268 protein-coding genes and 5 tRNA genes are annotated in these 228373 nt (G+C 34.0%); 121 read left to right on the forward strand and 152 right to left on the reverse strand.

Annotated elements, in window-relative coordinates; all coding sequences use genetic code 11:
* Positions 1–463, forward strand: a 463-nt coding sequence (locus HYY69_03540; GenBank protein MBI3032522.1) for a hypothetical protein, incomplete at its 5' end; no start/stop codon positions are given.
* Positions 464–479: 16 nt separating this feature from the next.
* Here the strand turns inward: HYY69_03540 and HYY69_03545 are convergent.
* The 4 genes from HYY69_03545 to HYY69_03560 form a co-directional block, all read right to left on the reverse strand.
* Complete coding sequence (locus tag HYY69_03545; GenBank protein ID MBI3032523.1) at positions 480–959, reverse strand: transcription elongation factor Spt5; 480 nt, start codon at positions 957–959, stop codon at positions 480–482.
* A gap of 18 nt (positions 960–977) precedes the next feature.
* Positions 978–1181: a protein translocase SEC61 complex subunit gamma gene (locus HYY69_03550; protein MBI3032524.1), complete on the reverse strand. Its 204-nt coding sequence runs from the start codon at positions 1179–1181 to the stop codon at positions 978–980.
* Between the two features lie 49 nt (positions 1182–1230).
* Complete coding sequence (ftsZ, locus tag HYY69_03555; GenBank protein ID MBI3032525.1) at positions 1231–2331, reverse strand: cell division protein FtsZ; 1101 nt, start codon at positions 2329–2331, stop codon at positions 1231–1233.
* Between the two features lie 144 nt (positions 2332–2475).
* Positions 2476–3198: an FKBP-type peptidyl-prolyl cis-trans isomerase gene (locus HYY69_03560; protein ID MBI3032526.1), complete on the reverse strand. Its 723-nt coding sequence runs from the start codon at positions 3196–3198 to the stop codon at positions 2476–2478.
* A gap of 222 nt (positions 3199–3420) precedes the next feature.
* Between HYY69_03560 and HYY69_03565 the strand changes: the two genes are divergently transcribed.
* Positions 3421–3918: a hypothetical protein gene (locus HYY69_03565; protein ID MBI3032527.1), complete on the forward strand. Its 498-nt coding sequence runs from the start codon at positions 3421–3423 to the stop codon at positions 3916–3918.
* A 15-nt stretch (positions 3919–3933) separates the two neighbouring features.
* Here the strand turns inward: HYY69_03565 and HYY69_03570 are convergent, their stop codons facing one another.
* From HYY69_03570 to HYY69_03590, 5 genes are all read right to left on the reverse strand, one after another.
* Positions 3934–5043: a hypothetical protein gene (locus HYY69_03570; protein MBI3032528.1), complete on the reverse strand. Its 1110-nt coding sequence runs from the start codon at positions 5041–5043 to the stop codon at positions 3934–3936.
* Positions 5044–5077: 34 nt separating this feature from the next.
* Positions 5078–5455: a hypothetical protein gene (locus HYY69_03575; protein MBI3032529.1), complete on the reverse strand. Its 378-nt coding sequence runs from the start codon at positions 5453–5455 to the stop codon at positions 5078–5080.
* A gap of 96 nt (positions 5456–5551) precedes the next feature.
* Positions 5552–6076: a hypothetical protein gene (locus HYY69_03580; protein MBI3032530.1), complete on the reverse strand. Its 525-nt coding sequence runs from the start codon at positions 6074–6076 to the stop codon at positions 5552–5554.
* Positions 6077–6087: 11 nt separating this feature from the next.
* Positions 6088–6789 carry a hypothetical protein gene (locus HYY69_03585; GenBank protein MBI3032531.1) on the reverse strand — a complete coding sequence of 234 codons (702 nt, stop codon included), beginning with the start codon at positions 6787–6789 and terminating at the stop codon, positions 6088–6090.
* Positions 6790–6879: 90 nt separating this feature from the next.
* Positions 6880–7575, reverse strand: coding sequence for a hypothetical protein (locus tag HYY69_03590; GenBank protein MBI3032532.1), 696 nt, complete (start codon positions 7573–7575; stop codon positions 6880–6882).
* 224 nt (positions 7576–7799) lie between these two features.
* Here HYY69_03590 and HYY69_03595 point away from each other — a divergent pair, with 224 nt between their 5' ends.
* Complete coding sequence (locus HYY69_03595; protein ID MBI3032533.1) at positions 7800–8051, forward strand: hypothetical protein; 252 nt, start codon at positions 7800–7802, stop codon at positions 8049–8051.
* Here the strand turns inward: HYY69_03595 and HYY69_03600 are convergent.
* The 4 genes from HYY69_03600 to HYY69_03615 all read right to left on the reverse strand — a co-directional run bounded on the left by HYY69_03600 (position 8048) and on the right by HYY69_03615 (position 9324).
* Entirely contained in the window at positions 8048–8203 is a 156-nt protein-coding gene (locus tag HYY69_03600; GenBank protein MBI3032534.1) for a hypothetical protein, read from the reverse strand. The two genes, HYY69_03595 and HYY69_03600, sit on opposite strands and share 4 nt — an antisense overlap.
* Before the next feature lie 73 nt (positions 8204–8276).
* Complete coding sequence (locus tag HYY69_03605) at positions 8277–8687, reverse strand: hypothetical protein (GenBank protein MBI3032535.1); 411 nt, start codon at positions 8685–8687, stop codon at positions 8277–8279.
* A gap of 63 nt (positions 8688–8750) precedes the next feature.
* A complete protein-coding gene (locus tag HYY69_03610) occupies positions 8751–9134 on the reverse strand; it encodes a PIN domain-containing protein (protein MBI3032536.1) in 384 nt (127 codons plus the stop codon).
* The gene (locus HYY69_03615; GenBank protein ID MBI3032537.1) at positions 9127–9324 is read right to left on the reverse strand and encodes an AbrB/MazE/SpoVT family DNA-binding domain-containing protein; all 198 of its coding nucleotides are present in this window, start codon (positions 9322–9324) and stop codon (positions 9127–9129) included. Before HYY69_03615 ends, HYY69_03610 begins: the two co-directional genes overlap by 8 nt.
* Before the next feature lie 128 nt (positions 9325–9452).
* On the opposite strand from HYY69_03615, the gene HYY69_03620 reads away from it, so the two are divergent.
* Positions 9453–9704 (forward strand): SemiSWEET transporter, encoded by a 252-nt coding sequence (locus HYY69_03620; GenBank protein ID MBI3032538.1) that lies wholly within the window; start codon positions 9453–9455, stop codon positions 9702–9704.
* Between the two features lie 35 nt (positions 9705–9739).
* The gene (locus tag HYY69_03625; GenBank protein ID MBI3032539.1) at positions 9740–10759 is read left to right on the forward strand and encodes a hypothetical protein; all 1020 of its coding nucleotides are present in this window, start codon (positions 9740–9742) and stop codon (positions 10757–10759) included.
* A gap of 39 nt (positions 10760–10798) precedes the next feature.
* On the opposite strand, the gene HYY69_03630 is transcribed toward HYY69_03625, so the two are convergent.
* Entirely contained in the window at positions 10799–11320 is a 522-nt protein-coding gene (locus HYY69_03630; protein MBI3032540.1) for a peroxiredoxin, read from the reverse strand.
* Between the two features lie 297 nt (positions 11321–11617).
* On the opposite strand from HYY69_03630, the gene HYY69_03635 reads away from it, so the two are divergent.
* A complete protein-coding gene (locus HYY69_03635; GenBank protein MBI3032541.1) occupies positions 11618–12322 on the forward strand; it encodes a TlpA family protein disulfide reductase in 705 nt (234 codons plus the stop codon).
* A gap of 24 nt (positions 12323–12346) precedes the next feature.
* Here HYY69_03635 and HYY69_03640 read toward each other — a convergent pair whose 3' ends face one another.
* From HYY69_03640 to HYY69_03655, 4 genes are all read right to left on the reverse strand, one after another.
* Positions 12347–13339: an ROK family protein gene (locus HYY69_03640; GenBank protein ID MBI3032542.1), complete on the reverse strand. Its 993-nt coding sequence runs from the start codon at positions 13337–13339 to the stop codon at positions 12347–12349.
* On the reverse strand, positions 13336–13908 hold the full coding sequence (locus tag HYY69_03645) for a hypothetical protein (protein MBI3032543.1): 573 nt from the start codon (positions 13906–13908) through the stop codon (positions 13336–13338). Before HYY69_03645 ends, HYY69_03640 begins: the two co-directional genes overlap by 4 nt.
* 272 nt (positions 13909–14180) lie before the next feature.
* Positions 14181–14948 (reverse strand): exodeoxyribonuclease III, encoded by a 768-nt coding sequence (gene xth, locus HYY69_03650; GenBank protein ID MBI3032544.1) that lies wholly within the window; start codon positions 14946–14948, stop codon positions 14181–14183.
* Positions 14949–14981: 33 nt separating this feature from the next.
* On the reverse strand, positions 14982–15770 hold the full coding sequence (locus HYY69_03655) for a hypothetical protein (protein ID MBI3032545.1): 789 nt from the start codon (positions 15768–15770) through the stop codon (positions 14982–14984).
* 312 nt (positions 15771–16082) lie between these two features.
* Between HYY69_03655 and HYY69_03660 the strand changes: the two genes are divergently transcribed.
* Both HYY69_03660 and HYY69_03665 read left to right on the forward strand, forming a co-directional pair.
* On the forward strand, positions 16083–16805 hold the full coding sequence (locus tag HYY69_03660) for a hypothetical protein (GenBank protein MBI3032546.1): 723 nt from the start codon (positions 16083–16085) through the stop codon (positions 16803–16805).
* A 59-nt stretch (positions 16806–16864) separates the two neighbouring features.
* A complete protein-coding gene (locus HYY69_03665) occupies positions 16865–18343 on the forward strand; it encodes a hypothetical protein (protein MBI3032547.1) in 1479 nt (492 codons plus the stop codon).
* Between the two features lie 278 nt (positions 18344–18621).
* On the opposite strand, the gene HYY69_03670 is transcribed toward HYY69_03665, so the two are convergent.
* Together HYY69_03670 and coaBC are read right to left on the reverse strand one after the other, a co-directional pair.
* The gene (locus tag HYY69_03670; GenBank protein ID MBI3032548.1) at positions 18622–19104 is read right to left on the reverse strand and encodes a hypothetical protein; all 483 of its coding nucleotides are present in this window, start codon (positions 19102–19104) and stop codon (positions 18622–18624) included.
* A gap of 18 nt (positions 19105–19122) precedes the next feature.
* The gene (coaBC, locus tag HYY69_03675) at positions 19123–20292 is read right to left on the reverse strand and encodes a bifunctional phosphopantothenoylcysteine decarboxylase/phosphopantothenate--cysteine ligase CoaBC (protein MBI3032549.1); all 1170 of its coding nucleotides are present in this window, start codon (positions 20290–20292) and stop codon (positions 19123–19125) included.
* A gap of 269 nt (positions 20293–20561) precedes the next feature.
* On the opposite strand from coaBC, the gene HYY69_03680 reads away from it, so the two are divergent.
* Positions 20562–21182 (forward strand): YIP1 family protein, encoded by a 621-nt coding sequence (locus tag HYY69_03680; protein MBI3032550.1) that lies wholly within the window; start codon positions 20562–20564, stop codon positions 21180–21182.
* Here HYY69_03680 and dusB read toward each other — a convergent pair.
* Positions 21165–22280, reverse strand: coding sequence for a tRNA dihydrouridine synthase DusB (gene dusB / locus HYY69_03685; GenBank protein MBI3032551.1), 1116 nt, complete (start codon positions 22278–22280; stop codon positions 21165–21167). The two genes, HYY69_03680 and dusB, sit on opposite strands and share 18 nt — an antisense overlap.
* 19 nt (positions 22281–22299) lie before the next feature.
* Entirely contained in the window at positions 22300–22821 is a 522-nt protein-coding gene (locus tag HYY69_03690; GenBank protein ID MBI3032552.1) for a nicotinamide-nucleotide adenylyltransferase, read from the reverse strand.
* A gap of 55 nt (positions 22822–22876) precedes the next feature.
* On the opposite strand from HYY69_03690, the gene HYY69_03695 reads away from it, so the two are divergent.
* Positions 22877–23623 carry a hypothetical protein gene (locus HYY69_03695; protein ID MBI3032553.1) on the forward strand — a complete coding sequence of 249 codons (747 nt, stop codon included), beginning with the start codon at positions 22877–22879 and terminating at the stop codon, positions 23621–23623.
* 175 nt (positions 23624–23798) lie between these two features.
* On the opposite strand, the gene HYY69_03700 is transcribed toward HYY69_03695, so the two are convergent.
* Positions 23799–24206, reverse strand: a complete 408-nt coding sequence (locus tag HYY69_03700; GenBank protein ID MBI3032554.1) for an adenylyltransferase/cytidyltransferase family protein — start codon at positions 24204–24206, stop codon at positions 23799–23801.
* A 180-nt stretch (positions 24207–24386) separates the two neighbouring features.
* Here HYY69_03700 and HYY69_03705 point away from each other — a divergent pair, with 180 nt between their 5' ends.
* From HYY69_03705 to HYY69_03735, 7 genes are all read left to right on the forward strand, one after another.
* A complete protein-coding gene (locus HYY69_03705; protein MBI3032555.1) occupies positions 24387–25691 on the forward strand; it encodes an Ig-like domain-containing protein in 1305 nt (434 codons plus the stop codon).
* Between the two features lie 310 nt (positions 25692–26001).
* Positions 26002–26142, forward strand: a complete 141-nt coding sequence (locus tag HYY69_03710; GenBank protein ID MBI3032556.1) for a hypothetical protein — start codon at positions 26002–26004, stop codon at positions 26140–26142.
* A gap of 5 nt (positions 26143–26147) precedes the next feature.
* Positions 26148–26483 (forward strand): hypothetical protein, encoded by a 336-nt coding sequence (locus HYY69_03715; protein ID MBI3032557.1) that lies wholly within the window; start codon positions 26148–26150, stop codon positions 26481–26483.
* A 306-nt stretch (positions 26484–26789) separates the two neighbouring features.
* Complete coding sequence (locus tag HYY69_03720; GenBank protein ID MBI3032558.1) at positions 26790–27797, forward strand: RNA-guided pseudouridylation complex pseudouridine synthase subunit Cbf5; 1008 nt, start codon at positions 26790–26792, stop codon at positions 27795–27797.
* Between the two features lie 37 nt (positions 27798–27834).
* Complete coding sequence (locus HYY69_03725) at positions 27835–28350, forward strand: GNAT family N-acetyltransferase (protein MBI3032559.1); 516 nt, start codon at positions 27835–27837, stop codon at positions 28348–28350.
* 146 nt (positions 28351–28496) lie between these two features.
* A complete protein-coding gene (locus HYY69_03730; protein ID MBI3032560.1) occupies positions 28497–28868 on the forward strand; it encodes a hypothetical protein in 372 nt (123 codons plus the stop codon).
* Complete coding sequence (locus HYY69_03735; GenBank protein MBI3032561.1) at positions 28865–29167, forward strand: AbrB/MazE/SpoVT family DNA-binding domain-containing protein; 303 nt, start codon at positions 28865–28867, stop codon at positions 29165–29167. Before HYY69_03730 ends, HYY69_03735 begins: the two co-directional genes overlap by 4 nt.
* Positions 29168–29339: 172 nt before the next feature.
* Here HYY69_03735 and HYY69_03740 read toward each other — a convergent pair whose 3' ends face one another.
* The gene (locus tag HYY69_03740) at positions 29340–29978 is read right to left on the reverse strand and encodes an HAD family phosphatase (protein MBI3032562.1); all 639 of its coding nucleotides are present in this window, start codon (positions 29976–29978) and stop codon (positions 29340–29342) included.
* Positions 29979–30237: 259 nt separating this feature from the next.
* On the opposite strand from HYY69_03740, the gene HYY69_03745 reads away from it, so the two are divergent.
* The 4 genes from HYY69_03745 (at position 30238) to HYY69_03760 (ending at position 32891) form a co-directional block, all read left to right on the forward strand.
* Positions 30238–31317: a deoxyhypusine synthase gene (locus HYY69_03745; protein ID MBI3032563.1), complete on the forward strand. Its 1080-nt coding sequence runs from the start codon at positions 30238–30240 to the stop codon at positions 31315–31317.
* A gap of 1 nt (position 31318) precedes the next feature.
* Complete coding sequence (locus HYY69_03750; GenBank protein ID MBI3032564.1) at positions 31319–32494, forward strand: hypothetical protein; 1176 nt, start codon at positions 31319–31321, stop codon at positions 32492–32494.
* 6 nt (positions 32495–32500) lie between these two features.
* A tRNA-Ala gene (locus HYY69_03755) sits at positions 32501–32575 on the forward strand.
* 124 nt (positions 32576–32699) lie between these two features.
* Positions 32700–32891 (forward strand): hypothetical protein, encoded by a 192-nt coding sequence (locus HYY69_03760; protein MBI3032565.1) that lies wholly within the window; start codon positions 32700–32702, stop codon positions 32889–32891.
* Between the two features lie 26 nt (positions 32892–32917).
* Here HYY69_03760 and HYY69_03765 read toward each other — a convergent pair whose 3' ends face one another.
* Genes HYY69_03765 through HYY69_03775 form a run of 3 tightly spaced genes read right to left on the reverse strand, consistent with a single transcriptional unit; the run spans position 32918 to position 34946 of the window.
* Entirely contained in the window at positions 32918–33253 is a 336-nt protein-coding gene (locus tag HYY69_03765; GenBank protein ID MBI3032566.1) for a DUF357 domain-containing protein, read from the reverse strand.
* Positions 33254–33295: 42 nt separating this feature from the next.
* Positions 33296–33979, reverse strand: a complete 684-nt coding sequence (locus tag HYY69_03770; protein ID MBI3032567.1) for a hypothetical protein — start codon at positions 33977–33979, stop codon at positions 33296–33298.
* Between the two features lie 58 nt (positions 33980–34037).
* Positions 34038–34946: a hypothetical protein gene (locus HYY69_03775; protein ID MBI3032568.1), complete on the reverse strand. Its 909-nt coding sequence runs from the start codon at positions 34944–34946 to the stop codon at positions 34038–34040.
* Between the two features lie 222 nt (positions 34947–35168).
* Here HYY69_03775 and HYY69_03780 point away from each other — a divergent pair, with 222 nt between their 5' ends.
* Complete coding sequence (locus HYY69_03780; protein ID MBI3032569.1) at positions 35169–35789, forward strand: methyltransferase; 621 nt, start codon at positions 35169–35171, stop codon at positions 35787–35789.
* 6 nt (positions 35790–35795) lie between these two features.
* On the opposite strand, the gene HYY69_03785 is transcribed toward HYY69_03780, so the two are convergent.
* Positions 35796–36236, reverse strand: a complete 441-nt coding sequence (locus HYY69_03785) for an FKBP-type peptidyl-prolyl cis-trans isomerase (GenBank protein ID MBI3032570.1) — start codon at positions 36234–36236, stop codon at positions 35796–35798.
* A 154-nt stretch (positions 36237–36390) separates the two neighbouring features.
* Between HYY69_03785 and HYY69_03790 the strand changes: the two genes are divergently transcribed.
* The 3 genes from HYY69_03790 to HYY69_03800 all read left to right on the forward strand — a co-directional run bounded on the left by HYY69_03790 (position 36391) and on the right by HYY69_03800 (position 39323).
* Positions 36391–37032, forward strand: a complete 642-nt coding sequence (locus tag HYY69_03790) for a proteasome subunit beta (GenBank protein ID MBI3032571.1) — start codon at positions 36391–36393, stop codon at positions 37030–37032.
* Between the two features lie 98 nt (positions 37033–37130).
* Complete coding sequence (locus HYY69_03795; protein ID MBI3032572.1) at positions 37131–39068, forward strand: beta-CASP ribonuclease aCPSF1; 1938 nt, start codon at positions 37131–37133, stop codon at positions 39066–39068.
* Between the two features lie 30 nt (positions 39069–39098).
* On the forward strand, positions 39099–39323 hold the full coding sequence (locus tag HYY69_03800) for a hypothetical protein (GenBank protein ID MBI3032573.1): 225 nt from the start codon (positions 39099–39101) through the stop codon (positions 39321–39323).
* Between the two features lie 15 nt (positions 39324–39338).
* Here HYY69_03800 and HYY69_03805 read toward each other — a convergent pair whose 3' ends face one another.
* Positions 39339–39866 carry a GNAT family N-acetyltransferase gene (locus tag HYY69_03805; GenBank protein ID MBI3032574.1) on the reverse strand — a complete coding sequence of 176 codons (528 nt, stop codon included), beginning with the start codon at positions 39864–39866 and terminating at the stop codon, positions 39339–39341.
* Between the two features lie 5 nt (positions 39867–39871).
* On the reverse strand, positions 39872–40015 hold the full coding sequence (locus HYY69_03810; GenBank protein ID MBI3032575.1) for a hypothetical protein: 144 nt from the start codon (positions 40013–40015) through the stop codon (positions 39872–39874).
* 108 nt (positions 40016–40123) lie between these two features.
* Between HYY69_03810 and HYY69_03815 the strand changes: the two genes are divergently transcribed.
* The gene (locus tag HYY69_03815) at positions 40124–41887 is read left to right on the forward strand and encodes a YgiQ family radical SAM protein (GenBank protein MBI3032576.1); all 1764 of its coding nucleotides are present in this window, start codon (positions 40124–40126) and stop codon (positions 41885–41887) included.
* A 243-nt stretch (positions 41888–42130) separates the two neighbouring features.
* Here HYY69_03815 and nirD read toward each other — a convergent pair whose 3' ends face one another.
* From nirD to HYY69_03840, 5 genes are all read right to left on the reverse strand, one after another.
* Positions 42131–42439, reverse strand: a complete 309-nt coding sequence (gene nirD, locus HYY69_03820; protein MBI3032577.1) for a nitrite reductase small subunit NirD — start codon at positions 42437–42439, stop codon at positions 42131–42133.
* Positions 42440–42443: 4 nt separating this feature from the next.
* Entirely contained in the window at positions 42444–44972 is a 2529-nt protein-coding gene (gene mutS / locus HYY69_03825) for a DNA mismatch repair protein MutS (GenBank protein ID MBI3032578.1), read from the reverse strand.
* Between the two features lie 51 nt (positions 44973–45023).
* Complete coding sequence (locus tag HYY69_03830; GenBank protein MBI3032579.1) at positions 45024–45794, reverse strand: hypothetical protein; 771 nt, start codon at positions 45792–45794, stop codon at positions 45024–45026.
* 101 nt (positions 45795–45895) lie between these two features.
* On the reverse strand, positions 45896–46789 hold the full coding sequence (locus HYY69_03835) for a type II methionyl aminopeptidase (GenBank protein MBI3032580.1): 894 nt from the start codon (positions 46787–46789) through the stop codon (positions 45896–45898).
* A gap of 379 nt (positions 46790–47168) precedes the next feature.
* A complete protein-coding gene (locus HYY69_03840; GenBank protein MBI3032581.1) occupies positions 47169–49235 on the reverse strand; it encodes a hypothetical protein in 2067 nt (688 codons plus the stop codon).
* Between the two features lie 326 nt (positions 49236–49561).
* Between HYY69_03840 and HYY69_03845 the strand changes: the two genes are divergently transcribed.
* The 4 genes from HYY69_03845 (at position 49562) to HYY69_03860 (ending at position 53436) form a co-directional block, all read left to right on the forward strand.
* The gene (locus HYY69_03845; GenBank protein MBI3032582.1) at positions 49562–50446 is read left to right on the forward strand and encodes a DMT family transporter; all 885 of its coding nucleotides are present in this window, start codon (positions 49562–49564) and stop codon (positions 50444–50446) included.
* A gap of 227 nt (positions 50447–50673) precedes the next feature.
* Positions 50674–51138 (forward strand): hypothetical protein, encoded by a 465-nt coding sequence (locus tag HYY69_03850; GenBank protein MBI3032583.1) that lies wholly within the window; start codon positions 50674–50676, stop codon positions 51136–51138.
* 423 nt (positions 51139–51561) lie between these two features.
* Positions 51562–52569: a hydroxyacid dehydrogenase gene (locus HYY69_03855; protein ID MBI3032584.1), complete on the forward strand. Its 1008-nt coding sequence runs from the start codon at positions 51562–51564 to the stop codon at positions 52567–52569.
* A 255-nt stretch (positions 52570–52824) separates the two neighbouring features.
* On the forward strand, positions 52825–53436 hold the full coding sequence (locus HYY69_03860) for a hypothetical protein (GenBank protein MBI3032585.1): 612 nt from the start codon (positions 52825–52827) through the stop codon (positions 53434–53436).
* A 99-nt stretch (positions 53437–53535) separates the two neighbouring features.
* Here the strand turns inward: HYY69_03860 and HYY69_03865 are convergent, their stop codons facing one another.
* Both HYY69_03865 and HYY69_03870 read right to left on the reverse strand, forming a co-directional pair.
* Complete coding sequence (locus HYY69_03865; GenBank protein ID MBI3032586.1) at positions 53536–53754, reverse strand: hypothetical protein; 219 nt, start codon at positions 53752–53754, stop codon at positions 53536–53538.
* Positions 53755–53961: 207 nt separating this feature from the next.
* Positions 53962–54354, reverse strand: coding sequence for a helix-turn-helix transcriptional regulator (locus HYY69_03870; GenBank protein MBI3032587.1), 393 nt, complete (start codon positions 54352–54354; stop codon positions 53962–53964).
* 132 nt (positions 54355–54486) lie between these two features.
* Between HYY69_03870 and HYY69_03875 the strand changes: the two genes are divergently transcribed.
* The 4 genes from HYY69_03875 (at position 54487) to HYY69_03890 (ending at position 56520) form a co-directional block, all read left to right on the forward strand.
* The gene (locus tag HYY69_03875) at positions 54487–54774 is read left to right on the forward strand and encodes a hypothetical protein (GenBank protein MBI3032588.1); all 288 of its coding nucleotides are present in this window, start codon (positions 54487–54489) and stop codon (positions 54772–54774) included.
* 444 nt (positions 54775–55218) lie between these two features.
* Positions 55219–55536, forward strand: coding sequence for a hypothetical protein (locus HYY69_03880; GenBank protein MBI3032589.1), 318 nt, complete (start codon positions 55219–55221; stop codon positions 55534–55536).
* On the forward strand, positions 55533–55793 hold the full coding sequence (locus tag HYY69_03885) for a hypothetical protein (protein ID MBI3032590.1): 261 nt from the start codon (positions 55533–55535) through the stop codon (positions 55791–55793). The genes HYY69_03880 and HYY69_03885 overlap by 4 nt, the downstream gene beginning before the upstream one ends.
* Positions 55794–55806: 13 nt before the next feature.
* Positions 55807–56520 (forward strand): hypothetical protein, encoded by a 714-nt coding sequence (locus HYY69_03890; protein ID MBI3032591.1) that lies wholly within the window; start codon positions 55807–55809, stop codon positions 56518–56520.
* Positions 56521–56539: 19 nt separating this feature from the next.
* Here the strand turns inward: HYY69_03890 and HYY69_03895 are convergent, their stop codons facing one another.
* On the reverse strand, positions 56540–57706 hold the full coding sequence (locus HYY69_03895) for a hypothetical protein (GenBank protein MBI3032592.1): 1167 nt from the start codon (positions 57704–57706) through the stop codon (positions 56540–56542).
* Between the two features lie 129 nt (positions 57707–57835).
* On the opposite strand from HYY69_03895, the gene HYY69_03900 reads away from it, so the two are divergent.
* From HYY69_03900 to HYY69_03910, 3 genes are all read left to right on the forward strand, one after another.
* Positions 57836–58753 carry a hypothetical protein gene (locus HYY69_03900; GenBank protein ID MBI3032593.1) on the forward strand — a complete coding sequence of 306 codons (918 nt, stop codon included), beginning with the start codon at positions 57836–57838 and terminating at the stop codon, positions 58751–58753.
* 15 nt (positions 58754–58768) lie between these two features.
* Positions 58769–59512 carry a hypothetical protein gene (locus HYY69_03905; GenBank protein ID MBI3032594.1) on the forward strand — a complete coding sequence of 248 codons (744 nt, stop codon included), beginning with the start codon at positions 58769–58771 and terminating at the stop codon, positions 59510–59512.
* Positions 59513–59853: 341 nt separating this feature from the next.
* Entirely contained in the window at positions 59854–61167 is a 1314-nt protein-coding gene (locus tag HYY69_03910; protein ID MBI3032595.1) for a hypothetical protein, read from the forward strand.
* A gap of 27 nt (positions 61168–61194) precedes the next feature.
* Here the strand turns inward: HYY69_03910 and HYY69_03915 are convergent, their stop codons facing one another.
* The 16 genes from HYY69_03915 to HYY69_03990 all read right to left on the reverse strand — a co-directional run bounded on the left by HYY69_03915 (position 61195) and on the right by HYY69_03990 (position 78761).
* Positions 61195–62934 carry a hypothetical protein gene (locus HYY69_03915; protein ID MBI3032596.1) on the reverse strand — a complete coding sequence of 580 codons (1740 nt, stop codon included), beginning with the start codon at positions 62932–62934 and terminating at the stop codon, positions 61195–61197.
* Positions 62935–63431: 497 nt separating this feature from the next.
* Positions 63432–63746, reverse strand: a complete 315-nt coding sequence (locus HYY69_03920) for a hypothetical protein (GenBank protein ID MBI3032597.1) — start codon at positions 63744–63746, stop codon at positions 63432–63434.
* A 96-nt stretch (positions 63747–63842) separates the two neighbouring features.
* Complete coding sequence (locus HYY69_03925) at positions 63843–65357, reverse strand: hypothetical protein (GenBank protein MBI3032598.1); 1515 nt, start codon at positions 65355–65357, stop codon at positions 63843–63845.
* A 307-nt stretch (positions 65358–65664) separates the two neighbouring features.
* Complete coding sequence (locus HYY69_03930; protein MBI3032599.1) at positions 65665–66603, reverse strand: hypothetical protein; 939 nt, start codon at positions 66601–66603, stop codon at positions 65665–65667.
* Positions 66600–67196, reverse strand: coding sequence for an HAD-IA family hydrolase (locus HYY69_03935; protein ID MBI3032600.1), 597 nt, complete (start codon positions 67194–67196; stop codon positions 66600–66602). Before HYY69_03935 ends, HYY69_03930 begins: the two co-directional genes overlap by 4 nt.
* Before the next feature lie 23 nt (positions 67197–67219).
* Positions 67220–68368, reverse strand: coding sequence for a hypothetical protein (locus tag HYY69_03940; protein MBI3032601.1), 1149 nt, complete (start codon positions 68366–68368; stop codon positions 67220–67222).
* Between the two features lie 91 nt (positions 68369–68459).
* The gene (locus HYY69_03945) at positions 68460–69755 is read right to left on the reverse strand and encodes a hypothetical protein (protein ID MBI3032602.1); all 1296 of its coding nucleotides are present in this window, start codon (positions 69753–69755) and stop codon (positions 68460–68462) included.
* A gap of 7 nt (positions 69756–69762) precedes the next feature.
* Complete coding sequence (locus tag HYY69_03950; GenBank protein MBI3032603.1) at positions 69763–71031, reverse strand: hypothetical protein; 1269 nt, start codon at positions 71029–71031, stop codon at positions 69763–69765.
* Between the two features lie 283 nt (positions 71032–71314).
* Positions 71315–72799: a hypothetical protein gene (locus tag HYY69_03955; protein ID MBI3032604.1), complete on the reverse strand. Its 1485-nt coding sequence runs from the start codon at positions 72797–72799 to the stop codon at positions 71315–71317.
* On the reverse strand, positions 72796–74031 hold the full coding sequence (locus HYY69_03960; protein ID MBI3032605.1) for a hypothetical protein: 1236 nt from the start codon (positions 74029–74031) through the stop codon (positions 72796–72798). The genes HYY69_03955 and HYY69_03960 overlap by 4 nt, the downstream gene beginning before the upstream one ends.
* A gap of 292 nt (positions 74032–74323) precedes the next feature.
* Complete coding sequence (locus HYY69_03965; protein MBI3032606.1) at positions 74324–74542, reverse strand: hypothetical protein; 219 nt, start codon at positions 74540–74542, stop codon at positions 74324–74326.
* Positions 74539–74823: a hypothetical protein gene (locus HYY69_03970; protein ID MBI3032607.1), complete on the reverse strand. Its 285-nt coding sequence runs from the start codon at positions 74821–74823 to the stop codon at positions 74539–74541. The genes HYY69_03965 and HYY69_03970 overlap by 4 nt, the downstream gene beginning before the upstream one ends.
* A gap of 6 nt (positions 74824–74829) precedes the next feature.
* On the reverse strand, positions 74830–76050 hold the full coding sequence (locus HYY69_03975) for a hypothetical protein (GenBank protein ID MBI3032608.1): 1221 nt from the start codon (positions 76048–76050) through the stop codon (positions 74830–74832).
* A gap of 656 nt (positions 76051–76706) precedes the next feature.
* A complete protein-coding gene (locus HYY69_03980) occupies positions 76707–77231 on the reverse strand; it encodes a hypothetical protein (GenBank protein MBI3032609.1) in 525 nt (174 codons plus the stop codon).
* A 45-nt stretch (positions 77232–77276) separates the two neighbouring features.
* Positions 77277–77942, reverse strand: a complete 666-nt coding sequence (locus HYY69_03985) for a translation initiation factor IF-6 (protein ID MBI3032610.1) — start codon at positions 77940–77942, stop codon at positions 77277–77279.
* A gap of 9 nt (positions 77943–77951) precedes the next feature.
* The gene (locus HYY69_03990) at positions 77952–78761 is read right to left on the reverse strand and encodes a segregation/condensation protein A (protein MBI3032611.1); all 810 of its coding nucleotides are present in this window, start codon (positions 78759–78761) and stop codon (positions 77952–77954) included.
* Positions 78762–79064: 303 nt separating this feature from the next.
* Here HYY69_03990 and HYY69_03995 point away from each other — a divergent pair, with 303 nt between their 5' ends.
* Entirely contained in the window at positions 79065–79631 is a 567-nt protein-coding gene (locus HYY69_03995) for a hypothetical protein (GenBank protein ID MBI3032612.1), read from the forward strand.
* 25 nt (positions 79632–79656) lie between these two features.
* Here the strand turns inward: HYY69_03995 and HYY69_04000 are convergent.
* The 3 genes from HYY69_04000 to HYY69_04010 form a co-directional block, all read right to left on the reverse strand.
* A tRNA-Gly gene (locus HYY69_04000) sits at positions 79657–79728 on the reverse strand.
* Positions 79729–79792: 64 nt separating this feature from the next.
* Positions 79793–80665, reverse strand: coding sequence for a hypothetical protein (locus HYY69_04005; GenBank protein MBI3032613.1), 873 nt, complete (start codon positions 80663–80665; stop codon positions 79793–79795).
* A 48-nt stretch (positions 80666–80713) separates the two neighbouring features.
* Positions 80714–81661, reverse strand: coding sequence for a hypothetical protein (locus tag HYY69_04010; protein ID MBI3032614.1), 948 nt, complete (start codon positions 81659–81661; stop codon positions 80714–80716).
* 57 nt (positions 81662–81718) lie between these two features.
* On the opposite strand from HYY69_04010, the gene HYY69_04015 reads away from it, so the two are divergent.
* Entirely contained in the window at positions 81719–82030 is a 312-nt protein-coding gene (locus tag HYY69_04015; protein MBI3032615.1) for a ribonuclease P, read from the forward strand.
* A gap of 59 nt (positions 82031–82089) precedes the next feature.
* On the opposite strand, the gene HYY69_04020 is transcribed toward HYY69_04015, so the two are convergent.
* The 4 genes from HYY69_04020 to HYY69_04035 all read right to left on the reverse strand — a co-directional run bounded on the left by HYY69_04020 (position 82090) and on the right by HYY69_04035 (position 84002).
* Positions 82090–82326, reverse strand: a complete 237-nt coding sequence (locus tag HYY69_04020; GenBank protein MBI3032616.1) for a hypothetical protein — start codon at positions 82324–82326, stop codon at positions 82090–82092.
* Positions 82327–82356: 30 nt separating this feature from the next.
* On the reverse strand, positions 82357–82983 hold the full coding sequence (locus HYY69_04025; protein ID MBI3032617.1) for a hypothetical protein: 627 nt from the start codon (positions 82981–82983) through the stop codon (positions 82357–82359).
* 120 nt (positions 82984–83103) lie between these two features.
* Positions 83104–83496: a hypothetical protein gene (locus HYY69_04030; protein MBI3032618.1), complete on the reverse strand. Its 393-nt coding sequence runs from the start codon at positions 83494–83496 to the stop codon at positions 83104–83106.
* On the reverse strand, positions 83493–84002 hold the full coding sequence (locus tag HYY69_04035) for a hypothetical protein (protein MBI3032619.1): 510 nt from the start codon (positions 84000–84002) through the stop codon (positions 83493–83495). The genes HYY69_04030 and HYY69_04035 overlap by 4 nt, the downstream gene beginning before the upstream one ends.
* 257 nt (positions 84003–84259) lie before the next feature.
* Between HYY69_04035 and HYY69_04040 the strand changes: the two genes are divergently transcribed.
* From HYY69_04040 to HYY69_04050, 3 genes are all read left to right on the forward strand, one after another.
* Complete coding sequence (locus HYY69_04040; GenBank protein ID MBI3032620.1) at positions 84260–84589, forward strand: hypothetical protein; 330 nt, start codon at positions 84260–84262, stop codon at positions 84587–84589.
* Positions 84590–84678: 89 nt separating this feature from the next.
* Complete coding sequence (gene eno / locus HYY69_04045) at positions 84679–85929, forward strand: phosphopyruvate hydratase (GenBank protein MBI3032621.1); 1251 nt, start codon at positions 84679–84681, stop codon at positions 85927–85929.
* Positions 85930–86013: 84 nt separating this feature from the next.
* Positions 86014–87576, forward strand: a complete 1563-nt coding sequence (locus HYY69_04050) for a 2,3-bisphosphoglycerate-independent phosphoglycerate mutase (GenBank protein ID MBI3032622.1) — start codon at positions 86014–86016, stop codon at positions 87574–87576.
* Between the two features lie 273 nt (positions 87577–87849).
* On the opposite strand, the gene HYY69_04055 is transcribed toward HYY69_04050, so the two are convergent.
* Complete coding sequence (locus HYY69_04055) at positions 87850–88386, reverse strand: hypothetical protein (protein ID MBI3032623.1); 537 nt, start codon at positions 88384–88386, stop codon at positions 87850–87852.
* A 181-nt stretch (positions 88387–88567) separates the two neighbouring features.
* On the opposite strand from HYY69_04055, the gene metG reads away from it, so the two are divergent.
* Positions 88568–90703 (forward strand): methionine--tRNA ligase, encoded by a 2136-nt coding sequence (metG, locus tag HYY69_04060; GenBank protein MBI3032624.1) that lies wholly within the window; start codon positions 88568–88570, stop codon positions 90701–90703.
* A gap of 407 nt (positions 90704–91110) precedes the next feature.
* Here the strand turns inward: metG and HYY69_04065 are convergent, their stop codons facing one another.
* A complete protein-coding gene (locus HYY69_04065; GenBank protein ID MBI3032625.1) occupies positions 91111–91533 on the reverse strand; it encodes a DUF86 domain-containing protein in 423 nt (140 codons plus the stop codon).
* On the reverse strand, positions 91530–91952 hold the full coding sequence (locus HYY69_04070) for a nucleotidyltransferase domain-containing protein (protein MBI3032626.1): 423 nt from the start codon (positions 91950–91952) through the stop codon (positions 91530–91532). Before HYY69_04070 ends, HYY69_04065 begins: the two co-directional genes overlap by 4 nt.
* A 182-nt stretch (positions 91953–92134) precedes the next feature.
* Between HYY69_04070 and HYY69_04075 the strand changes: the two genes are divergently transcribed.
* From HYY69_04075 to HYY69_04095, 5 genes are all read left to right on the forward strand, one after another.
* Positions 92135–92650: a hypothetical protein gene (locus HYY69_04075; GenBank protein MBI3032627.1), complete on the forward strand. Its 516-nt coding sequence runs from the start codon at positions 92135–92137 to the stop codon at positions 92648–92650.
* On the forward strand, positions 92647–93069 hold the full coding sequence (locus HYY69_04080; GenBank protein ID MBI3032628.1) for a hypothetical protein: 423 nt from the start codon (positions 92647–92649) through the stop codon (positions 93067–93069). Before HYY69_04075 ends, HYY69_04080 begins: the two co-directional genes overlap by 4 nt.
* Positions 93070–93099: 30 nt before the next feature.
* The gene (locus HYY69_04085) at positions 93100–93699 is read left to right on the forward strand and encodes an HD domain-containing protein (GenBank protein ID MBI3032629.1); all 600 of its coding nucleotides are present in this window, start codon (positions 93100–93102) and stop codon (positions 93697–93699) included.
* Positions 93700–93789: 90 nt separating this feature from the next.
* Positions 93790–94797, forward strand: coding sequence for a hypothetical protein (locus HYY69_04090; GenBank protein MBI3032630.1), 1008 nt, complete (start codon positions 93790–93792; stop codon positions 94795–94797).
* A gap of 36 nt (positions 94798–94833) precedes the next feature.
* Entirely contained in the window at positions 94834–95601 is a 768-nt protein-coding gene (locus tag HYY69_04095; GenBank protein MBI3032631.1) for an NUDIX domain-containing protein, read from the forward strand.
* Here the strand turns inward: HYY69_04095 and HYY69_04100 are convergent.
* On the reverse strand, positions 95598–97097 hold the full coding sequence (locus HYY69_04100) for a fibronectin type III domain-containing protein (GenBank protein MBI3032632.1): 1500 nt from the start codon (positions 97095–97097) through the stop codon (positions 95598–95600). The two genes, HYY69_04095 and HYY69_04100, sit on opposite strands and share 4 nt — an antisense overlap.
* A 124-nt stretch (positions 97098–97221) precedes the next feature.
* Positions 97222–97812 carry a hypothetical protein gene (locus HYY69_04105; protein ID MBI3032633.1) on the reverse strand — a complete coding sequence of 197 codons (591 nt, stop codon included), beginning with the start codon at positions 97810–97812 and terminating at the stop codon, positions 97222–97224.
* A gap of 196 nt (positions 97813–98008) precedes the next feature.
* Here HYY69_04105 and HYY69_04110 point away from each other — a divergent pair, with 196 nt between their 5' ends.
* Together HYY69_04110 and HYY69_04115 are read left to right on the forward strand one after the other, a co-directional pair.
* A complete protein-coding gene (locus HYY69_04110) occupies positions 98009–98242 on the forward strand; it encodes a hypothetical protein (protein ID MBI3032634.1) in 234 nt (77 codons plus the stop codon).
* A 26-nt stretch (positions 98243–98268) separates the two neighbouring features.
* Positions 98269–99132, forward strand: a complete 864-nt coding sequence (locus HYY69_04115) for an NAD(P)-binding domain-containing protein (GenBank protein ID MBI3032635.1) — start codon at positions 98269–98271, stop codon at positions 99130–99132.
* Between the two features lie 78 nt (positions 99133–99210).
* Here HYY69_04115 and HYY69_04120 read toward each other — a convergent pair whose 3' ends face one another.
* Positions 99211–99516, reverse strand: coding sequence for a hypothetical protein (locus HYY69_04120; GenBank protein MBI3032636.1), 306 nt, complete (start codon positions 99514–99516; stop codon positions 99211–99213).
* A gap of 142 nt (positions 99517–99658) precedes the next feature.
* On the opposite strand from HYY69_04120, the gene HYY69_04125 reads away from it, so the two are divergent.
* Positions 99659–100507 (forward strand): hypothetical protein, encoded by an 849-nt coding sequence (locus HYY69_04125; GenBank protein ID MBI3032637.1) that lies wholly within the window; start codon positions 99659–99661, stop codon positions 100505–100507.
* The gene (locus HYY69_04130) at positions 100504–100839 is read left to right on the forward strand and encodes a hypothetical protein (GenBank protein MBI3032638.1); all 336 of its coding nucleotides are present in this window, start codon (positions 100504–100506) and stop codon (positions 100837–100839) included. The genes HYY69_04125 and HYY69_04130 overlap by 4 nt, the downstream gene beginning before the upstream one ends.
* A gap of 42 nt (positions 100840–100881) precedes the next feature.
* Here HYY69_04130 and HYY69_04135 read toward each other — a convergent pair whose 3' ends face one another.
* Complete coding sequence (locus HYY69_04135) at positions 100882–101247, reverse strand: transcriptional repressor (protein MBI3032639.1); 366 nt, start codon at positions 101245–101247, stop codon at positions 100882–100884.
* Positions 101248–101342: 95 nt separating this feature from the next.
* Here HYY69_04135 and HYY69_04140 point away from each other — a divergent pair, with 95 nt between their 5' ends.
* Positions 101343–102128: a ZIP family metal transporter gene (locus HYY69_04140; protein MBI3032640.1), complete on the forward strand. Its 786-nt coding sequence runs from the start codon at positions 101343–101345 to the stop codon at positions 102126–102128.
* A 9-nt stretch (positions 102129–102137) separates the two neighbouring features.
* Here HYY69_04140 and HYY69_04145 read toward each other — a convergent pair whose 3' ends face one another.
* From HYY69_04145 to HYY69_04155, 3 genes are read right to left on the reverse strand one after another with little or no spacing between them, the layout of a single operon-like run.
* Complete coding sequence (locus HYY69_04145) at positions 102138–102908, reverse strand: hypothetical protein (protein ID MBI3032641.1); 771 nt, start codon at positions 102906–102908, stop codon at positions 102138–102140.
* Positions 102909–102913: 5 nt separating this feature from the next.
* Positions 102914–103204 carry a hypothetical protein gene (locus HYY69_04150; GenBank protein MBI3032642.1) on the reverse strand — a complete coding sequence of 97 codons (291 nt, stop codon included), beginning with the start codon at positions 103202–103204 and terminating at the stop codon, positions 102914–102916.
* Positions 103194–103793, reverse strand: a complete 600-nt coding sequence (locus HYY69_04155; GenBank protein ID MBI3032643.1) for a nucleotidyltransferase domain-containing protein — start codon at positions 103791–103793, stop codon at positions 103194–103196. Before HYY69_04155 ends, HYY69_04150 begins: the two co-directional genes overlap by 11 nt.
* 201 nt (positions 103794–103994) lie before the next feature.
* On the opposite strand from HYY69_04155, the gene HYY69_04160 reads away from it, so the two are divergent.
* Positions 103995–104153 (forward strand): hypothetical protein, encoded by a 159-nt coding sequence (locus HYY69_04160; GenBank protein ID MBI3032644.1) that lies wholly within the window; start codon positions 103995–103997, stop codon positions 104151–104153.
* Between the two features lie 6 nt (positions 104154–104159).
* Here the strand turns inward: HYY69_04160 and HYY69_04165 are convergent, their stop codons facing one another.
* A complete protein-coding gene (locus HYY69_04165; GenBank protein MBI3032645.1) occupies positions 104160–105842 on the reverse strand; it encodes a hypothetical protein in 1683 nt (560 codons plus the stop codon).
* A 467-nt stretch (positions 105843–106309) separates the two neighbouring features.
* Between HYY69_04165 and HYY69_04170 the strand changes: the two genes are divergently transcribed.
* Positions 106310–106483 carry a DUF1610 domain-containing protein gene (locus tag HYY69_04170; protein MBI3032646.1) on the forward strand — a complete coding sequence of 58 codons (174 nt, stop codon included), beginning with the start codon at positions 106310–106312 and terminating at the stop codon, positions 106481–106483.
* Between the two features lie 9 nt (positions 106484–106492).
* Entirely contained in the window at positions 106493–106768 is a 276-nt protein-coding gene (locus tag HYY69_04175; GenBank protein MBI3032647.1) for an elongation factor 1-beta, read from the forward strand.
* Between the two features lie 2 nt (positions 106769–106770).
* Here the strand turns inward: HYY69_04175 and HYY69_04180 are convergent, their stop codons facing one another.
* From HYY69_04180 to HYY69_04190, 3 genes are read right to left on the reverse strand one after another with little or no spacing between them, the layout of a single operon-like run.
* Complete coding sequence (locus HYY69_04180; protein ID MBI3032648.1) at positions 106771–106926, reverse strand: hypothetical protein; 156 nt, start codon at positions 106924–106926, stop codon at positions 106771–106773.
* Positions 106927–106935: 9 nt separating this feature from the next.
* Complete coding sequence (locus HYY69_04185) at positions 106936–107877, reverse strand: hypothetical protein (GenBank protein MBI3032649.1); 942 nt, start codon at positions 107875–107877, stop codon at positions 106936–106938.
* A gap of 54 nt (positions 107878–107931) precedes the next feature.
* Positions 107932–109017 (reverse strand): tRNA (guanine(10)-N(2))-dimethyltransferase, encoded by a 1086-nt coding sequence (locus tag HYY69_04190; GenBank protein ID MBI3032650.1) that lies wholly within the window; start codon positions 109015–109017, stop codon positions 107932–107934.
* A gap of 311 nt (positions 109018–109328) precedes the next feature.
* Here HYY69_04190 and HYY69_04195 point away from each other — a divergent pair, with 311 nt between their 5' ends.
* Positions 109329–110054 (forward strand): DUF1624 domain-containing protein, encoded by a 726-nt coding sequence (locus HYY69_04195; protein MBI3032651.1) that lies wholly within the window; start codon positions 109329–109331, stop codon positions 110052–110054.
* A 16-nt stretch (positions 110055–110070) separates the two neighbouring features.
* On the opposite strand, the gene lysA is transcribed toward HYY69_04195, so the two are convergent.
* Positions 110071–111525: a diaminopimelate decarboxylase gene (lysA, locus tag HYY69_04200; protein ID MBI3032652.1), complete on the reverse strand. Its 1455-nt coding sequence runs from the start codon at positions 111523–111525 to the stop codon at positions 110071–110073.
* Positions 111526–111821: 296 nt separating this feature from the next.
* Here lysA and HYY69_04205 point away from each other — a divergent pair, with 296 nt between their 5' ends.
* From HYY69_04205 to HYY69_04215, 3 genes are all read left to right on the forward strand, one after another.
* Complete coding sequence (locus tag HYY69_04205) at positions 111822–112808, forward strand: deoxyhypusine synthase family protein (protein ID MBI3032653.1); 987 nt, start codon at positions 111822–111824, stop codon at positions 112806–112808.
* A gap of 292 nt (positions 112809–113100) precedes the next feature.
* Positions 113101–113595 carry a hypothetical protein gene (locus HYY69_04210; protein MBI3032654.1) on the forward strand — a complete coding sequence of 165 codons (495 nt, stop codon included), beginning with the start codon at positions 113101–113103 and terminating at the stop codon, positions 113593–113595.
* Positions 113596–113756: 161 nt separating this feature from the next.
* Positions 113757–115190, forward strand: coding sequence for a peptidoglycan-binding protein (locus HYY69_04215; GenBank protein ID MBI3032655.1), 1434 nt, complete (start codon positions 113757–113759; stop codon positions 115188–115190).
* Between the two features lie 264 nt (positions 115191–115454).
* Here the strand turns inward: HYY69_04215 and HYY69_04220 are convergent, their stop codons facing one another.
* Both HYY69_04220 and HYY69_04225 read right to left on the reverse strand, forming a co-directional pair.
* Positions 115455–116546: a hypothetical protein gene (locus HYY69_04220; protein ID MBI3032656.1), complete on the reverse strand. Its 1092-nt coding sequence runs from the start codon at positions 116544–116546 to the stop codon at positions 115455–115457.
* A 208-nt stretch (positions 116547–116754) separates the two neighbouring features.
* A tRNA-Arg gene (locus tag HYY69_04225) sits at positions 116755–117008 on the reverse strand.
* 54 nt (positions 117009–117062) lie between these two features.
* Between HYY69_04225 and HYY69_04230 the strand changes: the two genes are divergently transcribed.
* From HYY69_04230 to HYY69_04245, 4 genes are all read left to right on the forward strand, one after another.
* On the forward strand, positions 117063–117776 hold the full coding sequence (locus tag HYY69_04230; GenBank protein MBI3032657.1) for a hypothetical protein: 714 nt from the start codon (positions 117063–117065) through the stop codon (positions 117774–117776).
* A gap of 224 nt (positions 117777–118000) precedes the next feature.
* Complete coding sequence (locus HYY69_04235) at positions 118001–118648, forward strand: hypothetical protein (protein ID MBI3032658.1); 648 nt, start codon at positions 118001–118003, stop codon at positions 118646–118648.
* A 60-nt stretch (positions 118649–118708) separates the two neighbouring features.
* Positions 118709–121777, forward strand: a complete 3069-nt coding sequence (locus HYY69_04240; protein ID MBI3032659.1) for an isoleucine--tRNA ligase — start codon at positions 118709–118711, stop codon at positions 121775–121777.
* A gap of 356 nt (positions 121778–122133) precedes the next feature.
* On the forward strand, positions 122134–122376 hold the full coding sequence (locus tag HYY69_04245) for a hypothetical protein (protein ID MBI3032660.1): 243 nt from the start codon (positions 122134–122136) through the stop codon (positions 122374–122376).
* 320 nt (positions 122377–122696) lie between these two features.
* Here HYY69_04245 and HYY69_04250 read toward each other — a convergent pair whose 3' ends face one another.
* Positions 122697–123614: a CfrBI family restriction endonuclease gene (locus HYY69_04250; GenBank protein MBI3032661.1), complete on the reverse strand. Its 918-nt coding sequence runs from the start codon at positions 123612–123614 to the stop codon at positions 122697–122699.
* A 2-nt stretch (positions 123615–123616) separates the two neighbouring features.
* Positions 123617–124981: a HEAT repeat domain-containing protein gene (locus tag HYY69_04255; GenBank protein ID MBI3032662.1), complete on the reverse strand. Its 1365-nt coding sequence runs from the start codon at positions 124979–124981 to the stop codon at positions 123617–123619.
* A gap of 248 nt (positions 124982–125229) precedes the next feature.
* Here HYY69_04255 and HYY69_04260 point away from each other — a divergent pair, with 248 nt between their 5' ends.
* The 7 genes from HYY69_04260 (at position 125230) to HYY69_04290 (ending at position 130027) form a co-directional block, all read left to right on the forward strand.
* Positions 125230–125655: a hypothetical protein gene (locus HYY69_04260; protein MBI3032663.1), complete on the forward strand. Its 426-nt coding sequence runs from the start codon at positions 125230–125232 to the stop codon at positions 125653–125655.
* 313 nt (positions 125656–125968) lie between these two features.
* Positions 125969–126451 carry a hypothetical protein gene (locus HYY69_04265; protein ID MBI3032664.1) on the forward strand — a complete coding sequence of 161 codons (483 nt, stop codon included), beginning with the start codon at positions 125969–125971 and terminating at the stop codon, positions 126449–126451.
* 39 nt (positions 126452–126490) lie between these two features.
* Positions 126491–127348: a PD-(D/E)XK nuclease family protein gene (locus tag HYY69_04270; GenBank protein MBI3032665.1), complete on the forward strand. Its 858-nt coding sequence runs from the start codon at positions 126491–126493 to the stop codon at positions 127346–127348.
* 273 nt (positions 127349–127621) lie between these two features.
* Complete coding sequence (locus tag HYY69_04275) at positions 127622–127852, forward strand: hypothetical protein (GenBank protein ID MBI3032666.1); 231 nt, start codon at positions 127622–127624, stop codon at positions 127850–127852.
* Positions 127853–127915: 63 nt separating this feature from the next.
* On the forward strand, positions 127916–128311 hold the full coding sequence (locus tag HYY69_04280; protein MBI3032667.1) for a translation initiation factor IF-5A: 396 nt from the start codon (positions 127916–127918) through the stop codon (positions 128309–128311).
* A 19-nt stretch (positions 128312–128330) separates the two neighbouring features.
* Positions 128331–128492 carry a 50S ribosomal protein L40e gene (rpl40e, locus tag HYY69_04285; GenBank protein ID MBI3032668.1) on the forward strand — a complete coding sequence of 54 codons (162 nt, stop codon included), beginning with the start codon at positions 128331–128333 and terminating at the stop codon, positions 128490–128492.
* Positions 128493–128545: 53 nt separating this feature from the next.
* Positions 128546–130027: an RtcB family protein gene (locus HYY69_04290; protein MBI3032669.1), complete on the forward strand. Its 1482-nt coding sequence runs from the start codon at positions 128546–128548 to the stop codon at positions 130025–130027.
* A 25-nt stretch (positions 130028–130052) separates the two neighbouring features.
* Here the strand turns inward: HYY69_04290 and HYY69_04295 are convergent, their stop codons facing one another.
* The 3 genes from HYY69_04295 to HYY69_04305 form a co-directional block, all read right to left on the reverse strand.
* A complete protein-coding gene (locus tag HYY69_04295) occupies positions 130053–130733 on the reverse strand; it encodes a hypothetical protein (protein ID MBI3032670.1) in 681 nt (226 codons plus the stop codon).
* 239 nt (positions 130734–130972) lie between these two features.
* Complete coding sequence (locus HYY69_04300; GenBank protein ID MBI3032671.1) at positions 130973–131641, reverse strand: hypothetical protein; 669 nt, start codon at positions 131639–131641, stop codon at positions 130973–130975.
* Positions 131625–131774: a hypothetical protein gene (locus HYY69_04305; GenBank protein ID MBI3032672.1), complete on the reverse strand. Its 150-nt coding sequence runs from the start codon at positions 131772–131774 to the stop codon at positions 131625–131627. Before HYY69_04305 ends, HYY69_04300 begins: the two co-directional genes overlap by 17 nt.
* 138 nt (positions 131775–131912) lie before the next feature.
* Between HYY69_04305 and HYY69_04310 the strand changes: the two genes are divergently transcribed.
* On the forward strand, positions 131913–133550 hold the full coding sequence (locus HYY69_04310) for a TCP-1/cpn60 chaperonin family protein (GenBank protein MBI3032673.1): 1638 nt from the start codon (positions 131913–131915) through the stop codon (positions 133548–133550).
* Between the two features lie 15 nt (positions 133551–133565).
* On the opposite strand, the gene HYY69_04315 is transcribed toward HYY69_04310, so the two are convergent.
* From HYY69_04315 to HYY69_04335, 5 genes are read right to left on the reverse strand one after another with little or no spacing between them, the layout of a single operon-like run.
* Complete coding sequence (locus HYY69_04315) at positions 133566–134765, reverse strand: bifunctional folylpolyglutamate synthase/dihydrofolate synthase (protein MBI3032674.1); 1200 nt, start codon at positions 134763–134765, stop codon at positions 133566–133568.
* Positions 134762–135916 carry an MFS transporter gene (locus tag HYY69_04320; protein ID MBI3032675.1) on the reverse strand — a complete coding sequence of 385 codons (1155 nt, stop codon included), beginning with the start codon at positions 135914–135916 and terminating at the stop codon, positions 134762–134764. The genes HYY69_04315 and HYY69_04320 overlap by 4 nt, the downstream gene beginning before the upstream one ends.
* Complete coding sequence (locus tag HYY69_04325) at positions 135897–136460, reverse strand: hypothetical protein (protein MBI3032676.1); 564 nt, start codon at positions 136458–136460, stop codon at positions 135897–135899. Before HYY69_04325 ends, HYY69_04320 begins: the two co-directional genes overlap by 20 nt.
* Before the next feature lie 33 nt (positions 136461–136493).
* On the reverse strand, positions 136494–136886 hold the full coding sequence (locus HYY69_04330; protein ID MBI3032677.1) for a type II toxin-antitoxin system VapC family toxin: 393 nt from the start codon (positions 136884–136886) through the stop codon (positions 136494–136496).
* On the reverse strand, positions 136883–137092 hold the full coding sequence (locus HYY69_04335) for a hypothetical protein (protein MBI3032678.1): 210 nt from the start codon (positions 137090–137092) through the stop codon (positions 136883–136885). Before HYY69_04335 ends, HYY69_04330 begins: the two co-directional genes overlap by 4 nt.
* A gap of 141 nt (positions 137093–137233) precedes the next feature.
* On the opposite strand from HYY69_04335, the gene HYY69_04340 reads away from it, so the two are divergent.
* Positions 137234–138721, forward strand: a complete 1488-nt coding sequence (locus HYY69_04340) for an aspartate kinase (GenBank protein MBI3032679.1) — start codon at positions 137234–137236, stop codon at positions 138719–138721.
* Between the two features lie 39 nt (positions 138722–138760).
* Here the strand turns inward: HYY69_04340 and HYY69_04345 are convergent, their stop codons facing one another.
* Complete coding sequence (locus tag HYY69_04345; protein MBI3032680.1) at positions 138761–138913, reverse strand: hypothetical protein; 153 nt, start codon at positions 138911–138913, stop codon at positions 138761–138763.
* 203 nt (positions 138914–139116) lie between these two features.
* On the opposite strand from HYY69_04345, the gene HYY69_04350 reads away from it, so the two are divergent.
* The 3 genes from HYY69_04350 to HYY69_04360 all read left to right on the forward strand — a co-directional run bounded on the left by HYY69_04350 (position 139117) and on the right by HYY69_04360 (position 140362).
* On the forward strand, positions 139117–139749 hold the full coding sequence (locus HYY69_04350) for a DM13 domain-containing protein (GenBank protein MBI3032681.1): 633 nt from the start codon (positions 139117–139119) through the stop codon (positions 139747–139749).
* A 220-nt stretch (positions 139750–139969) separates the two neighbouring features.
* Positions 139970–140164: a hypothetical protein gene (locus HYY69_04355; GenBank protein ID MBI3032682.1), complete on the forward strand. Its 195-nt coding sequence runs from the start codon at positions 139970–139972 to the stop codon at positions 140162–140164.
* 81 nt (positions 140165–140245) lie between these two features.
* Positions 140246–140362, forward strand: a tRNA-Arg gene (locus HYY69_04360).
* 31 nt (positions 140363–140393) lie between these two features.
* Here HYY69_04360 and HYY69_04365 read toward each other — a convergent pair.
* Positions 140394–141599 (reverse strand): site-2 protease family protein, encoded by a 1206-nt coding sequence (locus tag HYY69_04365; GenBank protein ID MBI3032683.1) that lies wholly within the window; start codon positions 141597–141599, stop codon positions 140394–140396.
* 175 nt (positions 141600–141774) lie between these two features.
* On the opposite strand from HYY69_04365, the gene HYY69_04370 reads away from it, so the two are divergent.
* Positions 141775–142074, forward strand: a complete 300-nt coding sequence (locus tag HYY69_04370) for a hypothetical protein (protein ID MBI3032684.1) — start codon at positions 141775–141777, stop codon at positions 142072–142074.
* Here HYY69_04370 and HYY69_04375 read toward each other — a convergent pair.
* The 3 genes from HYY69_04375 to HYY69_04385 are packed head-to-tail and all read right to left on the reverse strand — an operon-like array spanning position 142071 to position 144008.
* Positions 142071–142208, reverse strand: coding sequence for a hypothetical protein (locus tag HYY69_04375; protein MBI3032685.1), 138 nt, complete (start codon positions 142206–142208; stop codon positions 142071–142073). The genes HYY69_04370 and HYY69_04375 overlap by 4 nt on opposite strands.
* Positions 142209–142240: 32 nt before the next feature.
* On the reverse strand, positions 142241–142996 hold the full coding sequence (locus tag HYY69_04380; protein ID MBI3032686.1) for a hypothetical protein: 756 nt from the start codon (positions 142994–142996) through the stop codon (positions 142241–142243).
* 7 nt (positions 142997–143003) lie between these two features.
* Positions 143004–144008 (reverse strand): virulence RhuM family protein, encoded by a 1005-nt coding sequence (locus HYY69_04385; protein ID MBI3032687.1) that lies wholly within the window; start codon positions 144006–144008, stop codon positions 143004–143006.
* 163 nt (positions 144009–144171) lie between these two features.
* On the opposite strand from HYY69_04385, the gene HYY69_04390 reads away from it, so the two are divergent.
* The 4 genes from HYY69_04390 (at position 144172) to HYY69_04405 (ending at position 146570) form a co-directional block, all read left to right on the forward strand.
* A complete protein-coding gene (locus HYY69_04390) occupies positions 144172–144507 on the forward strand; it encodes a hypothetical protein (protein MBI3032688.1) in 336 nt (111 codons plus the stop codon).
* A 299-nt stretch (positions 144508–144806) separates the two neighbouring features.
* On the forward strand, positions 144807–145757 hold the full coding sequence (locus HYY69_04395) for a hypothetical protein (protein MBI3032689.1): 951 nt from the start codon (positions 144807–144809) through the stop codon (positions 145755–145757).
* Between the two features lie 226 nt (positions 145758–145983).
* Complete coding sequence (locus HYY69_04400; GenBank protein ID MBI3032690.1) at positions 145984–146184, forward strand: AbrB/MazE/SpoVT family DNA-binding domain-containing protein; 201 nt, start codon at positions 145984–145986, stop codon at positions 146182–146184.
* Positions 146184–146570: a PIN domain-containing protein gene (locus HYY69_04405; GenBank protein MBI3032691.1), complete on the forward strand. Its 387-nt coding sequence runs from the start codon at positions 146184–146186 to the stop codon at positions 146568–146570. Before HYY69_04400 ends, HYY69_04405 begins: the two co-directional genes overlap by 1 nt.
* Positions 146571–146584: 14 nt before the next feature.
* On the opposite strand, the gene HYY69_04410 is transcribed toward HYY69_04405, so the two are convergent.
* Positions 146585–146890 (reverse strand): MGMT family protein, encoded by a 306-nt coding sequence (locus HYY69_04410; GenBank protein MBI3032692.1) that lies wholly within the window; start codon positions 146888–146890, stop codon positions 146585–146587.
* 287 nt (positions 146891–147177) lie between these two features.
* Here HYY69_04410 and HYY69_04415 point away from each other — a divergent pair, with 287 nt between their 5' ends.
* Positions 147178–147513, forward strand: a complete 336-nt coding sequence (locus HYY69_04415) for a winged helix-turn-helix transcriptional regulator (GenBank protein ID MBI3032693.1) — start codon at positions 147178–147180, stop codon at positions 147511–147513.
* Between the two features lie 133 nt (positions 147514–147646).
* On the opposite strand, the gene HYY69_04420 is transcribed toward HYY69_04415, so the two are convergent.
* The 3 genes from HYY69_04420 to HYY69_04430 all read right to left on the reverse strand — a co-directional run bounded on the left by HYY69_04420 (position 147647) and on the right by HYY69_04430 (position 150612).
* On the reverse strand, positions 147647–147985 hold the full coding sequence (locus tag HYY69_04420; protein MBI3032694.1) for a hypothetical protein: 339 nt from the start codon (positions 147983–147985) through the stop codon (positions 147647–147649).
* A 36-nt stretch (positions 147986–148021) separates the two neighbouring features.
* Positions 148022–149119 carry an ROK family protein gene (locus HYY69_04425; protein ID MBI3032695.1) on the reverse strand — a complete coding sequence of 366 codons (1098 nt, stop codon included), beginning with the start codon at positions 149117–149119 and terminating at the stop codon, positions 148022–148024.
* Positions 149120–149292: 173 nt separating this feature from the next.
* A complete protein-coding gene (locus tag HYY69_04430; GenBank protein ID MBI3032696.1) occupies positions 149293–150612 on the reverse strand; it encodes a Gfo/Idh/MocA family oxidoreductase in 1320 nt (439 codons plus the stop codon).
* An 89-nt stretch (positions 150613–150701) separates the two neighbouring features.
* Between HYY69_04430 and HYY69_04435 the strand changes: the two genes are divergently transcribed.
* The 3 genes from HYY69_04435 (at position 150702) to HYY69_04445 (ending at position 152360) form a co-directional block, all read left to right on the forward strand.
* Positions 150702–151604 (forward strand): PIG-L family deacetylase, encoded by a 903-nt coding sequence (locus HYY69_04435; GenBank protein ID MBI3032697.1) that lies wholly within the window; start codon positions 150702–150704, stop codon positions 151602–151604.
* A 113-nt stretch (positions 151605–151717) separates the two neighbouring features.
* On the forward strand, positions 151718–151960 hold the full coding sequence (locus HYY69_04440) for a hypothetical protein (protein MBI3032698.1): 243 nt from the start codon (positions 151718–151720) through the stop codon (positions 151958–151960).
* 1 nt (position 151961) lies between these two features.
* On the forward strand, positions 151962–152360 hold the full coding sequence (locus HYY69_04445) for a PIN domain-containing protein (protein ID MBI3032699.1): 399 nt from the start codon (positions 151962–151964) through the stop codon (positions 152358–152360).
* A 48-nt stretch (positions 152361–152408) separates the two neighbouring features.
* Here HYY69_04445 and HYY69_04450 read toward each other — a convergent pair whose 3' ends face one another.
* Positions 152409–153008 carry a nitroreductase family protein gene (locus HYY69_04450; protein ID MBI3032700.1) on the reverse strand — a complete coding sequence of 200 codons (600 nt, stop codon included), beginning with the start codon at positions 153006–153008 and terminating at the stop codon, positions 152409–152411.
* 21 nt (positions 153009–153029) lie between these two features.
* The gene (locus tag HYY69_04455; GenBank protein ID MBI3032701.1) at positions 153030–153437 is read right to left on the reverse strand and encodes a hypothetical protein; all 408 of its coding nucleotides are present in this window, start codon (positions 153435–153437) and stop codon (positions 153030–153032) included.
* An 82-nt stretch (positions 153438–153519) separates the two neighbouring features.
* On the opposite strand from HYY69_04455, the gene HYY69_04460 reads away from it, so the two are divergent.
* Complete coding sequence (locus HYY69_04460) at positions 153520–154929, forward strand: hypothetical protein (protein ID MBI3032702.1); 1410 nt, start codon at positions 153520–153522, stop codon at positions 154927–154929.
* Positions 154930–154950: 21 nt separating this feature from the next.
* Positions 154951–155391 (forward strand): hypothetical protein, encoded by a 441-nt coding sequence (locus tag HYY69_04465; GenBank protein ID MBI3032703.1) that lies wholly within the window; start codon positions 154951–154953, stop codon positions 155389–155391.
* A 12-nt stretch (positions 155392–155403) separates the two neighbouring features.
* On the opposite strand, the gene HYY69_04470 is transcribed toward HYY69_04465, so the two are convergent.
* Together HYY69_04470 and HYY69_04475 are read right to left on the reverse strand one after the other, a co-directional pair.
* On the reverse strand, positions 155404–156360 hold the full coding sequence (locus tag HYY69_04470) for a calcium/sodium antiporter (protein MBI3032704.1): 957 nt from the start codon (positions 156358–156360) through the stop codon (positions 155404–155406).
* Between the two features lie 43 nt (positions 156361–156403).
* Positions 156404–156512 (reverse strand) — tRNA-Val (locus HYY69_04475).
* Between the two features lie 54 nt (positions 156513–156566).
* Between HYY69_04475 and HYY69_04480 the strand changes: the two genes are divergently transcribed.
* The 3 genes from HYY69_04480 (at position 156567) to uppS (ending at position 160211) form a co-directional block, all read left to right on the forward strand.
* On the forward strand, positions 156567–158108 hold the full coding sequence (locus HYY69_04480) for an MFS transporter (GenBank protein ID MBI3032705.1): 1542 nt from the start codon (positions 156567–156569) through the stop codon (positions 158106–158108).
* Between the two features lie 18 nt (positions 158109–158126).
* Positions 158127–159299, forward strand: coding sequence for a cation:proton antiporter (locus HYY69_04485; GenBank protein ID MBI3032706.1), 1173 nt, complete (start codon positions 158127–158129; stop codon positions 159297–159299).
* Between the two features lie 213 nt (positions 159300–159512).
* A complete protein-coding gene (gene uppS / locus HYY69_04490) occupies positions 159513–160211 on the forward strand; it encodes a di-trans,poly-cis-decaprenylcistransferase (GenBank protein MBI3032707.1) in 699 nt (232 codons plus the stop codon).
* Between the two features lie 5 nt (positions 160212–160216).
* On the opposite strand, the gene HYY69_04495 is transcribed toward uppS, so the two are convergent.
* Positions 160217–160495, reverse strand: a complete 279-nt coding sequence (locus HYY69_04495; GenBank protein MBI3032708.1) for a DNA-directed RNA polymerase subunit L — start codon at positions 160493–160495, stop codon at positions 160217–160219.
* A gap of 78 nt (positions 160496–160573) precedes the next feature.
* Positions 160574–161314, reverse strand: coding sequence for a TrmB family transcriptional regulator (locus HYY69_04500; GenBank protein MBI3032709.1), 741 nt, complete (start codon positions 161312–161314; stop codon positions 160574–160576).
* A gap of 97 nt (positions 161315–161411) precedes the next feature.
* Here HYY69_04500 and HYY69_04505 point away from each other — a divergent pair, with 97 nt between their 5' ends.
* Positions 161412–161654 (forward strand): hypothetical protein, encoded by a 243-nt coding sequence (locus HYY69_04505; GenBank protein MBI3032710.1) that lies wholly within the window; start codon positions 161412–161414, stop codon positions 161652–161654.
* Positions 161651–162046: a type II toxin-antitoxin system VapC family toxin gene (locus tag HYY69_04510; protein MBI3032711.1), complete on the forward strand. Its 396-nt coding sequence runs from the start codon at positions 161651–161653 to the stop codon at positions 162044–162046. Before HYY69_04505 ends, HYY69_04510 begins: the two co-directional genes overlap by 4 nt.
* A 1-nt stretch (position 162047) precedes the next feature.
* Here the strand turns inward: HYY69_04510 and HYY69_04515 are convergent, their stop codons facing one another.
* The 4 genes from HYY69_04515 to HYY69_04530 form a co-directional block, all read right to left on the reverse strand.
* A complete protein-coding gene (locus HYY69_04515) occupies positions 162048–163217 on the reverse strand; it encodes a hypothetical protein (protein MBI3032712.1) in 1170 nt (389 codons plus the stop codon).
* 68 nt (positions 163218–163285) lie between these two features.
* On the reverse strand, positions 163286–164266 hold the full coding sequence (locus HYY69_04520) for a hypothetical protein (protein ID MBI3032713.1): 981 nt from the start codon (positions 164264–164266) through the stop codon (positions 163286–163288).
* Positions 164267–164270: 4 nt separating this feature from the next.
* Positions 164271–164612, reverse strand: a complete 342-nt coding sequence (locus HYY69_04525) for a hypothetical protein (protein ID MBI3032714.1) — start codon at positions 164610–164612, stop codon at positions 164271–164273.
* Positions 164605–165108 (reverse strand): hypothetical protein, encoded by a 504-nt coding sequence (locus tag HYY69_04530; GenBank protein ID MBI3032715.1) that lies wholly within the window; start codon positions 165106–165108, stop codon positions 164605–164607. The genes HYY69_04525 and HYY69_04530 overlap by 8 nt, the downstream gene beginning before the upstream one ends.
* 375 nt (positions 165109–165483) lie before the next feature.
* Between HYY69_04530 and HYY69_04535 the strand changes: the two genes are divergently transcribed.
* The 3 genes from HYY69_04535 (at position 165484) to HYY69_04545 (ending at position 169424) form a co-directional block, all read left to right on the forward strand.
* Positions 165484–166305: a hypothetical protein gene (locus HYY69_04535; protein ID MBI3032716.1), complete on the forward strand. Its 822-nt coding sequence runs from the start codon at positions 165484–165486 to the stop codon at positions 166303–166305.
* Positions 166306–166539: 234 nt separating this feature from the next.
* Positions 166540–167844, forward strand: coding sequence for a hypothetical protein (locus HYY69_04540; protein MBI3032717.1), 1305 nt, complete (start codon positions 166540–166542; stop codon positions 167842–167844).
* Between the two features lie 536 nt (positions 167845–168380).
* Positions 168381–169424 (forward strand): hypothetical protein, encoded by a 1044-nt coding sequence (locus tag HYY69_04545; protein MBI3032718.1) that lies wholly within the window; start codon positions 168381–168383, stop codon positions 169422–169424.
* On the opposite strand, the gene HYY69_04550 is transcribed toward HYY69_04545, so the two are convergent.
* On the reverse strand, positions 169413–169610 hold the full coding sequence (locus HYY69_04550; GenBank protein MBI3032719.1) for a hypothetical protein: 198 nt from the start codon (positions 169608–169610) through the stop codon (positions 169413–169415). The genes HYY69_04545 and HYY69_04550 overlap by 12 nt on opposite strands.
* 35 nt (positions 169611–169645) lie before the next feature.
* Between HYY69_04550 and HYY69_04555 the strand changes: the two genes are divergently transcribed.
* Together HYY69_04555 and HYY69_04560 are read left to right on the forward strand one after the other, a co-directional pair.
* Complete coding sequence (locus HYY69_04555) at positions 169646–171103, forward strand: hypothetical protein (GenBank protein MBI3032720.1); 1458 nt, start codon at positions 169646–169648, stop codon at positions 171101–171103.
* Positions 171104–171153: 50 nt separating this feature from the next.
* Positions 171154–171987, forward strand: coding sequence for a prepilin peptidase (locus HYY69_04560; protein ID MBI3032721.1), 834 nt, complete (start codon positions 171154–171156; stop codon positions 171985–171987).
* Here the strand turns inward: HYY69_04560 and HYY69_04565 are convergent.
* The 6 genes from HYY69_04565 to HYY69_04590 all read right to left on the reverse strand — a co-directional run bounded on the left by HYY69_04565 (position 171971) and on the right by HYY69_04590 (position 175385).
* Positions 171971–172594, reverse strand: a complete 624-nt coding sequence (locus HYY69_04565; GenBank protein MBI3032722.1) for an endonuclease V — start codon at positions 172592–172594, stop codon at positions 171971–171973. The two genes, HYY69_04560 and HYY69_04565, sit on opposite strands and share 17 nt — an antisense overlap.
* 5 nt (positions 172595–172599) lie before the next feature.
* Complete coding sequence (locus HYY69_04570; protein ID MBI3032723.1) at positions 172600–173517, reverse strand: stage II sporulation protein M; 918 nt, start codon at positions 173515–173517, stop codon at positions 172600–172602.
* A gap of 80 nt (positions 173518–173597) precedes the next feature.
* Entirely contained in the window at positions 173598–173999 is a 402-nt protein-coding gene (locus HYY69_04575) for a type II toxin-antitoxin system VapC family toxin (protein ID MBI3032724.1), read from the reverse strand.
* Positions 173999–174244 carry an AbrB/MazE/SpoVT family DNA-binding domain-containing protein gene (locus tag HYY69_04580; GenBank protein ID MBI3032725.1) on the reverse strand — a complete coding sequence of 82 codons (246 nt, stop codon included), beginning with the start codon at positions 174242–174244 and terminating at the stop codon, positions 173999–174001. The genes HYY69_04575 and HYY69_04580 overlap by 1 nt, the downstream gene beginning before the upstream one ends.
* Before the next feature lie 83 nt (positions 174245–174327).
* Positions 174328–174648, reverse strand: coding sequence for a transcription factor S (locus HYY69_04585; GenBank protein ID MBI3032726.1), 321 nt, complete (start codon positions 174646–174648; stop codon positions 174328–174330).
* A 38-nt stretch (positions 174649–174686) separates the two neighbouring features.
* Complete coding sequence (locus HYY69_04590) at positions 174687–175385, reverse strand: signal peptidase I (GenBank protein MBI3032727.1); 699 nt, start codon at positions 175383–175385, stop codon at positions 174687–174689.
* 310 nt (positions 175386–175695) lie between these two features.
* Between HYY69_04590 and HYY69_04595 the strand changes: the two genes are divergently transcribed.
* Entirely contained in the window at positions 175696–176709 is a 1014-nt protein-coding gene (locus HYY69_04595) for a hypothetical protein (GenBank protein ID MBI3032728.1), read from the forward strand.
* 173 nt (positions 176710–176882) lie between these two features.
* Here HYY69_04595 and HYY69_04600 read toward each other — a convergent pair whose 3' ends face one another.
* The 7 genes from HYY69_04600 to HYY69_04630 form a co-directional block, all read right to left on the reverse strand.
* Entirely contained in the window at positions 176883–178310 is a 1428-nt protein-coding gene (locus HYY69_04600; GenBank protein MBI3032729.1) for a sigma-54-dependent Fis family transcriptional regulator, read from the reverse strand.
* Between the two features lie 42 nt (positions 178311–178352).
* Positions 178353–178874: a hypothetical protein gene (locus HYY69_04605; GenBank protein MBI3032730.1), complete on the reverse strand. Its 522-nt coding sequence runs from the start codon at positions 178872–178874 to the stop codon at positions 178353–178355.
* Positions 178875–179271: 397 nt separating this feature from the next.
* The gene (locus tag HYY69_04610) at positions 179272–179433 is read right to left on the reverse strand and encodes a hypothetical protein (GenBank protein MBI3032731.1); all 162 of its coding nucleotides are present in this window, start codon (positions 179431–179433) and stop codon (positions 179272–179274) included.
* Positions 179434–179620: 187 nt separating this feature from the next.
* Positions 179621–180067 (reverse strand): 6,7-dimethyl-8-ribityllumazine synthase, encoded by a 447-nt coding sequence (gene ribH / locus HYY69_04615; protein MBI3032732.1) that lies wholly within the window; start codon positions 180065–180067, stop codon positions 179621–179623.
* The gene (locus HYY69_04620) at positions 180057–180569 is read right to left on the reverse strand and encodes a riboflavin synthase (protein MBI3032733.1); all 513 of its coding nucleotides are present in this window, start codon (positions 180567–180569) and stop codon (positions 180057–180059) included. The genes ribH and HYY69_04620 overlap by 11 nt, the downstream gene beginning before the upstream one ends.
* Before the next feature lie 178 nt (positions 180570–180747).
* On the reverse strand, positions 180748–181359 hold the full coding sequence (locus HYY69_04625) for a CTP-dependent riboflavin kinase (GenBank protein MBI3032734.1): 612 nt from the start codon (positions 181357–181359) through the stop codon (positions 180748–180750).
* A 132-nt stretch (positions 181360–181491) separates the two neighbouring features.
* Entirely contained in the window at positions 181492–182856 is a 1365-nt protein-coding gene (locus HYY69_04630) for a hypothetical protein (protein ID MBI3032735.1), read from the reverse strand.
* A 325-nt stretch (positions 182857–183181) separates the two neighbouring features.
* Between HYY69_04630 and HYY69_04635 the strand changes: the two genes are divergently transcribed.
* Positions 183182–185683, forward strand: a complete 2502-nt coding sequence (locus tag HYY69_04635) for a PH domain-containing protein (protein ID MBI3032736.1) — start codon at positions 183182–183184, stop codon at positions 185681–185683.
* 91 nt (positions 185684–185774) lie between these two features.
* Here the strand turns inward: HYY69_04635 and HYY69_04640 are convergent, their stop codons facing one another.
* From HYY69_04640 to gyrB, 3 genes are all read right to left on the reverse strand, one after another.
* Positions 185775–186581 (reverse strand): hypothetical protein, encoded by an 807-nt coding sequence (locus tag HYY69_04640; GenBank protein ID MBI3032737.1) that lies wholly within the window; start codon positions 186579–186581, stop codon positions 185775–185777.
* Positions 186582–186644: 63 nt separating this feature from the next.
* Positions 186645–186860 carry a hypothetical protein gene (locus tag HYY69_04645; GenBank protein ID MBI3032738.1) on the reverse strand — a complete coding sequence of 72 codons (216 nt, stop codon included), beginning with the start codon at positions 186858–186860 and terminating at the stop codon, positions 186645–186647.
* A gap of 230 nt (positions 186861–187090) precedes the next feature.
* Positions 187091–189541, reverse strand: coding sequence for a DNA topoisomerase (ATP-hydrolyzing) subunit B (gene gyrB, locus HYY69_04650; GenBank protein MBI3032739.1), 2451 nt, complete (start codon positions 189539–189541; stop codon positions 187091–187093).
* 131 nt (positions 189542–189672) lie between these two features.
* Here gyrB and HYY69_04655 point away from each other — a divergent pair, with 131 nt between their 5' ends.
* Positions 189673–190596 (forward strand): hypothetical protein, encoded by a 924-nt coding sequence (locus HYY69_04655; protein ID MBI3032740.1) that lies wholly within the window; start codon positions 189673–189675, stop codon positions 190594–190596.
* Here HYY69_04655 and HYY69_04660 read toward each other — a convergent pair.
* Positions 190584–192632 carry a cation-translocating P-type ATPase gene (locus HYY69_04660; GenBank protein MBI3032741.1) on the reverse strand — a complete coding sequence of 683 codons (2049 nt, stop codon included), beginning with the start codon at positions 192630–192632 and terminating at the stop codon, positions 190584–190586. The two genes, HYY69_04655 and HYY69_04660, sit on opposite strands and share 13 nt — an antisense overlap.
* Entirely contained in the window at positions 192577–193161 is a 585-nt protein-coding gene (locus tag HYY69_04665) for an HAD-IC family P-type ATPase (GenBank protein MBI3032742.1), read from the reverse strand. Before HYY69_04665 ends, HYY69_04660 begins: the two co-directional genes overlap by 56 nt.
* A gap of 269 nt (positions 193162–193430) precedes the next feature.
* Here HYY69_04665 and HYY69_04670 point away from each other — a divergent pair, with 269 nt between their 5' ends.
* The 3 genes from HYY69_04670 to HYY69_04680 all read left to right on the forward strand — a co-directional run bounded on the left by HYY69_04670 (position 193431) and on the right by HYY69_04680 (position 195483).
* The gene (locus HYY69_04670; protein MBI3032743.1) at positions 193431–193607 is read left to right on the forward strand and encodes a hypothetical protein; all 177 of its coding nucleotides are present in this window, start codon (positions 193431–193433) and stop codon (positions 193605–193607) included.
* 87 nt (positions 193608–193694) lie between these two features.
* Positions 193695–194795 carry a radical SAM protein gene (locus tag HYY69_04675; GenBank protein MBI3032744.1) on the forward strand — a complete coding sequence of 367 codons (1101 nt, stop codon included), beginning with the start codon at positions 193695–193697 and terminating at the stop codon, positions 194793–194795.
* Between the two features lie 205 nt (positions 194796–195000).
* Positions 195001–195483, forward strand: a complete 483-nt coding sequence (locus HYY69_04680) for a prolyl-tRNA synthetase associated domain-containing protein (GenBank protein ID MBI3032745.1) — start codon at positions 195001–195003, stop codon at positions 195481–195483.
* A gap of 10 nt (positions 195484–195493) precedes the next feature.
* On the opposite strand, the gene HYY69_04685 is transcribed toward HYY69_04680, so the two are convergent.
* The 6 genes from HYY69_04685 to HYY69_04710 all read right to left on the reverse strand — a co-directional run bounded on the left by HYY69_04685 (position 195494) and on the right by HYY69_04710 (position 199434).
* Positions 195494–196225 carry a sulfite exporter TauE/SafE family protein gene (locus HYY69_04685; protein ID MBI3032746.1) on the reverse strand — a complete coding sequence of 244 codons (732 nt, stop codon included), beginning with the start codon at positions 196223–196225 and terminating at the stop codon, positions 195494–195496.
* Between the two features lie 45 nt (positions 196226–196270).
* Positions 196271–196864 carry a 3,4-dihydroxy-2-butanone-4-phosphate synthase gene (ribB, locus tag HYY69_04690; protein MBI3032747.1) on the reverse strand — a complete coding sequence of 198 codons (594 nt, stop codon included), beginning with the start codon at positions 196862–196864 and terminating at the stop codon, positions 196271–196273.
* A gap of 214 nt (positions 196865–197078) precedes the next feature.
* Positions 197079–197513, reverse strand: a complete 435-nt coding sequence (locus tag HYY69_04695) for an archease (protein ID MBI3032748.1) — start codon at positions 197511–197513, stop codon at positions 197079–197081.
* Between the two features lie 15 nt (positions 197514–197528).
* Positions 197529–198569 (reverse strand): DUF4046 domain-containing protein, encoded by a 1041-nt coding sequence (locus HYY69_04700; protein MBI3032749.1) that lies wholly within the window; start codon positions 198567–198569, stop codon positions 197529–197531.
* Entirely contained in the window at positions 198550–199158 is a 609-nt protein-coding gene (locus tag HYY69_04705; GenBank protein MBI3032750.1) for an iron-sulfur cluster assembly accessory protein, read from the reverse strand. Before HYY69_04705 ends, HYY69_04700 begins: the two co-directional genes overlap by 20 nt.
* 24 nt (positions 199159–199182) lie before the next feature.
* Positions 199183–199434, reverse strand: coding sequence for a ferredoxin (locus HYY69_04710; protein ID MBI3032751.1), 252 nt, complete (start codon positions 199432–199434; stop codon positions 199183–199185).
* 122 nt (positions 199435–199556) lie between these two features.
* Between HYY69_04710 and HYY69_04715 the strand changes: the two genes are divergently transcribed.
* Positions 199557–200231 (forward strand): YIP1 family protein, encoded by a 675-nt coding sequence (locus HYY69_04715; GenBank protein MBI3032752.1) that lies wholly within the window; start codon positions 199557–199559, stop codon positions 200229–200231.
* Positions 200232–200389: 158 nt separating this feature from the next.
* Here HYY69_04715 and HYY69_04720 read toward each other — a convergent pair whose 3' ends face one another.
* Positions 200390–200671 (reverse strand): hypothetical protein, encoded by a 282-nt coding sequence (locus HYY69_04720; GenBank protein MBI3032753.1) that lies wholly within the window; start codon positions 200669–200671, stop codon positions 200390–200392.
* A gap of 321 nt (positions 200672–200992) precedes the next feature.
* Here HYY69_04720 and HYY69_04725 point away from each other — a divergent pair, with 321 nt between their 5' ends.
* Together HYY69_04725 and HYY69_04730 are read left to right on the forward strand one after the other, a co-directional pair.
* The gene (locus HYY69_04725; GenBank protein MBI3032754.1) at positions 200993–201193 is read left to right on the forward strand and encodes a DUF2892 domain-containing protein; all 201 of its coding nucleotides are present in this window, start codon (positions 200993–200995) and stop codon (positions 201191–201193) included.
* Between the two features lie 48 nt (positions 201194–201241).
* Positions 201242–201922 carry a hypothetical protein gene (locus HYY69_04730; protein MBI3032755.1) on the forward strand — a complete coding sequence of 227 codons (681 nt, stop codon included), beginning with the start codon at positions 201242–201244 and terminating at the stop codon, positions 201920–201922.
* A gap of 2 nt (positions 201923–201924) precedes the next feature.
* Here the strand turns inward: HYY69_04730 and HYY69_04735 are convergent, their stop codons facing one another.
* Both HYY69_04735 and HYY69_04740 read right to left on the reverse strand, forming a co-directional pair.
* A complete protein-coding gene (locus HYY69_04735) occupies positions 201925–202578 on the reverse strand; it encodes a helix-turn-helix domain-containing protein (protein ID MBI3032756.1) in 654 nt (217 codons plus the stop codon).
* A gap of 192 nt (positions 202579–202770) precedes the next feature.
* Positions 202771–203421, reverse strand: coding sequence for a hypothetical protein (locus tag HYY69_04740; protein ID MBI3032757.1), 651 nt, complete (start codon positions 203419–203421; stop codon positions 202771–202773).
* A gap of 230 nt (positions 203422–203651) precedes the next feature.
* Here HYY69_04740 and HYY69_04745 point away from each other — a divergent pair, with 230 nt between their 5' ends.
* Positions 203652–203894, forward strand: a complete 243-nt coding sequence (locus HYY69_04745) for a tyrosine-type recombinase/integrase (GenBank protein MBI3032758.1) — start codon at positions 203652–203654, stop codon at positions 203892–203894.
* Between the two features lie 243 nt (positions 203895–204137).
* Here HYY69_04745 and HYY69_04750 read toward each other — a convergent pair whose 3' ends face one another.
* Entirely contained in the window at positions 204138–204719 is a 582-nt protein-coding gene (locus tag HYY69_04750; protein ID MBI3032759.1) for an ATP-binding protein, read from the reverse strand.
* A 47-nt stretch (positions 204720–204766) separates the two neighbouring features.
* Complete coding sequence (gene hisS / locus HYY69_04755; protein ID MBI3032760.1) at positions 204767–206056, reverse strand: histidine--tRNA ligase; 1290 nt, start codon at positions 206054–206056, stop codon at positions 204767–204769.
* A 109-nt stretch (positions 206057–206165) separates the two neighbouring features.
* Here hisS and HYY69_04760 point away from each other — a divergent pair, with 109 nt between their 5' ends.
* Entirely contained in the window at positions 206166–206882 is a 717-nt protein-coding gene (locus HYY69_04760; GenBank protein ID MBI3032761.1) for a hypothetical protein, read from the forward strand.
* A gap of 535 nt (positions 206883–207417) precedes the next feature.
* Here the strand turns inward: HYY69_04760 and HYY69_04765 are convergent.
* Entirely contained in the window at positions 207418–207870 is a 453-nt protein-coding gene (locus tag HYY69_04765) for a hypothetical protein (GenBank protein MBI3032762.1), read from the reverse strand.
* Between the two features lie 478 nt (positions 207871–208348).
* Between HYY69_04765 and HYY69_04770 the strand changes: the two genes are divergently transcribed.
* The 4 genes from HYY69_04770 (at position 208349) to HYY69_04785 (ending at position 210817) form a co-directional block, all read left to right on the forward strand.
* Positions 208349–209281 carry a DUF1385 domain-containing protein gene (locus tag HYY69_04770; GenBank protein MBI3032763.1) on the forward strand — a complete coding sequence of 311 codons (933 nt, stop codon included), beginning with the start codon at positions 208349–208351 and terminating at the stop codon, positions 209279–209281.
* A 149-nt stretch (positions 209282–209430) separates the two neighbouring features.
* Entirely contained in the window at positions 209431–210021 is a 591-nt protein-coding gene (locus tag HYY69_04775; GenBank protein ID MBI3032764.1) for a nucleotidyltransferase domain-containing protein, read from the forward strand.
* A complete protein-coding gene (locus HYY69_04780; protein ID MBI3032765.1) occupies positions 210018–210410 on the forward strand; it encodes a hypothetical protein in 393 nt (130 codons plus the stop codon). Before HYY69_04775 ends, HYY69_04780 begins: the two co-directional genes overlap by 4 nt.
* 17 nt (positions 210411–210427) lie before the next feature.
* Entirely contained in the window at positions 210428–210817 is a 390-nt protein-coding gene (locus HYY69_04785) for a VOC family protein (protein ID MBI3032766.1), read from the forward strand.
* Between the two features lie 31 nt (positions 210818–210848).
* On the opposite strand, the gene HYY69_04790 is transcribed toward HYY69_04785, so the two are convergent.
* The 4 genes from HYY69_04790 to HYY69_04805 form a co-directional block, all read right to left on the reverse strand.
* Complete coding sequence (locus HYY69_04790; protein ID MBI3032767.1) at positions 210849–211220, reverse strand: DoxX family protein; 372 nt, start codon at positions 211218–211220, stop codon at positions 210849–210851.
* A 46-nt stretch (positions 211221–211266) separates the two neighbouring features.
* Positions 211267–211494 (reverse strand): DUF1653 domain-containing protein, encoded by a 228-nt coding sequence (locus HYY69_04795; protein ID MBI3032768.1) that lies wholly within the window; start codon positions 211492–211494, stop codon positions 211267–211269.
* A gap of 71 nt (positions 211495–211565) precedes the next feature.
* Positions 211566–211745, reverse strand: a complete 180-nt coding sequence (locus HYY69_04800; protein MBI3032769.1) for a type II toxin-antitoxin system HicA family toxin — start codon at positions 211743–211745, stop codon at positions 211566–211568.
* Position 211746: 1 nt separating this feature from the next.
* The gene (locus HYY69_04805) at positions 211747–211944 is read right to left on the reverse strand and encodes a type II toxin-antitoxin system HicB family antitoxin (GenBank protein ID MBI3032770.1); all 198 of its coding nucleotides are present in this window, start codon (positions 211942–211944) and stop codon (positions 211747–211749) included.
* A 74-nt stretch (positions 211945–212018) separates the two neighbouring features.
* Between HYY69_04805 and HYY69_04810 the strand changes: the two genes are divergently transcribed.
* Complete coding sequence (locus HYY69_04810) at positions 212019–212621, forward strand: class I SAM-dependent methyltransferase (protein MBI3032771.1); 603 nt, start codon at positions 212019–212021, stop codon at positions 212619–212621.
* Between the two features lie 8 nt (positions 212622–212629).
* Here HYY69_04810 and HYY69_04815 read toward each other — a convergent pair whose 3' ends face one another.
* Entirely contained in the window at positions 212630–213010 is a 381-nt protein-coding gene (locus HYY69_04815) for a 30S ribosomal protein S8e (GenBank protein ID MBI3032772.1), read from the reverse strand.
* A gap of 434 nt (positions 213011–213444) precedes the next feature.
* On the reverse strand, positions 213445–214041 hold the full coding sequence (locus HYY69_04820) for a DUF4190 domain-containing protein (GenBank protein ID MBI3032773.1): 597 nt from the start codon (positions 214039–214041) through the stop codon (positions 213445–213447).
* Between the two features lie 54 nt (positions 214042–214095).
* Here HYY69_04820 and HYY69_04825 point away from each other — a divergent pair, with 54 nt between their 5' ends.
* Both HYY69_04825 and HYY69_04830 read left to right on the forward strand, forming a co-directional pair.
* Positions 214096–214512: a DUF371 domain-containing protein gene (locus HYY69_04825; protein ID MBI3032774.1), complete on the forward strand. Its 417-nt coding sequence runs from the start codon at positions 214096–214098 to the stop codon at positions 214510–214512.
* A complete protein-coding gene (locus tag HYY69_04830; GenBank protein ID MBI3032775.1) occupies positions 214505–214957 on the forward strand; it encodes a DUF1947 domain-containing protein in 453 nt (150 codons plus the stop codon). The genes HYY69_04825 and HYY69_04830 overlap by 8 nt, the downstream gene beginning before the upstream one ends.
* Positions 214958–214964: 7 nt before the next feature.
* Here the strand turns inward: HYY69_04830 and HYY69_04835 are convergent, their stop codons facing one another.
* The 3 genes from HYY69_04835 to HYY69_04845 all read right to left on the reverse strand — a co-directional run bounded on the left by HYY69_04835 (position 214965) and on the right by HYY69_04845 (position 216078).
* Positions 214965–215147 (reverse strand): RidA family protein, encoded by a 183-nt coding sequence (locus HYY69_04835; GenBank protein ID MBI3032776.1) that lies wholly within the window; start codon positions 215145–215147, stop codon positions 214965–214967.
* A 74-nt stretch (positions 215148–215221) separates the two neighbouring features.
* Positions 215222–215686 (reverse strand): hypothetical protein, encoded by a 465-nt coding sequence (locus tag HYY69_04840; protein MBI3032777.1) that lies wholly within the window; start codon positions 215684–215686, stop codon positions 215222–215224.
* Between the two features lie 233 nt (positions 215687–215919).
* On the reverse strand, positions 215920–216078 hold the full coding sequence (locus tag HYY69_04845; protein MBI3032778.1) for a hypothetical protein: 159 nt from the start codon (positions 216076–216078) through the stop codon (positions 215920–215922).
* Between the two features lie 150 nt (positions 216079–216228).
* Between HYY69_04845 and HYY69_04850 the strand changes: the two genes are divergently transcribed.
* From HYY69_04850 to HYY69_04860, 3 genes are all read left to right on the forward strand, one after another.
* Positions 216229–219426 (forward strand): hypothetical protein, encoded by a 3198-nt coding sequence (locus tag HYY69_04850; protein MBI3032779.1) that lies wholly within the window; start codon positions 216229–216231, stop codon positions 219424–219426.
* Between the two features lie 23 nt (positions 219427–219449).
* Complete coding sequence (locus HYY69_04855; protein MBI3032780.1) at positions 219450–220124, forward strand: hypothetical protein; 675 nt, start codon at positions 219450–219452, stop codon at positions 220122–220124.
* 152 nt (positions 220125–220276) lie between these two features.
* Positions 220277–220417 (forward strand): hypothetical protein, encoded by a 141-nt coding sequence (locus HYY69_04860; protein ID MBI3032781.1) that lies wholly within the window; start codon positions 220277–220279, stop codon positions 220415–220417.
* 51 nt (positions 220418–220468) lie between these two features.
* Here HYY69_04860 and HYY69_04865 read toward each other — a convergent pair whose 3' ends face one another.
* Positions 220469–220687 carry a hypothetical protein gene (locus HYY69_04865; protein ID MBI3032782.1) on the reverse strand — a complete coding sequence of 73 codons (219 nt, stop codon included), beginning with the start codon at positions 220685–220687 and terminating at the stop codon, positions 220469–220471.
* Between the two features lie 233 nt (positions 220688–220920).
* Positions 220921–221661, reverse strand: coding sequence for a helix-turn-helix domain-containing protein (locus tag HYY69_04870; protein MBI3032783.1), 741 nt, complete (start codon positions 221659–221661; stop codon positions 220921–220923).
* A gap of 107 nt (positions 221662–221768) precedes the next feature.
* Between HYY69_04870 and HYY69_04875 the strand changes: the two genes are divergently transcribed.
* From HYY69_04875 to HYY69_04885, 3 genes are read left to right on the forward strand one after another with little or no spacing between them, the layout of a single operon-like run.
* Positions 221769–222746, forward strand: a complete 978-nt coding sequence (locus HYY69_04875; protein MBI3032784.1) for a hypothetical protein — start codon at positions 221769–221771, stop codon at positions 222744–222746.
* Positions 222747–222777: 31 nt separating this feature from the next.
* The gene (locus HYY69_04880) at positions 222778–223203 is read left to right on the forward strand and encodes an ABC transporter substrate-binding protein (GenBank protein MBI3032785.1); all 426 of its coding nucleotides are present in this window, start codon (positions 222778–222780) and stop codon (positions 223201–223203) included.
* 2 nt (positions 223204–223205) lie between these two features.
* A complete protein-coding gene (locus tag HYY69_04885; protein MBI3032786.1) occupies positions 223206–223961 on the forward strand; it encodes an ABC transporter substrate-binding protein in 756 nt (251 codons plus the stop codon).
* A gap of 132 nt (positions 223962–224093) precedes the next feature.
* Here the strand turns inward: HYY69_04885 and HYY69_04890 are convergent, their stop codons facing one another.
* Genes HYY69_04890 through infB form a run of 3 tightly spaced genes read right to left on the reverse strand, consistent with a single transcriptional unit; the run spans position 224094 to position 228344 of the window.
* A complete protein-coding gene (locus tag HYY69_04890) occupies positions 224094–224564 on the reverse strand; it encodes a hypothetical protein (protein MBI3032787.1) in 471 nt (156 codons plus the stop codon).
* Between the two features lie 24 nt (positions 224565–224588).
* Positions 224589–226508 (reverse strand): transketolase, encoded by a 1920-nt coding sequence (locus tag HYY69_04895; protein ID MBI3032788.1) that lies wholly within the window; start codon positions 226506–226508, stop codon positions 224589–224591.
* 57 nt (positions 226509–226565) lie between these two features.
* Positions 226566–228344 (reverse strand): translation initiation factor IF-2, encoded by a 1779-nt coding sequence (gene infB, locus HYY69_04900; GenBank protein MBI3032789.1) that lies wholly within the window; start codon positions 228342–228344, stop codon positions 226566–226568.
* Positions 228345–228373: the final 29 nt, after the last annotated feature.

Here is a 228373-nt window from a genome sequence, read left to right on the forward strand (position 1 = left end):
ACCGCATCCACATTTTACCCGAGGAAGAAAAGAATCCAGCACCATTTTTATGGGACGGAGAATTTTCGAAGGTAATGCACACGAGATAGAAGAAGATGTTATTGCAACCGTATATCATGAATCAAGACATGCAGTACAATCTGGAGAAGGATTACCTTTAGATTATTTGTTAGGAGATGTCAAAGATGCACTCTATTCTGGACAGATTAGATTAGATAGTTTTGAAAATGTTGGAGAGCTTGACAGCTACCATTTTATTTTTAGAAAATGGTTAGAAGGAAAACTTAAAGTAAGCGAAACATATTTTGAATTTATTAAAAAAAATTATACACATTATTTTGAATTACTTCAACAAAGAAGAGGAGAAACAACCAGTGCATTGGAAATGAGATTCATTGAAGCAGCATTAGATCAAGTTAAAGATTTACCAGTTTCATTATTAAATTATGATCAAGTAAAATAAATAGAAAAAAAGATTATTACTCAAATTCTTCAGTAAGATCTTTCTCACTGCTTTCTTCATCATGCGTATCACGACGAATAACCTTGATTGCATCAATTTTAACCGTGATAGGAATTGGAACTGCTGCTTCCAACAATTCAACAACTACCTCATCTTTAGATGGCCCTGAAATAATTTCTGCAATATCATGCTTTTTGATATTAACTTCACGCTTAACTTGTTCAAGCATGTGCTCAATTTCTTTATACTCAATTTCCTTTGATAAAATTCCTCGAGCATAAGGTACATTAAAAGCAGCCTGCTCAGCATCGCCTTTTTTATCAGCTTCTATGAAAATATACCCGCGCATACCATGAGGGCGTATTACTGAATACACATTTAGCTTTCGTTTATTGACATTGCTTGAAACAAAATCCATAACTTGGTCTTCCCGGTTAGCAGTAGTTCGTAAAGCAAATAATTTTGCTGTAATTTCGATTGTTTTTTCTTCACTCATTGTTCGCACCTATATATATTATAATAATTTCAAATATTGCTCGATAAGCTGTATTAAAAAGCCTATTAAGCCAATTAACGCAATTCCTAAACCTGATATTTTAACGATAACTTTGAATTCCTCAGCAGAGGGCTTTTTAGTTACCCGCAATACTCTTTGACATTCAACTACATAATTTTTAATTTTATTTTTTAAGGTTGGTTTTTGTTCAGTTTCATCCATAAGCTCACCATTAGTTTAATTAGATTATTTTAATTATTAATTTTAATTATTAATCAACATATTCTATGCCTAATTCATCCTCGATTTCACGCTTTTCTTTAGGGTTAGCTGCTGTTTTCTTCGTTGTTCTTCCAAAGATCTGATTGCTTTTAACGCCAGTAACTATAAGCATAGCTTTGATAATGCCATTTAAATCATCTGATATTTGGGCGCCCCAAATAATGCGGGCATCTTCATCTAATTTGTTTGAAATAGTTTCAACCACTTTTCGCGCTTCGTCAAGCGTCATATCCTGACCGCCTGCAACATTAATCAAAGCGCCATTTGCTCCGGTGATATCTGCATCCAACAACGGATTATGAATTGCTTTTTCAACTGCTTCAACTGCTCGATTTGGACCATCTGATTCACCTACACCAATTAAAGCTACTCCGCCATTTCCCATAACAGCGCGGATATCTGCAAAGTCCAAATTAACTAAGCCAGCTTTAGTAACAAGCTCTGCAATTCCCTTAACAGCATTGGTTAAAATTTCATCTGCTACTTTGAACGCAGTATGCAATGGCAAATCTGGAGCTAATTCCAGCAGTTTATCATTAGGAATAACAATTAACGTATCAACACTTGCCTGTAATTTTTCTAAACCTAATAATGCATTTTCATATCTTCTGTTTCCTTCCATAGAAAACGGCAGCGTAACTATGCCCACGGTTAAAGCGCCTGACTTTTTAGCAACTTCTGCAATAACTGGAGCTGATCCTGTGCCAGTTCCCCCTCCTAAACCGCACGTGATAAACACCATGTCTGCGCCTTGAAGAGCATCACGAAGTTCATGTTCTGATTCACGAGCAGATTCTTCACCAATTTGTGGAACTGAACCTGCGCCTAGACCGCCAGTCAGCTCCCTTCCTAACAGAATTTTTTTATCTGCAGTAGTGTATAATAAATCCTGAGCATCAGTGTTGCAAGCAATTGTTTCAGCGCCTGATATGCCTACTTCAGTAATACGATTAATAGTATTATTGCCCCCACCACCAGTGCCAACTACTTTAATAGTTGCCCGTTGTTTAGCAAGAAGTTTTTCTAGTTCAGCATCTATGTCAGCAGTCTTTTTTTTATATCCAACATCATCAGACCTTTTTTCTTTCATATAAAAACCCTGCTTTTGCTGTTCTTGCGACTCAGCTTTCTCGATCTGCTGCGCTTTTTGTTCTGTTCGTTCTTGCACTGATTTTATTACTGAATCCATATCTACACCATTACACCATTTAATGCATAATCTCTTGAAAAGAGATTATGCTTTCTTAAATACAATCTCCTTTAATTCAGGAATGAGTTTCATTATTTGTTCTTTAATCATGTTCTGAAGTTCAACAGGAAAATCAACTTTTGAGGTTAAGGTAAGCATATTATCTGCAAATTCTGAGGTTACATTGTGGCCGAGCTGCATATGAACTAAAGCTTTTGTTTTCTCAGCAACATCAGTGACTACTCTTAAGAGTTTATAGGTATAAGAAAGTTCCTTTCCAGCTAAAGGATGGTTAAAATCCACCAATGTTCTTCCACCAGTAACTGATTTGACCACAGCTACTTTTCCATCAACATTAATCTGCAATCCTGGCATTGGTTTAATGCCTTCTTTATGAAACTTATTGGTTGCAATAAGTTGAAACATTTTAGTGTCTTTTTTGCCAAAACCAAGTTCAGGCCCAAATTTCACCGTATATTCCTTGCTTAAACTTTTTCCATTAATATCATTGTCTAATCCAGGCAGGACATGTTTTTCTCCAACACAGACAATAATTGTCCCATATTCCATTTTTTGGGAGAAAATACCTGCTTTTTCTGCAACTGCTTTATCAGTAGTATCAAAAACCATGCCATTTTCCGTTACTTTGCCGGTATATTCAATTTCAACAAAATCATGATTTTTAACAACCATATTATTCCCTCTCCTTGTTACCACTAGCTCTTTTGATGCTACTTCAGAACCAGCTATAGGTTTGAATAGAGTCATTATTTATAAATATTACGGTGTTCAGTACGTAATAAGTCTTCTATGGTTTTAGCGCCGGTTCAGCTTTGAATGTGATTAAACATTGGATTTTTCTCTCTGGCACTCCGAAAAATCCTCAATGCGCTAAATCTTAGAGCTTCACAAAAGTAGGCGCTAAAACTACATTTTCACCAGAGCCGCATCTTACAACAATTTAAAAATAATTATTCATTTCCTTTTTAAATGTTAGACAATATAAGACGTAAAGATCTCAGCGATAAAATAGGCGAATTACTCTGTATTAAACCTGAAGAGTTTGATCCCGATAAACATGTGCCTTATGCACAAGAGATTGTCAATCAATTAGATGGTCTTCTTCAAAGAACGCCTAAAATAAGATTGTCCGTAGATATTCCTCGCTTAGGCAAGGTATATCTCTTGGGACCTATGGATGAAAATGAGACCTATGAAGAATCTGTTGGTGAATACAGAGTTCAAAAATATAGAGCTGGTTGGAATGAGAGGGTATTAGAATGTAGACATTATTGGAGAGATTCAGAACGTGAATTAATAGTTTATGAAGAAACTTATGAAACTTTAGGGATTTATTATCATAAAAAAAGTTTAGGAATTAATAAAGTTGTAAAAAATATTGAACGAATAAACCCAACAGCAACGCCAGTTGGTTATTTTAGCATTGATAACCCAACCAAGATAAATTTATGGAAAAAGAAAAAATAATAAACATAAAAAATATTACCCCTCTTGTACATCGCTCGGATACATTTTAAGATATTGAGCAACTAATGCATCTGGTATTGGATTGTAGTCTTTGCCGATAATTACAAGGTAAGGTCCTGAATGCCAAACTCTAAATTCACCGTTTTGTGTATTGTATACTAGGTAACTCCCATGCTTTTCTTTAGGGGCATTGCCATATGCTTCAGTTGTTTCTTCCCAAGCTTTTCCTTTGCTTGGATAAGAAGCAACAATCACCGTATTTTCAAAAGTGTCATGTTTATAGGTTGCTGCAACTCCTTTTTCAGCGCCTTTTAATTCATCATCAAGAAAGCTTTTTGGCAGAACTTCTTTTTTCATGAATTTAATATTGCCAATATTAGTTTCATATACTCTTGGTCCTTGAATAGAAGCGCCGCTATATGTTTTACTTTCCTCATCAGGCAGAGCAGGAGGCGCATTGCTCGCAGTATAGCTTCTTCTTAATTGACAAGTATTTTTTACTTTGACAGCAACGCCATAACCCATATAATCATCATCATCCATAATCTCTTCGTCCCAATTAACGGTAGTCCATTGCTGAAATTTAGGATTCCAAGCATAGGTTCTAATAATTTCACAATCTGCATCAGTTAATTCACCTTTATTAAACTGAGGCATTACGGTTAAAAAATTCCAGCCTTGATGAAGTTTTAATTTAAATTCTTTAGGAAATTTATCAATTGATGCTGTATAATAAGGCAATGATAATACAGTATCTTTTTTATAATATGTCCATGAAGGAGTAAAATGCAAATATCCCTGGTCAACATAACCATATACTTTTCCCATGGCATTTTTGTCATCTTTTCCACCAAGAACAAGATATTGTTTCATAGGAGGAACATATAAGTATCTTCCTTCACCAAAATTTGCATTGGTGCTTAAGATGGTCATAACCTCTTTTGAGACTTGTTTTTCATCAAGTTTAGCATAATCCAAACTTCCTTCAGGCAACAAATTCCAACCCTTGTGCATAGTTACCGTAAAATAATAATCTGGCTGATAACCAGAAACAGAAATTATCATTAAACTCTGTATGGATAATATTATTAATATTATCAATATTCTTTTTATAATTGATTTCATCGTAATCTCCCTCAAATTGATTTAATATTTGTATTTAATCAAACGGTAATGCTGGCGGCATATCTGGTACCTGGGCATTGTTTTGATTAGTATTTTGAGCAGTAGTTTCAACATCTTCTTCATCTTCTGGCGGGAAAGGAGGCATTGTGGGATTATCATAGGACGGTGATAATGGGGGTGAGGGTTTGGATGATGTTATGTCTGAAGAGTCTTCTGAAGGAATAGGAGGAACAGAATATATAGTTGAAACAACTGTTTGAACTGTTTGTTCTTCTTCACTTGTTTCTGGAATTAAAGGTGGTTGATCAATAGTTTGCACTTTTGGTTTTGTATTACAACTGCTTAAAAAAAGAAATAACGATACGAATAAGGCGGCAAGAACAATAGTAAAAATACGGCGATAGTTAAACATAACCGCCGAGACTGTTTAGAGGTATATAAAGTTTGTGCTATTAAAACTCTTAGGTGAGAAAATATCTAATTATTTTTGCAAGCACCTTAATTCACATTATTGAACTTCGCTTGGATATAAGGTTAAATATTGTTTTGTTAATTGATCAAACTCAGGTTTTTCATGGTTACCTTGTACAAAAATAACATAATTACCTGAATTCCATACATATCTGCCATAAAAAGGACGATACAGTTTTGTATTCTCATAATCTACTTTTCGATTTTCTCCTTTTAGTGATTGCACTAATGCCTGTTGTGCTGTTGTTTGATCCTCGAAGTTAGCAATTTGCACCATGTAAAATTTTTCATCCATCATATATTCAACATAATATTGAGTTATTAAGCCATTAGGACATTTTTCAGGAGGACAATCTTTAGGGAGTGAATCACGTGCTGTAAGATCTGCACGATTATATTTTAAATTTCCTATGTCTTGAAGATAAGCTTGTGGTGTTACTTCTTGAACTTGCTTCGAAATTGTTGATGAGGTTTTTGCAGAGTCATCACTACAACTGATTATCAAAACAAAAATAAAAGATAGAAACAATAGAAAAAGAATATTGTGTTGGTTTAATTTCATTTTACCACCCTTTATTCTGGTATTCCAAGCGGAGTACCTATATTTGCATTGGTTGTTCCTAATTGACAAGTATCTTTTACTTTGATTACAATGCCTGCGCCAACTGCATCAGGATCAGATAATTCATCCAATGCATCATTAATAGATTGCCCACCAAGCTCTTTCCAGCTTTCCCATTTTTGAGCTTCTGGATTCCACAGATAAAATGAAATTACATTACAATCGCCAGATGGAAAATGATTGCTTGCTTTAACATCAGCATTTAATGTTGACATTGAAGGATTAACACTTAACATATTCCACCCTCGATATAATTGAGGCGTTCCTCCGCCGTTTTCAGAGATGTAACTTAAAATCATAGGCGCAGAAGCATAATACCATCCTGCAGAAGATTGTAAATATGGTTGATTCATTTGAACAAGCGGAGAATTTTGTTCACTGACTCCACCTAATGCAGAAACATATTTTTTTTGCAGAGGTAGATACAAATAATATGCTTTTATATTCTTAAGAAATGTTTCTTCAGGTACATCAGAAGATATATCCCACGATGTCCCATCAGCAGGCAATAAATTCCATCCTTTTTTGATTGTTTGCTTATACTCAACTTTATAATCTCCTGATCCGCCTAAATAAGTTACTGTTGCAAATTCAGCATAAACCAGTGAAGAACTTAATAATAGTAACAAACTAAAAATGATTAATTTTTTCATGAAAACACCTCTTACTACAATCAATATACTTGTTTTTGAAATGAATATAGTTGTATATAAAACTTTTGTTGCCTAGAAAAAAATAATTGTTTATTGTATTCCAGGCATTAATGGCATTGCTGGATAAGGCAATGCATAGTTTTCTTTGGATTGCACAAGATTACAATCACGTGCAACTTTGACTGCCATTCCTTTACCTGACAAGCTTGAATAATTATTCTGTAAAGCATGCATATCTACCATGTTCCATCCTTGTTCATCAACATTCCATGCATATGCTCGCATAATTGCACAATTATTAAGATATACTTTACCATAAGCTAGATGCGGTGGAAAAGTTACAAGATTCCAACCTTTTCGCAATTGTCCTTGATCATATCTGCCTGCAACCAATGAATGATCATAATGAAATGTTGCAAAAGTTGGTTGAGTGTAATAGCTCCAAGCTGCGTTATATGCTAAAGAATCTTCATTTTTTTGCGCTATTTGTTCCCGCAAAGGACAGGTTAATTTGTTTCCAACACGCTCTTTGCATTGTTCAAATTGCAAGGTTAATGGAGACTGAAAGAATTTGTATTTAGCTAATGCATTGAATACTGTCATACTAGGATTATAAATTGCATTTGAATACGCTGCTTCAGTTGGTAATAAATACCATCCAGGGTTATCAATAACATACGTTACATCATAACCATTGCTTGTTCTTGTTGTACTAACAGAACTTGCAAATACCGATGCGATCATTAATATCAACATCATTACTATCATTATTATCTTCTTCATCATAGTTTTCACCTTTATCTTAGTAGATTAAATCAATGTAATTACAAATAATACTTTCAACAATTTTATAACGACTTGAGAATAGTCAAAGTTTTAAAAAACTTTCTAATAATTGGAAATAAAAAATGTAACTATGTTGTGACAATATAAATAATTATGAGCGATATTTTCCAAAAATCATATAGTTTAAACTTTAAATTTATAAATTGAAAGAATTAGGTTAAAGCATGTATAAAATCACAACCAGAAGCAAAAAAGCAGAGAAACAATTTTATTATGTTTTGAATTTAAGAGAAGGAATAAAAGAAAAGATAAAGCTACTTCAAGAAGATCCAAGAAGAAATAGTGGCGCCCATAAACTGAAAGGTCATTTAGATGGAAAATGGAGCGCTATTTTAGGAGGTGATATTAGGCTTGAGATTGATGATATTTATCAAGAAATTATTATTTATGCTGCTGGTTCACATAAAATTTACTAAATGTTTAATCCCCAAGATTTAACTCCTTTTTTCTTTGCTTCACTACTTTCTCTAATTGCTTCCATCATTTCTTTATTTCTGATTATTCCTACTTCTTCTAAAAGTTCCTCATATTCTTTTCTTGGAATTTGAATCAGTTCTTGTTTTACCATAACAAGTACTTGACTTTGCTCAGTTATATATTTTATTCTTTTCATTTATAAATAATCATTTTAAGATTAACCTTCAAACAGGAGGAGGCGGTTGAGCAGGTTGTGAATTACTTTGCTCATCGCTGAGAAACATATCAACTGAACCAGGTCTTGTGTCTGGTTTTTCTTCTTGTTTTTTCTTAAAAGGAAATGCAAAAAACTTCTTTTTAATCTGAGCATTTTGAGAAGACGAAGATATAGATTGTTTATTTAATTGATTGTTTGGTTGTGGCTGTTTTTGTTTTCTTGGTAACCATTCACCTTTACTATACGTGATCAGCGGTTTAATAGACAAAGCAATAACTATCAGTAAACTAAAAATCATTAACGGCTTTGCAATATAAAATATAATAGAACCAATAATCATTCCTACAAGAAACGCTGACAACCAGAACTGCATTAAATCAGTATCATCCCATGTTGTTGGTTTTTTAAGAATATTCATCAAAGTAAATTCTGAATGTTGATGTTTATTAAGTTTTCTGATCTTTTTTGTATTTCAAAAAAATTATTTCAAGAAAATAACATTTTTCATATTTTTGAAATGTGGATCGCCTGTTACAACACTTCCTTTACTTGTTATTGCAAGATAAAGAACATAAGCATCTGCTAAACCAAAATCTGAAATTTTCTTTCGTAGGTTAGCATGTAACAACCCTACCTCTTTAGAAAATAAGGGATCAGTACTCATAATTTTAGATAGTACCTTCATTGCTTCATAAGCTAATTCACCATTTAAACCCTTACGAGTAATTCTACTGACAACCTCTGCTACGGTAACTTCATGGGTGATTATTTCATGAATTTTTATAAGTTCATGAACCTGTTTTCCTTGTGGAGAACCTTCAAGATATTCTATCCAAGCATAGGCGTCCATGATCAACTTACTCATGTGTATTCAGCTCGTCATGTTTGGTAAATTTACCCGCTCCTTTAAATACTCCAAACCAATCTTTTTTCGCTTTTTCAATGGTTAATTTTACTACTTCGTTATTTTGTATGTTTTCTTGTTCTAATATCTCAGGCGGTATTCTTACCATAATTGAACCACCTACTCTTCTTGCACGTGAAAAGACTTCCATTAGTATCACCTGTATAATATTTAATGCATGATATAATTTAGTTATATTTAAAGTTTTCTATTTTCTCGATTATTGCAGTAAGTTAAAGAATCCTAAAGAAATATAAACTATAACGACACCATTAGTTTATGGAATTTGTTTACCTTGGTTTAATTGCTGGATTGCTTACAACCGCTGCTTTTATTCCCCAAGTATGGAAAAGCTGGAAAACTAAATCAACTAAAGATCTTTCACTTTCCATGACCATTATTTTCTTTGTGGGTGTTGTGTTATGGCTTATCTATGGTATTACAGTAAAAGACTTGCCGATGACCTTGTGGAATAGCATTACCTTATTATTAGTGGGAGTATTATTGATATTGAAATTGAAATATAAATAATAAATTTTAAATACCATCGCATTAACTGTCAGTTAATGGTTGAACAACAAACAAATCCTGCAGATTCTGAATTGAGATCAAGGGAATTAGTTGCTGAACATAGTTTTCTTGAACTAATTGTTGAAAAATCGAATACATGGTCAGAAATTGCAGCAACCTGTTCATTAACAAGTCCTGAATTAGAAGGAATTATGGATTTAGCACGAGAAGAACTGGATAGTATAGCACCAGTACTTGCAGTTGATCATAGTAGTGGAGTACCTGTTTCACCAATAGTAAAATATCCTTTTATGCGAGGTTTGTTAGAGATAAATCAAGCTGTAGTTTATTCCATGCTGATTAATCTTCAAGGATTAGATGGATTATGCGAAGAACGAAATGAATTATTGCATCGTGCTGAAACACGCTTAGCAAACTTCAGGTCACCTTTCGCTTCGGTTATTTTAAATGTGTGTAAGGGTGTTATTGAATATCATAACGGTGTAGCAGGAGTTTTCAAAGGCAAAACCAGGAGAATTATCGAGTATCATTTAGACAAAGCAATAAAACATTTAGAAACTGCCCGAAAACAAGCACATAATTATATGCCCGTTTATGAATTCCTTGCGGTGTTTAATTTAGGGAGAGCATATATGACACGTGGCATTCCTGTAGCAGCTGAATGGTACTTTAAAGCAAGTGAAAGATTTACTCTACCTCAGATAGCGTTGAGTAGATATTACAGATCTAGATGTACTGTATCCCAAGGTGATTTTGGAATAGTTATTCCAGATCAGGAAACAACCACGTATCAATTAAGAGAAATTTTAACTCTTCAAGCTACTGATTACATCTTTCCGTTTGGTCATCTCATTGGTCTTTTTGGATCTGACGGTAGGAAAGCATTGACAGATATTACGAAACATGCTTTAAGCTCTATTTTTGCAGGATATGATCGGAGAAGAAATCAAACACCTCCCTTAGATTGGCGGGAGAGTGGATGGACATATGATTTTGAAACAGCTAAACCTAATGCGATTGCACAAGGATTACGCTTGTTAACTCGGACAGAATAAAAATAAAAAATCAATACATCAAAATACATTCAAAGTTCTTTAAACCTTCAAGGTATCTTGTCCTGGTTTCCAATCAATTGGACATAAACCGCCAGTTTGCAGTGCTTTTAAGACACGCAATGTTTCTTGGACACTTCTTCCTACATTAAGATCAGAAACAACCATGTACTTTAAAACACCTTCTGGGTCAATAATAAAAGTTCCACGTAATGCAATTCCTTTATCTTCAATCAACACTCCAAATGCCCGAGATAATGCATGATTAGTGTCTGCTAAAACAGGAAATTTCACTTGCACCATATCGCGCTGGAACCATGCTTTGTGAGAATGCGCTGAATCAGTGCTTGCAGCAAGAACTTCTGCATTTGCTGCTTTAAAATCACCAGAAGCTGCTGCAAAACCTTTAATCTCTGTTGGACAAACAAAGGTAAAATCCAGTGGATAAAAGAATAATACTACCCATTTTCCTTGGTAATCATTTAAACTAATTTTTTTAATTTGACCATCAACATATGCTTCAACATCAAATGTCGGCACCATTTGCCCTACTTTAACAACCATATAAATTACCTCCTGTATGTATCTCATAGATGAGATGCAGAGGTAATTTATAAAGATTATTGAGATAAGAAACGAGTTTGTCGCATAAATGCCTTCGGCAGCCACCATCGGCTCGGCTCAGCTTATTTCTATCATAGTACTATCCTCTCTGGAACCTCGGATAGTACTCGCTAATTAATTAATAAGAGCCTCGCAATATTGATGGTGGCAGATTATGCGACAAACTCATAAGAAACATAATATTTATAAAAAAATGAAGATATTGGTTAGTAAATATTTTTAAAAAAAGGTGATTATATGAACTATTCAAAAACATTGGTTTTAGGAATGTTATTAGTTTTAATTCTTGGTTTGGCTGCAAGCTGCTCAAAACCTCAACAAACGCAGCAAAAACCAGTTCCTCCGCCTGAAGCAGCTGGAACTCCAACTGAAGAACAACCTTCAGCAGCTGAAAATACTCAGCCTCAAGCTGCAGCTGGAGAAAATAAAGAAACAACTCAAACAACAAATCAAGAAGGGAAAACGTATATTGAAGGCGCTAAAGTTCCTGTATCAAACAAACCAGCAGCAACAAAAAATTGGTTAACTACAGAAATGACTGATACTGCAGGACAAACTTTTACCATTAACCAATATAAGGGAAAAACAGTCTTAATTCAGAGCTTCTCAACTACTTGTGAACGATGTAAAGAACAAATGCAGTATTTGAAAGCATTTAAACAAATGTCAGGAGAGAATGTAATTCTAGTTAGTATTGACACTGATTTAAATGAAAATCCTGAAACAGTAAAAGAATTTGCAGCAACAAATGAATTCATCTGGCATGTAGTGCCTAGTTCTATTGATGCAACAACTGCAATGCTCAAGAAATTCGGGACAAAAATGTTGAAACAGGAAAATCTTCCTATGGCAATGTGGTGTGATAACTTGCGGACAAAAACATTCAATGGAATGAAAACTGCTGAGCAATTACAGCAAGAGCTTACTCAAGGATGCACCTAAACCAAATAAGCTTTATTTATTTTTTTATTTTTCGTTTATGCTTCCAGCTCCTAATAGACTAATCAGATTATTTTTAACAACAAGAATAGGAATGCGTTTCAAGAATGTTTGATAGTGAGGATGAGCGTGTTTTTGAAATTCTTTTATGAAATCATACTTAGTAAATATTTCTGGATTATGTGTTGCTATTCCTCCAGCCAAATATAATCCTCCGTTAGGAAGAACCTCTAAAGCAAAATTTCTAGAGCAACGCGCATAATAATGAACAAAAAGTTTCATTGCTTTTTTACTGCAAGGATTTTTTCCTTGACTTTCTGCTATTTCAGCTGCTGATAATTTTTCCGGTAATGTTTTATATTGTTTAAATTCTGTTTCTTTCATAAATGCATATAATATTTCTAATCCTCTGCCAGAAAGTACGTCTTCATAACTTAAAGGATATTCTTGATAGTCTTGTTTTTTTGTATGAGTTTTGATATAATCAGCAAGTTCATTATCAAACACATTTTCCAAAGGCAAATTTCCATGCCCTCCTTCACTTGGCAGTGAATTATAACTTTCTTTTGATTGATCATATATTAATATTGCCTTGCCTAAACCAGTGCCTGCTCCTATGACTGCTTTGGTGCCATGTTCAACGTGATTTCCTTTGTGCACTACAAGAAAATCTTTTTTGTCGAGAAACTGAATACCTAAGGCTAAAGCTTGAAAATCATTGATAAGATTAATGGAAAGATTTGTTTTTTTGGATAAGAGTTTAGTGTCAAAAATGATATTGGCATTAACTAATGAAACTTTTGTGTCTTTGATTATTCCTGCTGCACCAATAACACAGCTCCTGAGATGATATTTTTGCTGCAGATATGAAACAAGAGGGGTAAAAAAAGAAGTAAAGCTTTTGATTGATGAAGTCAAATGATGGTTAGTGTACACCAGCACTGGTTTTTTTTGTTTAATCTCAATAACACCCACAAAAGTATTAGTGCCGCCAACATCGAGAACAAGTTGGTAAGTCATCTTTTAACCTTCTTATTTTTATTCTTTGTTTTATGAGTTTGATTATAAACAATGATGCTATTAATAACAGAGAACAAAATAAAACTAATAATGGTATAGGCAAAAGAAAGCATAAGGGTAATTACTCCAAGATCTGTTGTTAATCTTTCTTCCTCAAGATAAATCACTATTATTTGTAAAACAAAAGTAAGTACTACAAACGTCGAGGGAATTAACAAACTACGAAAAAAGTTTTTCCATGTAGGGCTTTGAAAGATAAAGATAATACCTCCAGCTATGACGCTTAAGAACGGCACAATAAGGTAGCTTAAATAGATAACGCTTACAAATTTAGTGTAAGGTGTATCAAGATAGGTATAATTTTTACCCCAACCATCAAAAGTATAATACGTTTCTATTACGGTTAATTCTGCTTCATGTTTTTGTCTATAGTTAGTGTCGAGCTTGTAGATAAGAACAAATAAAGAAAAAAGGATAACGGTAATTACAATAATAATACGGATGTATTTTGATATACTCTGTTTTGATTCTATTGCTTTCATGGTTTGTCTGATAAATTCTTTAAGCATGCTGTTTTAAATAATTAACCTTTTTCACCGTAGATTCGAAAGTAACATCGTACGTATTAAGTCTTTTTCAGGTTTAGCGCCAGTTCAGCTTCAAAAGTAATTTAACATTGGATTTTTCTCTCTATAAATATAATCTCGACTAAAGATCGGGATTATAAGACTTGCCTATCGGCAAGGAACTCCGAAAAATCCCCAATGTAAGCATGGAAGAGCTTCACAAAATAGGCGCTAAACCACCAGACTTAATACGTACCTTTTTCAAACTAAAAAAATTACTTCAATTCAATCCCCACAGGACAATGATCTGAACCATGAATTGTAGAGAGAATAAAAGCATCTTTTAATTTAGATTTTAGCCCTTTTGAGATAAGAAAATAATCTATTCTCCAACCAATATTCTTAGCGCGGGCATTAAACATATAACTCCACCAGGTATATTGTCCTGGGTTTTGGCTAAATTCTCTGAAAGTATCAATAAAACCCGCTTGTAAGAGATTGCTAAATCCATCAATTTCTACTTGCGTATAACCTGCTGTTTTATTATAATTAGATTTAGGATTGGCAAGATCAAGGGGTGCGTGAGCTACATTCAAATCTCCACAAACAATAACAGGCTTGTTTTTTTCCAATGATTTGAGAAATTTGAGAAACTCTTTATCCCATTGTTCGCGATATTTTAATCTCAACAAACCTCGCTGTGAATTGGGAGTATAAACCGTAACCAGATAATATTCTTTAAATTCTAAGGTTAGAACTCTGCCCTCTGTATCAGCTTCATCAGTTGATTTGTGATCTAAGCCATAACTCACTGATAATGGTTTAATCTTGGAAAAGATTGCTGTACCTGCATAGCCTTTTTTTTCAGCAGAATTCCAATGATGATAAGGAAATTCAGTTAAAAGCTCATCTACTTGCTCCGGATGCGCTTTAGTCTCCTGAATGCAAAGAATATCGGGATTTATCTGCTTGATTGCATGAGAAAAACCATTTTTCATAGCAGCTCGAATGCCATTAACATTCCAAGAAATCAATTTAACCATAAAAAAGCTTAGATAAATTATGGTTTATATAATTTATGGCTTGTTTGGACCAAATATTCCTGGGCTCCCGCTAGGGGAACCACCACTAAGAGGATGAAAACCTTGATAACCATAAGGTGGTTGAGGAGAGGAGGGAGATTGAGGTGAAGGTTGTGGTGAAGTTCTTGAACTAAGATTGCCAGAAAAATATCTACTAGAACCTGGAATTCTATGAGAAGGAATATGTTTATAACATGGTAACACTAATCTTGCACCAATAGTGGCTTTTTCTTCTTCTCTTGTCAGAAGATCCCTTGAAACAGCACCTTCTAATACTTCCCCTCTTCCGTAGCGAGTTCGATATTCAGGCAAAACGAAGACCATGCTTTGAGGAATATATCGAGCATCAGGTCTAACTATGGTTAGTTCAACTAAATCCCTTCTAACATAAAGAACACCAGACGGAGAAAGATCATAAGCACCTTGATTTCTTGTTTGTTCATCATCACTATCATGATTTCCAAATGCTAATAACCATTCTTTTGTTGTTGGTAATCTAAAACCATCTTGAGCATACGGTTCCAAGAAGCGCGTTAATTCGTCTTCACTTGGCTTCATCGCCATAGGTAAACCTTGATTTTCTCGCACAGAGCTCCTTAACTCATTATCATAGCGATAAGGAGGTGGCATAACACCACCTGCCATAATATGACCTGCAAGAAATTCATGAGTTATTGTATACTGCATTATCCAAAAACCAGCCTGGGGTGATCCTACATATACTAATGGTTCTGTTCTTCCTAAACGTAAATGCATTCTTTCTAAACGTTTCTGCAATGACATTATTCCTTCTACCTCAGTACTAAAAATATCCCTAAGAAAACACTATTATTATTTAAAACTTATCAAAAATATAAACTTTATATAAATCAAGGCTTCATCCAAAAAATGGCTGCCGCCAGGTTAGCACCTTCGAAACTTCAATTCTTATCTTCGCTTAAACGGTCGTGCTCCGAAGGAGCCAACCCTCCGACCTCTTTTGATGAGTATTTCAAAGAGTTTCGACCTGAGGGTGCTAACCTTATTTTTGGATGAAGCCATAAATCAAAAAACAATCATAAATAATTTTATAAATATCTTCATCTCAGGAATGATATGCCAACACAATTATTTGCTACTGTTTTATATTCAATCTTAGTAGCAGTTGTCAGTCTTTTGAGCAATATGTATTATTTCATGTATGAACATAAAGCAAAAGCATTTCTCCCTTATGTCGTGCCGTTTGCAAGCGGCATTTTATTAACAAGTGTTTACCTTTATCTATTGCCCATGGCTTTGATTCTCCATCTTGATGCGTTAGTCATAACATTGTTTGGTTTTTTAGGATATTATGTTCTTGAACTTTTTGTTCAGATGAACCCTTGCAGCATAGAGTTTCTTCAAACGAAAAAAGGAGAGAAACCAAGCACTATGATCAAAAAGCCATCTTGTGCGGGATTATTTATACATATGTTCATACAAGGGATAATATTAGGAGTGGCATTTGATATTGGACTTAGATTTGGCATTGTAATAACGTTTTTTCTTGGCATCCTTAAAATACCTGAATCATTGGCTACCATGCAGCACTATTTTCAAGGCAAAGTACTTATGAAAAACCTTTTGTTAGCCTTGTTAATTCCTCTCGTAAGCATAGGAACTTATTTTGGAGTTACCCATCTTAATGCAGGATACAATGGAATGGCATTAGCATTAACTGGAGGTATGTTTATGTACCTAGCAACGACAAATTTATTCAAAAGAGTGGCTTCAAAGAGCGCTGGATTGCTGTTTATTATAGGTATTATTGTAACAATGTTTATAGGTCAATTGCTTTAAAGCAATTGACCTATGAACATTGTTAAACTATTTAAAGGATAAAACTTAAGCTGCCAATTATGGGATTGTTTAATAGATTTAAGGCATTTCTGGCGAGAAAAGAAGCTGTTTCTGAGATCATAATCTCCGGACAAGATCTTGAAAACTGGATTAATCAACAAAGTTCTGAGGCTGTTCTTGTATTAGATAAAAGACTCGAAGAGATATATAACCAATTAGCCCAGGAGATAAGCTCTTTAAAACAAAATATAAGCAATTTGCAGAAAGCTCAATTAATGAATGAGAATATTGTTGTTAAAGCAAAACAGATTATGGAAGGTAATCGAGAAACCTATATTAAAAGGCTCCTCCAGTTTATTGATAAACTCGATGTAACCAATAAAGGCTATTTTTCTGCAAAGAATTTAATGAATTTGTTTGAAGCAGAACTTGCGTTATTTTTAGAAGCCACCCCTAAAAACTATTATGTTTTACAGGAATTTTTCGCTCATGAAGCAAAAGCAATTACCAACAACATTCAAAATATCGGCAAAGAAATTATTATGATGAAAGGATTAATACAGCAAAGTAATGTTGATGAATTATATGCTGCTAAAAATCTCTTAAAAGAGATCTCTGATAAAAAACGTTTGGTTAAGGAAAAAGAATCACTTATTGCCCAGAAAAAGAAGGAAATACATGAATTGCTTTTGTCGCGGGAAAAAGTTGAGCAGAAACTTGAATCCTTGAAGAGAAGCGACGTGTTTGCTGAGTTTAATTCCCTTACGCAGAAACGCGACCTGGTATTAAAAGCTATTAATGATATTGACAAAAATCTCTATGAAAAATTTTCTGTTCTTGACAGGCCGCTGCGAAAATATGCTCACGAAGGTTCTTATGATGAACTGATTGCAAAATATTTAGTGCATGCAACAACGGCATTAGTTGAAGATGAAAAATTTGAATTGCTGATAGTACTTGAACAAGTTAAAACTGCCGTTGAACAGGATGCAGTAGCTTTGAAAGATAAGCAAAAAGAAAAAGTAATTGAAATAATTAAAATGTTAAACAGAGATGAACTGCTTACTATTAAAAAACAGTATCTCACCTTGAGAGCAGAAAAACAGGATCTTGAAAAGCGGATTAAAGTAAGCTCTCTGCAGCAGGATTATAATGAGCTTAGATACAAAATAGAACATTACCATAATAAAAGCAAAAGGCTTATTGAAGAGATTAATGAGCTTGAACGCACCATGTACCAAACACATATTGATCAACTTCAGAAAAAAATTAATGAAACATTGCACAAATTTAACTCTCAGATTAAGGTTGATTTTACTCCACAGCAGCAATCCCCAGAAAAGAAAAAAGGAGAAAATAAAGACAACAATGATAAGACCATCAACGACACTGAAAAATCTGATCAACTACAATCTTCTTCACCTCAAAATACTGAACGTCCTTTACAAGGAACCACCGTAGAAATTGTTCTTGATGAAACTGCATTAAAAGAATTAAATCTTGACACTCCGCCTGCGTCTTCTCAGAAGAATCAATAAGGAACAAGAAGCTCTGGTGAAAATCTTTCAGGTTTTATTAAAAATCACTATTTTTAATCCCTGAGATCCTTCGGATTCAGGTAGCGCCGGTTCAGCTTAAACGTATTATTTTGATTGGATTTTTCTCTCTATAAATATAATCCAGACTCCCTCAATAATATAAGTCAAGGATTCATAAGTTGGCTTGCGTCTGGGATTATAAGACTTGCCTATCGGCAAGGAACCCCGAAAAATCCTCACTACGACATAAGAAGAGCTTCACGAAATAGGCGCTAAAACTACATTTTCACCAGAGCAAGAACAAGAGCAAGAACTATAAATGGAAGATATTTAATTATGATTTTTAACAGTATATTTAGCATTGTTTGGTTTATTTTTTTGTTTTTCTCGTAGTTTGTTGTGCAAAGGATACCACTGCTCATTCCAAAAATAAAAATAATAACACTAGCACTTTTTAAAAACAATATATTTGACACTGCTGCAAAGAGGATAAAGCTTAACAAATAAAATGTAAGAGCCTGTTCATCCTTTTTTAATAAGGCTAAACCAAATAATATAACACTTAAACTTATCGTGAAAAAATCGAATTTTAGGGTATAAAATAAAAGAATTATTGCAATAATCACTAGCATTTTTTGAAGCAAGTGAAGATATTTTTTAGATGAAGTTAATTCTTCAGGAGCAATAAAAGCAAGAAACATACCTATAACAGGTGTAAGATATAGTATAATCGTCAATAATAAATATTCTTTAAAGAGCATGATAATAATCACATTTATTTATTTATAAATGTGATTAGTTATTATCTTAGAAAATATCCTAAACGCTGCATCTTCTTTAGCTATACGTGGCATTTCTTCAATGTTATGTTTAGTGATAATCAACGCTTTAATCGTATCCGAGCATAATGTCGAAATATCATTTGCAACTATCATATCGCAGTTTTTTTCTTCGAGCTTTTGTCGGGCATTATCGATAAGGTTATTGCTTTCTAAAGCGAAACCAATAATTTTCTGATGAGGTAGTTTAAATGCAGATATCTCTTTTAAAATATCAATATTTGGTTTTAATTCTAATACCACCGATTCCACTGTTTTTTTAAGTTTAAGAGGATTGTAGTTCGCAGGTATAAAATCACAAACTGCTGCGCAGCTGATAAAAATATCAGCCTGCGGGAAATGACAGCTTACTTTATCAAACATCTCCTTTGTTTTCATTGGCCCTTCGATATGAATCACTTTTGCTCCAAGTTCAAGACCAGCCTGACATAGTGCATTTCCCATTTTTCCCGATGATTTATTAGTAATAATTCGAACCGGATCAATTTCTTCATACGTTGGACCTGAAGTAATAAGCACGGTTCTTCCCGCGAGTATTTTTTTAGGTTTTGCCGTAAATAGTTTATGTATCTCTTCAACTATTCTTTCTGGCTCCAGCAATCTTCCTAATCCTTCATAGCCACAAGCTAGGCCACCATATTCAGGACCAATAAATTTTATACCTCGTTGTTTGAGCTTTTCGATGTTTTCTTGCGTAATAGGATTCTCGTACATTTTACAATTCATAGCAGGAGCTATAATTATTGGCGACGTAGTTGCAAGAACAGTGGTTGTTAAATAATCATCAGCAATGCCATGCGCTATTTTTGCAATGATATTTGCGGTAGCTGGCGCAATAAGAAGAAGATCTGCTTTGTCGCTTAAGGAAATATGCTCAACATGATGCACGTAATCCTTCCATTTCATATCATGATCAAACATTTGATCATGAATAGGACAAAGATCTCCAAGTTGCGAGATATCAAGCAATTGTTTTGCATGTTCTGTTATAATAATTTCAACATGATATATTTGTTTAAGGAGTTTAATAAGATCAATAACTTTGCCAACGGCAATTGAGCCTGTAATACCTAAGATAATAGTTTTCTTTTGATATAAAGTAGGTTGCATTATAGCTAGAAAGAAGAAACGTATTATATAATTTACTTTTAAAACGGCACAATCCAAAAAATGAGTGATATTGCGAAAATGCCTTCGGCAGCCACGGAAAATCACTATTTTCCTAGTTGCGTTCGTTTCACTCAGCAACCACCATCGGCTCGGCTGTAGATGTTTGTTATGGAAGATGCTATCCTAATATCACTTACAAATTGGATTGTGCCTTTAAAACAATAGATTTATAAACACATTAGCAGATAAATTAAATTTAGTGATACTTAATGGATTTTTTTGAAAAAATTAAAAGTGTTTTATTTCATCCTACTGATTTTTTTAATCAATTGCCTAAAGAGAAAGGTCTTGGGCAAGCATTTACGTTTCTTGCTTTATTTGGAGTAGTGTATGCATTGTTATCATCACTTATTTCAATGTTTTCTGTGTCATTAGTATCCATATTATTGTCACAAACAATGAATTTGCCATTTCAAGAAAGTATGGGTACACCTTCTTTGATCTTTGGGATGACTGGAATATTAGGTTTTGTGGTGCAGTTTGTAGTTAGTTATATTGGCTTAATAGTGTTTAGTTTTGTACTGGTGGGAATTTTATATCTATGGCTTTTACTATGGGGAGGAAAAGCAGATTATACTGAAACGTATAAACTATGGGTTTATGCCAGCACACCACAATTATTACTTGGTTGGATTCCATTAGTTGGCTTCCTTGCTTGGATTTACAAAGTGGTTTTGTTAGTTATTGGAACAGAAATTGTCCATAAGTTATCACGAACAAGAGCAGTACTTGCTTATGTTGTACCAATGGTGTTACTATTTATTTTAGGGATTATTTTGGTAATTGTGTTTATTGGATTATTTGGCGGAGCTTTAATGAGTGGATTGTAAAGCACGCAATAAATCTTCTTCATGCTTAATCTGAACAATTTTCTGGCGTAAACTTGCGCCGCCTTCGATACCCTTTGTGAAATTCATACCATGCTCTTTCAAAGAAGTAAATGGAAGACCATATTTTTTCCATAGTTCATAATATTCTAAAAACATTTTAACCTTCAATTGTTTTTCTTCTTCCTTGGTCATTTTTTCTATTTTTTTAGTTGCAAGATAATGATTTATCTTCGTAAAAATATAAGGATTGCCTAATGCTGCCCTTCCAATAAGAATTCCATCACAAGCTGTTTCTGAAAACATCTTCTCCGCAGAAAGCTCATCATCAACATCGCCATTCCCAATAACTGGAATAGAAACAGCTTCTTTTACTTTTTTAATGAGACTCCAATCTGCTTTGCCTGCGTAGCCTTGTTTTTGTGTTCTAGGATGAAGAAAAATTGCCTTTGCTCCAGCTTGTTCTGCAAGCTTTGCAACTTCAATGCAATTAATAGTTGCTTCATCTATACCTGAACGAATTTTAATAGTTACTGGAATAGAAACATGCTCTGAAAGTTTTTTAACCAATGCTGCAACCTTCTCGGGAGTTTGCAGCATTGCTGATCCTGCACCTTGTCCAGTAATTTTATCTGCCGGGCAACCCATGTTAATGTTGATCATATCACATTTTTTCTCAACAATTTTCGATGCTTGAACAATATAATCAATGTCATGGCCAAATAATTGAATTGCTACAGGATGTTCATCATCTGCAATAGTTAAACGCTTCAGCTCAGCAATATTGCCTCGCAAAATTGACGTTGAAGAAACAAACTCAGTCATCACTAATCCAGCGCCATATCTCTTGCACAAAGATCTAAATGCTACATCAGTATAGCCTGCCATTGGTGAAAGAAAGATTTTGTTTTTGAATGAGACCGCACCAATTTTCAGAGAACTTTGCAAAATACTCGCATAGCTCGGGTTACTGCCAGTTCGCATTGAGATATATTTTTGACAAAGCAATTTTCTCTCTGGAACCTCGAAAATTGCTTGATATGCACTTCGAAAATGCTCACGAAATTGGCAGTAACCATAATTTTGCAAAGTTCTCTTCATAATACACCCAACTACAAAACTACAACTCCAAATGTTTTATCCGTTCTTCTCCATCAAATCTTTTTATTAATTCATAGACAATAGGATCAACAAATTGTTTCCAATCAGAATGTTCATGAATTCTTTTCCTAATTTCTTCTGCAACAATACCAAAATAACGTTCATTAATCCATGCAATTCCATATTTTTCTTTTTCAAATAACTTTTTTACTAATTCATTACCGGTTACTACAACATCTATCTTCCCGGTATATTTAAGCGTATGGGCAACCCATTTATTGTTATCATTAATATCTGGAACTTCATGTATTTGATAATTTGAAATGTTATGCTTTTCTAAAGTTAATTCAATCATTGCTCGTCTTTCTGCTGTTGAAAACGGATTCTTTTTTGTATGGCTTTCTTGAGATGAACCAATAACTATTTTAATTAAAGAATACTGCCCAGAGATTCTTTTAATAACTTCTAAATGACCCTGATGGAACGGCTGGAACCTGCCTATGAATAAAGCAATCTTCAATGCTTGCATATTTTTTGTCATTAGTTAGTAGAGTTCCAAAGCAATGTTTATAAATGCTATGCTATTCCCCTCTTCCATGGCAGAACCACCCGATGAAGAGATACTAAAAGTAGTTTCCAACAAATGTTCTCTTGAAACTGTTATTGAAACATTAGAACCAGAATTTTATAAAGCACTATTGTCATTAGGAGTTCAATTTAATGATGCTGAACATTCAATTGATATCACTAATATTGACTTAACCGGTAGTGCAACATATAATGTTATTACTGAGAAATACCAGCAGAACCCTGGCGAATGTATCGAACACTTGAGAGACACTGTTTTATATTGCTGGATTAAAAAAAATGTTCATGAAAACAGTGGTATTTTACATAAAGGACGTCTTCTGTCAATAGATAGTCATCTTGGATTAATAGATCGATTGTTATGGCTTTCCTCAGAACTTACTTTTGAGGAAACATCTGTAATTGGATCACAAGATCAAAAAGTAGTTATCTATGAACTAGTTACTCATGCTGGTCAAGTAATGGTTGAACACAATATTGTTGCACCTCCCAAATCTGCCTATGAAACACCTTTAAACCAATCTGATGCAGAAACATGGAACTTTGTGGTTGCCATGATCTACATTAATGATATTAACCGGCGAGCATTTGCATTAGGTTATGCAAAAGAGGATATCATTGCATTCGCTGGCCATGATCCCTTAGGATTTCCCAACAAAATCAAGTTCAAGCCTCAAAATATAGATAAGAATATTCAAGTTAGAGAACATCATGCTCATTTATTTGTTGAACCACTGAATCCTTATATGCAATAATATTAGAGAACTTTGCAAAATACTCGCAAAGCTCGGGTTACTGCCGGTTCGCATTGAAATATCCTTTTAACAAAGCAATTTTCTCTCTGGAACTCCGAAAATTGCTCGATAAATATTTCGAAAATGCTCACCAAATAGGCAGTAACCATAATTTTGCAAAGTTCTCCTTAGATATCTAAGGTGAGTTTGACTGCCTAAATTTAGAACTTTTATATTCGTCAGGTTTAAAAGATGGTATTCGCTTAATCAGAATAGGTAAATTATTTTGCATGATATATTCTTCAACATTATTTGACTGTTGATCATAACCAAGACAAATAACATCTGGTTTGTATTCGCCAATAACGGTTAACAGGTCTTCTTTATTGCCGAGAACAACTTTTGTTGGAATTTCAGAGGCTTCAACCGCTTTTTTACGTTCTTGTTCTGATTGTTTTGGGAGAAAACCCTTTATTTTTTTAACAGTATCATCTCGCGCAATAACTACCATCAATTCATCACCGTATGATTTTGCCTGCTGGAGATAATACCTATGACCTTGATGAAATAAATCAAAAGTCCCAAATGCCATAACACGTACCATAGATCCTTAAATGAGATAATTATTTAAAAAAGTTGTTAATACCTGGAATTCCGTCACCATATAGTTACTAAATATCTCAATTTTCTCGTCTACATAATAATCTTTAAATACGAGTAGGTATTTGCCCATAATAATCAGAGTAATATATCACAAGGGGAGATATTTTTGAGGTGTTGGTTAATGAAAAAATCTGGTGTAGTCAAGTTATTTGCGGTAGCATTAGTGCTTATTTTTCTTATAGGATGCAATCAAACTAATAAAGAGATCGAAGATTTGAAAAAAGAGGGTGAAAAATTATCTGATTCTATCAATCAAGCAACACAGGAAACTCAAAAAGAACAAGAGAACGATAATAAGAAAAGCGATGCTGCAGAAGCTCTTGATCAAGAAAAAGAAAAATTGAAAAAAGAATTTGAAACCGTTGATAAAAAAGAACAAGAAAAAACTAAACAACAACTCATTGAAGAATTAGGAGATCAAGCAGTTGATATGAAAGCCAGTGAAGTAATTTCTAAAACATACTATGCAGGTGATTTTATCAAACTCGTACCTGTTGCTACAGATTTAGACGGTGATCATGTGCTGTTTAGATTCAGCCATCCCCTCGATGCAAAAGGCGAATGGCAGACAACAAAACGCGATGTAGGCGAATATCTTGTCACCGTTGTTGCCTCAGACGGCAAAAGCAAAGTGCCAAAACAAGTAAGATTAATTATCAAAAATAGAAATGCTGCTCCAGAAATCCAGCTGAACGATATTACGGTAAAAGAAGGAGAAAAAGTTGTCTTAAAACCTAAAGTTACTGATCCTGAAGGAGATTCAGTAAAAATAAGTTATTCGGGCTGGATGAAAAGCGCTGAGTATCAAACAACATATACTGACGCAGGCAAATACACAGTCATTGCAGCCGCCCAAGATAGTCAGGGCAATAAAGGAACTAAAGCAATACAAGTTACTGTTCTTGATGTAAACAGAGTTCCACAATTAATCCGAGCAGTGCATGATGTTATTGTAGTGCGGGAAGGAGAGACTATTGATTTAAAACCAAAAGATTCTCTCAGTGATGATGGAATCAAATATACCTACTCGCCACCGTTCAATGATCAAGGAACATGGACACCAGGAGATGATGACGCTGGTGAATATACTACAACAATTACTATAACTGATGGCAACACGACAACGTCAAAAGCAATTAAACTAAAAGTTGAAGCTAAAAATCATGCTCCTGTATTAAAACCAATGCAAGACTGGTTGATTCAAATGGGTGAAACATTCACTGCGCGGCCAGAAATTTCAGATTCAGATGGAGATACAATTACTTTAACGTATTCAAAACCCTTGGATAATAATGGAGTTTGGAGAACAAAACCAGGAGATAATGGTGTGTATAAGATAACCGTAACAGCTTCAGACGGCAAAGAAGAAGCAACCCAGACCTTTAAATTAACCGTAAATGCGCCGCCTGAATTTATTATTAAGTAATGTTAATTTTACTGAGTAAAATTAACGTTGAGGGAAAGAGTGTTAAGAGCTCTGTTCCTTTTTTTCTTTTTAGTTTATTACATGAATTATTTCTGGTATTGAAACCTTTGCAAAGTTCTCTATTGAAACAAATATAATACCAGACATAAATAACTCATAAAAATTGTTATGTCTGGTAAACATTAGTAAGCGATTTATTTTATGATTTACTTTTGTCGCTTACTAATAAATCAAAAAATTTATATAATAGTATAACTTATCAAGTTATATAACACCATAAGTTATAATATAAGAAGGTATAAGAGATATAATGCAAAAAAATAAAGGCAAAAAGGGATTAACGCATATTCATAGAATTAATGAAAAGCAAGTAGAATACAGAGATGTAACGTTGAAAGAAGCACAAGAAATGATCGAAAAGATTGGAAAGAATTTAACAGAATATGGGTGAGCATTATGCAAATTAAAATTGTTGAAAATATCAAAAATGAAATGGAAAAAGATATTCAAAATATAGAACAAGGAACAGCTTATCCTAAAAAAAAGATAGTTATGACTCCAGAAACCTTTTCAAAAGTATTTACACCGCAAAGAATTAGGCTATTAATGGCAATAAGAAAAAACAACATTAAGAGCATATCTGAACTAGCTCGGAATCTTAAAAGAAAGTTTGAAGCTGTTCATAGAGATATATCTTATTTAAAAGGTGTTGGACTAATTGCATTAGTTAAACAAAATAACAAAGTAATTCCAAAAGTATATGAAACTATAAAAATCCCTGCAATTGCATAAGGCTCTGGTGAAAATCTTTCAGGTTTTATTAAAAATTACTATTTTTAATCCCTGAGATCCTTCGGATTCAGGTAGCGCCAGTTCAGCTTCATATGTGACTAAACATTGGATTTTTCTCTCTGAAACCTCGAAAAATCCCCGATGTTGACTAAGAAGAGCTTCACAAAATAGGCGCTAAAACTATACGAATCAAAGAAAGATTGAATAATATTTGACTTTCTTTGATGGTATATTGCTACGCAATACATTTTCACCAGAGCATTACATAGGTTAACTTTTTAAAACAAACCGCTTTTTATAAGTATTATGAGCTTATTACCGTTTGAAAAAGAAGAACGAACCATATTTGTAAGAAAAGAAGCAGAAACTTCACCTAAATATGGCTGCAAACCTGAACAAAGATCAACTGAAGAACTAATTGATTATGGCGTTGTTAATATTGATAAATGCGCAGGTCCAACTTCTCATCAAGTTTCTGCTTATGTTCAAAAAATTCTTGGAATTACAAAATCAGGGCATTCTGGAACTTTAGACCCTAATGTAACAGGAGTTTTACCGGTAGCGCTTGGCAGAGGTACTCGTGTGGTGCAAGCATTGCTGACTGCAGGAAAAGAATATATCTGTTTAATGCATCTTCATAAAGAATTATCCGAAGATAAGATTAGAGAAGTGTGCAATTTATTTGTTGGCAAAATAAAACAAATGCCGCCTATTAAATCTGCCGTTAAAAGGCAATGGCGATATAGAAAAGTATATTATATCAAGATTTTAGAAATTAAAGACAAAGATGTTCTCTTCTTAGTTGGCTGCCAGGCAGGAACCTATATTAGAAAATTATGCTCAGATATTGGCCAAGAAGTTGGTGGAGCGCACATGGCTGAATTACGCAGAACAAAAGCAGGACCTTTTAATGAGCAAACTGCATTCTGCACTTTGCAGGATTTAACTGATGCATTTCATTATTATAAAGAAGAAAAAAATGATACTTATTTGCGTACATTAATTCAACCTATTGAAAAAGCAGTCGAGCATTTGCCTAAAGTTTGGGTTTTTGACCAAACAGTGAATACCCTCTGCAATGGCGCAAGCTTAAAATGCCCTGGCATAAGCAAAGTAACTTCAAATGTTCAACTTGATGATCCCCTTGCTGTAATGACGTTAAAAGATGAGTTGATTGGCTTAGGAAAAGCAGTAATGATCAGCAAAGATATGCTCAGTGACAAAGGCATTGCTGTTAAACTCGAGCAGGTATTTATGAAATCAGGAATCTATCCCAAATTTGAGAAGATTAAAGAAAATAAGGATGTTGAATAATAACAAACTATATTAACACTAACATTCTCGATTACCTATGCTAAGCTTTGAAGAACTTAACCAATTTAATTGGTTTATTTTTGAAGATGATATTCTCGGATCAGAACAATTGTATCCTGAATCAATTCGATCAACAGCAGAAGAATTTCTTGAACTTTTAAATACGCCTGCTGTAATTGCCTTAACACTTCAATTTAAAGACAAATATATTGGGAATATTATTGGCTGCCCGTTATCAGCTGATGAAATTAAAGAATTTGGATTGGAAACAACGATCACTAAACACCCTTCAAAAATAATGTATTTATTCAATTATGTTATTGACAAGAATTTTCAAGGCAATGGTTATGGACAGGATTTGTTATTAGCATTCTGTAAAATTGCAAAACAGCGAGGCTATGAAACAGTTATGGGGCATTTTCGAAAAAATGAATCTTTGCTAGTAGCTAAAAAGCTTTGCGCCGAAGAAAAGAAAGCTTTTCCTAATTGGGAGAATACAGGAGAAGAGTACATTTTATGTGAATTGGATTTGAATAAGATTGAAACAGTGTAGAAAATCCCCCCTATTCTTTTCGAAGATTTCGAAAGAGTTACATTTTATTTTTAAACTGTTCGGAAACTTTACAAAATTCTCGGAAACGTTTACGGATTTTTCGGAAATATTAATGATTTTTTCAACGTAGGTTTTTTAAGGAGTTCGTGAACAAGAAGTCTATGGATTTTAATAATAATGACAAAATCGATGATAAAACACAAGATTTAAATACATATGTTGATGACATATGTTTAGACATACTTCCTTTAGCCACTTATAAGGGACTGAAAGTATCTTGTAGTAAAAGTGCTTTACGAGAGCTGACTAAACATGAGAAAAATATTGAGGATATATTAGAAATACTTCATAAAGGGTATGAAGCACCAAGGAAAAGAAAGAGAAATACTATAGAAAAATGGTTGAATAAAGGGAATAAAACATACAATGTTGTTATTGTTCAAGATTATTTCCGCATACTTAATGAAAAAGTATGGTTAGTAACACACTTTGGAAAATTTACCAGGAAATTACTATGAAATGCCAGACATGTAATAAACAAATGAAGTATAAAACTAATCTACGATTTAATCAGTATACTTTGCGAGGATATAAATGTTCTTGCGGTGAAGAATATTATCATCCAGAAGATACTCAACGAGTCTTAATGATGAATAAACTGCAGAAACAAGCAATAAAAGCAAAACTAGGCAGAATTAGAAGCAACCTTATTCTAAGATTGCCTAAAGATGTTGAAACAGCATTAAATTTCCATGAAGGTGAAAAAGTTATTCTTAAAATAGAAAAAGATTGTTTGAAAATTAAACCATGTGTTTAAGACGGCTCCAGTGAAAATCTCGGCATAGCCTCGGTTTTGGTGCCGTGATTATCTCACCTATGTTAACAAGGAAAAAATTCCCATTGGAATTTCCTTTTTTCCCACATATCAATTAGAAAGATAATCACCAGCATGGCACCAAAAACTACATTTTCACCGGAGCCGCTTAAGACTATATCTTTATTTGATCATATTTATCAACAATAACATCTGCTCCTCGCAAATGTTCTTTAGTAAATGTTGTTGTCAACGCAACACATTTCATTCCGGCATTTTTTGCTGCTTTAATGCCATTAGGCGAATCTTCAATTACGATACAATGTTCAGGTTTAACTCCTAACTGTTCTGCAGCGAATAGAAAAACTGCAGGATCTGGTTTAGGAACATGATTGACATCTGCAATTGAATAAATATTATTATTAAATAATGAATATATCTTTAACTTTTTTTCAATGAGATCTATAAACATCTGGCCTGATGCAGTTGCAACGCAAGTTTTAAGCTGCTGTTGCTTTACTTTTTTAAAAAACACTAAAAAACCAGGAATAAAATCAATCTCTTTATTGTAATAATCCATAACTAATTTTCTTCGCTCATCAATAAAATCATCAATCTTAATATCAAGATCATAATAATCAAGCAAAATACCGCAGCTTTCTCTAAAGCCTTTTCCAACACACATTACTTTCAGTATGTCTCGCTGGTAGTTTTTACCATACTTTTTAAGAGCTTCAGCAGTAGCTTTGTCCCAAATACCTTCTGAGTCAACAATCACTCCATCCATGTCAAATATAACTGCTGTTATAACCATAACAATCAACTTTTGCATCTTGTTATACATTTTCTACAGAGCCATTAATACCAACTGTGTAGAAAATCTCGGCATAGCCTCGGTTTTGGCATCAGTTCGGCTTGTGATATACTTGCTTTATTGGATTTTTCTCTCTGGCACTCCGAAAAATCCCCACACATGACCTTGAAGAGCCTCACAAAAAGATGCCAAAAACTACATTTTCTACACAGCCATTAACACCAGTATATTTATAAAACTAACCCTATTTTTCTCTCTTATGCATAAAGAAATTGTTGATAGCAAAGAACCAAGCAAAGAAAAGTTTGAAAAAGCAAAAGAAAGAGTATTTTTAAAACCAACTGCTACCTTAGATGAATGGATTAAAGTAAAAGGGTATGACTTTGAAAAACCATTTGCCATTGATGCGTTTCTAGACAGTTATTTTACTACTGGTTTTCAAGCAACTGATTTGCGATTAGCCATTGAAATTTGCAGAGAAATGCGTAAAGACAATGCTACCATCTTCTTTGGCTTTACTTCAAATATGGTAAGCTGTGGATTACGGGAAATAATTGCCTATCTTGTCAAACATAAACTAATTCATGTACTTGTGACAACTGCTGGAGGCATAGAAGAAGATATTATTAAAACAAAAAAGTCATTTGTTATTGGAAGCTACCATACACCAGGAAATGTCTTGCTTGATCAAGGAATCAATCGAACAGGAAATCTATTCATTCCCAATGACCGATACCTTGAACTGCACCGTTTACTTGAACCATTTTTTATGAGATTATATCACCAGCAAAAACAAACAGGCAAGATAATTAATACCAAAGATTTTATTTTCGAGCTTGGCAAAGAAGTCAAAGATGAAAATTCTATTTATTATTGGACAACAAAACATAATATTCCTGTATTTTGTCCTGCATTGACTGATGGAGCTATAGGAGATGCATTATATTTTTTTAAGAAAAAATATCCTGATTTTAAAATTGATATGGCAGATGATATTGTTGCAATAACTGATATTGCGCTCAACGCTGAGAAAACAGGTATTATTGCGTTAGGCGGAAGCATGCCAAAGCATCATATTGCTAATGCAAACTTGTTTAGAGAAGGAGCTGATTACGCAGTCTATATCACGACAGCAGCAGAATATGAGGGTTCAAATGCAGGAGCAAATATTGAGGAAGCCAAAAGCTGGGGCAAAGTCAAATCAAACGCGCCAAACGTTAAAGTAAACGGCGAAGCAAGTATTTTATTTCCCCTGCTTGTAGCAGGAGCATTTAGAAAAGAGCTTGATTTAGATCATACTAAAAGTATTTGGACGGAAATTAAGGATAAAGAATTATAATATGAATAAGATGATACCTATGTTCTTACCTCACGAAATATCTGGAATAAGACAAGAGTTTGAAAGACGTGGAGTATATGGAATAGTTAATGGTTATGCCGGCGGAGTTAAAGCAAATGGATTAACCAGTGAACTTCAAGGTATTGGGTTTGATGTTTCTTCACGTCAAGAACATACTTCTTTATTTGCCACCCAAGTTGCTTGCAAAAACCCAAAGCTTGTCACTATTGTTGGCGGCGATGGAACATTGGAAGTTGTTGTTGGAGCATTAGTAAGAGAATTCCAAGATGCAGGAAAATCACTTGAATCAATTCCACCAATTTATCCCTGTCCATTAGGAACTGAAAATAAATTAGCTGCAGAATTAAAACTACCCGGGCATAGACTACATCCACAACGGCATAAACGTGCATTACTAGGTTTACTTGAATACGTAGCTTTGATGGAAGATGGTGATAAAAGAAGATTATCTTGGAGAACATTTAGAACAGTGCCTATCAATGTTATGAAAGTAACGTTAAATGAAGGTGCCTATATTAAACCAATGTATGTAACTGATTTTGGTTTTGGCATAAGCTCAAGATTAGTGAGTTCAGGTTATGGTGTTGGAGAAGATGATTTTGATCAACATACAGGAAAACTTAAGCCAACTACTAACAGACAAAGTTCATTAAAAACTAACATCAGAGCGTTTCTTCAAGGATGTCATGATGTTGTCAGAAGAGAAGGCATTGCTGCGCCAGTCAGTATTGATCATCTTACTTTTGAACAACATAGATTTGGCGACAAAAAACAAGATGACAACATAACAAGCTATGGCGGCTTTGTTTCAACAGTAAGAGAATTATTGTTTGGATTTTCTCCATTTTATGCAGTGCAGTATGGCAGCGGCAGAGCACAAACAATTATTGTACAATCACATCCAGGATGGTTAATCCCCCAAATCCCTTCAATATATTTTGGATGGAAATTACGAGGAGATGTTACTAATGAACTCGCCACTTATTTGGAATTTACTTTTAGCCAGCCTGAGATGGTACAAGCAGCTGGTGAATTATATCGCGTTGAGAAAGTTTCTATCCAAGTTCTGCCAGAACCATTGATTTTTGTCACGCGACAAAGGAGAGGATATCTTGAAAGAAATGTTGTTGCCGGAAGAAAAGCACAGTATTTTTGAATATAAAGGCCAGTAGTTAAATCCGGTCATAACGCTTGGCTGGCAGCCGAGAGGCTTCGGGTTCAAATCCCGACTGGTCCATTTCTTTGATTTGAAGCCGCAATGTAGAAAATCTCGGCATAGCCTCGGTTTTGGCATCAGTTCGGCTTGTTAAGAGTGCCATTTGAAGCAAAAAATTTATAATATGCTTATACAAAGTATCATTATGAGCCCAAAAGATAAAAAACAAGATACCTATAACTACAAAGGGTGGCTGCATTCAGATTCATTTCTAAAAAGAGCATTTGCTGTCTGGGGGCATTTTATAACAGCGCATTTGATTATTATTTTTGGTGTTATGATATCTGTAGGTATAATTTTTCTCTTAATAGCACTTTTAGGATGGCTGGTTAAGTAATCTTATGAGAACTTTGCAAAGTTTTCTTATTTCACTTCGTTCTTCGCATCAACCGTAAATAACACATTATCTCCATCAACATCAAACAAGCCTAATCGTGCGCCTGCATCAAGCCAGCCATGTGCATAATTTAATGCTGCGAATGCATTGACTATTTCACCTTTTTTCTTAAAATGCTCTGCATCATCATAATAACGTTGCGCCATATCCAAGAAATCTGCTGCAGCCGCTTTCCAATCTAATTTTTCCTTTGCATTTTCTTTGCCTATTTTAACTTTTTTCAAAGCTCTGCCTGTTATATCAAAGTATTTTGTTAATTTCTCTTCCTTGATAAGATTTGTTTGATGATTTGTTTTATTCATAATTAACCTACTCATAATTGTGTATTTATATTTTTTAACAAATTACAAACTATGATATAATGCTTGATAATCAAAGGTTCGCTCATGCTCTTTTAATATCGTTGCATTGCCGGTGATCACTGCAATCCTTGATCTAAGGTTTACACTCCCTGGGTGAATGCTTCTTGCTTGATATACATTAGGTACATAAACAACAACTTTTCCGTAGTTATTACCCCTTATTAAACCTCTCATTGGTGCAGCAGTTATGACCATAGCATCAAAAGGTCTTTGAAGATCAAAATGTTGACCAAGTACCTCTTCTAAACCATTTTTAGGAACAGCAACATCAAGCTTTTTTGCTCCAATTGGAGGAGAATTTCGAGTTCTCACCCTAAAAGCATATTCATCAGATTTTCCACCTTCGATAGTAATGGGAAATGAATATGGTCCAGGTATTCTTATTCCTTGGATACTGTTGATATCACTTAGTTGCTCTTCGTGGAGATGAGGGAAAAACAACAAGTATATAGGATTAACTAACCTAATTCCAAGAGTACTTAATGGAAAGCATCTCATCGCTGCTTCGTCTGCTGCATTTTGAGCATAAGCTTCCTGAACTAACTCAGGAATCTGTGATGGATTAAATAGAGACGACGAAGCTCCTGATAATTCTTGTCTTGTTGAACCAGCACCAAAATCAACTTCAATAACTTTTCCATCTCTACCAGTAATTCCTCTCGCCATACAGGTAAGAATAATTATCCAATTTAAAAATATTAAGTTAATTATATATTATTATTAATCATTTATTATCAGTTAACATTAATGGTGGATTTATATGAAGCACGTAACAATCATTATGTTGTGTTGGCTGTCTTTCACCAGAAACTAATTTTCTATAACTATCACCTTTCATCACCCATGTTTGTACTAAAACAGGTTGTTGATCAATCGGCAGCACTGCTAATTGTGGCAAAACTTGTAATAATGTTGAATCAGCTGGTGTTCCTTCGCTTGCATAAACTCTTATTTCATTTTTACCTGGTTGAGGCAAAGTTCCATAATAAACTAGTTTATGCGGTTTGCCTTTAGGAAGCGTATTTGCATCAGCTAAAAAATGATTAGGAATAGTAAAATATTCCGATAAAACCTTTTGATCTAATGCTTGTTCTAAAAGATAGATTGCTAACATTACTTCTCCAAATGGAGTATATGTTCGTCCTGGCATTAGATTATCAGCAACTGTTTTGAGAATTCCTGCTTTATTCTCACCTAAATGACCATTAATAACTACGCGAGCTGTATCAACAAATAAATCTTCAGTCATTTCGCCCCTTGTTTGAGGAGTATGTTGTAGATAATCAAATATTTTATCAACTAATGTAGGTGCTTCACGCTGAAGTTCTTGTTTAACTTCATCAGGAATAACTCTTAGAACATCAGCAGAACCTGCCATCATTTTATGAAGCGCTGATTCTCGTATTATGCGATAAAAACTTAGAGGATAGATAATATGTTCCAATGATTGCCTTGCCAAGGCGCATGTTGGATAAATTGCAGTAGGATCATCATTATTTGCAGATGTTGGCTGATAAGAACCATTAAGAGAAGCCTCACATAATCTCCTTCTTAATACATCTGGATCACTTTTTCTTCTATTAACTTCATCAATGATTTGTTTTACACGAGGACTTATCAATGCATCAATCATACACTCAAGAAATAAACAACTGTTTAAAAAGTTTTTTCAGAAGTTGGCTTCATCCAAAAAATGGCTGCCGCCAGGTTAGCGCCTTCGAAACTTTGCATATTTCAATCGCATAAACGGTCACGCTCCGAAGGAGCCGTCCCTCTGACCTCTTTAAACCGGTACTGTAAAGAGTTTCGACCTGAGGGCAAAAAACATATATATCATCCATTTCAAATGAAACCCATGATCACAAAATCAAGATTAGCAATAGAATTAAGCAAGTTAAATGTATTTCGAAAAGCTAATATTACCTTGGAACAATATCCAACAGACTCTGAAATTGCTGCATCTGTATTATGGCAGAGTTATATGCAAGGAGAACTTCAGAATAAAATTGTTGCTGATTTAGGTTGCGGCACAGGAATATTAGGCATTGGAGCATTGTTGTTAGGCGCAAAATATGTTTATTTTGTTGATGTTGATAAAGAAGCATTGCTTGTTTTGAGGGAAAATCTTAAACGCCTGTGTATTGAGAAAAATCAGTATAGTATCCAACACAAAGATATTCTTCAGTTTAAATCAACAAAGAACATAGATTTAATTATTCAAAATCCTCCTTTTGGCACGAGAAATAAGCATATTGACAAAGTCTTTTTGGAAAAAGCAATGAGTTTAACAAAGATTATTTATTCATTTCACAAATTAACAAGCAAGCAGTTTATTGCAGCGTTATGCAAGGACCATAATTTCTCAATTAAAGATATTATTGAGTTTGATTTTCCCTTAAAATACAGCCAGAAATTTCATAATAAAAGGATACAATATATTGCAGTGGGATGCTGGAAATTAGTTAAGGATAGTTAAAATACCTTATTGTATCCCCACTAATTTAATATCAAAACTTAAACGTTTTCCTGCTAGTGGATGATTAAAATCTAAGGTAACTGTTTCCTGATTAAAATCCTTGACAACTGCCTGAAAAGCAATGCCATTCTCACGCTGCATAGCAATAACTTTGCCTTTTTCTAAGACAAATTCTTTTGGAATAGATGTTCGAGGAATCACTTGCACATATTCTTCTTTTCTTATACCAAACCCTGATTCTGGTGTCAAAAGAACTTGTTTAGCTTCACCAAGCCTCATTCCTTCAACTGCAACTTCCAAACCTTGTATTACTTCTTTTTTTCCAAGAGTAAATTCTAACGGTTGATTATTAGGGGTGTTTTCAAAGACTTGACCATCGTCTAATCTTCCTGTTACAAGAATCTGTACCTTATTGCCATAGCGCGCAACTGGCTGAGGTCTTCGCATTTTAGAGATAAGAGTTTGTTTATTTATAAGTTTTTTTCCAAATGATAACTACACAGCAAAAAAAACAAAACTTTTATAAAGACTAACTCTTCTCAATAAGTAAACATGTTATTTCTTATGAAATCTCATATTCACTTAAAAGGGTGATAGTATTATGGAAGAGAGCAATATAATGAATTTAGGAACTACTACTTTAGGTATTGTTTGCAAAGACGGCATTGTTATGGCTGCAGATATGCGGGCAACTGCCGGCAATTTAATTGTTAACAAAAGAACTGAAAAAGTGTTTCCTGTTGCGAAGAATATGATTGTAACTATGTCTGGAACAGTTTCTGATGCGCAATTATTAACGAGACTGTTAAAAGCTGAAATCTCTTTAAAAGAAATCAGGAATGGCAGAGAAGTAAATGTCAAAGAAGGCGCTAATTTATTAGCGGGAATGGTCTATGGCAATATACGAAAAATGTCCATGATCCCTGGAATTTCACATTTTCTCTTAGGAGGAAAAGATAGTGATGGGTTTCATCTTTATGATGTTTTTGCTGATGGATCATTGACTTTAGAAGAAAGTTATGTCTCAAGCGGCAGTGGAAGTGTATTCGCCTATGGAGTATTAGAAGCAATGTATGATAAAAATATCAGTTTAAGCGAAGGTGTTGATCTTGCAATTAAAGCTGTTAATGCTGCATTGCAGCGAGATACTTACAGCGGTAATGGTATTATGGTGTACACCATTACACGAAAAGGAATAGAAAAAGTGCATACTGAAGAATTAGTTATGGAGTTGAAAGGATAATTCTTACTCCACTTGTTTTTTAATCCTGCTTAATGCTTAATTGAATTATATCTACCAAATATAGATTGTATAGATTATATAGATGAGGTCTGAATTATATGGGCACCAATGGAAATGGAATTTCTCCATCAAAAACCAATAAAATAATTAAAGAGATTTTAAAAAATCTCCCTGAAAATAAAATTTCTGATGTCGCATTTGAAGGAGCAAATATAGTTGTGTATACTAAAGACAAAGAGTATCTTGCTAATAATGAAGGCACTATTAAACAAGTTGTTGATTTAATTAAAAAACGGGTTGAACTGCGGCCAGATCCTGATATTTCTCTTGATGCAGAAAAAGCAGAAAAAATCATTAGAAAATTAATCCCTGAGGAATCTGAAATTGCGCAGATTATTTTTGATAAACCGCGAGCTAGAGTTATTATTGAAGTAGATAAACCAGGATTAGCTATTGGAAAACAAGGATCAATCTTGAAAGAAATTAAAGAAACTACTTTCTGGATTCCATTAATTAGAAGAACACCTCCGATTAAATCAAAAATCATTGAGAATATTCGAGCTGTTATGTATGAAAATGCTGAATACAGAAGAAAATTCTTGGATAAAGTAGGGCATAGAATTTATGACGGATGGATTAGAGAAAAAAAGCATGAATGGGTAAGAGTTACGTACTTAGGCAGTGGAAGGCATGTAGGAAGATCATGTATTTTTTTACAAACGCCAGAATCAAGAATCTTATTAGACTGCGGGATTGATGTTTCACAAAGCGATTCTGAAGCATACCCTTATTTAGATGCGCCTGAGTTTAATATCCAGGATTTAGATGCAGTAATTGTCAGCCATTCACATCTTGATCATTGCGGATTTGTGCCTTATTTATACAAATATGGCTACCGCGGACCTATGTATTGCACTCCTCCAACAAGAGATGTTTCTGCACTGCTTGCCCTTGATTTTGTAAAAGTACAGCGCAATGATACTGAAAAAGATCCTTTGTTTAGCACAGATGATATCAAACAAATGGTGTTGCACACTATTACGATAAATTATGAAGAGGTTACTGATATCACTCCTGATATTAGAATCACTTTTTACAATGCAGGGCATATTTTAGGCAGCGCTATGACGCACATTCATGTTGGCAATGGGTTGCATAATTTAGTCTATTCAGGAGATATGAAATTTGCTAAAACACATCTTCTTGATCCTGCAGTAACTGACTTTCCTCGTCTTGAAACATTGATGATTGAAAGCACTTATGGCGGAAAAGACAATGTTTTGATGAGCAGAAAAGAATGTGAAGATATCTTTATCCAGAAAGTAAATGAAACCTTTGCCCGTGGAGGCAGGGTGTTAGTTCCTGTATTAGGAGTTGGAAGAGCGCAAGAAGTTATGCTTATATTAGAATATTATATGCGAACCGGCGCTTTAGAAAAAGTGCCGATATTTGTTGATGGGATGGTATGGGATGTTACTGCCATTCATTCTGCGTATCCTGAGTATTTGAATAGCAATGTCAGATCCCTTATTTTCCAACAAAATGAAAATCCATTCTTGTCTGAAATTTTTAAGCGAGTTGGATCAGGCAAGGAAAGAAAAGAAGTTATTGAAAATGAAGGAAAATGCGTTGTCTTAGCAACATCCGGCATGCTGCAAGGCGGACCATCTGTTGAATATTTACGGGAATTTGCAAGCTTCAGCAAGAACACACTCTTTTTTATGTGTTATCAAGCTGCCGGAACTCTCGGAAGAAGATTGCAGCAAGGCGAGAAAGACATTACCTTTGTCGTAGGCAGCAATAAAACTGAAACCATGAATGTAAAGATGGAAATAGTAACCCTTGAAGGATTTACCGGCCATTCAGACCGGAAGCAATTAATGAGCTATGTCCACAAATGCAATCCACGGCCAAAAAAGATTTTGATTAATCACGGCGAAGTTTCAAGATCATTAGATTTAGCTTCTTCAATCTATCGCGTTAACAGAATAGAAACAGCTGTTCCAAAGAATTTAGAGACGGTAAGGTTGAAATAGATATTAAATGTGATGAACAAAGATGAAATTATGAATAAATGTCAGAAAGATATATTAAAAACAACGGTAGTTTGGTACGGGATTAAAGGGATTATATTATTGCTTGTATACGTTTTGTTAATTAAACAAATACTACCTTATGTAAATCCAGGAGTTTCATATTTGATTAATATAGCTTATGCATTTGTATGTCTTTTTGTTCTTTTTTCTATGAAAGGATTGGAGATAAATGGACTTGTTTCATATAAAAAATAATTTTAAGTATCATATTTATTTCAAACTTCCATTAAACAAATCATATCGCATACTTACATGATTATCTTTTCGCGTATACTTATCATCAAGATTACGTACAAAACCAAACTGTTCATACCACTTTACTTTGTTTGGATAAGCATCAACAGTAATAAATCGTACTGCTATCATTTCTGAACAACCCAAGACATACCCTATTGACCACTTCAATATATTTGTACCAATGCCTTGTCTGTTATAGTTGAAATCTCTTCCAATTCGAGCAATTTTAATAGCTGGAAACTCCTGTATTGGTTTCTCTTGAAAATGATGATCCTGTTTTTCTTTAAATTTTAATTTGATGGAATCAGCTGCAGCAGAGAAGAAACCGATTACTTGTTCATTATAAACAAAGATTGTAGTTGTCGCTAATTTATTATCTTGATAAGTTATTGCATCGTTCTTCAAAAAATCATTTATATCTTGATCACCACAATCAAATTTTGATAGATCAAACAAACGAGATAATCTAACTGCTTTAACTTGAGAAAAATCTATATCCAAGAATATCACTTTGTTTTTGAATAGATCATTTTACATTCTTCTAAAAATTTTTGCTTGTGATGATTATACTTAACACTACTGATATCTTTTAATAGTTTTTCAGCATCATTACCTTCTAATATAGGCGTAGGTTCTATTGGTTTTGACATATAATCACCTCATTGGGTATTTAACTTACCAATTATATAAACTTTTTTGTTTTAAAACACCAAAATATTAACAAAATATTATAAATAATACTCTATTACTACTATATTATGACATTTTTACCAACTACAATCCAAGAAGCAAAAAGATATTACCAACAGTTCACTAGTTTTGATGTTATTTTTATCACTGGAGATCCTTATTATGATCATCCCTTAAATGGCACTGCATTATTAGCAAGACTCCTTGATAAAAAAGATTACAAAGTAGGCATTATTCCACAACCGCAAACTGATGCTGATTTTTCAAAGCTTGGAAAACCAAAATATTTTTTTTGCATTAGTTCTGGATTGCTTGATTCAATGCTTGCAAATTATACACCTATGCTCAAAAAAAGAGAACACATCCATGTTCCAGAACATGCAGTTATTACCTACACCCACACCATAAAACGCTTGTTTAAAGAAAGCACTACCGTGATTGGAGGCGTAGAAGCAACGATTAGAAGATTTGCTCATTTTGACTATGTTGAAAACAAGCTTCGAAGAGGAATCTTGAATGATAGTAAAGCTGATTTTCTTATATTCGGCAATGCTGAGCGATCATTGCTTAATCTGTTGGAAGCATTAAAAAATAATAATAATAATAATAATAATAACATGAAGCGTATTGACGGTATTGCTTTAAGAGTTAAAAAAGAAGACTTGCCTCATAACGTAAGATTTTTGCCAAGCTTTGAAGAACAAACAGCTGATAAAACAAAGTTTAACCTCGCTGCAAGAATACAATTTCTCTTACCTGACGATCCATTTATTGAACAAACAGGACAAGGTTATATTCTTCATAATAGACCAGGTCATCCTTTAAATGAAGAGGAAATGGATTATGTCTATGAGTTACCATTTACTAGAAAATTACACCCAGCTACTATTGAGTTTAATGCTATTCGAGAAATCGTTGAGTTTTTAGATTATTCTGTGGTGCTTGGCAGAGGGTGCTGGGGCGGATGTTATTTCTGCGTTATTCCTTTAGTCCAAGGAAAGAATATTGCAAGGAGAAGTAAAGAAGGCATTATTAAAGAAATAAAACAATTACAGCAAAAAAAAGTCAGCAAAATAAATGATTTAACCATGCCAACATTAAACATGTATGGAAGTTATTGCGCAGTTTATAATGTTCCTGAACAAATCTATTCACCAATTCTCAACCAGCAGATTACCGTGTACAACAAAACACAATATTGCAATCAACAATGTGTTGGCTGCAAATATAGAAAACTCCGCGACGATTTAATCCCTCTTCTTGAAGATGTTGAAAAACTAAACATCAATTTAGAGTTACGAAGCGCTATTCGTCATGATATAATTCTTGATCAGAAAAAATTATTTAGAAAGATTATGCAATTTGTCACCAGGTTAAAAATAGCGCCTGAGCATATTCGAGATACTGTATTAAAAAATATGAATAAATCAAATAAAAAAGCATTTGATGAATTTTTAAAAGAATATGAGCTCATTAATCGCGAACAGCATACTCATAAGAAATTAGTGCCTTATTTTGTCGCAGCCCATCCTGGCTGCACTGAAGAAGATATGAAAGCATTGAAGGAATATTGCAAAAAGAACAATATCTTTATCGAATTAACGCAAGTATTTACTCCAACACCAGGGACAGTCTCAACTGCAATGTATTATAGCGGCGAAAATCCCATTTCACGAGAAAAGGTGCATGTGCCAAGAACATTTCGAGAGAAAAAAGATCAGAAGAATATATTGTTAACTATCAGCAATAATACTATTCAAAGATTTCAAAGACCTCATAAACCTCACGAAGATGATGAAGATAGTTTACCACAAAATGATGAGAATGGATAAGATAAGAGGTAATTAATAGAAGAGATAAATAAAATAATTTCACGAAATTTGGTTTTGTCCCGAATCTCGGCTAACGCCTCGGTTTTGGTGCCGTGATTATCCCACGGGTTTATAAGAAGGAAAAAATTCCCATTGAAATTTCCTTTTTTCTCGATTATTTATTCTTAAGATAATCACCAGTATGGCACCAAAAACTTCATTCGGGGCAAAACCAAGAATATAGGTGCTAAAACCTCAGACTTATTACGTACATTCGACAAACACTTTATCTCCCCTGATTTCTACTTTGTAACAGGCAACTTGCTGCCCAGGAGGAAATACACTTTTTCCAGAAATAACATCGAATTGCCAACGATGTAATGGGCAAGTCACTACATTTCCTTTCACTTCGCCTTCACCTAACGGCCCTTGACGATGAGGACAAGCATTATTAATAGCATATATTTCTCCCTCTATCTTAAATAATGCTATTTCTTTATCACCAATATCAACAACTTTCGAACCACCTTCAGGAATTTCATCAACTGAACATACTTCTTCAATATCAGACATATAATCACCTCACTGCTTCTGACAATGTCATCTGCTTATTTTTATCATCTGATTTTGTAAGATGAGTCAAATCATCAAGCATAGTATCTTCTTCTTCAAGAGTTTCCTGTATCTCCCTTGCCCGCACAAGAACAGCTTCTGGCAATCCTGCAAGTTTAGCTACATGAATACCATAACTTTTATCAGTACCGCCAGAAATTAATTTTCTTAGAAAAATAATAGAATCCTCGCATTCTTTGACGGCAATATTATAGTTTTTAACTCCAGGATAATCACCTAATTTTGTTAATACGTGATAATGGGTGGCAAACATTGTTTTTGCTTTTATGTTTTTACTAATATATTCTGCCACACTCCATGCAAGGGCAACACCATCAAACGTGCTTGTCCCGCGACCAATTTCATCCATAATAATTAATGATTTTTCAGTTGCATTGTTCAAGATGGCAGCTGTTTCATTCATCTCTACCATAAAGGTTGATTGACCATGAGTTAAATCATCATGCGCCCCTACGCGCGTAAAAATTCTGTCAACAACACTTATCTCTGCTTTTGCTGCAGGAACAAAACTCCCTATTTGAGCCATTAAAACAATTAAAGCAACTTGTCTCATCACGGTTGACTTTCCAGCCATATTTGGTCCAGTAATAACCATCAGCTTTGTTTGATCATTAAGAGTAATGTCATTAGGAATAAATGTTTCTTCTAATTCTTCTATAACAGGATGGCGTGATTGTTCTAAATACAGATCAAAACAGGCATGATCGAGCATATTTGGCTGCACATAGTTATTATGAACTGCAACAGTGGCAAAACTCTGAAGGACATCAAGTTCACCTATTGCTTGTGAAGTTTCCTGAATTTGCTGAGTAAACTCCATTATTTTATTCACTATTTTTTGAAATAGCTCGTATTCAATAATTTTAATCTTCTCTTCTGCGCCAAGAATTTTTTCTTCATATGCTTTTAGTTCATGAGTAATAAAGCGTTCGCCATTTGCAATAGTTTGTTTCCTGATATAATGATTTGGAACCATGGTTAGATTTGTTTTGGTAACTTCAATATAATACCCAAAAATATTATTAAAACCAATTTTTAATGATTTTATACCTGTTGTTAAACGCTCTTTTTCTTCAAGATTTTTTATAAATTCTTTTCCATGACTGCAAATATCATGCAATTCGTCAACTTCTTTATTATAACTTTGTTTAATAATTCCCCCATCACGTATGCTGATCGGAGGGTCATCATTAATTCCTGCAGCAATGAGATCGGTAACTTCTTTGAAATCATCCAAGGAGATTATTTTTTTAAACAATGTTCCAGCAATTGCCTGCAGCAATTGCTTTATTTCAGGAAGTGCAGAAAGAGAGTTTTTTAAAGACAATAAATCTCTTGGATTTGCATTGCCATAATTAATACGTGAAATAAGCCGTTCAATGTCGTTTATTTTTTCAAGCTGGTTGATAATATCTTTTCTTAATAGTATATTCATATATAATGAATATACTCCATGGTGGCGTTGACGTATTTCTTCAAGATCTAACAGAGGATGCAACATCCATTTTTTTAATAATCTTCCACCCATCGGTGTCTTTGTTTTATCCAAAACACCTAATAATGTAGCATGTGTTGTTTTGTCACGAATATTTTCTAACAATTCTAAATTAAAGATTGTTGCCTTATCACAGATCATAAATTGATCTGTGGTATAATAACTTATTTTTTTAAAATGAAGAAGGCTTGCTTTTTGTGTTTGTTTAAGATAATATAACAATGCTCCTCCTGCGCTTATAGCAAGAGACTTATCTTCGAGAGCAAAGCAATCTAAAGATAATACCTTGAAATGCTCAACAATAGTTTTATAACCAAACTCTCTTAAAAAATAACGGTCATGATAGGGATTTATAAAAAAAGTTCTTTTTAAAAGTAAAGGAAATTTCTCATGATATTGTTGAGACTGCAAAGTTTCAGGAAACAAGATTTCTGCGGGATTTATTCGGGTAAATTCATGCTCTAATTGCTCGGATAGTATTTCAGTGACGATAAACTCACCTGTTGAAAGATCTGCAACAGCTAAACCTACTAGTTTGAATGTTGCATCCGGACAAAATGCTACAAGGTAATTATTTTGTTTTTCAGTCAGCATCGTTGATTCAATAATAGTTCCAGGGGTTACTATTCTTACTAAACCTCTTTTAACAACGCCTTTTGCTTGTTTCGGATCTTCTAACTGTTCAACAATGCCAACTTTAAGCCCTGCTTTAATCAGTTTAGGGAGATAATTTTCCAATGCATGATAAGGAATGCCTGCTAAAGGCACTGGATTTTTAGTGCCGCGCTTTGTTAAGGTGATATCAAGAACTTTTGCAACCATCACTGCATCATCGTAGAACGTTTCATAAAAATCACCCATTCTAAAAAGAAGAATACAATCAGGGTTTTCGTCCTTTACCTGCAAAAATTGACGCATTGCTGGTGTTATTTCTGCCCTATCAACAAAACTCTCAACAAACCCCTTTATGGCACCCATACTAACATGAAAAAGAGCATAATTTATATATATTTTTATTTGTGTTTAACCTTATTTAACACTACCTTGTGTTTCCAATGCATGCGCTTCTTTCTTTCTATTCTCAATATCAATGATAAAATCTTGAACCGGCCGTGTCATTTTAGTAATGATATCTATCGGAGCTTCACGATAAGGTAAAACTCGTATTCTTCCAAATATTGACGTAAAAAATCCATAACCATTGCTGATGGTTAAAATAATGAGAACAAAGAAAATAATAACACCAACAATGTTCATGCTCATGAATAAATCTTTACCGAGTAACGGTTTTAAAAAAGGCAATGTTTGCAATATTTTAGTGAAGACCAAATCCTCAAGCATGAAAAAGAAAAAACTAACAACACTTAATGAAATAAACCATACCAGCTTACCCCATTTAATGTTGGTATAATATTCAATAAGCTCAATATCTTTATAATGATATTTAATAAGGGTTTTAGGAAATGTTCTTAAAAGAATTAGGCCTTCATTAGTCAACAAAAAATGATAAAACCCAATTTTATAAGCTGCAGAAACTGTTTCGTTTTCTGCCATATAAGGACTATATTTTGCGAATTTTTCAACAGAAGATGATTTTTCAATAAAGGTTTCTGTGGAAGGAGCTTTTCCTTTTGTTTGTTTTTGCGCTAAATCCTGAAGAATAGCTTCAATTTTAGCTTTGTCCCACCCAGCTGCAAGTAATTTCTCTTTAACTTCTGCATCGCTAAAGCCTTTATCTCTTTCAGAAGCGACATAATTGGTTAATGCCAGGTCTTCTTCAAGTTCAGTAATAGTATCCACCTATTTTTATGAATTATTATGAATTAACATGATACTGGAAAAAGATTCTTTTTAAACATTTCGAATTTACGTATATAATAAGTCTGGAGACTTATTATATACTACTTAGTTAAAATCACTACATCATCATCTATTAGGAATGTCCATTCTGCCTGGCTAACTAAACCATCACTTACTTCAACTAACGGTGGATGAGCCATAATATTGTTATTTGCCAATAATTGTTTTAATCCATAGTTTACTTTTGCTTCTGAGAATTTTTTGCAAAGCCAGCGTTTACCATAAGGCAAACCGCCGTGTGATTGCAATTCTTTAAATACATCCCTTGCAATCGCATCCCTTATTGGCTTTGTACTGATTACTTCAAAAATTTGAGGATCTTGACTATCTTTAATTCTCCCTATGCCTGTTGTTGCAAACGGCTCAATAGCAATAATCTGGGCTTTTTGTAGTTTTGTCGAGCTGTTATTAGCAAAATTAGGAACTGAAGGCGGCGTATGAACTTTAAATCTATCCAAGCCATGTCCTGAAAGGTTTCGTACTGGTTGAAAACCTGCGTTGGTTATTATTTCTTCAATAACCTTACCAATTTCTCCTAATGAAATTCCAATTTTAAGAAAATCTGCTGCATTGGTTAATGCATCTAAGGATGCGTTGACTAATGCAGCAGATTTTCCCGTTAAATCAACAGTAATTGCATTATCGCCAATTGCGCCATTCACCGCAACACCAACATCGCATTTCACTATATCTTGTTTAGTAAAGGTTAATTTGTCTTCATAATGAGGTGTATAATGAGCAGCACAGGTATTTACCGATAAATTTACTGGCCATGCTGGAATTGCTCCTTCATCAAGGATTTTTTCTTCAATATGCTCTGCAACATCTAATACTTGTTTTCCTTCTTTAATCAAAGAAGAAGCATATTTAACATATTTTTGAGCTAATTTCCCTGCAGTAAACCAATCCTCAGTGTTATCTTGATATGTTACCATTTTTATTAACTAAAAATGAAACATATTTATAAAAATATTGATTATTTAGTTGAAGTAGTGCATAATTGATTCAATATAAGATATTCTCTTCATACTCACCTGTTGTATCATTATCCAAATAAGGTGGACAGTATTTACTTTATATTGTCTTTATATTGTCGAAAAAAATAATATTATTGGCAGGCAAACCGCTTTTACTGCGGTAAAAGCTCGAAATGAAGCATTTCGTTTGCGCCAATATTATTTTTTTCTCTCCTTCAAATGTTTATGTTTATTATTTTAAGAATTTTACTCAGATATACAAGAAGATTAACCAAAATTATCTCTTTTAATAATAAGAATTGAGAAAAATAAAATAAGAAAAAAAGAAAAAACTAAATTAGTTTTTCTTGCTCTTTGCGTACCAAACTACTCCTACGACAACAACTAAAGCAAGCAATACCCACCACCAGACATTTGAACCACTTGGCTCTTGAACTGGTTGTTCTTCTGCTTCTGCCCCAGGAGCTTCACTTGGCACTTCTGAAGGAGCTTCAGTTTCAGGCTCACTTGGTGTTTCTGAAGGAGTTGTTGCTGGACCTGCTACCGGCATAGTATCTGAAAGTTTCCAGATTTTAATGTATGCTTTTGCTGAGATGATTTTCTCAACAGTTACTGCGACATCATCTACACCATTGCTGTCAAGGTCAACTTGTTTAGTTTCGCCTTTATTAACCTCTAAAGTTTGTGGTTCTGAACTTACGGTTACTGTCACTAGACCGCCACTTATGCTATCAACTTTCAATGCATGCGCTTCACCATTAACATTAAAGTTAACAGTTCCACCTGCACCAACACGATAGAGTGCTGCAGAATCTGCACTTGTTGTTACTTCACCAGCATCTGCTGATTGACCTGCAGTTACAAGGTTAGTTCCAGCTGAACTACTTGGAGTATCACCACCTTTACTTCCTGCTGCAACGGTTGTTGTTTCTGCTGCTGCTGCATCTACATCCATATCAACAGTGAATGATAGATCACGAGTAACTATGTTGCCTGCACTATCAGTTGCTACTGCAGTCATGTTCCATACACCATCAGCCCATGCTGAAGAGTTGATTGGATACGTTGCTGACCAGAACTGACGACATGAACCAGTACCTGTATTTCCTCCAGCTGTACCTCCACAAGGAGATTCGTTTGCTGCTGTTACTGCAGCATGATGCACAGCTGTAAGAGTTGTTAGTACTGCGTTATTTCTTGTAATATTAAATGTTACACTTACAACAGATCCATTTAATCCATTTCCATTTGCATTAGTACCTTGGGTATCGTTTGCTGTTACGTTGAATGCTAAAGTAAATGAACCGTTTTTAATCATTGCACCTGATAAGCTACCAGTTCCACCCAACCAGTTAGTATTATTCATAGTTGTCTGATTATCACTTCGCGTTACATTATATCCCATTACTGGTGCAACATTGTCATACATAAAGTGCACTTCAGTACGGTTAATCATACTGTTATTAGCAGTATCGTTTGCTTGCAAGCTAACAACTATCATGGTTGGAACTGCTGCAGCTGCTGATAAAGTAGCAGACACATTAACAGTCTGATTCCATGTTGTACCACCAGAATTTGAACCTGATATCTGAGGCCACCTTGTACTGTCACTTGCATTTGTAGTTAAACTTCTGTTACTTAAATTAAAATTTACTGAGTTTACCCCAGAACCTACAAAACTTACATTAGCCACAGTAAATATATCAGTAACAGCTGCAACCAATGATACCAGTGAACTAGTATTAGTTAAGTTGGTCATGCTCATTGATCCATTAGGAGGCATAGTATCTACGACAAGTGTTACATTGCCAATGCCACTACATGAACCATTGATAGTAACACAATTAACACCGGTTGCATCACTAATATTAAACGATAATGTATAATTGCCATCCAAGAATCTTCTGCCTGAACTGTTAAAACCTGTGATAGAGGTTCCATTTCTTACAGATCCGTTCAAGTTTGCAAGATCATAAGAACCATTCCATCTTCCTGTTGCACTTATGAATTTACCAACGAGAGTATTGTTAGAGTTATTTGAACTAAAAGTGCTGTTTCCAATTAAAACACCCTGACTAGTGTTAATAGCAATAAGAGTATCAGTTTGATTGTAAATACTATAATTTACTGCATCAAAAGATGTAGATATACCTTCTGAATCAGTAACAGAGACATTGATAAGGAATACACCAGAAATGTTTCCTGAACCTGCATGACATCCAAAAATTGTTGCACCGCCTGCTGTGGCATTAGATAAAAATGCACAACCATAACTTGCATTGAAATATGCTACAGTACCAGGTGAAGCTACAGTTACCGAAGGATTCCCCGCATAAACAATTGCTAGAATTGCAACCAATAATAAAGATAGAATACTATAAATTATTGTTTTTTTATTGTCCACAGCTAATCACCTCATTAGCAACATAAAAAGAGTTTTGAGAAGTAATGTCATTATATTTACTAGTTACCATATACTCACCTCATTTGTTACCATACTCATTATTTACTTCTTTATAAATTTTATTATAATTATTTTATTATTTATGATTCCCAAACCAATCATAACAATTAACCATTTTTAGAACCACTACTATTTAAACTTTCGTTCTCACTTATGAGTGAATTTCTATATTATGTAGAAAATTCATTATTTTTTCCTCTTAATGTTAAAAAATATCTCGATAACATGCCATAAAACATTAAAAGCACCATTAATGTATACTAAGAATGTTATCAGGAATTATGTTTGCAATAGCAGGTATGTTTTTTTATGGAATAAGCACGTTATTTGCTAAGTACTTATTAGAAAAAGAAAAAATGCCACCAGAAATATTTGCAGTGCTGAGGTTAGGAATTAGCGCATTGTTTCTTCTTCCATTATTAGTTATGGGCGATATTAATTCGTTACTATCACTCACCTTTAAACAATGGCTGATGATAATAAGCATAGGCATTATTGGTGCAATACCTTATTTCTTTTTTATTAAAGGATTAGAAAAAGGAGAGGTCTCTTTGACAACTGCACTTGCCAAAACTTCAGTCATTATTACGCTTCTGCTTTCATTTGTTTTTTTGGATGAAGTTCTTTCTCCAGTAAAATATAGTATAATTAGTATGATTATTTTAGCAACGCTGTTGATTTCATTTAAAATTGATCACAAGCTTACTATTAAACGATCATTTGTTAGTCTAGAATATGCATTACTTGCTGCTGTTGGCTGGGGAGTAGTTTATTTTCTTATGAAATTTATGGTTACAAGCATAGGCGCTCTTGCAAGCGCCTTCTTCCTCGAATTTTTTGTCTTTGTATTCACGTATATATATGTTAAAGTAACCTCCAAGCAAAATATGATCGCAGAGTTTACTATGTTGCAACGCTCAACCAAACTCTTTCTGCTTTTTGCAGGACTAACTGTTTCATTAGGAACATTATTTTATGCATTTGCTATACATAGCGAGAAAGTATCATTAGTTATTCCTATAACTGAATCATCTCCATTCATAGCATTACTCGGCGGATATCTATTTTTTAAAGAACAGTTGTCATTGCAACAAAAAATAGGCGCGATTGTTATTGTAATATGCATTGTTTTATTAAGCATAGAAGTATAAAAACAGAAGTGGGTAGTATTGCTCGCAGTTTATACATAATTTGAAGGAGAGAAAAAAATAATATTGGCGCAAACGGCATGTATCATGCCGAGCTTTTACCGCAGTAAAAGCGGTTTGCCTGCCAATAATATTATTTTTTTCGACAATATAAAGTAAATACTGCCCACCCTAGTTTTTATTAGTTGAATAATATACTTCATCAAAGATTAAGTACTATGAGGTCTCCAATGGCACATATCCATCAACATACTATAGTTTCCTTAATAATTGCTAGTTTTATCTCTTGGCACTACGATTATTGGTTAGGAATTTTGTTTTTTGCAGGCGGAGTTTTAATTGATAGCGATCATGTTCTGTGGTATATGATTAAGTTTAAGGTGTTTACGATCAATGTGTTTAAAATAATTAGAGATGCGTATACTTATCATATAAAAACAGATTTCCGAAACTTCAATGTCATTAACCTATTTCATACGGCAGAAATGTGGTTATTATTACTTATTGCAAGTATATATAATAGATGGATTTTGTTTTTTTCATTAGGATTATTACTCCATATGGTTATGGATTTTGGTTATGCTTATCATCATAATGCCCATCATGAAGCTTCTCGATGCCATTCGTTGATTAGAAAATACTTTTTGTTGAAAAAGAGTGGTAAGAAGGTTATTTTATACAATATGTTGACTTGAAATGTCAACATAAATTGGCTCTGCCCCGAATCTCGGCTCACGCCTCGGTTTTGGTGCCGTGATTATCCCACTGGGTTATAAGAAGGAAAAAATTCCCATTGGAATTTCCTTTTTTCTCACATATTAATTTGAAGGATAATCACCAGCATGGCACCAAAAACTTCATTCGGGACAGAGCCCATAAATAGGCACAATCCAAAAAACGCGTGATATTGCGAAAATGCCTTCGGCATCCACCATCGGCTCGGCTTAAGATACAGTTATCGATTGTACTATCCTCTCTGGAACCTCGGATAGCACTCAATAAGAATATAAGAAAAGCCTCGCAAAAAAGATGGTGGCACTTTTCGCAATATCACTTACAAATTGGATTGTGCCCATAAATAACAAGATTTAAAAACTTGTTTTCTAAGGAAAACATCCATGGCAAAACTTGCATTCTTTGAACTAGAGCCATGGGAAAAGAACTATATCTCTGGAAAATTAAAAAAACATACGCTTATTTTTGTTGATAAAGAACTCCATGCTCGAAATCTGGAGAATATTAAAGATATTGATGGTTTAATTGTGTTTGTGCATTCTCAAATAACAGCTGATATGATTAATAAATTAAAAAAATTAAAACTGGTTGCAACGATGTCAACAGGCTATGATCATATCGCGCTTGACGCATGCAAACAGCGTCGAATTATTGTCTGCAATGTACCTTTTTATGGTGAAAATACTGTTGCAGAATATGCATTTGCGCTGCTGTTGAGCTTATCGCGAAAGATTCATAAAACATATATGCGTACCATTCAAGGAAATTTTTCTCTTAAAGAGTTGCGTGGTTTTGACTTAAAAGGAAAAACCCTTGGTGTTATTGGCACGGGACATATAGGACAGCATGTTATTGCCATGGCAAAAGGTTTTGAAATGAATGTTTTGGGTTATGCAAGAACTTCTGACAAAAAGCTTGCAAAAAAGCTGGGATTTACCTATACAAGTTTGCCAACGCTGTTAAAAAAATCTGATATTATCACTATCCATGTCCCTTATACTAAAGAAACACATCATTTAATTGATAAGAATGCAGTTAAACATATGAAAAAAGGCGTCATTTTGATTAATACTTCTCGCGGCAGTGTTATTGAAACTGAAGCATTATTATATGGTTTGAAAAAAAAGATTATTGCTGGAGCTGGATTAGATGTACTAGAAGCAGAATCATTTATTCAAGACGAAAAAAGATTATTAAAAACAAGGCATATTGAAAGCAGCCAATTGAAATTAATGCTTGAAGACCATGCGCTTCTTGAGGACGATCATGTTTTAATCACTCCCCATAACGCATTTAATACTACTGAAGCCATACAAAGGATTATGGATACAACTATTGACAATATTAATCAATTTTTTAGCAAGAAGAAAGTAAAGAATAAAGTAGTTTAGTTAAATAATTATAAAGAGAACTTTGCAAAATACTCGCAAAGCTCGGGTTACTGCCAGTTCGCATGGAGATATATCTTTAACAAAGCAATTTTCTCTCTATAAATATAATCTCGACTAAAGATCGGGATTATAAGACTTGCCTATCGGCAAGGAACCTCGAAAATTGCCCGATAAGTATTTCGAAAATGCTCACAAAATCGGCAGTAACCATAATTTTGCAAAGTTCTCTAACGTAAAGAACTACAAAGGTGTAACATGTACCCGCAATCTCATTTTCTATTTCCCTTTGTTCTCGGATTAGTATTCAACCATTATAATATACTCAGTATCGAACAAGCATTTGCTGCAGGAATTATTGGCGTGCTTATTGATCTTGACCATTATCTTGGATTTCTTTATCATTATAAAGATTTCAAAAGAAAACCGACCACCCCCAGTCACAGACTGGTGGATTGCTCGCTTCGCTCGAGTCGGTTTTCTAAGAATGCGAATATTCTCAAAGTGATTGGTCATTCTCAAACCACTCGTCAAAGACGAGATGGAATATTCGCATTTAACATCAAGCACGTCTGGAATGCTGCTGTTGTCAAGCATGATCCTATTGAAAGAACATTTATCCACCATAAAATTGGTTTTGCTTTTATTACCTCAAAATTATTATTAATCATGTTGTTTCAACCATTACTATCATTGACTATTGCACTTGGGTATTATTCACATTTATTTTTGGATTATATCAATCTCAATATATTTGGGTGGAAAAAAGTATTTTATATTATAGAAAAAGGTTTTGTGATTAAATTGCCGTTGCATGAAGCAGTGTTTGATATTTTGTTGGTGATGGTTATTGGAATGTATTTTTTATGAGTAATACAGAAATAGTTGTAATAACAAGAATATTAACATAGTTGAGAATGTGTTGTCCATCTAGTTCTAATACTGTCTTTTCTTTTTCAAATATTGAACTCATGCAACAGCCTCAAACATATACATTAAACCAAAGCAACTTAAAAGCACACCAAGTATGTAGAATAAAGATTCATAGTAAAAAAATGATTTTAATAAAAGTAATATAATTCCGAAAAATACCATAATAATTGCATATTGTTTTTGTTCTCTTTTTTCCTTAAACGGCCATAACATATTATTTCGTGATAGCATTGGTGAATTTATATTTGTTTCCATGTTGTATACTATGCAAGAACTTCTTAATAAAACCTTCGACGAAAAAACCGGAAATTTTATTGTAGCTTTCGGAAGGTTTTCGGATTAATTGAAAATATTTTATTAGGACCAATGATACTCGAAAACTATTCAGAAAACTTGAAAGTTTATCGGCATGTAATTGGTAAATCTATTAAATTGAATAAACCACAAACTTATTACGTACAACTATTGCAACCTCTGATCAATTCTATCTGCAATTTCCTTAATATCTTCTAAAGTTCGTTCCATGTCATGTTCAAGTTCATCAACCAAACGCTTGAGATTATTAACACGCAAGATATACCCTTTATGTTCAATAACAACAATCCCTGCCTCTTGAAGTTTATGGAGATGATGAACAACAGTGCCGCGGGAAAGTGATAATTTAGTAGAGATACTATCTGAAGATAGAGGTTTTTGCTGTTTTGTTGTTTTTAATAGTTCAATAAATATGCGAAAACAACTTTTATCTCTATCACGAGTATTGAACAACCCTAAAGAAGACCCTAACCATTGGAGTTCTTCATTTAAACTCTGGCTTGGCAATCTTCGCCTAATAATAGTAATACGCTGAACCATGGACAATATAGAGAGTAATGTGTTTTTAAATGTTATTGGAAAACTATATATAATTGAAAAATCTTGAGAAATACGGAAGATATTCGTCAGAAATAATAAATGATGCTAAGAAAATAATCCAAGGTGATAACTATGGCTAAATTAGTAAGTTTTCGATTTAATCCACATGAATTAGAGCATATTGGTAATATATCCACTATTAAAAGAATAGACAGAACAAGAGCTACGAGAGAATTAATAGAATATGGATGGAAATACTATGTTCTTAAACAATATAAAGAAGGGAAATGGTCGTTACAGAAAACTGCAAAAGAACTCCATATTTCACTATCAGAATTACTTGATTTATTAGCGGAGATAGGAGTAAAATCACCCATACTGTATGAAGATTATTTAGAAGGATTAAAGAATATTGAGTAACTTACCTGTTACAAAATAAACTATCCTATGAGAGGTCACCGTACGTAATAAGTCTTCTTTGTTTTTGTACGTATTAAGTCTTCTTTGGGTTTAGCGCCAGTTCAGCTTCAAAAGTAATTTAACATTGGATTTTTCTCTTTGGCACTCCGAAAAATCCCAACAGTTATCTAAGAAGAGCTTCACGAAATAGGCGCTAAAAACCCAGACTTATTACGTACAGAGAACTTTGCAAAATACTCGCAAAGCTCGGGTTACTGCCAGTTCGCATTGAGATCTCTGTTTAACAAAGCAATTTTCTCTCTGGAACCTCGAAAATTGCTGGATATGTACTTCGAAAATGCTCACAAAATTGGCAGTAACCATAATTTTGCAAAGTTCTCTACAGATCACAGAAAACTATATAAATACCTATGAGCGATATAGTCTATTAAAATTGGTGATGAAATGAACCATCGTTTTAAGCTGCTATTCTTGCTTCTTGTACTTAGTCTTTTGATCATACTTGCAGGTTGTGGATCGAGTAAAAGCAGTTCAAGCAAAGTTAATCTGCAACAAGGTGCAAGAGAATTAGAAAAACAAGTAGAACCAATTTTTAAGTTAGTTTTTACAGACTATCCTAAATTAGGTATTTGGCTGATCTTTATTTTATTCTGGGAATTAGCAATTGATCCAGCAGTTGGTGCATTATCAAGGGCTCGTGGAGGAACTGGTGCAACACCTCCAGCACAGCCACCCGCAGCAGGCGGAGGCGCACACCCATGAGCGAAGAAGGTTATAGAAAACGTTTGAAATGGATTATGTATATTATAGTAACTGGCGGCGTTTATCTTATGCCTCAAAGTTACGTAGAGGTATTTCATGGGATTTTTACAAATTTCGGATATGCAATGATGCCATTATTAAAGTATGGAATACCTTTTTTGATTTTCAAAAGCATTTGGTGGACACGTCGTGGATTTGTAGCATTTTTTATATCATTGATATTATCATTATTATTCATTGGATATTTTTTCCCATAGAGGTGAGAATTAGGTGGATGTATTTGCCATGAGTTTAGTAGCGCTTATTGCTACGGTTGTAGCTTTATTTAGTCATGACCCTCATTCAAATGCGCCTCAACCTGCAAGACATTATTTAGGCGGACTTGTTCATGGAAGCAGCTGGGTGGGAGAAAAAATAGCTGCAGCGCGTGCACAACAAGAAGGAGGAAAGTCGCTTGCTCATCAAGAACAGTACATTGCGCAGGAAAGTGCAAGAATTGCAAATAATAGTTTACAATTATTAGAACAATTTATTGGTAAACTTGAAAGTTCTAAATCCAACATAGAAAGTTCTAACTATCAATTCTCATCAGCAATCTTGCAAGAAGCGCGAAGAATTGCAGGTTTAATAGAACGAGAGATTGATACTTATGGAAAGTTGATTAGTGTTGCGGAACAAAGAACTGGTTCGTTTACGCATAATGCTTTCTTAGCAACAAGCATTAACAGAAATCATCGTCAGCTTATCCAACAGTTTAAAGAGATTGATGGAGTTTCAATGCCTCTGTTTATATTGCATAAAATAATCCCAGAACTAGTGCGAGTGGAACAGGGGCATAAAAATGCACAAGGATTATTAACCTATATTGATACTGCTATAAATAATGCACATAATACCATGGAAACATTTAGAGCAATCCAAGCAAATATTGCTGGCGCTGAACAACGAACTGCAACAGTAGAAACACATCAAAAAACCAGCTAAATTTTACGAAATTATCTCCTCAGAATACTTCTCTATATAATTTCCTTTCAGCACTGCCTAATAATGATGTAGTTAAAGGTGCTATTAAAAAGGGTGCTTTTACTTTTGGATAAACATGAGCAACATAATCACTAAGGGTATAGAGATGAGTTCTCTGACCAGCAAGTGCATCATATACGTCTTTTATTTGTGGATTTTTTCGTACGTTGTCGTCAGGCACTAGTACTTGATCAGGTCGCAGGTAACGTGCATCAATATACACCATGCACGTCAAGGTTGGTTTTGGACGACTAAAAGAGAAAGCAATACGTCGATGATATAACTGAGCATTATTAAAATATCCTGCTTTTCCGTGACGTACTATCCTGCGAAGAGAGAAATGTTCTGGCAGACAATATGCTGATAAAATCACACTTCCTGGTTTAGGAAAAAAAGGGTGTCGTTGAGCTTGTTCTCGATAGAAAGCTTTGGCTAATGCGACATATTCGTCAGAGGTTCTGGCTAAGCCGCGAGGTGCATGTGCAACACGAATGCTATCTTCACCAGGAGCTAAGCTAAACTTTAATTGACACCCTCCTTTTAAATCATCACGCTGTCCATCATAAACCACCATAACTGGAAATAAATATCCTCGACAAGGAATAACTATAGTGAATGAAGTATCACCAATACGTTGATTTTGCGCTATATCATTCCAGATCCTGTCAAAAGTATCCTGTAATGTTTTGATAACTCGTTCTGTCCGCGGTGTTTTCAAAACAGCCGGATCGGTAAGTGCCTGCACAAGACCATCAACATATTTTTGTGGATCATCAAAACTTCGACGAGCTAAAAGACGCTTTACGAGAAGAGCAGGCACTGTTTCTGTATCGGTATCAGATAAATGTTCACGAAGAACTATTAACCCAAGGTCAGGATGCAGAGGCAATTCATCCAACTCAAACATACCATATAGTTGATCTGCATACAAAACTTGACCTCTCGTAAAGGTTCTATACTGGTTTTGATCAGGGTCAATAGGGTACTCTACCTTTAAAAGATTAGTAGTAATATTTGTTTTAGATACAACACCTAACTCCAATGCTTTATCAAGGAGTTCGCGAAGTACGCTGCCTTCTCTTTCATGTTCACTGGGGAAATTATATCCTAACACCTCATCAATAGTGGCAAACTTCTTCGTATCCATTATCAGTGGAAACCTTAACTACTTTATAAATATCTATAATAAAGCATATTTACCACTTCATAGTTGTCAATTATAGAAATGTTTAAATATAAGTTATTACCTTGAAAAGGAACGTGGGGTGTATTTACTATGGATATGACTAGAAGGAATGTTTTAAAAGGACTTGGTTTATTAGGAATTACCCTAGGTTGCAGTTCTGAACCTGAAAAACTCCCATATATCCCCTATAATGGAGTTTCTGATGCTTCAGAAGCACCTCGAAGACCTGCTCATGATGCAAGTGCAGGAGAAACTGGAGAAGCACCTCAAAGACCTGTTTCTGATGAAAGTGCAGGAGAAACTAGTTCAGAAGGACCATTTGCACCTACTAAAACAAGATATGGCAGCTTAGATGAAGTACGCAAAGCATGGAATGGTGAAACTACTCAACCAAAACCAATATCAGTTTATGGAAAAATTTCTAGAGCCAAGAAATACGGTGAAACAAGAGTTGTGTTTGAAGTAGAAGATATAGTAAAAGGTAAAAAGGTAATAGTTGATACTACAAATACTAAAGGCAAAATAATTGGTTTAGATCAAATGCTTACTTCAACAAAGAGTACTTGTACAACTGATACCACCGATAAGATAGGTAAAGATAAACTTTGTATTTCTGAATACACTCTCGATGCACAAGTTGATACTGAAGGTAATGCAATATATGTTAGTGTTGCACCTACATTCAAACTTAATGATCAAGTATATACTTCACGAGATGCACTTGTTCGAGATCGTGATGCAGCGAAAGATAGAAAAGAGAGAAATATATATAACGATGCAATAAAAGAATATGATCGAATAACAGGAACTGTTGAATTACCAAGCACTGATTTAACACCAAAATATGCATCAAGCGAAGGAACATATGGCTCAAGAAAAGGATCTCCTCTTGCTCGGAAATCAGCTGCTCGAGCTATTGTCGACGGAGCAAAATCTGTTACAGGAGATGCTACTCATTACTTAGGACGTGGATTAAGAAGTGTAACACGGGATTTATTTGGTAATTAAATGAGGGTGATACAAATGCCAATAAGTAGACGAGAACTTTTTGGAGGGCTTGCTGCTCTAGTCGCAGGAGCAATTGGCTGTAAAAAAGAGCCAGAACAAGTAGAATATAATCCTCCAACTCAACCTAACTCTCAAACTAATGTTTCTTCAGCAGGAACAGAGCCAGATCCAGAACCTGTTAAGGAACCACGTCAGACTGCTTCTCAACCAAAAGGAGAAATATATTCACTTACAGGCATAGTTGCCGGCGCATTTCAACTCGGAGATTATGTAGAAATCACTGTTGCAAGAGTTAACCGAGATCCACAATCAGGCGAATTTACTATTGATCATAACAGCCTACCAGAAGTATTGATTGTTAAAAATGAAACATATCAGAATTCAAAAGGTAACAAATCTAATCCTTATGTAGAGATTCAAGCTTCACTTGAAGAATATCAAAAGGATAAACATGGATCAAATGGATGTAGACGATCATTACTTATGTGTGATGAGTATGGAATTCGAGCTACAGTTACACCAATAGAATACCATGGAGTACTTGCATATCTGGTACTTGACGCTGCGATGCATCCGACAGGAAGAAAAGAAGATAGTAAAGTTACAAAATTATTAAGAAGTAGTTATAGTGCAGCAAGAAAAGCAGCAAAAGATTTAGGTTTAGACAAAAAATTTGATCAAGCTGTGAGAAAAGGAAAAGATCTTTACAAAGAATATGCTCCTCAAGTTGAAGAACAAGTTAGAGAATTGTTTAAATAATATCTAATGAGAACTTTGCAAAATACTCGCAAAGCTCGGGTTACTGCCAGTTCGCATTGAGATATCTGTTTAACAAAGCAATTTTCTCTCTGGAACCTCGAAAATTGCCCGATAAGTCTTTCGAAAATGCTCACAAAATTGGCAGTAACCATAATTTTGCAAAGTTCTCTAATATCCTATTAGGTATAAGCTTCTATAAGGTACCTTAAGATTCTCAAGAATTAAGAAGATATAGTATCAGAGACCTATACGTTCTATGAACATGGATAGGGCAGCAACAAGGATGAACACTGAGTGTAATAACTAATTTATCTATAACGAATAAGAGGAGAGGTGTTAAGATGGTAGATAATAGAATAGTCAGAGCACTTGCTGCAGGAGCCGCAGCGTGTGTATTATATGCTAGTGGAAGTAAATTAGTTGAGTATGTACAAGGATTTTTTTCTTCAAGAGATGATCATACGGAAAGCACCAAGGCTGATCAAAATCCATTTGAACTTCCTCATTACACAGCTCTAGGAAAAGTTCTTGATATTAGTGAAGTAGGTGGCGTGTATCATTTAGAAGTTGAAATTCAAGCTGAGGGATCTGATCAAGATGCTTTGAGTACTTTAGATTGTGCCAGCAGTTGTAAACGTACGTTAGTTGTTAATAGTAACGGCATCAATGCACCCTATCGCGGAGATCTTGAAAGATTAGTGCATGGTGAACTGCCAAAAGGAGAAGGTGTTGTAAGTACGTACGGTACTTTTTATGTTACTACGGTTAAACAAGGAGAAACCTATATGGCAGGTGTGCAAGCACTGAGCGTGGTGACCTCTGAAAAAAGATTACTGTTCAATGGAAGTATCTATGTAAAGAACGAAGCACCAACAACCCAAGCTCCGGTAACATCAGAAGAAACTATTATCGATAAAATTAAACCCTATTTTCCGATTATTATGAAATATGTAGATGTTGATGATGTAGTTAAAGTACATGAAATTATAGAAAATTTCAAAGACGGAGCACTTGATGGTGTGCTTGAGCTTTCGCGCTATGTTAATTGGAAAAAATATCGTCAGGAAAAACAGCCTGCTGAACTTGAAAGACTGCTTCAAGAGATTAAAAATATTGTCGATGCCCACACACCAAAAGAAACTGATTACCAAGGAGAAAAAACACTGAAAACTGAAGAAGTAATGGGTACACTTATTGGTGGAAAAAGATTTGGTCGAAGAGTAAAACTACGCGTAAACCTGGAAGATAATCTTGATGTGCCAGTTGACGCACAAGGATATGCTGTATTGGAAGTTAATGAGATAACAACCATGACCCCTGGAAATCGATATTTACTGGAAGGATTTTTAGGAAAGCATAATTGGTCTGGATGCAGAAAAAATCCCTGTGGAGAATATGGATTTAGCGGAGAAATTTTACCTGCTAAAGTTGCTGCAACCAATGGAACAAAATACACCGTTTACACACTTGATCTTAACAACGGTCATGTAAAGGGAGATGATGATATGCAACCCAAGCAAGCACCACAACAAAAACATTCAGAAGAAGAACCAGTTGCAAGCAAAACAAATGATCAACGTAAAGAAGAGCACGAACCGCCGATGCCTGGTTTGTTAACAGTATTAGGGAGAGGTATTAACTCGGTGCTACGTTGAGAATGAAATAACTTTCTCAATATGCCATTATTTTTTTCTATTTCTATTAAACCGTATAAAATATCCAATTAGTCCACCAACAATAAGACCGATAATCAACGCAATAATTGGTTTTTTATCTTTTGCTGGTGATTCTTCAGGAAGGATGAGCTTTTGTTTTTCATTGACTTCAAGATACGAACTAATATCGCTTAATTCTAGAGCGTATTCCATATATAATAAAGAAGCTCCTGGATCTGAATCAAACAGTGATTTAGCATATTCATAATAACTATAGCCAAGAATAGGAAAGATCTCCTTTTCTCGTTGTTTGTTAATAATAATTGTAAACAAATCCATTTTTACTTGAACAAGCGGCTGTAACTGTTCGGCGGTAATACCTAAACTGCTTAACAAGGCATTCATTTCTGCTTTTGCTTTGCTTGCTTTAAAGAAACATCGTTTGGAATTGCCTTTTTGCATTTCTTCAGTCGCTTGGGTTATATCTTTGATAATTCCGCCAATATCAAAAGGATACAATAATTGAACATATTGCTGTTGCACTTGTACTTCTGCTAATTTATTCGAACAGGAAGCTTGTGTAACGTCATTATTCAGTTTGAATTCTTTTCCTTTTTTTCCAAAAAATGTTGACCAAGCGTAGGCACTGTACAATCGTTCTGTTGCATAAGCTAACTGCTGATTAACATCAATTGTTTTATTTTCGATAAAGGATGCATTAGTGAAATGCAATACTTCTTCAGCTTCATCAAGGCGTTCAGTTACCACTATGTATGTCTGCAGATCTTGAATAGTTTTAAGATCAATTTTTTCAGTTAACTCATGAGATTTATTGATAGAACTGAGCAGCATTGAGATTTTTTCTTCTTGTTCTTTGCGGGAGATATTTGCTTGATCCAATATGAGTTTGTCAAAAATAATATTTACACCAAAACAGAAACTGGCAGCTGAATAATAATTTTGTTTTGCAAATGCATCTGAACTTTTATCAGATAAATTTAAAGCATCATTGTTGTTGGAAAGATTGGTATGTTCCTCTAATTTGCTTCTTAATTCATTTGTTCGTCTGCATAAATCTTCTGCCAAGCTACGCATGGTTGCTGCATAATTTTCTTCGACGGTAATATTTTGAAGAGGTTTGCTGTATTTCTTGCCGCTAAACTGATACATGGCTTCTTCCAACGTTAATACTTCAGCGACTTCAATACCATGCTCTTTTCCAAATTCAAGAAGGTCAACCGTGATGTTATCTTCGGTGATATTTCTTTTTCCTTTAGGAATCAACACTTTAGATATGCCATACTGGCTAGCAGCTTGAATTTTCTCTTTCAAGCCACCAACTGAGCCAATGACACCGCCAGAATTAATAGTTCCGGTCATTGCTATGTTTTCATTTAACGGTACATTATCCAATAGCGAGATAGTCAAAACAGTCAATGAAGCTCCTGCGCTTGGCCCGCCAATAATTAAGCTATTGGCGTTTATTTGGTAAAAGAAATCTTTATCTGAGCAATCTATTTCAAGGAAATCACAGGCAACATCTTTAGCAAAACGTGTTGAAAGCTGGGCATCAATTTTAGTTAAAGGATACGTATCAATGTAGGTTCTTCCACTTCCCTCTTTTATTTCAAGATAAAGGTCAGCAATACTTCCCGTCATATTGCCTCCTTCAGAAACAGCCAATAATTTCATATGCCCTTTCTGGGCAATAACAAAAGGGGTACCTAAGAGTATTATGATTAAGAATAGGAAGATTTTTTTTAACATATAATGCAAGACAATCAAGTATTTTATAAGTTTTATTGTAAAATATAAAAAATCCCAAAGCAAAGCAATTGCTTGCCTTGCTAAGGGAAAGAGGTGTTAAGAGCAGGAATATAAAACCCTCGCAAGTGCATCTTTCGAGGCACTTGCGCGGGAAAAAGAGGTGATTATAAGTGTGAGTAAGTATCCATAAAAAAGAGTCTCAACCGCCCCCAACTCTTTTCACACTAGGCTAGTAGATATAACTGATATATAAATGTTTCGGTCTATTACTACTCACGTGTAGTTAATGATAAGTTTATTTATAATCTGCGAATAATTGAGCTATAAGCCGTAATGGGTGTGTTTTTGGCACTTTGGGGAACCTGTCAAGAACCACTGGTGATCGCTTCGCTAAACACCATTTAGTTTCAATAAAATTTCCATTTCTATAATAAGAACGAGTCGGGGGCTAAAAATAGATAGGGCTTTGGCTTAGAATTAAACAAAAAAAGAAATCATTATAATTGGTATTCTAATTTACGGGCAGCATCTTCAAAATCTCTTTCCGTTGCAGGAATTCCCATGCCTTCAATAATAGTTACAAGATTTGATTTTGGTATCCAATACAGTACATTATTATCTCTTGTGGATCTAATTCCTTGTGCTTCCATATCAACAAACAAGCCATGTTTTTTTGCATAAGCTTTTATTTTACTTCCGTTATGTCCCGCGTACCAATCTAGATTCATTGCTCGTAACATTTCTGCAACTTGGTTTGATGTATATGCTACTTGTCCAATCTTAAGCATAAATTGATCTTGCATACTTGCCATTTTTGATTCACCTTACATATAGTTATAACAACAAGTATTTAAATACTTCGGTTATTTACTACTTCAAAGATACGATTAAAACCTCTAAACTTACCATTAACTCTTTTTAACTATTTTTACAAAACCTTCATCAGCATTGACTTTAACCTTAAAACCATCTTTAAGAAAATGTGTTGCAACATTTGTTCCAACCAAACAAGGAACTTGGAACTCCCGAGCAAGCACTAATGCATGACATAACAAACCACCTTCGTCAGTTACCACAGCGCCTGCTTTTCTGATCAAGGGAGTGTAATCTGCAGAGGTCATTTTAGCTACAAGAATATCACCTTTTTTGAAATGCTTGACATCATCTTTAACATAAGGATCAACAACAAGATGAACAACACCTTCAGCCATTCCTGAATAAGCAGGAGTTCCATATAATTTGTTATCTTTGAGTTTTTCAGGTTCAGGTTCAAGTTCTTTTATTTCATCCAACTTAAAGCCGGTGCAGATTTTTATTTTACCTTCATCCATCAGCCAGCCATGACCTTCTTTTCTGCTCTCTAAGACCTGTCTGTTTAACAAGCCAAATTTCATGATGCCAACAATTTCCTTATAGGTTAATTGTAATAATTCATCATATGTTAACCCTAAATTAACTGCAACAGCTTGGAAAAGAGGATACACATAATAATGTATCATTGCATAAAGATCCACCCGGTAAGAACGTAAATAATTCCATTCTTGAACAAGCTTTATTTTTTCCAGCAGCGAAGGTGATATTTTTAAGGCTTTAACCAGCAGATTGTATTCTTGAAGCTGTTTGCTCATGTTCATTTTATGCTCTGCAAGACGCTGAGAAGGATTTTCTTTCAATGCATCTTTAATTTCCTTAACTATTTCATCAAATGAATATTCTTTAACTTGGAAAAGATAGGTGTTGATCCATGCATATTCTTCTTTATGCTGTTTGATAAGGCTCTGTAATTTCCTATATCTTTTAAGTGACGCAATAATAAGTTCATTGCGTTTGGTAAATTCTTTTTTTAATACATCATTTTCAGAAATCTGCTTTGCAATAGCAAGAATATCTAGTTCATGTTTTTTCCGCAGCGACTCTTTCATCGGAAACGTAAGCTGCTTCAAAACATGATCCACTGACAGATCTTTTCTTCGTTTTTTTAAATGTTTGCTAAGTTCTTCATTTATTTCAGATTCAAGTATCACTTCTAAAAATAAAGGAACATAAAAGAAGAATGTTGACTGATTATATTCTTCCATAAACTCAATAAAAGCTTGGTTTACCTGATCACTAGATTTCCCTTTGGTAGTTAAGCCATGAAACGTTTTAGCTTTAGCAACTAAGTGTTTTGCAGTTTTAACATAGTTATTGCTCAATTCAGAAAGATAATGTTTATCAAGGGCAATTTTTTCTTTGAATTTAGATACTAATACATTAAATTCTTCTTCATCTAAAAATGACGCCCCACTCACCCGCTTATATCTTTTAAATCCAAACTCTAGATTAAGAAGCTTTCTTAAAGCATATTCACTCATACCAGATACAATCGCATCCACTAATAAAACAGGATGATCGCCGCGTGTAATTGTCTTCTTCCAAGGCATAAAGCTAAGTAGCCCAAAACATATATAAATATTACTATGAACAAGTAGATACTAATATATGTATCAGTATATTAATCTAAGTATAAGTATAATGAAAATAGAGAAATAGTCATTATATATTACTAGGGGGCGGGCAGTATTACTTGTAGTTCATAGGATAACTTGAAGGAGAGAAAAAAATAATATTGGCGCAAACGGCATGTATCATGCCGAGCTTTTACCGCAGTAAAAGCGGTTTGCCTGCCAATAATATTATTTTTTTCGACAAGATAGAACAATAAATACTGCCCAAGGCATTAAGTAACTATTATTTTAATGTAGTAATTGGTCTTGCCTGCAATATATGGACTCCGCCAGCAATAGCAAATTCAATATCAACAGGGTAACCATAGTGTTTTTCTATGTTTAAAGCAACTGTTCGTAATTCATCAAGTTCATCATCATTAAGCTTTTGTTCAGCTCCAAAATCAATATCTTGTTTAATAGTCCCTTTACCACTATCAATATCTTTAGTGTACATCCAGGTTTGTTCTGAGATGTGTTTATCAATGATTTCTCCAGTTTTTTTAAGAATATACGTATCAGGTGTTAATTCTCCTCCAACTAATGCCTCACCCAAACCAAAACATACCTCAATAATCATTTCATCTCTCTTGTTGTTGATAGGATTTGCCGTGAAAATAACTCCTGCCTTTTTAGCTGGAACCATTTTTTGCACAACAACAGCAATGAGAACTTTAGCATGTTCAAATTTATTTCTCACTCGATAATAAATAGCGCGCGCTGTAAATAAGCTTGCAAAGCATTCTTTTACTGACCTTACAACATTTTCTTTGCCTTTAATGTTCAAAAAAGTAGCTTGCTGACCGGCAAAACTCGCTTCAGGCAGATCTTCAGCAGTTGCGCTGCTTCGAACAGCAACCAACCCTTCACCAATCTTGCTATACTCCTCGATAATTTGATGTTCAAGAAGATCAGAAAATTCAGATTCTTTGATCAATTGTTCGATTTCCTCGGATGCTTTCTGCAATGCTTCAGTATCTTCAACATCCAAAGCATCTAATTTCGCCATGATCTCTTTTTGAATTTCTGCGTGTTCAATAAAATGTTTATAAGCTGTAGCAGTTACAATAAATCCTTCAGGGATTGGAAATTTCTGAAACATCTCGCCAAGCTGGGCGCCTTTGCCGCCAACTAAAGCTATGTCATGCCTGCCAACTTCAGAAAAATGTTTAATGTTGCTCATATATCAATACCTTTTGCTCGTAATTCCTGAATTAATTGGCTTTGATTTTTAAAGCATATGGTTTTCATCCCAAGAGAAGCTGGTGCAAGAAGATTTTTTTCTCCATCATCTATAAACAAAACCTCTTCTGGATGGACCTCCAGCAAGGAGATATATTTTTCAAAGAATTCTTTTTTTGTTTTTCGCAGTTTGAGGTGAAAAGAAGCTCTTCCATAATGAAACAAATTTCCTAAGTCAAACGTATAATAATTCCTTGTGAATTCTTCAGCTGCATTGTTGGTGGCAAAAACAACACGGTACTGCTTTTTTAATTTTAGAATAAGTTCAACTACATCATTTTGCAAGGTGCTGAAATGATGGCGTTTTTCCTGTACGGTTAAAGGATCCAGAGTGATGCCTAATTCTTTGAAAATTTTTTCAAAAGCAGTAAATTCTGAATAAGCATCTTCTTCAGCAGGATATAAGTATTTAACCAGTATTTTTTCTGTTTCTTCTAATGGTTTATTTGCTTGTTTAGCTATCCATGGAAAAAATAAGGTATCGCCATTGTTAAGAACAACACCGCCAATATCAAACATAATCACTTTTATCATAATATTCGCCTGCTGAAGCATGCTTAATGATGAACTTCCTGCGCTTCGTATTTTAATTTAGCTATTTTCTTGACGCATTTTGCTGGATTGCCTTTCCATATTTCATGAGCTGGAATTTCTCTCTGGATAAAAGAGTTTTCCTCAACAATAGTTCCTTCGCCAACCACCGTTCCTGCTCGGGCAAAAACACCTTTTTTTAGATGAGCGCCTTTTTTAATAATAGTTCTTCCAAAAATAGTTTGGCTGATAGTATATTCATGTTCATCTAAATACACATCATCTTCTAATTTAACACCATCTTCAATAGTTATATAGTTAGTCATCAGATGATCTAAAACAACTCCTTTACCAATATAGACATTTTTTCCTATCTTTGCGCCCGCTAATTTCAAGAGAAATGTTTTCAATGAAGAATGATTCATTCTCCGCGCGAGTTCAACCAGAATTCCACTCCAAAATATAGCAAGCGGATTTCTTGCACGCCACCAGTCGTTACCAGCATTTAAATGCCTACCATGATATTGCATCTTAAAATACGTTTGTTGGTCATCATTTTTGAAAGCAGCTAGTTTCTGATAATACTCTTGATAATATTCTTCTGGATTGCCTTTTGACATGTGAAAATATTTTTCTAAATCTTCTTTTGACATTTTCTGAAGAAGCTTAGCAGGATTGCCCATCCAGAGTTCGCCTTCTTTTATATTTTCAGTAAGCTCAGAGTTTGAAGTGAGAATAGCATTTTTGCCTATTTTTATTCCTGGATAAATAACTGAAACTCCCCCCACCAATGTCCGTTCACCAACAGTAACATTGCCTAATGTTAAGGTATTTCCTTTAAGGATATGGGATTTAATGGTAGTGCATCCGCCAATAATAGTCCCTTTATTAATATGGATTAATTCTGGAAAATAAGGATCAAAAGTAATATCATGAGGTATGCATGCATCATGCCCAATATCTAAGCCAGTTGTTCTAAGAAGTTTATTTTTTAATTCAAAAGGCACAATCTTTTTTTGAATTGCAATAATCAATTTATTGTAGAATACTTGATACCATAACTTATTATGAAATTGCTGCGGATTATCCAAAGTAATAGTTATTTTTTGCTTTTTACCTTGTTGCAGTTGCTTAACAGCATTATTTATTTTTTCAAGATCCTGAATAATGATCACCCCACTGCGTACACTATAGATTAGGGAAGATTATACTATTAGTATTTATATAGTTATTGTAGGGAGGTAGACAAAAATAAAGATAAGAGAGTTATAATTTTTTAACTGTGCCTTTATTTGCATCCACTTCAACCAAATCATTGTCTTTAAAGACTTTCGTTGCAGTCTTTGTACCAATGATACAGGGTTTTTTCATCTCCCGAGCAACAATTGCAGCATGACAGGTAATGCCGCCTTCATCAGTCACAAAAGCAGCAGCTCGATGCATTGCAGGCAAATAAGGTGGCATGGTCATGTGCGTAATCATAATATCTCCTTCCTTGACTTTATCAAGATCTTTCACTGATTGAACAATCTTTGCTTTGCCTTTTGCATAACCTTGATACGCAGCCATTCCTTTGATTATTGCAGTTTTGTTAATCTGATAATTAAGAATTGGTTTAGTAAAAATAACGTGATCATAATATTTTATTGCTGCATATTCTTCAGGAGCTTTAGTTAATTTTGGTTTAAATAAATCTTGGGGAAAATAGTATTTTATGCCTTCGATATTTAATTCTTTGGCAATTTCATCAAATAATGGCTGAGCTAAAAAAAATAATTCATAAACTGCATCAATACGCATTAATCTAAAATAAATTAATTCTTGAAGTTCTTTTACGAGTGGTTTTAACTCTGAAGGTATTTTTATTTTTTCTTTTTTTTGTTTTAGTTTATTAATTTTTTTAATTTTTAGTTGTTCTTGTAATTGTTTAATTTCTTCGAGAGTATATCCTTGCCTGAAAGCAAACCGTGATTTAATCCAGCTAAATCGTTTATGAATTTTGACAGGATCAACACCTTTAACTAACCATTCTTCCATAACAGTATGGGCATTCTTTTTAGAAGGAAAACTTATGCTACTGATGAAATCATTGCTCTTTTGTTCATCCTTAAAAAATATACATGCTTTTTCTCGTATAAGTGGCTCATAATATTCCTCACAGCAATGAGTTACCCAAATATAAGCTGCTGTTCTTAGTAAAATTTCGTAAACAAAGCTATATTTTTTTTCAAGAGTTAGTTTTTCATTAATTATTTTTTTAAATTCTTTCTTTGATTTTTTATAATTAAGTTCACACTCTTTAACGATGTTTGATATATTTTTTCGCTTCAGAAATTGTTCTGCAATTTTTCCTGCTTCTTTTCTCATTCCTTCATTGGTAAACCATATATTTTTTTCATAAATTACAGAAGGATATTCTCCCTTAATATCTATCTTAGTAAATGCTGCCCTAGTTGCAGCTTCAAGAAAAAGATATACTACATAAGGACTATCAAAACGTCGTTCTAACCAAAAATCCCATCGCAGGGATGTTACTTTTTTGATTATTTGGTTTTTCTTCATGTTTTTATTATTCAATTAATTTAATAACACCATGATTAGCATTGACTTCAACTTGCTGCCCATCTTTTAATAATTTAGTCGCAATTTTAGTGCCAATAATGCAGGGAATGCCTAATTCTCTGCTCACAATAGCAGCATGACAAGTAATCCCTCCTTCATCAGTTATAATTGCCCCTGCCTTTCGCATTGCAGGCACATAATCTGGTGAAGTCATTGGTGCAACTAAAATATCGCCTTTTTGCACTTTCTCTATTTCTTTTGCATTAAAAACAACTTTAACTATCCCGATTGCCTTTCCGCCAGAAGCAATCATTCCTTCGAAGGACGATACTTTTGCTTCTTCATTGTCAGCGATATTATATTTTTTAAGAAGATCATAAGCTTCCTTTCCTTGATAAAGGAACATTTTATCTTTATCAGAGAACAGGATACTGCATTTTTCTCTATCAGAAAGTACAGATTTTGAAAGTATTTTTTTATGAACAAGAGCATCTTGAAGCTCCTCAGGCATGTATAACTGAACGTAGTTCCTTGAAATCCCTAAACGCTTACCAATTTCATCTAACAATAATCTTATATGATAATGTGATTTAGTAAAAATTTCTTTTTTGTAATCCATTAAGAAACTTGCATCACGCAATACCTGAAAAAGATCCTGATGATATTGGTCAATTGCCAATTCCATGATAATTGCATGCTGCTTTTTAGGCAACTCATTATAATAAAGTGCCATTTCATTTAGTTTAGATTGTGTATTACCTTCATGCAAAAGCGCCTGAAGTGATTTAATAAAATATTGCTCATCCCAATGAACAATGCCATAATCATAAGGAACCCAACAATAATCATCAGTATGTTTTTTGATGAGACTATAAATCTCCTGATATGCTGGTTTTTTAAGTTCTAAATTAAGTTTCTTAATATCTTGCTTAAATAATTCAACTACTGATTTATTTTGTTCAATTGCTAATGCAATTTTCAAAAGATCTTTTTGCTCTCGCTGTACGAATGATTGTTCAGGTGGTGAAACTAACAGATTCAAATAATCAGTTGCTTTCTTTTTATTATTAACTTGTTTGAGAAGATAATCATAAAGAAATCTACCAAGGTTTTCTTTTAATCCAAGAGTAATCGGTTCCCCCCAGGTATAAACTTCATCGTAGATATTAAGATATTGCTGATATAATCCCCATAACTCTTCATTAGATACTTTGCTGAGATCAACATGAGCTATTTTACTGGTTGTAAAACCAAGAACTTTTGGAGATAATTTCATAAATTTTTTTCGCACTTCTGACACGTAGCGAGGATTCTCTTTTACAACCTGAAATGCTTTATCGCTCACTCTATTGATAGTATCCTCACGAGCATACCACCACATAACACCATTTTTGATTAATGCAAGTGTATACTCAAAACATGCACCTTCAAGAACTTCGCTCATCGTATGACTATATATTTTAGCAATAGCATAAATCATAGGTGTTGGATAACATGACTTTCTTTGCACACAGATCCATTTTTCCATTATTTCACTTCACTGATCAGTTTTTTATAACTTATTTTGATTTGATTATTTTAACCATGCCATTGGTAGCATCTACTTCAACCCGCATGCCGTCCTTTAGCAAGTCTGTTCCTCGTTTTGTTCCGATAATACAAGGAACATTTAATTCTCTGCTCACAACTGCAGCGTGGCTGGTAATGCCGCCTTCATCAGTTACGATGGCTCCTGCTTTTTTCATGATAGGCACAAATTCTGGGCGAGTATTGTAACTAACGAGAATATTACCTTGCTCCATTTTATTGAAATCTTCAATTTTATTGATAATTTTAACAATTCCTCTAACAGTTCCCTTGCAGGCGCAGAGACCTTTTACTTCTTTAATGCCATTATCAATAATGCCTTCATAAAGAGCTTGCAACTGTTTTGCCTGCTTTCCATATACTGTAAAAGGTTTAAATCCATGCTGATATAACGTAAATCCTTCAGCAGGTAGTGCTTCTAATTCTTGTTGAGGAATAGTAAATGCACGTTCAATGAAATCATGATAAGGAAGATTTTCAAAATGCTTAAAATCAATTCCTCTTCGGTCAGCGATTTCCTTAACTAACTGCTTAAGATAATAATTGCTCAAAATATTGTAAGTTTTTCTGATATCACGCCATTTTGAAAGCGTTATCATCAATCGAAGATATTTTTTAACTATTTCAGGAATAGCATGGTGCGTATAAATATCTTCTTTTTGCTTTTTTATTTTTTCTATTTTATCCAGAAAATCTTGTAATTCTTTCTTCGGATACTGAATATGATAAAGTCGTTCTTCAAAATGCTTAACATCCATTGCTTCAATATAACTATAGTTATTTTTATACCAAAAAAAAAGCTTTTGATGTACTTCGAGAAGCTTTTTTTTCTTTTGAGAATTAGCATTTGCAATATTCAGCAAAGACAATTCTTCTTCTTGAACATATGAAAGCTGTTCGGGCATCAATAAAACACCTATTTCATCATCAGTTAATTTATTATGATAATGTTCTGCTAAAAGCTCGTCTAAAACATGTTTCCAATTTTCATCAAATCCATCTATAGGTAAATACGGTTGCCAAAGATGATCAATAATAAGAACATAATCCTGCACAAGTTGCTTTAATTCTTCTTCGGATAATGAAGAAAGATCTTCCATTCTTTTTTGAATAAAAACATTAAATTCATCAATTGCTTTTTGCATATGCGATGACATTACTGCAATAAAATTGTTCTCAGCAGTATTTCGTTCCACCCATTCATCGCATAATGATTTCATTGCTTTTGTATCAAGCGCAAACGTACCATCATCATCCATAGAAATACAAATGATCTTATCAAAACCATGTTTATGTAATTTGCTCATAGTATAAGCTGCAGTATATGCAGGTAAACACATATACAAGAATTTCGCTTGACCACCTTGATCGTACCATGATGTTGTTTTGATAGCTTGAACAATGTCATTTTTACTTCTTGATTTAAGATTTTGGAAAAATGAAGATTTTGTATTCATTTGATCACCTGCACAGTACCTTTATTAACATCAAGATGAATAGTATTGCCTGTTTTAAGTATTTTTGTTGCATGTTTTGTCCCAATAATGCAAGGAATATTCAATTCTCTGCTGACAATAGCTGCATGGCAAGTTATTCCACCTTCATCAGTAATAATGGCACCAGCTTTCCTCATCAAAGGCACAAACTCTGGTCTTGTCATTGAAGTGACTAAAACACTTCCTTCTTTAAAATGATCTTTAGTAACATCCTTGGCTACACAAACATCTGCAATTATACTACCATTTGCAGAACAAGCAACTAATCCTTGCAGTTGCTTCATCTTAAATTTTCCCCAATAAGCAGCATGAATCAATTCTGAATTCTTACCATCAAACATTGCTTCTTCAAACTGTTCATTTATTGCATAAACTGCTGACTTTTTCCTTGCAATTAATAATTTTTCCGGGATTGGTTTTGCTGTTTCAAGCATGGCAATTAATTCATCAGGCATTGCATATCTTATAAGATTTGAAGCGCATGGATACCGGTTATTCATTTCATTGAGAAATATAAATAATAAATGGAATGTTTCAAGCATCATTACTTTCCGTTCATCAATCCACCATGACATCATTTCTAAAATGGATAAACTAAGTTCCAAGTCTTTGGTGAAATGATATTTGTTATACAATGCTGCCTTTTTTGCAGCAATCTCTTCTTCATAATTTTCAAGTTTTTTGATTTTCTGCTTGATTTCTTCAACAGTGTATTTTGCGCGTATTTCTTTAATCTGCTCAAGGAAAAAAGCATCAGTAATTATACATTCAGTGAGATAATTATGTTTCATCCAGTAATACTGTTGAGTATGCTCCTGTAATGCCTTCTGAAATGGTTTTCCTTTTAATAAAGAGATTTTAAACAAATTGAGGCGTTCTCGGTCAAGGAAGCTTTTTGTTTTGGCTTGTGACAACGTGATTCCAATTTCCCTTGCCTCTGCATCAGAGACCTGCAATTCTTTTTGCAATGCTGGAATTAATCCATGGGTACTGAAATCATCGCAGCCCTCACCTAATAACGAATAAGACCATATCTTAGTTGATAGATCAAAAAATTGTTTGTATTTTTTTGCTAGCTCTTTGTCAGAAATATACTGCTTAGTTATGGATTGAGAAGTGATGGTTTTTAATAATGCTTTTAAATCACCATATTCTTTCTTCCATGTATCAACTAATTTATCAAGATATTTCATCCCTTTTTGTTTTAAAACATCGAAGATAATATTCTTTTCTTTAACAAGAGTTAATTCCCAGCCATAATCCTCTTTTAAAAAAATGCCAACAAAGTTGACAACATTTTTTCCTAAATGCTTATTCTCTTTAATAAAAGCATGACTTAATAAGATTCCTGTCTGAAGCACTGCTGGACAATCTTCCTGCCAGATTTCTTCGTTTACTAACTTGTGTTTGATATTATTAATATTCATATTCTATCACAATTATTAAAATAGTAGATATATTATTGAAACATAACTTTACTGGAACCTATTTAATTGGCAATTCAACTTCAATATCTCTTACAGCTGCATTTTTCCTTTTAAGAACATTAAAAATAGCATATCCTGTAACGGTATTGGTTTTTTCATCCCTTCGTTCAAATATATCATCACCAACATCTTCATAATAAGAAGATGTTGGTTTACCAAATCTTACTTCTAAATAATCTCCTTCCTGATCCCAGTGTATAAACATTTTTTTCTTCATTGAATATTCCCCATATAATACGCTGTAATAATAAACCCTTCACCATTTAAATACTTTACTGCAACCATTAAATACTGCTTTTTGTTCTTATCAAATTGATAATAATACTTTACATTTTCTGGATTATATTTACTGTCAGTTATTTTTAGAGGATTAGTAATAATAGAGATTAGATTATCAATAACACAAACATTTGGATGCTCATGAATAATATGCTGCCAACGCTCTTTAGTTAAATGGATTTTTCTACCCGTTATGTCGGTGATTTCAAAGATAAACATAAATTTTCATCTCTTTTTCCAGCTATTAATAATAGTTATAATCCCATTATCAGCATCAACTTCAACTTTCATGCCATCTTTCAATACTTCAGTTGCTATTTTTGTTGAAGTAATGCAGGGAATACCTAATTCTCTGCTCACAATAGCTGCATGACAGGTTATGCCGCCTTCATCGGTGATAATTGCAGCAGCTTTTTTCATCGCTGGAACATAATCAGGTAATGTCATACCAGTCACTAGTATATCGCCTTTAATTATTTTTTTCATTGCTTCAACTGAACCTGCGCAGACTTTCACTGCGCCTTGGATTTTTCCTGGCGAACTGCAAATGCCTTTAATTTCAATAATTTGCTTAAAATCATCAGTATTTTGTTTGAAATATTTTTTAATCAGAGTTTCTGCTTTTTTACCATACCATAATTGCATTTGATGCTTATAAGTAAATAAAAACTCTCCATTAAAACGCTGTTCTGCTTCAGTTCTATCAAATTTAGTTTTACCTTGCAGCAGATCATAAAGCTCTTCATAGGTATAAAAATCAAGTAATTTTAGGTCTTGTTTTAGGCGTTGAGCAAACTCTTTGAGGAATTGATGAAATGAAAACGCTGTTCGCATCTGCATTTCTTTTCGCAAATCATGAATTTCTGTATATTCATCAAAAAATGCTATTCGTTGTTGAAGATAAGTTGGAATGTTGTATTTTGCATATACTTGTTTACGTTGTTTTTCTATATTTTGTTCATGATATTCAAGCTCATTCAGCTTTTCTTCAGGATCAGGAATTGCTGTTTCATATTCTTTAAGCATGGTTAAGTACGTTTGAATAGTTTTACACTCCATATTTTCCCAGCCAAGATTTGTCCACCAAAATTTGTTTTTTATTAATTCTAATTCTTGGCAATACTCACTTCCTAATAGATTACCAACCCTTAGGTTATTTTTCTTCGAGGTGATCAATAATTTTAAAAGAAACTTTTGTTCTTCACCAACATAGCTGGTGTATTTCGGAATGGTTAGTTTTCCGTAGATTTCTTCAAATAATTTGTTATCGAGATTCTTAAGAAATGTTTTGAATTCTAATTTCAGGTTTTCAACAGGAACAATGTCAAGTGCGTCAACATCAAGAGTTAATACTGCATGCGCTTCTTTAACCTGTTGAAAATATTGTTTATGTTTCCCTATTAATTCATCAGAAGAGTAATCGCCTAGATTTAACAACAGCATCATATCCGCTGCAGCAATTGCATCATTTGCTATCTTGCGCAGATAAGAAAAGTGCTGTTTTGTACCTTCTTTTGTTTGTGTTTTTTCCCAGATATTTGCGCCCAATGCACGGATCTCTTGGTCAGCCCATCCCCAATAGAGTTTTCCATATTCGTGAGAGTATGCAATCATATCACACTGCAAGCCTAATAATTGAGAAGCTTGTTCATGAATAGCTTTTAATGCCATATAACAGCGATATAAGGGAATAGTACCTCTAGTATAGATAAAGAGGTCTTTTTTGCTTAATGATGCTGGTATTATTGGACTGGCTATTGAATGTACCATAGAGATTCCTCATATTGCTTTAGATAACTTTGCAAAATACTGGCAGTAACCCGAGCTTTGCGAGTATTTTGCAAAGTTCTCTTTAGAAATGGAATATAAACAGAAGGGTAATATAAAGGTTACTTTCTAAGTACGTAATAAGTCTTCTTATGGTTTTAGCGCCGGTTCAGCTTCACTTCTTATTAAACATTGGATTTTTCTCTCTGGCACTCCGAAAAATCCCCAAAGTAAAGGTAAGAAGAGCTTCACAAAAGTAGGCGCTAAAACCCCAGACTTATTACGTACCTTTCTAAAGTACGTAATGAGAACTTTGCAAAGTTCTCTAATAAATCTTACTCTTTCACTTCAGACGCTGCAATTCCAAGGCAATCTCCATCCTGATCTAAGTTAGTGCAGAGAACAACTATCTTTTTCAGAGCATCTGCCTCTTTTTCATCAACGCTTCTTCGCACCATATAGATCGTGTGCATATTCCAGATTTTTTCGTTAGCGTTAGTTATAGGAAATGGCATGTAAATGGGCACTTTAGAGAAATACACAATATCATTTTCTCCTTGTGGTGTTCTGATTTTAAATACAATCTCTTTTGAATCTTTACCCGTAATAGAAAAACCAGTAACGCGTTCAGGCAACGTTGCTTTTATCGTACGTTTTGAATAACCGCCAGCATAATATAGTTCTTCTCCGTACTTCATAATTTTCTGGCTTAACAATTCAAGTTGCACACGAACAGTTTCTTCTTCAACATTTTGCGATTGATTCATAAATACATAGGTAAAGGGAAGAAATACTGCAAAAACAATAGCAATCACCAAAATATACTCAAACGAGAATTGACCTTGCTTTTTTTGAATCATACTTATTTTTCAGGCATAAAGATATATAAAAGTTATGTATTAATATTACTTGAACCCAAGCCCTTTATACAATTCATCTAATTCAATGCCCGTGCATAATTTGCCAGCAACAAAACCATGGCTATTCACTAAAACTGCGCTTTTCACATAAGGACTTCCAAAATTAGCTGTTCCTTTTACAGCTTTGACTTTCAAGAGTGTTTGTATGTTCCCTAGTTGTTCATCACTAACAAAAGGACTAATAATTGCATGGTTTTTTCTCACAATACAAGCTGCTCCAGTTACTTGAACATCTCCAATCATTCCTTTAGCTGCCCGAACACCTAAAACCTTACTTATATACCTTTGTTCTTCATCGCTAAATTCAGGATTGATATATGCACCATGATTATTGCAAAGAATATTATTGCCAAGTGCTGTTAAATCTGTTTCCAAAACAGTATAGGTTATTCCTAAATCATCAAGGACTTGAAGTTCATTATCAAAGCATATATTAGGAACAATAAGTGTTTTACTGTTTCCTGCGCAAAATACACCAATCAAATTAGTACCTGCAAGCGAGATCTGATGTATCGGAACTTTTAACACTGCCTCCAATTCTTTGCAGAATTTATGAGAAATATCTTTGCCGACAAGACAATACGTATCAGTAACATAACCAAACAGCCCTACATTTGGGTTTTTGTTAAAATCAGTATGAAGTATCTGCATAAATAATCATCACTCAGCTGCTGCTTTTTTTGGTGATTTATGTTCTGTTTTTCCGCTAGGAACTGCCTCTTCTGCAGGAGCAGGCCTTACATAAATTTCAGCAAGATGCGCTTCTTGTTCAAGATCAACCTTGCGCTGATTAGTGAGGTGCAATAAGGGGATGAACGTATAAATTTTTTCCTTTTTGTCTTTTGAGGAAACTAACGATGAAAACGTAATGCCTTTTATATTGTCTGCTTTTTTAAAATGCTCCATAATCTGCGCATATACTTTGTCAATTTCTTCACTAATATCAAGAACATCTCTTGGCGCTTCAACCAGTGATTCTTGCCTTTCAAGGAATCGTTTATTGCGGCGCTGCTTGACGTCCAATGCTTTCTGCAACGCTTCAACGAGATCATAGACGCTGACTTTTCTTTTTCGCGGCTGCGGTGTTCTTGGGATTAACGTAAATTGCCGGTCTTTTCCATGAGATAAATGTCCATCGCGACCTTGCCCCTGCATTCCTTCAAGCTCTTCATAAAATTCTTCTTCCATTTTTTGCGAGCTGGCAATTAAATCATCGAGAGCAGATAAATCATCATTCACCAGCTTATTTGACTTAATTCTTAGCAGAATAGCAGCTGCAATGATAATTTTTCCCGTAATACGGAAGTTCATTTCTTTCATCTTTCCTAACATTTCAAGAAATCGTTTAGCAAGGTGAGTAATATTAATATCCCATGGATCCATCTTTTCAGATTTCACCAACTCATAAATCATCGTTTTCCAGCTAACATCTTCATCTTTAAACAGCGTGTCAAATAGTTCTTCCTGCATGAAGTAAAAACAATCGTGATAGTATATAAAACTTGTTTTTACCCATCAAAACCTTTATAAATTGTCTTTAAATTCAATCGTATGTTTGGACTCATAGTTCAGTGGCTAGAACGTCGCCCTTACAAGGCGAAGGTCACCGGTTCAAGTCCGGGAACTGGTTACGCTCGGTTCACACGCAACGTGCGACATTCGCTTGCTCCGCAAGCTCAACTCGACAAAATCGAGTTATAGAGTTATATATCAATTCCTGGTGAAAGTCCGGTTGGGTCCATATTTTTATATTCATTAAAGGACACTTAGAACATGCAGAAACAAGAAATAATAGCAACCATTGACGATTGTTTTAATGAAGATACCTTAACAAGATTGTTAACACATAATGTTTCCCCTTTAGTTTCTGAAAGTGAACGAAAAGTATACGGGCAATTGGTATTTCAAGCGTATGTTCGTGGCATGATGGATGGCATTTATCAGCATATTAAAGGACCAGATCCTTTTGAAATCGAATTCATTTCTATTATGATGAGCCTTGGTACTCCAGAACTTCCAATTAATGAAGTTGTTCCTAACATGAGTCATGCGCATAAATTAGGATTTGATATAGGATCGTTGTTATATCATTGGGTTGCAGTAAGATATTATGCTGAACAAAGAGTAGTCTTTGCAGAACAGCAGAAAGTACCACGAGAAAAAACAGTTTATGATCATACAGTAGAGTGTTTAAGTATTACTAAAATTGCGCATGATTTTGGAGTTCATCAATATGGATTAGTAAAAAGAGTATTTGAAACATGCTTTGGATCTATTACTGATACTTTCTTACCAGCAAAAGCAAAAACCGTACAATCATATTTTCCTCAAACAATATAGAGTATAGAAAAGAAGTGAATAGATATGCGGTTGCCGGGATTCGAACCCGAATCACAGCCTTGGCAAGGCCGCATAATAGCCATTATACTACAACCGCGTATGAATAGGATGTTAGTTTATGTAACCAAAAACAATACTTGCTTTTTAAAGTTTTTCAAATTCTAATGTAACTGTTGATAGTCTTCATGAATTACTCTCTCTTGTAAGGTTTGTTCTATTTTATGCAAAGGAATAACAACAGTTTCTCGTCCAATACGTAAATAAACCCGACCGTGATTAAACAAAATATGGTTGAGATACTGCTTTCCTTTTAATCTTGTTGTCATAGCAAATCTTCGTGGATTTCGTAGAATAGTATCTGGGTTTGTTGGTTGATCAGTGGATGGCAGCACTAAGTAGGGTTTATCTTCTTCAAGGATATCAACAGGGCCATTTCGTATTGCTTGATGATCTAATACTCCTAACACATCTGCTCTTTGTTGATGGTACAACTCCCAACCACCCTCATTGAGTTGCGTAAGCATTCTTTGCGGTGGCAACCCTGCAAGTGTAAAATAAAGTGGCAATAGATTTTGATCCTTAGATAAAGGGAATGTTCTTACATAAGAAACTGTGTAAAGGTGGGAAGCAAGTCCAGGAACTATATTAAATACTCTTAATGCATGTGCCGCATGCCCTGGAATTGGTGAAGAATATTGCAATAATGAAATTACTTGTTCTGCAGATCCTGCTGAAAGATGTGGCTGTGGCCGAAATCCTTCAACAATTGTTCTTTTATGTAGATCTCTTCCATAATAATGGAGATATCTTCCTCTTTGAACGTGTTGTTCAGCTTCTTCTTCAAGTGCTTCTCTGCTTTCTTGCAAGGTAACTGAAGCTAGATCAAGAATAAATGAAACAACAATATCATAATATCCAAGAAATTCTTGAGGCGAGAGATTATCAAAGTACATACTTACTACAACTGCTTGATCAGCTGCAATAACTTGACTTTCAATAGTTCTAATAAGGTCACTGAGATCTTTTCGGTTCATTGCCAGAAGAATCTTTGTTAGATTTTTAAATTTTTATCATTAGATATATTATTGTACTTCTCTTGACCTAGGTTTATACTGAGAAAATCCACGTTCTATATTTGTTGGTAATCGAAACAACGGAAAACCTAACGTCATAACATGCACTCTTTGATCAGCTCTTTCTTGGCGCATCTCTGTCGTAGATGCATAGACTAAACCTTCTTTACAATGTATACCTTGTATCATAATCTTTTGACCATCTTCGCCTTCAAGAGTTGGATATTGTCTTTCTCCTGTAAAGAACCCACGTTGTGAATCTACTTGAGCATCAAAAGGCAGAATTGCATAATATCTTCCATTTCTTATTAACGCTACAGGTTCTTCAGTATGAATGTGATTGGTAAAAGGTGATTCAGCTTCATACAAAACCCATCCTTTATTACGTAAAGCAGTAACTACATCTTCCCCAGGATGCTCGTATTCAATAAAATGTTTTACCATCCCAATCTTATTCTCTGGATCGTTTATATCAAATGGTTTTCTATCAGCACGAGGGAGAGCAAAAGCAGGTGTAACTCTATAAGTAACATGATCAATACGCTCTTTAAGTTTTTCATCACTAAGAAGCACCCCTAAATAAAAAATCCCCCACATTCGGTCTGGCAGTGCCATTTGGTAAGTTAGATGAGTTTCTCCAGTTAGTTCATCTGGTACTATCCTTGTTCTTGTTGCAAAAAGGGTGTGGTAATGAATTTTACAGGATTCGGTTACAGCAACAATTATACTATTAAAACTGCCATCTCTGCTAAAACTAAAACCATCTGGTTTAAGAGGAAGACGAGGACTTACTCGTTTAATTTCTTCTATAATTTTAGCAGATGAAAGGCTTAAAACTTGACGAATTGCTTCAGAAATATCTCCTTGTAGATAAATATTAATTACCATCCCTTGATCAGGTTCAAATACTCGTTCTCCAATATCAGTAATAAGGTCACTTAATTCAGAATCGTTCATTTAGCTAAGGAGTGGATAGCTACTTTTAAATATTACTACGCGTTCATAAATATTACTATGAAACGAAGATACAAACTCAAACCATCGTTACAGAGAGAAATCGCTGAAGAAAGAATTAAAGAATTATTTGAACAGGCATTTCTGAGATTTAATGAAGATAAAAACCTTTCAACAAGGTATGTTGAATTAGCGCGTAACATCAGCCAAAAATACAAAGTAAAGATTCCTTTGCCGTACAAACGGCAGTTCTGCAAAAATTGTTATAATTATTTAATGCCAGGCAAGAATTGCACGATCAGGTTAACTGGCAAGACTATAACTTATTCTTGCAAGGAGTGCAAGAGATTTACGAGGATGCCTTATCATTAAGAATGTATAACTTTTATATTTTTAAAATTATTAAAATCTTTATCAAGAATCTAAAAACTTCATCGTAAGCTTGCCTCAACAAGGGCTTTATCATAATCTTGGAAAGGATCTATTTTCATAGTGCTTGGTTTTGCCTTATCATAAAAAGAACTTAATTTAGCTGAAGCTGAAACTATTTTAATAACAGCATCTTCTTGTATCATAAGCACTTTTTTTGATTTTAAGTGAGTTCTCCATTCTCTTGGTAAGATAATTCGACCTTGATCATCTATTTCTTTTCTAAACAATTTATACATCCTAAATCACCATTTATCATATGTATTATATTAATTTAGTGTAATCCCTATCACACCTTGATTCCATAATAATAACAGTATTCCCAACGCAATCATAACTAAACCAATACACAGTCTCATCCATCTTTTTTGTGTATCTTTCCACTGCTGAACAGTTTTTGTAGCAACGCCAAAATAAACAATAGATAAAATAATTAACAAAGGCAGCACAAAAATAAAATTATACAATACCAATAGCCAGAATACTGGCAGGCTAAATCCAATTTTAGCGAGCATAGAAGTTATAGCAAGATACGGTCCTCCAGTACATGGTAATTCAACAGCTGCAACAAAAATCCCAAGAAAAATGCTTCCAGGAACTGAAACATTTTTTACATATTTCTTAATTTGTTCAGCTCTTTTAAAGGGAATGCGGAGACTAATCCCTTTACCATACCACCAAAAATCCTTGATCTCAATGATACCGAGAATAATAACTAAAAGAGCTACTATCATCGTTAGCATATCACTTATGCCGAGCTTCTGAATAGCAACTAATAAACCAAAACCAGCAGCTAAATAGGTTAAGAATACTGCGGCAATATATATCAGTCCAACACCAAGCATTTTATTTCTGTTTTTTGAAAGAGAAAGCAGTGTTGCAATTAATAAAATCAAAACGCCAATCGCACAGGGATTAATCGAATCAACAGCAGCAGTTGTTAAAACAACCGGTAATGTTGGTAATTCTAAAACGATAATAACACCTCTTTAATATAAGATTCTCAAATAGTATCATTAGTTACCTGGAGTTGATTCACTTAATGGACAACCAGTTTTCTCAGATAATTCTTCTAAGGTTGGCTCGCCAATTAATCTTGTGCCGTCGCTAAATTCAAAGGTTGCATAATTTTTAATATCTTTTTTAAGACAAAGATCTGGATTGCCATTTTCTCCACGAGGATCACATTCAACGTATTTTACAAATTGAAAAGCGCTCCCAAAACGTTTCTTTACGTTTTGGCAATGCGGGCACCAAAATGCGCCATACATGACAGCGCCTTTATCAGTAAGACATTGCGCAAACCCAGCAAGTTCTTTTTGACTGTATTTTGGCGTTGTATTTTTACATCCAATAAGCAAAACTAATAAGATTATTGCTATTGTTATTAATGTAATTATTTTTTTCATAAACCTTCACCCCTTACCTTTATGGTACATGCAATAATGGTTAGTGTTATTAAAATAATATCCAATATAATACAGAATATACAGTAGGTCTTTAATAAAAAGATTTCGATTAAAAATAGATAGAGTGAGAATACTAAGGACATTATCAGTAATAGCTTTATTACTTTCAACGCACTTTGCGGTGTTAATCCTAATACTTTTTTTTGATAATGCACACCATGCATTAAATATGCTAACAAGAACAAAATAATCATCCCCATACCTGCAACAGGAATCGGTATGTTATAAATAGAAATTGGCAGTTTAAAATCAACCGCTAAAAGATAAAAAATACCATCAATAGTTGCATAAGGGCTTTTATTAACGATGCCGCAATCGAAATTATTGCCAAAATTGCAGAATTTACTTGGCGTTGGTGTATAATGTTCATATAATAAGAAGCTTGCTGCAACAAGCCCAACTATAATTAACGTATAAAATAAAATATTCTTTGATTTTGCCTGCATATGGTTATAACTGAAGACAGTCCTTTTATATCTTTCTAAAACCGTACGTAATAAGTCTGGGGTTTTAGTGCCTATTTCGTGAAGCTCTTCTTAGTCAACATCGGGGATTTTTCGGAGTGCCAGAGAGAAAAATCCAATTCAAGCAGACTTCAAAAGCTGAACTGGCACTAAAACCATAGAAGACTTATTACGTACCTAAAACCACAAGTTTTAAATACAAAATTAAAACTGTTTTTATCAACAAATAGGTGAATAACATGCAATGTGACGAATGCAACAAAGGAACATTACAGCATAAAAAGGCAGATTATGTTTTGTTAGGAATAAATTTAGGTAAATTTGATGCCTTAGTTTGTTCTTCATGCAGTGAAGTTATATATACTGGCGATACCTTTAAGGAAGTAGAGAAGATTGCAAAACAAAAAGGATTATGGGGAATTTCAGGAAGAACAAAGATAGGGACTTCTGGAAATGCTCTTGATGTGAAACTCCCAAAATCACTTATTGAATTTCACAATTTAAAAAGAGGTCAAGAAGTAGTTATTGAACCTATTGACAAGAGAAGATTTCAGGTAATTGTAATATAATCTTTTTATTTTTCTTATTCAAAAACTATATAAATATCAAAAATCAAAAAATTAAAAACATCATACTTTATCATACAAAGGTGATTATTATAGCAACAATGTACACTATCAAAAAAGTGTTTGCACGGGAAATCCTAGATAGCAGGGGCAATCCTACTGTAGAAGCAGAAGTTCATGTAGGAAATCATAAAGTGCTTGCTTCTGTACCAAGTGGAGCTAGTACCGGAAAGCACGAAGCATTAGAATTGCGTGATAAGGATGGAAAGCGATATCATGGCAAAGGTGTATTGCAGGCAGTTGAGCATATTAATACGCTGATTGCAAAGAAAATTCAAGGAAGAGATATAAGAAAACTAAGCCATATTGATGAAATGATGTTGCATCTTGATGGAACCCATGATAAGCATAAACTTGGGGCAAATGCAATCCTCGCTGTAAGCATGGCATGCGCTCGTGCGTGTGCATTAGTTGAAAATAAGCCATTATATAATATTCTCGGAAAAGGAACAACATTGCCAGCTCCTATGATGAATGTTATTAATGGCGGCGTGCATGGAACTAACACCCTTGCTATTCAAGAATTTATGATTGTTCCTTGCTACAAAAATTTTACTGAGAGCCTTCGTGTAGGCGCTGAAGTGTATCAGGAATTAAAAACCATTCTTAAAAAAAAAGAGTTAACAACGAATGTAGGAGATGAAGGCGGTTTTGCGCCAGGTCTAAAAAAAACAACTGATGCATTAGACCTAATGATGAAAGCAATTCAAAATCTAGGCTACGAAAAAAACGTGAAATTGGCCTTGGATTGCGCAGCATCAGAGTTCTACACGCATGATGGCAAGTACCATATAGATAGCAAAAAAGTTTCTCACAACATACTAGCTGATTTTTATGAAGATTTAGTTGATCATTACCCTATCTATTCAATAGAAGATCCCTTTAGTCAAGATGATTTCATTGCATGGAAAGCGTTTATGGAGAGAAAGCTAAAAATACAAGTTATTGGCGATGATTTATTAGTAACAAACATTAACAGAATAAAAATGGCGCTTGAAAGAAAGCTTTGCAATGCGTTGCTTTTAAAGGTAAATCAAATTGGCAGTGTCAGTGAAGCATTAGACGCAGCAAAAGTAGCTTTTAAAAATAACTGGAATGTCATTGTCAGCCATAGAAGCGGAGAAACAACTGACGATTTTATTGCAGATTTAGTTGTTGCATTAAATACAGGCCAGTCTAAATTTGGCGCGCCCTGTAGAGGAGAACGATTAGCAAAGTATAATAGATTATTAAGAATTGAAGAAGAATTAGGAAAGAGAGCAAAGTTTAAAGTTCCTTGGTGAATTACAATATAATAGGAGATTAATAACCTCCAATTAATTACCTCTTAAACTAGAAAATATTAACAACAATGGCAGGTTATTTTAATGAAAAATTTAAATAAAAAAAATAATTCAAAAAAAGTTATTCTGATCATCAGAGATGGTTGGGGATATTCAACCCTTGAAAAAGGCAATGCAACGATTGCTGCAAAAACACCTAACACTGATTTTTATACTAAAAATTATCCTTTTACCCTGCTCAAATGCACCGGTGAAGAAGTTGGTCTGCCAGAAGATACACAAGGCGGTTCTGAAGTTGGGCATTTAACTATAGGAGCAGGAAGAACAGTTCTTCAATCATATTTGCAGATTGATAAATCTATTAAAGATAACTCTTTTTTTAATAACAAAGTTTTGTTAGATGCGATTAATCATGTCAACAAGCATACATCGCAGTTGCATTTAATGGGATTATTCTCAGACAAAGGCGTCCATGCAACCACTGAACACTTGTATGCATTGTTGGAGCTTGCCAAAAAAAATCTTGACAAAAAGCTTTACAAAAAAGTATTTGTTCATTGTTTTCTTGACGGCAGAGATGTTGCAGAGAAATCATGCAACTTGTATCTTAATCAATTCAACCAAAAAGCTCCTCTTGGTAAATTAGCCTCATTAGTCGGTAGGTATTATGCTATGGACAGGGATAATAATTGGGATAGAACTGAACAAGCATATCATCTATTGACTGAAGCTCAAGGAATATGTTCGTCTGATCCCTGCATTGCTATCGAAGAAGCTTATGATGCAAAAGTGCAGAGTGATTATTATATTAAACCAATAGCATTATGTGATGAGAAAAACAAGCCTATTGCAGTTATACAAGATAATGATGCAGTTATTTTCTTCAATTTCAGGACAGACCGCGCCAGACAATTGACTGATGCTTTTATCAATCCAACATTCAAGCATTTTAAAACAAAGAAATTCAAAAACTTGTTTTTCTGCAGTTTCACACATTATGATAAGACGTTCAATAACCATGTTGCTTTTCATCATAAAGATGTTACCAATAATTTAGGAAAGATTCTTGCGGTTAATAACAAAAAACAACTGCGGATAGCAGAAACTGAAAAATATGCACATGTTACGTTCTTTTTTAACAGCCAAATTGAAAAGCCAAACAAAGGCGAAGACAGAATTATGGTTCCTTCACCTAAAGTGCCGAATTATGCGCAGCAACCAGAGATGTCTGCTTATCAAATTACTCAGAAAATTCTTCCAGAAATAAATAAAGCAAAATATGATTTTATTGCAGTTAATTTTGCCAATCCTGATCTTGTAGGGCATTCTGCAAATTACAAGGCAACCATTAAAGCTTGCGAAATAGTTGATGCATGCATAGGTAAAATAGTTGATAATGGACTCATGAAGAATTATGTTATTATGATTACTGGCGATCATGGCAACTGCGAAGAAATGTTTTTTGCAGATGGAACTCCCAAACCAAGCCATACCTTAAATCCAGTGCAGTTTCATTTGGTGAGCAATGATGCAAAATTGAAGAAAATAAAGCTTGTTGGGAATAAAGGATTAAGCAATATTGCGCCGACTATTCTTAAGATAATGGGTATTCCTATTCCTAAAGAAATGAATGAAGAATTGATTTGAAAAGAACTTTGCAAAATACTCGCATAGCTCGGGTTACTGCCAGTTCGCATTGAGATCTCTGTTTAACAAAGTAATTTTCTCTCTATAAATATAATCTCGACTAAAGATCGGGATTATAAGACTTGCCTATCGGCAAGGAACCTCGAAAATTGCCCGATAAATATTTCGAAAATGCTCACCATATTGGCAGTAACCATAATTTTGCAAAGTTCTCTGAAACAAAAATCAATTAACAAAATAAAGAAGAAAAATAAGAAGAGGAAAGTAATCTGCTTAACTGCTCTTTACAATCGATGTATAAATATCTCCAGCTGTTGTATGAGCAAATTCTGCACTGCCTGTTGCTGTATACCATTCGACATTTAAAGTTACTTTAACTTTATCACCAATCGGGAGGGACTTTGCATTAGCACCGCAACCAACTTTAAGCGTTGCTACTTTACCTTCGTTCCATAAAAATTCTGTTGCGCCGCCTACTTTTGTTGCGTCAAAAAAGACATCTAGGCAGTTTGCTGCTGACAATGATGTGACATCAGAATCAACTTTAACAGATTTTATTTTAACACTTGAACCAAATTGGTTGATTAAATTAACCTTAATTGTTTCAGTATCTGAATTACTAATTCTGTATTCTCCTTTCTTACACATGATTTCTGCGCCGAAATTACATCGGTCTGGCAGGAATTTGCTGGGGTTGAGAATACCAAAATATGCTAATGCGCCAACCATGACAAGAATAACCAGAAATGCCCATCCATAAGTCATTAAGAACTCTAAAGCGCCTTGCGCTCTTTTATCCATAATTTTCATGAAATCACCTCAATAATGATATTTAATGTATTATTAGTAAGTTTACTAGTAATTATTTATTTATTTTTCTAAGAGTATATAAATATTATGTTTTAAAATGGCAGTGGAGAAAATCTCATAGATTTTCTCCACTGCCATTTTATGCAAAACCTTTTTAAATCAACTAACACGACAACAACCTATGCCTAAAAAGATCTCAGGGAAAGGAAAAACAGCAAAAAAAGAAGCAACGCTGAATAAACGTTTAATTGTTACCAGCGCATTGCCCTATGCAAATGGACCGCTGCATCTTGGGCACATGGTTGAATATATACAAACTGATATTTTTGTTAGATTTCAACGCTTAATAGGAAGGGATGTTGTCTACTGCTGTGCAGATGACACTCATGGAACGCCTATTGAGGTCAATGCTCGAAAACAGGGAATTACCCCAGAGCAATTAATTGCAAAATATTTTAAACTGCATCAAAAAGATTTTAATGATTTTCATATCAGTTTTGACAGTTATTATTCAACCAATACTGAAGAAAATAAATATTTTAGCGAGCTTATCTTCAAGCGATTACAAGAAAAAGGCTTGATCTATAAAAAGAACATCAACCAGCTTTACTGCGACCATTGCCAGCGTTTTTTGCCAGATCGTTTTGTTAAAGGCCATTGTCCAAAATGCAAAGCTGAAGATCAATATGGCGATGTTTGTGAGAAATGCGGCAGCACCTATAATCCCGTTGATCTTATAAACCCATTTTGTATTCTTTGCAATAATAAGCCAATGCTCAAAGAAACAGAACATTATTTCTTTAAGCTCAGTTTATTGAAAAATGATTTTATCTTGTATTTTAAGCAGCAAAAATTTCAAAAAGAAATAATTAATTTTCTTGACCAATGGTTGCAAAAACTAGAGGATTGGTGCATATCCCGCGATGGCCCTTATTTTGGATTTAAAATACCAGGAGAAGAAGCCAAATATTTCTATGTCTGGCTTGATGCGCCTATCGGATATATTTCAAGCTATGCTAATTATGCCCATAAAGATGTAAGGAGAGCTGAACAAGATTGGAATAATGCTGAAATTGTTCATGTTATTGGCAAAGATATAACTTATTTTCATTTTTTATTCTGGCCGGCAATGTTGGCATCAGCAGAGTTAAAAAAGCCAGATTACATTCATGTCCATGGATTTTTAACCGTTAACAAAGAAAAAATGTCTAAAAGCAGAGGCACCTTTATTACCGCCAGGGATTATTTAAATAATCTCGGGCCAGAATATTTACGTTATTATTTTGCAAGCCATTTAGGAAGCTCTATTAGTGATATTAATTTAGATCTCCATGATTTTAAAGAGAAAATTAATAATGAGTTAGTGGCAAATATTGCCAATCTTGCTTATCGCGCATTATCTTTTGTTAATAAAAATTTTAATTCTGAAATCAGTAACATTGGTGATCATTTTACTGAAAACGAGATCTCGGCAGAAATCTTAAAAGCTGTAGATCGCATTAAAGAACATTATAACAAATTTGAATTTAAAGAAGCTGTCAAGGAGATATTATATATCTCCTCTCTGGGCAATAAATATTTTCAAGATGCTAAACCATGGGAATTAGTGAATAGTGACCAGAAGAAAGCACAGGAAGTTTTGACGTTTACCCTTAACCTTGTACGAAATCTATCAATTCTTATAAAACCAATATTGCCGGAATTTAGTACCTCGCTTGAAAAACAGCTTGCTTTAGATGGCTTAGTCTGGAGCGATATTGGGTTTAATTTTGAAAATAAAAAAATGGGAAAAGCAACTATTGTGCTTAAAAAAGTTGAGGATGAACTCAATGATCTTCTTGTCGTTGAAGAAGAAGATTTTCCATTATTGATTAAAGTTGGTGAAATTATTAAAGCAGAACCGCATCCTAATGCGGATAAATTGTATGTGTTGCAGGTTAATGTTGGGGACAAACAATTACCGTTAGTAGCTGGAATTAAATCACGATATCAGTTGAAAGAATTACCTGGTAAAAAAGTAGCAGTTCTGTGCAATTTACAGCCAAGCACCTTGCGAGGTGTTGAAAGTAAAGGCATGGTGTTAGTTGTTGAAAAGGAAGAAGATGATTATGTTTTAATTGAGCTTAAAAAATCGAAGATTGGCGAGGTTATTTATCCCAGCAAAAAAATGCTTGAAGTAAAAGAAATTGATTACAAACAATTCAGTAAAGTTATGATAGTCTGCGAGAATAAAAAATTATTATTCCAAGGCAAAGCATTGAAAACTGATGTTGAAGAAATAGTTGTTGACATGCCCGATGGTAGTAAAGTGCAGTAAAATTGTACGGAATAAGTCTTTTTTAGGTTTTAGCGCCGGTTCAGCTTCGAATACAATTTAACATTGGATTTTTCTCTCTATAAATATAATCCCGACTCCCTCAATAATATAAATCAAGGATTCATAATTTGGCTTGCGTCTGGGATTATAAGACTTGCCTATCGGCAAGGAACCCCGAAAAATCCCCAATAAAGATATCGAGGAGCTTCACAAAAGTAGGCGCTAAAACTACAGACTTATTACGTACGTAAAATCTTAATTTTTATAATCCTGATACCCAAAATATTGAATATATTAAACATATGCTTCAAGAAGACTTTGAATTGAGTGATTATGCAAAACGTACTTTAAAAGAAGCTAGGGAAACTCCAGAAGCTGAATATGTTGACTTAAAATAATTCAAACAATCATTTTCCATTATTATTAACTATCTCTTCAATTTCTTTAAGTATCATTTCAAAGTCATCAAGATGTTGCAAATGATCATACATCTTCCTATCATCTATGTTTCCATAGATATGAACTAAAATATTGCGCAACCCTTTCATTTCCTGTATTAGTTTTATGTTTTTTTTTGAGATAATTTTTCTGTTTTCAAGTGTTAACAGAATTTCTTCGATAGAACCAGGAACGCCTAAATGTTTTGCAATATAAAACATAGAAAAAATATCTATAAGATTTTGTATGCAAAATTCAAGTCGTTTATAAATGCCATCTTTTATTAGTCCTATACCTTGAAATTCCTTAAATGAATCAGGCATATTTTCTTGTATGACTAAGATGTTTGTTTTAATCTCACTTATCTTTTGTTGAATCTTTGTATTACTCATATCTTCCCCTCTTTTTTAGTACTCATTCCAATACTCCTCAAATAAATTGGCCTAAAATCTTCGTATTCTTGGATGGTTTTTAACGCAACATCTAATAACATCTTTTTACTTTTAAGATACAATATTTTTCCCTTTAAAACCTCTACTTGAATATACAACGGCAAATCCTGAAATATCTGCGCATCAACATAATCAGGAAGATTTCCACAAGCTTTAATTCTAAAATCAAATCGCTGGTTGCTTGTTCCTTCATAATAAACAGCAATATCTATGTCTGATAAGGGATTGTTTTTTCTTGAAGCAACACTACCAAAAAGTACTATGAATTTGATCCTTCTTTTGGTGTCAAGTTCAAGGAGTTTCTTTTTGATTTGTTCTGGTTCTATCTTATTTTTTATTATTTCGCCAATTTTAATCATATTGTTGAAGTTGTTTATCTCCTATTTAATTATTTCTATCTCTCTAAACATGTTATTATTAGCTTAGTTAGTTAGATTGTTAAAATAATTTAACATGTGTTAATTTAAATTAACACTTATCATGTCTATTATTATATATTAAAACCAATACATTTATAAAGAATGTTAACAATAATTAACATATGTTAGAAATATTTAACATGTTGGAACCTTTTTTCCAGGATAATTATAGGCGCATTAATGTACGTGAATATGCGCGTTTAACCGGCATCAGCGCTCCTACTGCTTCTAAAGTATTAAAATCGCTCCATGAGGAAGGTTTATTGCATGAAGAAGCAGACCGAAATTATTTGTTCTATTTTACTAACAGGGATAATCCTCAATTTTTAGGGTTATTGCATCTTTATTGGCGTTTGCAGCTCCAGAAATCAGGATTATTATCTTTTCTTAATCAAGAGTTTATCCATCCTGTTATTATTTTGTCTGGATCACTCTCGCAAGCCCAAGCAACTGCTTTATCCTCCCTCGAGATTATTTTACTTAATTCTTCTGATAAAAAACTTGATCTAACACTTTATGAGGAAAAACTTAGAAGAAAAATTCAGGTAATTGTTTTAAAAAAACAGAATTTTACTAAGAGCAAGGATTTGCTGCAAAAAGTATTAAGCGGATTTAAACTCGTTGGTGATTGGCAGTGATTTCAAAGAGCTTTGTTACTAACATCTCCAGAGAACTTTGCAAAGTTCTCTCCAGTAAATCCATTGTTTTCTTGCTTATTTTTTTAACCGTAATGCTCCCTTTGGCAACAGCATTATCCATCTCTGATGTCAGTATACAAGGCCAGCATCAAGTAAATGGTTTATTGGAAGATAGTGATTTTGCTTTGTTTAGTGTTGAAGTTTCTGATCCCATCGAAGCGCCCTCTTTAACCGTTGATGTTTTTGATAAACAGTATTTCTTTGAAGTATCTGAAACAGATTTAATCAAGGGAAAGAAAATAACCTTTTATACCATTGAATTTCCTAAACCATCGTCAACAAAAGATCTCATGGAGATTAACAATTTGAATGTATATTCTCAAAAATATCATAATGCATTGGTGCCTGAGATAGAATAGTTATAAATATAAGTATATCTTAGTTATCTTATGCAAAGAAAAAAAGAAGTGCATGATATTATTAAGTTCGTTGAAAAAGCTGGCAAACTTGAAACTACGTGGAGATTTAGTGAAACCTTCAAAGATCTTAGAGAGTCAGTTGCTGATCACTCCTGGCGATTATCATTAATGACGTTTCTTGTTGAGGAGGAATTTGGTTTAAAACTTGATGTTAAACATGCGATGAAAATAGCTATTGTGCATGATCTTGCAGAAGCTATTACTGGTGATATTGATGCATTCCATGTTATTACCGGCAAAATCAGCAACAAACAGAAAATAGCCAATGAAAAGAAAGCGATCAACATAATCACTCGAGGTTTTCCTTTTGGCAATAAGATCAAAAAATTATGGCAGGAATATCTTGATCAGAAAACAAAAGAAGCAAAGTTTGTCAAAGCCCTTGATAAAATTGAAGCATTTCTCTCCATATTGGAAGCAGGATACAAAGAATACAATCGTGATGTATTTTATGCTAATTACGCAGACGATGCAGTGAAACAGTTTCCACCATTGAAATCTCTTTTAGCTGGTATTAAAACAAGGTTGAAGAGAGAGTTATCCAAAGGAAAGATTAAGTGGGTTGAATGAGTAGTTATTTTCATTTTATTTGATTTCTCAAATTGATTTGAGATACTAATTTATTAATAAAAATATTTTCCTGTTTTTTAGGTGATTTACATGGCAAATGTTTTGGAACTTGACGATGTTGTTATAGGCGAATGTGAAGCTACAGTTTTAGTTTTACCAAAAGACTTTTTTGGAAATACTTATTTTGAACAGGGAGATTGGAGCCAAACAAAAGATCGTCCAAGCCATATTGGAGGAACAGCTGATTGGGCAGTTTATCCTACACGCCATTTTATTCCAAGTCAGGATAATCTACGTGTTTTATTGGAGATTGCAAAAAAACATGGTGTAACATTAGGAAGAAACGCTGAACAAATTGCTTCTCTCGACAGGTTTTTAGACGGATCATTGGCTATTGCAGATATTGGTGATTTTGATGCTTCAACCAAACCAGTCCCAATTTCGGCATTGCCTTATTGGTTGTTTGTACGATCAGAAAAAGATGATCTTGGAAAAAATATTACGGTTAAAACACCTCGTCTGCAAGATTATCGCGATGTTGCTAAATTAAAACTTGTTTCAGGAGCATTTATGGAACAAATGCTTAAGCAAGATAATGGTATCGTAGGTGTACTTGATAGGATTATTATAAAATATCAACTAAATATTGGCCAAGGTCTTTTAGGAGATATTTATGTTCCTGCAGATTTTCGTGTGGATAGAATATATCAAATGAGCCATACGGGGAAAGGTGTGCACTTTTCAGAACCTGCTTATATTACTTCAGTTGAATGTGAAGTAAATCCAGATGGTGTATCACCAGACTTATTGCGATCTGCAATGCTGCAAATTTATAATACCTTATATCGTCAAGGTGGAGCAAAAACAAATATACGATTTGGCAGATCTTCTTTGGCTGAAGATCCTCTAGTATATGTACGCTCAGTCACTCCAACCCTTTCAGATGCTGAATTTGGAAATCTCTACGACCAAATGCAAGTTGTTGGTAAACAAGCATGGGAAGTATATGAACGTAATCCCGATTCCATTAACCGTGCTGTACAGCCTGCAAATAAAGAGCTCATGGCGCAATTACAGCGTGTAAGTGGTCGTTTTTAAGAAAACATTAAAAACTCAACTATATACTTTAGAAAAATGAAACTTAAACAAGCACCATCATCAGCTTTATCTCCTGATCTTAAAGAGATCTCTATTCAAGATGTCCAGAAAAGAATCCTTTCTGAATTAATGTATCATTCAGTTATGACTTTTAATCAATTATGGCATAAACAAGGAGAAAGCAATAAGTTTGCTTATCATTTAAAACAATTAGAGCAGAAAGGATTGGTTGAGAAAACAGAAAAAGGTTATCAATTAACTCAAAAAGGAAAGCAGTATGTTCCTTATTTAAAATCACAAACAGGAAAGGAGTGGAAAGGTCCTCTTATCTGCATTGCATTGGTTGTTATTGACGAAAAAAGAAATCAAGTGTTAATGTTTCAGAGAGGAAAACAACCTTGGCTAGGGTATTGCGGTTTTCATGGCGGCAAAATTGATTCTTCAGAATATATTCTCGAGTCAGCAGAACGATGTCTTAAAGAAGAAACGGGTTTATCTGCTGGCACTTTTTCATTGAAAGGTATTTTCTCTTCTAAAACCTATGAACAAAAAAAGTTATCTTACAATCATCAGCTTTTTGTCATAAAAGCAACCCATTTCAAAGGAAAGCTGCTTAAAAAAACAAGAAAAGGAACAAATGTATGGGTTTCTATTGACAATATCGCACAGCAAAATATCTTTCCTAATTCTCCGTTGCTTCTTAAGATTGCCTTAAGCAAACGGTTTAAGTGGATTGAAGCAGACCGGTTTCAGGAAAATGATATTTTTACTGGTATATATATTAAAAAGGAATTATCTTTTTAATTAGAACAGCAAACAAAACTATAATAATCGCTTTCTTTAACCTTGTTATTCATTACACTTCTTACTTTGAAAATATACTGGGTGTTCTCATCAAGATTTGAAAGTACAACTGAATGCTCAGTAGTAACTGTGCCATCAAATGCATTAATTAATTTTGTTTCATCAATGCCATAGTAAACAATGCTGTCTCCTGGAAGATTTGTCGTCCATGTTATATTTGCTGCTTTTTCATAAGGATGATTAAAACCTATTGCAGTAATCTCAGGAATTATTTCGACAGGTTGTGCTGGTTGTTCAATAATCGTTACATTCAATGCTTTTAATAGTTCTTCTCCTTTTTGCTTGTCAGTTTTGTTTTCTTGCTGCTGCACTTTTTTAATTTTATCTAAATCTTCTAAACCTTTGCACATTGCTTTAAATTGATCATCATGCAAGCCTTGACATACATCAAATTCGTGAAAATTAGTTACAAAGTACATTAAACAGCTGTCTTTATTTTGCGTATTTACAATGCCATTGCAGTAAACACTATTATTTCCTATTTTTGCTATTTCTAAAAAACAATCATTTCTCAATTCTTCATCAACAACTGTTTTGCAAACTTCAAATGACTGATTAGGATTATTGCTTGCTAATGCTTTAGCATTGTCAGATGCTTGGTAATCATCCTCCCCTTTGATTCCTAAAGTATCTGAAGTTTGAGCAGGTTCCTCGCTTGTTAGACAAGGGATTTCACAAATTCCTCCGCAATCGATACCATCTTCGTTTTGGTTTTTAATATTATCAAAACAGTTTTCACATACTTTGCATGGTCCGCCGCAGTCTATTCCTTGTTCAGCTTGGTTTTGTATGCCATCAGAACAACTTGCTCCAAGTGCTTGCTGTTTATTTCCAAATATATCTTTTTCAGATTGTTTTTGTGTGCCGCCTATTTCTTCTTTTTGCTCAGTTATTTTAAAACTCTTAAAATATTGTTTTTTTGTATCGCCGTAATTTATATCAACTACTAGTTTGTAATCTCCAACAATCAGCTTTTTTGCATCATAGGTCTTTTGCAATGATATTTCCTCGCTTTTTTTTATTGTTTCTTTCCACACATCAAGTTCCTTGTTTGTTTTTTTATTAATGATACTATACTTGAGGTTGATATCGTATTTCTGCTTATTTTCAAAGTCAAAACCATTAGTAAAACTCAAAGTTTCTCCGCTGATCATTTTTGGATTGTTGATAGTCAAAGTATAGGCAAAGATATCTTGTTCTGGTTCTGTTGTTGTTTGAAAATAGAAAAATATTCCTGATACAATAATTGCAATCATTACACCTACAAATATAATGAATCTTCCGTGCGGGGTGTGATGATTATATACATAACTAATCCCTTCATCTACTGCTTCAGGCGTATAACCATAATTAATAAGGAAATTTCTAATTCCTTCAGGTGAATAACCTTTTCTTAGTTGTATTTCAATATATTTAGCGAGTTGCTGGTCTGCCATGCCATCATCTGTTATTAGATATATTTACTTAAACGCATCTAGAGCTTAAGCTATCTATTGAGTTTCTTTGGAAGAAGGTATATAATCATTTGTTACTCTCTTTGAAGGGTAACGAAATTAAATTTTACCTTTTAAGATTATCAAATCTTTTATTTACAGCATTCCAATTCAAATTTTCCATAAATGCTTTGAGATAATCTGCTTTATTTGTCCCATAATCAATCATGAAAGCATGTTCCCAACAATCTAATGCGCAAATCACTTGAGCATCTGCACTTAGTCCAAGATGATGTTCATAAACAACATCCATGCTTAGTCTCTGCTGATGAGAGTTCCAGACTAACAATACCCATCCTGGTGTTGAAGATGCACAACCTTTTAATAATGCGAGAAAACGATCATAACTTCCAAATGATTTTTCGAGTTCTTTTTTTAATGCTGATGAAACAGTTGAAGGTGTTCCAGAAAGGTTTTCAAAATATAATTCATGCAAAAATGTGCCGTTAAAAGGAACTACTCTTCTTCTTGCTAATTCTGAAAATTCATTGAAAGAATAATTTGCTGCAGAAGGATCTGCCTTTTCCAGTTTTTCATCAATTTCATTCAACTTTTTAACGTAACCATTGTACAAGCCAAAATGAGCTTGTAGTTGTTTGTCAGAAATGCCTTTTAATGTACCCAATAAATGATCAAAATTCTTTGGTTGATGCGCCATATTCTTAACCTCCAATAAACCTTAAATTTAAACAACTATCTTAACAATTGTGAATATGAATAGATAATATATAAAGGTTTTTAAAAACTTTTATAAAGAACTTCAGCTTACTAATAACTATGGAAGAGACTAAATTTTGGAAGATTATTGGAAACTTATTTAATAAAGAAGATTTATTTAGAGGAGATATTAAAAAATGCCAGAAAACCCAAGCAAAAGGGATGATAAAGAGCGTGTTGTAAAATTCGCTTTATTGATTCAACAGACTTTTGGTGCAGATAAAGGCATTCAATACTATATCGAATCTCAAAATCAAGGCATTGCAGATGCTGAAATAATTCTAATTGTGGAAGCATGGCTAGAAAAAGTTAAGAAGAAATATAAAGACAATATGATGGGTGGATTTAGTACTGGAAATACCCCTCCTTAAGGATCAGAATAAAGAAGTGCTATATTATGAAAACATTATTGATCGGAGAAATACACACTGATGCAGAACAAGTGTTGCAGAAAAAAACAACCTTGCAAAAAGTAAGCCAAGTGCACTTTGAAAAAACAGCAGCATTTCCTGATATTGAAGCTGTTGTATTAAGAACATTTACCTTGTTTAAAACAGCTCAACTTAAGAAATTCCCAAAACTCAAATATGTCATAAGCTGCAGTGTTGGCTTAGATAATCTTGATCTTGAAGCATTAAAAGCAAAAAATATCCAGCTTATTCATTGCCCTGGAAGCAATGCCAACAGCGTTGCTGAACATACGATTTATCTTTTGTGGAGTTTATTAAGAAAATCCAAGCCGCCATTTTTTGAATTAAAAGGAAAAACAATTGGCATTATTGGTTTAGGTTATATTGGAAAACTTGTTGCAAGAAAACTACTTGGTTGTGAAGCAAAGGTTATTGCTTTTGATGTAATTCCTCAAGACCAAAAAGTGCTTGATGAATTGCAGGTAACGATGAAAGATATGAACACTGTTGTTAAAGAAGCAGATATTATTACTGTTCATGTTCCTTTGAATAAACATACTCAAGGATTAATTACTGAACAATTGTTTAAACAGATGAAAAAAAACAGTTTTTTTATCAACACTTCACGACAAGAACTTATTGATGAACATGGTTTATTATTGCATCATGCTAAATTCAGAGGCATTGGATTGGATGTATACAGTGATCGATTAAAACAGCAATTAGGAAACGATCATCGTGTTATTTTTACTGATCATGTTGCAGCTCAAGGCGAAGATTCTTTCAGAAACATGTGTTTGGAGCCGGTTAAGATGTTTGTTGAGAAAATAAGCGGATTGATAAATGAATGATAGAAAAGCTTTGCTAAAAGCAGAAGATGATTTTAAAGAAGGTAAAGCTAAAAGATTAAATTAATCCTCATCAGCAAATTATGTAAGACCTAGATTCCAAAACAAATGTTTATTCTTAATTCTTTCATCGACTTTAGAGGGATAATAAATCCAACCTATTTTACCTTCATTATCAATAGAAATTTTTCTAGAATATAATAAATAATCTATAATTACACAAAATGTTTGATACATCATTTTTTTAGGTAAATGTTCCCATAACTCCTTCTTTTTGAATTCCCCATCATATTGTTGTATTGTTTTCTCTACTGTCAACACAGTATCTAATCGAGGAAATCTTAAGATCTTGTTCAAATTTTGTTCTTCTGGTTCAATGAGATTCATTATATTAACTGATATAACTACCTACTATTTAAATTTTACTACATGCAAGTGATAATTGAAGTATTTACTCATTAAATTGAAATGATGTAAGTAGTTTTATTGAATAGAAATATTTATATATTAATTCATTTTTCTAATACTTATGGAGTTAGAAAATCTTAAAAAAAAATTTATTATTGATAAATCTAAATACGAGGAAGAGAGATTGCCATTACTAATTCAGAAAGCGTTAACTTATTGCAAAGTTGATTCTGATGGAAATGTCTATTTGGAGAAGCAAAATATACCACTACGTGATAAGATCATACTTTCCTTGATAGGAAGATTTTTAGCGAGCAAATTAGATCCAACAATTAAGCCAGAGCTAACGGGAGATGAAATAGCTACAATGTTATGTGAAGATAAGCCTGTAGTTTTTGCTAGATTAAAAGATATTTTAGATCTAAAGATCATATCACGCTTAGAAAAAGGAACTTATCTAGTAATGCCATTACATATTGAAAAAATATTGAGTGAGTTGGATTCAAAATATAATTCAGATTTAGGATATTTAAATCAACACAAAAAGATGGAGGGAGTAAAAGAGCCAATAACCTCTGAAATTAAAAAAACTATGACTAGTGTTCCTAAAATAGACAATAATGACTTATTCGTGAAACAACTTTTAACAGTAGATAAATCTAATTATACTCATATCTATGAACTACCAACTATTACATTAAAAACATTGGGTATATTAGATTTATTTAGCAAAGAATTAAAATTAGAATGGGTTTCTTCGCCCCATATCATAAACGCATTAAATGAGATATTCCGTATTAAGATTTCCTGGCCGAATGTTTCTATGTCATTAAGGCAACTTGATGAAAAAGCATTAGTTCAGTCACATCGAAAAGAAGGACATGGTACAGCTAGAGAATATAGAATAATGAAAAAAGGAGAAGATGAATTGAAAATTGCAATTCAAAGAATACAGGAGAAAAAAATATGAAGCTTCCATCTAAAGTCCAATTTGCTGATGATAAGATTAAGAAAGCATTTGATGATCTTGAAAAATCTGATAATTATGATATTGAATTACGTAAATATTTAGAACGAGCATTTAATGATATAACTACAAATGCTTTTTGTGGAATACAAATTCCTAAAAAATTAATCCCAAAAGAATATATTCAAAAATATAACGTTACTAACGCATGGAAATATAATCTTCCTGGTGCTTGGCGATTAATTTATTCTATAGAGTCAAAAGAAGTGATCGTATTAAGCATTATTCTTGAATGGATGGATCATAAAAATTATGAAAGAAGATTTAATTATTAATCCTTCAGTTACTTAGACAAGGGGATTTTCAGAAACTGTTATTTATTTCTCTTTGCACTTCGCGCAAACACCATTAATATTAATCTCAAAATGACAAATATCTTCTTGAGTAAGATTTTTTAAAAAGTCAACATTGGCTTGATCAATATGCTTGAATGTTTTGCACACTTCACATTGAAAATGAATATGGCTTTTAGCGCCGGTTGAATACATTCGTTTGTTATCACAGAGATAGGCATGAATTTCTCCTTTTTTTTCAAGATCATTGAGAAAACGATAGACTGTTGCTATCCCCATACCTTTATCTTTTTGCAAAATCTTTTCATGGAGCATGTAAGCATCAAATAATTTGTGAAGTTTATTGGTTTCATCGTACAATAATTTCTTTTGTTTGGTCATTCGTTCCATGCAACGGAGCAGAAGTAATATCACTATTTAAAGGTTGGCTTATTGAGAATGATTCTCAGTAAAATTTATAAATATTCCAAACTATTAATCGAACTATGATGACTATTTGGGCATATACCTTGCTTAGTGTTCTTATAGTAAGCTTACTGTCATTTGTTGGTGCATTAGGATTAACGCTTAATCCCAATATATTAAGAAAAATACTTCTTTATTTTGTCAGTTTTGCTGCAGGCGCTTTATTTGGGGATGCGTTTATCCATTTATTGCCTGAAGTTGTTGAAGAAACAGGTTTTACCATTACCATTTCATTTTCAATATTGTTTGGAATTGTATTCATGTTTATTGTCGAGAAAATGATTCATTGGCATCATTGTCATCATACTGCTAATGCTAAAAAACATCATGATTGCGAGCATGATATCGGAAAACACCATGCTCATCCGTTTGCAGTAATGAATTTGTTGGGAGACGCTATTCATAATTTTATTGATGGTTTAATTATTGGCGCAAGTTATCTGGTAAGTGTTCCTGTTGGTATAGCAACAACGCTTGCAGTAATTCTCCATGAAATTCCTCAGGAAATGGGAGATTTTGGCGTGCTTTTACATGGCGGTTTTACCAGAAAAAAAGCCTTATTGTTTAATTTTATAACAGCGCTTACTGCTGTAGCAGGAGGGATTGTAGCGCTCATCATCCAAAATTATGTTCAGAACCTTACTCAATTTTTAATACCATTTGCTGTTGGAGGATTTGTCTACATTGCAGGTGCAGATTTAATTCCTGAATTGCATAAAGATACTTCAACTAAAAAATCAATATTGCAGGTACTTATGTTTATATTAGGAATAGTTGTGATGATATTGCTGTTAGGATTAGATTAAGCAATAGCATTAAATTTTCTTTAATTTCTTTGACAATTTCCAGAATTCATCAAAATAAGCTTTGAATGAATCTGCTATTTGCTGATCGACTATTTCAATGGCAATTTGTTTTTCCTGCAAGCCAATAACTGCAGTATCTTTATAACCCATAAACCACGCAGGTGTTTTCATCTTTATCGGCATGTAACGGGCATCGCAATGCTTGAATGAATTTCTATTATTCAATATCTTAATGTCAGTTTCTTGATTAAATAACAATTTGCACCCAATGCCAGCTTTAGCTCTACGCATATGATCTTTTTGCCAATACGCATGAAAATAAGATTCTTGTTCGGGAAAAACACCAAGGTAATAATATTCATCGTCTTTCCCAAGCTTATCGTAGGTATGTTCATGAGCTGTTGTTATTCCTTTGAAACCTTTGTAGACGCGCACTTGGTTTGTTTGGCTCTCTTTTGCCATCTTTTGCTTTAATTCTAATTCAGGAAGCAATGCTGCAACCTGGTTTTTATTTTCCTGCAGTTTTTTCTCACGTTCTTCAACATACTGCAATAATTTCTTTGGTTCAGCAGCCTGAAAATACTTTGTTTTTTCGCTGGTAATAAAAGAAACTAATCCTTTTTGCATTAATCGTTCAAGAATCTGATAGACAATTGATTTTGCAATGCCGGATTTTTCAATAATCGGGCCTGTTGTTGAGGATCCTAATCCCAATAATGCGAGATATACTTTGATTTCACCATCTGTTAAACCGGATTCTTTGAGTGGTGTAATGTCCATATTTATTACCTAAGTGCTAAACTAATTTCATTTATGAATTCTGTTGCTCTTTTTAATGAAGTCTCTACTTTTTGTAATTCTGCTTTTTCACCCATGTCATAAGTGTAACGCTTTCGTTTAGTTTGCTCATTGTCTAAATAAGTAACAAGTTCTTTAATTTTATTTTTGCCTAAGTTCAACAGCTCTTCAGCATCTTCAACAGAATCTTTATAATTTTCATGTGTTATTATAGTTCCTTCACTTATTAATTGTTTGATAATCCTTGCGCTTTCTTCGATCTGTTTCTTATCCAACATAGTGTTTCCTCAATAAAGTAAGATAATGTTCTGTTCCATATAAAATGATATGTTTCTTAAGAATTTCATTACCTACATTTAATTTATTAGGATACTGCCACATTTCGAATAAACTTTGTTCAGTGCCAATATTGATATCGGGATTGTAAAGTATAATCTTATTTCTTACAATAGTATCAAACTTACCATAATCAAATTCTTCAGGAATAACAAATAACAAATCAACATCTGACTCTTTTTTCTGAGTATTATTAGCATAACTACCAAATAAGATACAAATAACATTTTTTTGAAGTTGAGTAACATCCTCTTTAGTAATTCGAATAACTGAATTTTTACAGGCGTTTTTTGTTCTAGCTACTTCAGCAATAATATATTCAGGATGATCTTTTTCAAAATCTAAGGTGACTACTTTGCTTTTGCCAATAGTTTTTATGTTGAGCAATTGCTTTTTTTCAAGTCCTAATATAATCTTGTATGTTTGAGGATATTTTTGTTTTAAAGCTCTGGCTATATCTGAAAGAGTCATATCCTTAGTTAAATCATCAAATAATACCATTAAGACCTTTAATTCATCTTGTTTTAACATTTTTATTATAATGATATAATAATTTTATTATAAATGTTTCGCTTTTGTTAATGATTAAGAGATAACAGAGAGTATTTTAATCTTTCTATTTACTACACCAGTAGTGGTGAGTTAAATATAATAAATAGACTGCTATTATCAGGACACGTTATATTACTTAATAAGAATTAGAGATTTTCTATGAAATAGTTGGTGATGAACATGAAAGAAATAACAATGTGTCAGCTTAAAGTAGGACAAACTTTGATAACTCAAACACCATTATTCTATCCAAAAGATAGAAAGAGAATAGGATCATTCCAAGTCAATGAAGTAACTCCTGAAAGTATTACACTAGAAAGAATTGTAGAAGATAACTAATATTATTTATTCAGTATGCAATGCCAGCTTCATTTGATTTTTTAAAGAAAGAATATCATAATAAATCTCTTTTTTGCGCAAGTTGCTGTCATCAAGGTGGCTGTACATATTCATCAGCTGATCAATATTATTATGTGCTTCAGCATAGTTCTTATTGTCAATGAGCTTCTGTGTCTTGCCCATAAATGCTTTTATTTCTTCAGCAACATCAACTACTTTCTGCACGACATTTTTATGCTCCTCTTTGATTAGCGGAGACTCAATGCGATTATAGATCCCTCTTGATCTTTTCTGAAGCCGGTCAACAATTCGTTCAAGCTCTTTTTTATGCTCGAGAAGTTTTTTGAAGTCTTTGATTTCTTCAGCTAATGTTTCCAGCTGTTTTTCTTTGTGCTCTAATTTTTTAGCAAGATCATTTAATTCCTTGCTCCGTTGGTTATTAAGAGAAATCTTCATATCAGCATCTTGTTCTTTCAAGGTTAAAGCCCTTGCTTTATCTTTGATCTCTTCTTTTAATCGTTCAAACTTCGTAATTTCTTTAACAATGGCATTTTCTTTCTGACTAATAAGCTCTTTATCATCTTCAATCTTTTGCACGGTTCCAGAAATAGCAGCTTCTTGTTTTTCAAGCAGTTTTTGCTGTTCAGTTAACTCCCTTCCACTATCTTGTAATTGTTTTTCTCTGAAATCAAGCTCTCCTTTGAACTGCTGAAGCTTTTTCTCTGTTGGAGCTATAGCTAATTCGCGATCATTAAGCTCATTCTTGATTTTGGTTAATTCTCTTGCAAAAGCGATATTCTCTTCTTTTTCTTTTTCCAGCCTTTTGATGGAATTGATAACTTCTTGCTCCTTTTCATCGAGTTCAGTTTGATCTTTCTCAAGCTTGCTTATTTTTTTAATCAAGCTAAGTTCTTCCCTATCAAGCAATGCCTTATTATCTTTAAGAACCATCTCATTTCTAATGACGCCTTCTTCTCGCATATGTACTTCTATTTCCTTTGCTTCAAACTCTGCGCGAATTTTCTTGAGCCTTTCTTCATGTTTAAGCACATCATCTTCGCGTTTAGATAATGATTTATAATGCTGCAGTAATTGAGCATAAGCGCGCTGTAATTCCTTAACATCATGTTCTAATTGTTTCTCTCTTCTCTTAATATGCTTCTTAGCATCTGCTAAAGTAGTTAATTGGTTAAGATCTATCTCTTTCTTAGTAGTATTTATTTCAAGTAATTGAATATCTTCAAGATCAGCGTGCACTTTTTTTTCGAAATCTTTAATTTCAGGAAGCGTAGATATCGTTACTTTGTCAGGCCTTACTGAAACAAATGGTTTCTTTCCAAGAGCAATCTTTGCCTTTTGAGGAGAAAAAGCGATTTCAGGAGCTTTTGAACTTTCTGTTGCAGGCTTTAACCCCAATAATTTATCAAAAAATCCTGGTTTTTCACTTAAATCTTCAGGTTTTATTTCATGCTCTACAACCGCAGCTGGCTCTTTTGAAGCTTTTTTTACTGCAACATCTAATCCCTGAGCTTTGCTCTGTTGCAGTGCTTTCTGCTCTAATTCATGCTTTTTCTTAGCAAATAATTTTTCAAGAAAACCTTCTTTAGGTTCTGCAACTATTTCAGTTTCAGCAAAACCTTCTGGTGGCTCAGGAGGTTCTGGCATTGTTTCAATACTTTTCGACCCCATACGCATATCCCTTAGTTATCATTATTATTAATTATTTTCAATAATTAATATATAGACTATATATAACTTTGTTGTACCTAATTGATAGTATCAGTACAGGGGGTATGTAATAAGTCTTCTTTGGTTTTATTAAAAATCACTATTTTTAATCCCTGAGATCCTTCGGATTCAGGTAGCGCCGGTTCAGCTTTTGAAGTGTAGTTTGATTGGATTTTTCTCTCTATAAATATAATCCCGACTCCCTCAATAATATAAATCAAGGATTCATAAGTTGGCTTGCGTCTGGGATTATAAGACTTGCCTATCGGCAAGGAACCCCGAAAAATCTCCAATAAAGATATCGAGGAGCTTCACAAAAGTAGGCGCTAAAACCCCAGACTTATTACGTACTGCAGGGGGAAAATTATATAAATAACCCGCTGCTTTTTTAGATTTAATAATAATAATATGATATATGGGGTGCTTTTATGAAAGCAGATATAAAATGTGTTTCCACTGGTCAAAAAATAGCTAATGATATTGGCTCAGTTACTTTTAAATGTCCTCAATGTGGAGACTATGAAATAGTGCGTTCTGAATATGCTCGTGTTATAGCAGCTCCTTACAAATGCCCAAAATGCAGCTTTGAAGGCCCAAATTAGGTGATTATTATAGTAAGTGTTGTAGCAACTATTAAAGTGATGCCTGAATCACCAGATACCGATCTAAAAGCAATAGAAGTAAAAGCTGAAAAATGCATTACTTCGTTTGGCGCAGCATTAGGCAAAACTGAGATTCATCCCGTAGCTTTTGGATTAAAAGCATTGCATCTTATCATCATAACTCCTGAAGAAAAAGGTTCTACTGAATCCTTAGAAAATGACATAGCAAAGATTCAAGGAGTAAATTCTGTTGATGTTATTGATGTGAGAAGAGCAATTGGATAAACTTAAGAAAAACATAGACCTTTCTTATTTTCTTCTTTTGTAGGCTGATCTCTCCGTGGGATTAGTAATCCACTTAGTTCTAATCGCTTAATATACTCTTGAAGGAATTTTCTTTGAGAGTCCTCTTTTTCTTTATTTTTATTAAATTTATTTATCATTCTATCACCTCAAATATACATAAATAGCGCAAAATATGGAGTCCTAAAATCGTTTCGTGAACCTTCTAATTTATCTCTTGGTAAAAAAAAACATATCTCTCCATTATTCTTACTTATGTGACAAAGGTTTATAAATTTATCTAAGACAAAGAATAACTCAGGTGTTATGAAATCCACTTTTAAACCCAAGCCCTCCGCAATAGTTATGTCAATATCAAAGTCATGTGAAGGATAATCAGTATTTAATCTCTCAACGATCCTTTCTACTGTTTTTTTCCTATTTTCATCATATTTAAACATATAATCATTTAGTAATACTTTAGCATAATATTCTGTTAATTTTTTTAAATTAAATAATTGCCCTATTTGAGAAGGGGTAAATTCTTTTGTTAATTCTAAGATTAATACTTTTTCAACGTCAATTGCCTTATGATTGGGACAAGAAGGATTTTCGCAGGGTGATAATTTATCTTTTGCATCCTTTATAAATTCAATATATTTCTGAATAGATAAAAGGGGGAGTGCACCTCCGTATAATTGTAAGTCTATCGGTCCAAGAGATGCATATGGCCCCATATAAATCTTATTTGCACCTAATGACATTAAAGTTCCACCACTATAAGCATGATGGGGAATCAAAAAATTTACTTTATAAGCAAACTTCCTGATTATTTGAATCATTTTATATGCTGTGTTTGGATGACCCCCTTTAGTATGTATTAATACATCTAATTCTTCTATTGGTTTCTCAACTTTACTTGATAAAATATCAAATAAAAGAGGTGCATCAGGGTGAAATATTCTCCCTTCGGCATCGCAATAATATAATATCAGTAATGGTTTTTTTGTCAATTTAGTTATTTCATGCCCTAATTGATTTAATTTATTGATAGAATCATTTTCAGAATCATTATTATTCTTTAAGTCCACATTTTTTTTATTATCGACCATTTAATTTAAGGAGAAGGATATGCTTATTTAAAGATTTATATCCCCAAAAATATCTTAACACTTCTTAATACACTTAATTACTTCTTTCAACGATGCATTTGTTCTTATTCCATAAGGAGAAATATGAGTTCTTGCAGCTTGATAGCCTTTCGTTCTAATCTGATTCATAATCTCTTCGAATTTAGGCATTTCTAATTTATAACGTGAAACTAATTCATGAATATCATAAAACCCAACAACATCAACTAATGATTCTTCTTTTATTTGTTCTAATGCACCTAATTCCATATTTTTTACTAAGGCGCTGTCCCATAAATTTCCAATCCACAATGGTCCTGCAAATATCATTTTGTTTTTACAGCAAACATCTTGATTATAAGCACTAACTTTAAATCCAAAACATTGTTTGCAAAACAAAAAATACGCGTGCTGCTGTAAGAAAGAATCAACTGTTTTTTTTCCTTTAACACAAGAGAAAAAAACACGATAATAATGTTCCTTAGTATAGCTAAAAATAGGAGCAAGTGCTTTGCCATATTGACTTCCTATAAGCTGCACTTTTCGAATTAATATCCTTAAGCCAATCTCATGCATCAGATAATTACGCAAGGGCGCAGCCCAATATTTTCTTTGGCACGCATCTGGATAGGTTCCAGCTAATGCGCTTGTATCAGTTGCTGTTACTGCAAGAATGCCGCTGCGTGAAAGCCGTTTAATGGCGCTATCCAAAAAAGGATTTGGAGTTCCAAAAGGATCTATGTCAATATAATCAAAACCTGATGACGCAAGAAGAAAATCATTTGCATCTTGATGATGAATAATTATTTTTTTTGAAGCCAATAACTTGTTTATGATCAATAATTCTTTGATTTTTTTAACGGCAGCAGCGTCGTGATCGTTAACCTGAATTTCTTTGATCATTGATATTGGCAATTCTTTCAAAAAACGCGCGCCTCTGACACCAGTTCCTGCTAAAGGCAATGCTATTTGAAGCTGCTTCCGTGACAATGCTTTTAACAACGCAACACTTAGGTCGCGATTTAATTTCATCACAGGATTGTAAAATACTGGCAATTCCTTGGAAATTTTTTTTGGCATTGCAATGGGAATTATAATCTCATTTTCTTTAATGTACTTCATTATCTTAAACAATCAACAAAACTATATAAAGATATCTTCTCGGAAATTTAAAAACATTTATATATGAGTAGTTCCATAAATTAAAATTAGATCAATATGATCAAAAGAGGTGAATGAATTATGGCTGCTAAGAAACGAAGAGCAACAAAGCGAAGAGCTGCAAAACGCTCGACGAAGAAGAGATCAAAGAAAAGAGCAAAGCGATCAAAAAAGAAAAAGCAGTGATTAACTGATTCTGATTATATTTTTTTTATTTTTTTATTTAACATTTAACAACCCCAGTTGTTAAATACTACTTATGATATTCTTTGATGATGGTTAGGTTTTATGAACTTGATGTTTGCAGAGGAATTGCAATTAGTATGATGATACTATTCCATGTGTTGTGGGATTTACTTTATTTTCAATTTCTTTCAATTGATTTATATCATGGTTTTTGGAAATTGTTTCAAGTTGCAACTGCAACGCTGTTTTTATTGATTGTTGGAATTTCAGCAGCGCTTAGCGCCAAAAACTTGAATTTTTCACAACGTTTGAAGAAATTTTCACTACGATCAGCAAAAATCTTGTCACTTGCATCCGTTATTACCCTTATCACCTACTTTTTTATGCGAGATAATTATATTTTCTTTGGTATCTTACATTTGATAGGGGTGAGCATCTTTCTTTCAAGTTTTTTTATTAGATTCAAATATGCTAATCTTATCTTTGGAATAGTATTAATTACTTTAGGAAACATTCTTAACCAACTAACTTTTAGTTTCAAATGGCTTGTGTGGCTAGGTTTTGAATATAATGGCTTAACAACCGTTGATTATTATCCCTTAATACTTTGGTTTGGTGTAGTTCTAATCGGGATATTTCTAGGAAAAACTTTTTATGAAAACGACAAGAGAATCTTTGGATGGCAACAGATCCCAGAAAACAGGTTTTTTATTATATTCTCATATCTAGGAAGACATTCATTGGTAATTTACCTTATTCATCAGCCGATATTATTTGGTTTAACCTATTTTATTCACTATATTATTACTTGATAATTAGAACTATCCATCATTTCTTTCCGTTTGGACCCCAGATTTTGCCCATGTTAATTCGCGATAAATTATAAAGTTGTTTCATCTCTTTTGGATCTGCCATTTTTAAGACATCTAACTCCGGAGCAAACATTTCAGAATAACGATCTCTTCTTCGGATAAGCTTTACACTGCCGTTCTCCTTAATCATTACCATAGGAGGCCTTTTAAGATTATTGAAATTGGATGCCATCGCATTGCTGTAAGCACCAGTGTCCATAATCGCAAGTATGTCATTTTCTTTTAATACCGGCAGTTTTCGGTTTGAAGCAAGAATATCAATACAATCACAGGTGCATCCTGCAATATCATACTTTCTTACTCTCGGCAAAGACATCCGTGTTGCAGGAAGAATTTCGTAGTATGTTTGGTAGATAATAGGATCTGGTAGCATTGCATAGGTTGATCCATCAGTTACAAGGATTTTCTTATTTTTGGTAGGTTTTTTGCTGATGACTTTTACCAAGCCAACGCCTGCATTAGCTACAATAAACTTTCCAGGCTCAAAAACTAAGTTTGGCCATTGCAAATCATAATTAACAAGAAGCTTCTTAAAATATCTTACAAACTTTTTACCCATCTCTTCTGGAGTAAAAATGGTTTCATCATTATATTGAACAGGAAATCCTCCCCCTAGATCAATATCCTGGATAATAATATTATACTCCTCCTTGCAGAATTTAGCTAACTTAAGCAGTTTTTTCGCAGCTTGGAAGTAAACACGGTAATTAGGCATGTACCCTCCATGAAAATGCAAGCCAATAATATCAATAAATTCATAGCTTTTTGCCAAAGCTATTGCTTTTTTTGCATATGCAATAGGAATACCATATTTAGCAGCAACTAAAGGAGTTCCAAAAGAATGTATTTTTTGGACTTTATTTCCATACCGTATATTTGGATTAATACGAATAAACATCCTAATGGGACTCTGCATTTTTTCTGCAACCATACCCATTTTTCTAATCTCTTCTAAAGAATCTGCAGTAATAGCACGAACGCCGACTTTTGCAGCAAACATAATATCCTGTTCTGTTTTATACAAATTAGTAAACGTAATTTGATCAGGAGAGAAATCTGCAAGCAAGCCAAGAATAATCTCTCCAACACTGCTCACATCTAATTCAAAACCTTCTTCACGAACTATTTTGAGAATTTCAAGATTTGAATTGCATTTGCAAGCATATTGCGGCCGCAGCTTTTCATAAAGAAATGCGTTTTTGAATCTTCGCAACCGGTCTCGAATCTCACTTTCAATCAATATGTAAAGCGGCGTTCCATATTTCTGAGCAAGATCAGTAACATGAACACCTTCTAAGGTAAGAATTCCTTTTCTATCCTGACCTAGAAAACTCCACTTAGGCTTAAGATAGCGTTTTGAAAGAACTTTTCTCTTTTTTTTTACCGTTTTGACAACAGCTTCTTTATCCATTTTAAAAACAACTACGTATTTTAATACGTAGTTATTCTTAATATGAGGTTATATTTAAATATATTTTTTTGCTGACAAAAAATAACGGCTCTGTCCCAAATCTCGGCTTACGCCTCGGTTTTGGTGCCGTGATTATCTCACTTATTTATAAAAAGGAAAAAATTCCTACTGGAACTTCCTTTTTTCTCACGTACTAATTTGGAGGATAATCACCAGCATGGCACCAAAAACTACATTCGGGACAGAGCCAAAACAACAAAAAAATATAAAAACAACACACTCATCCACATTTGGATATGAACACAAAAGAAGATTTTAGAACCATAAAAAGATTTATTAAACATAATTTTCGCCATTTTAATGGAGCGGTTGTTGTCGACGCAGCTGAAGGATGGGTTAAACATCTTAAGCAAGGCGGCAAGATGCTGGTTACCATGGCAGGCGCTATGAGCACTGCTGAATTAGGGATTTCTTTGGCTGAAATGATCAGGCAAGGCAAAGTTCATGCAATTTGCTGCACCGCCGCCAATTTAGAAGAAGATCTTTTTAATCTTGTTGCCCACAATCATTACAAGCGCGTGCCTCATTATCGATCACTGCGGCCGGAAGATGAACTTGAACTGCTTAATCAAAATATGAATCGCGTTACTGATACGTGCATTCCAGAACATGAAGCAATGCGAAGAATTGAGCAGCAATTGTTCAAAGTGTGGGAACGCGCAGACAAAGAAGGCAAACGTTATTTTCCTTATGAATTTATTTACCAGCTTATTAGGGAAAAGATGCTTGTACCTTACCATCAAATTGATCCAAAAGATTCTTGGGTTATTGCAGCTTGCGAAAAGAATATTCCTATTTTTACACCAGGTTGGGAAGATTGCACTACAGGAAATATGTTTGTTGGCCTGTTTAAGAGAGGCAACCTCTCTAATCTCCAGATAGTTAAATCAGGAATTGAATTTATGGACATGCTTATTGACTGGTATTTGGAAACAACTAAAGACACTTCATTAGGCTTCTTCCAAATTGGAGGAGGAATTGCAGGTGATTTTCCCATTTGTGTTGTGCCTTTGATTAGACAAGATATGGAAAAACAATGCAAATTATGGGGATATTTCTGCCAGATTTCAGACAGCACTACTTCTTATGGTTCATACAGCGGAGCAGTTCCTAATGAGAAAATAACCTGGGAAAAATTAGGTGTTGATACGCCTAAATTTGTTATAGAATCAGATGCAACCATAGTTGCTCCGTTGATATTTGCGTATGTTTTGGCTGAGTAATTTTTCTTTGCTTATTTTATAAATATTCTCTGAAAATGTACGTAATAAGTCTTCTATGGTTTTATTAAAAATTACTATTTTTAATCCCTGAGATCCTTCGGATTCAGGTAGCGCCGGTTCAGCTTCAAAGTGATTTAAATATTGGATTTTTCTCTCTGGCACTCCGAAAAATCCGCAAAGTAAAGTTAAGAAGAGCTTCACAAAAGTAGGCGCTAAAACCCCAGACTTATTACGTACCTGAAAATGAAGTGATAGTAAATTTTATAAACATCATCAATATCCGAAAACGCATATGATGAACCTTCCAAAGAATGAGGTAAAAGTGAAATGTCGCAAATGCAGCAGGGATGCAATTGCATCAGAATTTCGTATGGATATTGATGCGAAAATGATGGTTTGCCCAAACTGCATCAGAGAAAAAGGTTCACCTAAAAACGCAAGAATAATGCCAAATACTTCTACCCAACAAGCAATGAATCAAGCAAGAATTTCACTTGGTTTAAATCGTTCATCACCGCAAGCTCCTCAACAAGCATCTGTACCTGATGGAGAAGGTGAAGAAAGCAGAACTCCTAGACCAGCAGGCTGGGATAAAGATGATGATATTTTAGAGAAATTATATTCACAAAAAAAGAAAAAAGTAGAAAGTTTCAAGCCGATGCCAGGGTCAGGAACTAAACTTAAATATGTTTGCCAGCAATGCACGTACACCTTCTCTTATGATTCTGAAAAGAAAACACCGCGTTCCTGCCCTTATTGCCAGCGTTCAGTTCCAGATATATTTTAAACTATTTGTTGTACGGCGATATTGAAAAAATTTAAAAAGTCCTGATTGTAATATAGTATCGTGACTTTATGGTCAATGGTAAATACATAGAACGTAATACAGATTTAGGAAAATTCTCTCACGGTAATTTTGATTTTGTCTTTAATCATAATGATTCTTCAGTGACCGCAGTTGTTCGTGTCAAATATAAGTTTGAAAAAGGAATATCGGTTGCTGATCAGAAAAAATTCAAGGCAAAACTACAGCAGGCTGTTAATCAGTATGCACATAATAAAGCGGAACTTATTCCTGTTAATGGAAATGGGCGTCCAATACCTATTCGAGTAATTCTCCAAGAAAGCAACAGCTATCATAAAATAGTTGATGTTGAGAAACATAGAAATCGAGATTGGGTTGGGAGTAGTGATATTAATGTCAAGATAAATGATAGAGTACGAACACTCGCCCATGAATTTTTTCATCTTCTAGGAAATTATGATGAATACAATGGAGGTAAGCTTGAAAATCATGCTTATTGGCATGATAATAAATTTGTATATGATCAAAATCAGGCTTTAATGGGAGTAGGTTCACAGGTACGAGACAGGTATTTTGACCATTTTGCTAAAAAAGTTTCTCAGTTAATGGGCACAACATATGTACCAAGATTAACCGTTCCTCAGAGAACATACCATAATCTTGCCACTCCATCAATGATCACCGTGCCTAAAGTTCTTCCTTCTCCTAAACCTGTGATTAAATCTCCTGCTTTAGAGAAAAATAGAACTCCTGTATTTTCCAGTACTTTAAGAATGGGAATGCAGGGGAAAGATATTCGGTCTTTGCAGCAAGCACTAAATAATCGTTTTGGCACTGGATTAAAACAAGATGGCATCTTCGGTCTTAAAACAAGAAATGCAGTTATTAATATTCAGAAACTCTTCAACGTACGTGCAGACGGCATAGTCGGACACAAAACAAGTCAAATATTTAGACAGAGAACGCCTATTCTGAAATTCGGAATGAGAAGCAGTGCAGTCTCGAATTTACAAAAAAATCTCAATAATCGTTTTGGTACTGGATTAAAACAAGATGGTGTCTTTGGTCCTAAGACACAGGCAGCTTTAAAGAACGTTCAAGGCATGTACGGTCTTAAACGTGAGGGTATATTCGGTCAGAAAACCAGCTTAGCAATAAGTTCAGAACCGCGCATAATTAAAATAGGTTTGAGGGGCAATTATGTTAGAGGACTTCAGCAAAATTTAAACAATAGGCTTGGTATGGGACTGAAGGAGGATGGCATTTTCGGTCCTAAGACAAGAACTGCAGTGAGGTCTACGCAAAGCATGTATGGACTGAAACGTGACGGTATCTTCGGTCCCCATACAAGGAACGCAATTGAAAATCATACGCCACATACCGTGATGTTTGGTTCGCATGGTGTTGGAGTGAGTACACTTCAGACCATGCTGAATAGAAGGGGAGCTGGACTCAAGGTAGATGGTATGTTTGGTCCTAAGACACAGGGAGCCGTACGCCAGTTTCAGATGAATAATGGTTTGAGGGTTGATGGTATAATAGGCAGGAACAGCTGGGCTAAACTCATGGGACGGTAAAATTATGGTACGTAATAAGTCTTCTATGGTTTTATTAAAAATTACTATTTTTAATCCCTGAGATCCTTCGGATTCAGGTAGCGCCGGTTCAGCTTTTGAAGTCTAGTTTGATTGGATTTTTCTCTCTGGAACTCCGAAGAATCCTCGATATTTGCTAAGAGGAGCTTCACAAAAGTAGGCGCTAAAACCCCAGACTTATTACGTACAAATTATGCAAGAATTTAACAAGCATTAAAACAGATTAGAGAAAAATATCGATAATATCTATTTCCTCAACTCCAAATATTTGCTTGCCCATAACATACCATCATCGCAATAATAAAACCAGGTATGATATGGTGTTCCATCTTGGTTAAACACTTCTAAAAAATTATTATAACGCTGTATTGTTTCGGTATATTTATCTAAATAACGTTGTAACAATTCTTTATCATATCTTTTAACAACATCTAAATAACATAATCCAAGATGCATCCAATTAGTTGAGCCTTCATAATTTTGCGCAAAAATATTGAGTAGTTTTAACTGCTGCCGATCGAATTCTTGCCGCGCATATTGGAGTGGAAATGGATTATCAAGCCCGACACGTTGTATCTCATTTAGACATTTTTTGAACATCTTTTTATCATCAACAACCTTGCACCAGAATGGAAATGTATTTGCGTCTCCAGAAATATGATTGCCAACCAATTCTTCACGAAAGTATTTTCCTGTCCAAAAATTATCTATAATAATTTTCTTAAAATCAAAATGTTTGAATGAACAGGCAAGCTTCAACTTGTTTGCTTCTTGTTGGATCATGTAGCTCATGCAATTATTATAACATGAAGAAACAGTATGGGCATTATCTTTCATTGATGAAAAATGCTTCTTAGAATCGATTAATCCTTGATCAGTTAAAACATATGTATAGTAAAACGTAAGTTGTTGTTCCAGAAAAGGTTTATAGACTTCTGCTAAATATTTATTTCCAGAAACACGAAGAGCATACAATAAAAATGCTAAACTGTCGGGAGCATAGGCAAAAACATCTAGTGGCTTGTGGTTTTGAGTAATTGTCGTTGTTATTTTATTATGCATTGCATAAACATGGAGGCAATATTGCAGTGTTTTTTCAATTTCTTTTTTATAACCTAATTTCAACAGCGCTTCAACACAAATCCCAAAATCACGAATATAAAAAACAGCAAAATTTCCCTTGCTTACTTGAAAATACTCCCCATTAAAACAGTTTTTGACAATAGTATTGGCTATCTGCTGAGGAGTTCCTTTATATTGCGGTAATCCTTGTTTTGCAATTTGGAGTCTTCGTTTTAAAAACCGCAATCCTTCCAGTAAATGGCCTAACTCGTACATTTTGTATAATAAGTAAATTGTGTTTATATAATTAACTGGCAGTTCGGCTTCATCCAAAAAACAGCGATGGGACATAAAGTCCCATTTTTAAAAATATAAAAATACGGACCTGGCGAGATTCGAAGTCCCGCAACCTTTTACGTTCGTAAAAGCTTGACCAAAAAACAGCGATGGGACATAAAGTCCCATTTTTAAAAATATGAAAATACGGACCTGGCGAGATTCGAACTCGCGATCTACAGCTAGCTCCTTAGAGAACTTTGCAAAATTATGGTTACTGCCTATTTTGTGAGCATTTTCGAAAGACTTATCGAGCAATTTTCGAGGTTCCAGAGAGAAAATTGCTTTGTTAAACAGAGATCTCAATGCGAACTGGCAGTAACCCGAGCTTTGCGAGTATTTTGCAAAGTTCTCCTTAAGTAATAGGAGGCTGTCGCCTTATCCAGACTGGGCCACAGGTCCATTTGAACATACAAATATCATATAATTTTTAAATATGATGATATACACTATTTTATGCAGCGACTTATATATATTGTAAGATCGTCTTATCCTTCTCATATTCCTGAAGATAATGTTCCACGTGAAGAACATAATGTTGTTGAAAGTCTTATAGAAGAACTTATTATCCAAGAGCATTTAAAACATCTTTTTTTCGAGGCGCGATTTCTTAATGGAAGTGGTACTAATCAGGGATCATCTTTATTTAATGATGTGATGTTATCTCTTGATGTTGTTGTAGCTAGTTTCCAAGCAATGATCAGAGATAAACAAGCAAGTATGGATGCTGATATGCCTCCAACAATACCTCCTCTGCTTTATATTGTTCCTTTTTCTGCGGTTCTAACATTAGAACAACAAGTAAAAAAAGTAAGTAAATTAGTTGGATTTAATGGAAGCTCAGATATTCTGCTTCATCTTTATACATGGTTAACTGATAAATGTGTTTATCGCCAAGTAGTATCAATGGGCGGAGAACATAATCTATTATGGGTGGGGCATTGTCATGAACTGCATGATTTTTACAAACCAAATTCAGGCTTTAAAGTCGTAGATATTACTCTAAAATATAATCGTGAAGACAGAATAACCTATGAACTGCGAGCATATAATGGACATGCACAAGATTGTGTTGATATTCCAAAGTATCTATCACCATTAATCCAAAGCCATATTGATCGAGCTACAAAAGCATCTTCTTCACAAAATCCGGCACAATCCAAAAAATGAGTGATATTGCGAAAATGCCTTCGGCAGCCACGGAAAATCACTATTTTCCTAGTTGCGTTCGTTTCACTCAGCAACCACCATCGGCTCGGCTGTAGATGTTTGTTATGGAAGATGCTATCCTGCACTTTTCGCAATATCACTTACAAATTGGATTGTGCCCAAAATCCGAAACATATATAAACTTCATTTTCTCAAAAAAAGATTTATAGTAGAGGTGTTCATTGATGAGAAAGAATACGAAAAAACATATGCATAAAGCATACGAAGAAAAACATTCTCATTATCATTTATATGCGCCCATAGTTGCCATTGTAGCAGTTACTATTATGGGTATGTTAACCATGGCTTCTGTCGGACTAAATACTCCAACAGGTTATGCAGTTATGTCCTGCAATACTGATGTAGATTGTAGCGGCAGTGATATGTGCTACAAAGGTATATGCTTCAATCAACAGATGTTAAAAGAGTTTAGAAGCAAAAATAATCAAGAACAAGCAGATTATATTAGCGAATTGCAGCGGCAGGCTTCTGGTCAAGGTGCAGGTCCTCAAGGTGAAACAGTATTACAGTCACCTTATTTTCAAGAAGTTTCTAATTATCAAGTATTAGAAACAGTTCCTACAGGCGGTCAGCAATGCCCTGAATTTTTGTATGAATGCCATGTTAACGGCGTACAATCTTATAAATTTAAAGCACATCCAAGTACTTGTTTAAAACAGGAAAACCTTGGATTAGTCGATTGTCCAAACGGTTGTGATAAAGTAACAGGCCAATGTGTTGGCAGTCAACCAGCAGCTCCAAGTCCAGCAACTGATACTAGTGAGCCTGATACGGGTGAAGAAGAATCATACGATGATTTCTTTTTTGAATAGGCATTTTGTAAACAAAATGCCATAGCAATCTTTATATATAATTACCTAATAGCAGTCAGTATGGCAATAGGGAAATATGAACCATTAGTAATTGAGCCAAAAATTCTCAGTTTTTGGGAAAAGCATAAACTCAGGGAAAAAATCAATAAGAGAAATAAAAAGGGAAAACAGTTCTATTTTCTAGATGGTCCTCCCTACACCTCAGGTCAAATACATTTGGGAACAGCTTGGAATAAGGCATTGAAAGACTGTGTTCTGAGATACAAGCGAATGCAGGGATTTGATGTTTATGATCGTGCAGGTTATGACATGCATGGATTGCCGATTGAGCATAAAGTAGAGGCAAAGTTTAATATCAAAAACAAAGATGAAATTCCTTCATTTGGTGTTGAAAGATATATCGAAGAATGCAGAAAATTCTCTTTGGAAAATATGAACTTAATGAACAAAGATTTCCAGCGTCTTGGTGCGTGGATGGATTTTGATCATGCATATACTCCTATTACTGAGCAAAGCATTGAAGCAATTTGGTGGCTGATTAAAAAAGCTCATGAGCAAAAAAGATTATATGAAGGAGAACGAGCAATGTCATGGTGCAGCACCTGCGCAACAGCTTTGGCAAAACATGAGTTGGAATATAAAAACATTGATGATCTTTCTGTTTATTTAAAATTCAAACTTAAAACTACTAAGAATAAAGAGTCGAACGAATACTTAGTTATCTGGACAACAACTCCATGGACTATTCCTTTGAACTTAGCAGCTGTAGTCCATCCAAAATTCTATTATGCTAAACTAAAAGTAGGCAATGAATATTGGATTATGGCTAAAGAATTAGTTGGAAAAGTGATGAATGAAATAGGCGCAGCAGTGTATGAAGAAGTTGAAACATTCTTAGGCGAAAAACTAGCTGGTAAAGAATATATTCCTCCATTTCCCGATGAATTTACCTATATTACCGATGCTCAAAAAACACAAAAGAAAATTTACACGATACTTCTTTCAGAGGAATATGTTAATTTAGAAGATGGAACAGGGATTGTGCATTTTGCTCCTGGATGCGGAGAATCTGATTATGAACTTTGTATTAGAGAAGGGATAAAGCCATTTAATGTTCTTGATGAATATGGAGTATATCCAAAAGAGCATTCAACATTTGGCGGTTTAGTTGCAAAAAAAGATGACAAAGAATTTGCGCAGCTTATCGATAAGAATAATTCTCTTATATTTAAGGCAAGATACAACCACAGTTATGCGCATTGCTGGCGCTGCCATAATCCTATTATCTATCGAACAACCAAACAGTGGTTCTTTAAAATTGAAGACTTAAAAGAACAGATGATTCATGAGAACAAGACTAATATTCATTGGGTGCCTGATAGTGCATTCAATGCATTTGATGCATGGTTAGTTAACTTGCGGGATAATTCTATCACTAAACAGCGATATTGGGGAACACCATTGCCTGTTTGGCAGTGCAAAGATTGCCGTTATTTTGAAGTCTTATCAACAAAAAAAGAAATTGAAGAGAAATGCAAAATAAAACTAAAAGATCTTCATAAGCCATGGATTGATGAAGCTCAATATCCTTGCAAGCAAAAAACATCGCATGGTTTGTGCAAAGGAATCATGAATAGAATTCCAGATGTCATGGATGTATGGATTGATCCTGGCTGCGCATCATGGATAAGTTTGGATTATCCTTCTCAACAAGAGCTTTTTACAAAATTATTTCCTGCAGATTTTATTCTTGAAGGAAAAGACCAAATCAGAGGATGGTTTAATGTCTTGATGGTTTGCTCAATGTTAGGAATGAGAAAAATATCTTTCAAAAATGTGTATATGCATGGTTTTGTCCAGGATTCTTTAGGACGAAAAATGTCAAAGTCTCTCGGCAATGTTATTTCACCCAGTGAAGTGATTGACAAATATGGCGTTGATACTTTTAGGTTTTATGCAATTGGCGGCGCAAAGCCAATGCTGGATTTAAATTATAATTTTGAAGATATGAAAATAAAAAATAAAAATTTAGATGTATTTTGGAATCTCCATAAACTGTTAATTGACATGAAGACTGCCCATAATCTTGAACTTCTTCCTCTGGATAGAAAGGAAAAGAAAGAGCTTGATTTAGAAGATAGGTACATTCTTTCACGGCTTCATGCTACTATTAAAAAAGTCACAGAAAAATATGACCAATATCTGATTAATGAAATTCCATGGATTATTGAAGAATTATTTTTAGAATTGTCAAGAACTTACATTCAAACCATCAGGGATAGATTTGCATTAGGTGAAAAAGAAATAAAGCAAGTAGTTTTACGTGTATTCTACCACGTATATTTTGATTGTTTAAAGATGTTTGCAACAGTTTGTCCTTTTGTTAGTGAAGAGATTTATCAAAACCTTAAAGAAATATTCAAGCTCAAAGAACAAAGTATTCACGAAAGTGTTTGGCCAGCATATGATGAAAAACAAATTGATGAAAAACTCGAGCGGGAATTTGTCGTTGCTAAAGATACTATGCAGAGTATTTTATCTGCCCGAGAAAAAGCGCAATTAGGTGTGCGATGGCCATTGAAAAAAGTCGTTATCGTCACTATGGATGAAGAAATAAAGTCGATACTTACCTTTATGGAATCAATTATAGCAACTCAGACCAATGTAAAATTTATTGAAATAGTGAAAAGCTTTGACAAGATGAGTATTAAAGTAAAGCCTAATTATAAATCACTTGGTCCAACATTTGGCAATGATGTTCCAAAAATTATTTCAGCATTATTAACAGAAAATGAACATACTCTTATCAAACATATTGACAAAGAAGGTTCTTTTAAGTTAAAGGTTGGAGCTAAAACCTTTAACGTAACTAAAGATCATCTTGTTTTTGAAAAAACGCTTCCAGCAAATTATATTTCAGCAGAGTATAAATATGGTGATTTATTAATTGACATTGAAAGAACGCCAGAACTCGATGGTGAAGGCTATAGCAGGGAAATAATACGGCGTGTCCAGGAAATGAGAAAAAAACAAGGTTTGCAAAGACAGAATTTGATTAAACTAAGTATTTCTACTGATGAAAACCTATGTGCCTTAATGTCTTCAATGGCAAAAGAAATCAAAGAATAGTAACATCACTACAAAAAGTTTAAATAGAAGTTGTGGTTTCTATATGTCATGACACACGTGACTAGTAAGAAAATATTGAATGTTAATTCTGCTCGTTTTAGTTCTTTTAGTTTTTAATTGTCAATAATCCGACATAACTTTCTGTTCTTCGCTTCGGGTTGAAATCCATTTTGCTTGGAAAGGAAAAGTCGGTTTTCTGAGAAATTTACCGTAAAAATTAATAAGCCGATAGGCTCTAAAATGTGGAGGAAAATAAAATGACATATCCAAATAGACTAGTGAAAGTTTCAGATATAGGGGCTCTAACAGAACAAATTGCTCAACTTAGATGGTCGGGGGAATCAAATAGCCTAGAATTGCCTCGTAAGCAACAAAATGCACAACGTGTACGATTAGCAGGAGCAGTAAGTCTGCCAGAAGTAAAGGCTGCTGATAGTGGATTGGAAATCTACTGGAGGGGTGGTGATGGACGAGATTATCAAGCTACACTGGTAGGTTTAGATTCTAAAAGAGGTTATGCCGTCGTGACACAAGTTACATCTGAATGGAAGAAAGATCCATATAGAGCATGGCGTGCTGAGAATGGTCCCTGGTTCTAAAAATTACTATTTTTTCTTTTCTTTCTTTTCTGTTCATTTTATTTTTGCTGAAGTTTTCTCATTTAATTAAATCTAAAAAATTTGGCGTAGCGAAACCAAGTCATTAAATCAATGTTATGCTCTCTTACTGGAGAGAAGACAAAGTTTTAGTGCAACGATGCCGAAGGCAAAAAATCAAAGTAATTTCAGGGGTGTATTCAATCAAGCGAACACAGTGAGCCATCAAGGACATACCTCAAGGAGACAATTTTAGTTCGTCGTTCGTAGGGGGAGGGGGCATGTGTTTTTTGCTTCTTTTTTACAAAAAAGAAGAGTAAGGTTTATTTGTTAAAGATCTTTGCAAATATTTTATCTAGCTCTTTATTCGCGTCTCCCTTAAATTCTTTATGAGGTATTCCTAAATCTTCTAAAACTTTATTAAATCTCTTATATCCGTCCTTATCTCTCAATTCAACCCATCCCACTTTAAGACTATTCAATTGTTTTTTATTTGTATCAGATAATTTATCAGCAACAAAAACAGAACTATCTCTTGCGATAACCGCATCTGCACTTTCTGGATTTCCTTTTCCCATTAATTTCACTTCACAAAGAAAATCTGTACCTTTATTGCTTAAATAAAAATCAATCTCTCTTTCAAAATCTTCATCAGTTTGTATTTTGCTTTTTACTTTTATTTTGTAATTTTTTTCAGTTACACCATATAATTCACATAATGTTAACATAAGTGGTTTTTCGACTCTTTTTCCGGCTGTACTCCAAAGCCCACCCCTAAGTGCCGCTCGTTTGACTGCTAAAGTATTTATAACTATTAAACTTTCAGCAACATTTAAGTCTACGCTTACTCCTTTAAATTTTAGAGTAAGGGTGATGTTTAATCCTTCTTCACCATCTACTAAGGATTGTATTGTTTGATAAAGTGTATCGTAATGTTCATTTGAGGCTTCTATAACTATCTCTTTTGTTGCAGAATTGTACATATTAGAAATTGTTTTTTTGTTAAGACCCGAATTAATTGCTATATCTTCAGCAGGAAGATTTTTATTAAGAAATTCTTTTTTATACCAATCAACAGTTATATCTTTGTTTTTCAATTTTGCATCAATAATTTTTTTAAAGAAGTCAACAGTATATTGTAAAAATTCTGCATTGATTAGTGTGACTATTTCAATTCTGTAATCTTCCCCATCCATTAGTTTCTTTATTATATTTTTGGCGACTTGTTCAGTTAATGTTATTGTCATTTTATTATCCTCTCAAATTCTTTTATATTTAAAAACTTAGGTCTAAATTTGCTATCCGTAAAAATTTTTGTTTGAGTAAGATTCTCTTTTATCCTATCAACATATTTTTTTTCTTTTTCCGTCAAAAAGAAAAATCTATCAAGATTTAAAGCAGATTTGCCAAATGTTCCACTCCCTGCAAAAGGATCAAAGACTAAATCACCTTTAAAAGAATAGAATTTAATGACTTTGTTGCAGAGTTCTAATGGAAAAACTGCACTGTGAGTTTTATCAAATGTAGGGTCTATCTTCCAAACATTTGATGATTCAAAATCTCCGTTAATTTTACTTTCTTCAACTATTTTTTTATCGTATTGTTTAATATTCCAATCTATTAATTTATCTGTCTTTTTTCTATAAACCATTACACACTCCGTGCATGCATTAGGTTTATATCCTAAGGGTTTTCGATGTTGTAAAAAACCAGCATTTCTATTTTTAGCACTTGCTTCTGGCTTTTCCCAAACAATATCATCAATAAATTCCCAACCTATTTTAATTAATAGAGGGTGTATATCATAAGGAATAGGATATCGTTTGCTAGAATATTGCCTGCCTACACGAGGGATAATAATAGGTGATGTGTTCAATAAAAAAAAACGACCTTCTTTTGTAATTCTATGAACTTCTTTAAACACTTCTTCTAAAAATTCTAAATATTCCTTATAACTAGAATAAATAGAATAATCTCTTGCATTATAATATGGGGGAGAAGTAAAAGTTAAATGAACTGACTCATTTTTTACTAATTTTAATATTTCCCTAACATCTCCACAAACTAGAGTATTTTTCATAAAATCAGGTGAAGCTGTATGATTTGGATCAAAACCATTTGAAGAATTACTGAAAAACTCTTTTTTTATAACCTCTTGAATCATTTCATTAGGATGACTATTTAATTTTTTAAGTTTTTCTTGAATATCTTTATCTTCTTTGAAAACCAGCAATCCTCGCATAGCTTGCATGACTACTTCAGGGTCTGAGTCATTTAAATATTTAAACAATACTTGTTTATTAGATATATTTCTTAATCTTCCAATGCCCGAAACAGCTTCACGTCTAACACTCGAACTATTATCTTGTTCAACAACATTAACGAATACGGTGGCGAGATTATCATCTCCTATTTTTGCTAAGTTTTTTATTGCTAAACTTCTAACTTTATCATTATCATGTTTGAGAAGATTCATTAAAGGTGTAATATCAAAGTTTTCGTCTAGCCTACCTAATCTATCAAGTGATTTTACTAATGCACCTACATTATTCTGTTTAATAACATCTTGTATCATTTCAGGCTCTTTTTTTAATAATTCTGCTTCCATATTACCCCTTATGATAGTGTAATATCTCATGTTTATAATGTTTTCTTTTTAAATGCTATTCTAAATTGTCCAATGGTAGTCGTTCGTTATGGAATTCCCCCCTCGTTCGTTTTTTAGTTCGTTATCGTTAAAATTGCCACGAGCAGATGGGCGAGAGCGCAGCGTGGTCGAGGATTTTGAAGAAATCCGAAGAAGTCGAGAAAGGGGCGTACATAAAATTTATAGCTTATGGGTTATTTCTGTAATACATGGATTTACATATAATGTCTTTGTCAGAAGCGGTGGAACATCAGCCAGTTAAACCTACCTATGCAATCAGAATCTTTTCAAGTTTTTCAGATTACAGAATAGAATTACAAAAATCTCATTTTTATCAAAGAATTGCGGAATATACATTTGATGATAATGATGCATTTTATCAAGCAGGACCTGCAACAATAACAGAAGATATTGCAAATGCACTTGTAAGAGACTTTGCTGAAAGCAGAAATGGAGTTGAAGCATTATTAGTGCATTGCAGTAGAGGAAAAAATCGAAGTCCTGCTGTAGCAATAGCATTAAATGAGATTTTTGGTTTAGGATCTGATTCTGAGGAATTAAAAGATAGGTTTGATGAATCTAATTGGGCGGTTTACAAAGCTATTTTGGAAGCTGGACAAAGACATCATTCTTAGCCCCTTTCTCGATTGCAACTAACGCTCATTAAGTTCATTTTTATCCTAATTTATTAGTGGTGTTTTGATGGAAAAAACAAGAAACTGATTGAAAATAAAAAGAACTTCTAACACAAACCATATAAAGATTAAAACTTTTAATCAGATGTCCAGTGGGCAAAACACTCTATAACTAATATAAACTACCTTTTAACGGATTATAACCGTTATCACTGGACATTGTGGTGTGAAGTATATAAATAGGTATATGCACTATTAATCATAGAGAACTTTGCAAAATACTTGCAAAGCGTGCATAATAGAGGAATTAACCATGAAAAAAATATCACGAGATACTCCATTAATGGAAATGGTGTTAAGGCGTTATGAAAAACCGCAGAGCTTGGAAACAAGGGATTTAGTAAGAAAATTCTGCTTAAGCATTGGTTTACTGCAGCCAGGAGACTCGCGTGATATTATAGTTGATATTCTCTATGTTCTTCTCCGTGCAAAAACAGAAAAAAAAGAACTTGGATCTGAAGTAGTAAAAGATTTAGTAGTGGAATTTAGAAAAGAGAATAATCTGCCTTTGTTAGGGGTTGCTTCTTCTAATGTACGAAGGCAGTTAAAGCGTTTGCGCGATATACTTTTAGTAGAAAAAATCAAAAATAGATATAGGATAATAGAATTTGCTCATCTTTCTGAATCCTATCGTGAAAAAGTTGAACAATTACTCCTGCCGTCCTTACTCAGCAGAATAAATGAATATTATCAAGAGATTGATAAGCGTTTTCCGATTAAAATCACTGATCAGTGAACAAATACCTTTAAATATTATCTCCTTACTTATTTTATGATGCAAAAAGAGGTTCTAATCACAACTATTAATGAACGGCCGGCATTAAAAGCAGCTCGTGTACAGAGTCCAAGTTCTATTAACACGTTCAAACAATGCGCTAGGAAATATTATTACCAATATATTGAAAAATTAGAAACACTGCCGAGCATCCATCTTATCCGCGGAAAAATTATGCATGCTGTTCTCGAAGATTTTTTTAAATTTAACATTAATCACATTTCAGCAGCAAGCTATGAGTTTGAATTAAGAATTATTATCTTTGATTTGTTTAAAAAACATTGGATTAATGGTCTGCGGGAAATGCGCGAGCTATCATTAACACAAAGCGAATTATTATTTTATCATAATGAATCAAAAATAATGCTGCAAAATTGGTATGAACGCTTTATTAAAGAGTTGAAAATTGAGCTGCAATTAGGGTTTGATTTAATCAATGCTTTTAACAAGTTAACACCGCGATGTGAAGAAGAATATAGCTCTCCTGTCTGGAGCGTGCGAGGTTTTGTCGATGCCATTCATGAGTTTGAGGAAGAGATTCATATTTTGGATTATAAAACTTCAAAGAAAAATGAAATTACTCCTGAATATCGATTGCAGCTTGCTATTTACGCCTTGCTTTATTTTGAAACCCATGGCAAAATGCCAACAAAAGTAGGGATTGATTTTCTGAAATTTGACAAGCAGTTTATTACGGTTGACGAAAGGCTATTAGAGCTCGCCAGGAAAGAAATTGAATTTATGCACGAAAACACACAATCAGTTGAAATGAAAGATTATCCCAAGCATATCACCGCCTTGTGCAAATGGCATTCTGGGCAGTGTGATTTTTATGATACCTGTGTCAAGAGTGATTGATGCCGAATGTGGTTTAAATCAGTGCAAAACTCCCTAAAAGAGTACGTAATAAGTCCTCCTTTGGTTTTAGCGCCAGTTCAGCTTTTCAAGTTAGTTCGATTGGATTTTTCTCTCTGGAACTCCGAAAAATCCTCACTAATAACACTGAAGAGCTTCACAAAAGCAGGCGCTAAAACCTCTGACTTATTACGTACCTAAAAGAAAAAGCTTTAAAAACAAGTCCTTTCATCAATTAATAACTGTATAGTTTAATTCCTGAGTGGGTGATGTATCTTGGGTAAAAAGAATAAGAACAAAAAGAAAGAAATCAATCCTAAAAAGGCAAAATATGCTAAATTTAGAAAGGATAAGCCAGCGCAAATGGATTTATCCATGCCGGAATTGCCTGAAGAAGTTGTTAAAGAGCGAAGAGTAGATGAAACTCGCATTGAAAAACATTTCAAATTCAGTCGAAATCCAAACACGAGAAGTGTTAATCCTCGAAAAGACTTGAGTAAACGATAATAACCTTTATAAAGCCTTATTAAAAACTAATAATGTCTAGTTAAGGGATTGAGGTGTTAAGAGATGAGTACAAAATCAGTTAGTGTTGGTACCCTTCAAAAAGGCAGCTATGTAGTTCTTGAAGGCGCAGCTTGTAAAGTGACTGATGTTCAAGTTTCACGACCAGGAAAACATGGCCATGCAAAAGTGCGGTTAACTGGCGTTGGATTACTCGATGATAAAAAAAGAGTTGTTGTTATGCCAGGGCATGATAACGTTGATGTTCCTCTTATTGAGAAAAAATCAGCTCAAGTATTATCCATAAATGGCGATGTGGCCAATGTTATGGATGCTGAAACCTACGAAACCTTTGATCTAAAAATAGATCCAGAATTAAAAGATCAATGTGTTGAAGGCTGTCAAATATTGTATTGGCAAGTACTTGATACCAAAGTAATGAAACAAGTTAAAACAGAATAAATATAGGATAAGGTGTGTTATGGTTAAATTTCCAGAAGCAGAAGCACGGTTATTTCATAATAAATTTGTTTGCAGGCAATGCAAAGCCAATCTTCGCGCTCCAAACATGAAAGTATTGCAAGGAAAAGTTCTCTGCAGAAAATGCGGATCACGTGCATTACGACCAGTTAGGAAGAAATAGATCTAATAGTATCAGTAAACTATATAAACAATTCTAGGCAGCTTGAACCTATAATGAACGAACAACATCAAACTGAAAATGAAGAAGAAAATCTAAAGAAACAAGACATAAAACTAAAGAAAATTGCTCTGGATACCTATGAAATTCCACAAGAAAAGAATATGCTTGTTCCCGGCAAAATATTCGCGTCTGAATCATTGATTGAAAAGATCAAACAAGATACAACCTTGCAGCAAGTAAAGAATGTAGCAGTATTGCCTGGCATTTACAAATATTCTCTTGCCATGTCTGATGCTCATCAAGGATATGGATTTCCTGTTGGTGGGGTTGCAGCATTTGATGTTGAACATGGCTGCATTTCGCCGGGTGGTATAGGTTTCGACGTGAATTGCGGCGTTCGCGTTTTGACCTCTTCTCTCAACAAAGAGCAAGTCTATGAAAAAATTCAGGAATTGTTAGAAGCATTATTCAAACATATTCCTTGCGGCGTTGGCGGTGAATCGCAAGTCAGGTTGACACACGAAGAGCTTGATCGTGTTCTTGAATTAGGGATTGATTGGGCAGTAGAAAAGGGCTATGCCACACCACATGATAAACTGCATTCTGAAGAACAAGGAAGAATGAAAACTGCGAATGCAAAAATGGTTTCTCCACGGGCAAAAAAACGTGGCAAAAACCAGCTAGGCACCTTAGGCGCAGGCAATCACTTTGTTGAAGTTCAATATGTCAATGAAATCTATGATGAAAAAATTGCAAAAGCATTTGGTATAACAAAAAAAGACCAAGTTGTTGTCATGATCCATTCAGGAAGCCGAGGACTTGGGCATCAAGTGTGCAGTGATTATCTGCGGGAAATTGAAGAAACATATCCAGACTTAGTTAAAGCATTGCCTGATAGAGATTTGGCATATGCGCCTGCTCAATCACAACTTGCACAGGATTATCTCCAAGCAATGAGCGCAGCAGCTAATTTTGGATGGGTTAACAGGCAATTAATAAGTTACAGCACAAGAAAAGCATTTGAAGAAATATTTGGCAAGAATACAGAATTGCAGTTAGTGTATGATGTTGCTCATAATATCGCAAAAGTTGAAGAATACAACATTGAGGGTAAAAAAAGAAAAGTCTATGTTCATAGAAAAGGCGCAACTCGCGCTTTTGGTCCAGGTCATAAAGAATTGCCTGAAGATTATCAAGCAATTGGGCAGCCGATTTTATTGCCAGGTTCAATGGGAACAGCATCTTATATTCTTGTAGGCACTGATAAAGCAATGAATGAAACGTTTTCATCGACACCTCATGGCGCTGGCCGTGTTATGTCGCGAAAAAAAGCAAAAGATTCTTTTAGGGGAGAAAAAATAAAACAAGAATTGGAAGCAAAAAAGATTTACATCAAAGCAGCAAGCTACAAAGGTATTTGTGAAGAAGCTCCACAAGTATACAAAGATGTCGATGAAGTTGTCCGCGTAGCAGACGAAGTAGGCATTGGCAAAAAAGTAGTTCGTCTTGTTCCGATGGGTGTTATTAAAGGGTAAAACATTTACAAGAGTTACTAGTTTTTTAGTTTTTCACTGTTTCATCCCATCTATTAACAACGTGCGCATCTTGTTTAACTTCATATAATTTTCTTGTAATTTTGTCAACTTTAAAATACGCTAATCCTGTTTTAACGCCACCGAAGTTTCCTTCTTTGATAGTATGAGTAAAACTAATAGTGATAAAATATTCCTCATTTGTTTCAGTAATTGATTTAATTGCGTATTCTTGGACATTATTTGCTTTAAAAAGATATTCTATTCCTCTTCTAACTAGCTCTTCAGTGACAGGTTCTTCTTTAATCTCAAGCAGTGGAGCATGACTGCAGCAAGGATATTTAAGCGAATTCAAAATATTTGAAAACTGATTTAAAGATTTAACAAAAGAGCATTTGGGAAATATCCCGTGTTCAAGAGTCTGTGTTTTTTTATTAAAATAGTTAAGGTAATAATAATATTGATCATCAGAGCTTGAAATATTAGTGAGATAAGTTCTTGGAGTAACATATTCGTAATAATTGTTTAAGCATTCTAAACTATAGAATGTTATTTCTGGAATAGGTTTTTCTTCGTTAAGTATTATTGGTGATGCAGTTACATTACTTGCAAGAACTTTCTCATCTTCTTTTTCACACCCTAACAGCAAAGCCAAAACTAAGAGTATGGTCAAGAGCAGAGTTATTCTATTTGAAAACATATTCCCCATGTTTCCAAGGGTATTACTTAGATTTAAATAGCTTACCATAAGGATACGTATTAAGTCTGGGGTTTTAGTGCCTATATTGTGAAGCTCTTCTCAAGTTCACTTTGGGGATTTTTCGAGGTTCCAGAGAGAAAAATCCAATTCAAGCAGACTTCAAAAGCTGAACTGGCACTAAAACCATAGAAGACTTATTACGTACCATAAGGTTGGGGTAAAACCGTGTAAAGAATAAGTAATTGATGTTATATATTGAGTTTACATGTACCTAAATTTTCACATGACTTTATTCCCTGTAAAATACCCAATCGCTTCACTAAATACCTAAAGATAAGATAATATCCTATTGGCAGATTTGTGGTCTCTATTACTGCAACATCTGAAATGCCAGCAGATTCTGCAAACTTCTTTTTTATGGTTGTATCAAGGGATTCTCTATTTCCTTGCGCAAAATATTGCTGTTCATAAACAAACAAAGCATTAATTATTCTCATCATTTGCAGGTTAACCATTGCCTCAGTTTTTTTTGTAGCACCAGCTACATTACAAAAATAAGTATCTCTATCTAATTCAGTTACTACTGCAATTCCTTCCTGATTATAAAAGGTTCCTGTTAAATCAGAGGATTTTGGAGCATATTCCTGAAAAACAACAGCGTCTAAATATTTTGGGACAAGTAATTTTCCCTGTTGAATACATAAATCAGAGTAGTTTAATCCTGCTGAATTTAGAATATCACTGGACAAAGCAATTGGAAGATCTTTTTCGGTTAGAACACCTATCATCCTCTTTACATGCTCTTGATTTCCTTGCGTGAGATTTATTCTTACTGAAGCAAAATTATGAGCGCACCCTATAACTGCTTTAGCAAGCTCTGTTTTTGCTTTTTGAAAAAGCTCAATCTGCTTTATCATCTAGTGCTTCAACATCGTTACCGCAATCACTGAACAATGCTGTAGCTGCTTCTGGAGCTGCATCATATGCTTGCATTGCCACATAGAGTTTTTTAACTCCAACTCTCAGGATAATATCAGTAAGTTCCCCCATGTATGAAACTCAAAAAATAGTGTTATTTATATAAATCTAACTATAAAACTTTATAAATCGCTGCTTATTCATTACTTTTGGGTTTTAGGAGTTTACCATAATAATTAAGCAACTTATTATCTCATGGGAGGAATAGCTATGACACATCAACAACCAATTCAACCGATTTTTATTTTACCCGAAGGAACACAGAAAAACAGCGGCAGATCTGCACAACGCACTAATATTATGGCAGGAAAGCTTGTTGCTGAAACTGTTAGAACAACGTTAGGTCCAAAAGGCATGGATAAAATGCTGGTTGACTCCCTTGGTGAAGTTATTGTTACTAATGATGGCGTCACTATTCTTAAAGAAATGAACATTGAACATCCAACGGCTAAGATGATTGTTGACGTTGCAAAAACTCAAGAAGCTGAAGTTGGCGATGGCACCACAACAGCAGTTGTTATTGCAGGAGAATTATTAAAAAGAGCTGAAGAGTTATTGGAATTAAACATTCATCCAACTGTTATTGTCAAAGGATATAGATTAGCTACGGACAAAGCTCAAGAAATTCTTCATGATATTGCTGAACCTTTATCAGAAGATGATGATCAAACATTAGTCAATATTGCAGAAACTGCAATGACCGGGAAAGGCGCTGAAACAGCAAAAGAACATCTTTCCAGTATAACGGTAAGAGCAGTTAAAGCAGTAATGCGCAAAACTTCAGAAGGCATTGTGGTTGATCAAGAGGATATTAAAATTGAAAAGAAGCTTGGGGCAAGAGTTGAAGAATCTTGCTTAATCGAAGGGCTTGTTATTGACAAGGAAAAAGTTCATTCTGGCATGCCCATGTTAGTTAAAGATGCAAAAATTGCCTTGCTTGATTCTGCTATTGAAATTAAAAACACTGAAACAGATGCTAAAATCCAGATTAATGATCCGATGCAGATGCAGGCGTTTCTTGATCAAGAAGAACGAATGCTTCGCAACATGGTTGAAAAGATTGTTAATTCTGGAGCAACCGTTGTATTCTGCCAGAAAGGCATTGATGACTTAGCCCAACACTTCTTAGCCAAGAAAGGCATTTTTGCCGTGAGAAGAGTAAAGAAATCCGATATCGATGCTTTAGCAAAAGCAACAAGCGCAAAACTTATGACCAGTTTAGATGATTTAAGCGCTGAAAGTTTAGGGTATGCTGGATTTGTAGAAGAGAAAAAAGTAGGCTCTGAAACAATGACGTATGTTACCCAATGCCATAATCCTAAAGCAGTTACTATTCTCATTCGCGGCGGCACTGAACATGTTGTTGCTGAAATCAAACGCGCTCTTGAAGATGCTGTCGGCGATATTGCAAGCGCTTTAGCTTCAGGAAAGGTAGTGGCAGGAGCTGGCGCATGTGAAATGGAATTATTTCGCGGCTTAAAACAATTTGCTAATTCACTTTCTGGAAGAGAACAATTAGCAGTCAATGCATTTGCTGATGCCATGGAAATTGTTCCTAGAACATTAGCAGAAAATGCAGGTCTTGATCCAATAGATGTGTTAACTGAGTTAAAATCTAGCCACGACAAAGGTGTAAAATGGGCCGGGATTGATGTCTTCACTGGCAAAGTAATGGATGCATGGAAAGAACGAGTTATTGAACCATTAAAAATCAAAACGCAAGCTATAAGTTCAGCAGCAGAAGTTGCGCAAATGATTTTAAGAATTGACGATGTCATTGCTGCAAGTTCAGGCAAGAACCAGTCTCCTCAAGGTCAAGGCGGAATGTCTGATATGCCGATGATGTAGGCTCCACACTATTGTTTATTCATTACATTCATTAATCTTAATATCCCCTACTAAATAACAGCTTCCTGTAATCAGAATAAGATCTTTGTTCTGCGCAATGCTTTGAGCATATTTTATTGCTTCATTAACCTCTGTTATTTTCTTAGTTTTTTTAGAAAATAACTTTTCTAAATTATCAACAGTCATTGCTTTTGGAAAAGTGCTTTGTGAAAGAATAATTGTTTTCAAATTATGCATTGTTTCAATTAATGCCACGACTTTATTTATTTCAGGCCTTTGAATTGAGCCATAAATGAGAATTATATTGTTGAAATGTTTCTCGTTCATAATATTTTTTACTGCGTACAGCATAGCGGTAATTCCTGGAAGATTATGGGCGCAATCAATAAGAATGTTTTTTGCAATAAACTGCATTCTTCCTGACCATTGCACTGTTGCAATCCCTTTAATCATATTCTTTTCTGAGATCGCAATACCTTTCTGCCTTAATACTTTAACAGCTTCAACAGCTAATCCAGCGTTGCGTTTCTGATGTTCTCCGTATAAACCTACTCTTAATGCTGTTTTCTTAGCTATCATTACCGGCGCTTTTAGTGCCTGTGCCTTTTCTTTGATGACAAGTAATGCTTTGCCTGAGGCACCTGTTACTACGGGAATATTTTTCTTAATAATGCCGGCTTTTTCTCTTGCAATAGCTTTAACATTGCTGCCTAATATATCAACATGGTCAAGTCCAATATTGGTAATAATGCTTACTAATACATCATCATCTTCAATAATGTTAGTTGCATCCAATCTACCGCCTAAGCCGACTTCTAAAACAGCAATATCAACGTTATTTTGCTTGAAATAAACAAATGCCATTGCTGTAATGACTTCAAAAAAAGTTTCATCAGTTATGTATGGTTTAACTTCTTCATAAACACTTACTAATTCTTGTTCTGAAATGGTCTTATTATTTATTCTAAAACGTTCGGTGAACGAAAATAATGCAGGTGAGATATACATGCCAACATTATATCCTTGCAGGATAAGAATATTACTTACCATTGCGCAGGTGCTGCCTTTGCCATTGGTGCCAGCAACATGAATGTATTTCAATCCTCGTTCAGGATTGCCAAGTTTTTGTAGGAGCGATTTTATGCGATCAAGTCCTAATTTGATAGTATGGATTTTTCTGGCACTTAACTCCCTGATTACTTGTTCATAATTCATATTGCCTCCTGCTTCATTCTTTTATGATAATGCTTGAAAAACAACCACAAAGGTATCATTGAAATAATAAAAAGAACTGCTGACCATAATAAAAATGTTTTTACATCCATGTAATAACCTGCAATAATTGCTATGGGCACTGCTATTCCTGAAACACCGCGAAAAAAAGCAATGGCATTGGCAAATTCCCTTTTATGATAGAGGTCTCCAATTAAGGCGTTTGCTACAGGTTTTGCAATCGGTATTGATAGGGAAAAACAAATACTTGCTATAAAAAACACGATGTATTTTTGCGCAAACATAATTATGATTAATCCAATTATCCCCAGCAAACTTGCCAAATACATAAAGAATGATCGTTTATTATTATCAGACCATGATCCGACAATATAAGGAATCAAGATAGGAGTAACATAAATAATAAGCGTCAAAATGCCTATATCAATCATGCCAAATTTTTGGTTAATAATAATTGGCAATCTGCTGATAAGAAAGCCATACGCAAGATTTAAGGAAAAATAAACAGGAATTAATAACCATAATGCTTTATCTGCAAAAATATTTTTAAAACTAAAATGAATATTATCATCAAAGTTTTTGTCTTCAAGAAATGAAAGCATTATGACACCGATTAATCCACACCATGCCAAAAGTATGATGAGGAAATTATACGAGAAATATTCAAGAATCAATCCACTCCCCATAATCCCTGCAATATTGCCTATTCCCATTAATGAAAAAAATAATCCGTTATTTTGTCCAAGATTATTTCCTTCATTTGCTTTAACGACGTATAATGCCTGTACGGTCCATAATACTCCGCCAGCTAACCCTAATATACTTGCAATAGCCATCGTTAACCAGGGTATTTTCAAGATAGTTAATGCAATAAATGCGACATAGAGAAGACCGGTGATTAGCAATGCTTTTTTCGCGCCAGTTTTTTTAATTATCCATGGCGCTAAGAAGTTTCCAATAATAAGAAAAATATAAATTAAGGCAAGACTGATGAATGCAAGTTTTTCCAATCCTATTTCAGAATAAATTGCAGTAAAATACTGCTGAAATCCATTATAACCAAGAAACAATACTGCAAAACCGCTTGACAGCAGCAATATATTCTTTGAAATGTTATGTTTTATTATGTTCATGCAAAAATGCTCCTAATGCTCTGAATGCTTTTCCTCTATGACTGATCTGGTCTTTTTGTTTTTTGCTTAATGTTGAAAGTCGAATGTTATTGTTTGTTATGAAGATTCTTTCATACGGCAAAACATCTTTGTTTTGATCTTGAACATCATCTGCAATAGCGCCATGCATTTCTTCAACAAATAATTTTGGTTTTTTTCCAGGTTCGCAATAGCCAATTGCTGTTTTGAAATATGCTTTTCTGTCTTCTCCCGCTAATACTTTTAACAACCCTTTATAACCAAGCAGATTAAACATTAATTTTGCGTTATTACCAGGAAAATGAGGATATGCTTCAAAGAAAATGCCTGTGTCTTCCACTATCACTGCTTTTTTGTATTTGTTGGCAAATAATTCCGCATTACCTCGCGCAGTGTTTTCAACAGTCTCATCTTTATGTTCAATCTTTTCATCATTAATCTGAGTTACTTTGATACCATATTCTTTTAAAGCTAACTGCGCTTCTATGACTTTGTGGTTGTTGGTGGTTACTAAGGAGATTTCCATAATTTGTTGTTAATATGTTTAGTTTAAATAATTTTAGTAAGAAATAACTTCAAGACCATTGATGTTTTCAAAATGTTTTTTATTTCTGGTGATAATCTTACTAATCCCATTAGTTAAGAATAGTCCCGCAATTATAGAATCAAACTTTTCGATAGGTTTTCCTTTTCTTTTTAATTCCCAAGAAATAACTCTTATTTTTTCAAGAGCTTCTTTTGAGAATTCAACGAGATAAACTTCATTTAGGAATTCATCATAATACACTTTTTCAAGTTGATGACGCTTATTTTCTGGATCAAGACCAAAATAGATCTCAGCATAATTTATAATGGTGGTAGCTAAAGGTTCTTTTTGTTCTAAAATTACTTTTTTTAATTGTTCATCTCGTTCAAAGAGATCAATTATTGCAGTTGTATCAAGACCTATCATGCTAATCGCTTATTAAATGAGTCTCTAAAATCTTGCATTTCTTTTTTATCTATGGAACTTTTCGTTATTATTCCCCAGAATCTCATAATATTCTTTTGTTTCTTCTTAAAACTCAAAATTACATCTGAGAAACTCTTATCTTCAGTTTTCAATTCCTTGAGGAAATCATACGCTTCCTTTTTAATAGCGATATTAACACTTACCATAAGTACATAGTATGAGTACTCATATATATTTGTTTCGTTTAATAAGTTATTCGCTAATTGCGAATAACTATGATGAAATTACTAATTTCATCATATATATTTAAATATAACTTCGAAAAATGCAATCTTGGTGTAATTAATATGGGTTTTGTCATAGGAAAATACGGCGGATCATCTACCTCTACTCCTAGTAGTTTGGATGAAATAGTGATACTCTCAGAAGTTAATCCTGATCGAAGAATAGCTATTGTATCGGCGCCGGGCACTTCTAACTCTGGAAGCGAAGTCCAAGACTATAAATTAACTGATCTTCTTATTGCAAAAGCAAACAGGCATGCCCAAGAGCACTATCGTACTATTGCAGTCCCTGAAACCAATGGGAAAAAATCAACTAAAGAGCTTGATTTAGCAACTATTGATCGTTTTATTGAAATGAAATTGCGTGAAGCATATTATACTCATGATTCTACAGCTACTCTCGTTGCAGATACTATTACAGAAATTAATCACATGGCAGCTATGTTTAAAAATACAGCCGGTAACGAAATTAGTGTTCATCAACACTCTGTAAATGTACAATATTTAGGAGAAAAATTTGCAGCTCAAAATTTAGCTGGCGCTTATCGCGCAAAAGGCAAGGAAAAAGTAGTAGTTCTTGATCCTAAAGAGTTTATTTGTTTGAATGGAGAAAATCCCCTTGAAGGAAAGGTTTTGTTGGATGCAACTGTTGAAAAATTCAGACGATGGAAAGCAAGTGCTGATTTTGATCCTGAAGCACAGTATATTCTTCCAGGGTACTATGGGAAATCAGCCTCAGGAGAAATTTCTCTGTTAGGAAGAGATGGAACTAATATGAGCTTAGTTTTAGCTGGAATTGGCTTAGATCCAGATTTCTGTGAAAATTTTTCTGATGTACCTGGGATTTATGAAGCAAATCCAAAGTTAGTTCCTCATGCGCGTGTTATTAAGGAAGTTACACCAAAAGAGTTGCGGGAATTAGTTTCACGCGTTGATTTTAAAGTGTTTCAAGCTCGATCATTAGCACTTCTTGAACGAGTTCCTTATTTTCCTGAAATTCAGGTTAAAGATTTTGCTCATGCCCATGAACGAGGAACTGCAATTGTATCTTGTCGAGATGTTTCTGATCAAAATATTGTTGGTATAGGCGTAAGAGATGGAGTTACTTATATTAGAATCACTGATCCTGCAATGGCAGATCAAGAAGGTTATTTTGAAAAAGCATCAGGGATAATACGTAGTTTTGGCGCAAATATACTTCATGTTCGTGATTCAGCAACAGAAATAACTTTTTACGTATCTAAAAATTCTTATAAATCTCGCGGAGTAAAGCCAAATAATATTTATACCGCTTTAATGAAAGAGTTTAAATTTGAAAATCCAACTTCTGTAAAGATTGGCAATCATGGTTCAGTATTGGGTGTTATAGGCGGCAAAATGGACGCTCGTGTGATGGACGATATGAATGCTATCCTTAGATCTTCTGGTGTTCGCCAACAACCTTTTGTTACAGGTTCAGATGTTGCACTTTATACCATTGTTCATAAAGATGACATTACTAAATCAATTGGTAGTTTATATGATGCTTTAATTATAACGAGAACATCTTAGATAGAAAACATAAAAAAATAAAATGAGAAATTAATGATTTTAAGCTTTTCCTAAAATTCTAAATACTTTTGTTCCGCATGCTTTGCAGGTTCCTTTTGCTGCTTTCATGCCGTTTTTCATAACTGTTTCTTTTGCGTTTTCCATCTTAACTTCTTTTTTGCATTTCATGCATCTTCCTTTGTATTCAGGCATCTCTAACCACCTCAACGTTTAACATCATAGTAGCTTTATCAGCTAATACTGTTGTTCTAAGTACTTCTATTTATAACATTTTCCTCTTTACAAGGAGAAAATATTCAAATTATGATAAATACATAATTTTCTTATCTTGTAGTAGTTAAATGTACCTTGTTAAAACCATAATACTTATATATAGTTTTAACCTTCTATTTTTTATGCATAAAAACCTATTGCTAATTATGTTGCTCTTATTTTCAGTTATTTTTCTATCCCAGGGTTGTTCGTCAAATAAAAATACCCTGGAACAAATTCCTGTTGTTGTTCCAGAGTCTGAACAACCAAGTTTTGTTCCTGCAGAAAATGGTAATGTAGTTATTGTTCAACAAACAACAACTGTTTCCCCGTCTGAACAAACTCCAGCAGTAAAAGAAAATGAAGCTGTTGTTTATTCTGCTAAAGTCCCTGCTTCTGCGCCAAAGCGTCAAATTCTACGCCGAGGATCTTTCCAGCCAAAAACTCATCCTGTTGAAGGAAATTTAGTGATGTATTATAGTGATGACGAAAAAATTACTGGCACTGATGAAGAAACCTTGCTTGTTTTAGAGTTAACGAATGATTTTAGCTCAGCTTACGGACCAGATTTGCATGTTTATATAAGTACCATTCTTGATCTTGACCAAGCACATATATTTGAAGAAGGAGAGTTTGCAGATCTCGGCAGTTTAAAAGAGCTTAGTGGAAGACAATATTATGTTGTTTCTGATTATGCGAAAACATTGGAGTATAATTCTGTTGTTATTTATGCACCTGGATATAATGAAGTATATGGTGTAGCTTATTTATATTGAAGTTAAATAGTACGTATTAAGTCTTCTTCGGGTTTAGCGCCAGTTCAGCTTAAACGTATTATTTCGTTTGGATTTTTCTCTCTGGAACTCCGAAAAATCCACAAGGTAAGATTAAGAAGAGCTTCACAAAAGTAGGCGCTAAACCCCAGACTTAATACGTACGTTAAATAACAATATTTATATACCAATGTATGGAAAAGTATACTTATGAGGTGAGTTCATGAGAAAGATAGCTTTAATAGTGGTATTAATGCTGATAGCATTAATTGCAATAAGTTGTTCAAAAGGAGACGGAGAAGTAACTGATGTACCTCCGGCGTCTGCAGAAGATAGCGCTGGTGCTCCAGCAGATGGAGGAGAACAACCGACAGCAGCTCCGCCAGCATTGCCTGAAGATGCAACAGGTGGAGAATAAATTAACATTGTTTTTCCTTTTTTCTTTTTCTCAATTTATTTTGTAAATATTTATTAATCAATGATTATGTCGTTAGTTTATGCCCTTGTAGTATAGCCTGGATACTTGCTGACCTTGTCACGCAAGGATTAGCACGTAGTGCAAATAGTACGCAGCCCTGCGGAGGCTGCAGCCCGAGTTCGAATCTCGGCAAGGGCGTTTTTATCTTTTTTTCATTATGATGCAACTACTATTTCAACAACGAGAATGGATTACCCGTATAATTAATAATCAAAGCAAACAATAATATGACTAATATTCCAATAGCAACAAAACTCCATAATTTCATAGCATGATGTTTGTTTTTGATTAATTTTAATAGCATTATCTTCAGCATTTGACCACCATCAACGATGCCCAACGGTAATAGATTAGCTAATCCAATAAATAAGTTCAGCCAAAACAGCCATTTGAATAAATCTTTTAACCATAATACTAATGGCGTCCACCAGACCTGTTCGTATTCATCTTTTATCTTAACATGTTTCTTGATATTATTAACACCAATATACCCTTTTCCGTGATCGTCAGGATGTGCTATAGGTACGACAGTAAATTCTGTTTCTGCAGTTGCTAAGGTAATTGGTTCGTTTGGTACAGAACAATACTGCATTTGTTCCATAAAATATTGATAATCAGTAACAGGTTTGTTATTGACTGCTAAAATAACATCACCGGTTCTTAATCCACTTTGATAAGCAGGAAGAGTTTCATTACTCACCTCAAAAGTAAATCCATTATCTTGAAGAATTTTGCCTTCTAAAGGGACAAGCACAAAAGAAGATACAAATAAAATCAAAAGCGCTAACACAACATTTGAGACTGGACCAGCAGCTAAAATTGAATACTGCACAATATCCTCTTTTTTCGCCATTTTTTTCTCATCTGGTTCAACAAATGCAGCTGGGATAATAGGTAGTAATACTGATAAAAACGCAAATCCGCTTGATTTAACCTCAAGGTTATGGGCGCGGGCAACAACGCCATGAGAAAATTCATGGACCACTGCAAGAATAAAAATAGCAATGAGCCAGGTAGTAAATGAAAGATATCCTAATCCCGGAATATTAGTAAATGGCAATACCGGCACAACACCTGATGGCGTTGTTGCAGGAGCTGTAATTAATTTAATCATTAATTGGATGACCGAATAAGTAACAAAGAACATCCCTATAAATCCAACACCTGCACTGATATATCCAAACAATTTAACCCATTCGCGATATTTAGTTGCGATTTTATCCATTAAAGAAATCCCAAACTTGCTTTTATAGAGAATCATAAAGATCAAGGGGAATACAATCTTCTGAATATGGAGTTTATCACGTTTATGATAAAGAAACGCGGATAAAAACAGTACAAACACCATTGCCAAGACGATTTCAAAATTAAACATAGTTTTTAAGAATAAAGTACATTTATAAAGGTTTTGAAAATCAAGTATAAGGGCATAAATAACTCATATTGTTGCGGTACTGAGATATAATCTTGATACTTATCCCTCTACCTTTCTTAAAATTACATAATTTAAACATCTAAATTTATAAATTAAAAAATTTAGAAAGTATTTTATGTATGAAATTTACGCAACTGATACGTTTAAAGATATTTATGATTCTTTAGATAAAAATGAGCAGGATTGGATAGATAAGATTAAACAACATTTCAAAGAATATCCAACGGGAAAACCATTAGGTTATAAATGGTTTAGGGAAAAGAAATATTTGGACAAAAGACTTTATTTTCTTATTGATGAAAATACTAAAAGAATTTTGTTCGTATCATTTGCTTCTAAAAAAGAACAACAGGAAATAATTAATTTTATTAACTTAAATATGAGTGAATTGTTGAGCTACCTTAAATCTCTTTAGAATTTACTAACTCTTCCATGCCGTATATCTTCAAGGCTTAATTTTAATTGTATAAGAGCGTCATCTGCTATTTTTGCTTTTTTCTTTAAGGAATTATACTCTTCCATACTGATAGTAATCTTTTGTGCTTGCATATTATAAGTATTAGCTCTGTTATTTATAAAATTTATGGCTTAGCCATCATCCACATTATATCAAAATATTTTCTAAATGAATCAGCAACTTTAGGGTTTTTGATCAAAACTACGGTTGGCTTTTTGGTGAGTATGACGATCATCGTATTATTTTTCCAAATATTGATCTCAGCAGGTGTTGTATTTTCCATGTGCCTTATTTTAGTTAAATCAGGTCTTTTCACGCTTTCCTGAATATTGCCTCGTGCAGATTCGTTAAATATAATTTTTTGCTTTATTTTTTTCTTCGCCAACAATAATGCATGCTTATTAAAGAAATTTCTGACTCTTTCCTCATCTTCGCCTTTGCTTGCGCCAAACACATAATTAATATCTCCTTTTTTAAGGGTATCTCTCATCATTTTATAGACCGTTTCCATGCCCTGCCAGCCGGTAAAGATTTCTGCCTCAGTTTCATCGCCAACTAATTGCTGTTTTAATTTCAATGCAGGCAGTATATTTTTAATCTGCTTTTCTTGTTCAGTTATTTTATTCTTTTTATCATTGAGAAAATCAAGCAATCTATCAGGATTTACTGCTTTGAAATGCTTGGTATTGGCAATAATAACATGGCTCACTAACCCTTTGTTTGCCAATCGTTCTAATCCATCGTATACTTTAGACGTATGTATTTCTGTTTTTTTTATCAAAGCTCCTGTTGTGGTTGAACCTAGTTCTAATAATGTTAAGTAGATTTTGATTTCATTTTTAGTTAAACCAATATTTTCAAGTATTGTTTCAGTTTCCATTTTCTATTTATTTTTTTATGAGCAGCTTTTTACTAAACTTATCAAAATCTGATTCTATCTTTTGTGTTTTATTAAATGATTCGTATTCCTTCAATGCTTTTTTCTCAGCTTGTTTAAAAGAGATTTTGCCTTTATCTTCAAGAATCCTAAATTCATTAAATTCTAAAAATTTGTTTACACTTTTTGTTAAATCATTCATCTTCATTTCTACTTTATTTTCAATAATTCTTTCAATATAATCAAAGAAACTTGAGATGGTTCTTTCAAGTTGTTTAATCTCTTTTTCAGATAAGTAATTTTTAGCAATAACAACATCAGATCTCAATATTCTCCCTTTAGGTGCTAATTTCCAAGTTGTTAAACCCATGTTTTTCTTTTTGACATCTGCAGTTTCATAGATAATTTCAGCTGCAGTTTGTCCAGAGATTGCAAAGTGGAATTTATTTTGAACAGTTGCATAAAATTCCCGAGTAATTTCTGATTGTGGATCATAATCAATACTGCATTCAGCAAAAATATCTGTAATCTTTTGATAAATTCTTCGTTCACTTGCTCTAATCGAACGAACTCTCTCCAGTAATTCATCAAAATAATCCTTGCCAAAATATTTGCCATTTTTTAATCTTGTATCATCCATAGCAAATCCTTTTATAATATATTCTTTAAGAACATGTGTTGCCCAAATTCTGAAATGCGTTGCCTGTTTAGAATTTACCCTATATCCTACTGCAATTATTGCATCTAAGTTGTAGAATATCTGTTCTCTTTCAATATCCCTATTTCCTTCTTTTTGAACTATTCGAAAATTTCGAATAGTTGGAGTTTCATCTAATTCTTTAGAACTAAATATCTCTTTTAAGTGATAATTAATCGTGTTTGCTTCTACACCAAAAAGTTCAGCCATTCTCTTTTGTGTAAGCCATATCGTTTCATTATATAAAAATGCCTCTACTTTGACATTACCTTCAGGAGTAGTATAAATTAAAAAATCTGTACTTTTATCTCCTTGCATCAAATCTTTACTCATAAGTAAACACCATTGGGATTGTAGATAATAATGGTTTATAAGTTCTATCTTCTTTAAATAGTTTATCATTCTCCCTTAAGGGAGGAAGAATATTAATATACTGATCTCATGTTCTATAGCTGGTGTTAAGGGGGAATAAGGGATTATTATGGCAGAATATAATGAAGCACAAGTATGGTCAGCAATTCATGGCGAGAATCACCCGGCTTTAGTCGGAGATGAAAAAACTATTGCTGGTTATATGCCTTTGGTGGAAAGATTATTTCCAGGCATAAATTATTTTTCTATAACGGGATTTAACCAAGTTATGAGAGATTATGTTCAACCTGCTTTATCAAAGAAATTTCCAGATTTAGTAAAAAAATCTGCTCAAGAAGTCAGTAGGGATAGGATTGTTGGCGTAGAAGCACTTTTGCCTTCAAAAGGATATGAACATTTAGACAATCCGCAATGGAAGGAAAGACTTGATGAACTTCTTCGATAAATCCAAAAACGAAGTTTTTGCTATCTGTTTTTCTGAAAGAAAAACCTGCGCGCGTCTCTCCTATTGGGTGGGAGAAAAAAATATTATTTCCTATTTCTTTGTTTGAACTCTAACTTGTAGGCATTCTCAAAAATTGAAACTATCAACAATTAATAAAGCTGTCTTTAATTTATTTTGGAGCTTCTACTCCTCAAGCAACATTTATTTTAGAGCAAGAAATCAAAAAAACCATAAAAAATAAATTGCAACATGATGCTAAAGTTGAAGAATACTTCATTCTCCTTTCAACTCCCCCAGAAATGGATGAAACAATGAAAGAAAGAATTGAGTTCTCACATCTGATGAAACAGGAATGTGTAAGCAATAAAGAACTGGAAAATCATAGTCGAAAATATCCTGCTTTATTTTTCAATACTTATTCAAAACAAGAAGTTTTTAACTTTCTGCAAAATAAACTTAGCCAATCTAAAACAAATGAAGAAATAGATCAGGAAATAACAAAAATAGAACAAGGCTTGCAAAAAACAAAAAACCTGCATGAACAAATTTATGCTGAACTCCAAAATGCAGATTTGCACTATTACGCAAAAATACTTCAAAACAATGGTTTATACCGTTATAAGCTAAAGCACGTCTGGAGTGGTGCAGAGTACTTATGTTTGGATTTTATTTTAGAACTATGCAAACGAATTGGAATTCATTTTGATGATTTTATTAAAACTTACATGTTTTCCGATATTCATGATTTTCTTTTAGGAAAAAGTGAATTGTCAAAAGCTGAAATAGAATCAAGGAAAAAATGTTTTGTTATTCACCATAAAAATCAGGCAACAAATATTTATTCTGGCGATGAAGCTATTGCTTATAAAAATAAGTTTATTATTTCAGAAGAAAACTATAAGCAGCTATCAAACATAATTAAAGGAATGACTGCAAATAAAGGTAAAATTACCGCTAAAGCACGAGTAGTTCATGTTAAAGATTTGCAGCAATTTGCTTTAGATTGCCAGCAATTTCAAAAAGGTGAAATTCTGGTAACAACAATGACCTCTCCACTTATGGTACCTATCATTGAAAAAGCATCTGGCATTATTACTGATGAAGGAGGCATATGTTCTCATGCAGCAATCATTTCAAGGGAGTTTGGCATTCCGTGCATTGTAGGAACAAATGGAGCATCGTTTAGCATTAAGACTGGTGATGTTATTGAGTTGGATGGTGATAATAGTGTTATTAAAAAAATCTTGTAAATCATCTTAAAAACACTTAAAATTACCGTACGTAATAAGTCCTCCTTAGGTTTTAGCGCCGGTTCAGCTTTTGAAGTGTTCTTCAATTGGATTTTTCTCTCTGGAACTCCGAAAAATCCCCAATAAAGATATTGAGGAGCTTCACAAAAGCAGGTGCTAAAACCCCAGACTTATTACGTACAAATTACCGCAAACTATATAAACAAGTTATACTTGATGTTTAAACATGGTAGAGCTTGAACTTAAAGAATGGGGAAATTCAATTGGCGTTATTTTGCCTGCTGAAAAATTGAAAGAATTACATTTATACAAAGGAGATAAAGTAGAGATAACTATTATTCCTAAAAGAAGAGTAAATGGTTTTGGTATTTGGAAGGGTGCAAAATCATTCCAAAGAGAACATGATGATCATGAGGATTTTTGCTGATGAGATATGTGGTTGATACCTATGCATGGATTGAATATTTTAACGGTTCTTCTAAAGGAAAAATATTCGAAAAAATATTGTTAACTTCAGAAAATGAGTTATTAACGATTCAATGTTCATTAGCAGAAATAATAAATTGGGCTTTACGTGAAGAAACTTCTTTTGAAGAAGCTTATAAAGTTATTAGGGCAAATTCAACTATAATTACTCTTAGTGATTTTGATTGGATTGATGCTGGTAAAGAGCGCTTTCAACAGAGAAAAACTCAAAAAGATTTTGGTTTAATTGATGCTGTGCTGTTAGTAAAGCAAAAGCAATATAATGCTAAGCTTATTTCAGGCGATAAACATTTTAAAAATTTAAAGAATGTGATTTTTCTTGCATAGCTTAATTTAGATCATTAAAATCTATATAACTTCCTTTCAAAATCAATAACTTTTCCTTTTTCAAATAAAATTCCTTCCCCTCTTAGCATCTTTATTTTCTTAGAAGAATTCATCTTTCCGCAATAACCGCCTAAACTGCCATTAGAACAAACAACTCGGTGGCAGGGAACATTTGGTGCATAAGGATTTCTTTTTAATGCATTACCTACAGCTCTATATACCTGCCCTTTTCCAAGTTTTCTACCTATCTCTTTATAGGTTGTCACTTTCCCTTTTGGAATTTTCTTGCATAATTCCCAGACTTGTTGATTGAATGACATTTTAATGTGATTAATTAAAAACTATAATCCTTTAAAAATATTTCTTAGTTCAGTATGTGAGGCTCCCCATTTTGCAGGTCTAAAATTTCTTAATTTGTCTAAAAACCTCTTTTGTAATGCAATTTTATCCATTCATTCATAGTAGTTTCACTCATTAATAAACCTATTGACATTTTTTTCGGAACTTTTTATGTTATCGTCGAAAAGTTTACGGAATTAAGTTTAATAATTAAACAGTACTGTTTAAAAAGAAAACATTTAAATATTTGTTTGATTATACGCTTTGTATGGGCGAAACAAATTTCACTTATTTTTTAGGAAATACCCCTATGGTCAGAATTTTGGATATGCTTTTAATAGGTAAACATCTAGACTACAGCATTTCAGATATTGCAGAACAAGCTGAAGTAAGTAGAGCTACTTTCTACAAAATGTTAGAAAGACTTCTTAAAGAACAGATTATTATTCCTACTAAAAAATATGGCAACATGCAATTATATCGTATTAATTTAGATAATCCTTACATTAAAGAATTAGCAAAACTTCAGGATAAATGGGCAAAATTAGGCAGTGAAGAATTGTTAACTAAACAGCAAAAGATTAAATTATCTACAGTGATATAATGCTATTTACCTCTTATATGGCCAACTTCAAAACATCTTTTTCTCCCAGAAATTCCAAACATCTTCTTTCATAACAACAAATTCATAATTTCTTAGGCAATTTGCAAATTCTAATCTGATTTCATTAATAATTTTATACATATATCACTAATTTATTCTTTCCTTCAGGAAGCATCTCAACTTCTTTTCCTTTTTCTAATTCTAAAAACTCAATAATCTTTTTAGGGAGACGTATGTCAAGCGTTGTCCCAGCTTCACCAATTTTAGTTTTTGCTTTCAAATCCCATAATCCTTTCTTTTTAGCAAGTGCTGTCATTTTCTTTGATTCTTCTTCATCATAAAATATTTCTCCACAAGCACTGCAAACTTGTGCATTAAATTTACCTAAACTTACTCCGTAGAGTGTATAAGCTACTTTTTTATCATGTAAATTTCCCTTTTCACAAATATAGCATTTTTCGATAGCAATCACCTATTCAATCATAACAGTTTTGATAATATGTTAATTTTATGATCCACGATATACCCTCTCAGCTAAAACAGCAGCGCCGAGCAGATTTGGATTTATTCCCCTGTTTACAAGGTTTGAAGGACGAACATAATTAAAATGTCCCATCTCTGTTAATCTTCTTTTAAGAGTTGGTCCATAAAATGGAAGTGAAGCTAATACTCCTCCTGCTAAATAAATAGGGATGTTATCTTCAGCGCCATCAGCGTGAGCAGCAGTAAGTATTGCATGGGCAGCATCGGCAAAAATCTCTCCAAACAGAGCAAATGTCTTTAATGCTATTGAATCATGGGAACATGCTAAATTATAGATAACCCTTCCATCAATAACAATTCCATCTAAAGATAGTTCTAATTTTTGTTTTTCTCTTTTGAGATCTGGTTTTGCTCTAAAATCTTTAGAACTATAATATATCAGGGGCAATCCAGTGCCAGACACAAGTAATTCTGTTCGTAGAGTTTTTTCATCTTTTGAAGGGCCTCGTATTTCTTTACCTAATTCAGCAAGTTTTGCTTCTAGTTCATCAAAATCAAAGTTATGCTGTGTAAATCTTTTACGTAATTCATTTTTATAAAGTGGAACTGCATAGCCAGGCTCATTGGTAAAATGTAAGCTTTCATCTTTTTTATCCCAATCTATTGTTGGATACATTACTTCTCCATTCTGGTTTAACCATGCACCACCAAATCCTCCGCCTAAAACCCAATATAATAGTTCTGTTTGAGCGATAATCCATTCAGCTAGTCCACCACAATCAGCGTCATTCATGATACCACATGGAACACAAACTCTTTCTTGAACTACTTCTTTAAGATTCTGTCCATTCATGTAATCCGAATTTGCAGCTATGATGTATGATCCATCTTTTGCTAATATGCCATTTGTTGCAATTCCAATAGAAGCAATAGTTCTCCTTTTAGAAAGTGCTTTAATCTTACTAGCTAAGTTATCAGACAATGATTCAAAAGAAGGTTCAAATTCTTGCTTAATCAGTTCTTGATAATCTATTATTTTTTTTGCATGATCAAATAAAGCTAATTTTGCTCCTGATCCAGCACCCAAGTCAATTGCTACGAAGTATTTGTTTTTTCCCCCCATTACATGATGGAAAGTTTTGTTTTTTTTAAAGTTTATCTTTTGAAACAACCGAGATTCCATCCATTGTTTCAATGGTGGATAGGATATCGAGCGTTGTGTTCAAGAACCACACAATGGAAGTCCGTCGGAACTTCGTTCATGCCATCTGGTCTTTGACTGGTGATTCTTGACATTCAACGTTTTAGAAATTGATGCATATATTGTTTCATATCAACTCTTTGACCATTATTTTTGCGTGAGAATTCAGCAGCAAAGGCAAGCATATGGCTTTGCAATGACATTTCAGCTGTTGTTAGATTTGCATTTGGATTATTATTTCTGACTGCATCTGCAAAAGCCTTTACCAATACTCCATCTGCTCCGCCATGATCTTCCTTAGAACCACCCTCCCAGGTAGTTATTTTGTCATACTCTGATCTGTCGTAGTTACCTTTATCTATACTTCCTCCACCGAATTTTGTTACCTCAAAACGTCCCCTGTTGACATATCCGTATATTCTTCCCTTGGAGAAAAAAAGTTGAATTTCTCTTGAATGTTGATCCGTGTGGGCAGCTAAATAAAATTGTGCAGTTGCTCCGGAATCAAATTGTAACATAACTGTTTGAGAGTCGCATACATCATTATCCATAGTATAAACACATCTTCCATATGGCCCTTCTCGTAAAGCTTTTTGTCTTCCTTCTATGCTTTTATCAGTGGAAATAACAGAAGGAGGCCAAATGACCTTTGACGAATCTTGCTCCGTTAAATAAAATGCCTTAGCATCATAGGGACAATCAACTTTACAATCAAGACAGTTTTCCGCTGCTCCTTCTGGCCTATTCTCTGCTTTAAAGTGATGCAGTGCTCCATATGAACTCAGAGATGAAACTTTTCCACCAATCAGCCAGCAGAGCATGTCCAAATCATGGCAGCTTTTTGTCAAGATAACAGGTCCACTTGTTTCCTCTTTGTGCCAGTTGCCTCTGACATAACTATGGGCAAAATGCCAGTATCCAACATGTTCAGTAAGATTAATATGAAGTAGCTTTCCAAGATCACCTCTATCAATGATCTTCTTTATCTCTTTAAAAAATGGTGCATATCTTAAGACATGAGCAACAGATAATACTTTTCCTGCTTTCTTTTGTTCATCAACAATAGCACTACAGTCTTGTGGATTATTTGCTATTGGTTTTTCCAGTAATATATTATAACCTTTCCGTAATAAGCTTATTGTGGTATCATGATGAAATCTATCAGGAGTTGCGTTTATCGCGTTATCGCAGAATCTTGTTGAGTCTAAAAAATCATCTAAGGTTTTGAATAATCGTTCTGGTGGAATATTGTGTCTCTGTCCCATCTCTTCCAGTTTTGCAGTTTCAGGGTCAACAACACCAACCACTTTAATAGGGGATCCTTCTTCACTTGCATAAGCACCATAAGTATCTTTACCTCGGTCTCCTGCACCTATTATAACTACTTCTAACCTATCATTCTTATCGTTAGTCATGTAGAATAAAAGAATAGAATGTGGTTTATATGTTTTATTATTTAGTAAAAGACAATTAACTTTTTAACTTAATAACTATTCCACTTATCATGATATTACTTCAAAGAATTAATGATCAATATGAACAAACAGAAACTGCTTGTTTAGATGATTTAGTACTACCCCCTTTAGATCTTCTTGTTACTGGTGCACATCAGGATGATGAAGCATTTACCTTTTTTTATCAATTAGAGGGAATTAGGAAAGGTAAAAAAGTTGGTACTGTTATCGCCACAGATGGTGTAGGAATGAATGTTACTGATAGTGAAGTATCAATGACAAAAGATGAGATCAGAGCAATGAGAAATTCTGAATCAATTAAAGCAGCAAAAGAAGTTGGCATTGATTTTCTCCTGCTTTTAAATTGCCCAAGTTCTTATCTTAAAAATACAACAACATTTCATGAATTTAAGCGTGCTATGGAAATAGTTTTTAATAAAGTGCAACCAACAGAGATTCTCACACATTCTCCTTATGATGATCATTCTACACATCTTTTAGTTGCTGAAGCAGTTGTTACTGCAGCAAAGGCAACAGCATATAAAAATGTACGAGGATATCCTGTATGGGGTAGTTTACTTGGTAGAGAATTAGGATTTGAACCGCAAGAGCCATTATACATAACACCAAAGCTTATGCAAAGACAGGTTGCCATTTTCAGAGCTTGTTATCCATCACAAAACCTAGCAAATGACTATCCAACAGCATTAAAAGCGCGAGGCACTTTCCAAAGGATTATGCTTAATGCACATGAAGCAGCGCGAACACGAGGTTATATTGAATTTTTTGTTGATTATACACCTATTACATCAGGTATATTTAAAGCTGATTTTAAACTTTATGCTGCTCTTCTTGAACGATTATATTGGGTAGATAAACTCAGAGAACAAGAAGGAAAGCATAGATTAACTCGTGAAGAAAAAATTGCTTTGGCAAACTCTTTTTCTCTATAAAAAACAATATATCGCTCGGTTAGTTCTCCTCAATAATTTAGAAATGTCTAACAAGTTATAAAAAGATAACTTTTATAAATAAGTATAACCTATCTTACTTGTAGGTGAAAATCATGGACGTTTGTCTTAAAAATGTAGATGAAGAAGCTTGGCGTAAATTCAAAGCTCATGCTGCAGAAAACGGCATGAAATTAGGTGATTATTTTAAAGAAGTTGTGAATAAAGATACCAAGCCTTTGAAAAGTAATTGGCATCAAATCCTTTATGGACCAAAACCCTTAAAAGGACTTTTTACAAGCGAAGACTATAAAAAAATTAAAAAAGAAGTACGTGAAGGATTTAAATTAAGGTATTAATATGAGTCTTATTCTTGATACTAGTATTCTCATTGAACTTGAGTGCGGGAATCAGAAAATTATTAATCATGTAGCTGCCTTGAAAAAAAATGATAACGACCGATTTTTTATTACTATCTTCACCTATGCAGAATATTATTTTGGAGTTATGAAACGGAATTATAAACATAGAGCTGAGTGTCTTAATAAATTAGATCAGTATCTTCTGCTAAACACAAGTAAGATGACCGGTATACTTTTTTGTAAAATTATGTATGATCTTCAAGAAAAAGGAAAGCCTATCCCTCCATTCGATGTTATGATAGCTGCGTTAGCCATAGAATCAGATATGGAATTAGTAACCTTAGATAAAGATTTTCAGCAAATAACAAATCTTAAAAAAGTGATTTTAACAGTATAATGATGGCATAAACGCTTCTTTTTCTATTTTCTTAAATAAGAAATAATTTTATTTCCCCATAAATTCTCCTTCAAATATGATCTCATTCAAGGGTTTTCTGTCGGATGGTATTTCCCGTTCCTGTATCTCTTTAGGTAAATCTTCTTTTTTGCCTGGCTTGCCAACAGCAAACATCATTTCTACGTTGTAATCATCAGATAAATCAAACACTTTTTTTGCTTTATCATAATCAAATCCCTGCATACCATGGACTACTAAATTCATTAGGCTGCCTTCTAAGGCCAGATTCTCCCACGCAGCGCCAGTATCAAATGAATGAGTAATCGAAGGTTGTCCGTTATGCTCAAATGTTTTCCTTGAAATAACAACAACTAACACTGCAGCGTTCTTGCACCATTGTTGGTTAAACTCAACAAGTAAATCAAAAAATTTCTGCCAGTAATGAGTTCCTTTTTGAGCATAGACAAATCTCCATGGCTGATTATTATATGAGCTTGGCGCCCATCTTGCAGCTTCGAATAATCTCATTAATTCTGCATCAGTAATATGTTCCCCATTCATAGCTCGCGGTGACCATCTGTTGAGAAATAAAGGATCAACGTGATGCTCTTGTTTACGATGCTGTTTAACTTCAGATTTTAATTCCATAACTATTCACCTAGTTTATTTTTATTCTTTTTGGAGTTTCTCCCTTTTAACATCATCAACTAACTTCTTAGCCAAATTGTAGAGTCCAAATTTTGTAACGACAATAACACCATATTCATCTATAACATCCTTTGACAAATTATCGGCGCCAATATAATAAACTTTTGCTTCTGGATGTACTTGTTTAAGATGTCTAGTAGCGGGAATAAAGTATTGGTAATTATCTCTCGTTGAATCAAGTGGAAAACTACCATCAATGAGGTAATGATCTGCACGATATGTGCTAAGAAGCTCTAGAAATTCAGCATAATTCTTAGCTATCTGATACTTTATGTTAGTTTCACCATCAAAGATTCTACGTAGATTAGCAATCCATTCATAATCATCTTCTAATACAGTAATATCAAGTGTTTCGAGTGATTGATCCATTAAAACAAGCTATGCCACAATATTTATAAAGTTAATTAGTAAGAAAACGAATATCTTAAACATTGTTAAAAAAGGTGATATTATGAAACGTGCAAAAAACCACTCATCTATACTTCTAGCAATTGTTATCATGGTTGTATTGGTAGGACTGCTGTCAGCCCTTAGTGATGTGTTCAAGAATAATGTTTATGGTAGAGGAGCTTATTTCTCTGAAGATGCAGCTAAAATAGGCATAACTCCATTAACAGGAAATCTTGTTTTTGAAGGAGGACAAGTTATATTAACCGTTTCAACAACAGGCAAAGGTTATGTTTCTTCAAGCCCTTCTGGAATTATTTGTGGTGCAGCTTGCAGTGAAGCTTATTCACCAGGAACTGTAATGAGACTGACCGCAAAACCGCAAAGCGATCAATTTGTTAGTTGGGGAGGAGCATGTTCAGGAACTGAAATGACTTGTACCATCACGCTTGATGCTGATACCACTGTTATTGCTAATTTTGGTGGTCAATCTGAACCAAAACCAGCACCACCTTCTGAAACACCACTTTATCCAATTAGTGGAGATCCCATCCAAGAACCTGTTGCACCTATACAAACTCCTCCCTCAGAAAAATCACAACTGCATTGCTGTTTAGATCCTCGGTATAATGCAGAATATGCTTTGCAAAATCCTTGTCAATCAGGATTTATTGACAAAGGTGTTCAAAAGGATTGCAGCACTTTAGCGGCAAAGCTGAGAAAACCTATTGAAACACCTAAACCAATCCCACCAACACCACCAAGTACTGCACCTAAATATACTCTAACTGTAGAAAAACCAAGTACAGGACAGATTAAGAGTTCGGACGGAAAAATAAACTGTCCTAACCAATGCAGTGCTCAATATGGAAAAGATGAAAATGTTGTTTTGCAAAACACTTTTGTAATGGATGGAAATAAAAAGGTTAAATTTGATATTGTTCAGGAAAACCTGCAGCCACCATCACCACCACCTACACAACCTCAGCCACCTCAACCTCCACTAATACCTACACCTTCTCCTCCTCAAAAAGGTACCTTAACAAATCAGAATCTTGCAGGTTCGTGGCGGATTTATTCTCAAGCAATCTTTTATGATAAAGGTGGGAATAGTATTTCGCCTCCTTTATCAAGAAGATTTGAACTTAAGTCTGATGGAACATGGGAATGGGGTAATTCTAAAGGTACTTGGGAAATTAAGCTTATAGAACCAGAAGATTGGAAAAAGTGGAGTCTTCAATCCTATGGTCCAACAAGCAAAATAGTATTCAAGAATTGGGTTCCAGGATGGTCTGATGGTCCTATTGAAGAATCGCAAGGAAGCGTTGACTTTATGTGGCTAATTTTCCGCGGTCAAAGCACTAAGGGAGATGCGCCACCAGATTATGGTACTATTCAAATGAAATTAGGGCATTCTACAAGTTATGAAGCTCAAGGCGCCAGAGGTAGGAGATTTATTGAAGACGCAGGTTAAGTAGAATTAGTGAGGTCAATAATGGATGCTACTTTTAAAAGACTGGATATAACTATAATTTCATGGTTAAAATGCTACGGACCACGTTTTTTACGCTATGCTTTAGCCATTATCTTTATCTGGTTTGGATTATTAAAAGTGATTCATCTATCCCCAGCAGATGAATTAGTTACTCAAACAGTGTATTGGTTTGATCCAATATGGTTTGTCCCATTTCTTGGATGGTGGGAAGTTGTTATCGGACTTTGCCTTCTTTTCAAACCGTTGAACAGATTAGGATTGTTATTAATGGCTGTACAAATGGCAGGCACATTCTTGCCATTAATATTACTTCCAGAGATTGTTTACCAAAACAATAATCCTTTTGCTTTAACTATTCATGGGCAATATATTGTAAAAAATATTGTTCTTATCGGTGCTGCAATGATTGTAGGAAGTAAGGTGAAGGATAAGACTTGTTAGAGATGCGAGGATTCATCCCCGCATTACAATAATATAAATATAAATAATATACATCAGAACAAAACAAATACCCTGCCATCTTTCTAAGCGATGTTTTTCTCCCATAAACATGAATATAAACAACAACAACGTTGTTATTAAAAGCATGATTAAATCAAAGTTGACAAATGAAGGAACATTAATTGGCGCGATTAATGCAGTTATCCCAAGAATAAAGAATACATTAAATATATTGCTTCCTATAATGGTGCCGAGGGCAAGATCAGCATTTTTTTTAAACATTGCAACAATACTGGTTACTAATTCAGGCAAAGAAGTGCCAACAGCAATAATAGTTGCAGATATGAGAAACTCACTAATCCCAAGTACTTTGGCAATGGAAACTGCACTTTTTACTACTAATTCTCCGCCATACAATAATCCTGCAAAGCCAAGAATAATATAAGCTGTCATTTTTAAATTAGACAATATTTTAATGTCGCTGTTGTCTTTATTTCTTTCAAGCTTTGAAGAATAATACAAATAATAGAGGAATATTGAAAAGAATAGTAAAAAGATGATTCCATCTACTCTATGCAGAGTAAACAGTGGTTTACCTAAAATAAGATATTTGTTAGATAACACGAGAAGAACTAAACATGATAATATACCAAACGGAATTTCCCTCCAAGTTAACGTATGTTTTACACGGATTTCGGTAATTATGCTCGCGAGTCCTAACCCTATAAGAATATTAACAACATTACTTCCAATAATATTTCCTAATGCAATATCAGATGCTCCATTGAGAGCAGCAATAACATTAACAATAAGTTCAGGCGCAGAGGTGCCGAATGCTACAATTGTTAACCCAATGACTAAACTTGAAACACCAAACTTCTCTGCCAAAGCTGCAGATCCATCAACTAATAGATCAGCTCCTTTGACGAGAAATACAAAACCAATGATAAAAAGGAAATATTCAAGCATAGCTTCTTTTTAAATTAAGTATTTATAAAATTAATGAAATAACTGGGCCCAGCCAGATTTGAACTGGCGATCTTCTCGAATTTGAGTTAATAAAGAGATTAAAACCTTATTAATACGTCAACGAGATGTCATAGCCGCTAGACCATGAGCCCTTGTTCAGGTAAAAATAGGAAATGTTTTAAATATTTTATTATATCAAAAAGCATATGGAAGAAGATTACGATCTACAGAAATCTGGTGAAGTACAGAAGCCTGATCAAGATACCAAGGCTAAAATCAAGCTTGCTAATCAAAGAATTCAAGAAAAGCTGAACAAAGAAAGCATGAATAATGCAATTAAAGAAGGATCTGCGTTTTCAGTTATGAGCAGCTTTGGACAGAACTATGTTTCTGCATTTGCCATTGCTCTCCAAGCATCAAATACTCAATTATCATTGCTTAATTCATTGCCTGGGTTGCTTACAAACTCTTTTCAACACTTAGGGATAAAACTTGCAGAATACTTTCATAGCAGAAAAAAAATAATTGTCATAACGGTTTTTCTTCAAGCATTCACTTGGCTGCCCTTATTTGTACTTCCTTTAATCTTCAAAGAATATAGTTTTATGTTCTTGATAACGTTTCTTATTCTTTTTAATCTTCTTGGAGCATTGCATCAATCTATTTGGAGCAGTATGATGACTGATATTGTTTCAAGTGATTTTCGCGGCAGATATTTTGGATTGAGAAATAAAGTGATTGGAGGCGTAGCATTTGTTGCTGAGATTATCGGAGGTATTATTTTATTTATATTTGAAGATATCAATGTATGGATAGGGTTTGGCATTTTGTTTACCGTAGCATGCATAGCAAGGCTTTTTTCATACTATTACATGAAAAAAATTATTGAACCAACATTTGCTCCTGAAGAACAAAAGCATTTTACGGTCAGGCAATTTATTAAAAGCTTAAAGGAAACTAATTACGGGAAATTTGTCGTTGCTACTTCTTTTCTGAGATTTACCGTAAACATAGCTTCTCCTTTTTTCTCAGCGTTTATTTTGAGAGATTTAGGATTTTCTTACCTTCAATATACCCTTATTACCGCAGCGTCAACTATAGCTTCGTTCATGTCGATGCATTATTGGGGAAAATATAGTGATAAATATGGCCATAAACGGATTGCAGGAATTACAAGCTGGTTGATTCCGTTGATACCATTAGGATGGGCATTTACCTCAAATTGGTATCTGATTATTGGCATTCAGATTCTAAGCGGTATTTCATGGGCAGGATTCCAACTAGCAGAATCAAATTATATTTATGACTCCATCTCACCAAAAATCAGATCTCGAGGTGTTGCCTATGCTAATAGCATGCGAAATGGGATGGTATTTGTTGGTTCAATATTAGGCGGTTTCTTGGCAAATTACCTCCCTCCTCTCAGTTTTCAAGCTTCAAACCTGCAGTTAGTTTTCCTTATTTCTGCAGCGCTAAGGGTTATAGCGATTGTTATATACTTGCCTATGTTTAGAGAATTGCATCAAACATCTGATGGAAAAAAAGATCATGAATTATTCGTAGAATTGGTTGCAGTACGCCCAATCTCAGGACTTATTTTTAAAGCAGTGAGACACGTAGATAAAGTAACTAAATTGGTTAAAAAAACGAAAAGTGATGATGATAGTGGAATAAAAATAAAAGATAATGTAACTATCAAACTAAAAGACAACCCTCCTTTAAATCCTGCGCTAAAGATTTATAAATAATAACTTCCAAAAAACAATATGCCTCAATCCTCACTTACCCTTATTGTTATTGTCCTAACAGTTTCTTTAATTATGTCTGAACTTTTTTATCGCTTGAAATATCCGCGTGTTATAGGGCAGTTAGTAACAGGGATATTATTTTCATTTCCCTTGTTCAAAGCTTTTTTAACGCAGGATTTCCTTTTAGACATCAAATTTCTGTCAGATATGGGAATTGTGTTTTTGCTCCTTCTTGCTGGGATGGAAATTGACTTAAAAAAATTCAAAAAATCAGAAAAAGATTCAGTAATCATAGCTGTTTCTTGCGCGTTATTGCCTTTTCTTCTTGGCGTTGTTCTCATGAAACTATTAGGATTCTCAAATATTATCGCTGTTGTTGTCGGAGCATCGCTTGCATTAACTGCAGAAGGCACAAAATTAATTGTCCTGCTGGAGATGAAAGCATTGCGTACAAGAGTTGGAACTATTATGGTTGAAGCAGGAATCCTTGATGATATTTTTGAAATTGGTTTCCTTGCCTTAGTATTGTTGTTAGCAAATGGCACTGCTCAGGAGGTAAGTGTTTTTCCTTTAAAGCTGATATTTTTTATAGTTATAGTAGTAGCCACGTACCTTTACCTTCCTAAGCTCTTGCGCTTAATTCATAAAGAACATAACCCTGTTGCGGTATTTTCAACGGTATTGGTTATTGGATTAATTATTGCCTTGGTTTCAGAACAATTTGGTTTAGGTCCTATTATAGGTGCATTTATTGCAGGAATTATCATCCAAATTGCAGATAAAGATAAAAAAGAAGAGCACACCATTGTTAATGAATTAAAAATACTTACCTTTGCGTTAGTAATTCCATTCTTCTTCTTAAATATAGGGTTGCATTTTGATTATACAGCAATTCTTCAAAATAGCTGGTTTGTTATCTTAGTTATTCTTGTTGCCACTATCGGAAAAGTGCTTGGCGCCATGGCAGTTACACCATTGACTGATCTTTCTTTAAAGCAAACACATCTTATTGGTTGGGGAATGAATTCCCGCGGCGCAGTGGAATTAATTATTGCAGAAATTGCCCGTTCGAGCGGCATTATTTCTATAAAGATTTATTCTGCCATTGTTGCCATGACCATATTTACCACACTGATATTCCCTATTATATTAAAGAAAACTGTTCAGCAAAATAGGAATATTTTAAAGTAGTAGTAGGCTCTGTCCCAAATCTCGGCTAACGCCTCGGTTTTGGTGCCGTGATTATCCCACTTGTTGATAAGAACGAAAAAATTCCCATTGGAATTCCCTTTTTTCTCGATTATTTATTTGTAGGATAATCACAAGCATGGCACCAAAAACTACATTTGGGACAGAGCCGTAGTAGTACAAACTTTTATAAATTATATCCTATTCGATTACATAATGACTTTAATGCCAAAACATATTGCTATTATTATGGATGGCAATCGAAGATATGCTAAGAAGAATAAACTTTTATTACTTGAAGGCCATCGTAAAGGCGCTGAAAAACTGAAAGAAGTTCTTGCATGGTGCAAGGAATACAACATCAAAGAGCTAACTTTGTACACTTTTTCTATACAAAACTTTTCAAGAATAAAAGACGAAGTAGATTACTTAATGAATTTGTTTAGAGAATATTTTGATGCGTTTTTCAAAGATAAAATCTTTGATGAAGATAAAATTAAAGTAAATATTATCGGAAGAAAGCAATTATTTCCAAGCGACATCCAGGAAAAAATGAATCAAGTGGAAGAGAAAACAAAAAACTATTCTCAACATATTCTTAATTTTGCTATGGGTTATGGAAGTCGAGAGGAACTTGTTGATGCATTCCAAGCATTAGCGAAAAAGGTTGAAAACAAAACTCTTTCTTCAGAACAAATTACAGAAGAGACCATTAACCCTGCTTTATATCTTTCTCATGCACCTGATATTTTAATTCGCACTGGAGGAGAAAAACGGCTTTCTAATTTCTTATTATGGCAGTGCAGTTATACTGAACTCTTTTTTATTGACAGTTTCTGGCCGGAATTTTCAAAACAGGAATTTACTTCAATCATTAAGAAGTTCACAGAACGAGAAAGAAGATTCGGGAAATAAGTTTTTTATTTAATTGCTTTTTCAACAGCTTTTAAGAACGTATCATTTAATTTATGAATGGCTTTAAGTGAATCTTCAACTGCTTTAACTGGTGATTTTCCTTTAGTCTCAACCACTAAACGAGGAACATTGAGTAAAGGATGCTCAATATAGTATCCTCCTACTTTAACTTCTTTATCATCACGTAATTGATGCGCTAGAAGATTAAATAAGGTATGTGTTTCTGCACCAGGAAAATCAACAACAAGTTTGTGTTTGGTATTCTCTAATACTTTAACTTCCATAACTATACATTTTTGGGTTTATTTATAAATGTTATTATTACTATTAGAATTGCCATAATCAAGTGGTGAAAGTACTAGCTAAGGCTTTGCCATCTTCCAAAAGAAGTTGAAATACTGCATATACGCAAATGCTATCTGCTTGTTTTCAATCATAATCGCTTCAATATCATCATCTTCTACATGGATCATCAAAACATAAGCTTCATTAATATCAATAACAACAGGACTGGCATATTTATCAGGAACAAATCGTACTTCACCATTGCTAAACCCAACATCTGATCCTCGTTTGCCTTCATGATAAATCATTTTGTTAGGTATATTGTTTCCAACGATATACCTTCTGAATTTTTCAAAATGATGTTGTAAATATTTTCTTGTTGAACCAGTGCTGCCAAAGCAATAAATTGGTTTTTTGTTGGCAAAGAATTTTGTCAGAGCATTAATAACACCCTGCCTCCCTTTGTAATAGGTTACCGTCTGTTTTTCTTCAGCAGCATTATATTGTTTCATTAATTCAGGCAGATGCTTGTTGATAAGATCAAGCTTTTCCTGTTTTTTCTGAATAATATCCTGCAATGATTCGGGTGATGCTGCTTGAAATATATTTTTTTCTTTTCTTGTGACATTGCTTACTAATCCTTTTTCCCGCAATCGCTCCAAAGCATCGTAAATATTAACTCTATGGACGTCTACTTTCTTTGCCAGATCACTGACACTGCCAGAACCCAATTTTAATAATCCCAGATATACTTTTGCCTCATTAATGCTAAAACCAATCTCAAGCAATAATTGCGTGATTTCTTCTTTTGACAACATAACATTATTAGAATAATTGTTTTATTTAAAGTTTTGTATTGAAGTATACTACTACCATTTAGTAATATTTAAATACTAGTATTACTTTAATACCATTATGGCAATTAAAACTATTAAAGATGTTGATGAAGAAACGTGGTATAGATTGAGAAAGTTATCAATAAAAAATAGAACACCTATGGGGAAATTGATACATGCTATGGTTGACATTTATGAAAAGAAAACTGAAAATGTATGGGAAAATATCCTCAATGGTGAAAAACTCATCTCTGATAAAGAAGCTGATACTATGGAGAAGAAATTATTAAAAGTAAGAAAAGAATATGGTTTTAGAGTATGACACTTATACTGGATACATCAATACTTATTGATTTAGAAAGAAAAAGAAAATCAACATTAGAAAGATTATCTGAATTATGCAAGAATTATCCTGACACTCCAAAGATTGCGTTTATTACGTTATTTGAAATCCTTCTTGGATCAAAAGAGAAAAATAAAACAAATCAGCAGAAATGTTTAGAGTTTGTTAAACAATTCACCGTATTGCAGACATCAACAAAAACTGCCCCAATACTTGCTGAATTAAAATATAAATATGATCAAAAAGGGATTCCATTATCACTTTCTGATTCGCTTATTGCGGCATTAGCAATTGAGAATGGCTTAATTCTTGTTACTAAAGATAAAGATTTTAATAATATAACTGAGATAAGAAAGATTATATTAAATTAGTTTATGCAGCTTTTCTATATTGTTGCTCATACTGTTTTTCAATGCGGCCATAATTTGATTCAGGATGTTTACGTATCTTTTTAGATCCATCAACAACATCAAGCATCATCTCATTAATGACTTTATGCTGTCCTGAATCTCCAAAGTGTGTGGCGTCTTTATGATGAAGTATGTTATGTGTGTTTGCATGCTGATAAACAGTTTTTTTAGGAGGTACTAATCCAGATTTTTCTCCTGCAATGACATGAACTTCTGCATCTCCATAAGGCTGTGTGGCGTAAAGTTTGATAATATCTCTTCTTGCTTTAGGGCTTGTTACATCATCTTTATCCAGTTTTACACCAGCTGCTTTGGCAACATACTCTGCAGCTTTCTGATCAAGATTTGAAAGCTCCATACCAGAAGGACTTGGTTCGACAGCATAGAATTTTCCAATCCCATACTGCTTTCTTCGTGGATCCTGCGCTGCATAGATTGCAACATTGGCTCCTTCGCTATGACCCAGAAAATGATCTCTGTTCTCTCTTTGTTTTCCTGTTAATCCTGTTTTTTTGTATAACGTGTCAACTTGCTGATAAAATTTATCCCTATTTTGGTCTCGAGTTTCATGTTCATGGTTAAATTTAATAAGATGAGGGGCATAGCCTCTTTTTCGCGCTTGCCGCGCTAATTGTCTCATTGAGCCTCGATTCTGAAAATAACCATGTCCAAGATGCAGTATCTCTTTATTCGGATTTTTTTTTAAATCACGCTTAGTTCTCCAGTTTTCAACGCCGGATAAAACATTTCCAACTGTGTTTTCATACATATTTCTCGGAACATTTCTTGTTAAATTTCTAAATCTATTTTTCCATTTATCCCATCCTTTTATCTCTTCAGGCATTCTGTTGGTAATATCTTCCTCTTGTTTCTTAATTTGACCAACACGCCATCCAGTATATTTTGGCGACAATGCTCCACGAGCTTCAAGATTTCTCTTTCGAATTTCATAATCTGCTGCATCAGCTTGTCCTTCTTTATTTTCACCTGGATTTGCCATTGCTTCTTGGACAATTTTATCTAATTGTTCTTCAGCTTTTTTTCCAGATGAGTTTTTCTGAAATAATGATATAAGAAATAAAGAGAGAAAAGTAACTACGGTAAAGCTGATCATAGTGAATGTCACGTCCAAGATAAACACCTCTCAGGATATGTCTTTTTCTTCGAAAAATTTTATTATTATTATTATTATTATCGTAATTATTTCTGTACCTGCATTGCGCAGCATGCAATATGCTCTTCGATCATTTTTGCTGTTGCACTTCTCCCTAAAATACTCACTGGTTTCTGCAATCCGCTTAATATAGTGCCAATCATTTCACAGGTGCTTAATTGTATCAATAAGTGCACAACTATATTCGCAACCTGCAAATTAGGAAATACTAATACATTTGCCTCTCCTTTTAACGGTGATGTTGGACATTTTCTTGCAGCAGATTTTGGATTGACCGCAGCATCACCCTGCATTTCTCCGTCGACTAAAAACTTGTTCCTGCTTTTGACCAAGGCAACAGCATCTTTGACAAACTTAACTTCTGGCTTATCTGCTCCTCCACTGCCATAGGTTGAAAAGGAAAGCAAGGCAACTTTTGGTTCAAAGTCAAACATCTCAGCAATCTTTGCTCCATTTTCAGCAATAACAGCTAATTCTTCAACCGTTGGATTTGGATTTAAGCTGCAGTCAGTAATAAATAAAACACGATCATTTTTATTATCCTTCATAAAAGAAACTTCACTGACTAAAGCATCTTTTTTTCTGAGGATTCTCATAACTGGACTCATTAATGCAGCTGTTGAACAAATACAGGATCCTGCAACAGCGTCAGCATAGCCGCAGTAGGCATACATGCAGCCAAAATAATTTTCATCTTCCAAAAGCTGCGCAGCTTCTTCCAATGTCATGCCTTTATGCTGTCTTAATAGATACAGCTTTTGGATAAATTCTTTTTTAAGCGGAGAATGTTTATAATCGATAATCTCTGTTTTTCCAAGGTCAAAGCCTTTTTCTTTGGATTTTTTTTTAATTTGATCAGGAGTTCCTAATAATACTAATGAACAGACATTATTTTTAACTAAATTATGGGCAGCTTCAAGAACACGTTCATCCCATCCTTCGCAAACCACAATTTTGGCTTTTTTCTTTTTTGCCTTTGCAAACATTAAAGCAACAATGTCTTTCATGGAATCACCTAAGTATACATTTATCATGTCTCTTTTTTACTTGTAAAAGAACTTGCAAACCTTGTTTGTATTCTTCTATTGTTTCACTAGAGTCTATACCTTCTTTTGCAGCTTCTTCCATTATTTCACCAACAGTCAATCCTACTTTATTTGCAGCGTAATCTAATGAGCATTTTCCATCCTTGTACATATCTAAATATTTTTTTAGAAGATATTGTTTTCTTCCAAGCTGTATCAACTCTTTTAATGCTCTTGTTTTATCTACCTGTTCTTCATGAGCTGTTTTTTCCACCATCTCAACTATATCTTGTTCTAATCGTGCGCCTAAAAATATTACTTTAGTCATGCTGTAAATCCTCCTTTATTTTTTCAATCAGATAATGGTTAAACCATCCTTCTTTTTTTAAGACTGAAATGCTCCCCAATGCTTTTTTCAAGGTAATCTTTTTGCTTTTATAAAGGTGAGTGATAATTGAAAAACTGCTAAACATAGGTAAACTATAAAGTACAGCACATTTTCGAGCTTGTTTACTATCTGTTGCAAGAGCAAATTCTTTTTTATCAATTGCAACTGCTAAAATAGATGCTTCTCCATTATCCATGTTAAAGTCATATTTAAGTTTAACCATGATCCTTTTTTTATAATCGATAATAGTCACTTTTCCCTGGTGGTATAATTTTTCAAATAATAATGCATCATAGCGTTTTTTAACTTTACCCATCATTACTTCATCGTATATTGCTTGAGTAATATAAACATAGTAGTTTTCAACGAATGTCTCTAGTACTGTTGCTTTTGCTAATAAGATAATAGTGCATGAGTCAACTATGATTTGTTCCATTTAACATTATTTAATATTGTTAAATATTTAAATCTTTCTCTTAAATGCAGGATCTTAGTACACAATTCTTCTTAAAATATTGTTGTATATAACAATACTACAATTTATTAAATAATTCTCTCCCTTCCATAAGGATTGGTGATTATTATGGAACAAGCGTCATATGTTATGCATTATGAACAAAATAAGCCAACTCCACCACAAACCACACTATCTTATAGTACTATTTGGTGGGTTGTACTCATGGTGCTTATCATAGTATTGTGGTTGCATTGACATTCTTAAGTGCATAGTTGAATAACTCTCCTTAGTTGTATGTATATATACAACATCTATTTAAATACAGGTGATTGACTTTATCAATCAGGAGTAACTATGGGGCAAGCAACTGCAGTAAGAAAAGTTTGGACTATTTTTGATATACATAATACTAGTGTTGTTTATGTGCGTGCTTCTTATGTTCCTTGGTATACAGGCAAGGTTATTTCAAAAGGACAAATGATTGATCCCCATAATAGTCCAGGATTTAGGCTTGCATTAGGGAAATCTCAGTTAGCTGTTCAAGATCAATATCAAGAATGGGCAAAGATGCATAACAAAGAGATCGGTGACTTAACACCTGATGATGAATTAGAAGCAGAATCACATTTTGTTCTTTCTGGTTTAGAACAATTAACTGCGTTAGAAACTGGAAGAAGAGATAAAATTAATTTACATGCTGCCAATGCAACCTTTGTTGTTCCCATAGCTGGCGCCAAAGAAGTTTATCAGCATGCATTAGAAGATCGTGCAGTTGATGGAACTCGTCATCTTGGCTGCGTTGCAGTTATTTCTTCTTCAAAAACAGAACAATCTTCAGCAATAGTCAGATACTTGTTAGGTGATAGAGTATATGGAGAATTTGTTCAATCTGGAAGATTAATTGTTGTCAATGCAGTTCGTCCAAATAGAAACCTGATGCGAGATGGAACAACACTGACGCTTCCAGAATATCAACAACCACTTTCAAAATCAGATCCACAAACATGGTTAACAGCGTATGTCAATGCTGGGATTACAGCGCAAACACCAATAGTGAGGATTTATGAAGATAAACCTGCAAATCTTAAAGCAGCGATGCTTGCTGCACAACAACTAGGTCACCATCCAGAAACATATGCTTCAGTAGTTGAGAGAGTGAATCTTCAATCGTTATAATTAGAAAACTTCAACAACAATGATAATAACATGGAATACACTCAAGGCTCATTGGAAAAAAATAAAAGAAATATTAATAACATTCAGTGGTATCATCAGCGTTTTGATGGCTGTCCTTTTTTCCTCCATGTTATTTCAGAAGCAGAATCAACTAATGAACAGCGAAAACATGGTTGGATATTTCAGCATAAGGTATGCTTTTACCATAATGATCGGGCAGATTGGTATATCGACATGCTTTCTATCAATAAAATTGCCAAAGAAATGCTCGAAGAATTGCAGCAAAATCCTTATTTAAGCAAACAATTAATTGCAGCATGGTATGAAGATGACAACAAATTTTATGAGATTTGTAAGAGCATAGATCGCCTTGAGGTGAATATATTGTCAGACAAAGAATTGTTTGAGTTATTCAAAATATTCTGCCAGCAAACAATAAAGCGAGAAACCTCAAGTTCAATTATAGACGGTTTTGCACTAGGTTCAGATACTTTTGTTGCAGAGCAGATTCAAGATTTTCTTAAGATTAAAGGCAGAGAAAAAGAATTCACTAAACTCTTTCCTATCTTAACAGCGCCAACAAAACAATCTTTTATCAATGAAGCTGAAGTAAGCTTGTTAAAAATAGCATTTCTTAAAAAAGACCATCAACAATATGCTGATTGCCTTAAAGATCATCAAGAGCGCTATTTCTGGAGTAAAAATAATTATGTTCAAGCGCATTATTTAGATCAAGCTTATTTTGAAAAAGAGATTAACCATCTATTGAACGACCACAAGACAAAGGAAGATTTACAACAGCACATTGATAAGCTTGAAAGAACGCCAATAAAAAATAAAGAAGCAAAAACTAAATTAATTAAAGAACTACCGTTATCACCTTACATTATTAGTTTGCTTACCATATCAGATGACTTTACTTGGTGGCAGGATGAACGAAAAAAATCGACGTATTGGTATATTCATTATGGATGCAAGCTTTTGGAAGAGATTGCAAAGCGAAAAGGATTTACCCTTCATCAATTAAAGTATACAACTCCTCCAGAAATTTTATCAATGCTGGAAGGAAAAACGCATTACACACACGATCAACTTAATGCAAGAATTAAAGAATGCGCATATTATTGGAATCCAGATCAATTTGAATGTATTACTGATAAAAAACAACTTGAAGAATTAAAAAATATTATTCTTAAAAAACAAGATTACTCCAAAATTACCTCATTTAAAGGGCTCTGCGCTAATTCAGGAAAAGTTAACGGTATGGTTAAAATTGTTAAAAGCGCAACAGAAGTTCACAAAATTGAAAAAGGAGATATTCTTGTAGCAGTTATGACAAGACCAGATTATATTACTGGCATGAAAAAAGCAGCAGCCATTGTTACTAACGAGGGCGGAATTACCTGTCATGCAGCAATTGTCAGCAGGGAGATTAATATTCCCTGCATTATCGGCACAAAGATTGCAACTGAAGTGTTAAAAGATGGTATGATGATTGAAGTTGATGCGAATAATGGCATAGTTAAGATATTAAATTAATCACGATTGATATTATGAATATAAATATCCGAGAATTAGCTCATCAGAAATGGAGCATACAGGGATTTAATGCCTGCGCTAATTATATTTCTCTTGCAGGAATGTCCGGAATAGAGGACATGCATAAAGTATTAGGTTATGGGTATACACAGATTCTTCTTGCTTTTAAAAAAGATTATCTTGAATTCCACTATCTTGAAAAGGATTTTCAAGATATCGGCGCTGAATTCATGAAGCGCTATCGTCAAAATGAAAATTATTTTACTAGTCTTCTTGGCAAAGATAAGGAATTCAATGAACAATCATCAAAAGTATATCAAGAAATTAAACAACAGCTTTTGTTACATGATAGAAATACATCAAAATGGTCAAAAGAAGATATTATCAGACTGCATCATCAAGCTTTTGAAGCATACCATAATGCGTTATCAGTCGCTCATATTATTGAAGGCATTACCTATGTTTTGGAAAAAGAAATACTCAGCCTATTAATCAAAGAACTTCAACTTAATGATACAAAACACGCTGCAAAAATAATGAATGAATTAAGCCAGCCAATACGACCTTCATTTATTACCGAAGAACATATTGATCTCTTGAAAATTCTTAATATAATTGTTAATAATAATGAGATTCTCTCATTGTTTAAAACTAAAAAAACAGAAGAAATATTTGTTTTACTTCCTGAAACTTTGAAGAAAAAAATAGAGCAGCATGCAGAAACATATTTTTATTATCAGCTTAATTATTATCATGCTGAAAGTCTGAAGCCATTAGATTATGTTAAAGAATTACGGGAAATGATTTTACAAGAAACTGATCCACAACAACAAATTACGCAGGAAATACAGCGTTATAAAGAAAATATAACTCGGCGGGATCAAAAATTAAAAGAATTAAAACTAAGTCAAGAAGCAAAGCAACTTCTTGATCTTTCTGTTGAAATTCTTCATTGGCAGGATGACAGAAAAAAATTCATTCTTATTGGAGCTTATTATATGCATAAAACCCTTAAGCTCATTGCAGATACTTTTGCAATCCCCCTGGAATTGCTCAAACGTTTACATCCTCCAGAAATAACTCTTGAACTATTGCACCATTTTGATGAAGCAGCAATAAAAAAGCGTGTCGATCATTTCATCTTATTTCATTGGTATGATGATAACCATAAACAGATGAAAACAAAAGTATTTGATGAAACTGAATATAATTTTTTTATGGAGCAATGTCGCAAACAACATAACCAGATTGAAGATCTTCATGGTTTAAGCGCAAGTACCGGAAAAGCAATAGGAAAAGTAAGAATCTGTAAAACAAAAGAAGATATTGCGTTGTTTGAGCAAGGTGAAATTCTTGTAGCAAGTATGACAAGACCTGAATTTATTCCAGCAATGAAAAAAGCAGCAGCAATAGTAACTGATGAAGGAGGAATAACTTGTCATGCTGCAATTATCAGTCGTGAATTAAATATTCCCTGTGTTATCGGAACAAAAATTGCTACAAAAATTCTGAAAAATGGCATGATGGTTGAAGTCAGAGCAAATCACGGATTGGTTAAGATAATTTCATTAATCCTCTAAATTCTTGAATATAATTTCCATATTTTCAGATCCAGTTCCAATCAAATTCTCTTTAGCTAATATATCAAAAAATTCAAAATAACGTACTCCTGCAATTTCAGCTCCTTCTCGTATGGTGCATTTACCTTCTTTATAACAGGTAATTGCTTTTTCTCTGACTTTTATATTTTTCGATTTTTTCCACATAACATTTATATTTAATCTAAATTCTTCCTATTTTGATGATGGTTACTTGGAAATGGGAATTTCAGAGAAATATGGATATAATTAAACGATTAGGATTTGCTCCTTCTTTTGCAGAATTTACGGGAATATGTGCTTATACCAGCAGGAATGGCAATATCAATTTTTATTGGAATGTTGAAGGAGCTGATAAAAAATCACTTGCATTAGTTGAAGCCATTAAAGCAGACTCCTCTTTTACCGAAAACTGGGTGCATGACCTTAATAAAAAAGCAGAACAGTGGAAGAAATTCACTGAAACTATTTATTTAACAAATTTAACAAATCCAGCAAAACTTTCAGATACAGAACTCTTTACTTTTTATCAACAATTCCTTGATTTACATCCGCAAATTGCTTCATTTGCAGCATGGATTAGAATAATTATTCATCAAGGGGTTCTTACTTTTGAGAAAATACTGAAAGAAAAAATAAAAGATGAGGCTGAATATAAAAATGCATTAACGGTTTTGACTTCAACACCAAAACAAAGTTTTAATGGAGAAGAAGAGGAAGCTTTTTTAGAACTTGCATTTAACATTTTAAATAAAGAGCAGAATTTTGAAGAACTTAATGAACTCTCTCAACCATCATTAGCTCTTCTCACAAAACATCGGAATAATTATTGCTGGATTCCATGCGGTTATTATGATGAACCAGCGCATGATTTAGATTATTATTTTCATCGATTGCTCCGTGTGAAGAAAGATCGAGTGCATTCACGACAAGCGTTAAGCACCTTGCAGGAACTATCTGAGCTTATTGAACAAAAACAATATGTCCTTTTGCAGAATCTTAAACTCAGCAAAGAAGCTCTGCGTTTAATGGAATGCCTCCAGGAATGTGTTTATTACAAAGATTATGTTCGAGGAGTTCTCAATAAAGGCTATTATCTTTGCTATCCTTTGTTTGAAGAATTAGGGAAACGCGTGAAGCTAAGCATGCTTGATGTCAAATTTTTGCTTGAGGAAGAATATGAACAAGCATTGTTTTCCAAAACAGATTTTACCGCCTTGATAAGCAAGCGAAAAAAGTTCCATATAATGGTTGTTGAAAAGGGAAAACCAATTAAGCTGATGTATGGGAAAGAAGCAGAACAATTAGTTCAGGAAATTGAAGGCAAGCTTGATGACGTTAAAGAAATCAAAGGCATGTCTGCAAGTCCAGGCTACGCTAAAGCGAGAGTAAGAATTTTGAAAAATCCAGCAGACATACAGAATGAAACTCATGATTTTATCCTCGTTGCCAGCATGACAACACCTGAATTTATTGTAGCCATGCAAAAAGCATTGGCTATTGTAACTGATGAAGGCGGTATAACCTGCCATGCAGCGATAGTTGCCCGGGAGATGAACAAACCTTGTGTTATAGGCACTAAATTAGCCAGTAAAGTTCTTAAGGATGGTATGATTGTAGAAGTTGATGCTGATAGAGGGATTATCAAGATAGTTTCTTAGAACGTACAGTTAATCTAAAATTATTTAAATCCATTCATAATTAGTATGGTATGGAATTAATTATCATTATTCTTGCACTAGCTGCGTTAGCAATCGGCTCGTATACTGATATTAAATCTCGAGAAGTGCCTGATGTAATCAATTATGGTCTTGTTTTTCTCGGTGTTGGATTAGGAATAGTTTTTTCAATTATTAGCAAAGATTGGCATATTCTTCTCAATAGTTTACTTGGTTTCTTGATTATGTTTATTTTTGGAGCAGTTATGTTTTATACAGGACAATGGGGCGGCGGAGATGCTAAGATGCTGATGGGCATTGGAGCATTGGTTGGATTAGAAGCATCCATTAAAACATGGTTAACTAACATCCCTTTTCTTTTTTTTTTCATAGGATTAGTACTGATTGTTGGGGGAGGTTATGGATTAATCTGGGGTATAGTAATAGGAATCCAGCATAAGAAACAATTTCTTGAAGAAGTAAAGAAGCGTTTGTATCAATCAACTATTAAAAGAACAAAGGTAATTTTAGTTATCGCAAGCCTGCTCTTGATTGGCTATTCCTTTACCTTAACGTTCTATTTACGCCTGCTTGTTTTAATCTTAGTTCTTTTATTATTAGTATCATTTTATTTAATTATATTTATTAAAATCATCGAAGAACTTGGCATGGTTAAAGAAATCCCTCTTTCTCAACTTACCGAAGGGGATTGGATTAATAAAGAAATTAAAGTTAAGGGAAAATATATTGCAGGACCTAAAGATTTAGGAGTGAGCAAAGAACAAATAGCTTTACTTAAGAAACTAAATATAAAAAAAGTAGAAGTGAAATATGGTATGCCTTTTGTACCTGCATTTTTAGTGGCATTTATTATTGCGTTGATCTAATATGCTTTATTTTAACAGCATATTTATAAGCAATGTACAAGGGTTCTGGCAATTTATGACCTTGTAAATATTGTTTTGTTAATTCTACAGCAGTTTTTAAGCTGATTTTATTGCCTTGTGAAACATACAAGGGTTTTGCTTTTTCTTTCGTTGGGATGATTTTTGCAACGACTTCTTTATGCACAACAACAGTATCTCCTGTTTTTTGACCAAAAAGTTGTTTTGAGGAAACACCAATGGTTGGAGTGTCAGTTAATAAGCCGATATAACTAGCAGTACCCATTTTCCGAGGATGCAATATTCCTGTGCCTTCTATAAAGAAAAAATCCGGTTTTTTTGTTACTTTTTCATATGCCATCATCACGGTTGGTCCTTCCCTAAAACAAATAAATTCAGGAGAATGCTTGAAAGCTGCTTCTTGTGAAGCTGAAACTCTCTCAATAACTACTTTTTTTGCTGCATCGTAAATGACAATGGCAGTGATGATCATTTCACCACTATACATTGTTGCTATTGCACCAATAAGAGAGCTGCATTCGATATTATCAACTAAGAGCAACTTCTCTGCAAGTTTATCCTGCTCATTTCGCAATTTTTCTAGATTCATGGTTACTAATCAAATACTTTTTTTAATTTTTTCTTCACTATTTTTTCTTCCTTCAAAATGAAGCGTTTTTCTCGAATAAAAAAAGCTGCCAAACCTGCAATACTGATCATTATAACCGTTGCTGTCGTAATAATTTCCTTGTAGGTATGCACTTTTGTTTCAATAAGAGCTGCGCCAAATATTAACACAACTGCCATAGCAAGAAATATACCAGCATCAGTCACAATATGATTGAATTTTTCTGAAAAAAGCTTTTCCCTTAATACTGCTTTTGAAATAACACCGCCAACAATTGCTGCTGAAAGGTATGCTGTTGTTTCTCCAATCAAATGCGGCAAAATAGGAATTATTTCAATAAAAAAGGTTTCTGGTGTTTTAAATGCAACCCCAAACACAATTCCCCATACTGAAGCGTTCCATGCTAAAAACAATACTGAACCAGCCCCATAGACTAAAGATAGGATAAAGCAAACAAATAACACTAAGAGATTATTCATAAAAATCTCTATCATAAATGGATCTAAACCAAAAGCTTTTCCTGTGTAGCCAGCCGCCTGCAATTGAGATGAAAATGCTTGATAAGTATATATTTCTGGCATAAGCAAGGCAATGCCAGCAAAGATGATAAAAACACCCATAAACATGAAAAAATAGATTTCAAATATGTCAGCATGATCTTTGAGAAGCAATCTCAAAGAGAGTTTTTTCTCCCGGATTTCCCGATTTTCTTCATCACTTAAGAGCTTATTTAAAGAAGGAATCAGTAATATTGCCGTAAAAGCTACTGACATTATGCTTGAACTATTAGGAAAGATTATTCTTGCACTGATAATACCTATGCTTGCATAGATAACACCGAGAACAAATGCATAGAGGGGTCTTTTTTCAAGCCAATTTGCTTTGAAAAGCTGTTCTAAAACCATATGATGTTTATGATAAGCACTTTTTATATAGTTTTTCATCATAATGATACTATTTTCTACAAAAAGAAATTATGATTCCTCTATTCTAGCTTTATTCGCTTTATGCTTTTAACTTTATCAAAATCCACATCATCACTTACTATTAAGGTTACATTAAGTAGTTCCATAACTGCAAGATGAAAAGAATCTCGAGGTTTTAAATTATATTTCTCCATGAAATCCAATGCTTTAACAGGAACTATGGGTGAAACTTCTTTTATGCTGAGATTAGGCATAGCATAAATATCTTGAATTACTTGACGAATTAAAGCTTTCTTTTTATTTTTAATTATTACCCACATTACTTCCTCTAATGCTAAAACAGAGGTAACTGCAGTTTTCTTCCCGTCAATAATCTCTTTCTGCAGTGAACGTGCATTCTGACCTTTTTTCATTATATCAAAAAGCGCAAAAATAAAGAAATTTGCATCAAGGTATAACATTAAAACTCCCCTTCATATAATTTATCCCCATACACAAAGCTCTTTGTCACATTTCCGCCTTCTTTTTTTGCGATTTCTTCCCATGCCTTTACTAAATCTCGTTCTGGAGCTGAGGTTATTTTAAGCACTTTTTTATCTACTTCTAAAAAAATCGTCTGGTCTTCATTGATACCAAGGCTTTCCCTAATCAGTTTAGGTATAACAATTTGCCCCCGTGCCCCTACTTTTGTTTGTATCTGGATCATACCCAACTATAAAACATAACTGATATATAAAATTTCCTATTTATGGTATGAAAAAATCATATCAAAAGTATGTATTTAAAAAATCAGCTATAATCCCTGGTAACGCTCTTGCATTTCTCGCATTTGTAGAATTTTGTTTCAGGCTCGTCTGATGCCCGTGTTTGAACTGTCCAGAAATATGCTCTTTTATGCCCGCATTTTTTACAGCCAGAGAATTCAATCAGCGGATAAGCTTCTTTTTCTTCTTCAACAACACCAGCAGATTTAACATGGTCATGTTTTACGATATCTTTAAGCTTAATATCAGCTTTCTGTCCTGAATCGCCGCATTTTTTACAGAACATTACTGTTTTATCTTTGACCTTTGTTGGCATTAATATTGATCCGCATTGTTTACAAAACATTAGTATCAACCGTCCTTATTTTTATTTACTATTATTACTTAATACTTCATACATGCAATAAATGGCATGCCTTTTAGTTTTTTATAACCACAAACTGCAGTTACTTTTATCCAACCGAGATAGGGTACTCTTAAAAAAGCTTTTCCTAAATACCTGCGTTGATGAATATCATTTTCTCCTAATTCAACATGAGTTTTGCTGTTATGATCGCCTTTAGTGGTAAAATGATAACCATCTTCTTTCTTTTCTATATTTACTACACGATGGATAATAGGATGCGATGCTGCATTTGACTGAAAAACAATAACATCCCCTATTTGCACTTTTTCAGGTTTTTTAGCTGATTTCAAAAGCATGATATCTGCCTTGTTAAAGCCATTCTTAAACGGAAATGCTTTGAATTGTTCTTTGGTAATATTTGTGTTGGAAGTATACCACCCCCCGCATAATTCCCAGTAAGCATCAAAATTCAACCGTTTTTCTTCTTCAAAGTTTTTTCCACAAATAGCTGGAGGCAGATTGTAATACGGCTCTACAATCTTATGCTCCATACTTCCAGAAACAACAGCTACAATAGGCAATGATGTTCCAAATGCAAAACTTAATCCTGGATATAATAAAAATCTAATAATAACAAATGCAAGAATAATATTCACTATCCAGCTTGCTGCACTGTCATCTTCCCATACAAAATGCCAGAATTGCTTCAGTTTTTGCTTGAGGTCTTGTTTATCCATTATGTTACGATACTTTCATCCTTTCGTTTTAAAATCTTGTGGTCTAAAAGGCTCTGGTGAAAATCTTTCAGGTTTTAGCGCCGGTTCAGCTTTTTAAGTGGATTTCGATTGGATTTTTCTCTCTGGCACTCCGAAAAATCCTCGATATCTCCTAAGAAGAGCTTCACGAAATAGGCGCTAAAACTATACGAATCAAAGAAAGTGTTGGATAACATTTGACTTTCTTTGATGGTATATTGCTGCGCAATACATTTTCACCAGAGCCTAAAACTAAGTTAATTATATAAATACTCATCGCTTTTTTACGGTTATGAAATGCATTATATGCGGTAAAAAGGCTGAACATGAAGTATTATGCGAAAAATGCCATGTTGATAAATATACTGCTATCGTTTCATTCACTAAATTTGATCTTAAAATATGCGGCACGTGCAATGCCTATATGTATGGCAAATCATGGCATCCACCTCTTAAATTAGAACAAGCTGTTCGGAAAGCGTTTTATGATTCAACTAAATTTCATAAAAAACCCCAGGAATATGAAGCAGTTATTACCCTGCCAAAACATGAAGTTAAAATCGGCAATAAAGTAGTTGGCAAAGTAATAGTTACTATTAAAACCTCTATTAGCAACTCAATCAAAGAAGAAACTATGCACTATCCTCTTAAAATAAGATACACGCGATGTGATAATTGTTCAAAAAATATGAGCGGCTATTTTCAAGGAGTCCTGCAATTGCGCAATGACAAAAGCAAGCAATTTGCTGCTGCTGCTGATTTTATCAGGAAAAAGACTGCTGAGAAAAAAGGCGTTGAAATCACTAAGGAGGATCCTGTCAAAAATGGCATTGATTTCTATATCACTTCCAAAGCATATCTTAACACCCTGGGAAAAATAGTAAGCAATCAATTTGGCGCAGAACTTAAAGTTGCAGCTGAACTATTTACGCAAGATAAACAAACCAGCAAAGAAGTGTATCGCACTAATCTTCTGATAAGATTGCCTCAGTTTAACATTGGTGATGTTATCAGCTTGAATCGAAAACTGATATTAATAAAAACAATTAGGGATAAATCAGTTGAAGGGATTGATTTGAAAACAAATAAATACGTTAAAGAACACTATCTCGGCAAAGAATATGAAATTGTTGCTGCTTCTGATGATTTTCTTGAAGCAGATATTACCAGAAAAAAACCATTTCTTGAAATTTTAGATCCAAAAACATATCAACCAGTAAAAGTCGAAAATGAACAAGTGCTTGAACCTCAACAAGATAAAGTTTCTGTTGTTTGTATTAATGATAGATGGTATCTGGTTCAGTGAAGAGAACTTTGCAAAATACTCGCATAGCTCGGGTTACTGCCAGTTCGCATTGAGATATATGCTTGACAAAGCAATTTTCTCTCTGGAACTCCGAAAATTGCCCGATAAGTATTTCGAAAATGCTCACAAAATAGGCAGTAACCATAATTTTGCAAAGTTCTCCGAAGAAGAACCTATCCATTGAAATTTCCTTCTTTAAAGCAAGCATATCTTGTTCTTATTTCTATTCCTAATTCAGTAGTTACTTGAGTACGATTATGAAGATCTCTTGGAATAAAATCCTCAAGATCTGATAATCGTAAAGCAAAACAGTTATTTCGAACTGCTCGATAATCATTTTCAGTTGTCATTTCCGCTGAAACTACATAAATTCCTTTTGCCATTAACGGTGTTCTACACATTTCACTAAAAGGAATACCATATCTAGTGTTTAATCTTCCTGCAGAATAAATTGCAAACGGTTCAATAATTAGATCATTAAAGTCATCATTAATTATTTCATCGAATAATCTTACTTTTATATCATATAATTGAGCTTCGTTGTCTATCTTCCCTAAAAGTACATAGAAATTAAAAGGAGTTAAATAAACAACTTTTATACCTTTTGTTTCAGAACCTATTCTTTCTGTCTTAAAATGTTGTGGATTAGTATCAATTTTTCTTCTCAAATTGCTCCGATCAGGCATAAAACGACCATCGTCACATAAATCTCTTAAGAGATATGGTTTAACCCCAAAAGAATACCAACTTGGTAAATTGCCTTGAGCTCGAGAGCTTTTCACTGTTCTCTTGAATTTATCAGGAATGTCTTCTACTTCAATTATCCCTCTTCGTTTATCTAAAGCAAATCGCTCAACTACTGATCGCAATTCCCTCACATTTCCCGGCCAAGAATAACATTGTAGAAGTTCTAAAGCTTCTTCACTAATACCTTCTAAACTAACACCATGGTTACTATACCTATCATTATATTGTTTGATAAAATATGACAACAATGGTAAGATATCTTGTCTCCTATCTCGAAGAGGTGCTAATCCTAGGGTATACGTATTTAACCGATAGAATAAATCTTGCCTAAATCTTCCTTCTTTTATACAAGCTTCTAAATCGTGATTGGTTGCTGAAACAACACGAACATCAACCTCTGTTATTGCAGTGCTTCCTACTCTGGTTACTTTCCTGTCTTCTAAAACTCTTAAAATCTTTGCTTGCAAATCAGGAGACATATCACCAATCTCATCAAGAAACAACGTGCCAGTGTTTGCAGCTTCAAATTTACCACTACGATCACTGGTAGCACCAGTAAATGATCCTTTCTTATGACCAAATAATTCTGATTCAAGTAAGTCTCGTGGTATAGCTGCACAGTTTACTGTAACAAAAGGTGCATACCTTCGAAAACTATTATAATGAAGTGCCTTCGCAACAACTTCTTTTCCTGTTCCAGTTTCTCCAGTAATTAAAACAGGCGTTGGAAAATTAGCAATTCGTTCTAATGTTTTTACTAACCCTAAAATATGATTACTTGTACCAACTAAATGACCATTATTACTACCTATTGCTAAACCTGTCTCTGCATAATCAGCTACTAAATAAACCATTTTTAAGAGGAAGTTATCTTGTTTTATAAAGATTAATAATATCTACCATACATCCCAATGTTCGTTGCCTTTAGTCTGCATATCAAGAACTTCTTTGACCACATTCTGCAGTTCGTACATTTTAAACCGGAGATTATCTTCCCATAATGAATCGAAGAATTCTTTGAAGACCTTTTGATATAAGAATTTCAGCATATGTTTTTTTAAGGTTGATTTTCCAAAACTATCAGTATAATCAAAATCAAGATTTCTTGTTAAACGGACATACATTCTTGCTTTCATTAATTTCTTTACTTGGCCATCAGGTTGTGTTACATTAACATATTCTATTTCCCAAACTTGATAATGCACGAGAAGTTTAAACTTAACTACTTCATTGACTTTTTTCCATGCATCCCAATCTATACGAAGCTCTCTGCCATGGTCTTTATGCTCATAACGTATTTCATGAAGCTGATAACCCCTATAAATCAGCCAGTCATTTACTTTTTTATAAAGATCCTGATAATCAAAAACACCTTTGAATAAAAGGTGCAGATCGAAAGGTGGAAAGGTTATGGGCATGATAGTTTAAAGAAATTGTCTTTTATAAATATTATGCGACAAACGGCTCTGGTGAAAATCTTTCAGGTTTTATTAAAAATCACTATTTTTAATCCCTGAGATCCTTCGGATTCAGGTAGCGCCGGTTCAGCTTTTGAAGTGTAGTTTGATTGGATTTTTCTCTCTGGAACTCCGAAAAATCCCCAAAATGAAGTTGAGGAGAGCTTCACAATATTGGCGCTAAAACTGCATTTTCACCAGAGCCGCGATAAACCATTCTTTCACAAGTATCCCAACATATAAAGAACTATCAATAATACAATGATAAGAGCTAAAGCTACCCTATCCCTCTTTTTATAAAATGCATATACAATCGCTACTCCAACAAGAGTAATACCCACAAATTCAAGGCCTTTCATCAATTCTCACCAACAGCGATAAATAATGATCCAATACCTATTAATGCTGTACCCACAATAGTCATTCGATTAGCCAATAATAAAAAACCTACTGCACCTAATACACCACCAATCATTCTTAAAACAAAGGAGTTTAATACTTTACCTTTCTTGTCAAACATACAAATTTATAGATGACAATACTTATATTTTTTTCCGTTTTATGTGCGTAATAAGTCTTATTAGGTTTTAGTGCCGGTTCAGCTTTTGAAGTGTATATCAATTGGATTTTTCTCTCTGGAACTCCGAAAAATCCCCACCGGGTTATAAGAAGAGCTTCACAATATTGGCGCTAAAACCCCAGACTTATTACGCACTCAAAGTACGAAGCATAGCATCTAAAGCAGCTATTGCTCTTCGCCCATATTCTTCTTTTCTCGCATCTGCTGCTTCATAGCTTGCTTTTGGACCAATAACACCAAGAGTTACTGGTTTCTTATATTTTAAGCTTAATTCTGTGCAAGCTTGAGCACAGCAATGTGCTACAAGAACATCATGATCTGTAGCACCTTGGATAACAGCTCCAAGCACTGCAACTCCTGCAATATCTTTTCTTTCGAGGAGTTGCTGCACTGCAAGAGGCGCATCATACATTCCAGGTACTGTTATTACTTTAGCAACTTCTAATTTCAACAACTGCGCTGTTTTTCTTGCTGTTTCCAACATTACTAAAGTGATCTCTTGATTAAATTCCCCTACTACAATACCAATGTTTGTTGGATTATTGTTTGCAATATTATTGTTATTAATGACCATGTTGAATAGAACCTGCATCTTCACTTCCTTGTCTTCTGCCAGTACCTGCTTGATGCGTCAAGGTAGTTTTTCCTTGTAATAAGGCGAGGGCATTCAAGGTATGTTTGTAAGCCCTATTTTTACAAAGAGTGTATAATTTAGTTTCATCAAGTTTTCCATTGACACATGCCTCATCTATATGGACAAAAACTTCTAAAATATGCTTGTTAGTCATAAGTTGCACTTGTTGCAATCCAAGAGATGCTTCATGACTGCATTGTTTATCTATGGGTTCAGGACCTGCCATGCCTAAGGCAATAACAATATCACAATTATATTCTTCAATTAATTTTTTGCAGGCAATGGGTAAATCTTTGAACCCTGGAACTGTGTAGCGTTCTATGGTGCAAGAAAGAGTGTATTGCTGTTTGCCATCTTTGAGAGCTTGCTCTACAAAAGGAAAATAATCAACTCTTGAAAAGGTTGTATCTGCAATGCCGATTTTGATGTCAGTTGTTTTCATTGTTTACCTTTTTATTGGCTCTGGTGAAAATGTAGTTTTTGGTGCCATGCTGGTGATTATCCTTCCAATTAATACGTGGGAAAAAAGGAAGTTCCAGTAGGAATTTTTTCCTTGTTAAACTTAGGTGAGATAATCACGGCACCAAAACCGAGGCGTTAGCCGAGATTTTCACCAGAGCCTATTCTATTATTATCTCACTTCCATCTTCTAACTCAAACTCACCTCTCAAATAAACCGGAGCAATGATTTCGATAATATTTTCCGTATGAGTAGAACGCAATGGTTTGATTAAATAACCTGGCAGTTTTTTGTTTATTTTAATAGGATAGCAAAGTATTCCGCCAAAGGTTCTTTCTTTTGTGACAAAACCTTCAATTATAATCTGATTTTTTGTCTGGAAAAATTCTTTTAATTCCACGGGATTAACTTCAATATTCAAGGTTCCTGGATAGGGTGTCAGATTGAGTTTCTCTTTAAACTGTTTCTGGTAACCTTCAATTTGAACATAATATCTCCCTTCTCCTAAACCACTAATAACTTTGCCGGTCCATTGTTTTAATGCTGTTCCAAATAATGATTTTAAGGTGATATAATTTTGCTCTAATAATTGCTTTGCCTCCAGAGTTAAGCTTAGTTTCATCCCTTCTGCAACTAATTCCTTATTTAAAAATCCCTTTTCTTCCAATTCTTTTATTTTTCTTGATGCTGTCTGCTGGGAAAAGCCAAGAGCATTGCCTAACTCCAAGGTAGACATAATAATGACATCATGCAATTTTGTCTTATATGCCATATATAATAATAGTGGCAGTTCTTCATTATAAGTATCCATATTAAGTACGATAAGAATAGTAAACTACTTATAAATGTTATGGTTAGCAGAAATGAGTATTATGTATAGATAAGAACTAAAGAAAGACAAACATTATTTCTTCTTTGGATTTAATTCCAGATATGCTTTTCCTTTATCTTCATCATACGTAAAGGTAAATGTTCCATCATTTGGCGCTGGGAAACATATTTGACCTTCTGGTGTTACCGTTGCACTAGGTATAGTAATCATAGGAGCAACTATTGGACCAGTATATTTTAATGGCACACAGGCACCATCTTTACAATACGTAGCAGAAGGGCAATCAATTTCACCTGCTTTTTGAATAATGTTTTTACCATAATCACAGAAATACTCAGTAATTTTTGTTGGTTGATTTTTTACACATTCATCAGTAAGTTTTTCCCATTTTCCATAATCATTTTTACCATAAACAGTTCCCTGCACATAGGGATTAATATATCCATACTTGCTTACTGGTTCAAATGATTTATAGTTTTTATCAGTGACATCTGTGTCTGAACAAAGAATATCTTGAGCAACTTTCGCTGGAGCTACTTTTGCAGGTGGAGGAGTTTTCGGTTTAATATCTTTACAGTCACACAATCCTGACCATCCTTCTAACATAGGATCTGCGGAATTGCTCTCTTCACTCATTAATCCTTTATTAATCAGTTCCTTCCATGAAGAATCTGAAGCTTTATTCCCCCAGTCAGTTGAACTATAATAAAAACTATTTTTAGCCTCTAAATGTGCAGTTTTGACTTCGCCATTGCTTAAAGTGATTATGATATCAACATAAGGAACTGTTGCACAGGTTAAACCTGGTTGGCAAATATCTCCATACCACTGCTTGATTTCAAGTTCATTTCCAACTAACCCATCATATTTGCTTAAAACAGATTTACTTGGAAACAAATAATGCTTAAATTCACAGGTTGTTTTACCTAAACAGTTAATAACATATTGAGGTAATGAATCTTCAAGAGCTTTTGCTTGTTCAGTTGTTCCTTTCTTTAACGTACCTGTTTTTACACCTATTCCAGGCTCGCCTGGAACAACAACATTAATATCTGAAATAGCTAAATTAGTTTTAAAGTACATAGAAACGAAATATCCTGGCAAAGTTGTAGTATCAGATCCTGAAGATTCAAAAATAACATTCTGCCCTGGCATAACTGCATTTTTAAAAAATGCAGTATCTCTATAGACATATACCGTACCACTGACTTTTCCTTGCAGTGGCTGATCTTCGACAAGCTCCTGTGGATTAGAAAATTTTTGAGAAGGTTTTTTACTAGTATCATATGCAGGAAGTGCCCTTGATACTTCTCTCACATCTCTCGCTGCAAATCCAGTAATACTATCAGAACTTGATGTTCCAGAATCACCTATGAAGATGATTGCAACAATAACAACAGCTAAAACACCATACGCAATATATGCTTTATATTCCATGTTCTTTTTGAGAATACTTGATTTATATATTTTTTCATCCAATGTACGTATTAAGTCTGGTGGTTTAGCGCCTACTTTTGTGAAGCTCCTCTCGTATATTTATCGGGGATTTTTCGGAGTTCCTTGCCGATAGGCAAGTCTTATAATCCCAGACGCAAGCCAAATTATGACTCCTTGATTTATATTATTGAGGGAGTCGGGATTATATTTATAGAGAGAAAAATCCAATTGAACTAACTTGAAAAGCTGAACCGGCGCTAAACCCGAAGAAGACTTAATACGTACCATCCAATAATTATTTAAACAACTGCTTATTAATCCGATCATGCCTAAAGCAGAATTGAAACCAGTTAGCTTCAAGCCAAATAAATCTGCCTTTATCTATTATCCACTGCTCATAGGTTTTATCATAAATGCAGTTGTATTCATTGTTCTCTTTAGTATTGCAAGTTTTCTCCTCCAAACAATTTCTCCTTTGCCTTTTATTCTGATTTTTCTGATAGTAGAAACGTATAGCATAATCAATAGACACCTACGTTATAACAAAGAAGAATACCTTATATATTCAGATAGACTTATTCAAAAAGGCGGTTCAATATTCTCAAACTACCAGACTGAATTAATCGTCAAGAATATTACCCATGTCAAAATGAGCATGCCATTTATAGAAAGCAAATGGTATGGGACTGGCAATATTCTTATACAATCCGCTGGCTCAGCTGCTACGCAAATCTATTTGCATGCTATTGACACTCCAGAAAAGATTTACAATCAAATTGCAACCCTTATGCAGAAGAATGGTTTTAGATTAACAGGAAAGCAATTATTGCAGCAGGAATCACCTGATACCTTAGGAGCGTTTTTTGAAGTTGGCAAGCAAAGCATTGGTATAGTAGCTGGTTTTTTTATTGCAGGGTCATGGTTGTTTGGCGCAAGCATCCTTATCTTGAAAAAAGCAACAGGAAAAGTGAATTTTGATATTATAGTGATTATAAGCGCACTTGTTATTGCTTTAATTATTCTGTTAATCTACCTTATTTTTCATTTCATTGATTTGATCAGAAGAAAATATTATATTTATACGGACATGATTATTTATACTGAAGGATTTTTAACCAAACATTATGCGTTTATGCCGGTTGAAAACCTTGCAGATTCTGAAACTAATCAGACCATTATTGATAGAATATTTGGATTGTATGATGTTATTATTAGCTGCCAAGGTTCTGGCCAGGAAATCGTGTTCAAAAATATGAGAAATGGCCAAGAATTAGAGAAAAACATTGATGCATTAATTGCAAAATATGCTTCTCTTGCAAGAACTAAAGAAACAAGTTCAGGAATGTCAGCAATGACCGAGGAAAAAACACAGAAAATAGCAACAAGCTCAAGATTAAGCGCAGCAAAAGTCAGTCCTACCAGTTCTGCAATCCATAAAATCACGACAACTAATTTTACTGGCGAATATAAGATGAATACGGTGCGGGCAATTGCTCCTGTGTTCATGGTGCTACCCTTATTTATCATTTTATTTCCAATCTTGATTTATTGGGGAATCTATCTTGTTAGTGTAATTATTCAGATGGTTGGCACCTCTTATTATATCAAGCAAAACAGTATTGAAGAGCGGTTTAAATTTATACATATTAAAAATAAAGAATTTAGCTTAGATAAAATCACGTTAGTTATAATACGAGAAAGCATCATTGACAAATGGTTTGATACTATTAAAGTCGAATTCAGATCCATTGGCTCTTCAGGAAGCATTGTTTTCAAACACCTCAAAAAAACACCAGATTTAATCCCAAATATTCTTGCAAAAACAGGGATACAACAAGATCAGCTGCTTTACTCGGTTGCCGCGGATTTTAGTTTTGGTGAAATGATTAAGGCAAAACTATTTTCAACGATAGTATGGCTGCTGATTTTTGCTGCAACAATTATAAGCGGATTATTCTGGAGTCCATTGGTATTTATAGGAACCATACTTATGATTGTTGCTCTTATACCAACAATATTGTATCTTCAAGCTTATTATGAAGACACCAAGCTTTCATTTTTCAAGAATTATGTTTACTGTAAAAAAGGACTAATTGTTAAAGAACATTTTTATGCGCATTATCCTAATATTAAGGATTTAACCATAACAAAATATGCATGTTCAAACCATGGAACAGCATATTTTAATGTTGCAGGAGAAATGCTTGTCAGCACCGGAAAAAGCCAAACTATTGTTTCTAGCGGATTCAGCATTAATTATGTGCCAAACATTCAAGACAAGGATGAATTGATAGATATTATACTTGATAGACATCCTTCATCTGAACAAATAAAAAAGATAGAACAAAATATTAATGCTCATAAAGAGACACCACTAATGCTTGTTAAACCTAGTATTGCAAACAGCATGATAAAAACAATAATCTTTTTGACGATTATTACGATGGTTGGAATTTCAGCGGCAATGTTTTTAGTGCCGCAAGCAGAAGGGTTAAGGGATCTGATTATTGCTGGAATAATAGGATTAATAATAGCGTTTGATCTTTTTATATTGATTCTTGTAATTATATCGGTTAAAGTTAAATCATATGCCATTGAATCATACAGAGTTGTAGAAAAATCAGGTATCATTTACAAAAAACAAACATCTATTATCTTTGATAAAATTGATTTTATTAATACCTATGAAGGTATGCTTAACAAGCTGTTTAGGAACGGAAATATTACGGTTAACACTGCAGGAAGCTCAGCTCCTGAATTGGTTATAAGCAATATTCCTGAATACAAAGAATTTTATGAGATGTTGAAAAAGTATTATAAGAAATAGCTTATGGAACTTTTGAGAGAATCATGGTACGTAATAAGTCTTCTATGATTTTAGTGTCGGTTCAGCTTTTGAAGTGAAATTCAAAAAATAATTATGTTTCCCCTTTTTTCTGTTCATTAATAAATTCTAATGTTTTTTCAACCATCATAGAATAACTAACAAACAAGCTATAATCTGGAAAATGTTTTAGTGCCTGATCAATTAATTCCTTTGCCTTTTGGTATTGTTTTACCGCAAAAAGAAGATTAAATAAATGATCATAAAGACGAACACTTTCTTTGCTTTTCATATTTAGGTTAATTCCGTGAGTAAACATCTCTAATGCTTTCATGGGATTGTTCATTTTAATGGAAAGCAAGCCATAATCATCATGCAGTTGTTGATCTTGGGGAAGAATCTGCAGTGCTTTATCAAGGAGTTTAACGCAAGCATCGTATTGTTTTTGATCAAATAAGATTTTAAAAAGATTATGAGTAGCAGATTGATGGGCTGGCTGCAACTGCAAGATTTTAAAAAATAATTTTTTGGCGTGAGAAAATTGTTTTGTTTTTCCCTGCAGTAATCCATAGCTGAATAATGCAGGTATAAAATCTGGTTTTATTTTTAATGCTTTTCCAAAATACGGCAGCGCAAGATCATATTTTTTCTTACGCATAAACAGCTCTCCTATACGGGCTGCTGCAATAAAATTCTTGTTGTCATTATCAAAAGTGTCAATATAATGATCAATCGCTTGGTCAGCATTCCCTAATAGTTCAGCTACTTCACCCAGTTGAGCGTGATATTTTGGATTTTTAGGATCTTGCTCTGATTGCTTTTTGATTTCATCATATTTAGCTTGGAGCTGAGCTTCAGAAAGCACTTGTTTTCCTTGTTCTGTTGGCAATGGTGTGACCATAGCAAAGAAAAACAAAGAGGTGTTTTTAAAGTTTGTTGTTGCTGTTAGTTGAATAAGATAGCGTCATTTCTTTTTTATTAATTTGCTCAAAAGCTCTTGACTTTTTTTAACTTGATCTTCAGAAGCGCTTAAAACAATTTCTCTTTCTTCTGCTAAGTTATGAATATCATAAATGCTAAGTTCCAATACTTCTGCAGCTTTCCCTATTGAAATTCTCCCTTTTGAACATAAATCTAAAACATATTCTTGAAGACCTCTGTATAATAATTGCTTTGTCATAGTATCATCCTAATATTTATTTTGTAGTTTTAAAATGTTTTGAATTAATGATTCAAGTGTATATTAGTAATAGAAACTTTCATATATTGCTAATATATAAAATGTTGTGATAAAAATAAATTAGTTCCTGCATGGAAATGGCTGCTGAAGGATTGAAGTGTATTACCTTAAGTGTTTCTTGTCCATTTTGATTGGCACCCTTCAGTGCATATCTTTTTAAAACAATGATATTAAATATCCAAATTCTTGACTTCCAATGCATGCTTCTCAATGAAATCTTTCCTTGGCTCTACTTGATCGCCCATCAAAACAGTAAACATTTCATCAGCCAAAACAGCGTCTTGAATAGTTACTTTTTTCAATTTTCTGAAAACAGGATCCAATGTTGTATCCCACAATTGCTGAGGATTCATTTCTCCTAAGCCTTTATATCTTTGAAGATCAATACCATCTTTGCCAAGCTCTTTAAGCCTGGTGAATAATTCACGATCATTGTACACATACTCAAGCGTTTTCCCTTTTTTAATTTTGTAGAGAGGAGGCTGCGCTATGTAAATATGGCCTTTTTCTATCAATGGTTTCATGTACCTATAAAAGAATGTTAACAACAAACAGGAGATATGACTGCCGTCAACATCTGCATCAGTCATAATAATAATTTTATGGTAGCGTAATTTATCAAGATTAAATTCATCGCCAATACTTGTTCCGAGAACAGTAATAATTGCAACTATTTCCTGGCTGGTTATAACTTTGTTAAGACGTGATTTTTCAACATTCAATATTTTACCCTTTAAAGGTAAAATTGCCTGGAATTTTCTGTCGCGGCCTTGTTTTGCGCTATTATGCACAAAAATACCTGACGCCAATGCAAAGTTATGCGTATGTGGTACTTCAAGGTCATAAACATCCATCTTCTCAGATAAAACTTGAATCTTTTTTATTTTATGGTTATAATTCATAACTGCTTCTTTCGCTGCTTCTTCATCACCTGCAAAAAATCGTTCATTAAATGATTGGAAACGAAGTATTGATGTATCTTTTGTTTGTTTTCTTATTTCATAGCCGTTAATAGTGATGCGTTTTCCTATTTTTGATAATTGTCTTCGTAAAGGCATTAGCGAATCAAACGTAGTTAATTGGCTTGCTTTTTTATACTCCCCATTACGTAACATAAATTTATGATCAGGAGTGCAGATAATTTCTTCTTCATTGTCAAGAACAACTTTAATAACGTCAGCATCTTTTTTAGTAATCCGAGGATGCTTAATTTCTTCTATACCTATAGTTCCATCATGTTTAATAGTGTAACAAAAATTTCTTTTTCCTTGATTATATTCGACTACTAATTCCTTAAAAGTTACATTCCTTCCATCAACAAGAGCAACTTTAGTATCGCCTGAAAAACATCCGCCCGCAGAATCACCCTCAACAATAAACAATTCAGATTTTGCAGGATCCCGCTCCTGGCAGTCAGCTAGTTTCCCCGGAAGAGAACTAAATTCAAGAGCTGATTTACGCCGCGTCAAATCTCGCGCTTTTCGCGCAGCCTCCCGAGCAAGCGCAGCATTTATGCTTTTCATGATAATAGTTTTACCAACTTGAGGATGCTCTTCAAGATATGTCCCTAATTCAGAACTTAAGACAGAATCAACAATACCTTTCACTTCTGAATTTCCCAATTTTGTTTTTGTTTGCCCTTCGAATTTAGGATCTGGAACTTTAACTGAGATTACTGCGCTTAATCCTTCACGAACATCTTCGCTGGTTAAAGCAGCTTCCTTCATGTTTTGTTTTTCTGCATAGGTGTTCAAGGTTCTTGTCAATGCAGTTTTAAATCCTGTTAAATGAGTGCCGCCTTCAATGGTATTGATGTTATTGACAAAAGAAAAAACATTTTCATTGTAAGCTTCATTGTACTGCAGAGCTATTTCCACCTCAACATCATCTTTAACGCTGTGAAAGTAAAGAGGCTGATGCACCGGTATTTTGTTTTTGTTGAGATGCTCAACAAAAGAGGTAATGCCACCTTCGTACTGAAATACCTGCTCTTGATTGTCACGTTCATCTTTAATAGTAATTTTAATACCTTTATTCAAAAATGCTAATTCTCTTAATCGAGAAGATAGAATTTCATAGCTGAAAACAGTGACTTCAAAAATAGCAGCATCGGGCAAAAAGGTAACCGTTGTTCCAGTTTTATCAGTTGTTCCTACTTCAGTTATTTTTTTTGTAACATTGCCTTTGGAAAACTCCATTTCACAAATCTTACCGTCACGATATACGACTACTTTGAGAAAACTCGATAATGCATTAACAACACTTACACCAACACCATGCAAACCTCCGGAAACTTTGTAATTAGTTTTGTCAAATTTTCCGCCAGCATGCAATTTTGTCATAACTAACTCCAGCGCAGAAACCTTATATTGGGGATGATCTGCTGTTGGGATTCCTCTTCCATTGTCAATAACCGTAACAGAATTATTTTCATGAATAATAACCGTAATCTCAGTGCAATAACCAGCGAGCGCTTCATCTACTGAATTGTCAACAACTTCATAGACAAGGTGATGCAAACCTCTGGAAGTAATATCTCCGACATACATTCCCGGTCTTTTACGAACAGCCTCTAAACCCTCTAAAACCTGAATATTTGATGCTTTATAACTGTCAGTCATAACAAACCAATAGGTGGATTATTTATATAATTTGTGATGAAAGTCGTATTAATTTCTATATTGAAAATAAATAATAAGCTAAGATAAATAACCATTGGTTTTAAAAACAAAAAATAATTTCCTTAAGTAAAATGTTTCAGAAACGTAAACCACAGCAATTATGGACAGATTATCTTGTTGAACGGCTTCACGATGAAGGGTACACACAGGTTAAACCATTCTCAGAATGTGAAAGAGCTTATTTTCCTGATGATATACATAGGGAACATCATATTACCTTAGAAACAATAATAAGTAATGGTGATGTAGAAATAATTTTACAAAGAGGATTTGATACAGTTGATATTGGTGAACAAGGACTAAGAACTGCTGCTGGATATTATACACCAGATCGTCTTACTGAAATTCTTAAAAATGCCAAATCGTATGATGATATACCATTTATTATAATGCATCAACTCGGGTTGCTTAGAGAATCTCTCATGTTAATTTTCAAAGATAAAAGTGGGTGGGAAGAGCTGGTAACACTCCAGTTTGAAGATTATAGAGTATTACGTGGGTCTATTTCTAGTTCAATAGCTGCACCTCATTTGTTGAGAGAATATTTACAAGAAGCAGATAATGTTGTTCAATTTACTCCCCAAAGATTCGCAAATGCTCTTGTTAAATATGTTAAAACCACCGTAAAACCTGTTGGTGAATCATCTTCTGCCAGAGAAGAACGTCAAGAATTATCAAGATGCTATCAACGACCAGAAAATGCTGATTATGGTGCTGGAGTAGTACATGAGGAAGTAGCTGCACAATTAGAGAAAAATCCTCGTGAAATTAGATTAAAGAGTTTTGAAGGTCAAAATATCTATGAACTCTACCTATTAAAAAATAATCATCAACCAAAAATAAGAGGGAGGGGATATACCTTACGAGGCGTGGTTGATAAAGTAGAAGTAGTTAAAAGAGTAAGGAAGTTATTTCAGCGTATACGCACAACACCTCAAGATATGAGAATTGTATATCAAAAAGATGGTCAAAAATATGCTATTTATACGAGATAATATGTTCTCCTTATCCACTTGACTAATTCATTCACTATAATCATGCTTAAACCAGTAACAAAAATAATACTCCAATCAGTAAAACTTAATGGGACTGCATGAAAATAACCTGCAATACGTGGAACTGAAATAATGATAATAGTTGAAAGTATTGAAATAATAACTCCACCAAGCAAGAATTTATTTGAAAGCAAATGTTTATTAAAAATACTCTGTTTGCTATCACGGCAATTAAATATATTAATCATTTGACAAACAATGATAGTTACAAACGGAATAGTAGCTGCTTTTTCAGGCATTCCTTGATATAAAAACCAAGAATAGAGTATGATAGCGCTGAGAGCAATAACAACGCTATTAGCAAGAATCCTGATTAATATTTCTTTCCCTAAAATTGACTTTGTTCTATCTCTTGGTTTTTCTTTCATGATATCGTGAGATACAGGATCAACGCTTAAAGCAAGCGCTGGCAATACTTCTGTTCCCAGATCAATCCATAATATCTGCACTGCCGACAACAAATTCCCAACACCAGGTAATAACGAGAACATTACAACAAAAAACTCAGCAGTTATTCCTGAAAACACGTAGAGTATAAACTTGATAATGTTATTATAGATTATTCTCCCTTCTTTAACAGCATGTACGATAGTTGAAAAGGAATCATCAAGCAAAACCATTTTAGAAGCTTCTTTGCTGACATCAGTTCCTGTTCTGCCCATAGCAACACCGATATCTGCCTTTTTCAAAGCAGGAGCATCATTAACGCCATCTCCAGTCATAGCAACAATATGCCCTTGCTCTTGCAGCAGCGTAACTATCCTTAATTTTTGTTGCGGATTAATATGAGCAAACACACGAACAGTTTTCAAAGAATCTTTTAATTGTTCATCAGTCATGGTTAAGAGTTCATCCCCTGTAATCACTGAATCTCCACCAGCAATAATACCAACCTCTTTTGCTATGGCAGATGCTGTTGTCTTTTGATCGCCAGTTGTCATGATTACGGTGATTCCTGCAGTTTTACATAATCGTATGGCTTCTTTGACCTCAGAACGCGGCGGATCAATCATCCCTACAAAACCGACAAAGATCATGTTTTGCTCTAATTGTTTTTTGTCACTTAGTTTATACGATGACAATGATTTGTAAGCGCATGCAAGAACACGTAGAGCGCGATCACCCATTGCATGATTTACTTCAAGAATTTTCTTTTTCTCTTGAGAAGTAAATTTTTTAACCTTTCCATTTATTTTAATATGCGTGCAATGAGCAACAACTTCATAGGGAGCGCCTTTAGTATAAGAAAGATATTTTTTAACAGTTTTATGAACAGTAGTCATGATTTTACGTTCAGAAGTAAAAGAGATTTCATCGATCCTTTGAAAAGTATTTTTAAGAACATCAACATTAAGATTGCTCTTTGCTGCAGCAACAAGGAGTGCAAGCTCAGTCGGATCGCCAACAAGAGTATTCTCTGAAAACTGAGCATTATTGCACAGGCTCGATATCTGTAAAATATCTCGGTAGTTACAATTATTTTTTGTTCCTGGAACAAAAATTTCTTTAACGGTCATTTCATTTTTAGTCAATGTTCCTGTTTTATCGGTGCAAATAACCGTAGTGCAGCCAAGCGTTTCAACAGAAGAAAGCTTTCGAATAATAGCATTTTGCGCTGCCATTTTTTTAACACCCATAGCTAAAGCAATAGTAACTGTAGCAGGCAATCCTTCAGGAACAACAGCAACTGCTAATGCAATGGAAAATAAAAATACCTCATGTAAGACCGAAAGAGAAAATCCTGATTGCCATAAACTATGACCAATAACTAATAAAGATATGCTTACGGCAACCTTAGCAATAAACATGCCAATCTTATTTAATTCTTGCTGAAGAGGACTCTCGTCAAGAGAGACTTTTGTCGTGATATGGGCAATCTTTCCAAGTTCTGTATTCATACCTATACTGGTGATCACAGCTTTAAGGTGCCCGGATTGCAGCAAAGTTCCAGCATAGAGACTGTTTTCCTTCGCCATCGCCATAAGCTATTTTAGATTGAGGGAGTGATTCACCTGTCAAAGATGCTTCATTGACATGGACATTAACTGCTTCCAAGATAACAGCATCTGCAGGGATGTTAGTTCCTTCTTCAAGGAGGATAATATCTCCAACAACTAAATCACGCACAGATAGTACACTGATAGTTCCATCACGTAATACTTGGCAGGTTGAAGCAACCATTTTTTTCAATGCTTCTATTGATTTTTCTGCTTTAAATTCCTGTATAAATCCTATGCAAATATTAATCAAAACTATAATCAGAATTAACCACGCATCTGAACCAGCTCCGGTAAGCCAAGCAACAAATGCTGCGATAATTAAGAGTATAATAAGCATGTCTTTAAACTGATGAAAAAAGAGTCTCAATACATTAAAACCAGTTGTCCTTTTAAGTTCGTTATAACCATATTGTTTTTGCCGCGCTTGAACTTCAGATTGGCTTAAGCCTCGAACCTTAGTATTAAACTTCTTATAAAACCTTGCAGAATAACTATGTTGAGCCATATCATTTTTATAGCACTTACTCTTAAAAAAGTTAACTATTTTATGGCTTCGGTGAAAATGTAGTTTTTGGTGCCATGCTGGTGATTATCTTTCAAATTAATGAGCGAGAAAAAAGGAAATTCCAATAGGAATTTTTTCCTTCTTATCAACAAGTGGGATAATCACGGCACCAAAACCGAGGCGTGAGCCGAGATTTTCACTGAAGCCATATTTTATATCATTTTATATAAAGAATAAGATTAGCTACTACAAGTAGGAGGTTTATCTACATGATTAATGTTCTTTTAGTCTATCCACCATTCTGCACACCTGCTGCTCCACCTTATTCAATAACTTATTTACATACGTTTCTTCGAAATAATCTTCCAGAAGAATATACCGTAAGTGTGATAGATCTCAATATTTTTTTTCATAATAAGAAATTTCAAGAATATCATACTTATTAAAAAAAATATGATAAAAAAACTTATTCAGGAAAAACTAAGCAATTTCTCGCATTAACAAATCAATGCTACGCAGAAAACAATAAAAAAGTGGTTAATAACTTAGAACCTGAATTACTAGAGGAATCTCTCCGTTATATTTTAAGTAAAGCGCCTGATGTTGTTGCATTCAGCATAGTTTATTCGAGCCAAGCATTTTATGCCTATGCTTTGCTTAAAGAGTTAAAAAAACAAGGCATTAAAACAGGTATAGGCGGCCCATGCATTAATAACAAACTAAAAGGGATTGCAGATGTTACGTGCAGTAATGAAGTTGTGTTTTTGGAATATATACTTACTATACTTAAATATTCCATAGATCATAATGCATTGAAGACAAATAGAATCCTTGATTTTTCAATATATAATCTCGAAGATTATTTTACTTTTTCTCCAGTATTGTCTTTAAAAACATCAAATAGCTGTTATTATAAACAATGTACTTTCTGCACCCACCATGGCAATGCGCAATATAGAGAACACTCTTTGGAAGATATTAAGAAAACTATTGTCAAATCACAACAAAAATATTTCTTTCTTGTTGATGAAATGATCCCAAAAAACAGGTTATTAGAAATTGCCGAATTACTTAAGCCGTTAAATATCATCTGGATGTGCCAACTGCGTCCGACAAAAGATTTAGACAAAACAACCTTGGAAACATTAAGAAAAGCAGGATTGAAGGCAATTTTATGGGGTGTTGAATCTGCAAGTGATCGCATTTTGCAGCTGATGAAAAAAGGCACTAATAAAAAAGATATTAGTTTAGTTATTAACAATGCAAAAGAAGCTGGCATTACTAATGTAACCTATATTATGTTTGGGTTTCCTACTGAAACAAAAGAAGAGTTCATTGAAACCATTGATTTTTTAAAGGCGCATGAAAAAAGTATTGACTTAATCTCGCCAACAATTTTTGGTTTGCAAAAAGATGCGCCGATGTTTAACAAGCCTGAGCAATATGGCATCACCCAAATAATAACTGAACAAAGAACTATTCTTGAGCCGAAAATTACCTATAAACTTTCTCAAGGATTATCGCATGAACAGGTGATAAAGCTCAGCAAAGCTTACAAGCAAACACTTCAAAAAATTAATAAATTTCCTAAAGAAATGAATTTCTTCCGAGAGCATATGTTAGTGTTGTTATAGGCAGTGTAGAAAATCTCGGCATAGCCTCGGTTTTGGTGCCGTGATTATCTCACTTGTTTATAAGAAGGAAAAAATTCCTATTGGAATTTCCTTTTTTCCCACATATTAATTTGAAGGATAATCACAAGGGTGGCACCAAAAACTACATTTTCTACACTGCTGTTGTTATGATCAACTATTTAAACAACTCTTTTTTCTCATAATTATGACACTAGAAGTTATTGGTTTGTTAGAGAAACATCATATTGCATACAAACTCCATACTCATAAAGCTGTATTTACCTGTGCTGAAGCAGAAGAACATTGTAAACATATTCCTGGATTAGCATGCAAAAATCTTTTTCTTAAAGATAAATATACCCATCAATGCTATCTTGTTATTCTTCCTGCTGCTAAGAAAATGGATTTTAAAAAATTTGAGAAAATGCTCGGCAGTAAGAAAATAATGTTTGGAGATGAAAATCAATTAATGGATATTCTGAAGTTAACAAAAGGTGCTGTTAGTCCATTTGGATTATTGAACGACACCGAACTGAAAACAGAAGTGTATATTGACCAAGAAGTTTGGGAAGCAGACATTGTTAGTTTTCATCCTAATATCAATACTGAAACATTGGAATTAAGCAAGGAGATGTTTCAGAAGTTTATTAAAACATTGAAGCATATTTACACGGTAATTTTATTTTAACTTTCCTTGCTTAACTGAAAAAGAGTATTCCGTCATAAATAAATTTAATGCTGACTGCTGCAATTGATAACAAAACTATTATTCTAAATTTATCTTGAGGAATTTTTGCAACAATCTTTTTACCTATATAAGACCCAATAACGGCGATTACAACGAGGAGAGGAATAATTCCATAAAACTCTGAAGGCAAAAATCCACTGCTTAAATAAACTGGAAGCCTTGTTGCATCTACTGCAAGCGCAATTGCCGCAGCTGTTGCGATGTATAAAGACTTTTCAAGGTTATATGATGCGAGAAATGCTCCTCGTATTGCCCCTCCTGTGCCTATAAGTCCTGCAAAGAATCCTGAAAAAGAACCGCCATAAATATTATTGATGACTGTTGGTTTTAATGAAAGCTTTTTTGTTCTGAATGAGATTACTACAAAGCAGAGTAGAAATAAACCCAATATCATCTTTAAAATCTGAGGAGAAAAATAATTAACTGAAAAAGCTCCAAGTAAGGTTAGAATTACACTTGGTATTCCAAACCAGAACAGCAATTTTTTGTCAAGGGCTTTTCTAAAAAAAGTAATTCTTCCCAAATTCCCTGCAATATGAAACACTGCAACAAAGACAAGCGCTGTTTTGAATTCAAAGAAAAACAATGCAATCGGCAAGAAAATAGTTGATGATCCAAATCCCGCTATAGTTCCAGCAATTCCTGCAAACAATGCCCCTATGAATAATAGCATACTTACCATGTCTTATATAATTTCATGTAAGTTTAAAAATATTGTGCATGGTAATTATTCTTTTAAGTAATTAATTATCTGCTGAATACTAATTACTCTTAGATCATGTTCTTTTGCAAACTCAAATGTTTGTTCTTGATTCATCATAGTACCATTGTCATTCATTAATTCTGAAATAATTGCAACGTCCTTTAATCCTGCTAATCTGCACAACGTAATAGAAGCTTCAGTATGCCCTTGACGTTCAAATAAAGAATCTCTGCTTATTAACGGAAAAATGTGCCCTGGCCTTGCCAAATTTTGCGCAGTTCCTGAAACAAGCTTTTGGATAGTTATTGTCCGGTCATGGCTTGAAACACCTGTTGTCATTGCTGGATCAAGGGCATCAACTGATACGGTAAAGTTAGTGCCATGTTTTTCAGTATTATCCTGCACCATTAAAGGTAATTTTAATTCCTCACCACGTTGTTTAGTTAAGGGAACGGTTAAAATACCAGAGGTATTTTTAATCATAAATGTTATTTTTTCTTCAGTAACATATTCTGCTGCCAAGATAAGATCAGACTCACACTCTCGAGTTTCATCTATAACAATAATCATAGTTCCTTGTTTGAATAAGGTTATTGCTTCTGGAATCGATGAGTACATAGTATAAATAAGAAATAGTTATCAATTTAAATACTTACTTAAACAGTACGTAATAAGTCTTCTTTAGTTTTAGCGCCGGTTCAGCTTCAACATATTATTTCGATTGGATTTTTCTCTCTGGCACTCCGAAAAATCCCCTATATAAAATTAAGAAGAGCTTCACAAAAGCAGGCGCTAAAACCCCAGACTTATTACGTACATTAAACAACTAAACTTAGATATCAACCACAACCTGCACCATAACTTTTCTATTCTTCTGGTTGTAGTTTTCATCAATAATCATATCATTATACGTTGCAGCTTTGATATCACCATGCACTTCATAGTTTTTATAGCTGTCACCATAAACTGTCGTTTGGATAATAAATTCATTTTCTTTTTTCAAAATAATAAAATCATCTATTTCGCAGGGAATAAATCCTTCAGTATCAACAAGAAATAATAATTCATCAATAAAATCATACAATAATGCCTCTTTTGATGAAGCTTCAACTTTAATGTTGTGGCTAATCTTTGGTTTTATTTTTTTAACATTGGTTAACAAATTAAACATTCCTACACCTGCGCTAATAAACGCTTGCTCAAGTGTCTGCCCATATGCCTGGAATTTAGCATCTGCAGTGTGTTCAAGGAATTTTATGTCAACCATAGTTATGATAAGCGTTCATCTTTTAAAAACATTGTGTTGCAATAATCCTAATGGATTATTGCCTAATCCTTGTTTTAATAATCCTCGCGCTTTTTTACGATAAGGAAATAATGGATTTTGATAAAAACTTGAGGAAAGAAACTGCTTTAATTCTTCATCAGTAAATTGAAATCTGCCGTGAGGTGAAGTAAGCGCGTCTAATAATTCAATCTTTACTTTTTCTACATTATCTTTATTCTTCCAATAACCTTTTGGCACATTGCTGAAATAATGAGGCTGCAATTTTAATTCAGGAAACGCAAACATTATTGCTCGAGCAGGTGAATTGCCAAAACAAGATTCAAGAAGGTAACTTATGTTAGCTCCATACGGCAGTATATTCTCCTGAAAATGCTGGTATCGTATCCATTGAGGAAGCTGTTTTATATTATATTTATATTTGCCTCGAACATCAGTGAGAATACCTACAAATTCTGTTATAGCTTCCTTAATCAGTTTTTCGTTAAGAATGCCATTCTTATCTCTCCATATATTTCTAACTTTGGCAAAATAATAAGGCTTTACCTTTTGTTCAGGGAAAGCTTCTCTCACGAGTTCATAGATGTTAGTATGACCTTGAAAAACACAACGCAATTTATGTTGATAAAGCGTTTTCTTGTCAACCTCCATAATGATTTTTCGCAGATTCCACTGTAATCTATCGGCAAAAACATATTTGAAAAGAATCGCGCTGTTTATGTTCCCCTGCAAACCTTTGAAAGTTCCAGGTGGAAATGCTTTTCTTTTTCCTGCAATCAGATCGTCATATAAATTGCTGAGAATGGTTTTAATAACATGCGATGTCTTGTATTTTTTGACGATGATGCTTTGTTCATGAGCTGGTTTTGCTTCGAGCAAAGCTGATAAAATATCTTCCCGAATAATATCATGAAAAATTGTTGCATCTGCATTAAGAAAATAATCTGATAAAAACTTATCAGAAAATAATTTTTCTAAAATTTCGAGGCTGGTAAGGCGTTTAGTAAGCTGCATAATCTTAACTAAATGAATTTCCACAACCGCATGAATTTTTAGCTTCAGGGTTATCTATCTTAAATCCACTGCCTTGCAATGTTTCGACAAAATCTATAACCGTGCCTTGAAGATGTTCGAGACTTCCTTGATCTACAAAAACACGGAGTTTTCCAAACATAAAAACCTTATCATCTTCATTTGGTTCATTTTCATCAAATGCTAAATCATAGCTGAATCCTGAACAACCGCCTGGAATAACTTGGACACGAAGAGCAGTATTTTCCTTACCTTCTGCTTTTGCAAATTCCAATGCTTTTTCAGCAGCACGGTCAGTTAAAGTTATACCTTCTCCAGTTTTAGGTTGAGGTTTTTCAAGAGCTTTTTCATTTAATTCTTTTACCATTGCATCTAATACCTCTTCAGGCATTCCATGCCCCATAGTGCCTTGTTCTAAGGTTTCCCAGGTAGAAGCATGGCAACCTACACAATGGAGACCGTATTTTAGTAACGTGTCAGTAAGATGTGGATATTTACCTACTACTTCCCCAACAGTCATTTCTTTGGCAATTAATGGTTTATTTTGATCATGCTTTTGTTCTTGTTTTACTTTTTGCTCTGTTTTTTGTTCCATAATGCTCACCACGTTTAGATTATCTTATATTATCTTTTCTTTAGTATCAAGCCTAATAAGATGAATAACATTCACCGGGCATGATTCAGCAGCTTCTTTATTATCATTAAATGAACTTTCATCTATCTCTTTCTCTTCCCAACCAGTAGGCAATCTTTTTCCTCCTCTAATATCTGACTTTCCATCTTCATTCATTTCCCAATGATCAGGAGCAACTGCTGCACAAGCTGCGCATCCGATACAATCTGGCCTGTTATGTTCTATTTTGTACTTCATTACATACTCCCCATATATTCCCTTAAAATCTTCACTATTGTTAAGTTTTGTTCCTTTTATTTATATAATTTATGGTGAGAATGACCAAAAGTATTATAAATATTAAGTTTCAAAAAGAGCGTATGGCTAAAAAAGTCGTGAGAAATGGCTTCTCAGATGGTCTATCGTTAAATCCATTTACTAATGTATGGACAAAACCTCGTGAGACGCTTCAAGCAATTCTTAATTTTAATCCAAATTATTTAGTACTATTATTATCAGCAATTTATGGTTTAAAACAGGGATTAGATATTAGCGCATTAAGTGTATTAGGTGATAATTATCCACTATGGGCAATACTTTTAGGGGTGATTATACTTGGACCAATTATAGGTATTGCTTCGTTGTACCTAGGTTCGTGGCTACTTGTTTGGACAGGTAAATGGATTCAAGGACAAAGTTCTTATCAAACCATGCGTACAGCGTTAGCATGGAGCTATGTCCCTAGTCTTATTAATCTTGGATTAATAATCATCACCTTGCCTTTTTTTGGGATTGAAGTGTTTACTTCAACCACTCCTTCACTTTATGCATCAAACAGTTTGCTTGTTTTATTGATTGTAATTTCTAGTCTTGATTTACTATTAAGCATTTGGATGTTTGTAATAAGTATCATAATGATTTCAGAAGCACAGCAATTTTCAGTATGGAAAGCATTAGGCAACATACTGCTAGCAATGCTTGTAGTATTAGTGCCGTTATTTATTATACTGACCATTTATTTCTTTATTGTGCCGGTATCGGTATCTCTCCTTTAGATTTTGTTTTAAACAAAAGGTTCAAATATCAAAATAAGAAACAAAAAATAAGTATGGTTGATAGTATAGGATATGTGCTGGCATTAAAATATAATCTGCTTTTCTTAACTGGTGATAAAGCATTTGAAAAAATAATTAATGTAAAATATATTAAATAATTAAGTTACCTTTTGTTTAACCTTTATTCCAAATCTCTTAGCAATTTCTTTACCTGCCTCTTCACCAGCCTTATCATACATTTCCTTAGTTATGACTTTCTTTTCACCTGTTTTCTTATCAACATACTCCCATCTAAGTTCACGATCTCTTTGTTTCTGTCTGATCTTCTCCCTGATTGCTTCCCTAACGAACTCTGTTTTAGTTGCATAATGCTCTTGTTTCATAGTTTTTTCCATTTGCTGCAACATTCTCTTTTCCAACTTGATTGATATTGTTTCCATTGTATTACTAGATAATACTAAGTAATATTTATATTTTTCTCTAAACCGTACGTGGAAAGCTTAGAGCACTCCTCTAAGCTTTCCACGTACTGGACACCGGCTTCATCCAAAAAATGGCTGCGCCAGGTTAGCGCCTTCGAAACTTCGCTTATTTCAATCGCATAATCGGTCACGCTCCGAAGGAGCCAACCCTCTGACCTCTTTAAACCGGTACTCCTAAGAGTTTCGACCTGAGGGCGCTAACCTCATTTTTGGATGAAGCCCTGGACACCCAAACATTTATAAGTAACTAAATCAAGGGAAAAGAGAAGGGGTGATTTTATGAAACAAAATCTTGGTAAACTAGATCGAATATTTAGGTTTATACTAGGAGTATGGTGGCTTACGCCATTAGCGCCGCAATTTAGTATGCCATGGGCTAATACGTTAGTAATGGTAGTCGGTTGGATTGCATTAATTGAAAGCTTTGCAGCATATTGCTGGCTGCATGACATGTTTGCAATAAATAACAAAACTCAATAAAATAAGATCGTAGCAACTTTTATAAATAAACTATTTTCGATGTAGTTTATGAAGTTGCAAGATAAAATAGTTCTTGGACATAGAGGTTTTTTTAATGCTCACTGTAGAAAAATGTATCGTGAAAATTCAAAAGAAGTCTGTAGAATTTCGACAACTAAAAAACATATTCATATTATTGAATTAGATCTACGGAAATCAAAAGATGGAGTTCTCTATTGTTATCATGGAGGATTATTTCACTATTGCTTCACCTCAATGTTTCTGAAGGATTTTTCATATATTAAAAAGAGCTATAACGTTGACGCACTCAAAGATATATTAAACGTGATAACAAGCGATAAAATCATTTTCTTGGACATAAAAGATAAAAATATAACAAGAGATGATATTCTTAATGTATTTAAAGGGGAAAAATTTAGAGAAGTTATACTGGGCAATAAATCAGTTTTATTTCTTAAAAAATTTAATAATATGCCGAAACAATTTGTAAAAATTTTAAATGGAAATATCTTTTGCAAGTTCTATAATTTAGCAAAACTAAAAAACCTTAATTATAAATACTTTGAAGTTGTTTTCCCTTTTCAAATAAATGATGAGATTATTAAAAAAGTTCATGATCATGGATTAGAGTTTAGATGCGCCGGATTGTTTTTTGTGAACAGGCAGCATTATATTAATACCATCAAAAAATATGAGATTAAACATGTTTCGAGTGATTTTATTGATTAATGTTAGAAATTCTTCAACACCGCTTTTTCTGCTTTCCGCAAATGCTCACGATAGGTGGAGAGAGAAACTTTCATCAATGCAGCTAAATCCCGCAGTTCTGTTTTCCTCGGAAATTCATAATACCCTTCTTTCTGCGCTAATACTAACGCTTTTTCCTGCAGCGGTGTCATTAAAGGCATAATATGAGGGAAGTGAATTTCTTTTAATTTAGTTTTAACAATTTTGAGTATTTTAAAATATTCCAAATCTTCAGTTTTCTTTTTAATCTCTTCAATAAACTGAATGATAGATTCTTTATTCCATGCTCCTATCTCCCAATGCTCAACACCTTTTACATCAACAAGAACCGGTTTTAAGTGAAATACCTTTTTGAGGAAGGACTGGGTTGGCATCTCTCCTTTAGATTTTGTTTTATACGTAAAAAAAAGAGAGGTATTTTCTGCTTCAAATGAGACTATGCGCTTATCTTTTTTAAGATCATTAATAAATTTTTGAATATTTTTTTCTTCTCCTGATAATTTTTCAAAATGGAAAAAATAATTATAACCGTTTTCCTCATAATATTCCAAAGGATAGCCAACAGAAATACAATCAAATTTTGCGCAACGTTTACCAATGATGCAATCATGCTTTAATTCAAGCTTTGCAAGCCACATGAGTTATTTTATAGATGATGAATTTATATATTTATCTTATAAATTACTACAAAGCAAGTAATTACTAAAGAAGTGTTATGAACAGCACTATTCTCACAACGTTTATGATGTTACTTGCCGATAATAGGTAATATGTATTATATTCAATAAAATTTGCTTAGTTGAAAACAGTTTCCCAGACAAATGGACAAACTATCTCACTTCCACTTTCATGTAACCTTCGCTACCTTTAGAAAAAAGTCTTAATGTTGAACCTGATGGAACATTTTTTTCATTAAAATGATGTCTAACTCCTGCAAAATAGAGTGGCATATGAGCCATATTTGCTATAACGCCATGATGAAATGACTGGCAAAAATTAGCTCCTAACGTCGCATAAGCATTAGGCAAAGCAACTTTCGTATGGTGATCATCTGATGCCCTGTACGCAAATCCGTCAGGATGTTTATCTGCAAAATCAAAAAAGCCATCCATAAATACTCCATCTCTAAATGGAATTCCAATAAGCATTCCTCCATGTGTATATGGCAAAACAATTCCTTCAGGATTTTCTGTTAAACCAAAAGTCAGATGAGTTGTCATAACTCCTTCTTCACCTTTCCATGGGCATTCAACTGAAGAACCATCCTCCATTTTTCTAAATCTTCGCATTTGAAGAACATAAGTTGGGTCAAAAGTGAATTCCATCATATAAACAAATTCATCTTGGAACTGAGGTAATGAATTTACTCTTTCATAAAACTGAATTATTTTTGTTAGATCATCAGGATTAACTGGAGAGACTGTTAATAACATATCAAGTGGAATTATTCCATGAACATTTTCTCCTACAAAATTAGTCAATTCTCCATTTTTTCTATCAATTCTTTTATCTCTTGTTCCATTTTTTTATTTTTTTCATCAATCTTTTTCATTTTATTAAGTGTCATTCTTTTCGATATTTTCTCTTTCTTTAATGAGTTATGATTCATTTCAATACTAAAGCATAAGTAACTTATAATATTAATCATTACTGATGATATACGTATTTCTTGTTAAACCTCATTATTAACCTCCTTCACTTATGTTCATATATGGTATACAAACGTGAACCTTTAGAAGATGATGAAATTGAAATGATGAAAAAATCATGCAGTTCTTTTGAAGAATCGTTAATTGTAAATACTTTGTTAGAAACAGGAATGCGTGTTTCTGAATTAGCAAATCTTAAGCGGGATCAAATATCATGGCAGCGAGATTGTATCACAACAATTGGCAAAGGCAATAAGCGCAGAGTTATTCCGATGAGCAAAACAACACGATTTTATTTATTGTAAATGATTTGAAAAATAAAGTAGTGCGAAAAGCAATAGAACGGGAATGTGCAACTTTTTTATATTCGCATAATCTTAAAGTTAGCCCAATGATAACAGATATTGCAGAATTCCAAAAAATTTATCTTCAAAAGAATTTAATGTTGGAACAGAAGTTCGTGATTATGGCATTGCATTATACGGATTGGAATTATTCTGGAGGTTAGTAGCATGGCAAAAATTAATCTAAATAAAAGGATAGGAATCTTAAAGTCTTTCTAATATAAAATTAACCCTCTGTTCTATACCACTTCCCTTATCTCCATTAGTATCAAAGAAAGGAACATCAACTAAATTGACACCTAATCTTACATAGACAGCTCTTATTCCACTAGTTATTCTCCCAGCATATTCAGGATCTTCCTGGCGGACACTTGTTTGCGTATAACATTTCGGTGGCAATGTTTCTAAGAAAAATACTCTTTTATAACGAGCAGGATTAAGATTTCTTAAAGAAGGTGGAAGTGGTATTCTACTATCAGGTAATCCTATGTCATCAACTTGGCAATAACCAATGCCATCAAAGAGACTTCTATCAGTGAAAATAGCATCACCGTTACCTGCTGCTGTAACAACTCCTCTTTCTTCATGCAATTGCCTGCTTGCAACAACATCCTGGAAAGCATAACGATCACGCGCAGGATTATAACCTATACTTCTTTCTTGCAGCTCAAGAATGACACGGGTTGCAACTTCAGGTATTATAGAATAACCACGACTTTGTAAGCCTTCAACAACAGATGTTTTTCCAGCGCAAGGCCCGCCAGTAATTGCATAGAGTTCAACCATTAAAAATATGAGAAATAAGTTATAGTTTTAATACTTTACGATATTTACTACTTAGATTTTATTTTCTCTTTAATAACCTTCAATCCTACGTTCTCTTCTTTGCCAGAAACCATGTCCCGCAAGGTAAATTTCTTTTCTTTTAATTCCTTTTCTCCAATAATCAATGCAAAAGGAATATTATAAGCACTAACATAAGCAAGATTCTTGCTTACACCACGCTGCATAATATCCATGTCAACTTTCAAACTTTCTTTTCGCAATGTTTGAGCAATTTCTAAACAGATTTTTTCGGTTTTGATAGGAACAATATACAGTTCAGTAACAGTTTTTGGCTGTGGCTTGTCTTTGTGCTTATCCTTCAAAATATCATTAATCGGCTCAATGCCAAATGAAATACCAACTGCTGGATATTCTTGATTATTCTCAAGATAGGCTCCTATCATGTTATCATATCTTCCACCGCCTGCCAATGATGAGGCAATAATGCTCTCCGGCGCAAAGACTTCAAAGACTGTACTTGTATAATAAGCTAAACCTCTTGCTAATGATACATTGAATTGAACGCGTTTATCGGGAACATAGGAGAGCAATTCTTCAACTTCCTGTAATCCTTCTTTGCCAATTTTGCTGTTGAGCATTTTTTTTAATTGTTTTAATTTATCTTGATTTGAGCCTTCAATAGTTATTATATTCATTATTTCTTCTGTTTGATCTTCGCCTATGCTTTTTTCATGCAATTCTTTTTCAACCCCTAATTTTCCTATTTTTTTCAATTTATCAATACTTAAAATTACTTCCATCCATTTTTTTTCTGGAATTCCAGCTGTTTCCATGATACCATCGAGAATTTTTCGATTATTAACTTCAGCAACAACATCAAGATGAATATGTGAAAAATATGTGAGTGCAATTTCAATAATTTGTGCATCTGCTAACATTGACATTGAGCCAACAATGTCAACATCACACTGCCAAAATTCGCGGTATCTGCCAAGCTTAATCGGGCCATCTCTAAATACCTGGCCAATAGCATATCGCTTGAAAGGAAGTTTAACATTAGGATTCATACCAATATATCTTGCTAAAGGCACCGTTAAATCATATCTTAATCCAAGCTCTCGATTGCCTTGATCTTTTACTTTAAAAATTTCTTTGAGAATCTCTTCACCACCAGCATACTTTGCTGTTAACACCTCTAATTTTTCAATAATAGGCGTGTCTAATTGGGAAAATCCAAATGACTCAAATACTACTTTTAGACCTTTGAAAAGTTTTGTTTTTGCAATACGTTCTTCAGGAGGAGTATCTCTGGTTCCTTTAGGCAACTCTAAGTTCATAATTTGATCAAGACAAGTTTATTTATATAGTTTTTGCCGTTATATTTTGGTTGTTAGTACGTACACGAAATAGAAACATATAAAAACCCTCATTTTTTTCTCATGTTCTATGCTATCATTATGGACAATTATATTAATTGATGTGATTATTGCAATAGTCATTGGTTATTTCTTTATTTACAAACCTCTCAAAGAAAATGAAAAGCAGAAAACTATGATGTCAATTCTTGCTGTTGTCATGATAGGGATTGCTGTTTATTTTAGCTTTGAGCTTTATCAACCTCAAGCAACTCCTAAAGTAAATTCCCTTTTTCCATCAAGCTGCGATGTTTTAGAAGAAGAGATGTATATTCAATCCTGTGAAAAAACAGATCTTAGCCACTGTTATCTTTACAAAACTAATGATTCAATTGGTGTTGAACGTTTAAGCAATGGGGTTATTTTTATTACTGCGTTTGATTATAATGAAGGCCAGTTTGTACAATACACCTTTTATGATGATAAAAAGCATATTAATCAAGGATCTCAGGAATCGTTTATAACTAAAATTCATGATAAAATTGCAAATTATTACCTTCAACTTCAACCTGGAACCTATGAACATACGCGGGTAAAGCAATTACTTACCTGTTTTGAAGATGTTGTAAAAGAACATGATCCTGAAGTTATAAACCGTATTTTAGAAAAACGTGATTTAGAAAAAGCAAGAAGGAATATTGAGGAAAACAAAAAGAAATTAGCTGACCAATTAGGAGAGAATTTCACCGCGTTAGATGCTGATCTGTTAGAAGATATTGAAGTGGAATTAGTCAATAGTTCTAAGTAGAATAGTACGTAAATCTTCTTATTTATTTCTTGAATACAATAATTCTTTGGTTTTAACGGAGTTTGTCGCATAATCTGCCACCATCAATATTGCGAGGCTTATCAAGTAAAAGTATCGAGTACTTTTCGAGGTTCCAGAGAGAAAAGTACCATAGAGTAAATAATCAAAAGCCGAGCCGATGGTGGCTGCCGAAGGCATTTATGCGACAAACTCAGAAAAACGTACGTAATAAGTTTTTCATAGTTTTAGCGCCGGTTCAGCTTTTGAAGTGTATTTTAATTGGATTTTTCTCTCTGGAACTCCGAAAAATCCTCGAAATATAGATAAGAAGAGCTTCACAAAAGTAGGCGCTAAAACCTAAAGAGAACTTTGCAAAATACTCGCAAAGCTCGGGTTACTGCCAGTTCGCATTTCAATAATTTACCCTAAGGAAAAAATTCCCATTGTAATTTCCTTTTTTCTTGCTCCTTGTATCGAAAATGCTCACGAAATTGGCAGTAACCATAATTTTGCAAAGTTCTCTAAAGAAGACTTATTACGTACAACTCTTTATTCCTTCTATAACCAACGCTTTATTCAAAGGACAAACTTGTTCTTTACCATCATTAAGAATAATAGGGGTTATTTTAAGCTTTTCAAGGTTTCCTAATAAAGACTGGTCATAAGGAATATTTAATTTTTTAGTCTCTGACTTACCAAAAAAAGCTTCTAAATCACGATTATCCACATTTCGTGATCCCTGGAGGGTTAATTTAAACTTTCCAAGTTCCTCTTTAGGACCATTTTCAAGCGTTACTTCAATAGTGCCTGTTTCATCATTGAAGCAAACTTTTGGATTGCCTTCAACTTTAGCTACATTTAAGATAACAGTTCCACATTCTCCAATACTCCCAGAATAGGTCATAATTACTGCGCCTACAGCTACTGAAAAGGTGATAAGCAAGACTGTTGCTATCAAGGGTGATAAACCTTTTTTACGAAAAAACATGAAGGAGATTCTGAATGTATATCTTTATAAAGGTTTTGCAAAATTGGCTCTGCCATGAATGTAGTTTTTGGTGCCATACTGGTGATTATCCTTCAAATTAATACGTGGGAAAAAAGGAAATTACAATGGGAATTTTTTCCTTGTTATAAATACGTGAGATAATCACGGCACCAAAACCCAGGCGTGAGCCGAGATTCATGGCAGAGCTATATAAAGGGCTCTGGTGAAAATCTTTCAGGTTTTAGCGCCGGTTCAGCTTCAAAGTGATTTAAATATCGGATTTTTCTCTCTGGCACTCCGAAAAATCCCCACAATGATATAGAAAGAGCTTCACAAAAGTAGGCGCTAAAACTATACTAATCAAAGAAAGTGTTGAATAATATTTGACTTTCTTTGATGGTATATTGCTACGCAATACATTTTCACCAGAGCCCATATAAAGTGAAGATTTATATATAAAAAAGATACCTACAAGTATATGTCGAAATTCATGAATGTTGGCGGGCAAGCTGTTATTGAAGGTGTGATGATGAAATCACCGAATTTTGTAGCAGTTGCGGTGAGAAAATCCAATAAAACCATTACTATAAAGGAAATGCCCTATAATTCTTTGACTAACAAGTATTCTTTTTTGAAATGGCCGTTTTTAAGAGGGATGGTACTATTATTTGAAATGCTTATTCTTGGATTAAAATCATTAACTTTTGCAGCTCATGAAGTATTTGAGGAAGATGAAGAGCAATTATCTAATTGGGGCATTGCACTCACGCTCATTGTTTCATTAGTTTTCTCTATTGGTTTGTTTTTGGTAGTGCCTTATGCAGTAACGTATCTTTTAGGATTTAATGAGGAAACAAATTCCATTATGTTTAATGCTATTGACGGCATGATTAAACTAGGATTATTTATTGGTTATGTTGCTCTCATCAGTATGATGACTGACATAAAACGTGTATTTCAATATCATGGCGCTGAACATAAAGCAGTAAATTGTTATGAAGGTGGAAAAAAATTAACTGTTGCTAACGCGCAGAAATTTACCACCATTAATGCAAGGTGCGGAACAAGTTTTGTCCTCTTTGTTATGCTTATTGGCATTTTCGTATTTTCAATAGTGCCAATACTTGTTACCCATAGTTATCCCGCATTTGAAGAACTTAATTTCTTGGTGCAACGAGGAATATTGTTGGTGACGCGATTATTATTTTTATTGCCGCTAGCAAGCGTTTCTTATGAAGTATTAAAATTATCAGCAAAGCATAGCACTAATCCTCTGTTTAAAATAATCATGCAGCCAGGGTTATTGGTTCAGAAGCTAACAACACGGCAGCCAACTGATGATCAAGTTAAAGTTGCCTTAGAAAGCATGAAATATGTTCTCAAAAAAGAGCAGTTGTTAGCGATAAGATAAGATGTTTGCTGAAGATGCAAAAACACTAAAAAAGGATTTGGAAAAACTGAAGGAATTAATAGAGCCTGGTTCTTAAAAAACTCATGTAGTAACTTAAGTTACCAGTTAGTAACCAAAAAGCTTATATAGTACTATAAGTCACCATATATATGGTTAAACAACAACTGTTAACAATAAAGAAGCCGGAAACAAATGAAGCTCATCAAAAAGTACTCTATTGGTTCTTTTCCTTTCCTGATATCAATATAGGGCTTACTGACTTATCTGAGGAGTTAGAAATTTCTAAAACAACTGCAAAAAACATTGTTTTAGATCTTGAAAAAAAAGGATTTCTAATTAAAAAAGTATATGGCAAAGCGTGGATTATTAGCTGCAATAAGCAACATCCATTTAATTTAACCCAAAAAATAGCATTCAATTTATTGATGGTTTCTGAACTATATCACTATATGATAAAAAGCAAAATATTAGAGATCTTAGGAAATCCTAAAGCAGTCATACTTTTTGGCAGTTATAGAAAAGGAGATGATACAGAAAAAAGTGATATAGATATTGCAGTGGAAGTGGCAAATAGTACTGATTTAAAGATTATTGAACCTTTTAAATGGAATAAATTTGGCTACAGAAAAAACGTGCCAGTTAATCTCCATATTTTTTCAAGAAATAAAATAGACATTAACTTATTTTCAAATATTGCAAATGGCATTGTGTTAGACGGATTTCTTGAGGTAAGACCATGAGATATAAACGCCCTGACAAGAAAAATGCTTTAAGCATCCTTGAGGCATCCCAACGAGATATGAAGTTTACCCAATCATTAGAGATATCAGAACAATCCGGTGCAACAATTGTAAGAAATGTGTATGAATCATTCAGGATGCTAGATGATTCATTATTAGTTGCAAAAGGAATAGAATCAGAAGATCATGTAACACCAATTAATGAACTGATGAAACTCAAAGTAAATACCGATAGACCAATCAATTTAGTAGATAATCTCAGGAGATTACGGCATAATATTAATTATTATGGCTACCAACCTTCTGTTGAAGAAGTGAAAGAAGTAAAATCCATTGCAAATAGTCTTTTTGAACCTATAAAAAATGAAGTCTTGAAAAAAATTAAATGATTAATGGAGGAATAACTATGAAAAACCCAATAGTACATTTTGAAATACCTGCAGATAACGTTGAACGAGCAAAAAAATTTTATGAAAAAACCTTTGGATGGGAAATAACAAAATTTACGATGGAAGGAGGAGATTACTGGATCGTGAGAACAACTGAAGTAGATAAAAACATGATGCCAACATCACCGGGAATAAATGGAGGTTTAATGCAGCGTAAAAATCCTAGTCAACCGTTTATGAATTATATAAGTGTCGAATCCATTGATAACATGTTAAAAGTAGTGGAAACAAATGGCGGAAAGATATGTATGCCTAAAATGGAGATTGGGAAAGGCATGGGATGGATTGCTGCATTCCAAGATACAGAAGGCAATCTTATGGGATTGCATCAAGAAGAGAAAAAATAAGTATGGGGAGAAAAGAATAAATTAATGGGTATTATATCTTCTCAACTTTCTTCCATAGGTAATAAGATACAAACAACACTGCTAAAAATACCAAAGGGAATATCATACCTAACACATCACGATTTACAAAGTAAAATGATGCAGAAGCACTTATATAATCAATAGTAAAACCCGCGTAAGCCCATTCTTTAACAGCTTTGAATTTTGTTTGAATAATTGCAATAGAACCTAAAATTTTTGCCACACCAAGAATAATAAGAAAATAAACGGGATATCCCAACAATTTCATCACCTTTAGAGCTTGTTGATTGGGAAATAATTCAGCTATACCTGAAAACAAATTAGCAAGACAAAAAATAATAGTAACAGTCCAATAGAGTATTTTTATTGTTTTTGGGGTCATAGTGTTATGGTTCTAGTTAATATTTATAACTTTTTTGAATTTCTGTTTACTCTACAAATTTAAATCTCTGCATTTTTTTTCCATCAACAATTACCGCCTCAGTAAACTCTTCAACCGGTCTAACCCATAATGCATAATTCCCATATTCAGGATGATTATAAAGTCCGCGATAGACAACTAATTCCTGTTTAGTTTTGTGATGTTTTGCAATACCAAGTACTTCATAGAAATTACCCTGGTAATGCTGGTATCTGCCAAGAGGGAGTTTGGACATAATTTATGCACCTGTTTTAATTAAAGATACTTCTCAAAATCTTCAGTATCCACTTTTGCAAGTTCTAATATTCATTTTAATGTCCCTATCTTAATTTCACTATGATTTGGAACAACAGTCCCTACAGTTCCACCAGGAGTTTCTTTCTTTAGAACAATATGACTTCCTTTTTGACGAGCAATCTGAAATTGAAATTTGTTGCATAATATTTTAACACATTCTTTGCCTGAAATCTTCCGAAATTTCCGCAACTTAAGCAACCTCAAAGGTAGCAAGAATAGGATGACTTTTTTCTTTCAAAGGAAATTCCTCTAAATATAATTCTGTGGCTTCCTTCAGGTTATCTATCGCTTCTTCAATAGTATTTCCCTGGCTAACAGTTCCAATCTCCGCACATTTAGCAATATACATGTCTTCATCTTTTTGGATTATTGCGGTGAATGTTTCCATGTTCTATTGAATGTGATACTGATATATAAAGATTACGAGAAAAAATTTATAATAAGTTGATTAATAAAGCAAATATGATCCTCAACAAGATAGAATTTATGATGATGAATAATCCCCTCAGAGCTTTTATTCAAAAAAAGATTGAGATTAAACGATTGAGAAAATATGCAACGTTGGAAAAAGATAAGATTGTTCTTGAAATTGGCTGTGGGAATGGCAACGGAACTACATTAATCAAACAATATTTTTCTCCAAAGAAAATATATGCCATAGACTTGGATCCTAAAATGATTAGTCTTGCAAAGAAAAAACATAACCATGATAAAACTATTAATCTTTCAGTCGGTAATGCTGCAAAGCTAAAATTTAAATCCAATCAATTTGATGCAGTTATTGATTTTGGTATTATCCACCATATTCCCAACTGGAAAACCTGTTTAAAGGAAATTAAAAGAGTGTTAAAGCCAGGTGGAGAATTAATTTTAGAAGATTTGTCAATTGAGACATTTAGTACGCCTTTTGGCAGAATATTGAAACGAATTCTTAAGCATCCTTATGAGCGTATGTATACTCAGGAACAGTTTACGGTAGAACTGCAGAAATTAGGATTTAAAATAGAAACTAAAAAAGAATATAATCGCGGAATTAAGTATTTTCTGATAATTGCTAAGAAGTGAAACCAGAATTATTTAACAAACACACCATTGACATTTCCATCTTGTCCTGGACGTGAAGTAATTCTGACTTTGCCTTTGTCAGTTTCAACAACTGCGCCTTGCGTGAGAATATTTCGCCTGACAAAGAACTTGCTTGCAGGATTGTCAACAACGTTTTTCATAACAGCTTTAACACATTTTTTAGAAGCTGCATCATATACATTAACTGCAGGTGTTGTTACAACTCTTATTTTAGTATGTCCGCCTAAAGTTCTGTATTTTTTAACTTTATGGACACCCATAGTAGTCATAGCTGGCACATTTCCTGATTCAAACTGTCGCTTGCCACGAGCAGCTCTATATCTGCCACCGCTTACTTTTCTTCGTGATCTATGTTGTACAATAACCATGTTGTTTTGAGATTAAGAGAGTATTTATTAATATTATGTTTTTATTAAAAATAAGAGTTAATGGCTCTTCTTGTGAGTGTGGGGGGTTGGTTTAGAATCAGTTTGAAGAGCCACCCTCTTTATTACTAGACTATCTTAAGGTGTAACTAGTATATAAATGTTACTATTTAGTATACTGGTTTGGTGCGCAATATAGAGACTTTCAGCTAACCTTAGTTTTATTAAAGATGGCAAAAACTACATTTTCTACAGAGCCTCAAGAACGGTACGTAATAAGTCTTTCATAGTTTTAGCGCCGGTTCAGCTTTTGAAGTGTATTTTAATTGGATTTTTCTCTCTGGCACTCCGAAAAATCCTCGAGATATAGATAAGAAGAGCTTCACAAAAGTAGGCGCTAAAACCCCAGACTTATTACGTACCAAGAACGTACATAATTATATAGGGGAATAATTTAGATATTCCTTTAAAGAAGGAATAATTACCAGTAAAAACACCAAGGATACAACCGTAAACACAAACCCTACTATTAAACCGGTCATTGCTAAACCTTTACCTTTTTCTTGGTAACCTGCTTTTTTCAACTTAACAAGTGCAATGCCTGAAAGAATAAAGCCTATTAAGGACAAAATAATGGTCAAAGAAAAAAAGAAACCAAAAATTGCAAGAGTGTTATACCGTGCTGGATGTTGAACTGTTGGTGATGATTGCTGAATTGATGGTTTTTGTTGAAGAACTTGTTGATGCTGTTGTGCATTTTGCTGTTGAGAACCAAAATCAGCACCAGGATGTGTTTCAGGAAGTTGATCTTGAGCTTTAGTAAATGGAGCTTCCTGCATATGATCAGCTGAAGCCTCACCAAATGGTTCTGGCAACGATTCATCTTCACTAGGCACCATAGATGCAAGAGAAAACCCTTGATTAATCATTTCTTGCTTATACCCTGCTTTAGCGAGTGTTTGTTTAATTTGTTCTTCAGAAAAACCATTTTCAAGCTGCTCTTTGATATAAGTAACTAATTTTTCATAAGGCATAGCATCATTCTGAAAACACAAATTTATAAAGATTTTGAAAAAAGCTATAAAGTAATGAAAAATAATATCATTATGAATAAAATTACCTTTACTTGTTTTGGACATAAAAACATCCTTGGCACTCATAGAAATACTTTAGAATTTACCCATGATAAAGAATTGACATTAAAAGGTGATTGTATTATTGGTATAAAGACAAACTATGATATAAAAGCGTTTGAAAAGTTACAACCTAAAAAAATCAAAATCATACTACAAGTAGATGATTTAGAAGATGAAATAACTGCAGTATTCCATCAAAAATTTACCCACCATCATGAGATGGTTATAAGAAAAAGCAAGTTCACTGATAAAAGAACTTTCGCTATTACCTCAAGCAAGGCTGCAATTGATATCAACAGAAACCTAATCAAAAAAATGCAAAATCCTCAGCAAAAAATGATAGTTACTATCAAGGATGAACATGACTAAGCGATTAAGTAATTCTGAAAAAAAGGATATCAATAAATTGCTTGAAAAGCAATTTAATCTTATTGAGTTTATCAAAAAACAGGATATTGTTGATAATGATGAGCAAAATAACATTATTGTCAATGGTAAAAAAGTATTTTTTAATTATGAAAAGAATCTTGTTCCAACACTGCGCCTGCTATTAGAAAAAACAGTGCTTAAAAAAATAACCATTGACATGGGTGCAGTGAGGTTTATCATTAAAGGTGCAGACATTATGCGGCCAGGCATTAGAAAACTTGATGAAAACATTGCTAAGGATGAGTTTGTCGTTATTGTTGATGAAACTCATGGGAAACCCTTAGCTGTTGGAAAGATATTATTTTCAGGCGAAGAAGTTAAAGCAATGAATTCTGGGAAAGTTATTAAGAATATTCATTATATCGGCGATGGGATATGGAAATGAGTTGATATTAAGCATTTTTCAGCAAGTAAGCTCGTGCCGTAATTTCAACTAATGCTCCAAGAGGCAGTTCCGCTACTCCAACCATTGTTCTCGCTGTTTTAGGTATTCCCGATTCAATATATCCTTCGGATTCAGGTAGCGCCAGTTCAGCTTTGAATGTGATTAAATATTGGATTTTTCTCTCTGGCACTCCGAAAAATCCCCATCGTAAGAATAGAAAGGCTTCAGAATATAGGCGCTAAAACCCCAGGACTTATTACGTACCTATTCAGGAGTATCTTCGCTCTTAACTCTTCTTTCTTTAGGGATATAATTAATAATTTTTTTATCAATTAACTTACCGCAGCCAAGATAGTTATCGCCATATTTCATAATAAACATTGTTCTGCCTTCCTGGTCAAGAGATATATCATATCCTTTTACCCATAACGCAACAACACCCTTTTTCATCTCAAACACATTTTTGGTTGCGGTTTTACCAACTAATTGCGTTCCTTCAATAGAAAGCCGCAATTCAGTTCCTGACATTTGCCCAAAATAGAGGCCAAGAGAATTGATGCGAAGCTTGCTGAGATCAACTTCACCAATTTGCCGGTTAATAAGATAAATTCTGTTTTCTGCATTCACAAAAAAGACATAATCTCCTTCTAAAGAAGCTCCCCATTGTTTTTCAAGAACAGACTGCAATTCTTTTATTTTCTTTTTATTGAGAATCTTAAGATTAAACATAGCGATGAAAACGCTTTCTCCTATAAAAATGTTAATGTTTATGGTACGTAATAAGTCTTCTTTAGGTTTTAGCGCCGGTTCAGCTTTTGAAGTGTATTTCGATTGGATTTTTCTCTCTGGAACTCCGAAAAATCCCCGATAAATATACGAGAGGAGCTTCACAAAAGTAGGCGCTAAAACCCCAGACTTATTACGTACTGTTTATGTGAAGAAATATTCTTAAAGTTGTTCGATCACTTATACGGGCATCCAGGACATCCTCGATGGCAGCAAGGATCAAGCTTGTAATTAGTAGTATGTTCTAAGGTTGTTTCTGGGGAATACGTAGATGAATTTGAGGTATAATTACCTGCACATGAACTATAATTTGAAGAAGAACTTGTATAATCCATGGTATCACCTCATTAATTAATTGATTTCTTGATTTATAAAATTTATCTGAAAACTATGAGAAAAAAGTCACCCCGCTATTTTTACCGAAAGCTTAATAAACATTACTCTTCATAAAATATAATTATTATCTTAATTAAAAAGAGGAAACTATGAACAAGCATGATTTGTTCCTTGTTACTATTGTTGGATTAGTTATGTTTATTGGATTTTCCGCAGCTGTAACAACACCTACTGGATATTATCTTGCTGCTGAAGGTTATAGCCAGCTTACTGTTTCAACTTCAGGTCACGGTTATGTTTCTTCATCTCCTTCTGGCATTGAATGTGGTTATGCATGTTCTGAAAGCTATAATACAGGAACAGTTATGAGATTAACTGCTAAACCGCAAGGAAATAGCAAATTTCAAGAATGGCAGGGTGATTGCACTGGAACAGAACTTATTTGTACACTAACCTTGGATACATCAAAGTCAGTTTCAGCAGTTTTCTCTTCAGAAACTAAAACAGCTTCTTTACCTGAGCAGGCAGCAACTCAAGCACTTGAGGTAAAAGAACAGGAAATCCTTCCTGAACAAAATTTCATTAAAAAAACACAACCTTCTCCTAAGAAAACAGTAACTCCACCAACTACTCTTTCAACAAATTATTATGAAAAAAAATCTGTGTCTTATAAAGAACAATCTTCTTCAACCTTTAAGCTTACCATTAAAAAAAAAGGTAAAGGGATAGTAACATCATCAGATTACAAAATTTATTGTGGAGACTATTGTAATGGCCAATATCCCTCAAAAGCAACCATCAAGATTCAAGCCTTTCCCCATGAAGGTTATGTATTTAGTTCTTGGAGTGGTGCTTGTACTGGCAAAGATTCTTGCAATGTAATAATGGATAAACAACAAATAGTAGAAGCAAATTTTATTGAAGAAAAAATAAGTGATTCATCTCCAGTTCTCACCACAGCTGCTGTTCCTCAACAAAAATCTAAACTCGAACAATCGACAGCGCCTAAAATACAGTCTAGTGATAATTCAGAGTATCCTGCTCATCCTACAGCTTGTGATGATTATCCAACCATGCCTGGTTGTCCAGGGGAGGGAACAAATATTGCTCCGCCATCTCAAGTCACCATTCCTGAAGTAACAATCACTAGTTTTGAACCAAAAAAAGCATACCCTAACAACGTTGTTAATATCAAGGGAAAAAATTTAGGATATGTCTCAAAAATATATTTTAATGGAGAGCTGGTTGAAGGCTTTAGTGTCCTGTCAAATGGAGCTGAGCTGCAAACAATTGTTCCACAGGGAGCACAAACTGGTCAAATCACTTTAGTTTTAACTTCAGGTGGAGCTGAGTATTCCGAGCAAGATTTCATAGTATGGTCGGGCAAATGCAACAATCCAGATATTACCAAAGCATTCAAGCAATTAAATAAATGGCCACAAGGGGAAAAAGATCAAGATGATTGTGATGTAAGAAAATATGGTCCTTACTCAAATTATAAAGAGCTCAGGAATGCAATACGAAAAGTGGTTGGATTTAGCAAATTGCCTGGGCCTAAAATCAATCATTTCAATCCATCAATAGTATTACCAGGTCAGGAAGTATCAATAATTGGATCATCTTTAGATATTTATGCAGACGATATACAATTTGATGGAAAGGCAATTCCTTTTAGGCTCATCGATGACGGGGAAGTTAAAATAAAGATTCCTGAGGGTGCTTTATTTGGAGAACATGAAATAAAAATTGTTTCTGATATTCATGGCAGCGGGAGCGCAAAAATTAAAATCGTTCCATTGCCAGGAATAACTGATTTTAATCCTAAAAAAGTCTATGTAAATGAAGAAATAACAATATCTGGAGAAAATTTTTATGAGACCGAAGAAATAAGCTTTTATGAAACAACTACTCAAAAAGAGACGCTTACAAAAAATTTCAGAAAAGAATCTTTAGAATCTTTACAGCAGATAAAAGTCAATGCACCGCAAAACCCAGGATCATATATTATAACAGTGAAAGCAAAAAACAGTTATGCTAAGAGTCAAACATTTTTAATAGTTGGAGAAAAACAATCGCCTCCACAAATAACAAACATAGAGCCTGAAGATGGCAGATTAGGAAACAATGCAATTGTTTATGGCGATAATTTAGTTGGCATTCAGTTAATTACCCTTAACGGATACAGGATACCTGGATATACAGAGGATAAAACAGGTAAGACCTTAAAGCTTTGGCTATCATGGGGAATAGACCATGGCGTAATTAAGATTAAGACTGCTGGCGGAGAAGCTCAAGCTGAATTACTATCAAACAAAGACCCAGTGACTAAACTGATAACAGGAAAAGAAGAAACTTGTTTTGGCGGAGTTGGTAAAGGATGTTATGGGAGCGAGGATAATAAAGAAGAATGGAGTTGGGGTTCGCAAAAAATTATTGCTCCCGTAGGGTGCTCAAAAGAAGTTAACGGGCAAAGAAATTGCTGGGTTGTTCCAGGAAGTATTAAACATGATAATTGTTGTGCAAGATATCCTTCGGGTAAGATGTGCGGAGGTCCTGGCAACGACGGAAAACCTGCAGGTGAAAGTAATCATAATGGAAAATGTGTTGAAGAGTGGGATGCAGCATTCTGGGACGTGTTTTGGTGGAGGGCATTCGTAGGAACCTTTGATGCTACAAAATCGACAGACTTAACGCCAAAATCAAGCTCAAGATACACTTTAAAAAATGATGAAGGAAATGCTATCATTTCTGAAACAGCAGAAACATTAAGATTATGTGCTCCTGCTGGTCATGAGTTGCGGGAACAATATGATGAAGGCTTTTGTTGCTCTGGAAAAGCTGTAAACAAAAAATGTACTGGTGGCAGAGGGGTACAGGCACTGGCCATCGATGATGGTGTAACAAGAACAGAACAAGGCGCAGACCTTTCAACAGTGACAATACCTTTAGCCCCAGGAGAAAAGCCAAGACATTTAACATTTGATCTTGAAGTAACTGGCGCATTCTCTGGTTCTGTCAAAACAGAAGATGGAAAAATAACCAATTGCAGAAATCAAAATGTTTGCAAAGCAACATATCCTAAAAACACCAAAGTTACCTTAATTGCAACACCAGACATGATTGATTATGAAAACTCTGGTTGGTATGGTGATTGTAGTAAGACCCCTAAGACTGAATCATGTAAACTAACCATGGATGCTAATAAAAAAGTGAATTTAGGATTTTTCAAAGTAGCCAAACCTAATCCTCCTGCTCCGCCAAAAATGGGAACACGTCCTGGTAGAGGCAAAGGAGATTATACTTGTCCAAAAGGCAGATTAGGATGTGTACAGCGAGTATTAGGTTAATGAACAAAAAGAGATGATGTAACATGGTTGATAGATATGATATTAGTATTGCGATAATGCTGGGTTTTGTTATAGTCACTGCAATGGTAGCAAGTGTTGGAAATAATGATAATGGAGTTACTGGTTATGCTACAAAATCATTCAGCGAGTGGAAAGATGCATTAAAAGAACAACGCGATAAGGTTGCACAACAAAGAGTTCCAAAACAAAAATCTGATATTGAAGAAGCTTATGAAAAAATGCGCAAGGCTAAAACAGCAGGTAAAGATAAATCCTTTCTTGCATCAGATAATGCATTAATAGAAAAAAAACAGAGTAAAAAAAGTAAATATGGTATGTTAGATAATAAGCTTGTTGGGTCATGGCGTCCGTTTTCAGAAGCAATTTTCTATGATAATGGCGGTAATAATTGGATAACACCAGTTTCAAGACGAATAGAACTATCATCTGATGGAACATGGAATTTTGGAACTTCAACGGGAACATGGAGTGTTGCACCGATAACTAACAGTGATTGGAGTGTTTGGAAAATATCATCGTATGGTCCTACTCGAAAAATAATTTTAGACGGTTGGAATAAAGGAATTAGTTCAGGTCCTATTGAAGAATCAGGCGCAAACATTGATTTTTTTTGGGTAATCTATCATAGCGATATGTCAATGGGTCCTGCAACAATCCAGATGAAATTTGGGCATTGAATATAATCATCCTCTTTACGGCTCTGGTGAAAATCTCGGCATAGCCTCGGTTTTGGCATCAGTTCGGCTTTTGATGTATTTATTTTATTGGATTTTTCTCTCTGGCACTCCGAAAAATCCTCACTTATGAAATTAAAGAGCCTCACAAAAAGATGATCAATCCAAGAAGAAAAGGCAATGATAATCCTAGTGAGGCTAACATTTTAAGCTGGAATGAATATGCAACTGTTTGTTCTGTGAGCCATATTGTTAAAAGCAAAGAAATAAAACTCACAGCAATTATACCTATATAAGTTAGATTATGTTGGGCATCAATCTCTAAAATAGTTTTTTCCTTCTCAAACTCATACATCTTTTGTCCCCTCAAATGCATATATTAATCCAAGGCAACCAAATATAATTCCCCCTATGTAAAGCAGATCAAATGATTGTTTTACAAAGTAAATTGCTATAAGCGCAAAGCCGGTAAATATCGCAATCGTTGCAAATCGTTGTTGATAAAGATTATTCTTAAACGGCCACATGTTATACGTTTGATCTTTGAGATTTATAATGTTTTTCATAGAACTTATGTTTCTTTTATCATTTATATATCTTATGAGAAAAAAAGATAAAGATTTTTGGTGGAATCGGAAATCCTTACTTATTATTTGAAAACAATATTTAAACCAAACTTAATTTTCCGAAATATTTTTGGTTTATTCGGAAATTTATTCCAACATTTTCTTTACTTTTTTCTTATTTAACAATCTTAACTTAAGCATGTTGTGGGATAATAGTTTCCTCTATAAAAATGTTAATGTTTATTCCACAATTTCATGAAGAACTCTCTATATCTTTTTGCCATTCTTTTCGATTCAATTTCAAAACCAATAGCGGCAGGTTCCCATAACGTGATAATGATCCGGTTCACGCCAATTCCTATCGCATGCGGAAAAGGCAAATTTATGAATTTTAAACGGATATTTTTTCTTTCTTTAAACATAGCAAGATATTTTTGTTTTGTTGAAATGTCTGCAATACCTAGCGTTGATATTTTTCTGTCTTCTCGTTTGGCATGAAGGTTTTGAAAGAATAACGCTAAAGCATCTAAATCAACAGTTGGTGCTCCTATAAAATAGAAATATTCTTTTTTTGGAAGTTCTTCTAAAATATTTTGAAATGCCGTAACGATGCTTTTTGTTCCATGATATATTTTTGCCGATTCTTCATCATGTGTACCAAGCAATCCTTGCAATTCTTTAACCAGCACTTGAGCTTCTTTTTTGTTTTTTTCCAATGCTTGTTCTTGCTCAGCTATATACTCCATAATATTAACTGGATTAGTCGGATGAAACTTTTTGACATTGTTTTCAATAGTATAGGTAACAAACCCTTTCTGTATCAGTCTATCTAATATGAGGTAAATTTTTGAGCTTGAAATACCGCATTTTTCCATTATTGGTCCTGTTGAAGCTGTTCCTAATTTGATTACTGATTCATACACACGTATTTCTCCTTCAGTAAGTCCTATCTTCCGCAGGATTTCTTTATTCATTACTGATAGATTGATTCTGTTCTTTTTAAATCTTATTATTACTACGCACTTAGGGGGAGAGAATAAAGAAATAGGACTGGTTTATACTTTATTAGGGGATTTATACTATGGACTCTAAAAAAATATGCGCATTATCTCATACATCGCAGAATATAGCTATCAAAGATATCATTGCCAAAATTCTTGGCGCTGAAAAAACTATGACTATTCATGCTCATGGTTTGAATTATCCAAGTCATATGGAATGGACAGCCGATGGACGATTGCTGGTAAGTGAATTTCTTGGCGGTACTGTTAAAGATATAACTGTAGGTGGAGATTGCAGAACGATTAAACCATTTGCTTTTAATTTTGGACATCCGGCCAGTATTCTCACAAACTATAAATCCAACCGAATTATCGTTGTTGATAATGGCAGAGGAAAAATATACGATATAACTGCAGGTGGAAATGCAGAGAAAGCTCCAGTAGTGTTTAGTGGTATTCCTGGACCATATGGTTTAGTTGCTCACGATGGTAAAGTTTATTCTACGTTTAGCAATAGTCGAGAAAATGGGTTAGTAAAAGTAGATGAGGGCAAAAGTTTTTCAGATGACTTAATTTTAACACGTGGGTTTCCACGAGGAGTAAGAGAAACACCTGATGCTCGTATGGAAGGAGTAGAAATAGGAGATTGCGGATCATGGTCAGCGCGAAGTGTTGGTGATCGATTACTTTATCTACATTCAGGGCTTGGCATTATTTTTGATTTAGAGCATGATGATGAAAAAGTAAGACATCATCGATGTTATTCGACTAATATTCCTATTGTAGCTCAAGGATTGTATAAGCCATTAGGTTTTACTTCACAACAAATTAATGGTCAAGATGTTCTTTTTGTTGCTGAACGTTTTGGTCATGACATTAAAGTGATTCCACCAGATGAGTATGGTGTTGATATGAGATATATTCCTCCTGTGGTTACAGGTTTTAGAGAACCAAGCTGCTTGCGTTTCTCACCTTCAAATCTTAATGAAATGTATGTTTGCGATTTTGCTGCAGGTGTTGTCTGGAAAATAACTTTCAAAGATTTGCTAGAGAAATAAATAATTTTGATTATACCGGGGGAATATCACTATGAAAATAAATAACATTTATGCAATAAAATCTACCGTGATTGTTTTAATTTTAATCGTAATATTTTTGAGTAGTCTTTCTTGCAGCAAAGCATCTACAATAATGACTAATAATAATGATATTGCTAAAGAAAATAATGAGGAACGCATTACCATTGGCGTCATTCAATCATTAACGGGAAGTGGCAACCAGCAGGGAAATAATGCAAAACACGGTATTGAACTTGCGGTTGAACATATTAATCAACAAGATGGTATCAACGGAAGAAAGTTGCAAATGATTTACGATGATGAAAAATGTGATGCTAAAATTGGTTTGAGCATTGCGCAAAAATTTATTGAAGTAGATAATGTTTCTGTTATTATTGGTCCAGGATGTTCTGGCACTTCGATGGCTGTAGCTCCTTTAGCTGAACAAAAAAAGTAATTATGATCACACCAGTATCATCAGCAAAAGATTTAAAGTTTGCAGGAGATTTTATTTTCAGAAATCGAGTTGCTGGAGATAAATTTAGTGAAGAAATTGCGCAATTTGCTATGGCTGAGTTAAAAGCAAAGACTGCTGCCATTTTATACATTAATCAAGAAAATGGTATTACTTATCGTGATGCTTTTATCAATACATTTGATCAATTAGGTGGCATAGTTGTAATTAGTGAAGCCTATGAAAAAGGTGAAAATGATTTTAAAACCCAATTAACCAAAATAAACACTAAAAATCCTGATGTTATTTATCTTGCTGGTCAAGAACCTGAGTATGCTATAAAGCAAATTAAGGAGTTAGGAATTACAGCACAACTTCTTGGACCATTAACCATTGAAACACCACAATTGCTCAAAACTGCAGGTCAAGCTGCTGAAGGAATTTATTATTCATATCCTTTATTTGATCCTTATGAAGGAACTGAAAAAATGAAACAATTTAACCAACTATATCATAGTAAATTTGGGGAAGATGCTGAAGGTTATGCTGCTTATGGTTATGATGCAACTATGGTAATTGCTGATGCTTTAAAACAGTGTGAACAGAACGATACTCTGACTATATGTATTCGTGATTATCTCTATCATATTAAAAATTATGAAGGAGTAACTGGCAATATCAGTTTTGATGAATATGGTGAAGTTATACAGCCATTAACAGTGAAAACAGTTAAGGATGGACAGTTTGTCAAACTGAAATAATTTATTTCAGTTTATTTTTTCCGTTTTATTCGCAAACTTTCCGATAAATTATTTTTCATTTTTAAACCATTTCGGTTTATCCGAAAATTATTTCTGTTCAATACAACAATTTAACACTTTTGATTAAATAGTTTAATTATCTGAAATTTTAATTATTTTTCCTTCACTCTCAATCAGTTGATTGAACATCTTTTGTAAATCTGCTGTCACTTTAGGTTCTAATTTTAAAAATTCTAAATACTCATTTTCAAAATCGATATTACTGTCTAATTTTTTGGGATTTGGTATGACTCCATTACTATTTTGTGTAGGTCTTTCATGTCCATAATAAAACTTATTGTTAAGATGTGCAAAATGATTTCTAATTGCATTAAGTCTATCCATATTATTAAGAAATGTACTATCTATATTTGATACTATTTTTTTAAGAATATTCCTTCTTAATCCATAACTAAATGAGTCCTGATAAAGAACTTCTAAAATAAATTTTACATTTGTATCCTTGAAATAATTCTGTGTTATTATTACATTAATCCACATTTCACAGTTTATGAATTTTTCAATCACTTCACTTCTTTGTTTAGATAACGCTTCATTTTCCATTTTAATCAATTTTTAATAATATAATTATTTCACCATCTCTTTTACTTTCTTTACCACACTTTCAGAATCCAATCCCTGGTAAGGAATATGCTCATAAATCCCACCAGCTCCTAATTTATGCGTTCCAAGATGATCATAGTTACCTTTAAATCCCTGCTGCAACAGCCAAGTGCCAAATCTTATTCCTAAACCGGTTTTTATATTCTGGCTTTCGACGACTAAAATAAAAGAAGCGTTACTCAATTTCTTCATCATTGCTTCATCAATAACATTCAAGGTATTTTTATTAATTAATCCCATAGAAATACCTTGTTGTTTTAATTGTTCAACTGCATCCAAACAACGATATAACATATCACCATAAGAAACAATATATCCTTGTTTTATATATCCTTGTTTCCCCTCTCGAATAAGATCATCTTTTCCTGTAAAAATATAATTTTTAAATAATTGATTTCCTTTTTCATCCAGGATAAAAGGAACTGAGCTTCGCGTTGAAAAAATAAATCGCAATCCTTTTTCAAAAAATATTTTTTCCAACATCGCTTTCATCTGCAAAGCATCAGCAGGGAAATATAATCGAGTGTTATCATGTTCTGGAATGCCGTTGTCAGCAAAAAAATTATTAATGCCGTAATGACAAGTATTATCTGCCATCCAGTCAACACCAGCATGGGAAAAATGCGCTAGAACATTGCTGTGATTTAAGCGCGACATCGTTATTTCTGAAACAACCATTTCCAAAAATGCTGAAAATGTTGCAAATATTCCTTGTTTGTCGTTGTCATAACCAAAACCAGCAGCAGCCGAGAAATTATTTCTTTCCATGACCCCACCTTCAACATAAATATCAGAAAATTGATCTTTGATTACTTTCAAACCAGTGCTGCCATCTAAATCGCAATCAAATACTTTTACCGTTTTCTTCCGTTGCTCAGTTGGCATTTGTCTGAGAATATTGCAAATAATTTTACCAAACTCACTTCTGTTCGTTGCAACTTCTTTGCTTGATCCAAGATAACTGGTAGTTGCATCCTTAACTTTCACTGCAGATTTTAACATGGCAACAGCTTCACTATACCCATGTTTTTCAAGATATTTTATTGCCACATCAGCAGCTACAACATCATGGGCTTTATGAGAATCTTCTATACCCTCGATACCAACAGCCATTTTTCTTTTGTTAAGAAGCACTGCAGGTTTCTTTGATAGAATTGCAGTTCTCATTCTTGTATACAATGATTCTAAATTCTCTGGATCGCCTTGGTCAACTGACAAACCATGACCTTCTAATGTTTTTTTCAAGTCATAGCCTTTCATGTATTCATTCGGATGTCCAGAGATAGTAATATTGTTATCATCAATGGTAAGAACTATTTTTAATTGTTGAGCAACACAACAGCGTGCCGCTTCTGCGTCATTGCCTTCCTGCTGGCTTCCATCACTGCCAAACAATATTATCTTTTTATCAGGGTGCGCTAATGCAACACCATTAACAAAACTCCACATATGCCCTAATCTTCCTGAACTAAATTTTATTCCTAATTTCTCATCACGTTCAGGATGTCCGTACAATCCAAAGCCATGTTCACGATAATGAAGCAAGGTTTCTGGCGTGATTGCTTTATTTTGTTGATCTAATGCAGACATTATGTATTGAATAGCAACTCTATGGCCTGCTTCATCCCAAAATATAGGCATTACATTGTTGTTTTTATTGCGCATGAAACCATCAGCCAACAATACTTCGGGAACAATATCATATGGTCCTCCAGTATGTCCACCTAAACCTCTTGCACCAGCATAAGCTGTGAAAAATACGATGCTGTCTCTGACTAATTGTATATTTGTTTGTAATTGTTTTTTTTGCTCTGAAGATAGTTTTTCCTGTTGGAGATCAAGAATTACAGGTTTGTAGGATGATAGGTTTATAGGGAATTTCATAACAGTTGTAGATTTGAGGTAAATTAATAAATATTTGCTTATTTAAAATTCTTCATTCTATACCCCCCAAACCGGATTATCCTTCCTCATAATCTCTGCTATTTCCTTCAATACTTCAATTTCTTCCTTTTTCAGCAGATGTTTCATTTCTTTCAATTTCTTAAAGTGCCCTTCAGGAATTGCTGTGTAAAGGATATCTCCTTCTTGAATTTGTCTGCCAACCGTTGGTCCGTCAATTGAAATAGGCAATTGCTTTGGCGCAGTTGTTTCTGAAACATTCTCTTGCTCAATTTTAATTGATTTAATAACACCAATATGCCCAGGAGTATTTTTCATTAATGCAGTTCCTATTTTTATTTTGCCTGCTAGTAAATCAACTCCTATGATTGCGGGATGTGATTGCCTAAACGTATGATTGCGTAAAAATTCAAGTTTTGCCGGATACATTAAGCCATCTAAATTCTTCTGTTCTCCAAGTTTCTTTTGCATATCCAACCATTTTTCAAATTGCTCTAATAAAGAATAAATAACTTCATGAGTGATAATTTTCACTGCTGATCTACTAGCATAATCTGCAACATCTGAAGCAATCACTACATTAAAACCAAGAATAACACCTTTAAGAGGATTCTTTGCAATTACTGCTTCTGCTTCGATAATATCTTTTTTAGTAATATCGCCGATAGTAGCTTTTCTTACAATAAGATTTTTCTCTTTGAGTAGTGAGATCATTGCCTCTAAACTGCCAAGAGAATCAGCTTTGATAATAATTCCTTCTTTATCTGTTTCAATAATAACTTCCTCAACCTGCGATTGAATTTCTTCAACTGCTTTTTGAAGATTATCTCCGACAACCATAAGAGGCATTCCTGCAACAACACCATCTAATTCAGGCGCAGCAATTTTGATGCCTGTTGCTGCAAAAGCAGTTTTAACCGAAGCAAACTTTGATTTAGCATCCCGCATTTCATGCAAAGGCACTGGCTCGAATAATGCTTTTACTTTGGTAATAATAGGTTTTCCAATGCCGCCAATAATTAAGGTATCTTTTACCTTTATTTGCCCGTCATAAATAATAACATCAATAGTTTTGCCTAGACCTTTGTCTTCTTTCACTTCAAGAATGCTTCCCTTTGCAGGTCCATCTAATTCATATCTTAAACTTTCATTAAGATATTTCTGCGTTAATCCTGTTAAAACCATTAATAATTCAGGCAAACCTAACCCTGTTTTAGCAGAGATAGGAATAAGAGAAAGTTGTTTTGTAATATCAGTTACACGATCAAAGCGTTCAGCCTGAAACCCAAGTTCATAGAATTTCCCTACCAACTCATAAAGCCTTGTTTCAAACAATCCAAGCGTTGCAGGAATTTGCTTAGTTATATTCATGAGCAATGGTTCGTCATTCACTTTCCAGCCATTAATAAGATCGATTTTATTAGCTGCTATGATAAAAGGTGTTTTAGAAACTTTCAATATTTCAATTGCCTCAAAAGTTTGCGGTTTAAACCCTTCATTAATATCAACAACAAGGATGGCAATATCTGCCAAATTACCTCCACGTTTTCTTAAGTTAGAAAAAGCAGCATGACCTGGAGTATCAATAAACAACAATCCTGGAATAGTTAATGCTACCTTGAGCTGTTTAAGCAATGAACCGCAAAGCCGAGTAATAGTTTCAGCTGGGATAATAGAAGCGCCTATTGCCTGGGTAATGGCGCCTGATTCACGTTCAGTAACGGTTGTTCTTCTAATAGTATCTAATAAGGTGGTTTTACCATGATCAACATGGCCAAGTATAGTTACAATTGGTTTACGCATGATAGATGGTGGCATATTATGATAAAATATGATGGGTATTTTAA

It is taken from the genome of Candidatus Woesearchaeota archaeon, from assembly GCA_016192995.1.
GTDB lineage: Archaea > Nanobdellota > Nanobdellia > Woesearchaeales > DSVV01 > JACPTB01.

Excerpts from the sequence above, each read along its gene's own strand:
- HYY69_03545 (MBI3032523.1), bottom strand. The coding sequence starts at position 959 with ATGAGTGAAGAAAAAACAATCGAAATTACAGCAAAATTATTTGCTTTA.
- HYY69_03550 (MBI3032524.1), bottom strand. The coding sequence starts at position 1,181 with ATGGATGAAACTGAACAAAAACCAACCTTAAAAAATAAAATTAAAAAT.
- ftsZ (MBI3032525.1), bottom strand. The coding sequence starts at position 2,331 with ATGAAAGAAAAAAGGTCTGATGATGTTGGATATAAAAAAAAGACTGCT.
- HYY69_03560 (MBI3032526.1), bottom strand. The coding sequence starts at position 3,198 with ATGACTCTATTCAAACCTATAGCTGGTTCTGAAGTAGCATCAAAAGAG.
- HYY69_03565 (MBI3032527.1), top strand. The coding sequence starts at position 3,421 with ATGTTAGACAATATAAGACGTAAAGATCTCAGCGATAAAATAGGCGAA.
- HYY69_03570 (MBI3032528.1), bottom strand. The coding sequence starts at position 5,043 with ATGAAATCAATTATAAAAAGAATATTGATAATATTAATAATATTATCC.
- HYY69_03575 (MBI3032529.1), bottom strand. The coding sequence starts at position 5,455 with ATGTTTAACTATCGCCGTATTTTTACTATTGTTCTTGCCGCCTTATTC.
- HYY69_03580 (MBI3032530.1), bottom strand. The coding sequence starts at position 6,076 with ATGAAATTAAACCAACACAATATTCTTTTTCTATTGTTTCTATCTTTT.
- HYY69_03585 (MBI3032531.1), bottom strand. The coding sequence starts at position 6,789 with ATGAAAAAATTAATCATTTTTAGTTTGTTACTATTATTAAGTTCTTCA.
- HYY69_03590 (MBI3032532.1), bottom strand. The coding sequence starts at position 7,575 with ATGATGAAGAAGATAATAATGATAGTAATGATGTTGATATTAATGATC.
- HYY69_03595 (MBI3032533.1), top strand. The coding sequence starts at position 7,800 with ATGTATAAAATCACAACCAGAAGCAAAAAAGCAGAGAAACAATTTTAT.
- HYY69_03600 (MBI3032534.1), bottom strand. The coding sequence starts at position 8,203 with ATGGTAAAACAAGAACTGATTCAAATTCCAAGAAAAGAATATGAGGAA.
- HYY69_03605 (MBI3032535.1), bottom strand. The coding sequence starts at position 8,687 with ATGAATATTCTTAAAAAACCAACAACATGGGATGATACTGATTTAATG.
- HYY69_03610 (MBI3032536.1), bottom strand. The coding sequence starts at position 9,134 with ATGAGTAAGTTGATCATGGACGCCTATGCTTGGATAGAATATCTTGAA.
- HYY69_03615 (MBI3032537.1), bottom strand. The coding sequence starts at position 9,324 with ATGGAAGTCTTTTCACGTGCAAGAAGAGTAGGTGGTTCAATTATGGTA.
- HYY69_03620 (MBI3032538.1), top strand. The coding sequence starts at position 9,453 with ATGGAATTTGTTTACCTTGGTTTAATTGCTGGATTGCTTACAACCGCT.
- HYY69_03625 (MBI3032539.1), top strand. The coding sequence starts at position 9,740 with ATGGTTGAACAACAAACAAATCCTGCAGATTCTGAATTGAGATCAAGG.
- HYY69_03630 (MBI3032540.1), bottom strand. The coding sequence starts at position 11,320 with ATGGTTGTTAAAGTAGGGCAAATGGTGCCGACATTTGATGTTGAAGCA.
- HYY69_03635 (MBI3032541.1), top strand. The coding sequence starts at position 11,618 with ATGAACTATTCAAAAACATTGGTTTTAGGAATGTTATTAGTTTTAATT.
- HYY69_03640 (MBI3032542.1), bottom strand. The coding sequence starts at position 13,339 with ATGACTTACCAACTTGTTCTCGATGTTGGCGGCACTAATACTTTTGTG.
- HYY69_03645 (MBI3032543.1), bottom strand. The coding sequence starts at position 13,908 with ATGCTTAAAGAATTTATCAGACAAACCATGAAAGCAATAGAATCAAAA.
- xth (MBI3032544.1), bottom strand. The coding sequence starts at position 14,948 with ATGGTTAAATTGATTTCTTGGAATGTTAATGGCATTCGAGCTGCTATG.
- HYY69_03655 (MBI3032545.1), bottom strand. The coding sequence starts at position 15,770 with ATGTCATTGCAGAAACGTTTAGAAAGAATGCATTTACGTTTAGGAAGA.
- HYY69_03660 (MBI3032546.1), top strand. The coding sequence starts at position 16,083 with ATGCCAACACAATTATTTGCTACTGTTTTATATTCAATCTTAGTAGCA.
- HYY69_03665 (MBI3032547.1), top strand. The coding sequence starts at position 16,865 with ATGGGATTGTTTAATAGATTTAAGGCATTTCTGGCGAGAAAAGAAGCT.
- HYY69_03670 (MBI3032548.1), bottom strand. The coding sequence starts at position 19,104 with ATGCTCTTTAAAGAATATTTATTATTGACGATTATACTATATCTTACA.
- coaBC (MBI3032549.1), bottom strand. The coding sequence starts at position 20,292 with ATGCAACCTACTTTATATCAAAAGAAAACTATTATCTTAGGTATTACA.
- HYY69_03680 (MBI3032550.1), top strand. The coding sequence starts at position 20,562 with ATGGATTTTTTTGAAAAAATTAAAAGTGTTTTATTTCATCCTACTGAT.
- dusB (MBI3032551.1), bottom strand. The coding sequence starts at position 22,280 with ATGAAGAGAACTTTGCAAAATTATGGTTACTGCCAATTTCGTGAGCAT.
- HYY69_03690 (MBI3032552.1), bottom strand. The coding sequence starts at position 22,821 with ATGACAAAAAATATGCAAGCATTGAAGATTGCTTTATTCATAGGCAGG.
- HYY69_03695 (MBI3032553.1), top strand. The coding sequence starts at position 22,877 with ATGGCAGAACCACCCGATGAAGAGATACTAAAAGTAGTTTCCAACAAA.
- HYY69_03700 (MBI3032554.1), bottom strand. The coding sequence starts at position 24,206 with ATGGTACGTGTTATGGCATTTGGGACTTTTGATTTATTTCATCAAGGT.
- HYY69_03705 (MBI3032555.1), top strand. The coding sequence starts at position 24,387 with ATGAAAAAATCTGGTGTAGTCAAGTTATTTGCGGTAGCATTAGTGCTT.
- HYY69_03710 (MBI3032556.1), top strand. The coding sequence starts at position 26,002 with ATGCAAAAAAATAAAGGCAAAAAGGGATTAACGCATATTCATAGAATT.
- HYY69_03715 (MBI3032557.1), top strand. The coding sequence starts at position 26,148 with ATGCAAATTAAAATTGTTGAAAATATCAAAAATGAAATGGAAAAAGAT.
- HYY69_03720 (MBI3032558.1), top strand. The coding sequence starts at position 26,790 with ATGAGCTTATTACCGTTTGAAAAAGAAGAACGAACCATATTTGTAAGA.
- HYY69_03725 (MBI3032559.1), top strand. The coding sequence starts at position 27,835 with ATGCTAAGCTTTGAAGAACTTAACCAATTTAATTGGTTTATTTTTGAA.
- HYY69_03735 (MBI3032561.1), top strand. The coding sequence starts at position 28,865 with ATGAAATGCCAGACATGTAATAAACAAATGAAGTATAAAACTAATCTA.
- HYY69_03740 (MBI3032562.1), bottom strand. The coding sequence starts at position 29,978 with ATGGTTATAACAGCAGTTATATTTGACATGGATGGAGTGATTGTTGAC.
- HYY69_03745 (MBI3032563.1), top strand. The coding sequence starts at position 30,238 with ATGCATAAAGAAATTGTTGATAGCAAAGAACCAAGCAAAGAAAAGTTT.
- HYY69_03750 (MBI3032564.1), top strand. The coding sequence starts at position 31,319 with ATGAATAAGATGATACCTATGTTCTTACCTCACGAAATATCTGGAATA.
- HYY69_03760 (MBI3032565.1), top strand. The coding sequence starts at position 32,700 with ATGAGCCCAAAAGATAAAAAACAAGATACCTATAACTACAAAGGGTGG.
- HYY69_03765 (MBI3032566.1), bottom strand. The coding sequence starts at position 33,253 with ATGAATAAAACAAATCATCAAACAAATCTTATCAAGGAAGAGAAATTA.
- HYY69_03770 (MBI3032567.1), bottom strand. The coding sequence starts at position 33,979 with ATGGCGAGAGGAATTACTGGTAGAGATGGAAAAGTTATTGAAGTTGAT.
- HYY69_03775 (MBI3032568.1), bottom strand. The coding sequence starts at position 34,946 with ATGATTGATGCATTGATAAGTCCTCGTGTAAAACAAATCATTGATGAA.
- HYY69_03780 (MBI3032569.1), top strand. The coding sequence starts at position 35,169 with ATGATCACAAAATCAAGATTAGCAATAGAATTAAGCAAGTTAAATGTA.
- HYY69_03785 (MBI3032570.1), bottom strand. The coding sequence starts at position 36,236 with ATGCGAAGACCTCAGCCAGTTGCGCGCTATGGCAATAAGGTACAGATT.
- HYY69_03790 (MBI3032571.1), top strand. The coding sequence starts at position 36,391 with ATGGAAGAGAGCAATATAATGAATTTAGGAACTACTACTTTAGGTATT.
- HYY69_03795 (MBI3032572.1), top strand. The coding sequence starts at position 37,131 with ATGGGCACCAATGGAAATGGAATTTCTCCATCAAAAACCAATAAAATA.
- HYY69_03800 (MBI3032573.1), top strand. The coding sequence starts at position 39,099 with ATGAATAAATGTCAGAAAGATATATTAAAAACAACGGTAGTTTGGTAC.
- HYY69_03810 (MBI3032575.1), bottom strand. The coding sequence starts at position 40,015 with ATGTCAAAACCAATAGAACCTACGCCTATATTAGAAGGTAATGATGCT.
- HYY69_03815 (MBI3032576.1), top strand. The coding sequence starts at position 40,124 with ATGACATTTTTACCAACTACAATCCAAGAAGCAAAAAGATATTACCAA.
- nirD (MBI3032577.1), bottom strand. The coding sequence starts at position 42,439 with ATGTCTGATATTGAAGAAGTATGTTCAGTTGATGAAATTCCTGAAGGT.
- mutS (MBI3032578.1), bottom strand. The coding sequence starts at position 44,972 with ATGGGTGCCATAAAGGGGTTTGTTGAGAGTTTTGTTGATAGGGCAGAA.
- HYY69_03835 (MBI3032580.1), bottom strand. The coding sequence starts at position 46,789 with ATGGTAACATATCAAGATAACACTGAGGATTGGTTTACTGCAGGGAAA.
- HYY69_03845 (MBI3032582.1), top strand. The coding sequence starts at position 49,562 with ATGTTATCAGGAATTATGTTTGCAATAGCAGGTATGTTTTTTTATGGA.
- HYY69_03850 (MBI3032583.1), top strand. The coding sequence starts at position 50,674 with ATGGCACATATCCATCAACATACTATAGTTTCCTTAATAATTGCTAGT.
- HYY69_03855 (MBI3032584.1), top strand. The coding sequence starts at position 51,562 with ATGGCAAAACTTGCATTCTTTGAACTAGAGCCATGGGAAAAGAACTAT.
- HYY69_03860 (MBI3032585.1), top strand. The coding sequence starts at position 52,825 with ATGTACCCGCAATCTCATTTTCTATTTCCCTTTGTTCTCGGATTAGTA.
- HYY69_03865 (MBI3032586.1), bottom strand. The coding sequence starts at position 53,754 with ATGGAAACAAATATAAATTCACCAATGCTATCACGAAATAATATGTTA.
- HYY69_03870 (MBI3032587.1), bottom strand. The coding sequence starts at position 54,354 with ATGGTTCAGCGTATTACTATTATTAGGCGAAGATTGCCAAGCCAGAGT.
- HYY69_03875 (MBI3032588.1), top strand. The coding sequence starts at position 54,487 with ATGGCTAAATTAGTAAGTTTTCGATTTAATCCACATGAATTAGAGCAT.
- HYY69_03880 (MBI3032589.1), top strand. The coding sequence starts at position 55,219 with ATGAACCATCGTTTTAAGCTGCTATTCTTGCTTCTTGTACTTAGTCTT.
- HYY69_03885 (MBI3032590.1), top strand. The coding sequence starts at position 55,533 with ATGAGCGAAGAAGGTTATAGAAAACGTTTGAAATGGATTATGTATATT.
- HYY69_03895 (MBI3032592.1), bottom strand. The coding sequence starts at position 57,706 with ATGGATACGAAGAAGTTTGCCACTATTGATGAGGTGTTAGGATATAAT.
- HYY69_03900 (MBI3032593.1), top strand. The coding sequence starts at position 57,836 with ATGGATATGACTAGAAGGAATGTTTTAAAAGGACTTGGTTTATTAGGA.
- HYY69_03905 (MBI3032594.1), top strand. The coding sequence starts at position 58,769 with ATGCCAATAAGTAGACGAGAACTTTTTGGAGGGCTTGCTGCTCTAGTC.
- HYY69_03910 (MBI3032595.1), top strand. The coding sequence starts at position 59,854 with ATGGTAGATAATAGAATAGTCAGAGCACTTGCTGCAGGAGCCGCAGCG.
- HYY69_03915 (MBI3032596.1), bottom strand. The coding sequence starts at position 62,934 with ATGTTAAAAAAAATCTTCCTATTCTTAATCATAATACTCTTAGGTACC.
- HYY69_03920 (MBI3032597.1), bottom strand. The coding sequence starts at position 63,746 with ATGGCAAGTATGCAAGATCAATTTATGCTTAAGATTGGACAAGTAGCA.
- HYY69_03925 (MBI3032598.1), bottom strand. The coding sequence starts at position 65,357 with ATGCCTTGGAAGAAGACAATTACACGCGGCGATCATCCTGTTTTATTA.
- HYY69_03930 (MBI3032599.1), bottom strand. The coding sequence starts at position 66,603 with ATGAGCAACATTAAACATTTTTCTGAAGTTGGCAGGCATGACATAGCT.
- HYY69_03935 (MBI3032600.1), bottom strand. The coding sequence starts at position 67,196 with ATGATAAAAGTGATTATGTTTGATATTGGCGGTGTTGTTCTTAACAAT.
- HYY69_03945 (MBI3032602.1), bottom strand. The coding sequence starts at position 69,755 with ATGAAGAAAAACCAAATAATCAAAAAAGTAACATCCCTGCGATGGGAT.
- HYY69_03950 (MBI3032603.1), bottom strand. The coding sequence starts at position 71,031 with ATGAAATTATCTCCAAAAGTTCTTGGTTTTACAACCAGTAAAATAGCT.
- HYY69_03955 (MBI3032604.1), bottom strand. The coding sequence starts at position 72,799 with ATGAATACAAAATCTTCATTTTTCCAAAATCTTAAATCAAGAAGTAAA.
- HYY69_03960 (MBI3032605.1), bottom strand. The coding sequence starts at position 74,031 with ATGAAATATCTTGATAAATTAGTTGATACATGGAAGAAAGAATATGGT.
- HYY69_03965 (MBI3032606.1), bottom strand. The coding sequence starts at position 74,542 with ATGAAGAAAAAAATGTTTATACACTGGGATCAGGAAGGAGATTATTTA.
- HYY69_03970 (MBI3032607.1), bottom strand. The coding sequence starts at position 74,823 with ATGTTTATCTTTGAAATCACCGACATAACGGGTAGAAAAATCCATTTA.
- HYY69_03975 (MBI3032608.1), bottom strand. The coding sequence starts at position 76,050 with ATGATGCTGTTGTTAAATCTAGGCGATTACTCTTCTGATGAATTAATA.
- HYY69_03980 (MBI3032609.1), bottom strand. The coding sequence starts at position 77,231 with ATGATTCAAAAAAAGCAAGGTCAATTCTCGTTTGAGTATATTTTGGTG.
- HYY69_03985 (MBI3032610.1), bottom strand. The coding sequence starts at position 77,942 with ATGCAGATACTTCATACTGATTTTAACAAAAACCCAAATGTAGGGCTG.
- HYY69_03990 (MBI3032611.1), bottom strand. The coding sequence starts at position 78,761 with ATGCAGGAAGAACTATTTGACACGCTGTTTAAAGATGAAGATGTTAGC.
- HYY69_03995 (MBI3032612.1), top strand. The coding sequence starts at position 79,065 with ATGCAGAAACAAGAAATAATAGCAACCATTGACGATTGTTTTAATGAA.
- HYY69_04005 (MBI3032613.1), bottom strand. The coding sequence starts at position 80,665 with ATGAACCGAAAAGATCTCAGTGACCTTATTAGAACTATTGAAAGTCAA.
- HYY69_04010 (MBI3032614.1), bottom strand. The coding sequence starts at position 81,661 with ATGAACGATTCTGAATTAAGTGACCTTATTACTGATATTGGAGAACGA.
- HYY69_04015 (MBI3032615.1), top strand. The coding sequence starts at position 81,719 with ATGAAACGAAGATACAAACTCAAACCATCGTTACAGAGAGAAATCGCT.
- HYY69_04020 (MBI3032616.1), bottom strand. The coding sequence starts at position 82,326 with ATGTATAAATTGTTTAGAAAAGAAATAGATGATCAAGGTCGAATTATC.
- HYY69_04030 (MBI3032618.1), bottom strand. The coding sequence starts at position 83,496 with ATGAAAAAAATAATTACATTAATAACAATAGCAATAATCTTATTAGTT.
- HYY69_04035 (MBI3032619.1), bottom strand. The coding sequence starts at position 84,002 with ATGCAGGCAAAATCAAAGAATATTTTATTTTATACGTTAATTATAGTT.
- HYY69_04040 (MBI3032620.1), top strand. The coding sequence starts at position 84,260 with ATGCAATGTGACGAATGCAACAAAGGAACATTACAGCATAAAAAGGCA.
- HYY69_04050 (MBI3032622.1), top strand. The coding sequence starts at position 86,014 with ATGAAAAATTTAAATAAAAAAAATAATTCAAAAAAAGTTATTCTGATC.
- HYY69_04055 (MBI3032623.1), bottom strand. The coding sequence starts at position 88,386 with ATGAAAATTATGGATAAAAGAGCGCAAGGCGCTTTAGAGTTCTTAATG.
- metG (MBI3032624.1), top strand. The coding sequence starts at position 88,568 with ATGCCTAAAAAGATCTCAGGGAAAGGAAAAACAGCAAAAAAAGAAGCA.
- HYY69_04065 (MBI3032625.1), bottom strand. The coding sequence starts at position 91,533 with ATGAGTAATACAAAGATTCAACAAAAGATAAGTGAGATTAAAACAAAC.
- HYY69_04070 (MBI3032626.1), bottom strand. The coding sequence starts at position 91,952 with ATGATTAAAATTGGCGAAATAATAAAAAATAAGATAGAACCAGAACAA.
- HYY69_04075 (MBI3032627.1), top strand. The coding sequence starts at position 92,135 with ATGTTAGAAATATTTAACATGTTGGAACCTTTTTTCCAGGATAATTAT.
- HYY69_04085 (MBI3032629.1), top strand. The coding sequence starts at position 93,100 with ATGCAAAGAAAAAAAGAAGTGCATGATATTATTAAGTTCGTTGAAAAA.
- HYY69_04090 (MBI3032630.1), top strand. The coding sequence starts at position 93,790 with ATGGCAAATGTTTTGGAACTTGACGATGTTGTTATAGGCGAATGTGAA.
- HYY69_04095 (MBI3032631.1), top strand. The coding sequence starts at position 94,834 with ATGAAACTTAAACAAGCACCATCATCAGCTTTATCTCCTGATCTTAAA.
- HYY69_04100 (MBI3032632.1), bottom strand. The coding sequence starts at position 97,097 with ATGGCAGACCAGCAACTCGCTAAATATATTGAAATACAACTAAGAAAA.
- HYY69_04105 (MBI3032633.1), bottom strand. The coding sequence starts at position 97,812 with ATGGCGCATCAACCAAAGAATTTTGATCATTTATTGGGTACATTAAAA.
- HYY69_04110 (MBI3032634.1), top strand. The coding sequence starts at position 98,009 with ATGCCAGAAAACCCAAGCAAAAGGGATGATAAAGAGCGTGTTGTAAAA.
- HYY69_04115 (MBI3032635.1), top strand. The coding sequence starts at position 98,269 with ATGAAAACATTATTGATCGGAGAAATACACACTGATGCAGAACAAGTG.
- HYY69_04120 (MBI3032636.1), bottom strand. The coding sequence starts at position 99,516 with ATGAATCTCATTGAACCAGAAGAACAAAATTTGAACAAGATCTTAAGA.
- HYY69_04125 (MBI3032637.1), top strand. The coding sequence starts at position 99,659 with ATGGAGTTAGAAAATCTTAAAAAAAAATTTATTATTGATAAATCTAAA.
- HYY69_04130 (MBI3032638.1), top strand. The coding sequence starts at position 100,504 with ATGAAGCTTCCATCTAAAGTCCAATTTGCTGATGATAAGATTAAGAAA.
- HYY69_04135 (MBI3032639.1), bottom strand. The coding sequence starts at position 101,247 with ATGGAACGAATGACCAAACAAAAGAAATTATTGTACGATGAAACCAAT.
- HYY69_04140 (MBI3032640.1), top strand. The coding sequence starts at position 101,343 with ATGATGACTATTTGGGCATATACCTTGCTTAGTGTTCTTATAGTAAGC.
- HYY69_04145 (MBI3032641.1), bottom strand. The coding sequence starts at position 102,908 with ATGGACATTACACCACTCAAAGAATCCGGTTTAACAGATGGTGAAATC.
- HYY69_04150 (MBI3032642.1), bottom strand. The coding sequence starts at position 103,204 with ATGTTGGATAAGAAACAGATCGAAGAAAGCGCAAGGATTATCAAACAA.
- HYY69_04155 (MBI3032643.1), bottom strand. The coding sequence starts at position 103,793 with ATGTTAAAACAAGATGAATTAAAGGTCTTAATGGTATTATTTGATGAT.
- HYY69_04160 (MBI3032644.1), top strand. The coding sequence starts at position 103,995 with ATGAAAGAAATAACAATGTGTCAGCTTAAAGTAGGACAAACTTTGATA.
- HYY69_04165 (MBI3032645.1), bottom strand. The coding sequence starts at position 105,842 with ATGGGGTCGAAAAGTATTGAAACAATGCCAGAACCTCCTGAGCCACCA.
- HYY69_04170 (MBI3032646.1), top strand. The coding sequence starts at position 106,310 with ATGAAAGCAGATATAAAATGTGTTTCCACTGGTCAAAAAATAGCTAAT.
- HYY69_04180 (MBI3032648.1), bottom strand. The coding sequence starts at position 106,926 with ATGATAAATAAATTTAATAAAAATAAAGAAAAAGAGGACTCTCAAAGA.
- HYY69_04185 (MBI3032649.1), bottom strand. The coding sequence starts at position 107,877 with ATGGTCGATAATAAAAAAAATGTGGACTTAAAGAATAATAATGATTCT.
- HYY69_04190 (MBI3032650.1), bottom strand. The coding sequence starts at position 109,017 with ATGAAGTACATTAAAGAAAATGAGATTATAATTCCCATTGCAATGCCA.
- HYY69_04195 (MBI3032651.1), top strand. The coding sequence starts at position 109,329 with ATGATGGTTAGGTTTTATGAACTTGATGTTTGCAGAGGAATTGCAATT.
- lysA (MBI3032652.1), bottom strand. The coding sequence starts at position 111,525 with ATGGATAAAGAAGCTGTTGTCAAAACGGTAAAAAAAAAGAGAAAAGTT.
- HYY69_04205 (MBI3032653.1), top strand. The coding sequence starts at position 111,822 with ATGAACACAAAAGAAGATTTTAGAACCATAAAAAGATTTATTAAACAT.
- HYY69_04210 (MBI3032654.1), top strand. The coding sequence starts at position 113,101 with ATGATGAACCTTCCAAAGAATGAGGTAAAAGTGAAATGTCGCAAATGC.
- HYY69_04220 (MBI3032656.1), bottom strand. The coding sequence starts at position 116,546 with ATGTACGAGTTAGGCCATTTACTGGAAGGATTGCGGTTTTTAAAACGA.
- HYY69_04230 (MBI3032657.1), top strand. The coding sequence starts at position 117,063 with ATGCAGCGACTTATATATATTGTAAGATCGTCTTATCCTTCTCATATT.
- HYY69_04235 (MBI3032658.1), top strand. The coding sequence starts at position 118,001 with ATGAGAAAGAATACGAAAAAACATATGCATAAAGCATACGAAGAAAAA.
- HYY69_04240 (MBI3032659.1), top strand. The coding sequence starts at position 118,709 with ATGGCAATAGGGAAATATGAACCATTAGTAATTGAGCCAAAAATTCTC.
- HYY69_04255 (MBI3032662.1), bottom strand. The coding sequence starts at position 124,981 with ATGGAAGCAGAATTATTAAAAAAAGAGCCTGAAATGATACAAGATGTT.
- HYY69_04260 (MBI3032663.1), top strand. The coding sequence starts at position 125,230 with ATGGATTTACATATAATGTCTTTGTCAGAAGCGGTGGAACATCAGCCA.
- HYY69_04265 (MBI3032664.1), top strand. The coding sequence starts at position 125,969 with ATGAAAAAAATATCACGAGATACTCCATTAATGGAAATGGTGTTAAGG.
- HYY69_04270 (MBI3032665.1), top strand. The coding sequence starts at position 126,491 with ATGCAAAAAGAGGTTCTAATCACAACTATTAATGAACGGCCGGCATTA.
- HYY69_04280 (MBI3032667.1), top strand. The coding sequence starts at position 127,916 with ATGAGTACAAAATCAGTTAGTGTTGGTACCCTTCAAAAAGGCAGCTAT.
- rpl40e (MBI3032668.1), top strand. The coding sequence starts at position 128,331 with ATGGTTAAATTTCCAGAAGCAGAAGCACGGTTATTTCATAATAAATTT.
- HYY69_04290 (MBI3032669.1), top strand. The coding sequence starts at position 128,546 with ATGAACGAACAACATCAAACTGAAAATGAAGAAGAAAATCTAAAGAAA.
- HYY69_04295 (MBI3032670.1), bottom strand. The coding sequence starts at position 130,733 with ATGGGGAATATGTTTTCAAATAGAATAACTCTGCTCTTGACCATACTC.
- HYY69_04300 (MBI3032671.1), bottom strand. The coding sequence starts at position 131,641 with ATGATAAAGCAGATTGAGCTTTTTCAAAAAGCAAAAACAGAGCTTGCT.
- HYY69_04305 (MBI3032672.1), bottom strand. The coding sequence starts at position 131,774 with ATGGGGGAACTTACTGATATTATCCTGAGAGTTGGAGTTAAAAAACTC.
- HYY69_04310 (MBI3032673.1), top strand. The coding sequence starts at position 131,913 with ATGACACATCAACAACCAATTCAACCGATTTTTATTTTACCCGAAGGA.
- HYY69_04315 (MBI3032674.1), bottom strand. The coding sequence starts at position 134,765 with ATGAATTATGAACAAGTAATCAGGGAGTTAAGTGCCAGAAAAATCCAT.
- HYY69_04320 (MBI3032675.1), bottom strand. The coding sequence starts at position 135,916 with ATGAACATAATAAAACATAACATTTCAAAGAATATATTGCTGCTGTCA.
- HYY69_04325 (MBI3032676.1), bottom strand. The coding sequence starts at position 136,460 with ATGGAAATCTCCTTAGTAACCACCAACAACCACAAAGTCATAGAAGCG.
- HYY69_04330 (MBI3032677.1), bottom strand. The coding sequence starts at position 136,886 with ATGATAGGTCTTGATACAACTGCAATAATTGATCTCTTTGAACGAGAT.
- HYY69_04335 (MBI3032678.1), bottom strand. The coding sequence starts at position 137,092 with ATGGTAAGTGTTAATATCGCTATTAAAAAGGAAGCGTATGATTTCCTC.
- HYY69_04340 (MBI3032679.1), top strand. The coding sequence starts at position 137,234 with ATGGGTTTTGTCATAGGAAAATACGGCGGATCATCTACCTCTACTCCT.
- HYY69_04345 (MBI3032680.1), bottom strand. The coding sequence starts at position 138,913 with ATGCCTGAATACAAAGGAAGATGCATGAAATGCAAAAAAGAAGTTAAG.
- HYY69_04350 (MBI3032681.1), top strand. The coding sequence starts at position 139,117 with ATGCATAAAAACCTATTGCTAATTATGTTGCTCTTATTTTCAGTTATT.
- HYY69_04355 (MBI3032682.1), top strand. The coding sequence starts at position 139,970 with ATGAGAAAGATAGCTTTAATAGTGGTATTAATGCTGATAGCATTAATT.
- HYY69_04365 (MBI3032683.1), bottom strand. The coding sequence starts at position 141,599 with ATGTTTAATTTTGAAATCGTCTTGGCAATGGTGTTTGTACTGTTTTTA.
- HYY69_04370 (MBI3032684.1), top strand. The coding sequence starts at position 141,775 with ATGTATGAAATTTACGCAACTGATACGTTTAAAGATATTTATGATTCT.
- HYY69_04375 (MBI3032685.1), bottom strand. The coding sequence starts at position 142,208 with ATGCAAGCACAAAAGATTACTATCAGTATGGAAGAGTATAATTCCTTA.
- HYY69_04380 (MBI3032686.1), bottom strand. The coding sequence starts at position 142,996 with ATGGAAACTGAAACAATACTTGAAAATATTGGTTTAACTAAAAATGAA.
- HYY69_04385 (MBI3032687.1), bottom strand. The coding sequence starts at position 144,008 with ATGCAAGGAGATAAAAGTACAGATTTTTTAATTTATACTACTCCTGAA.
- HYY69_04390 (MBI3032688.1), top strand. The coding sequence starts at position 144,172 with ATGGCAGAATATAATGAAGCACAAGTATGGTCAGCAATTCATGGCGAG.
- HYY69_04395 (MBI3032689.1), top strand. The coding sequence starts at position 144,807 with ATGGATGAAACAATGAAAGAAAGAATTGAGTTCTCACATCTGATGAAA.
- HYY69_04400 (MBI3032690.1), top strand. The coding sequence starts at position 145,984 with ATGGTAGAGCTTGAACTTAAAGAATGGGGAAATTCAATTGGCGTTATT.
- HYY69_04405 (MBI3032691.1), top strand. The coding sequence starts at position 146,184 with ATGAGATATGTGGTTGATACCTATGCATGGATTGAATATTTTAACGGT.
- HYY69_04410 (MBI3032692.1), bottom strand. The coding sequence starts at position 146,890 with ATGTCATTCAATCAACAAGTCTGGGAATTATGCAAGAAAATTCCAAAA.
- HYY69_04415 (MBI3032693.1), top strand. The coding sequence starts at position 147,178 with ATGGGCGAAACAAATTTCACTTATTTTTTAGGAAATACCCCTATGGTC.
- HYY69_04425 (MBI3032695.1), bottom strand. The coding sequence starts at position 149,119 with ATGGGGGGAAAAAACAAATACTTCGTAGCAATTGACTTGGGTGCTGGA.
- HYY69_04430 (MBI3032696.1), bottom strand. The coding sequence starts at position 150,612 with ATGACTAACGATAAGAATGATAGGTTAGAAGTAGTTATAATAGGTGCA.
- HYY69_04435 (MBI3032697.1), top strand. The coding sequence starts at position 150,702 with ATGATATTACTTCAAAGAATTAATGATCAATATGAACAAACAGAAACT.
- HYY69_04440 (MBI3032698.1), top strand. The coding sequence starts at position 151,718 with ATGGACGTTTGTCTTAAAAATGTAGATGAAGAAGCTTGGCGTAAATTC.
- HYY69_04445 (MBI3032699.1), top strand. The coding sequence starts at position 151,962 with ATGAGTCTTATTCTTGATACTAGTATTCTCATTGAACTTGAGTGCGGG.
- HYY69_04450 (MBI3032700.1), bottom strand. The coding sequence starts at position 153,008 with ATGGAATTAAAATCTGAAGTTAAACAGCATCGTAAACAAGAGCATCAC.
- HYY69_04455 (MBI3032701.1), bottom strand. The coding sequence starts at position 153,437 with ATGGATCAATCACTCGAAACACTTGATATTACTGTATTAGAAGATGAT.
- HYY69_04460 (MBI3032702.1), top strand. The coding sequence starts at position 153,520 with ATGAAACGTGCAAAAAACCACTCATCTATACTTCTAGCAATTGTTATC.
- HYY69_04465 (MBI3032703.1), top strand. The coding sequence starts at position 154,951 with ATGGATGCTACTTTTAAAAGACTGGATATAACTATAATTTCATGGTTA.
- HYY69_04470 (MBI3032704.1), bottom strand. The coding sequence starts at position 156,360 with ATGCTTGAATATTTCCTTTTTATCATTGGTTTTGTATTTCTCGTCAAA.
- HYY69_04480 (MBI3032705.1), top strand. The coding sequence starts at position 156,567 with ATGGAAGAAGATTACGATCTACAGAAATCTGGTGAAGTACAGAAGCCT.
- HYY69_04485 (MBI3032706.1), top strand. The coding sequence starts at position 158,127 with ATGCCTCAATCCTCACTTACCCTTATTGTTATTGTCCTAACAGTTTCT.
- uppS (MBI3032707.1), top strand. The coding sequence starts at position 159,513 with ATGACTTTAATGCCAAAACATATTGCTATTATTATGGATGGCAATCGA.
- HYY69_04495 (MBI3032708.1), bottom strand. The coding sequence starts at position 160,495 with ATGGAAGTTAAAGTATTAGAGAATACCAAACACAAACTTGTTGTTGAT.
- HYY69_04500 (MBI3032709.1), bottom strand. The coding sequence starts at position 161,314 with ATGTTGTCAAAAGAAGAAATCACGCAATTATTGCTTGAGATTGGTTTT.
- HYY69_04505 (MBI3032710.1), top strand. The coding sequence starts at position 161,412 with ATGGCAATTAAAACTATTAAAGATGTTGATGAAGAAACGTGGTATAGA.
- HYY69_04510 (MBI3032711.1), top strand. The coding sequence starts at position 161,651 with ATGACACTTATACTGGATACATCAATACTTATTGATTTAGAAAGAAAA.
- HYY69_04520 (MBI3032713.1), bottom strand. The coding sequence starts at position 164,266 with ATGAAAGACATTGTTGCTTTAATGTTTGCAAAGGCAAAAAAGAAAAAA.
- HYY69_04525 (MBI3032714.1), bottom strand. The coding sequence starts at position 164,612 with ATGACTAAAGTAATATTTTTAGGCGCACGATTAGAACAAGATATAGTT.
- HYY69_04530 (MBI3032715.1), bottom strand. The coding sequence starts at position 165,108 with ATGGAACAAATCATAGTTGACTCATGCACTATTATCTTATTAGCAAAA.
- HYY69_04535 (MBI3032716.1), top strand. The coding sequence starts at position 165,484 with ATGGGGCAAGCAACTGCAGTAAGAAAAGTTTGGACTATTTTTGATATA.
- HYY69_04540 (MBI3032717.1), top strand. The coding sequence starts at position 166,540 with ATGCTTTCTATCAATAAAATTGCCAAAGAAATGCTCGAAGAATTGCAG.
- HYY69_04545 (MBI3032718.1), top strand. The coding sequence starts at position 168,381 with ATGAATGAATTAAGCCAGCCAATACGACCTTCATTTATTACCGAAGAA.
- HYY69_04550 (MBI3032719.1), bottom strand. The coding sequence starts at position 169,610 with ATGTGGAAAAAATCGAAAAATATAAAAGTCAGAGAAAAAGCAATTACC.
- HYY69_04555 (MBI3032720.1), top strand. The coding sequence starts at position 169,646 with ATGATGGTTACTTGGAAATGGGAATTTCAGAGAAATATGGATATAATT.
- HYY69_04560 (MBI3032721.1), top strand. The coding sequence starts at position 171,154 with ATGGAATTAATTATCATTATTCTTGCACTAGCTGCGTTAGCAATCGGC.
- HYY69_04565 (MBI3032722.1), bottom strand. The coding sequence starts at position 172,594 with ATGAATCTAGAAAAATTGCGAAATGAGCAGGATAAACTTGCAGAGAAG.
- HYY69_04570 (MBI3032723.1), bottom strand. The coding sequence starts at position 173,517 with ATGGTTTTAGAACAGCTTTTCAAAGCAAATTGGCTTGAAAAAAGACCC.
- HYY69_04575 (MBI3032724.1), bottom strand. The coding sequence starts at position 173,999 with ATGTTATACCTTGATGCAAATTTCTTTATTTTTGCGCTTTTTGATATA.
- HYY69_04580 (MBI3032725.1), bottom strand. The coding sequence starts at position 174,244 with ATGATCCAGATACAAACAAAAGTAGGGGCACGGGGGCAAATTGTTATA.
- HYY69_04585 (MBI3032726.1), bottom strand. The coding sequence starts at position 174,648 with ATGTTTTGTAAACAATGCGGATCAATATTAATGCCAACAAAGGTCAAA.
- HYY69_04590 (MBI3032727.1), bottom strand. The coding sequence starts at position 175,385 with ATGGATAAACAAGACCTCAAGCAAAAACTGAAGCAATTCTGGCATTTT.
- HYY69_04595 (MBI3032728.1), top strand. The coding sequence starts at position 175,696 with ATGAAATGCATTATATGCGGTAAAAAGGCTGAACATGAAGTATTATGC.
- HYY69_04600 (MBI3032729.1), bottom strand. The coding sequence starts at position 178,310 with ATGGTTTATTTAGTAGCTGATTATGCAGAGACAGGTTTAGCAATAGGT.
- HYY69_04605 (MBI3032730.1), bottom strand. The coding sequence starts at position 178,874 with ATGCCCATAACCTTTCCACCTTTCGATCTGCACCTTTTATTCAAAGGT.
- HYY69_04610 (MBI3032731.1), bottom strand. The coding sequence starts at position 179,433 with ATGTTTGACAAGAAAGGTAAAGTATTAAACTCCTTTGTTTTAAGAATG.
- ribH (MBI3032732.1), bottom strand. The coding sequence starts at position 180,067 with ATGGTCATTAATAACAATAATATTGCAAACAATAATCCAACAAACATT.
- HYY69_04620 (MBI3032733.1), bottom strand. The coding sequence starts at position 180,569 with ATGAAAACAACTGACATCAAAATCGGCATTGCAGATACAACCTTTTCA.
- HYY69_04625 (MBI3032734.1), bottom strand. The coding sequence starts at position 181,359 with ATGGCATATAAGACAAAATTGCATGATGTCATTATTATGTCTACCTTG.
- HYY69_04630 (MBI3032735.1), bottom strand. The coding sequence starts at position 182,856 with ATGGAATATAAAGCATATATTGCGTATGGTGTTTTAGCTGTTGTTATT.
- HYY69_04635 (MBI3032736.1), top strand. The coding sequence starts at position 183,182 with ATGCCTAAAGCAGAATTGAAACCAGTTAGCTTCAAGCCAAATAAATCT.
- HYY69_04640 (MBI3032737.1), bottom strand. The coding sequence starts at position 186,581 with ATGGTCACACCATTGCCAACAGAACAAGGAAAACAAGTGCTTTCTGAA.
- HYY69_04645 (MBI3032738.1), bottom strand. The coding sequence starts at position 186,860 with ATGACAAAGCAATTATTATACAGAGGTCTTCAAGAATATGTTTTAGAT.
- gyrB (MBI3032739.1), bottom strand. The coding sequence starts at position 189,541 with ATGACTGACAGTTATAAAGCATCAAATATTCAGGTTTTAGAGGGTTTA.
- HYY69_04655 (MBI3032740.1), top strand. The coding sequence starts at position 189,673 with ATGTTTCAGAAACGTAAACCACAGCAATTATGGACAGATTATCTTGTT.
- HYY69_04660 (MBI3032741.1), bottom strand. The coding sequence starts at position 192,632 with ATGGCGAAGGAAAACAGTCTCTATGCTGGAACTTTGCTGCAATCCGGG.
- HYY69_04665 (MBI3032742.1), bottom strand. The coding sequence starts at position 193,161 with ATGGCTCAACATAGTTATTCTGCAAGGTTTTATAAGAAGTTTAATACT.
- HYY69_04670 (MBI3032743.1), top strand. The coding sequence starts at position 193,431 with ATGATTAATGTTCTTTTAGTCTATCCACCATTCTGCACACCTGCTGCT.
- HYY69_04680 (MBI3032745.1), top strand. The coding sequence starts at position 195,001 with ATGACACTAGAAGTTATTGGTTTGTTAGAGAAACATCATATTGCATAC.
- HYY69_04685 (MBI3032746.1), bottom strand. The coding sequence starts at position 196,225 with ATGGTAAGTATGCTATTATTCATAGGGGCATTGTTTGCAGGAATTGCT.
- ribB (MBI3032747.1), bottom strand. The coding sequence starts at position 196,864 with ATGTACTCATCGATTCCAGAAGCAATAACCTTATTCAAACAAGGAACT.
- HYY69_04695 (MBI3032748.1), bottom strand. The coding sequence starts at position 197,513 with ATGGTTGACATAAAATTCCTTGAACACACTGCAGATGCTAAATTCCAG.
- HYY69_04705 (MBI3032750.1), bottom strand. The coding sequence starts at position 199,158 with ATGGAACAAAAAACAGAGCAAAAAGTAAAACAAGAACAAAAGCATGAT.
- HYY69_04710 (MBI3032751.1), bottom strand. The coding sequence starts at position 199,434 with ATGAAGTACAAAATAGAACATAACAGGCCAGATTGTATCGGATGCGCA.
- HYY69_04715 (MBI3032752.1), top strand. The coding sequence starts at position 199,557 with ATGGCTAAAAAAGTCGTGAGAAATGGCTTCTCAGATGGTCTATCGTTA.
- HYY69_04720 (MBI3032753.1), bottom strand. The coding sequence starts at position 200,671 with ATGGAAACAATATCAATCAAGTTGGAAAAGAGAATGTTGCAGCAAATG.
- HYY69_04725 (MBI3032754.1), top strand. The coding sequence starts at position 200,993 with ATGAAACAAAATCTTGGTAAACTAGATCGAATATTTAGGTTTATACTA.
- HYY69_04730 (MBI3032755.1), top strand. The coding sequence starts at position 201,242 with ATGAAGTTGCAAGATAAAATAGTTCTTGGACATAGAGGTTTTTTTAAT.
- HYY69_04735 (MBI3032756.1), bottom strand. The coding sequence starts at position 202,578 with ATGTGGCTTGCAAAGCTTGAATTAAAGCATGATTGCATCATTGGTAAA.
- HYY69_04745 (MBI3032758.1), top strand. The coding sequence starts at position 203,652 with ATGGTATACAAACGTGAACCTTTAGAAGATGATGAAATTGAAATGATG.
- HYY69_04750 (MBI3032759.1), bottom strand. The coding sequence starts at position 204,719 with ATGGTTGAACTCTATGCAATTACTGGCGGGCCTTGCGCTGGAAAAACA.
- hisS (MBI3032760.1), bottom strand. The coding sequence starts at position 206,056 with ATGAACTTAGAGTTGCCTAAAGGAACCAGAGATACTCCTCCTGAAGAA.
- HYY69_04760 (MBI3032761.1), top strand. The coding sequence starts at position 206,166 with ATGCTATCATTATGGACAATTATATTAATTGATGTGATTATTGCAATA.
- HYY69_04765 (MBI3032762.1), bottom strand. The coding sequence starts at position 207,870 with ATGTTTTTTCGTAAAAAAGGTTTATCACCCTTGATAGCAACAGTCTTG.
- HYY69_04770 (MBI3032763.1), top strand. The coding sequence starts at position 208,349 with ATGTCGAAATTCATGAATGTTGGCGGGCAAGCTGTTATTGAAGGTGTG.
- HYY69_04775 (MBI3032764.1), top strand. The coding sequence starts at position 209,431 with ATGGTTAAACAACAACTGTTAACAATAAAGAAGCCGGAAACAAATGAA.
- HYY69_04780 (MBI3032765.1), top strand. The coding sequence starts at position 210,018 with ATGAGATATAAACGCCCTGACAAGAAAAATGCTTTAAGCATCCTTGAG.
- HYY69_04785 (MBI3032766.1), top strand. The coding sequence starts at position 210,428 with ATGAAAAACCCAATAGTACATTTTGAAATACCTGCAGATAACGTTGAA.
- HYY69_04790 (MBI3032767.1), bottom strand. The coding sequence starts at position 211,220 with ATGACCCCAAAAACAATAAAAATACTCTATTGGACTGTTACTATTATT.
- HYY69_04795 (MBI3032768.1), bottom strand. The coding sequence starts at position 211,494 with ATGTCCAAACTCCCTCTTGGCAGATACCAGCATTACCAGGGTAATTTC.
- HYY69_04805 (MBI3032770.1), bottom strand. The coding sequence starts at position 211,944 with ATGGAAACATTCACCGCAATAATCCAAAAAGATGAAGACATGTATATT.
- HYY69_04810 (MBI3032771.1), top strand. The coding sequence starts at position 212,019 with ATGATCCTCAACAAGATAGAATTTATGATGATGAATAATCCCCTCAGA.
- HYY69_04815 (MBI3032772.1), bottom strand. The coding sequence starts at position 213,010 with ATGGTTATTGTACAACATAGATCACGAAGAAAAGTAAGCGGTGGCAGA.
- HYY69_04820 (MBI3032773.1), bottom strand. The coding sequence starts at position 214,041 with ATGCCTTATGAAAAATTAGTTACTTATATCAAAGAGCAGCTTGAAAAT.
- HYY69_04825 (MBI3032774.1), top strand. The coding sequence starts at position 214,096 with ATGAAAAATAATATCATTATGAATAAAATTACCTTTACTTGTTTTGGA.
- HYY69_04830 (MBI3032775.1), top strand. The coding sequence starts at position 214,505 with ATGACTAAGCGATTAAGTAATTCTGAAAAAAAGGATATCAATAAATTG.
- HYY69_04840 (MBI3032777.1), bottom strand. The coding sequence starts at position 215,686 with ATGTTTAATCTTAAGATTCTCAATAAAAAGAAAATAAAAGAATTGCAG.
- HYY69_04845 (MBI3032778.1), bottom strand. The coding sequence starts at position 216,078 with ATGGATTATACAAGTTCTTCTTCAAATTATAGTTCATGTGCAGGTAAT.
- HYY69_04850 (MBI3032779.1), top strand. The coding sequence starts at position 216,229 with ATGAACAAGCATGATTTGTTCCTTGTTACTATTGTTGGATTAGTTATG.
- HYY69_04855 (MBI3032780.1), top strand. The coding sequence starts at position 219,450 with ATGGTTGATAGATATGATATTAGTATTGCGATAATGCTGGGTTTTGTT.
- HYY69_04860 (MBI3032781.1), top strand. The coding sequence starts at position 220,277 with ATGATCAATCCAAGAAGAAAAGGCAATGATAATCCTAGTGAGGCTAAC.
- HYY69_04865 (MBI3032782.1), bottom strand. The coding sequence starts at position 220,687 with ATGAAAAACATTATAAATCTCAAAGATCAAACGTATAACATGTGGCCG.
- HYY69_04870 (MBI3032783.1), bottom strand. The coding sequence starts at position 221,661 with ATGAATAAAGAAATCCTGCGGAAGATAGGACTTACTGAAGGAGAAATA.
- HYY69_04875 (MBI3032784.1), top strand. The coding sequence starts at position 221,769 with ATGGACTCTAAAAAAATATGCGCATTATCTCATACATCGCAGAATATA.
- HYY69_04880 (MBI3032785.1), top strand. The coding sequence starts at position 222,778 with ATGAAAATAAATAACATTTATGCAATAAAATCTACCGTGATTGTTTTA.
- HYY69_04885 (MBI3032786.1), top strand. The coding sequence starts at position 223,206 with ATGATCACACCAGTATCATCAGCAAAAGATTTAAAGTTTGCAGGAGAT.
- HYY69_04890 (MBI3032787.1), bottom strand. The coding sequence starts at position 224,564 with ATGGAAAATGAAGCGTTATCTAAACAAAGAAGTGAAGTGATTGAAAAA.
- HYY69_04895 (MBI3032788.1), bottom strand. The coding sequence starts at position 226,508 with ATGAAATTCCCTATAAACCTATCATCCTACAAACCTGTAATTCTTGAT.
- infB (MBI3032789.1), bottom strand. The coding sequence starts at position 228,344 with ATGCCACCATCTATCATGCGTAAACCAATTGTAACTATACTTGGCCAT.